Raw genomic sequence first — 222,212 nt, forward strand, 5'->3', positions numbered from 1 at the left:
GTCGCGCCAGAGCCAGAAGCCGTTGAATATGTCCGCGTCTGCGATGCTTACGGCGCTGGCTACTTCTACATCCCGGGCACCGAAACCTGCCTGCGCGTCCACGGCTATGTTCGTTACGACGCCAAGGGTGGTGACCGCGTTTACGCTCGTACCGCCGGTGATCTGGAACGCGATACCTGGGGCAAGAACGCCCGTGCGACGCTTCGCTTCTCGACCGCTTCGGAAACCGAGCTCGGCACTCTGAAGACCTTCACCGAGCTGCGTTACAACTGGAACGGCGGCGGTGACGGCGAAGAAGACGCATACGGTTCGAGCGAAAACAGCTCGCTGCGTTACGCTTACATCCAGCTCGGCGGCCTGCGCGTCGGTCTCGACGAATCGGCCTTCGTGACCTTCCCGGGTTACTTCGGCAACGTCATCAACGATGACGTGATCCTCGCTGGCGGTTACCGCACCAACCTCATCAGCTACACCTTCACCGGCGGCAACGGCTTCTCTGCCATCCTGTCGCTCGAAGAAGGCGGCAACGGTGACTCCGACGTCGACGTTACGCTTAACGACTACACGCCGCACATCGTTGGTGGCCTGAAGTACGCTGGCGGCTGGGGTTCGGTCGTGGCTGTTGCAGCTTATGACGCCCGTAACGAAGAATGGGCCGGTAAGATTCGCGGCGACGTGAACATCACCGACCGTTTCTCGGTCTGGGCGATGGGCGGCTACAAGTCCAACGACGACCATTACGCTTTGAACGACGCTGGCGAATCCTACCGCGTCATCGACTCGTTCTACGGCACCTGGGGCGGCGACTGGGCCATTTGGGGCGGCGCAGCATTCAAGGCAACCGAAAAGGCTACCTTCAACCTGCAGCTCGCTTACGACGACTCGGAAACCTTCGAAGCGACTGCAAACGTTGCTTACCAGCTGGTTCCCGGCTTCACCATCACGCCGGAAGTCACCTACGTTCAGTGGAACGACAAGAACACCAGCCTCGACGGCGAAGACGCCTGGCAGGGCATGGTCCGCTTCCAGCGCTCGTTCTAATCCCTCGCGGATTGATCAGGAAGAACCCGGTAGCATCGCTACCGGGTTTTTTGTTGCGTGATTTTCAGTGCGGCGTCTTCCCTTTCTGGATAAGGTCCTGATCCTGGTTATCTGGCGGGGCGGGGCTATTGTCCGCCACGCTCCGTAATGTTCTGAACCGGAGAAATGCGCATATGTTCAAATGGTTCTGGCCCGGATTGACGTGGACCGCAGCATTGACGGCTCTGGCGCTCTGGTTCGGCGGTGGCCGATTGGAGAGCGATATTGCCGGGCGCGGTGGTGAAGCGCTGGCACCTTATATATGGGCGAGTTTCGATGTGGACGGACGGGACGTTACGCTGAAAGGAGTGGCTCCAGACCCCGGGAGCCAGACCGCAGCCCGCGCGGCGCTGGCCAATGTCTGGGGCATCGGGGCGGTGACGGATCTTACGAGCGTGTTGCCGCTCGTTTCTCCTTATGTTTTTCAAATTCAGAAAACCGGAGACAGCCTGATTCTTTCCGGCACCGTCCCGGACAACGATGCGCGCGACCGGATAATGGCGGCAGCCGAAGGGCTGAATAGTGACGGAACGCTGGATGACGAAATGGCGGTCGGACGCGGCAGTCCGCAGGCGTTTGTCGAATCGGTAATGTTCGCCTTGCAACTCGCGGCAAGCTTGGACACCGGCGAGATAAAAATTTCCGATCTGACGATTTCCGTAAAGGGAACGGCGCTGAGTGAGGCGCGTTACGCTGCATTGCAATCGGTTCTGGGCGGCACGCTGCCATTCGACCTGAAGACTGCAAGCGTCGAACTGACCGGGCCTTGATGGACATGAATCGAACCGCGTTGTAATCGTCCGGTCCAGTTTCTTGTTCGGAACTGACAGTCCGACTGTTCTGACGGGCGCTTTCTCTTTATGAAAGGAGCTGTGGACCATCCGGTTCGCAGCCATGCGTCGTCATTGGAACAGGAAGCGGACTTATCCATGCTTTATCTTGCCGAATCATTTTGGCCCGTTCTGGCGATCGCGGTTTTGATTGGTGCGATTGTGGGCTGGCTGACGAGCGCGAAATGAGCTTCTGTCGTCTGCCTGGGCCGGTGCGGTTCCGTTAAAAGGCGCGTAATTTGGAGTACGAGGAAAGACCAATATGCCGTTGCTGATCGTTCAACTGGCTGTTCTCATCGCCATTGCTTTTGTGGTCGGTTGTCTGCTTGGCCGCTTCGTTCGGCGCAAAAGGCCGGCGACAAGCGATAATGAACGCACGATCATCGCCGCGGCTCTTGCGACGCCTCCAATCGATGAAAAGCCGGAAAAGCTGGAGCCGCCGAAAACTGTCGGCGCGGCGACCGCGGTTGCGAAGCCGGAGACACCTGTCGAGACGGATAAGGCCGAGGCCCCGAAAAAAGTTCCGGACGCCGAGGTTGTCGGCGGTGAATTGCCGTTGCAGAAGGGCGAAGCGAAGCCCGCTGCCGAAACCGGACAGCCACAGTTTCTGGAAGCGCCGCGACAGGGGAAGGCCGACGATCTGACGGTCATCCATGGGATTGGCAGAGCGGTGGAAGCCATCCTTAACGGGCTGGGCGTGTTCCATTACGATCAGATTTCAGGCTGGAGCGACGATGAATCACGCTGGATCGAGCAGGCAATAGGCTTTCCGGGCCGGATCGGGCGCGAGAACTGGCGGGGTCAGGCTGCAAGATTCGTGAGCGCTTCTGCCAAGGGCAGGACCAGAAAGGCCGAAAAGCCCAAAAAAGCTCCCGCCAAAGCAGGAACGAGGCGGACGAGAAAGACGCCAAAGACCCCAAGCTGAATATTTCGGGCAAAGATGTGCTAGTGGTCCGATTCCGACATTTGCATCCCTCTGATACAGGCGCCGAGCAAATATCGGAATTGAAAAGACCACTAGTAACTTTATGTATCTAGTGGATTTTTCGAATTTGACGTTTGAAACAGCATCTCATTCAGTCGGGATTCAAACGTCAAATTCAATCCACTAGGCCCGTCAGCGGCGTCCATGGATCAGGTCGGCCTGAATGTCGGCGCTGCCTGTCAGGCGGGCTTTGTACACTTCGTAGTTTTCCATCACGCGTTGCACGTAATTGCGCGTTTCGGAGTAGGGAATGCGCTCGATCCAGTCGACCACCTCATCGACAGGCTTGCCGCGCGGGTCGCCATATTTCTCGATCCATTCCGAAGCGCGGCGGGGACCGGCGTTATAACCCGCGAATGTAAGCACATAGGAACCGTCGAAGCGGTCGAGCTGTTCTCCGAGGAAATGCGCGCCAAGCGTTGCATTATAGCCTGCATCCGTCGTCAGGCGCGGGGCCGAAAAACTCATTCCGTTCCTTGCCGCCACGCTTCTGGCCGTTGCCGGCATGAGCTGTAGCAGGCCACGCGCGCCGGCCTTCGATACGGCGCCGACGTTGAATTCGCTTTCCTGCCGGGCGATTGCATAGGCCAACGCCTTGCCCGACCCGCTGATATTCGCGCTGGCAGGAATGGCGCCGAGCGGATGTGAAAGCGCGCCTGTGTCGAAACCGCGTAGGGCTGCGGTCTTGCCGACCCGCAAGGCGAGATAATGATTCTCGTTGCGCTCAGCCATGACGGCCAGCAAAGCCAGTTCGCCGACGCTATCCATCTCTTGCGAAAGCTGGCTGTAAAGTGCGGTGGCGCGATTGCCGTATCCAACCTGCTCGAGGCGTTTGATGGCCTGTACCGCAGGGCGTCCGGCAAAACGGACGCGGTCGGCGTCGGTCGGTTTCGGATAGATGAACTCCGGGGCCTTCTCATGCAGTTTGGCGGCGGCTAGCTGTCCGTAGAAAGTGGTCCCGAAATGTGCCGAACGGCGATAATAGCTGCTGGCATCACCGCCGGAACCCGCCTCGGCAGAGCGGCCGAGCCAGTAAAAAGCGCGCGATGCGGAGATCGGGCGCGAGGAAATTTCCGCGATCCTGGCGAAGTGTGAAGCCGCTGTCCCGGGCTGCTTCAAGGCCCGCAGCGCGTACCATCCTGCGTGGAATTCAGCCTCTGCGGCCATGCCGGGCGATTCTGCCGCGTGAGCGGCGACGAGCTTATAGGCAAGCTGCGGCTTTCCGAGGTCGAGAAGCTCACGGGATAGAATACGGCGCTCGATCCACCAGGCATCCGCGTCGATCAGGGCAGGGGCCTGACGCGGGGCCTTCAGCATGAGGTCGGTGGCTTCACTGTAGCGTTCGGCACGGCGAAGATAGCGGATTTTCAGAAACAGATAGGCCAGGTTTCCCTGCCATGTGCTGTCAACGCTTGCAATTGCCTTGGCGGCATTCGGAGATTTTTGCGCGACGGCTGCAAAGGCATTGTAGAGCGACTGGGCCTGGGCCGGTCCAGCCAACAACTTTGCCGATTTCAGACGGTTATTATAAAGCGAGCGCAGAATGCGGCGCTGATGATCCTCGCGTGTCAGAACGCCGGAGAATTCCTTCAATACTTTCTGCTCGTCCTCGGTGGAAAGGCGTTGCGTCGACCACCACGGCGAAAGAAGTCCGCGGGCCTTGTTCGCGTTTCCGGTGTTCACATAGGCACGGGCAAGCAGGATCATGCCTTCTGTCGTCAGGGGACGTGTGTTGCCAAATGCGGCAATCACCGTTCCCGGCGCGGGATTCTCCCTTGCCAGCGCCCGTTCCGAATTGCGGCGCAGGGCAGATAGTCCCGGCCAGCCGCGCAGTTCGGTCGTGGCGGCCGCGATTTCAGCGCTCGGCACGGCATCCAGCCCGGATGTAGCAATAGCCCAGCTCAGTATCTGCCGGTCAAGCGAGCCATTGGGCATTCCATTGCGCAATGCGATGGCGTTTGCGACGTCCCGCGAAGAAAGCGAATCGAGACCGCTCTTCAGCGTTCCGCCGATCACGGCGGGGGTCTCGAGACGGCTTACCGCCGACGTGACGACAGGATCGGATGTGGCGGGCCGGGGCGTCGGCGTAACCAGATTTATCGGCGACTGGCGCGTCGCTGTCGGTGCGAAAGGGCGCGCGAGCGGTGTCGGCACGTCTGTCGACAGGGAAGACTGGGCAAGAGAAACGGAAGGCTGAACGGCAACCGCAACGAGGCAACTCGCGAGAAGCGCTCTTGTCGTCATGGAAATTGCTGCGGCGTATTTAAACATGATCTAACTTAAACAAAGACTTGGCTCTGGGGAAATATGTTGATGAAATCCGGCTTTTCTTGGTCCATCCATTTTGGGGGGAACCATGACGGCAAGGATAGGATCGATGAATGAACCTATCCCTAATAAAGTATTATCGATGCGATCCGCCCGGGTTCGGCCATTCGAGAATTAAGCGCTGTTCGACCACGGGTTCGGGAAATGGCGGTCGAGTAACCATTCGCTGCAATTTTAGTCGCAAAACTGCCGTAATCGAGCTGTTTTGCCGTTGCACCCCGCTTGCTCCGTTCGCGTGGCAAGACTATTGTGCAACGCCTCGACCGTTGGGCTATTCGATGCCCGCGGGTGAGAGGTTCCGTCCATTCATTCAGGAGTTCACTAATGCTGAAGGGCTCAATTACCGCACTCGTCACGCCGTTCGATTCCGAAGGAGCGTTCGACGAGAAAGCCTTTCGAGCGTTGGTGGACTGGCAGATAAAAGAAGGCACGAAGGGGCTGGTCCCGGTCGGCACGACCGGTGAAACGCCAACACTTTCGCATGACGAGCACAAGCGCGTCATCGAAGTGTGCATCGAGGTTGCCGCAGGTCGCGTTCCAGTGATCGCCGGTGCCGGTTCGAACAATACCGTTGAAGCCATCGAACTGGCCCAACATGCCGAAAAGGCCGGCGCCGACGCCGTTCTCGTTGTCACGCCCTACTACAACAAGCCGAACCAGCGCGGCCTCTACGAGCATTTTTCGCGGGTGGCCCGTTCCATCTCGATCCCGCTCGTTATCTACAATATTCCGGGGCGTTCGATCATCGATATGACGCCGGAAACGATGGGCGCTCTCGTTCGCGATCACAAGAACATCGTGGGCGTCAAGGATGCTACCGGCAAGATCGAACGCGTTTCCGAACAGCGCGCGACCTGCGGCAAGGAATTCATCCAGCTTTCGGGCGAGGATGCCACCGCTCTCGGCTTCAACGCCCACGGCGGCGTTGGATGTATTTCGGTGACGTCGAATATTGCGCCGCGTCTTTGCGCCGAATTCCAGGATGCATGTCAGGCAGGCGATTTCGCCAAGGCGCTCGAATTGCAGGATCGCTTGATGCCGCTCCACAAGGCTCTGTTCATCGAACCCAATCCGTCGGGACCGAAATATGCCCTGTCACGCCTCGGTCGTGTGGAAAACATGCTTCGTTCTCCCATGGTAACGGTCGAAACGGCCACTGCCGAAAGGATCGATCAGGCAATGAAACACGCCGGACTTATCAACTGACCTGTCGAATTTGACAGCTTACGCCGATTTTTACGCTCCCGTTGCGCCGGGAGCGTTTTCATTTCAGGCATTGCACATTATATGGTGCCATCATGAACAAGCCGAAGAATTCTCCTGCGCGCAAGATCATCGCGGAAAACCGCAAGGCGCGCTTCAACTATGAGATCATCGACACACTCGAAGCCGGGCTCGTGCTCACCGGCACCGAGGTCAAATCCCTGCGCGCCAATCAGTCGAACATTGCCGAAAGCTATGCGAGCTTTGAGAATGGCGAGTTCTGGCTGATCAATTCCTACATTCCGGAATATACGCAGGGAAATCGCTTCAACCATGAGCCTCGCCGGCTGCGGAAGCTGCTGGTCAGCCGTCGCGAAATGTCTCGCCTGTTCAACTCCATTTCCCGCGAGGGCATGACCGTCGTTCCGTTGAAGCTTTACTTCAACGATCGCGGGCGTGCGAAGCTTGAACTTGCCCTGGCGCGAGGCAAGAAGACACACGACAAGCGTGAAACGGAAAAGAAACGCGACTGGAATCGGGAAAAGGCGCGTCTGTTGCGTGACCGTGGGTGATCGCCTGTCGATGTCTCTGCAAATGGAAAAGGCGCGTCAGGCGCCTTTTTGATTGAGGTAAGCGCGCGCATTTCTGAAAACATTGCGGAACATGGCATCTGTCAGCCTGCCCGTATTCGTATTGTACCGCGAGCAGTGGTAGCTGGAAAAAATGCGCAGGCTGCCGATGTCGCTTTCCCTCTCGTGACCGAAAGGATGTCGCGCGACCGGAGCGCCGAGGGCCCTAACCGTAGATTGATGGGCAATCGTTCCAAGAGTGACGACCGCGCGCAGCCGCGGAAAGCGTGTCAGCATTGGAGCAAGGAACTGGCGGCAATTATTGATTTCGGAGCCGACGGGTTTGTTTTCCGGGGGCACGCAGCGGACGGCGTTTACGATGCTGGCGTCGAGCAGTTTCAGGCTGTCGTCCGGGCGCGCCTCGAACTTGCCCGTGGCGAAACCGAACTCGCAAAGCGTGCTGTAGAGAAGTTCTCCGGCATAATCCCCGGTAAAAGGGCGGCCCGTACGGTTCGCGCCCCGAAGCCCGGGCGCAAGCCCGACAATGAGCAATTGCACATCCGTGTCATGAGCCGGGACGAACGGCGGCACGGGCGCATTATGCCATTCAGGCTCCTTGTGCCGCCATTCCTGCAGGAATGCTTGCAGTCGTGGGCAGATAGAGCAATTCGCGGACGGTTCGAAAATCATGCTTCTGCATGAACCGGCTCGACGACGGCGTCAATAGCTGTCGTCGAAATCGTCGTCCTGACGACGCGGTGCTCTTTCCGATGGATCGCGGCCGATTTCAGCTTTCAGCGAGACCAGATCGATGAAATGGTCAGCCTGACGGCGCAATTCATCCGAAATCATGGCAGGCTGTGTCGTCAGCGTGGAAACGACGGAAACCTTGCGGCCCTTGCGCTGAAGCGCTTCCACCAGCGAACGGAAGTCGCCGTCGCCCGAGAAGATCACGAAATGATCGACTGTGTCGGTAAGCTGCATGGCATCGACCGTCAGTTCGATATCCATATTGCCCTTGACCTTGCGGCGGCCGGTGGAGTCCGTGAATTCCTTGGCCGCTTTGGTGACGACCTTGTAGCCGTTGTAATCGAGCCAGTCGATCAGCGGGCGGATCGACGAATACTCCTGATCTTCCACCAGGGCCGTATAATAATAAGCGCGAAGCAGATAGCCGCGCTTCTGGAACGCTTTTAAAAGCTTCCGGTAATCAATATCGAACCCCAAAGTTTTGGAGGCTGCGTATAAATTGGCACCGTCAATAAAAAGCGCAATCTTTTCACGAGAATCGAACATCGTGCAATATATCCACCCTACGGCCGACCGGGAGTGGACCGGGAACCGCTTATTCAGTTTTGTTTTGCAAACGCGTATGGCAGCTAATTTACCAGGACCGTTTATTGCGTTCTAAGGCCATATTACAGAAAGACAAGCAACCAATGGTTGTTATTTGATAGTTCTAAATTACCTTGTGGCGAGTTTTCATTATATGATCGCAAGTAGGTTTGTAAATCACTGGTCGCGATTGAAATTTTTATGCGGTTTGTGGCGTGTTCAGGCTAATTTAAGGGCAATTATCAGTTTCAAAGGCTCCGAATACGGAAAATTCCGCTTTTGCTTGTAATTTGGCTCCGCAAGCGCTATGTGGAGAAAAATCCGTTAAAACTTGAGAAATGAAAGGGACCGCGCATGGCCCGCGTCACTGTTGAGGACTGCGTAGATAAGGTCGAGAACCGTTTTGAACTGGTTCTGCTGGCTGGTCACCGTGCTCGTCAGATTTCCCAGGGGGCGCAGATCACTATAGATCGCGACAATGACAAGAACCCCGTCGTTGCATTGCGTGAGATCGCGGATGAAACCCTCTCTCCCGATGACCTGAAGGAAGATCTGATCCACTCGCTTCAGAAGCATGTGGAAGTCGACGAGCCGGAAGCCGCCGCACCTGCTCAGATCGCTTCCGCTTCGGACGAGCTTGCCGAAGGTATCGTCGAGGCCGCCGAGGAAGATGTCGTTACTTTCGACCGCATGTCGGAAGAAGAACTGCTTGCCGGTATCGAAGGTCTCGTCGCTCCCGAGAAGAGCGACGATTTCTAGTCGTCGCTGCGTTTTTGCCTTTTGACGTGCGCTGCGACCCCTGGTCGTGGCGCATGTTTTTATGCGCGTATCAGACGGCCCGGTTCGTCATGACGACGCGCAATTTCTGCCAGAGATTGATGAAATTAATATTGTCGGCAGAAAATTAAGCCTAAATGTCGAGAACTGTTCGATTATCGACGATTTTGGGTCACAATGGCCGATACGGTTTCGGACCGAGGCTTTTAGGCTTTTGAAGGGAGTTCCTGTAGATGATGCGCCAGTATGAGCTTGTTGAGCGTGTGCAGCGATACAAGCCTGACGTGAATGAGGCGCTTCTCAACAAGGCATATGTCTATGCCATGCAGAAACATGGCAGTCAGAAACGCGCGTCCGGCGACCCCTATTTTTCCCATCCGCTCGAAGTCGCCGCCATTCTCACAGACATGCATCTGGACGAAGCGACGATAGCCATCGCGCTTCTGCACGACACGATCGAGGATACCACCGCCACCCGCCAGGAGATCGATCAGCTTTTCGGGCCGGAGATCGGCAAGCTGGTCGAAGGCCTGACCAAGCTCAAGAAGCTGGATCTCGTTTCCAAGAAGGCCGTGCAGGCCGAAAACCTGCGCAAGCTTCTCCTGGCCATTTCCGAAGATGTCCGCGTGCTTCTGGTCAAGCTCGCCGACCGTCTGCACAATATGCGCACGCTCGGCGTCATGCGCGAAGACAAGCGTCTGCGGATCGCCGAGGAAACGATGGATATCTATGCGCCGCTGGCTGGCCGCATGGGTATGCAGGACATGCGCGAGGAACTGGAGGAACTGGCTTTTCGCTATATCAATCCGGATGCCTGGCGTGCGGTAACGGATCGCCTCGCAGAGCTTCTGGAGAAGAATCGCGGGCTTTTGCAGAAGATCGAAAAGGATCTGTCCGACATTTTCGAAAAGCACGGCATCAGGGCGAGCGTCAAAAGCCGCCAGAAAAAGCCGTGGTCCGTTTTCCGCAAGATGGAAACCAAGGGCCTGTCTTTCGAGCAATTGTCCGACATTTTCGGTTTCAGGGTCATGGTCGATACGGTGCAGGATTGCTATCGTGCACTTGGCCTTATTCATACGACCTGGTCGATGGTGCCGGGACGGTTCAAGGACTACATCTCGACGCCGAAGCAGAACGATTACCGGTCTATTCACACGACCATCATCGGTCCGTCCCGGCAGCGTATCGAATTGCAGATCCGCACGCGTGAAATGGATGAGATCGCCGAATTCGGCGTGGCGGCCCATTCGATCTATAAGGATCGCGGCAGCGCCAACAATCCGCACAAGATTTCGACCGAAACCAACGCCTATGCGTGGCTGCGCCAGACCATCGAACAGCTTTCCGAGGGTGACAATCCCGAAGAGTTTCTGGAGCACACGAAACTCGAACTGTTTCAGGATCAGGTTTTCTGCTTCACGCCGAAGGGGCGTCTGATCGCCTTGCCGCGCGGCGCGACGCCAATCGATTTCGCTTATGCGGTTCACACCGACATCGGCGACAGTTGCGTCGGCGCCAAGGTCAATGGCCGCATCATGCCGTTGATGACGGAATTGAAGAACGGAGACGAGGTGGAAATCATCCGCTCCAAGGCACAGGTGCCTCCCGCGGCCTGGGAGTCGCTGGTGGCGACCGGCAAGGCGCGTGCCGCCATTCGCCGGGCAACGCGATCCGCCGTTCGCAAACAATATTCCGGCCTCGGTATGCGTATTCTGGAGCGCGCTTTCGAGCGTGCGGGAAAGCCGTTCAGCAAGGATATTCTGAAACCGGGCCTGCCGCGTCTTGCGCGCAAGGATGTCGAGGATGTCCTGGCAGCGGTCGGGCGCGGCGAACTGCCGTCCACGGATGTCGTCAAGGCTGTCTATCCCGACTATCAGGATACCCGCGTCACCTCGCAGAACAATCCTGCCAGGACCGGTGAAAAAGGCTGGTTCAATATCCAGAATGCGGCCGGCATGATTTTCAAGGTGCCCGAAGGCAGCGAGGACGCGACCGCGGTCGGGCCGGATGCCGTGCCGAAACCCGGCAAGAAGGCCTTGCCGATCCGCGGCACGAATTCAGACCTGCCGGTGCGTTTCGCCCCGGAAGGCGCCGTGCCGGGAGATCGTATCGTCGGTATTCTCCAGCCGGGGGCGGGTATCACGATTTACCCCATCCAGTCACCGGCGCTGACCGCTTATGACGACCAGCCGGAACGCTGGATCGATGTCCGCTGGGATATCGATGAGCAGATGAGCGAGCGTTTCCCTGCGCGCATCACTGTCTCGGCGATCAATTCGCCGGGGTCTCTGGCGGAAATAGCGCAGATCGCTGCGGCCAACGACGCCAATATCCATAATCTCTCCATGGTGCGTACGGCCCCCGACTTCACCGAGATGATTATCGATGTGGAAGTCTGGGATCTCAAACACCTCAACCGCATCATCTCCCAATTGAAAGAAAGCGCGAGCGTCAGCGGCGCGAAACGCGTGAACGGATAGGACCAAAATGAACACCGAAGACGTGCTTGCCGTCTTCCGCGAAGCGGGAGCGATCCTTGAAGGCCATTTCATCCTGACTTCCGGCCTGCGCAGCCCTGTTTTCCTTCAGAAGGCGCGTGTCTTCATGCACGCCGACAAGACGGAGAAGCTCTGCAAGGCGCTTGCCGAAAAGATCGAGGCTGCCAATCTGGGCCAGATCGACTACGTCGTCGGGCCGGCCATCGGGGGATTGATCCCTTCCTATGAAACGTCCCGTCATCTGCGTGTTCCCTCGATTTGGGTGGAACGTGAAAACGGTGTGTTTCGCCTGCGCCGCTTCGAGGTGCCGAAAGGCGCGCGCGTCGTCATTGTGGAAGACATCGTCACGACGGGGCTTTCCATCCGTGAAACGATCGACTGCATGAAGGATATTGGCGTCGAAGTGGTGGCCGCTGCCTGTATCGTGGATCGCTCCGCCGGTAAGGCCGATGTCGGCACGAAGCTGATTTCGCTCGCCGAATATGAAGTTCCAGCCTATCCGGCCGACAATCTGCCGCCGGAGCTCGCAGCCATCCCGGCGATAAAGCCCGGAAGCCGGAACATTTAACGACCCTGAAGCATGTCTCCCAAAAGTGGGAACCGGTTTTGGGATAAAGACATGCGTAAAAACAAAAGTTTAAAGCGTGTTGCCTGAATACGATTGAACGCAACACGCTTTAAACCATGTCTCCCAAAAGTGGGAACCGGATTGCCGCCGCAGGCCCCCTGCGGCGAAATTCCGCTTTGCAGGGTGCGCCATAGTTACCTATTAAAGAGCTGGCGAGTGGACCTCCCTCCCGTCCGGCTGTCGCAATAGGAATTCGTCGTGAGTGTAACACCTGCCATTTTCGGTCAGAAATTGCCTTATCGGGCTCCATGCGGGGTGTGCGCCGATTGTGATGTGCGCCGCATGGCGGTCTGCGCCGTGCTGGACGATGGCGATCTCGGCGCGCTCGAAGCGATCATGATATCCAGGCGTCTGGATGCGAATGAAATGCTGGTGGAAGAGGGCGAGCCGAAGCGGCGCGTCTTCAGCCTGACTTCGGGTCTTCTGCGTATCTATACGTCGCTCCCGGACGGCCGCCGCCAGATCGCCGGTTTTCTTTTTCCGGGCGATTATCTCGGCCTCGCCGACGATGAAACCTATTCCCAATCGGCAGAGGCCGTTGTTCCCTCCGTTCTGTGCGCCTTTTCCGCGAAGGAAATGGACGAGCTGATGGAGCGTTTTCCGAAGCTGAAGGAACGTCTGCATCAGATGACGCGTGCGGCGCTTCGCACCGCGCGTGACAATCAGCTCGTTCTCGGCCGTCTGGCGCCGGTTGAAAAACTTGCAAGCTTCCTGCTGGTTCTTTCTTCCCGGGCGGAAAAACGCGGCGAGAAGCCCAATCCCGTCCATCTCTTGATGAACCGGACCGATATAGCCGATTATCTCGGCCTGACGATCGAAACGGTCAGCCGCAGCTTTACCAAGCTGAAAACCCAGGGGCTTATTCAGTTGCTGGATGCCAATACGGTCGAAATTCTTTCACGGCGTTCGCTTGCCGCGGTTGCCGGAATGAACCTGGATAGCCTTTAGGCCGGAAAAAAACGCTTCAAGTCCTGTTTCGCTGCCTTTGATTCAAATCAATGCCGCAGATCGCCCATCGCCATATCTTCAAATCGTAAAACCGACGCAGTCCGGCTCATCGGCTGCTCGCGGTCAAAGCGCGTCCCGAAAAATGTGAAACGGTTTTCGGACAGGATGCGCGACGAAACGAATGGTTAGAGCGCCGATCTGGTTCAAGTCCGATCGAGGCGCGCTCTGGAAATGGGGAGAACAGGTGCTGTTGTGGCTGGCAATTGCAATATCGGCTGTCATGCGTGCGGACTTCCCTGCCGCCTTATACCGTCTTGCCCCGCCGAATGTCGCTCCGGTTCCGGCATTCGCATTCCCGGCAGGGCATCGCCGGAACACCCGGCACCCAGGGTGGAAACGCTATGCATGAGGAAGCGATAAGGCGTTACGCGGCGCTTGCCGTGCCGCGATATACGTCGTTCCCGACAGCTGCGGATTTCCTGCCCGTGAGCGGCGAAACCACGCATCGCTGGTTGCGGCAGATCGGCCCGGAAGAAGGCGTTTCGCTCTATATCCATGTGCCTTACTGCCGACAGCTCTGCCATTATTGCGGATGCCATGCAAAAATGGCCATTCGGGACGACGTCATCGAAAATTTCCATACGGCATTGCTCAGCGAAATCGAGACCGTCGGCAAAAGCCTGACCGCCCGACCGAGTGTGGTGCGTATTCATTGGGGCGGCGGGACGCCCTCGATTTTGAACACGCGCCAGTTCACGGCCATTCTGGCAGCCCTGCGCTGCGCTTTCGATTTCGCGCCGGAGATGGAACACGCCATCGAGCTTGATCCGCGAAGCGTCACTTCCGAGCTTGCGCGCGCGCTGGCGCTCATGGGCGTCAACCGGGCAAGCCTTGGCGTGCAGGATGTGGATACTCAGGTGCAAAAGGCCATCGGTCGCATCCAGCCCATCGAAAAGGTGGCGGAGGCTGCGGGTCTTTTGCGGGAATTCGGCATAGAGCGCCTCAATTTCGATCTCATCTATGGTCTTCCCCTGCAAACCGTCGAAACATTGCGTGAGACATGCACGAAGGTCGCATCGCTCAAACCCAGCCGCGTTGCCTGTTACGGCTATGCGCATTTGCCGCAGCGTCGCGCCAACCAGCGTCTGATCGACACGAGCCTGTTGCCCGATGCCGACGCGCGCTTCGCGCAGGCGCAGGTGGTTGCCGAGAGCTTTGTCGGTTTCGGCTATGAACCCGTGGGGATCGACCATTACGCATTGCCGGACGACAGCCTCGCCGTGGCTTCGCGTAACGGAACCCTGCATCGCAATTTCCAGGGCTATACGGATGATCGCTGCCGGACGCTGATCGGGCTGGGTCCTTCATCCATATCGCAGTTTCCCGGCGGATACGCCCAGAATATCTCCGACGTGAAGCAATATGCAAAACGCGTCGAGGCGGGGGAACTTGCCACCGTTCGCGGTTATGAAATGCGGGAAGGCGACCGTATCCGCTCCGCAATCATCACGGCATTGATGTGCAACTTCCGGGTTGACCTGAACGTGATGGCGCCGGGGATCGAATTTTCGGACGAACTGGCCTTGTTGCGCCCGTTTGTGGTCGACGGTCTGGTAGAAGTGAGCAATGGCGTCATCAACGCCACGGATGACGGCAAGCCGCTGATCCGTCTGGTGGCCGCCGCTTTCGATGAATTTCGCAGGGAGACGATGCACGGCTTCAGTTTTGCCGTCTGAATTTGCGACAACACAAAGAGATAGGGTTGAAAGCGCCCTATCAAGAGAATGCTGCTGCACCGGGCCGTCAAAAGGTCAGTAGCATGGGAGCACCGCCGTTGGGGGACGTGCGGTGCTCCACCTTTTTTCAGAGCTTCCGGCTCTTTTCCAGCTTGGGCAGGAATATCGTCAGCAGGCCGAGCAGGGGCAGGTACGAACAGATCGTATAGACATATTCGATGCCCTTATGGTCGGCGACAATGCCGAGAACGGCGGCCGCTATACCGGCCATGCCGAAGGCAAAGCCGAAGAACAGCCCTGACACCATGCCGACACGCCCCGGCAGCAATTCCTGCGCGAAAACCACGATTGCCGGGAAGGCGGAGGCGAGGATCAGCCCGATGATCACCGTCAGGACGGCGGTCATTTCAAGATTTGCATAGGGCAGGGCAAGCGTGAAAGGCAGAACGCCGAGGATCGATGCCCAGATCACCTTGCGCGCTCCGATCCTGTCTCCAATCGGGCCGCCGATGATCGTGCCCGCTGCGACGGCGCCGAGGAACAGGAACAGAAGCAGTTGCGATGTCTGCACCGTCACGCCGAAATGGTTGATGGTGTAGAACGTGTAATAGCTCGTCAGGCTGGCCATGTAGATATATTTGGTAAAGACCAGCAAGGCCAGAACCACGACGGAAGCCAGAACCTTGCTGCGCGGCAGCGGCAGGGTCTTGTCCGGTTTCGCCTTGTTCGCATTTGCGATCCGGTAGCGGTTGTACCAGTTGCCGACATACCAGAGCAGCATCATGCCGATCAGGGCTGCAACGGAGAACCACGACACGCTGATCTGCCCGAAGGGAAGCACGATGAAGGCTGCCAGCAGAGGGCCGATCGACGAGCCGAAATTGCCGCCCACCTGAAACAGCGACTGCGCGAAGCCGTGGCGTCCGCCGGAAGCGAGCCGGGCGACGCGGGCCGCTTCCGGGTGGAAGACGGACGAGCCGAAGCCGACAAAAGCCGCTCCCAGAAGCAGGATCGAATAGTGATGCGCGGTTGCCAGAAAGACGAGGCCGACGAGCGTGCAGCCCATGCCGAAGGGCAGGGAATAGGGCATCGGCCTGCGGTCGGTGTAGATTCCCACGAGGGGCTGGAGGATCGACGCCGTCATCTGGAATGTGAAGGTGAGAAGACCGATCTGCCAGAAAGACAGGCTGTAATTGTCCTTCAGCATCGGGTAGATGGCCGGAAGGAGCGACTGCAGCATGTCGTTCAGGAAATGGCCCATGCTTGTGGCCAGAATAATGGCAAGGACGGTACTTTCCGCGCCGCTGTTTGATGGCTGCTGTGCAGCACTCATGCTCATACTGGTGCTCCGAAGATGAAAAGCCGGTCTTCAGTCATGTTTTCCGCAGTGTTACCGGGCCGCTGGAAACGAGACATTCATGGCAGTTACGGTTGCTGATGTGAAACCATTGGAACTTAAAAACTTAACGCCCGAACATCCGGGCCGTCCCCGAGAAGGTTCAAGCGTCAAATCCATTCCGCCAGCGAATGTCGCGATCATTCCCAGCTCGCTATTAATAGGACTATTGCCTGTCGCCCGCTTTCGTGATTTGGTCCACTACTTTCGAGAGTGGGCCAAACAATGCGTGAGACAGCGATGAAACCCAGGTCGCCGCGAGGGCTTTTACTGCCCGGAAGCGAGGAATTGCAGCAGTTCCATGAGCAGCGTATCGCCATGCTCGAGCAGATGAGCGGCCCCGTGATCGCCTTGCCGACGCGCTATCCGGACGGGTATTTCGTGCCGCGCCATCGTCATAGCAGGGCGCAGCTTCTCTGCGCCTCGCGAGGGGTGGTTCTGGTAACCACCGACGCCGGTCGCTGGATGATTCCCAGCGACCACGCCATGTGGATACCTGCCGGTGTCGAACATTCGGTGGAGATAGTCGGCGAGGTCTTCATGCGCTCGATCTATATCTGCGTCGGTGCGATATCGGGTGTGCCGGACTATCTCCACGTCGTCGGGCTTACCGACCTCATGCGATGCCTCATCACCGACGCGACCGCGCATGACAGCACACCTGAGCCGGATAGCCGTGATGCGCTGGTGATCGAGCTTATATTGCGCGACCTTCACACATTGCCGCAACGTCCTCTCGGACTGCCTTTCCCGTCTGATCCGCGCTTGCAGAAACTATGCCGTGAATTCGTGAAAAAGCCTTCTTCGCGCGTCACCATAGATGAGTGGGCGGACAAGATGGCCATGAGCCGCCGTTCGTTTACCCGGCATTTTCAGCGGGAGACCGGCGTGAGCCTCTCGGTCTGGCGTCAGCAGGCCTGTCTGTTCGCTGCCGTTCCGCGCCTTGCCGAAGGCGAGGCGGTGACGAGTGTGGCGCTGGATTTGGGATATGACAGCGTTTCGGCCTTCACGACGATGTTCCGGCGGATGCTCGGGGTTTCGCCGCGGTTTTATCTGCCGAGACTGGACATTGTTCCGTTCGAACGCAGCGACAGCCTCGCTGTATAATAACAATTGTTTCTGCGATGAGAGCGCATTATTAGGGCCACATGCTGTTTCAACGCCGCACCCCTCCGACCAGAAAAGAGCGTCTAAGGCTTCTGGTCTGGCCGCGTCGCTCCTTTTCCCGTTCCCTGCGTTACGGGGGAAAGCGGATTCTGCGCATCACGGCGTCGCCACATGCGGTCGCTGCGGGGCTGGCGGTTGGCGTTTTTTCTGCGTTCACCCCGTTTTTCGGTTTCCATCTCATCATTGCAATCGTGCTGGCCTATTTCCTCGCTGGAAATCTGGCCGCGGCAGCACTCGGCACGACATTTGCCAATCCGCTGACGCTGCCCTTCATATGGGGCAGTACCTTCGAGCTAGGCCGTTTCATCATGAACGGCAGCTTCGACCAGGCGCCGCCGGTTCATCTGGGGCGCGCGCTTGAAACCCTGCATTTTGACGAGATATGGACGCCATTATTGAAGCCGATGTTATTCGGTTCCACTGTTCTGGGCGCCGTTTCCGCCGTGGTGGTCTATTTTATCACCCGTTTCGCCGTTTCGGCTTTTCGCCGACGGCGTATAGAGCGTCTTGCCGAGAAATACCGCCAGCAATGCGAACAGGAGTCCCGGTGAGCATGATCGTGGGAATCGGAAGCGATCTTATCGATATTCGTCGTGTCGAAAGTACCCTGGAACGGCATGGCGACCGTTTCCGCAACCGGGTCTTCACCGAGATCGAACAGAAGAAGTCGGAAGGGCGCAAACAACGCGCCGCATCCTATGCAAAGCGCTTTGCGGCCAAGGAAGCTTGTGCGAAGGCGCTTGGAACAGGCATAGCCCAGGGCGTCTTCTGGCGCGATATGGGTGTGGTCAATGCCCCTTCGGGAAAGCCTACCATGCAGCTCACGGGCGGAGCCGCCAGACATCTCCGCAAGTTGCTGCCCGCCGGTATGCGCGCTGCCATACATCTGACAATTACAGATGATTTTCCTCTTGCGCAGGCGTTCGTCATCATCGAGGCCCTGCCTGAGACGGAGTAATTGTGATTATGACAGGCAACTCCTGCTCATAATCGTGCGATAACCCGGCGTTCTGCCGGCGGCCTGATTGCTTCATGCATTCATAGTCGTTATTAGATCGCGTATTGGAAGCGGAGATACAATGAGCGTGTCCAGCAAGAGTGAAACAAAAAAATCCGGTGGCCTTGGCGAAACCATCAGCGTTATCATACAGGCGCTACTGCTGGCACTGGTCATTCGCACCCTTCTTTTTCAGCCTTTCAGCATACCGTCGGGGTCCATGCGCCCCACGCTTCTGGAAGGCGATTACCTTTTCGTTTCGAAATATGCCTATGGCTATTCGCGCTATTCGCTGCCTTTCGGTCCAAATCTGTTTTCGGGCCGTATCTGGAGCGCCGAACCCAAGCGCGGCGATGTCGTGGTGTTCAAACTGCCGAGCGATCCCTCCGTCGATTATATCAAGCGCGTGATCGGGCTTCCCGGCGACCGGATCCAGATGCGCGGCGGCGTACTTTATATCAACGAGCAGCCGGTCAAGCGCGAACGGGTCGGCACGATCGACAACCCCGATGTCACCGAAGTGAACCGCCCTGTCGAAGTCTATCGCGAAACGCTGCCTGACGGCGTGACCTATGACACGCTGGACCTCTCTCCGAATTCCATCGGCGACGACACCCGCGTTTTCGAAGTCCCCGCCGGTCATTATTTCATGATGGGCGACAATCGCGATAACTCGCTCGATAGCCGTTTCGGCGTCGGATATGTGCCGTTCGAGAACCTCGTGGGCCGTGCGAACATCATCTTCTTCTCGATTGCCGACAAGGCGAGCCCGCTGGAAATCTGGAAATGGCCGACCGACGTTCGCTTCGGCCGCTTGTTCAGCTCCGTCGGCGGTGCCCCGCACACGGCCGTAACCGGGAATTGAAATGACTTCCGCAGTTCAGGCCGCAGCAATTCTTGAGGAGCGCACAGGACACCGTTTTCTTGATCTGAAGCGGCTGGATCGTGCGCTCACCCATTCAAGCGTACAGGCGCCATCGCGCGCGAATTATGAACGACTGGAATTCCTTGGAGATCGCGTTCTCGGGCTGACCGTCGCGGAAATGCTGTTCGATGCCTTTCCCGAGGCATCCGAGGGCGAATTGTCGGTCCGGCTCAACGCGCTGGTGAATGCGGAGACCTGCGCGGCCATAGCCGATGAAATGGGGCTCGCCGAGCTCATCCATACCGGTTCCGATATCAAGTCCCTCAATGACAAGCGTCTGTTGAATGTGCGCGCCGACGTGGTAGAGGCACTGATCGCCACGATCTATCTCGATGGCGGGCTGGAAGCCGTGCGCCCCTTCGTGAAACGCTATTGGAAGAAGCGCTCCCAGCAGACCGGAGCGGGGCGGCGCGACGCCAAGACAGAATTGCAGGAATGGGCACACCAGCAGGGCAATGTCCATCCGTCCTATGCCATCGTCAGTCGCTCCGGCCCGGACCATGATCCGCTGTTTACCGTGGAAGTGACGGTCAAGGGGTTCGCGCCCGAGACGGGGCAGGGGCGCTCCAAGCGGATAGCTGAACAAAGCGCCGCTGAAGCGATGCTGTATCGCGAGGGCATCTGGAAGCGTGACAATTCCGCTTGACGCAAGAATTGGCGTTATTTGAAACGGGATCGGATATAATCAGTCGATACGATTGTCGCTTTAATAAGCGGTTTCGTCGTATCTGAAATGTCGTGCGCGGGGGACGGCGGCATTCTGCAAGCACATATCGTCTGGAAGGATAAAGAATGAATAATCGGACGACGCCGGCGGACGGCGAAAATGAGACAGGGCAGACCCGGTCAGGATTTGTGGCGCTGATTGGAGCGCCCAATGCAGGAAAGTCGACGCTGGTCAACCAGTTGGTGGGGACAAAGGTTTCCATCGTCACGCACAAGGTGCAGACGACGCGCGCCCTCGTGCGCGGTATCTTCATTGAAGGGCCGGCGCAGATCGTTCTGGTCGATACGCCCGGTATTTTCCGGCCCAAGCGCAGGCTCGACCGCGCCATGGTCACGACCGCCTGGGGCGGCGCCAAGGACGCGGATATCATCCTCGTGCTGCTGGATTCCCAGGGCGGCCTGAACGAGAACGCCGAAGCGCTTCTTGCAAGCATGAAGGACGTGCGGCAGAAGAAGGTTCTGGTGCTGAACAAGGTTGACCGGGTGGACCCGCCGGTCCTGCTCGACCTTGCCCGGAAGGCCAATGAGCTTGTTGCCTTCGACCAGACTTTCATGGTTTCGGCATTGAACGGGTCGGGCTGCAAGGATCTGGCGAAATATCTTGCCGAAAACGTTCCGAACGGCCCGTGGTACTACCCGGAAGACCAGATTTCCGACATGCCGATGCGGCAGCTTGCTGCCGAGATTACCCGCGAGAAGCTTTATCTGCGCCTGCACGAGGAGCTTCCTTACGCTTCGACTGTGGAAACGGAACGCTGGGAAGAGCGCAAGGATGGATCGGTTCGCATCGAACAGGTGATCTACGTCGAGCGCGAAAGCCAGAAGAAGATCGTTCTGGGCCACAAGGGCGAGACCGTGAAAGCTATCGGGCAATCGGCGCGCAAGGAAATTTCCGAGATACTCGAACAGACGGTCCATCTCTTCCTTTTCGTGAAGGTGCGCGAAAACTGGGGCAACGACCCGGAACGCTATCGCGAGATGGGGCTTGATTTTCCAACCTGATCGATAAGACTGGCGATCATGGAATGGCGCGATGAAGGTATAATTCTCGGGACACGACGCCATGGCGAAACGAGCGCCATCGTGGAAGTGATGACCCGTGAGCATGGCCGCCACATGGGCATGGTTCGCGGCGGGCGTTCCCGCCGTATGCAGCCTCTGTTGCAGCCGGGCAATCATGTGGACCTCACATGGTGGGCGCGGCTGGACGAACATATGGGCAGCTTCACCATGGAGCCGCTTGGCTTCGCCGCGGCCCGTCTCATCGAAACGCCGGTGGCGCTTTACGGCATTCAACTGGCTGCGTCCCATCTGCGCCTTTTGCCCGAACGCGACCCGCACCGAGGACTCTACGAGACCTTGCGCCTGATCATCGAACATTTCGACGATCCGCTGGCTTCAGGCGAATTGTTGTTGCGTTTTGAAGTCATGATGCTGGAAGAACTGGGGTTCGGACTGGACCTCAAGGAATGCGCGGCAACCGGTTCGCACGAAGACCTGATCTATGTGTCGCCCAAATCGGGCCGCGCCGTCTGCCGCGATGCGGGCGCACCCTGGGCCGACAGGCTTCTGGCCCTGCCGGGCTTCGTCAACAATACGGCTATCCGCGCGGCTTCCTACGACGATATCGATCAGGCTTTCACGATGACCGGCTATTTCCTGATGCGGCATGTGTGGGAGCCGCGCGCCGTGACGCCGCCCGACGCACGGGGCGGCTTTTTGAACGCGCTTGGACGGGCGATCAGTCTTCAAGAGGCAGGCTGAAGACCTCTCCTTCGAAGGCGTCCGCTCCGCGTCCTATTGCACGTATCGCCGCGATCATCCGCCCATTTCGTCCGAGCATTTCATCTGCAACCGATATCAGGCGAATATTGGGAGTAGCGGCAGACGATAATCGTCGCAGGCGTGCGGCAAGCTCGACTTCGTCGAGTGATGGATCGAGCGCCAGCGCCATGACATAGGCGGCGGCGGTGGAGCGCGATATTCCAGCATAGCAGTGAATGAGCAATGGTGCCTTCATCGGCCAGATTTTCGCGAAATCCAGAAGTTCCCGCACATGACTTTCGTCCGGCGCGACCAGTCCTTCTCGCGGTTCGGCAATATCGTTGAACGTCAATGAAAGGCGAATGGCGCTGTAGCCATCGGGCAGGGCTTCGGGAACCCCGCTTCCAAGCGTGACGACATGGCTTGGCCGGTGCCGGGCAAGTTGCACGGCCAGTTGCGACAAGGGCGAAACGACGATTCGGCTCATCGGCCCGATCGCGCCTTGTCCAATGCCGCGAAACGCCGGAGGAAATCCGTCTGCACCTCCTGCGTCGGACGCGGCGTGATATCCAGTCCGGCTGGGTCGAAGCCACGCGGCCGTCCGAAATATTTCACGGCTTCGGTTTCGGTAAAACCGGCAAGCCGCGTCGCTTCAAAAAAGGCGGCGACCTGATCGGCCCGTTTGATCAGCGTCTTGAGCTGGACCGGTACGGAGGCCGGCAGGGCGAAACGAAGGTGAATGGCATGTTCCAGCCGTGTCTCTATCGTTTTGTAATTGCCGCCCATCACCGCCTTGAAAGGCGAGATCATGTCTCCGATCACATATTCCGGCGCATCGTGCAGAAGGGCAAGCAACTGCCACTCGACACTGGCATCGGGCACCAGCCGATTGAATATCTGATCGACGAGCAGCGAATGCTGGGCGACCGAAAAAGCGTGCTGGCCGATTGTTTGTCCGTTCCATCGGGCAACGCGTGCAAGACCATGGGCAATATCTTCGATTTCGATATCGAGAGGCGAGGGGTCCAGCAGGTCCAGGCGACGTCCCGACAGCATACGCTGCCAGGCGCGCATTTTTCCGGAAGAGTGGTCGGCGCTTGCCATCAGGCGTTTCCTGTTTCTGCTTCGGGAAAGCCGAAGCCTACATGCGGCGGCAGGGAGAGTGTGACCGGCGCTTCGCCCGCGAGGATGACACTGCCGGAATCCATAGCCTCCTTGACGCGATCAATGCGCATCAGGGCAATCCCGACCGTGTTGGCGGAACTGCCCATTGCGCCGATCTCGCGCCCATTCACGGTAATCGGCGTCCCCATCGGAGGAAGAAGGGTCTCGGAACGTGCCACGAGCACGCGTCGCCGCGCCGTGCCGCGATGCTGCATCCGGGACACGACTTCCTGCCCGATGAAGCACCCCTTGGGAAATGAAACGCCGCCGGTCTGGTCGAAGTTGACGTCATGAGGGAAGACGTCGTTATAGGCGAAATCCGCTTCGCCTTCCGCTATTCCGTACTCTGCGCGAAGTCTCGTCCAGGCTGAAATATCGGCGCTGCCGGCGGTCTGGCCATAGATTCTCAGAACATTCAGTTCCGTGGGAAAGCGGCGGTCATGCCTGATTGAATCGGTTTGTGAGGAAGGTGAATCGGTTTGCCAGCAAACGCCGACAAGTGATTCCGGCAATTGCACAATTTCCGCTTTCGCCCTCAGCCTGTAGAGCGTGATACGCTTGACGAAATCGGCGGCAATGCTCGCGGGCAGATCGAAGCGCAGCCCGCCCTCAATGCGGGAGACAAGAAAATCGAACAGGATTTTGCCTTGCGGTGCAAGGAGCGCGCCCGGCTTGAGATCGTCCGGCCCAAGCTTGTCCAGATCGGTGGTGATCACGGCCTGAAGGAATTTTTCAGCCTCTTCACCCGTGATGTGAACCAATGTCCTGTTGGAAAGATTTATCGTTTGAGCTGCCGTCGTCATCGCTTCGTCCTTGCCTTTCGCGCCCTCGTTACGTAAGCCCCATTGGAAAGGCTCGCAAGTCCCATCAAGATGGCAGGAGACAACCATGGCCGAGACATTCGATACGATCTTGAAAGGCGCAACCATCGTCAATCATGACGGCATCGGGCAGCGCGACGTCGGTATTCGCAATGGACGCATCGCCGCCATAGGGTCTCTCTCCGCAAGTTCTGCCGATGAGATCGTCGACTGTACGGGCCTGCACATTCTTCCCGGCGTGGTGGATAGTCAGGTCCATTTTCGCGAACCGGGACTGGAGCACAAGGAAGATCTCGAAACCGGATCTCTGGCCGCCGTTCTGGGCGGGGTGACGTCCGTTTTCGAAATGCCGAACACCAAGCCGCTGACTACCTCGGCGGAAGCGCTGGAAGACAAGGTGCGCCGTGGCCGTCACCGTATGCATTGCGATTTTGCATTCTGGGTGGGTGGCACGCGCGACAATGCCGGGGATGTTGCCGAACTGGAACGCCTGCCGGGCGCTGCCGGTATCAAGGTGTTCATGGGATCGTCTACCGGCGATCTTTTGGTCGAGGATGATGAAGGCGTGCGGTCGATCCTGAAGAACACGCGTCGCCGCGCCGCCTTCCACTCGGAAGACGAATTCCGCCTCGAAAAGCGCAAGAACCTGCGTGTCGAAGGCGACCCGTCGAGTCATCCGGTGTGGCGCGACGAGATTGCCGCCCTTCAATGCACGGAACGGCTGGTGGGCATCGCGCGCGATACCGGTGCGCGCATTCATGTGCTGCATATCTCGACTGCGGAAGAGATCGACTTTCTGAAGAACCACAAGGATGTCGCGACCTGCGAGGCAACGCCGCATCATCTCACCCTGTCGGCGGACGACTACAAGACCCTCGGCAATCTCATCCAGATGAACCCGCCCGTGCGCGACAAGCGCCACCGCGATGGCGTGTGGAAGGGGATCGACCAGGGCATCGTCGACGTTCTGGGCTCGGACCATGCGCCGCATACGCTGGAAGAAAAACAGAAGTCTTATCCGGCTTCCCCGTCCGGCATGACCGGCGTGCAGACGCTGGTGCCGATCATGCTGGATCACGTCAACGCCGGCAAGCTTTCGCTGGAGCGCTTCGTTGATCTTTCGAGCCACGGTCCGAACCGGATTTTCGGCATGGCCCGCAAGGGACGTATCGCTGTCGGTTACGATGCCGACCTGACGATTGTGGACATGAAACATCGCGAGACCATCACGCACGAGCAGGCCGGTTCGAAAGCCGGATGGACGCCTTATCACGGCAAGACCGTCACGGGCTGGCCGGTCGGAACCTTTGTGCGGGGCATCAAGGTGATGTGGGAAGCCGAGATCGTGAACCCGAACAAGGGCGAGCCTGTGGAATTTCTGGAAGCGCTGCCGCGCCAGTGACCGGAGGCTTACCGATGTTTATTGTTAATCTGACCTATATCAAACCTCTTGAAGAGATTGAGGTGCATCTTGAAGCGCATCGGGAGTTTCTCGATCGGCAATATGCTGCAGGCATTTTTCTCGCGTCTGGACCGAAAAACCCTCGCGACGGTGGCATCATTCTTGTGAGCGGTGAGGTGAGTAGAAGCGAACTCGACAAGATGTTGAGTCGCGATCCTTTCTGGCAGCATCAACTGGCAAGGTATGAGGTTACTGAGTTCATGCCGGTGAAGTATGCGTCTGGCTTGGGTGAATTCCTTTAAGTTCGTTTCTGGATTACAGTTGGCGTGATTTGTCCGCTCTTTGTCCGTAAGTTGCCTTTCGGTCAGTGTTGCAAGGGTTATTCTCTCCCTATAGTCTTTTTAAAGGGAGAACAAAAATGTCCGCTCACGATACGGCTTTGCTGGTCATCGATGCTCAGGAATCCTTTCGTCACCGTCCTTATTATCGGGACGAAGAGGTCACGGCCTATATCGAGCGCCAGCAGGCTTTGATCGACGGTGCGAAGCGCGCCGGCATTCCGGTAGTGCAGATTTTTCATGTCGAGAATGAAGGTCCGTTCTCTGAAGCCTCAGGTCTGGTGAAGCCGCTTGCGCCGCTGTCGATCGAACCCGACGCGGTTTTCCGCAAGCGCCGCCACAGTGCGCTGGTCGGAAGCGGGCTGGATGTCTGGCTGGTTTCAAATGGCATCCGCCGCGTGATCGTTTCGGGGATTCGCACGGAGCAGTGCTGCGAAACCACCACGCGGCAGGCATCGGATTTCGGATATGCAGTCGATTTTGTTGGCGAAGCGACGCTGACATTTCCGATGACCGACGCCACGGGACGCGAATGGAGCGCTGCGGAAATTCGGGCGCGGACGGAACTGGTTCTGGCTAATCGCTTTGCCCGTATCGTAACCGTCGAGCAGGCCCTGGCGGCATCGGGAGAACGGAAGGCTGCATGAACCGCCCAATCGACAGCATCCGGTCAATTCCGGTCTTTGTCGTCATCCCGCCGCGCCTGCTTCTGCTCGACGTGGCCGGGCCGCTTGAGGTTTTGCGCAAGGCTGATCTTGAGCAGCAAAAGGTGCGGTTCGACGTTCATTATGTCGGACCGGACCAAACCGTGCTCAGCTCCATAGGTCTGCCCGTTACCGGTGTCGAGCCGCTGCCTCGATCATTGCCGGACCGCGCTCTCGTCATCGTTTCCGGCACTGCGGATGTCCCGCTGGGCCATGCGGAAACGGACCGCGCGGGTGATGCCGTTGCGGAAAAAGAGATTGTGGCGTGGCTTCGCAGCGCTGTTCGTCCAGGTGTCCGGCTGGTAACGATCTGCTCCGGTGCATTGCTGGCGGCGCGCGCAGGCTTGCTCGACGGCTATTCCTGCACCACGCACCACCTGACAATCGGCGAACTGGAGCGATTGGCTCCCGCCGCCCGCGTGCATGAGAACAGGCTTTTCGTGGAAGATGGCGAGCGATTGACCAGTGCTGGCATCACCGCCGGGATCGATCTGATGCTCCACATCGTTGCGGGTTTGACCGACCACGCCACCGCGCTGGCCGTTGCGCGCTATCTGGTTGTCTATCTCAGGCGCAGCGGCAACGACCCGCAACTATCGCCATGGCTCGAAGGGCGAAATCATGTGAACCCTGTCGTGCATCGCGCACAGGATGCCATCGCGCACGATCCGGCGGCGGATTGGTCGGTGGAACGGCTGGCGGGCATTAGCGGGGCCAGCCCGCGCAATCTTTCCCGCCTTTTCAACGAATATGCCGGAATGAGCGTGACGGATTACGTCAACCGCCTCAAAATCAGTCTTGCCCGCGAAATGCTTCTGAATTCGGATATGGATATCGAAAATGTTGCGGCACGGGCTGGATTTGCATCGGCACGGCAGTTTCGGCGTGTCTGGCATCGGCTCTACGATGAACCGCCGAGCCGCTTGCGTGCCCTTGTCTGACTATTCGCCGCCAGACAGGAACCGCTCTATTGCAGGATGCGCTGGGGCAGGAAGGTTCCCGCCACGATCTGCTCGCGCATTTTCTCGATGAGTTCCAGCGCGCAGTCGTCGCCAGCCTCGCGGATAAGCTCGGTGAGCGCCGTCGTGAAAGCGGCCTCTGCAAGAATTTCCGGCTCGATACCCTCGGAAATACCGTCTGCCCAGGCCTCGTTATGATATTCGATTGCGACGAGCTTTTTCTCGCGGGCAATCATTTCGTCCAGATCGGCCGGTGCGTGTTCCATAGGTTTCATCCTGGCTTTCGCCTTTCTGCCGCATGACTGTGTCTCACCGTTATCCGGGAGCGCAACCGCCTTGCGACGTGACTGCTTTTTAAGACAGTGTTAACAGATTATCACGGATTTGAACGACACTATTCCTCGCAATCCGCACAAGAGTGAATGATTGGTTAATTTCCATAGCGCGAGATGATCTCGTTCGACAAGTCCCCGCCTTCCTTCATGTAGCGATCGATCGCCGCAAGCGCCGAGGGCGTGCAGCGCGTATAGTTGTCGCCAAACACCCGATACCCATGGTTGAAGCTTGATACGAGCCTCACCCGTTCGGCTTCGGAAGGCTTTTCAGCCGTTATGATGGCATCCATCCGGTCCCGCCATTCGCTGCCAGCTTCGCCGCACAGATTGCGCAGATAGTGAAGCGAGCCGAGAATTTCGGCGAGCCGCAACATCTTCCCTTCATAGGGGGCGTCCTGAGCGGAAGCCGGAAACGCCACCCCGACCCATAAAGCGATCGAGGCGCGGACAGCCAGCCGAACAAACGGCCGAACAAACGGCCGAACAAGCGGAATGCCTTTCAATCGAAAACCCTCTCACCTGACAATAAGCTATTCTCCGAATAGGGGCGGCTTCAAGGCAGATCGCTAAACAAGATTAATCTCGGAATGCCCGTCTTCGCTTTCGGCCACCGCGCGGGCGACATCAAGGGTACTGTCCGTCACTTTTGCCGAAATCATCTCCTCCACCGTCAGCCAATGGATGGAGGCGGCGTCATCTCCCGCCGCTTCCTGACCGGAAATCCTCATCGCACGAAAGACAGAGAGATAGTAGCTCCTGTCATATGCCTTGCCTTCAAGGGCGAGATCAACGGTGATGACATGAGACAACTGCCGGGCCTCGAGCGCCGTTTCTTCCCGGAGTTCGCGGATGGCGGCTTCTTCGGGCGTTTCGCCGGCTTCGATGCCGCCGCCCGGAAAAGCGAGCCAGCCTTTCCACGGTTCCTTTCCGCGCTCGACCAGAAGGAAACGTCCTTCGCGCCGGCAGATCAGCGAGACGCCGTGAACCTTCGCAGGGATCGGAAATACGGGAACTGTTTTCATCATGCTCCGACTGTTTCACACTTTTCGGGATGTGTTCATAGCTATAACATGCCCACCATGTGTGGACGTTTTTCATTGACCGCAAGCCGGGACGAACTGGAAGCCTTCGCGGCGGCACTGATCGCCGAGGATTTTCCTCCGCGCTACAATATTGCTCCAACCCAGCCGATCCTGTCGATCCTGGGCGGTGAAACGCCTCCGCCGGGGAGCAACCGGCCCGACCGGATGGGTGTGCTCGTGCGCTGGGGCTTCGTTCCTTCATGGGTCAAGGACCCGAACCAATGGCCGCTGATGTTCAACATCCGGTCTGAAACGGCAGCCGAGAAAAATTCATTTCGCGCAGCCCTCAATCACCGTCGCGCCCTGATACCTGCGTCGGGCTTTTACGAGTGGCGTCGTGAAGGGAAGAACAAGTCGCAAGCTTACTGGGTGCGCCCGCGCAGGGGCGGCATCGTGGCTTTTGGCGGCCTGATCGAGACATGGAGCAGCGCCGACGGCTCCCAGATCGATACTGGAGGCATATTGACGACGAGCGCGAACGGCTTGCTCAGGTCGATCCATGAACGGATGCCGGTGGTCGTACAGCCGGAGGATTTTGCGCGCTGGCTCGATTGCAAGCGCCATCTGCCGCGTGAAGTCGCGGACATCATGCGCCCGGTTCAGGATGATTTTTTTGAAGCAGTTCCCGTGTCGGACAAGGTCAACAAGGTGGCCAATACCACGCCCGATCTACAAGAGCGCGTAGAGGAACAGGTTCCTTCGCAGAACGCAGCACCGAAGCGAAAGTCGAAGCCCGAGTCCGATGACGGGAACGATGGGCAGCTTTCGATGTTCTGACAGTGACCGCCAGTCTTGCTGGACTGGCGCTATTTTTTACGCATCCACCCACTCAGAGCGCCAGACCTGCGCGGCGCTCTCGGTGCTGAACGATATCAGCTTCTTCAGCCGGTCTTCTTGATGGCGAGAATGGAGCGGCGGCGATTGTCGTTACGACCGTCGGTCGTGCGCCGCGTTGCGTTCAGCAATGCTGCAACAAGCACGGCAGGCCCGATCTCGCGGTATTTATCAACCAGTCGGTCTTGGCGGGGTTGCAGTTCATTCTTAGACATCGGTCTTTCCTTTCGATAATGCCTGATCACCATTCTGTGATTGATTGAGACCGAATGAAGGCTGATTGGAGCCGGTTTTGCGGTTTTCCGGTTAACGGTGCGGTGTGGATAAGTTGGTTGCAAAAATACAACAGGCGCTGGGGTCTAAACCCAATTAGGATTTTGCCCCTGAATGCGTCGAAAAGTCCTCGTGGTGGGACACACCACGAGGACTTTTCTCCTGTTCAGGAACAAAATCCGGCTCACGCCACGCCCGAAACCTGATTGAGTTTAGACCCTAAACCATCAGCCTGTCGGCGAAAGTTCTTGACGGAAGTGCTTTCGCTGAGGATAAGTGCTGGCATGAAAACGCCGACCACGAACATTTGTATTTGTGCGATTATTATTGGCTAGCAGCTTGCTGGCCCGGCCGTTTTCGTCTCCCTTTCCTGAAAATTGGATGATAACGCCCCGGTCAGTCGGCTGCGGTTAGTCGCGCATCGATTTTGCAGGTCTTTTGGGGAATATTTACAATGGCTTATGCGCCGCAACTGCGTTTGTACAACACGCTGACCCGCACGAAAGAGGAGTTTTCTCCCATCGATCCGAACAATGTGCGCATGTATGTCTGCGGGCCGACCGTTTACGATTTCGCGCATATCGGCAATGCCCGTCCGGTGATCGTGTTCGACGTGCTGTTTCGCCTGTTGCGCCATGTCTACGGCGCGGAGCATGTCACCTATGCGCGCAACATCACGGATGTCGATGACAAGATCAACGCTCGCGCCGCGCGCGATTACCCCGATTTACCGTTTAATGAAGCCATTCGCCGGGTGACCGAAAGCACCAATGCGCAGTTTCAGGCCGATGTGACGGCACTCGGTAATCTCCAGCCGAGCGTTCAGCCGCGCGCGACCGAGCATATGGACGAGATGCGCGCCATGATCGACCGTCTCGTCAGGCTGGGCGTCGCCTATGTGGCCGAGAACCATGTCCTCTTCTCGCCTTCCGCCATGAACGAACGCAAGGGGCCGCGCTATGGCGCTCTCGCTCGCCGCTCGCTTGACGAGATGCTGGCCGGCGCGCGCGTCGACGTGGCTTCCTACAAACGGGACGAAATGGATTTCGTTTTGTGGAAACCGTCGAAAGAGGGTGAGCCGGGCTGGCCTTCTCCGGCAGGGATCGAGGTGCTCGGTCGTCCGGGCTGGCATATCGAGTGCTCCGCCATGTCGATGGCAAAGCTGCTTGAGCCTTTTGGCGGCGGCCTGAAATGCGACGACCCGCTCAGGAACCAGTTCGATATTCACGGCGGCGGCATCGATCTGGTCTTTCCGCATCACGAGAACGAGATCGCACAGTCATGCTGCGCGCTGGGCACCGAGCTGATGGCCAGCATCTGGATGCATAACGGCTTCTTGCAGGTCGAAGGGCAGAAAATGTCGAAATCGCTCGGCAATTTCATCACCATTCGCGACGTGCTGAACGATGGCCTGCCGCAATTGGGCGAGTGGGAAGACCGCGACGCACACGACCGCTGGGTCGGCCTTGCCGCACGGCTGTCGATGCTACAGACGCATTATCGCGAGCCTATCAACTGGACGGCGCAGCGCCTGATGGAATCCGCCGACGAATTGCACCGCTGGTACGGCCTGTTGCGTGACAGGAATTTCGTCGCGCCGCAGGTGCTCACCGCTGCTGGAGAAGTCGTTGAAGCACTTTCCGACGATCTGAATAGCTGGACGGCGATCACGGCATTGCGCAAGGCGTTCAAGGCGAAAGACGTTGCCAGTCTGGGCGAGGGCATGGCGCTTCTGGGCCTGTTCGATCCCTATTTCGTTGAGACGGCGGACGTGCCGGTCTTTGCCAGGGCAGAGGTGGACAGTGAAGCGATCGAAAAGCGCGTCGCGGAGCGCCTTCGTTTCATTCACGAGAAGAACTGGGCCGAGGCCGACCGCATTCGCGACGAGTTGCTCAAGGAGGGCATCCAGCTCAAGGATGGCAAGGACCCCGAGACGGGCGAGCGTATAACAAGTTGGGATGTGGTAGGTTAGTGGATTGAATTTGACGTTTGAATGCCGACTGAATGAGATGCTGTTTCAAACGTCAAATTCGAAAAATCCACTAGCTGAAGTCCGGATCAAGGGAGGGGATGACATGACGCTCGATAACAGACCGATCTATACGGGCGGTTGCCAGTGCGGTGCGGTCCGCTTTCGTGTCGAAGGCGCGTTGGGGTCGGCATCGATCTGCCATTGCCGCATGTGCCAGAAGGCTTTCGGCAATTTCTACGCACCGCTGGTGTCCTTGAGGGAAGCCAAACTCGAATGGACGCGAAACGAGCCGAAGCGTTTCCAGTCGTCCAATCATGTGAAGCGCGGCTTCTGTCCCGAATGCGGCACGCCGCTCACCTATGAAGCGCCCGACGGGATCGCGCTTGCCATCGGGGCTTTCGATGCGCCCGAGGAAATTGAACCGACCATTCAGTGGGGGGTCGAAAAACGGCTGCCCTATCTGGATGAACTTGCAAATCTTCCCGGCTACAATACGGAGCGCGACCCGGAGAGTATCGAGTTCGTAAGGACGATGATTTCCTACCAGCATCCCGATTACGATACTGAAAGCTGGCCGCAACAGCAAGGTTGACCGGACCGCACACCCACCGACAGGCAGGCAAATGACACGCGAGCGCATCTATATCTACGACACGACCCTCAGGGATGGACAACAGACGCTCACCGTCCGCCCGCAGCCGCGAAGCGTGCGAGGACGGACAGAACTGAAATCAGCCACCCGCCCGCAGCCGCGAAGCGTGCGAGGACGGACAGATGTTGGAACGGGCGGTTGTTGTCCAGCCAGAATGCGGGGAGCAAGATAATGACACGCGAGCGCATCTATATCTACGACACGACCCTCAGGGATGGACAACAGACGCCCGGCGTTGACTTTTCTGTAGAAGACAAGAAAGCGATCGTCGTGCTGCTCGAAGAGCTTGGTGTTGATTATGTCGAGGGCGGCTATCCGGGCGCCAATCCGACCGATACGGCCTTCTTCAAGCGCCGCCAGACTGCGCGGGCCAAATTTGCCGCTTTCGGCATGACAAAGCGCTCGGGCGTTTCGGCTTCGAACGATCCCGGCCTGTCCAGCCTGTTGCAGGCCTCCGCCGATGCCGTGTGTTTTGTGGCGAAGAGCTGGGATTACCATGTCCGCCTCGCACTCGGCTGCACCAACGAGGAAAATCTGGAATCGATCACGGCCTCCGTCACCGCCGCGCGCATGGCGGGGCGGGAAGCACTGGTCGATTGCGAACATTTTTTCGACGGTTACAAGGCCAACCCGGAATATGCGCTCGCCTGCGCCAAGGCCGCTTATTCGGCCGGAGCGCGCTGGGTCGTGCTCTGCGATACGAATGGCGGCACGCAGCCTTCGGAGATCGCAGAAATCGTCGGCGTGGTCAAAGCGGTCGTTCCGGGAGAAAGCCTGGGTATTCATGCCCATAACGACACCGAACAGGCGGTAGCCGTTTCGCTGGCGGCAATCGACGCCGGCGTTCGTCAGGTACAGGGAACGCTCAACGGTATTGGCGAACGCTGCGGCAATGCCAATCTCGTTTCGCTGATCCCGACGCTGGCGCTGAAGCCTTACTGGGCCGAGCGTTTCAAACTGGGGATCAAGCCCGGTGCCTTGAAGAGCATCACGCGCATTTCGCGCGCGTTCGACGATGTTCTGAACCGTCTCCCGACGGAGCAGGCGCCTTACACCGGTAGCTCCGCTTTTGCGACGAAGGCCGGAATTCATGCCTCGGCGCTGCTCAAGGAACCGCAGACCTACGAGCATGTGCCGCCGGAATCGGTCGGCAACAACCGGCGCGTCATGGTGTCGGATCAGGGCGGAAAGTCCAATTTCATCGCGGAACTGGAGCGTCGGGGCATTCGTGTCGCCAAGGACGATGTGCGCCTCGATACGCTGATCGCTCTGGTCAAGGAGCGCGAGGCCGAAGGCTATGCTTACGAGGGGGCGGATGCGAGTTTCGAGCTTCTTGCCCGCAATATGCTGAATCCGCAGCCCGAATTCTTCAAGGTCGACTCTTTCCGCTGCCTCGTCGAGCGCCGTTTCGATGCCAACGGCATGTTGAAGACCGTGTCCGAAGCCGTCGTCAAGGTCGAGGTCGATGGCGAAGTGCGCATGTCGGTGGCAGAAGGGCATGGCCCGGTCAATGCGCTCGATATTGCGCTGCGCAAGGATCTCGGGCGCTATCAGGCGGAAATCGAGGATCTCGAACTCGTCGACTTCAAGGTGCGTATCCTCAATGGCGGCACGGCTGCCATCACGCGCGTCCTGATCGAATCCGGCGACGTGACCGGCGCTCGCTGGCGGACGGTCGGTGTGTCCGACAATATCATCGATGCGTCTTTCCAGGCATTGATGGATTCCGTCAATTACAAACTGATGAAGAACCGCGCCATGGCCGGACTGGCCGCCGCCGAATAAAATTGTCTGTTCACTGCAATTGATGCTTCGATCAGTTTAATTGAATGGATTTTATGAGTCGTTGAGCGCATAGCGGAGAAAGTGTTGTGGTCCGTGTGCCAGCCGTGGCAGGCGGACGCTTTCAGTTTTGCCGAGGAGAGAGGCATGTCCGATCAGACCATCACCGATATGCGCCTTTCCGATGGCGTACGCGGATTTCTGATGGCTCTTGGAGCATATGGGCTCTGGGGCGCGCTGCCTTTTTATCTCAAGACCCTCAGTCATGTACCGGCGATGGAGGTGGTGTCCCACCGCGTGATCTGGTCGGTGCCGGTTGCGCTTCTCCTGCTGGTTGCCCTTGGGCAGTTCCGGGACATTCTCAATGCGGTGCGCCAGCCGCGTATGCTGGCCATGGCTGCTTTGACAGCCGGTCTCATCACCGCCAACTGGTCGGTTTATGTCTGGGCGGTTGCGCATGATCAGGTGATGGGGGCGGCGCTCGGCTACTATATCAATCCCCTGTTCAACGTCATTCTTGGTGGCCTGTTTCTCGGTGAAAGACTGACCAGGGTCCAGTATGTGGCCGTCGGTTTCGCTTTTGCCGCCGTTCTTTTGCTCACCGCCGACGCAGGCGGACTGCCCTGGGTTTCCTTGGCTTTGCCGCTGACATTCGGTCTCTATGGCTTCTTCCGCAAATCGCTGCCGATGCCGCCGCTCCAGGGTTTCACGCTCGAAGTGCTGATCCTGTGCATTCCGGCGCTTGGCTATGTGTTCTGGCTGGCGGCGACGGGACAGGACCATTTTTCCACCGGACCGGCCTTCAACGTGACGATGCTGCTTCTCGCCGGTCCGTTCACGGCCATTCCGCTGATCCTCTACGCTGGCGGCGCCAAGCTGCTGCGTTACACCACGCTCGGTCTCATGCAGTATATGACGCCGACGATGCTGTTCGTCTTCGCGATCTTCATTTTCCATGAGCCGTTTTCCGCCGCCCAGCTCGGCGCCTTTGCCCTGATATGGGCGGGTCTGGCGCTCTATACCTGGTCGATGCTCGCGGAGCATCGGCGTAGCCGAGCCAAGGACTGAACATCACGATCTGTGAACGGGGCGCTCTTCCGGTGGATAGTCTGCCGGAAGACATATTTTGGCCGCTGTTTTTATCAATCTCCCGCCAGTAATCCCACAAGCAATCCTGCGGCGGAGAATTGTTCGGCATGGTCTTCTGGTCAACGCAGGCAAGCGAGCCGCTTTCACCCGGAAGCCTGAATCCCTTTCGGCGGGTCCGTTTTTCCCTGCGAACCCATTTGCGATTTTGTCTCGCACTCGCCACCGCGACGGTTTTGGCCGGGAGCGGGCTTTTATTTACCACCGGGCGGCTCGTCCCGCATGGCCACGCGGCGCAGCCGGTGACGGTCGATCCGGCCCTATTGATCCGGCATCATGCCGCTGCGAGAGAAGCCCGATTGATACCCGAAGCAAGGGGTGGGGCGGGCGGCGGCGTATCGAGACGCATCGACATTGCGGAAGGCGTCGATGACGGCGATGCTCGTCTTTATACCTATCAGCATGTTGTTCTCGACCTGAAAGGGTCGAAGCCGGTTGCGGCCAATGATGGTTTCCTCGACGCAAACCCCGCGCCTGAATCTCCTTTCGGGCGACCAGAAAAGAAGTTGGAACGAGGCGTTCCCATCAATGTGAGCCTCGCCAGACCCGTCGGGGGCAAGGGGGCCAAAGTCCACGAGATCGTCGTCGCTCCGCAATCGCGCGAGCGGCTCGGAGCCTTGTTGCAGGCGGCCGGCATTGCCGAAGAAGACAGCAGGCGTCTTGAAGAAGCGCTGGCAAGGACCGAACTCGTGCCGGGCGACAATCTGGAATTGCTCGTGGACAGGTCTCACAGGGGCGCCGACGATAACGGAGATCGGCATATCGCGCTTGCCCGCTTCGAACATGGCGATTTTGACAAGGCCGTCTACGGACGCGCCGACGACGGCGTATTCCGCGCGACCGGCAATGAGCGCCTGTTTGCGCGGCTTTCACGCGATGCGATGCTGACGGCTCATCGGTCGCAAGGGAACACCGACGGCGATGGCTCCATCCCGTCCCGGCTCAGGCAGGCCGGTGCTCCTCGTGAAATCGTCGGGGAGGTCGAAAAACTGGCTTCCCGGAACGGAATTTCGCTTGCCGGTGGGCAAAACGCGCCGGATCTGATCGATCTTCTTTTCCGCAGAAGTGCCGGGTCCGAGCCGGAACTGGTTTTTGTCGCGTTTACCGCGAACGGGAAAAGCCGCCGGCTATACCGTCACGAGAGGAGCGGCAGAGCTGAATACTTCAACGAAGACGGCTCCTCCATGACCAAATATCTGATGCGGAAGCCCCTGCCGAATGGCCGTCTCAACGATGGTTTCGGCTGGCGCATCCATCCTGTCCTGCACGTCCGCAAGCATCATAACGGTGTCGATTACGATGCGCCCATAGGATCACCGATCGTTGCGGCGGGCGACGGTACGGTTGAGCTGATTTCCTACCAGAAGGGATATGGAAAATATGTCCGCATTCGCCATCAGGGCGGTTACAGCACGACCTATGCGCACCTGTCTGCGGCGAGAAAAGACCTGAAAGTCGGCGATCATGTCAAGCAGGGCGAGGTGATCGCTTATGTCGGATCGACCGGCTATTCGACCGGGCCGCATCTCTATTATGAGCTTAAGGTCGGCGATCGATATGTCGATCCGCTGACGGCCCATCTCAATGCCGGTGAAAAACTGACGGGATCGTCATTGAGCAGTTTCCGCGAGGAAATCGACCACGTGGGATATATCGTCAACGAAATGAAGCTGCCGCCCGTCGCCAGCCATTCCGAGACGGCGAAACCGGGATCGGGGAAAAGCGCCCGTCGCACCGGTCATTTTGCCGGGCGATAGGCCTTTGCCAGCGCAACGAACTCCTCGACGCTCAGGGTTTCCGCCCGCCGGGTTCCGTCGATGCCGGTCTTCTCAAGCAATTCGGCTCCGCCCACCGGTTTCAGGCTTTGCCGCAGCATCTTCCTTCGCTGGCCGAAGGCGGCCTGCGTGATCTGTCCCAGTGCCGTCGCATCGCAGGGCAGGGGATTTTCACGCGGGACGATGTGAACGACCGACGACATGATTTTGGGAGGCGGCGTAAAGGCCTGCGGCGGCACATCGAAACTGATCTTCGACACGGTTCTCCAGCCCGCGAGAACACCCAGCCGGCCGTAATGATTGCTGCCGGGCGCGGCCACGACGCGTTCGGCGACCTCACGCTGAAACATCAGGGTCATGGACGAATAGAAAGGTGGCCATGGCTCCGTGAGCAGCCAGTTGACCAGTAATTGTGTGCCGACATTATAGGGCAGGTTCGCCACGATGCGCGGCTTTGGCCCATCGGGAAACAAGGCCTGGAAATCCTGTTCCAGCGCATCGCCGGAAATAATGCGCAGGCGGCCCGGATAATATGCTTCGATTTCCGCCAGGGCGTCGAGGCAGCGTTCATCGCGTTCGATGGCGGTGACAAGCGCGCCCTGGGCAAGAAGCGCCCGTGTCAGACCGCCCGGACCGGGACCGACTTCGATCACGGGCTGATCGGCAAGATTGCCCGCCTGACGAGCGATCTTCGAGGTCAGATTGAGATCGAAAAGAAAATTCTGGCCGAGCGATTTCTTCGGCATCAGATCGTGCCGCTCGATCACTTCGCGTAGCGGAGGAAGATTATCTATGCTCATGCGTGTCCGTTCGCTGCGTTTTCCGCCAATTGCCGCGCAAGACGGATAGCCGCCACGAGGCTGTCGGGGCGGGCAATGCCTTTCCCCGCAATATCGAAAGCCGTGCCGTGATCGGGCGATGTTCGGATAAAGGGAAGCCCCAGCGTCACATTGACCGTTTCATCGAAAGCCAGCGCTTTGGCGGGGATGAGAGCCTGATCGTGATACATGCAGATCGCCGCGTCATAGCTTGCGCGGGCCGATGGATGAAACATCGTATCGGCGGGCAGGGGGCCGCGTGCATCCACCCCTCTGCGACGCAATTCTTCGATTGCCGGCAGAATGATTTCGTCGTCTTCCTTGCCCATGGCGCCGCCCTCACCGGCGTGCGGGTTGAGGCCGGAAATCGCCAGACGCGGCGACGGGATTGCGAAACGCTCGCGCAGTTCGTCAGCCGTTATCCGCGAAACATCGACTATGTCTTTCGTGTTCAGGCGAACTGGCACTTCGGAAAGCGGAATATGTATCGTGACCGGTACCGCGCGAAGCTCAGGCCCCGCCAGCATCATGACGGGCGTTACCGGCCTGCCGAGATGGCTGCTCGCAAGTTCGGCAAGATATTCGGTATGGCCCGGATGGGGAAAACCGGCTTCATAGAGCGGCTTTTTGGCAATCGGGCAGGTGACGACCGCGGAAGCTTCACCCTCAAGGGTGAGGGCAACCGCGCGCGAGATTGCCTCGATCGTGCCGTCCGCATTTTCGGGCATTGGCTTGCCCGGAGCTTCCACATGGCTGTTTTGCAGCGGGAGGACAGGCAGCGTCGTGCGAAACGCATCGGAGGCTTCGGAAATGGCCGAAATCGTCTTGATCGGAACCGCAAGCCCCAGATGACGCGCGCGCTTTTCAAGCTGGGATGGATCGGCAATCAGCACGAAGGGCGGCAGGGAAAGTTCGTCACGCCGCAGCCAGGCAGCAAGGGCGACATCCGGTCCTATGCCGGATGGGTCGCCGATACTCATGGCCAAGGGAGGGGCCAAGGGAGGGATACGCTTTGCGCACATATTCGATGGTCCCATAAAAATGGGGAGCAGGAGGAGGCGAATGCCGGATCGGCTTAGCGATTGACGATCTTCGCCTTTTCGCGCAGCTCCTGCAGATATTTGTTATTCAGTTCGTCGGCCTTCTTTTCCTGCCCCTCGGCGGAGTCGGCCCCTTCCATGGAGAACACGAGCTGGGCCACACGGTCATCCGAAACCTGACGGGTCGAGCAGACGGCGAGGAATTCCACGCCTTTTTCCGTGTCCTGCGGTGGCGTCGTCCTGCCCACGGGCGTCGATTTGACGGCCTTGGACCATTCGTTCGGCAATTGCTGCTCAAGGATGCGCCCCAGATCGCGAACGGTCACATCGATGATGCCTCTGGCCTGCTGGCGGGTGGCGTCACAGTTTTGAAAACGTGAGCGCAGCGCATTGGCTTCCTGCTTGCGCTTGGCGAGCAGGGCAGACGAGCGCTTCGCGGCGGGCACGACGAAAATGACCTGCTGAAGGCGATATTCGGTCGCGACGGGCTTCTTTCCGCCGTCCTTGAGCATACGCTGAACGGCTTCCTGCTCGCTGATCATGCCTGTGGCCCGGAAACGGGCGCTTACAAGACGGCCCCAGCCCATCTGGACCATGATATATTTCTTGAAATGATCGGGCGTAACGCCGGACTGGTTCATCACCTTATTGAGCTGAGCGAGGCTCATCTTGTTACGCGATGCAAAACCGGCATAGGCCTCATCGACCTGCCGGTCGGAAATGTTGATGCCGCGAGACTTCATCTCGATGCGTTTCAGCATTTCGTCGGTCAGTTCTTCACGGGCCGTCGTGGTGAGGTTCCCGCCCTTGCGCTGAAGTTTCAGGAACGCGACGCGATGCTGGATGTCGCTGTTGGTAATGGCATTGCCGGAGACGATGATTTTGACTTCCGACCCCGCACCTGCGGCAAAAGCCGGGTTCGCAACCGTTCCGAGCGTGGCCGCAAAGACAGCGGCGCTCAGCATGGAGGCGAAAAGAGGTCTTGCAAACATCATCTTTCTTTCCCATTCCTACCGGCCGACACAAGGCCCCCGCCGGATGTAAACCACTCTGGCCAAAGCTGTCTCTGCGCCAATCAGGCAGTCATATCAGCAGCCAATCGCAAGTTGCCTGTATAGATGAGCCAGTGCGGCGAAACAATGACCCCAGAGCTTTGCAATGAAAAATCGTTTAAATTGAGGTCCGCGAGGCGGATTTCCTTGTTTGTGGAACAGCAAGACGCCGAAAGCGGTCTTAATGCTTTCGGCGGCAGAATTTTAGAAGGATTGTGAGCCACTGCCAATATCACCCAGCGTACGCAGCGATATGTTGAAGCTGATGCTATGCGATGGGTCGTTGTCTCTGCCATCGCGCCTCGGATTACGTGTCTGTACGTAAGCCATCGAATAGGTGAAGCACTCGTCGTCATAGGCCAATCCGGCCGATCCCCGGACCAGCGTGTCGGAAACCAGGTCGTAGGTGCTCGAACCGAATACGCGCCAGTTTGTGTTGATCTTGGCGGTGGCTTGACCGGTCACTTCCTGACGAAGGTCGTTGTACCCATAGGCCGGTTGAGGCGCGATATAGGCGTACCGAGCCGAGACAGTCAGCTTTTTCCAGCTTTGCTGCGCTTCCAGCTCGCCGCGCTCGATATCGAAGCTGTCCTTGTCGAAGCGACCGCGAGCGGCAAGCGCAAGGCCAGTCGAATTGGACGTTCCGATCATTGCAACATAATCGGAACGGGCATCTTCAAGACCGGAATCCGCGCCGATGTTCAGGAAGTCGCTGGTGCCAAAGGAATTGACGCCGCCGAGCTGGAACGATTGGCCGCCGAGCGCATAGAGCGCCCAGTCGCTATTGTCGAAATTGCCTGAATAGCGCAGGCCGAGATTGGCGCGCGTTCCGCCTTCGACGCGGTCATAACCGGAAAACTTGTCACGCGAGAACAGATTGGTCGCATCGAAGACGAAGCTCTGGGCGTCTTCATTCGGCAGTTCGCCCGCATAACGTTCGTTGTTTCGAATATAGAGCTGGGCAATCGGTTCGATGATATGCGTCGAACTGGTGCTCGAAAACAGGATCGGCCAACGCAGTTCAAGCCCTGCCGTCGCCATGGCGCGGAGCGCTTCGGAGCGGACCAGCGCATCCGTATAACCCGCATCGATCAGGTTGAAGTTCGAATTGGCGCTAATCGCATCACCGCGCAAGGCCAGCAACGGCGTGATGACCAGACCCGCAGGCGTAATGAACGTGCGCTTCCATTCGACTTCGCTGGTGAGCCGGACATTGGTTCCATCGAAACCGGGGACGCGAGGATAGGCCGGACCGATGAGATTGTTGTTTTTATCTCGGACCGCCGGCGTATAATTGGCATTCCGGCGATACAGAACCTGGAGGTTGCTGGTGAAATTCAACTCGCCGCCATAGACCGGATCGGGCAGCGTGTAGGAATAATCCAGGCTGGGGAATACCCAGGGCTGCTTCGAGTGCATCTCGCGGAGATTGTCCGACAGCAGGGATTCCTGCACGTTGAAGCGGTAGAAGTTCAGGTCGAAATAGTTTCGATTATTGATGCCGCGCAGATAAATCTTCGAGACCTGGGTCCCGCTGTTATAGCCTTCGATATTGTAGGTCCGGCTGAAATTGCGATCCGTCTGGGCCATGATGTCCCAGCCAAAACGCCAGCGCGAATTGATCTCGAAGTCGCCCTTGGAAGCGACCATGCCGCGATTGTCTTCTTCGCGATCGACCGTATTGACGTCGAATTCTTCCGGCTTGTTCTGATGAATGCCGGCAATGCGGAAATCATAGGTCCCGTTCTCGAGACGATGACGCCATTCGGCTTCGGTCAGGAAGCCCTGCTTCATGTAGGCGGTTGTGGACAGCGTCACATCGTAATTCGGGGCCAGTGCCCAGAAATAGGAATTCTTGATGCCGAAGCCCAGATCGTCCTTGTAGGAAAAACCCGGGAACAGGAAGCCGCTCTTGCGCTTCACCGTCGGGTCAGCCATTTCGAAGGCCGGGAAATAGGCGAGCGGCATACCGAACAGCTCGAAACGTCCGCGTTCGAAGCGAACCGTCTTGGTCGCGCTGTTCCAGATGATCTTGCGCGCCTTGATCTGCCAGAGAACAGGCTTGTCCGGGTTCTTGGCGCAGGGTTCGCATGCCGTATAGACGCCGTTGTTGAACGTGGTGATTTCGCCGTTGCTGCGCTCGGCGCTTTCCGCCGCGAAGCGTGTATTGTCCGTTGTCTCGACGCGAAGGCCATTGACGAAGCCATCGCGGAAACTGTCGGTCACATCGATGTGATCCGAGTAGATCCTGTTGCCGTCACGCTCGACAATCTCGACATTGCCGGTCGCGGTCATGCGGCGGGTCTGCTGGTTATAGGTTACCTGATCCGCCACGAGACGATTGCCGTCATATTCGATGCGTACCTGGCCTTTCGCGGTGACGACATTGACATCGCGGTCATAGACAAGCTCGTCCGCCTGCAAAAGCATCCGGGCATTGGGATCGCTCTTGTAGTTTGCGGCGAGGGCATCCTGAGCCAGTGCAGGCGAGGGCAAAGCTGCGACAGAAACGAAAGGTAAAGCAAGGACACACGCCAAAGCCGTCCCGCGCGCAAGTCGCGAGAACGAATGGGGCAATACCATGCGGGCGTTACTCAAACCCACTAACCATCCTCCTTATGCAACAAAAAGGAGACACCGAAAAACGTCGCGATGACAACCGGAACCCAGGCAGCCACGAACGGCGGGACGAATCCCGCATTCCCGAATGCCTTTACCAGCACCGAAACGACATAAAGCATGAAGCCTGCAATAACGCCACCCAGAATCATTGCGCCGGACTGACCAAATCGCACAAATTTCAGGGACACTGTTGCAGCAATGAGAGTCATCGCCATCAGAAGCGCGGGCAACGCCAGAAGCGACTGGTATTGCATGTCGAATGCGTTTGCCGAATAACCGAATGACCGCGCCACTTCGATCTTGTGGCGCAACTGCGTGAAGGGAATCGTGTCGGGCGTGGCGAGCTTTTCCTCAACATATTCGGGGCGAAGCTGCGTCGCGATCTGGACCGAGTCCAGTTTCTGCGGCTCCTCGCCGCGTGCGAATCGCGTCACGTCGGTCAGTTCCCAGTGACCGTCCTCCAGACGCGCGGTGCGGGCGTCGTAACGGTCCTTGATATTCTTCTTTTCATCGAACTGGATGAAGGTCGCGTCGGCCAGCCTCGCGCCCTGATCCAGTATGCTCTTTGCGCCGATGATGGTCTCGCCTTCATCGGTTTTCTGGCGGAGCCATGGATCGCGCAGGGCCGAAACGTTCGTAACCTTGCCGTTCTTCCACGTCGCCGCGATCTCGTCTGCCTTGGAAAAGCCGTAAGCTGCAAACGGGTTGAGAATGAAAATCGTTGCAAGCCCGAACAGACACGCACCGAAACACGCGGGCAGAAGGAACTGCCACGCCGAAACGCCGACGGAGCGCGCAACAACAAGCTCATATTTGCGATTGAGCGAAATCAGGGTCGCCATGGCCGAGAACAGGGCGACGAATGGAATCATCTGCTGCATGATGAACGGGACGCGCATGGCCGAGAGGCCCAGCGCCGCCCACACGGTATAATCCGGCAGATTGGAGAGCTTGCTCGCATTTTCGGTGAAGTCGAGCAGCAGGGCGAGCGCGAAGATACCCAGCAGAAAATAGAGGGTGATCTGCACATAGCGGATGAAGAAATAGCGCCCCAGCGTCCAGCCGATCATGCCTTGCCTCCCGCATTGCGTGAGCGATTGGCGATACGGGCGTAGACTTCGGAAAAGCGTCTCTTCAGCCGGTCGAAATTATCGAGAAGGAAATCGTTCCACCGGTCGGGCAGGCCGACGCGCCGCCCGGTCATCAGCGCAAAACCGGTAACGAGAATCACCGCCAGCGGCACCAGGTACATGATAATCATATAGGTCTGGTCCTTATCGGCGCGATCGGACGAGAAATAGCCCGCCCAATAGACGAGAAGGGCGGTGCTGATCGCGGAGAAAGACGCGGAAACGCGCGCTTCGCGGTGCGAGCGGGAATCGCCCGCAAATGCAAGCGCGATCATGGCAAAGACGACCGGATAGAGCCATTGCGTCAGGCGCCGGTGCAATTCGGCCCTGTATCGCAACGGTCGGGTTTGCAGGATCGGATCGTTGGGATCCGGGTTCAGCAGATAGGAAAGCGGACGGTCCTTGGCATAGATGACGAAGTCGTCGCCGGCCGAAGCGAATTGGCTGAGATCGAACGCATAGGAGTTGAATTTGATGATCGAGACGGTCCCGTCCGATACGTCGCGGCGTTGAACTTCACCGTTGCGCATCAGCAGCATGTCGCCGTTAGGCGTCGAAGCGATTGCACCGTCGGCGGCATAATAGATGAGATCGAGCGACGGGTCGCGGGAATCGGCGATGAAAAGACCGCCGATGCTTCCGTCGGCGCGTCGTTCCGCCACCTGAATATAGAGATTGTCCGCCAGTTTCCGGAAATTGCCTTCCTGAATGATGACGTTCATGAGATCGGCGCTGGCATCGGCAATCATGGCGCGCATGTTCATGCGCGCATAGGGATCGACATAATTGGCCACCAGGAACGACACCACGGAGATGACGGCCGCCAGAATCAGAATTGGCCGCATGACGGCGCTTCGCGGCGCACCGGATGCGTTGATCACCACGAGTTCGGAGTCCTGATTCATCGTCGAAAGCGTCTGCGTGATCGCGATGATCAGGGCGAATGGCATGACAAGCGGAATTGCGGAGGGAATCAACAGGGAGCTGAACTGGACGATCGTCTGGAAAGTCTGGCCGCTGGTTGTCAGGAAGTCGATGCGCTGAAGCACCTGCACCGTCCATGTAATGCCCACCGCTGCGCCAAGCACCGCAAGAAACATGACCGCCACTCGGCGCAGGATGTACAGCTCTATCAATCGCATAGGTGGAGTCTACATCCCGGTTCCGTTGAGGGGGGCACGCGCCAGCAATTGGAACGATGCACCCGATAATGACTGAATTTAATAACGTCTGGCTAACATTGACCCAATAAACCTAGTTAACAGATTACTAACCGGGCCATCAAGGCGCTAGGGTCAGGACCTGTCAATTTGGTGGAAATGGTGTGAGGCCATCCGTCTGGATACGAGGAGAAAAGGCGAAGGAAATGTGGTTCATTTTCGAGACTTTACGACAAAGTAGCCGGGCGGATGGACCACATCCTTCGGACACCGAAAGGCCAAGGCCGGAAATTGGCGATCTGCGGCGTCAAGCCGCTCGACCGGGGGAGCCACCCCGTTTTCCGCGTCTTTCCTTGCAGCTCTTGTCATTTCAGGTGCCATTTCCATCACATTAACAGGTCCTGACCCTATCCCCATTGTTCCAGTAATGCGATTGTGATGTGTGAGGCAACTTTTTTGCGCTCGGGACGTGTGTCAAAAAAATAAAGCATGTTGCTTGAGTATGATTGAACTTAAAACTGAACAATCTGGCATCAAACCCTTGCTGTTTCGCCATATTCGTCTCACATGAGTGAGGAAAAATCGCGACGCAACTGTGTCATTCCTTAACCGGCCTCAACCAGCCTCAACCGGCTTCAATCGGTCACCAAGTCTGGAGTTATCATGTCTAAACGTCCTTCGATTTCTTTTGGCGAGTTCACAACGCCGGAAAAAGGCATCTCGATCGTTCTGGTCGCCAAGGGCGGCGATTTCGCGGACGAGGCGGCGAAGGCAGCCGGCGGCGCCGACAAGATCAGGCGTATCGCCGAAGTTTCGGGTTTCACCGGTGCGCTGGGGAAAACCGCCGAAGCGATTGAAACCGCTGCCGGCGGCGTGGACAAGATCGTTCTGGTTGGCGTCGGCGAGCCGGGCAAGCTTGGCAATGACGACTGGCTGAAGATCGGCGGCGCGGCGTTCTCGCGCATCGGCAAGGCGGAGCGCGCGACGGTAACGCTGGCCCTGCCGGAAACGACGATTGCAGGCGACGAAGCCGCCGACATGGCGCTGGGCATGATTCTGCGTTCCTACAAGTTCGACCGCTACAAGACACGCAAGAATGAGGAAAATGACGATCCGAAGCGCGCCGCCAAGATCAATATCTGTGTGGCGGACACGCATACCGCGAAGCGCGCCTTCGAGGTCGCCGAGGCCGTGGCAGACGGCGTTGTTCAGGCCCGTAACCTTGTAAACGAGCCATCTAATGTTCTCGGACCGGTCGAATTCGCCGAAGAAGCCGAAAAACTCGCAAAGCTCGGTGTGAAGGTCGAGGTTCTTGGCGAAAAGGAACTGAAGAAGCTTGGCATGGGCGCGCTTCTGGGCGTCGCGCAAGGGTCCGTTCGCCCGCCGCGCCTGGTGGTGATGGAGTGGCAAGGCGCGAAAGCCAAGGAAAAGCCGGTCGCTTTCGTCGGCAAGGGTGTGGTGTTCGACACTGGCGGCATTTCGATCAAGTCCGCCGCGGGCATGGAAGACATGAAGGGCGACATGGGCGGAGCCGCTGCCGTTACGGGTCTGATGCGCGCTTTGGCGGGCCGCAAGGCCAAGGTCAATGCCATCGGCGTGATCGGCCTTGTGGAAAACATGCCTGACGGCAATGCGCAACGTCCCGGCGACATCGTGACCACCATGTCGGGCCAGACGATTGAAGTCATCAACACCGATGCGGAAGGCCGCCTCGTTCTGGCCGATGCGCTGCATTATACGAATGATCGCTTCAAGCCGCGCTTCATCGTCAATCTCGCGACGCTCACGGGGGCTGTCATGGTGGCGCTGGGCCAGTACCATGCGGGCCTGTTCTCCAACGATGACGAACTGGCCGACCAGCTTTACGATGCGGGTCAGTCGAGCGGTGAAAAGCTGTGGCGTCTGCCGCTCGGTGCCGAATACGACAAGATGATCGATTCGAAATTCGCCGACATGAAAAACAGTGCCGGTCGACATGCCGGCTCCATCACGGCGGCGCAGTTCCTGAAGCGCTTCGTGGGCGAAACGCCATGGGCGCATCTGGATGTCGCGGGCACGGCAATGGGTTCGCCCGCAAACGAATATAGCCAGTCGTGGGCGTCGGGATATGGCGTACGCCTGCTCGACCGTCTTGTCCGCGATCATTTCGAGAGCTAAATTTTTAGCAAACAATAGGATGGATGGAGAAGCTGAATCGGTTTCTCCATCCTGTCAGAACGGGCAGGGCATGGCGGAAATACTCTTCTACCATCTGACGGAATCGACGCTGGACGAAGCATTGCCCGGCCTTGTGGAGCGTTCCCTGGGGCGTGGCTGGCGCGTCACGGTCCAGACTGTCAGTGAAGAAAGGCGGGATGCCCTGGACAACCTGCTATGGACCTTTTCGGATACGTCCTTCGTGGCGCATGGCACCGACAGGGAGTCCAACCCGGAACATCAGCCGGTCCTCCTGACCACCACGGAAGCCAATCTCAATGGCGCGACCGTCCGCTTTCTCGTCGAAGGTGCAACGCTGGAGCGGGCCGGAGACTATGAGCGGCTCGTGGTGATGTTCGACGGACATGATCAGGACCAGCTCGATATTGCCCGCACCCAGTGGAAGAGGTTCAAGGCGGAGGACCACGATTTGACCTATTGGCAGCAGACGCCCGACCGGCGCTGGGAGCGCAAGGCGTGATACGGGCGGTTCTGTTCTTGATGATTGCCGCCGGCATCGCGCTCGGCCTCGGCTATCCCTGGTACATGCGCCATTTCACCGGCAGCGAGATCGGTCGCTGGACCGTGCTCGAAAACCGCCAGAGCGGCTTCAGGGTTCAGGAAGTGCGGCTTGCCGCAAGCGATGCGCCGGTTCGCGTTTTCATCGACGCGACGCCTTTGCCGGGCTATATGCCCGCCGAACGCCGTTCCGCCGTCACGCTCGCTGTCAGCCGCGACGGGATGCCGGTTCTCTCGCAGGGGCTCGATTTCGTTTCGACAAGCGGTTCGATCAACACGGATCGTCCGCAGGATGGCGGCGTGTTGCGCCAGAGCGCGGGCGATATCGATCCCGTCATTCCGGGATCATACGCTTTCCGGCTGGTGCAGGGAAACACGGACGGGCTTCAGCTTTCCAGGGCCGAACTCGTTCTCAGGCGCGGCGCGGAAACCCCGAACGAAACCTATACGACCATCGGACTCGTCCTTGGTGTGCTCGGCCTCTATGGCCTGATGCGCACACGGCTGCGGCGCCATCAAGGGTGAACCATGACAACCGTTCGCGCCTTTCTGGATCGCCTGCTATTATTGCTGCTTTCTGCGCTTGCGGCGTTCTTCGCACTGTTCCCGTTGGAAAGGCTGGGTGTCTTCGGCTCGTCCTTCGAAGGGCAGAGCGGTTACGCGGCTGTCTTTTTCGGCTTTCCGATCCTGACCGTCATTTTCGCCGTTATGGCGGTCCGTTTCACGCCGCGCCCGCTACCCATGGCGGTAAGAATTCCGGGATGGGCGATTCTGGCCATCGCGGCGCTACTGATTCTTGGGGGATGAAGCGTGGCGGCTCAGTCCGCCATCGCTTCCTCATATTCGGTTGAAAGCTCCAGCCATTTGTCTTCGGCCTGCGCCAGCGCGGACCTGGCGTCGCTCATGTCCTTATTGATACGAACCGCCTTTTGCGGCTCCTTTTCATAAAGGGCCGGGTCTTCCAGTTGTGTGCTGAAGGCTTGAATCTGTTTCTGCAGTTTTTGCATCAAGGTCTCGGTTTCCTTGATCTTTTTCTGCAAGGGAGCGAGGGCTTCGCGCCTTTGTGCCGCGAGCTTGCGCTGTTCGGCCTTGTTGACCTTCGGTCCTTCGTCGCGATCGGCGGCGGGTTCGCCCCTGGCATCCGCCAGAACGATCTGGCGATATTCGTCTAGATCGCCCTCGAACGGTTTCACGCCGCCCTCGCGCACCAGCCAAAGGCGTTCCATCGTTGCTTCGATCAGGTGGCGGTCGTGCGCAATCAGGATGACCGCACCGTTGAAGTCATTGAGCGCGTGCACCAGCTCCTCGCGGCTGTCGATATCCAGATGGTTGGTCGGCTCGTCGAGGATAAGCAGGTTCGGGCCATGGAACGTCGCAAGGCCCATGAGAAGGCGAGCCTTTTCACCACCCGACAGATCGCGGGCAGGTGTCAGCATCTTTTCGGTCGAAAGGCCCATCTGCGCCACGCGGGCACGAACCTTGGCTTCCGGTTCCGTCGGCATCAGCTGGCGCACATGCTCGATGGCATTGTCGTCGGGCACCAGATCGTCGAGCTGGTGCTGCGCGAAAAAGGCAACCTTCAGATTGGGTGAAACGGTAAGCCTGCCGTTTTCCGACGCCAGCCGCCCGGCAATCAGCTTGGCAAGCGTCGATTTGCCGTTACCGTTCGAGCCGAGCAGCGCAATGCGGTCGTCATTGTCGATGCGCAGCGTCACATTGCGCAAAACGGGCTTGCCCGGCACATAGCCGACATCGGCATTGTCGAGCGCGATAATCGGCGAGGCGGCCTTCTTCTCCGCGTCGGGAAAACGGAATGGCTGCACATGGCTCTCGACATAGAGTTCGATGGGCTTCAGCTTTTGCAGCGCCTTGAGGCGTGATTGCGCCTGCCGGGCCTTGGTCGCCTTGGCGCGGAACCGCTCTACGAAGCTTTCCATATGCTTGCGGTGGGCTTCCTGCCTGGCATGGGCCTTCTGCTGCAATTCCAGCATCTCGTGGCGCTGTCGTTCGAACTGATCGTAATTGCCGCGCCAGAAGCTGATTTTCTTCTGGTCGAGATGCATGATCGAGCTTGTTGCCGAGTTCAGGAGATCGCGGTCGTGGCTGATGATGATGACCGTGTGCGGATAACGCTTCACATAATCCACCAGCCACAACACGCCTTCGAGATCGAGATAGTTGGTCGGCTCGTCGAGAAGAAGCAGGTCGGGTTCGGCGAAGAGAACGGCGGCGAGCGCCACGCGCATACGCCAGCCGCCGGAAAAATCGGAAGCGGGGCGGCGCTGCGCTTCCGCATCGAATCCGAGGCCGGACAGGATGGCGCCTGCGCGCGCTTCCGCCGAATGGGCGTCGATATCGGCCAGGCGGGTGTGGATTTCCGCGATCCGGTGCGGATCTGTCGCGGTTTCGGCTTCTTCGAGAAGCGCCGCGCGCTCCTTGTCCGCCTTCATGACGATTTCGATGAGCGCTTCCCCGGTGCCGGGCGCTTCCTGCGCCACCTGACCGATGCGCGTGTTCTTCGGCAGCGAGATGCTGCCGGTCTCCGGCGCAAGATCGCCCGTGATTACCCGGAACAGCGTGGATTTGCCGGTGCCGTTGCGGCCGACAAAGCCCGTCTTCGAACCCGCGGGCAGCGTCACGCTGGCGTGGTCGATCAGAAGGCGTCCGGCAATTCGTACGGAAATATCGTCAAGAATAAGCATGGTGAAAGCGCTTTTGCACGGCTTGAAGCGTTTCCGCAAGTATCATGCGAAACGGCGGCCGTCTTCGGTACGCTGAAATCGTGAGAGGTCGAGCGACGGAGCGTCGGCGCCGAGCCGCGTCAATGCTGTGTGGACCTGCCCACGATGGTGGGTTTGATGATTGAACAGATGCGCCAGGGATGGCGCCAGCCGCTGACTGATCGTGCGCATGGAACTCAGCGGGGTGTAAGTGTAGCGCCCCGACAGCTTCTGCGCGTCCAGCTCGTCCGTAAAGCGGCAGATGCGATCGTCTTCTGCCTGACGCTTCTCGCGCAACGCAATGAAATTGTCGGAGATGATGGCATCCAGCGCCTTCGGATGGTCGCCTTCACCGGTGAAGCGCTTCATCCAGATGCGGTCCGCGACCAGTATGTGATTGAGCGTGCGATGGATGGACCCGAAGAACAGGCCGAGATCGAGACGATATTCTTCATCGCTCAACTGGGCGGCGGCCTGGTAGAGCAACGCGTTGGCCCATTTGTTGTAATAGGCGAACATCTGAAAATGCTGTTCCATCGTGGCCCCGCTATCCGATAGATTGAATCAGAGTGGCATCATCTATGCCTTCAATTTTCTGCCGTCTCAAGCGGCTAAACAGGCCGTGACGTTCGCTGCCCCTTGGCAATTTGGCCTATCGACGGTATAGAGCCTCACCTTCCTGAATTTCCCATCAAACAAGGTGTCATAATGGCAATCGAACGTACCTTCTCCATGATCAAGCCCGACGCAACCCGTCGCAATCTCACCGGCGCCATCACTGCCAAGCTTGAAGCAGCCGGCCTGCGCGTTGTCGCGTCGAAGCGCGTCTGGATGAGCCTGCGTGAAGCTGAAGGCTTCTATGCTGTTCACAAGGATCGCCCCTTCTTCGGCGAACTGACCGAATTCATGTCTTCCGGCCCGACGATCGTTCAGGTTCTCGAAGGCGAGAACGCAATTGCCAAGAACCGTGAAGTCATGGGCGCGACCAACCCTGCCAATGCCGATGAAGGCACCATCCGCAAGGAATTCGCCCTGTCGATCGGTGAAAACTCCGTGCACGGTTCGGACGCCCCGGAAACCGCTGCCGAGGAAATCGCCTACTGGTTCTCGGGCACCGAAATCGTCGGCTGATCCCTTCTGCCGATAAAAGAAAAAGCCCGGTTTGCGCCGGGCTTTTTTGTTTCAAAGGCTCTGTGCAAGCCTTGCGATTTCTTTCCCCTCCTGATCGAACAGGACCAGTTTGCCCATATCGATCTTGTAAGACCGCGTCTGGCCCAGAACATCGAGGAATTTGCGCTCCTGGTTCATGAGCGCCGGCGGGCATTGCATGTAGGTCGAGCCGATATCGGCGAACGAGATTTCATCGCCCGCAACGGTTGCCTTGCTGAAATAGCGATTGCAGCCGCCCGATCCGTTCACCGCGCCGTCAGTCGCGACCGTCAGCGTGGTCTGCGCATTGTCGATCACGCCACCGCCCTGAATATCTTCCGCAAGCCAGTCCTTGCCTTCGATGCCGATGGCCGCGCCGTCGTCGGCGCTCTTGCGCACCATGACGACGCGAATTTCCGCCGGGGCGCCGGGATTCTGCGGATCGATCGTCAGGCGTTCGTCATTCACGAACCAGAGCGTATCGCCCGCCGAAATACGCGCCTGTAACGCGTAGGTGTGGTCCGGCTCGATCTGGCCCGTGTCGAAATTGATGGCAAAGGGGATTGGCGAGCCTTGAACGGATTCGATTCGTGTTTCGCCGACGACCCTCGACGGTGCGTCCGCAAGGGAAACATCGGAAAGCTGGACGGTGAGGCTGGCTTCCGGCGGAAGCGCGATCCGCTCACGATACATGACCATGCCGCTAATTGTCTTTTCGGCAGCCATGCTGGTTGTCGGCATGGACGTGGTCAGGAACAGGGCCGCGCCGCCGAGCGCGCCAATGCCGACCGCAAGCGCAGCCGCAATTGAAAGGGTTTTCGCAAGTCCTTTTCGCATCGTAAGCCTGAAACTTCCGTTCCCGCACGCACTGTTTTGGTCGAGACAGACGACGCTGATGCGGTTTCCTGCCTGTCTCTCATCGCCGCCAGTCGAGCGCTTGATTCATATCACCGACATTAGCGGGATTTTCATGTGAAAATTGTGGCGATGCAAGAAAGCACCAGCCAAATTAGCCAATATTTTAGGGGGTTAAATAGTTAATTCACGATTAAAATAAAAAAGGCGCCTCGTTCGGTAAAGGGAAAACAAGAAAAAGCGCAAGTTACCAGCGGTTGCGGCGCTCTTCATCTTCGGTTTTGGACGACACCCAGCCGCCGACCGATCCATCCGCCAAATGCTCCCGCTTCCAGAACGGCGCATCGGTTTTCATATAGTCCATCAGGTAGGATGCGGCTTCGAAAGCCGCCTGCCGGTGGGAGGATGCCGCCGCGACCAGCACGATATTATCCCCCGGCTTTATCAGCCCGTAACGGTGAATGACCGTAACACCCGTCAGCGGCCAGCGTTCCGCAGCCTGCCGTGCGATACGGGTGATTTCCGCTTCGGCCATGCCCGGATAATGTTCCAGTTCGAGAGCGGACAGCCTGCCGCTTTCATCGCGGCACAGGCCCGTGAAAGTGACGATGGCGCCAATATCCGTGCGGCCTTCGCCCAGTTTGCGCAATTCCGTTGCGATGTCGAAATCTTCGCTTCTGATGCCGACAAAAAGGGGGCACATGCCTTGCCCGCCCATTTCAGCCTCCCGTCATGGGCGGGAAGAGGGCAACCTCGTCGCCGTTGCGCACGAACTCGCCATGTTCGGCGTGTTCCTGATTGATCGCGGCGCGAATGACATGCTCGTGTTCGAAAGCGGCCTCATATTCGTCGCCGCGCGACTTCAGGTGGCCGATCAGATCGCCCACGGTTGTCTTGGGCGAGGGAAGCTCGATAATCTCTTCACCCTTGCCGATTTTCTCGCGAACCCACGCGAAATAGACGAGTTTTACAGTCACCGTATCAATCCATAACGTGTTTCAGGCCCGCCTTGAAATAGTCCCAGCCCGTATAAAGGGTCAGGAGAGCGGATACCCACAGCAGGGCAATGCCCATTTCCGTAACATAGGGCACGATCTTGTCACCGGCAGGGCCTGCGAGCAGAAAAGCGAGCGCGATCATTTGCGCGGTCGTCTTCCATTTGGCAAGGCGCGAAACGGGAACGCTGACCTTCAGTTCGGCGAGATATTCGCGCAGCCCCGAGACGAGGATTTCGCGGCACAGGATGATGATTGCCGCCCATAGCGTCCAGCCGGCGATTGTTCCGTCGGCGGCGAGAAGCAGCAGAATGGCGGATACGAGAAGCTTGTCGGCAATCGGGTCGAGCATACGGCCGATAGTGGAAGTCTGCTTCCATATGCGGGCGAGATAGCCATCGAAAAAGTCGGTGATGCTGGCAATGACGAACAATCCCAGAGCTGTCCAGCGGGCGAAATCGCTCGATTCCAGCCGCCCCTCGACAAAGAAGCACAACACCACAAGCGGAACGGCGATGATCCGGCCATATGTGAGGATATTGGGCAAGGAGAGAGTGTGTTTTTTCTGCATGGTTCCGCCGCGTCATTCGTTTGCGCACATCATCAGGGATGACACATAAAATCAACACCTGCGAATATGTTCTGCCGGGACCTAATGACGCTTGCACGTAAATCCCGGACAAAATTACGTCATCGATCCCGGAAATGGTCGTGAATCGTCCGGGCCATCGCTTCGGAAATGCCGTCAATCTGCATGAGATCCTCCATCGCCGCGCGCGAAACGGCCTTTGCGGTCCCGAAATGGTGCAGCAGGGCGCGTTTGCGCGACGGGCCGATTCCCGCAATTTCATCGAGCGGGTTCTTGACCATTTCCTTCTTGCGCCGCGCTCTATGCGTGCCGATGGCGAAACGGTGCGCTTCGTCGCGCAGGCGCTGGATGAAATAGAGCACGGGATCGCGCGGCGGCAGCGTGAAGGGCAGCTTGCCTTCGACGAAGAAGCGTTCGCGTCCCGCCTCGCGGTCGACGCCTTTCGCAATGCCGATGGCATTGACGAGATGCGCAATGCCCATTTCTGCCAGCATCTGGCGCACGACGCCGACCTGGCCCTGACCGCCATCGATCAGAATCACATCGGGCCATGCCGGAAACGTATCGTTCGCTTCCGCGTCGGTCGGTTCTTCCGGCGTGCCGTGTTCCTTCACCAGTCGCGAAAACCGCCGCTCGATCACCTCGCGCATCATGCCGAAGTCGTCGCCCGGCGTAATGTCGGTTGAGCGGATGTTGAACTTGCGATACTGGTTTTTGACGAAGCCTTCCGGCCCGGCGACGATCATGCCGCCGACAGCGTTCGTGCCCATGATGTGCGAATTGTCGTAGACTTCGATCCGGCGCGGGGGGCGGGCAAGGCCGAATGTCTCGGCCATGCCTTGCAGAAGACGGGCCTGCGAGGATGTTTCGGCGAGACGCCGCCCGAGCGCTTCGCGCGCATTGGTCAGCGCATGATCAACGAGGTCTTTCTTTTCGCCGCGCTGGGGCACGCTGACCTGAACCTTATGGCCGGTGCGCGTCGAAAGCGCTTCGGCGATCAGCGACTGTTCTTCCACCGTTTCCGATAATAGGACGAGGCGCGGGCATGGTTTGTCGTCGTAGAACTGGGACAGGAACGCGCCCAGGACTTCCGCGGGCCCGAGCGAACTGTCGGCTTTCGGAAAATAGGCGCGGTTGCCCCAGTTCTGGCCGGTGCGGAAGAAGAAAACCTGAATACAGGTCATGCCGCCTTCCTGATGGATGGCGAATACGTCGGCTTCTTCGACCGTTTGCGGATTGATGCCCTGATGCGACTGGACATGCGAAAGCGCTGCCAGGCGGTCCCGGTAGACCGCCGCATGTTCGAAGTCGAGATCGGCGGATGCCGCCTGCATGGCGCTTGCCAGATGATCCTTCACCGACTGGCTCTTGCCCGAAAGAAACGCCTTGGCCTCGCGCACGAGCTCCGCATAGTCCGCGTCGCTGATTTCATGCGTGCAAGGACCGGAACAACGTTTGATCTGATAGAGGAGGCAGGGGCGTGTCCGCGTTTCGAACACCGAATCCGTGCAGGTTCGCAGCAGGAATGCGCGTTGCAGGGCATTGATGGTGCGGCCGACCGCGCCCGCCGAAGCGAACGGGCCGAAATAGTCTCCCTTGCGCGAGCGCGCGCCCCTGTGCTTGAAAATGCCGGGCGCACGATGGTCGCCGGTCAGGAGAATATAGGGGAACGACTTGTCGTCCCGCATGAGCACGTTGAAGCGCGGACGCAACCTCTTGATGAGATTGGCTTCCAGCAACAGGGCTTCGGTTTCCGTCCGGGTGACAACAAACTCCATCGTCACCGTTTCACGGATCATCCGCGTGATGCGATTCGAATGGCCGATCCCGCGCGCGTAGTTCGAGACGCGCTTCTTGAGGTTGCGGGCCTTGCCGACATAAAGCACGTCGCCGTCGCCGTTGAACATGCGATAAACGCCCGGATTGTTAGGCAGGCGCTTCACGAAGGCATTGATGATGTCCTGGCCGCTCAGGCCCGCAATATCCGGCAGGCCGTCCGACGAATCCCACTGAATGGAATCGGCAGGCGAAGGCGAGGCGGGTGCGGCGGCAATATCGTCGCTGTCGTCATCGTCTTCGGTTTCCGCTTCACCGATGATAATACCGGCCACCTCCTGCTCGTCGTCGGACGGCAGGCTGGCTGCGATATCTTCATGGTTCTTGCGGTTTCCGGTCATTCGGTGATTCCTGCAATATCCGGGGTTTCCCATGCCAGGTGCTGCCCGCCGTCAAGCGCGATCATCTGGCCCGTGACGGAGCGGCTTTCCCAGAGATAGCGAACAGTACGCCCAAATTCAGACAATTCCGGTGCACGCCGCAAAAGCAGCTTCCCGACCTGCCGCTCGAAATCGCCCGGCCTTTGCCGCTCGCTCGGCAATGTCGGGCCGGGCGCGATCGCATTGACCCTGATATGCGGGGCAAGCGCCTGCGCCATCGTCTGGGTGGCGTTCCACAGCGCCGTCTTCGAAAGCGTGTAGGAAAAGAAGTTCGGATTGGGCTTCCACACGCGCTGGTCGATCACATTGATCACGAGCGCATCTTCTCCCTTGGGCAAGGTTCCGGCCATCCCTTCCGCCAGCAGGACGGGCGCCTTGAGGTGGATGGCAAAGTGCTTGTCCCACAGCCCCATGTCCAGATTGCCCATGCGGTCGTCCTGGAACAGCGAGGCATTGTTGACCAGAAGCCGGATCGGGCCGATCTGGCGCGACGCATCTTGCACGAGATTGCGGACGTCGGCCTCGGATGAAAGGTCCGCGCGCACGACGCAGGCCGTGCCGCCGCTGTCCGTGATGGCGCTCGCAAGGGCCGCCCCTTCGTCTGCCGAGTGATTGCAATGTATGGCGACCGGGAAGCCATGGGCGGCAAGGTCTTCGACGATGGCCTTTCCGATGCGCCGCGCGCCGCCCGTCACCAGAACCGGGCATTTTGCAAGCAGGCGTGGCTCGTGATCGTTCAACACGGTAAACACTTTCTTATCGAGATTCTTCGGTCTTTTCATGCCATTTCGCCCGGAAAATTGCAGCTAAAAACCGAGCAGGGGCCATTCATAACTGACAAATTTGTAGGAAATTCAGCAGCTTCGTCATATCTCGCCGTCTGTCCGGGGCACTATGACGGCGCATCCCCCACCATATAGGAGGTCGAATCCGCCGTTGCGATAATGCAACATCGTATTTTTGCCACCTTCTCGACAGCTTCTCTCCACAGAAGCGGGCATTTCATGCCGCAATTACCGCCGATATGTCGGTCCTGTCAGCGCGGCATGGACGATTTTCTCCCAACGCCGTCCGCCCGATAAGGGACCGCGCTAAAGGTAATTTGTGTAAGGAGAATGCTATGCGCACTCTTAAGTCTCTCGTAATCGCCTCGGCTGCGCTGCTGCCGTTCTCTGCGACCGCTTTCGCTGCCGACGCCATTCAGGAACAGCCTCCTGTGCCTGCTCCGGTCGAAATGGCTCCGCAGTATAGCTGGGCTGGCGGCTACACCGGTCTGTATCTCGGCTACGGCTGGAACAAGGCCAAGACGGATTCCGTCGGCACCATCAAGCCTGATGACATGAAGGCTGGCGCATATGCCGGCTGGAACTTCCAGCAGGACCAGTTCGTATACGGTGTTGAAGGTGACGCAGGTTACTCCTGGGCCAAGAAGTCCAAGAACGACCTGGAAGTCAAGGAAGGCTTCGAAGGCTCGCTGCGTGGCCGTCTCGGCTACGACCTGAACCCGGTCATGCCGTACATCACGGCCGGTGTTGCCGGCAAGCAGGTCAAGCTCGACAACGGCTTTGACGACGAAAGCAAGTTCCGCGTTGGCTGGACTGCCGGTGCCGGTATGGAAGCCAAGCTCACGGACAACATCCTGGGCCGCATTGAATACCGTTACACCCAGTTCGGTAACAAGACCTACGACCTCGGCAACGATTCGGTCCGCAACAAGCTCGACACCCACGACATCCGCGTCGGCGTCGGCTACAAGTTCTGATTATCCGATAATCGAACACGAAAAACCGGGCAGTCACCTGCCCGGTTTTTTGTTGTCTTCATTCGACGCTTAAAGACCTGACGCGGTCAGCCGCGCGGCAGGAGTTCCACCAGTTCGGGATGCAGTTCCTGGAAACGCTTCATCCACCGCTTGAGCTTCGGACGGTTACGCTCCCACTTGCCTTCGAAACGCAGCGCCAGATAGCCGAGCGCGGCTGCGACCGCGACATGGCCGACATGAAGCTTGCCCGCCAGACGCGGCGGCGCTTCGTTCAGGAGGTCGAGCGTACGCTCGGCCTTGCGCCATTGCAGATCCAGCCAGGGCTGGTGAACTTTTTCTTCCGGGCGCATACGCCGTTCGTAGACATGCGCCAGAAGCGCGTCGCAAAGGCCATCGGCCATGGCTTCGTAGCGCTCCGCATCTGTGCGCTTTTCGGCATTGCGCGGGAACAGTTTGTTGCCCGAAACACGATTGAGATACTGCGTGATGGCGCGGCTGTCGAAAACCGGTTTGCCGTCGTCCGTCACCAGCGTCGGAATTTTTCCGAGCGGGTTGACGTGGGTGAGGTTCTCCGGTTCCGCGGCAGTGTTGACGACGACGCTTTCGAAGGGAATTCCTGCATGGTGAGCAGCCATTCGGACCTTCGCGCTATAGGGTGAGGCGGGCGCGTAGAGAATCTGTGTCATCTTCTGTTCCTGATAAAGAGGATCATCGTGTTGCGGGCATCATGACGGAGCGGCTGCGGCAGGCATTGGCATCCACCTCTCCGCAGGCTCGAAACCGGAGGTCTTTCGTCAGGCAGATGCGGATTTCCTGAAGATAGTTCCGCTTGCAACTGACGGAAATACCGTTGGGTTTCATGCCGGGATTGGCCGCGACGAAGGCTTTCTCGACGAGAAGGGGATCGACACGCCGTCCGCTCGCCGGATTACGCAGGCTTGGCGGAATATTGACCTGGTCGAAGGCATTGCGAAGCGTGGAAAAATAGTCGTTCTGCGACAGGCCGGAGCAACTGCCGTGCTTGCGCCATTCATAGGCGGCGAGTCCGGTCGAGGGCATGATACCCTTCAGGCTGGACAGAATCTGGCGGGGGACATAACTGCCGCGGCCGCGGCTGTTGTCGAACCGGCAGTTTGCCGGATAGCCCCTTTCGTTTTGCGGCCACAGGCCATGCACCACGAAGCCGAGCGGGCGATCTGATCCGCATTGCTGCCTGTCGGCGCGGGAACCTTCCATCGCGCAATAGCTGGGCGACCAGGAGAGGGAGAGGACATAGAAGTCGAAATCGCCAGGCGTATCGTCCGCCCTGACCGGCGATACCGTCATCATGCCCGCAGTTGAAATCGCGAGCAGCGCAATTGCCGCCGCTTGAAGCTTACGCAGCATATGTCCTCCACTCAATGGCTGCCGGTTGCGCTCACCCGGCTTCAGGCACTCAGCGAAGAACGCGGCACTTGGCGTCGTAAACATACCAGCGATCGAAACCGTCGACGCAGAATTCGACATTTCGGCCCATGGAGGCAAAACCCTGGCCTTCTTCGATCATGTACCAGACCGAGCGATACTGGCCGTCGCTCAGAACGGCTGTCGCCTTGCAATAGGTACGCTCGATTTCAGCCGGATTGGTCTTCGGTTCATAGCGCGTCAACTGGACATCGCTCATGGCCGAGATGCCGACCTGCGGCAATTCCGGGACATGGCGCACCTGATAGCCGAAATCGGAAACCACGGAGCGCAAAACGCTCTGCTGGCTACATGCGCCCGCATCGGCAACACCCGCGGGAGCCGGAGCAAGATAATCTGCGGCGCCGGCCGGCAGGGACGCGAGCGTCAGGGGAAGGACGGCTGCGGCGAAAGCGGCTGCGCGTGAAAACTGTCCAATGCGATCCAGGGTTCGTTGCATATCTCTATCCTGTCCGAAATTGCGAGCCAGCTCGCTATTTTTTGTGATGGCCGTAGTGACGTTGAGGTGCAGTTTCTGTCACCAGTTCACGCGGGTCAAGTGCGATCCGTCTCGCCGCGCACCCACTTGATACTGAAATTGCTCCCCTTTTCCTCGGCCAGAAGCTTGGTAAGGCAGGGAAGCAGGGTTTGCATCTCACTTTCGAGTGTATAAGGCGGGTTGACTACGATCATTCCCGTGCCATCGAGGCGTGGTTCTGTGGAAGGCGCGCGAATCGCAAGCTCGATCTGCATGATCTTTGGAATGCCGGTTTCGCGCAATTGCCGGGTGAAGCGCTCCGTTTCCCTGCGGTCCTTCACCGGATACCAGAGCGCATAGGTTCCACCGCTGAAACGCTTGTGCGCCTTGACGAGGCCATCGACGAGCCGGTCGAATTCGCCCTCTTTCTCGAATGGCGGGTCCACAAGCACCAGTCCGCGTTTTTCCTTCGGCGGAAGGTGGGCGCCAAGCGCAAGCCAGCCATCCAGTTCGGTCACGCGAACCTGATAGTCGCCCTCGAAGAGTTTCGATAGTTTCACGACATCGCGCGGATGCAGTTCGAGCGCGGAAAGACGGTCCTGCTTGCGCAGAAGATGCCGAACGAGGAGGGGCGAGCCGGGATAATGACGCAGCTTTTCGCCTTCGTTGACGGCGCGAACGGCATCGAGATAGGGCGCCAGCAGCTCCAGCGCAGGCTCTTCGATCTGCCCCTTCCGCACCGCTTCCATGACGCGGTCGATCCCGCCGGTCCATTCCCCCGTCTTGCCCGCCTCAACGCCCTTGAGATCGTAAAGACCGATACCCGCATGGGTATCGATGACGCGGAAGGCCTGATCTTTCCGTTTCAGATATTCGACAAGGCGCGTCAGGATGACGTGCTTGACGACATCCGCGAAATTTCCGGCGTGATAGGCGTGACGATAATTCATGGGCCGCTTGTTTCATGCCGGACAGTTTTCGGCAAGAGGGGCGATGGGGAAAGGCGAAAACGCTTCGGTATCCCTGCCGTCACAAATGTGACATACAACCTTCAACAACCGCTCCTTACCCTTGAGTCGAGTCCCGAATGTCTGGTGGCGTCCTTCTGATCGTCCTCTTTGGCGCGTTTCTCCACGCGAGCTGGAACGCAATCGTCAAGGGGAGCGGAGACAAATTCTTCGGCGCGGCCAGCGTAACCGGCGCCGCCGGGACTATCGCTCTTTTCATCCTGCCTTTTCTGCCGCTGCCAAACCCCGCAAGCTGGATCTACATGCTTTCATCGACGGTCACGCAGACCTTTTATATGTCGCTGGTGGCTGCGGCCTATAAATCGGGCGATATGAGCGAAGCCTATCCCATCATGCGCGGCACACCGCCCCTGCTGGTGGCGCTGGCGAGCGCTCCGCTTGTCGGTGAGATCATGGGCTGGCAAAGCTGGCTTGGCATCATCCTGATCTGCTCTGGCGTCCTGGCCATGGCGCTGGATGCCCGCCGCAGGAATGGCGGCGCTTCGAGCCGCACCGCGCTGCTTGCGCTCGCCAATGCCGGGTTCATCGCCAGCTATACGATCATCGACGGTCTTGGCGTCCGCGTGTCGGGCGAGCCTCTGTCCTATACGCTGTGGCTCTTTTTGATGAACGCCATTCCGCTTGGCGGTTGGGCTTTCTATCGTGAGCCGGACCGCTTCATCCATTATCTGCGCAATCGCTGGCGTCCGGCCCTGATCGGCGGGGCGGGCACGCTCGGCTCTTACGGTCTGGCGCTCTGGGCGATGACAATGGCGCCCATTGCCGTCGTGGCGGCGCTCCGCGAAACGGCGATACTTTTCGGCGTCCTCATCTCTGCGCTGGTGTTGAAGGAAAAAGTCGGATTGCCGCGTTTTATCGCTGCGGGTCTTATTGTTCTCGGTGCGATTTCGCTGCGCTTGTCTTGAAAATTTATTTCGTCACAGTGACAATCTTCCGGCAGAATTTCGTTTCTGCAAAGAACGGCTTGAGCTAATAAACTTCTATGAACCGGCCCGCTCCCATTTCGAATATCAAGATCGGTCATTCGGCCTGTCCGCATGACTGCCCGTCAACCTGCGCGCTCGATGTTGAGATTCTCGACGAGCGCACCATCGGCCGCGTGCGCGGCGCGAAGGACAACAGCTACACGGCTGGCGTCATCTGCGCCAAGGTGGCGCGCTATGCCGAACGCGTCCACCATCCCGACCGGCTGAAACATCCGTTGGTTCGTGCCGGTGCGAAGGGCGCGGGGCAGTGGAAGCAAGCGTCGTGGGATGCGGCGCTTGATTTGATCGCCGAGCGATTCCTGAAAGCCGAGCAGGACTATGGCAGCGAAAGCGTCTGGCCTTATTACTATGCAGGCACGATGGGGCTGGTGCAGCGCGACTCGATCAACCGTCTGCGCTTTGCCAAGCGCTATTCCAACCAGTTCGACAGTTTCTGCACCAATATGGCCTGGACCGGCTATTTTGCCGGAACGGGAAGCCTGACCGGCCCCGATCCGCGCGAAATGGCCAAGGCCGATGTGGTGGTCATATGGGGCACCAATGCCGCCGCCACGCAGGTCAATGTCATGACCCATGCCGTGCGGGCGCGCAAGGAGCGCGGTGCCAAGATCGTCGTCATCGACGTTTACGCCAATGCAACCGTCCGGCAGGCGGATATGGGCATTGTGCTGAAACCGGGAACCGATGGCGCCTTTGCCTGTGCGGTCATGCATGTGCTGTTTCGAGACGGTCTGGCCGACTGGGATTATCTCGAACGCTATACCGACGACCCGAGGGGACTTGAGAAGCATCTTCAGACCCGTACGCCTGAATGGGCTTCCGCCATCACCGGTCTGACGGTGGAAGAGATCGAGGCTTTCGCCCATCTCGTCGGCAAGACCAAACGGACCTATTTCCGCCTCGGCTATGGTTTCACCCGCCAGCGCAACGGCGCGGTCAATATGCACGCCGCCGCTTCGATTGCCTGTGTCACAGGCGCCTTTCTTCATGAAGGCGGCGGAGCGTTCCATTCGAACGCTGGCATCTTCAAGATGGACAAGCGCGAGATCGAAGGGCGCGCCATGCAGGATGTCGGCATCCGTTTTCTCGACCAGTCGAAGATCGGACGCATCCTCACCAATGATGCGCAAGCGCTCTATGGCGGCCCGCCCGTCATGGCGATGTTGATCCAGAACACCAATCCGGCGAATGTTACGCCGGAACAGCGTCTGGTTCGCAAGGGTTTTGCGCGCGAGGACCTTTTCGTCGCCGTGCACGAGCAGTTCATGACCGATACGGCGAAGATGGCCGATGTCGTCCTGCCCGCGACGACATTCCTCGAACACGACGATATTTATCGCGGCGGCGGGCAGCAGCACCTGGTGCTTGGTCCGAAGTTGATCGAACCTCTCGCCGATGCGCGCCCGAACATCTTCGTCATCAACGAACTGGCAAAGCGTCTCGGTGTCGGCCATCTGCCCGGCTTCGATCTCGACGAGCGCACGCTGATCGACAACATGAATGCCAATAGCGATCTGCCGCATTTCGACGAATTGAAGGAAAAGCGGTTTGTCGATTTGCAGCCGCCCTTCGAGGAAGCGCATTACATCGACGGTTTCAAATGGCCGGACGGCAAATTTCGCTTCCGCCCCGACTGGACCGGAAGCCCTTCGCCGAACAAGCCGCCGGAAGTCATGGGACTTCAGGGGCCGTTCGGCTCCATTCCGCAGTTCCCGGACCATTGGGACGTCATCGAAGCTGCGGATATGGAACATCCATTCCGTATGACGACCTCACCGGCGCATAATTTCCTGAATTCGACCTTTGCCGAGACACCGACTTCGCTCGCGAAGGAAATCCGGCCCGAATTGCTCATTCATCCCGACGATGCGGCAGAGCTTGGCATCGAGGACGGCGAGCGGATCGAGATCGGCAACCATCGCGGCGAACTGGTGCTTCATGCCGTTCTGCGCGCCGGGCAAAAGCGAGGCGTGGTCGTGTCGGAAGGCATTTTCCCGAATTCGGCATTCGAGCGCGGCGAGGGGATCAACATATTGATAGGGGCCGAACCCGCCGCCCCCTATGGCGGGCTTGCGGTGCATGACACCAGGATCTGGATTCGCAAAATAGACTTATAAATATTTATCAAACAACGCCGGGACGGATATATTCTATATCCGTCCCGGCGTTGTTTATTCGTGCCGCTCGTTAGCCGGCGTAGCGCAGTTTCAGCTTGGAAACACCCACGGCGGCATTGAGGCCGCGCTGGCCCTGAACCGAAATCGGCTGAAGCGAAATCGTCTTCCAGGAACCACCCGTCAGGATGTTGGTGCCGAATCCGACGCCGATGGCTGCATTGGCGGAAGCGCCGACATAACGGCCCTGGAGCGCGCCTTCCGGACGAACGCTCGGAGCCCACACGGCCCAGGCGACGCGGCTGCCATTGATGAAGCCGACATCGATGCCGAGCTTGGTGATGGTGCCGGTGTAACGCTCAAGCGGGCCGCGACCGCGGGCGGGCCTGAACACGCAATCCACATCCTGCTGGCTGCCGATGATGACGCCGATGGCGGGGGAGATGTCGCAGGACAGCATACCGACTTCCGAACGCGGCTGGGTGCGACCCGAAGCGGGAGGCGCTACGAAGTCGGCGGCGAGGGCCGGAGCCGTAACCGCGATGCCGGAAATCACGGCCATTGCCGAAAGGAAGGAAGTCGAAAAACGGAGAGACATGTCTTTGTCCTCTTCTAAAAACATATTGAAAGAGACGCTTTTCACGACTCTTAACGGAATTTGCCGAAGCAGGTTCCGTTACGACCGGGAATTAGAGCTTTTTGCGGGAAATTAAAGTTTTGTTAACAAAAAACTTCGTGTGTGATTAATTTGCCGCGGTCAGGCGCTGACGACCATGCTGTCCGCGGGTTCCGGCGCTTCCGTCTGTTCACCGGCAAAGTTGCGCAGCGCCAGCGCGTAAAGGCGATGCTCCGCCTTCAGGACACGCGCCGCGAGCGTTTCGGCATCGTCTCCGGCAAGCACCGGCACCGCCGCCTGCGCGAGGATCGGCCCTTCGTCCATGCCTTCGGTCACGAGATGCACCGTGCATCCGGCGAGTTTCATGCCGACATCCAGCGCCCGCTGGTGGGTATGAAGCCCCGGAAAGAGCGGAAGCAGGGACGGATGGATATTGAGAATGCGGCCTTCATAGGGAGCGATGAACCGCCCCGACAGAAGGCGCATATAACCGGCAAGGCAAAGAATATCCGGGTCGAGCGCCGCAAGCGCCGCCAGAATGGCATCCTCATGCTCATCCTTCGACGCATAATCCTTGCGCTTGAAAACCTGCGTGGGAATGCCCGAGCCTTGCGCTTTGGCGAGGCCGCCGGCGTCTTCCTTGTCCGAAAAAACCGCAACCACTTCCGCCGGATAGCCGGGCGTCTGCGCGGCACGGATCAGCGCCTCCATATTGGAGCCGCCGCCGGAGATGAAAATAACGACCCGCTTGCGGCTCATAGCGCAAGCTGGCCCTTGTAGACGACGCCGTCCTTCTCGCGGCCGATCATCCTGCCGAGCGTGACGACCTTTTCGCCTTCGGCGGCGAGGGCGGCGACGACTTCATCGACCTTGTCAGGCGTGACGACCGCGATCATGCCAATGCCGCAGTTGAACGTGCGCAGCATTTCCGCCGATTCGACACCGCCGGTTTTGGCAAGCCAGGAGAAAACGGGTGGCACGGAAATGGACGAAAGATCGATTTCCGCAGCGAGGCCTTCGGGCAGAACGCGCGGAATATTGTCCGGGAAGCCGCCGCCGGTGATGTGGGCGAGCGCCTTGATGCCGTCCGATGCGCGGATCGCGGCGAGCAGGGGCTTCACATAGATGCGGGTCGGCGTGAGCAGGGCTTCACCGAGCGTCGCGCCCGACCGGAAAGGCGCTTCCGACTGCCAGCCGAGGCCGGACAGGTCGACGATGCGGCGCACCAGCGAAAACCCGTTGGAATGAACGCCGGAAGAAGCAAGGCCGAGAATGATGTCGCCTTCGGCGATGTCGCCGCGCGGCAACAGGCGGTCGCGTTCGGCTGCACCAACCGCGAAACCGGCAAGATCGTAATCGCCCTGCGCGTACATGCCGGGCATCTCCGCCGTTTCACCGCCGATGAGCGCGCATCCGGCCTGACGGCACCCCTCCGCAATACCGGCAACGATATCGACGCCCTGATCGGGCGACAATTTGCCGGTGGCGAAATAATCGAGGAAGAAGAGGGGTTCCGCGCCCTGAACGACCAGATCGTTGACGCACATGGCGACAAGATCGACGCCCACCGTGTCGTGCTTGTCGGCATCGATGGCGATCTTCAGCTTCGTTCCCACGCCGTCATTGGCCGCAACGAGTACCGGGTCCGTGAAACCTGCGGCCTTGAGATCGAACAGGCCACCGAAGCCTCCGATTTCTCCGTCCGCGCCGGGGCGGCGCGTGGACCGCACGAGCGGCTTGATCTTCTCGACCATCAGGTTCCCGGCATCGATATCGACGCCAGCCTGCGCATAGGTCAGGCCATTCTGGGCAACGGGCTTGTTGGCGGGCTTGTTTTCCATGGTCATGGCCTGCTCCTGAAACTGGGTGCTTATCCACGCATTGTTTAATGCATTTTCGGCAAAAGCGTGTAACGGTTTTGCTTGGAAAAATGCGATGGGCAGTGAATGTGCGGGCAATGGCACGAGACGGCGCTGCCTGCAAGGCCACAAAGCCGGAAAAGCGAAAAACTGTGCAGATTCTCCGCAAATTCGTGACATATCGAGACGTCCCGATGGGAGCGCGCATTCCGGCCTGTCTTCGCACGGGCATTGCAATCCTGACTGACCGGTCTAACTTGCCTTCAGTTCGATGATACCAGGGCGGCTCCGATGCTGACGCTATCCAAGCCTTGGAAATGCTCAATCGCCGCACGGGCTTAATCAAAGCCTATGAGTTCCACTCATCAAGCTTTGCTATAAGAGTCTGAATCAAAAAGCGACATGTGCGTGCGAAAATGGTGATTTTCGAGTACCGGAGCGGAGTGTACTTGGACGTACATGAGCACCGGAACGCAGGAAATTATCATTTGCAGCCGCTCATGACGACTTTTGGAACAGTCTCTAAGACATCCGTAACGCCGCCTTGCTATTACGATTGGCTCACGCAGCCGTTTTTCAGAAATTGGACGCTCATGGCCAGGAAATTGACATCCACGCGCACCACCGCCAGCCGCCGGATTTCGCAGTCGGAAGCAACGGTACGCGATGGCAATATTCATGTGAATGTGGAAGTGGGTGCGCTGACGGGGTCATCCGTCCGCCGTCAGGCCATGTTCTGGGGCGCGGCCATCGCGATCTTCATCCTGTTTCTGGTCGTATTCAGCTCGGTGCTCCTGCCGTTCGTCGCGGGCATGGCGCTCGCCTATTTTCTCGACCCCGTCGCCGACCGGCTGGAACGCTTCGGCCTGTCTCGGCTTGCCTCCACCGTCGTCATCCTGTTCGTCTTCCTGATGGCGCTGGTCGTCAGCCTGATGATCGTCGTGCCGATCCTTGCGACACAGCTCGCCGACTTCATTTCAAAAATTCCCGAATATATTACGCAGTTGCAGTCGCTGCTGGCGAATGAGGATTCGCAATGGCTGAAGAAATATATCGGCATCGACAGCTCGGTCATTCAACAAAATCTCAGTTCCCTGCTCCAGCAGGGGGCCAGTTTTCTCACCGCGCTGCTTCAGTCCCTGTGGAATTCGGGGAAATCCCTGATCGATATTGCCGGGCTTTTCGTGGTCACGCCGGTGGTCGCTTTCTACATGCTTCTCGACTGGGACCGCATGGTGAACAGTATCGATTCCTGGGTGCCCCGCGCCCAGCTTCACACCGTGCGCCGCATCGCGCGCGAAATGAATGCCGCGGTCGCCGGGTTCATTCGCGGGCAGGGCACGCTGTGCCTCATCCTCGGCACCTATTACGCCATCGGCCTGACCCTTGCCGGCCTGAATTTCGGGCTGCTGATCGGCTTTTTTGCCGGGCTTATCAGCTTCATTCCCTATATCGGTTCGTTTGTCGGCCTGGCGCTGGCCATCGGTGTCGCGCTTGTCCAGTTCTGGCCGGACTGGATCATGATCGGTGTTGTCGCGGCAGTGTTTTTCCTCGGCCAGTTTCTGGAAGGCAATATCCTCCAGCCGAAGCTCGTCGGCTCTTCGGTCGGGCTTCATCCTGTCTGGCTCATGTTCGCCCTTTTTGCCTTCGGCTCGCTGTTCGGTTTCACCGGAATGCTGGTTGCGGTGCCCGCCGCCGCCGCTGTGGGGGTGCTTGTGCGGTTCGCATTGAATAGCTATCTCCACTCACCGATGTATGATCCTGCATATCATCAGCCGAACCCCGACGCCGGGCCGCTGATCGAGGCAGGCGAAAGCGCAGGCAAAGAGAAATGAGTTTTGGTCTTGACCGGGCAGGTTTCAAAGGAGGCCGCGATGCGTGACGCACCGCGCCAGATTCCGTTGAATCTTGAACATCAGCCCGGTTATCATCGGGAGGATCTGATCGTCACGGGTTCGAACCGTGCCGCCGTCGATCTTGTCGATCGCTGGCCGAACTGGCTGTCGCCCGTCACCATCCTTGCCGGGCCGACCGGCTCCGGCAAGACCCATCTCGCCGAGATATGGCGCGCGGGGACGGGTGCGCGGCTCGTCGATCCGTCGAACATTACCGAAGAGGCGGTCAACGGCGCCGCCGAATATCCCGTCCTGATTGATGATATCGGCGCGGAGCCGTTCGACGAAACGGGTCTCTTTCATCTCATCAACAGCGTGAGGCAGAACGCGGCGCAGGGGCCTGGCCCGTCATTGCTCATGACATCACGCCTTTGGCCTGCCAACTGGAATGTCAGGCTGCCGGATCTCGCCTCCCGCCTCAAGGCGGCAACCGTGGTGGAGATAGCGGAGCCGGACGATCTCCTGCTTTCGGGCGTCATCCACAAGCTGTTCGCCGATCGTCAGGTGAGCGTTGAGCCGCATGTCGTCGCCTATCTGGTGAGCCGCATCGAGCGCTCGCTTCTGTCCGCCATCCGCGTCGTGGACAAGCTCGACCGCGCGGCGCTCGAACAGAAAACCCGCATCACGCGCGCGCTTGCCGGTCAGGTTCTCGCGGACGGCGATCGACTGGAACGCTGAGGATGAAGATCGCAGTCACCGGGGCGGGTGGTTTTATCGGAAGCGCTCTCACCCAAATGCTGGCCGGAGAGGGCCACGAAGTCCTGCCGCTCTCCCGCAACGATCTCTCCGATCCCGACCTGTCGGGCGTGGAGACGGTCGTGCATTGCGCAGCACTTGCCCATCGCACAGGCAGCGAACGGCCGGACGCCGCTACCTTCGATGCCGTCAACCATCGGCTTGCGGTCGAGCTTGCGACCAAGGCGAAGGCGGCCCGTGTAAAGCGGTTCGTTTTTGTTTCCACCATCTACACGATTGCCGGAAACGCCTCGCCGCTGACACCTGATATGCCGCTTGCCCCGCGTGACGATTACGGGCGCGCCAAGGCAAAGGCCGAGGCCGATCTGCGGGAAATCGGCGGGATAGAGATCGTCATAGCGCGCCCGGTTCTGGTCTATGGTCCCGGAGCGCGGGCAAATCTCAAGGCGCTGATGAAGCTCTGCGACAGCGGGTTGCCGCTGCCCTTCGGTCTGGCGAATAACAGGCGCAGTTTTGTGTCGCTTGAGAATGTCGCGCGTGCGCTGGTTTTCTTGAGCACGGCTTCTGCGGAACGGGTTGCGGGACAGGTCTTTCACCTTGCCGAACCCCGATCGCGCTCCACACGTGAACTCGTGACAAAGCTGCGCGCATCCCTGGGGAAGCCGCCACGCCTGGTCCCGGTTCCGCCGGTTCTGATGAAGGCGCTGCTGGCCGCACTTGGGAAAAGAGGGCTTTACGATCAGCTTTTCGGCGATCTGGTTGCCGACGGCTCGTCGCTCATTGCCGCCGGTTTCGATTACCTGCCCGGCGATCCGCAACTGGAAGCCATGGCTCGTGACTCTAAAGCGTGTCGCGTTCAATCATAATCAGGCGACATGCTTTAGTTCTTCTGGCCGACCGCTTTCGGCGGCTCGATGCGCCGATGGGTCGGGCTTCTCATAGGGTTTGGCGTTGTCGCCGTTGCGGTTTGCCGTTTGCGGGCAATCGATCCGGTGATCATCGTCGCGCTGTCGGGCTTATTGCGTCCGCCGATGAGTTGGTTTTCGTGCACCCAGCCGATCATGTTGGTCTTGGGTACGATCACACGATGCCAGCGCCCGGTCTTGCCATAGGATCGCATTTCACGGCCTTTTTCGACCACGCCGATGGACGGCGACTTGTCCCAGGCGTTTTTATGGATCGTCAGCTTCGTCTTCGCATAAATGACCGAGGGGGAGCTTGCGGGCGCGTTGACGCCGCGCGGCGGCATTGCGCGGGGGGCGGCCGCCGGTGCCGAAGCGACGACGCGGCTGCCCGGACGCGGCGGCTTCGGGCTTTCCAGTGCCGCTTGTTGAACCGGCTTTCTTTGCGGCGCCGGCGCGGCGACAGGCGCCGAAGGGCGAGGGACCGGCCCGACGGCGGCGCCATAATCCCTCGAAGGCGTCTTGTTCTCTGGTGCTTTACTCACCGTCGGCGTTCTGGGCTCGGCTTTCGGAGGCGCCGATGCGCGGGGTGCCGATATGGGGCGCTGGAACAGGGCTGTAATGGCGGCTTGCGGGCTTTTGTGCTGGGATGTCGCCCACAGGCTGAATGCGCCAAGGGCGAGGATCGCGCCAAGAGCGAGGATCGGGGTGGATGAACCGGAGGAGCGGCCTGAGCGCTTGGGGGAGCGCTTTGAGGAGCGCTTTGGCGAGCGGGAGGTGCGTTTTCGTGCAGCCATCGTCTGTCTCCTGTTCGAATCGCGACAGGGAAACACTACCGATTGTTCCTTCGTATTTGGTTACCGCAGCGGTTTTGGCGCTTGCCGCCAGTTGCGAGGCAGAAACAAAAAACGCCGCTGAAGCGGCGTTTTTTCGGATATGCCCATGCGGCGATTGGGCATTTCAAGGCTTGGATAGCTTTGGCGCCGAAGCCGCCTTGCTATTACGGACGTCCAGACGCCTTGTCATCGCAGGAGGTCTGGCCTGAAGCCTTCTCTTGCTGTCTTTGACTGGCTTCGTTGGCCTCGACCGCGTTGCGCAGTTCTGCCCATTCGCGTTCATGACGACGATAAAGTTCATCGGAAACAGTCTGGATACCCATTTCGGTCCTCCGTTGATTTGGTGACCGGATTAACACGATATGCTTTGAAACGTTGCATCACAAAGCGTAAGCGTATGAAATCTTAATCGGTTTATATGTTTATAACTTCTTGGGATGCTCAAAACCTGTTCCAGAATCCGCCATGTGCGGTCGCAGCACTTCAGACAACTACTGCGTTGATGTTATTTCTCGATTGTTGCTCTGGAAGATTATGCCGTCGAAATCGGTTGAGCTGACGGCTTCCCGCCCCAGCATCCATGAACCCGTCATACTTATATGCCCGCTATCATAATAGATGGCCGGCCGTTGCGATAGGGCGAGCAAACTCCCCCCGGACAAATCAGGGAATTGAAATCGACATATGTTGCGTTGGGAATCTCCGAAACCAGATTCTTGAGTTGTTTATTGATCGAGAATACGGGGCCTGTATTGGCTATAAACAATTCTTCACAATTTATACCGGTCTTAAGCGATTTTTGCCCGCAATATTGATCATATCTGGAAAAATTTACGGCCTGCCCAATAACCGTAACGCGCTTTCCCTGCGAGACAAGGGATTCTATTGTCTTTCTTAGGGATGGTAGAAAATCTTGCGACTTTGCGTAAGACGTATAGAGAGACGATATTATGATGTGATCATAGTTTTTCAGAATTGGAATGACAACCTCGAGAGATTTCTTGCATCTGCTTTGTTCTTGAGGTGTGGTAAACTTATATCCATCTTCGAGAATCGGTGGGCATGAGCTATGTTCAACATTCCTGAAAGATGCATTTTCTCGTTTGGCCAATTCGCCAAGTAAGCCGATGTAGTGTGCTGCATTGCTGTCGCCCCACAATAAAACTTTAGGCTCTTCACTGCCGTTTATGATGCACGATGGTTTTTTCGTGTCGTCGCTGCGTACTGTGCTTCTTTGACATACGTAAGGGTATTTGTAGGCGGCCTGCGTACCATCTCTCATGCGTGCGAGGTTCTCGGCATAATCGGGTGCGGAAACGACCGGCAGGTAGCCACCAAGATGAATGGCGAAATAACTGACCGCACATAATGCCGCCGTCGGCCAGGCAAACATTCGTGCGAACACACGCCCCATGGATGCGGTTGAGTGCCGGAATGGCTCTTCGACAAGCCTGGTAGAGAGAGTTGAAAGAATGACGATTGCAATGAAAACAGCCGTTCCGACGGTGGCATCGATGTCAACGTACAAATATCTGAGATATGCCAGAATGGGCCAATGCCACAGGTACATTGAATAGGAGATGCCGCCTATAAAGCGTGCCGGTCGGATCGATAAAGCGCGAGAAAGAGCGGTCTGTTTGGTTCCAGCCAGCAGGAGAAGGCATCCGCCAAGCGTGACGGGGACAGCATTCAAGCCGGGGAAAGTGTCCTGACCTGTCAGAATGTACGCGCTCCCGGCGACCAGAATGGCGCCAACGGCTCCAAGCGCCAGCAAGGCGCCCGCCGGTATTCGCCTTGCTGTCGGGGTTTGCGCGAGGAACAGACAAAAGCCCCCTGCGCAAAGCTGGAAAGCCCGCGATGGAAGCATGTAATAAGCGGCGGAGTAGTTGCCCGTCCGAAGCCAGTATTCACCCCACGCCACGCTTCCCGCCATAATGGCAATCAACGTTGGCAATATGGCCCTGGGGAACTTCAGGAGGACAAAGAGCAGTAGCGGCCAAACCAGATAGAACTGTTCTTCGACGCCAAGCGACCAGAGGTGCAGCAATGGAATATAGTGGCTGTCCTTGGCGAAATAGCTCGTATCCAGAAAAAATGTGAAATAAATATTGGCGGCTGAAAATGACGCGAAAATTGCAGACCACGACAGATCGACGAGGTCCTCCGGCAGCAGTACGAACACGCCAATTGCAAGTGTAATCGCCGTTACAAACAGCATGACCGGGGCGATGCGGCGTATACGTCGACGATAGAACTCGGTGAAATCTGCAAAGGTGCTCAGGCCATCCTTGTATATGCGCTGAGTAATGACGTAGCCGGAAATAACGAAAAATAAATCGACGCCGATGAAGCCGCCGGGGATCAATGTTTCATTGATGTGAAAAATAACGACCAGAAGAACCGCAACAGCGCGCAGCCCCTCAATATCGTAACGGTACGACATAGATGCCCCCCAGAAAAGATCAATGGGGGTTACAACCACAGTTCTCTGGAAAAGTCTATATGACCGCCCCGGCACAGCCGAGGTCGTTACTCTTTGCTACGCAGAATGGAACCCAGCAGGGCCAGGCCGCCCAGGATTACGATGCCGAGCCCCATAGCGAATAGAAAAACGTTGAACCATACCATAGGGCGCCCCTGCCTTTTATATTCGTATTAGCTAATACAAATAAGACGGAACTGGCAAGTGGCGGTTATCGAGGTGGTTCTCGTTGCCGGACGGATGGCCGTTCGCATGAGATTGTTCGTGCCATCATGCATCGCCATGCCTGCTTTGCTCCATTTTTTTTTGGCGCGCCCCAAAATACCGCTTGCTTTGTAAAAATGAATTCTCTAGGGAAATCAGCGTCCGAACGGGCCACGGAGCGTAGCGCAGCCTGGTAGCGCACCTGATTTGGGATCAGGGGGTCGGAGGTTCGAATCCTCTCGCTCCGACCATTTCCACAGAAATCCGGTTTTGATAGCGATGATCATGCAGTCATGTTGGTGCCTGCATCTTTTATCGCGTTGACATGGATTGGCGCGTAAACTATTGCCTTGTTGGATTTTCAGCTCCTGACTGGGAGCGCGAGAGTAGTTCAAGGTTCTTCAAATGGTTGCACGTATTTACCGTCCAGCTAAGACTGCAATGCAGTCTGGTCAGGCCAAGACAGACCAGTGGCTTCTGGAATATGAGCCGGAAAGCCCGCGCATGGTCGAACCCCTGATGGGCTACACTTCTTCCGGCGATATGAAGAGCCAGATTCGTCTGTTCTTCGATAGTCAGGAAGATGCCGTCGAATATGCCAGGCGCAATGGCATTGCCTACCGTCTCATCGAACCGCATGAGCCGAAGCGCCGGAAAGTATCGTATTCCGATAATTTCCGTTTCGACCGGACGATGCCCTGGACGCATTAAATCGCGTCCCGGAAAGTGTGAAACGTTCCGCGCACTGAAATAGCTTCGACTTTTACAAAGGCGAGGTCCCGTAGCTCAGCTGGATAGAGCACCGGCCTTCTAAGCCGATGGTCGCAGGTTCAAGTCCTGCCGGGATCGCCACTTTTCAAAGACTTGCAGAGATTTGCAACTGTTGGCGGCCGCTACATGCAACATGGACTGCCGCTAAATGACCACTGAACAGTTTGGCGTCTTGCAACTTATAGCATTTGCGCTATATAGCGGATATGCAATGGTCGGTCGAAACCCTGGACGAGAATGTTGACGCCGAAATAGAGGCGCTTCCGGTTGGTTTACAGGCCCGGCTCATCCGTTTGATGGAAATGGTTGAGGCTGTCGGCTTGGAACAATTGCATGAGCCGCATGTGAAGCATCTGGACGGGAAACTGTGGGAGCTTCGCGCCAAGGCATCGGAGGGTATAGCTCGCGGATTATATGTCACGGTTGCCGGTCGCCGCGTTGTCATCCTTCATGTATTCGTCAAGAAATCGCAAAAAACGCCGAAAAGCGCCTTGGATATAGCGAAACAGCGTATGAAGCAGGTGAAGCCATGACCAAGATTGCAGAACTCAAAAAGCGCTTGATGCAGAACCCGGAGTTTCAGGCTGAATATGAAAAGGCCGATGCCGAGTTTGCCCTTATCGAGGCACTGGTGAAAGCCAGAACAGAAGCGAAAATGTCTCAGGCCGATGTGGCGAAGAGCATAGGCACCACCCAGTCGGCCATTGCACGTCTTGAAGGTGGCAGAGTTTCCCCTTCTATCTCGACATTGCGCCGATATGCAGAAGCGACCGGATCAAAGCTGGAAATAAGCCTTGTGCATTACTAATCCGGGCGCCATCGCACGTCCCGAAAAGTGTGAAATGGTTTTCGGATAGTATACGGCGATTGAGCATTTTTTCTTTTAACTTTCCGGTGTTCGCCCGCTGGCTATCGGCCAACCGCGCGTGCGGCATGATGGCGGGCGAGGTGGCTCCTGTCGTCAAGCGTCGAGCACAGGACAGCCAGGACGATGCCAATGCCAGCGCCCAGCAGCGTATCGAAGACCCGTTCCGGCGCCATGGCGGCGCCCGCGACACCCGGGGCGGCGAGATAGCTCATCAGCAGTGCCATCGGCGTGACCAGTATCTGACCGAGAGCATAGTTCGTCCCGATGATCATCTCGGTCGTGAACTGGAGAACGACGATCAGGGCAATCACGGTCCAAACCGAGGGCGCCTGAGCAAGAACCAGCCAGACCAGCCCGGCGCCGACGACCGTGCCTGCCATGCGTTGCAGCGCCCGGTTCATGCTGATGTGCAGATGCGCGCCCTGCATCACGGCCATTGCGCCCATGGCCGCCCATGCCGGGTGTGGCGCACCGGCGGCATCGGCGATGAAGGCCGCGATCGCCGACCCAAGGATCATGCGACCGGCGGCGACCAGACGGTGGCCGAGCGGGCGCACCGGCTCGCTCGGGAAGGGCGCATCCGGCTTCGCCTGATGGCGAAAGGTTTCCGTCAAGGCACAGATTCCCATAGCCAGCGCCGCGACGACAGCGGTGGCGGCGGTGCGCTCGATCACATCCTGCCAGCCGCCGATCTGCCCCATGGAGGCACCGGCGGCAAACACGAAGATCAGTGCGCCCGGAGGGCCGAATTGCCCGGCTGTGGCAGCAAAAAAGAACAGGCCGGAGCCGAGCGCCAGCAGCATCAGCTGGACAGCGAAGGGCGCGCCGAGCCAGGCCGCCATGGACATGGCCAGCACCGCAAAGCTTTGGCACAGGGCGCATAGAAGCAGGATGCGGCCGCGAGCGGCAGGCGCGGCAAACCGGCCGAACAGGGCCACCAGCGCGCCAAGCGAAGCAAACCCGATCAGATGCGGCCAGGGCGAAAGATAGACGGCAGGCAGGGCAATCGCCGCTGTCAGCGCGGATTGCAGGCCCGCGACGGTCGAGTTTCGGAGAGAGGGCTGCGCGGCGAGGGTCAGGCTTTCGCGAATTTGGTGCGGCTTTAGCAGATGGCGCGCGGCATCGATGCGGCGCGTATGCAGGGCCGACTGGGCGGCGGGATCGTTTCCAGTGGGGTCGAACGCGCTCATGAAACCTCCTGCTGGCGCCGGATCTGCAAATCCTGCAATCGCTGGTCGAGGCGCTCGAATTGCTCAAGCATCACGGCAATCTCCGTGTCCGGGAAATCGACCAGCATTTCCGCTTCGCCCTGGGCCAATTCCCGGCGAATTTCGGCGACCCGTTGCTCCCCGGCGGCAGTGAGATGGACCAACCGCGCCCTGCCGTCCGCCGCATCGACCCGCCGTTCCACCAGACCCTGCCTCGACAGAATGTCGAGCAGGCGCACCAGGCTCGAACTGTCGATGCCGACCAGTGCGGCCAGTTCTTTCTGGATAATGCCGCCCCCGCTGGCCTGAAGGTGGACCAACGGCACCCATGTGGCGTCGGTCAGCCCGACGGCGGCAAGATGGGCATCCAGAACCTGCCGCCAGCGACGGGCCAGCAGAGAGAAGCGGATGCCGAATTGAAGGCGGGGAGAGGATGGATCGGTCAACATGCGCCGAAGAAAGCAGAAAATAATTTGATTTGCAATACAAATTATTTTCTGTCGGGAGCAACGGTGCCCTTTTGTCGAAACCAAACCGGGACGGGGCCTTGGCAAAGCGCGGTGAGGGGGAACTCGTCGCGCTTTGGTCTTGAAAGCCTGAATAATACCAAAGCTCAATGAGCGAAACTCATCGAGCTTTGGTTAAGCCCGTGCGGCAATTGAGCATTTTCAAGGCGTGATGCGTTAGCATCTTGGCGCCTTGGTATAAGAGCGGCAGACCGTGGCGAAAGCGATGATTTTCGAGTATCGGAGCGGAGCGTACTTGAAGGTAAGTGAGCGCCGGAACTTGGAACAGGCTTTACGATGATGACGATACTCCCTCCGCTGTTGAAACCGGATCGTGAACCCGCTTCCGGTCGGCATGTCTTCAGCCGGGTTTTGTGCGGATTGGCGGGGTGCGCGGCGATCGTCTCGTCTGCGCAGGCGCAAGAGGCCGGATTCGATCCGGCGAATCTCGACCTTGCGAAATTGATCGAATGCCGCGCACAGGTCCCCGACTACAATGAGCTGGCCTCATGGCTGAAAACGGAGCCGCGGGCGCTTGAACGGCTCGGCTGGCGGCAGGTCGAAAGCGCCAATCCGTTTCTGGAGCAATATCTGCTGGACAGGCCTGTCGGCGTGTTCGGGACGCAGACGACCGACATCGCATTTGCGGGCAGCGCGATACTTGCTGTCCTCGACGGCGATACCGCATCCGGGCTGGCCGGAAAACTTGATGTTTCGCCGGTTCTGGATAATTCCGACAAATTCATGGGCGAGCGGGTGATTGCGGAGGAAACCGACGATTCCAACGAGATGATCACCATAAAGACGCGTGTGAGCCTCAATGTTTCGACTGTCGAAAGCCATCCGGGCAAGGTGTTTGCCGGTTGTTCCTACAGTTTCAGTCTCGACGTGAAGGAATGATGGCGCGTGGATTGGTCGTTCGGTGCGTCGTCTCGAAAAGGCCCGGAGCCGAAGGGAAGACAGGGTTGCCCCTGCCTTGAGGCCGCACATAGGGGCTTCTGGAGCCATCGCTGGTCACGGGCGGAATATTTCGAGCAGGGACGGCCTGTTTTTCGCCGTCTCCCGATCATGATCGACGACGATACCGTTATTGCGAAGCAATTCCCGAATAGCGAATTCCGGCGTGTGACCGAGGCCGATTTTGGTGTTCGCGGCTACCCTGCCATTCGGTTGAATGATGCCCGCGACATACAGGGTCCTGCCGTTGGCTTCCTGTATGGGATCGAGTTTATACCCGGCCCATCGGCCAAGTTTCTCCGCAGCGAACAGCGAAAAGGTCCAGTTGCTGCGATTTTTGCCGAATTTCATGGCCCGCCCCCCAACGGAATACCAATTGCCCTTTTCCCCGGCGCAAAGAGTTAGCACAAGTTTTTGTGCTGACAACGCTTATTTGTATTGGAGGCGGTGTTTTCTACCGTTTAGTGTGGGTCGGTTGCTGCCGGTCTGCGCGTGGACACGCCTATCCTTCTCGCGAGCCGCCCTCGAAGCGGCTGGCCGGATCGCGGTCGCGCTCATAAGTTTTCACGACAGGGAAGGGCGGTAGCCACGATTCCCTGCGGATGGTCCACAGTTCGTAAGTCGGCTGAAACCGGTCGATGGCATCGAGCGCCCCGAGATTGATCTCGACCTCGTCCGCGCTGCGGGAAAATACCGGCGAGCCGCAGCGGGGGCAAAAGAAACGCCCGGCATATTCGCGCGTTTCGCCTTCGACGATCACCGCGTCTTCGGGAAAGATGGCGGACGCATGAAAAAGCGCGCCGTGATGCTTGCGGCAGTCGAGGCAATGGCAGATTCCCACGCGATAAGGTTGTCCCGACGCCGCGAATCTCACATCGCCGCAAAGACAGCCGCCGGTAATTTTCTCCATGCCGGTTCTCCTCGGTGCGGGCTTTTGGAACCATTTCTGACGCAATTATCCCGGCTGCGCAGCAAAAAAGCGCCGCCTCGCAGGTGGCGCCTTGCTATTATTGGCCGTGCGGGCCGTCTCCTCCGCGACGCCTCAGATAAACCCTTGGGCCGTGGCCGCCATGGCGTCCATGCCAGCCCGGACGATCCCGCCAGCCATGGCGGTGCCAGTGCCTGTTGCGATGACGCCAATTATCGCGATACCAATAATCGTCGCGGTCGCGCAGCGCGGAACCGATAGCCAGGCCGGTAATGAGCGGAATGCCGATAAGCGCGGCTGTCCGGCCGAAATCACCGGAATATCGTCTGGAGGAACCTTCGCGAATTGCGAGGTAGCGGGATGACGACCAACCGAAAGTGCGGCCATAGCGGACTTGACACCAGCCATAACCGGACGTGCATCCCCGTACGGTGACCGGTGCGCCGCTCGGTATGGAGCCGAGCGTGGCATAGCGCGTGCCGGGGCCGGTACGGATGTTGAGGTTGGCGGTGGAAATGGCGTTCGCCGCCTGCGCTGCGCCCGCCGCAAACACGCCCACGGCAAGCAGGGCGGCTTTGAAAGCAAGCTTCATCGGAGTTCTCCCTGAACTGTCTCCATCAGGTTTAAACGACCTCGGGGAATGAAGGTTCCGTCAGGGCAGGGAGCCGGTCTATCTCCTGCAACGCGCCACATATATGCGGCCGCGGCGGTCGCGATATTCGCAATTGCCGTTGCGCAGTTCGCGGACCAGCAATCCGCCCAGCGCGCCCGCGCCCGCGCCGATAAGCGCGCCGCGTCCACCCCCGGCAATGCCGCCGATGATCGCGCCGGCTCCGGTGCCGATCGAAACGTCTTTTTCGGTTGTCGTACAGCCCGTGATTGCGAGCAGAGCGACCAGTCCGAGCGCCACTTTTCGCATCCTTCCATCCTCCTGCGAAGTTGTTGCCGAATAAAGCCGAAACGATTGTTTCCGCATCTGGTTCCCCGGAGGGATCAGCGGCGGCGCTGCCGCAGGATCACGGCAATGGCCAGAACAGCCAGCCCGATGGCGATCACGCCCTGCAAAACGAAAACCCAGTTCATCATGATATATCCTTTTGCGCCACGCGGCATTTCCAGCAGATTTTTCTACCGTATTCTGGCCGGGTGGGAAACGGGCGAAAGGTGCTTTGGAATAGGTATTTGAAATCATTAAATTTATTTAATGCGACTATTCATGTGGCATTCATGGTCGCCCCCGCATTCTGGGCGCATCCAATATGAAAAAGGAAGTCGTCATGAAGTCGATCGTTCTTGCTCTCACCGCTGTTTCCCTTCTTGCCGCGCCTGCGGCAATGGCACAGCCTTATTCATCCCAGCACGGCAAGCCCTCATACAGCAAGATGCATAAAAGCGGCCCGAAGCACGATATGGGCCGTCATAACGGGTGGAAGAAGGGCAATCGCCTGCCTCCGAACTATCGCGGCCATGTGGTGAAAAACTACTCCCACTACCGGCTGCGGAAGCCCCCGCGCGGCTATCACTGGGTAAAGGTCAACAACGATTATATGCTGATCGGCATCGCCTCCGGCATCATTTCGTCGATCATCGCCGGTCGGTAAAGAAGCCTTCTCAGCTGAAAAAAAAGCGGCCCTGGGCCGCTTTTTTTATTCGGATACCTAACAGTTGGTCATCAGTCTTCAGGCCCAAAATATTTTAATTTCAGATCGGCGATATCGCCGCTCTCCTGTGCGCTGATGATGGCGACGCTTGCAGGCTTGACCAGATCGCTGTGGCGAGGAAACGCAAAGCCGTATTTGTCGGGGCTGAACGTGTTTCCAACGACATCGACCGGTTCGCTTTTGTGCGTATGGGCAAAATATTCCAGAACCGGCCCGTCACCCACGATTGCTCCGATCTCGTCGTTCTTGAGCGCTGCCACCGCATCGGGCATGTGGTCGAAGGGAACGGTTGCAATCGAACGTGCCTGCATGAACTGTTCGGCCACGCTGCCGTTACGCACGCCAACGGATTTCTCCTGCAAATCGGCCAGGCTCGAAATGCTGTTATCGATATGCGCGACCGTCATGACGCTCGTTATGGAAGACGTCGCATAGGCGATGATGGCGATGCCGAAGACCATCCAGAAGGTCTGCCAGACGCGTCCCATCCATCCGAACAGGTTCTTGCGCGATGTCTTGCCGGAAATAGCGACGGAAACGACCTGATAAAAGTCTTCGGCGAGCCCCTCTCGCCACCGTTTCGGAAAGCCCTCGTCGAAGCGGCGGTCGAAAACCGTGAGCACGATGGTCGCGCCGACCAGAATGGCGAGTATCCATGCATAGGTCGCCAGATGGCCCGCATCGTCGAGGCGCTGTATCAGATCGCCCCAACTCTTGATCGCCTCCGTATGCACCGTGATGCGCAGGCCGGCATCGAACCAGGGATGCGTGAAATCCACAATCTTGGCCCGGTTTTCGGTAATCGTGAGATTGGTGACGGCAGCCTCGACTTTCCCCTCGGAGACGGCCTTCACCAATTCCAGATAGTTCGGATATTCAACATATTGCGGAGCAAGATTCAGGCGCGTGGCAACATTTTGCCAGATGTCTATCGCCATCCCGGAGTAAACGCCGCCCTTCTTGGTGACGAAAGGATCGCTGACATAAACGCCAACTTGTACTGGCCTGAGCTTCTGTGAAGAAGCGTCTTGCGCTTGCAGCGATACCGGAATTACCATCAAAAGTAGAGTAATGAGAAATTTACATATACTCTTACGCGCGAAATTTTTCCTTGAGACTGACGAGAACACGATCCCCTACCATTCCTGTATTCATCGAGAATCTTTGGTAGCAATAAAATAGTTGCAAAAATATATAAATTCTTCGAGGGGATTTTATTTTTTTAATTTATATTATTAGAATATTCTAATTTATTTCTCGACATGGACAGTAAATCTGATCGGAAACCTGGCGGGCGGTCGCGCGACGGCGACCGCCGGAGAAGCATCAAACTGCGGCAAATCCTTTTTCGAGGTCGGCGATGAGGTCTGGAACGTCTTCCAGCCCGATCTGCAAGCGAATGACTGGACCCGGATAGTTCCCCTTTGCCAGGAGACGGTCACTCAGTTTCACCTCGACCGCGAGACTTTCATAACCGCCCCAGGAATAGCCGAGACCGAAGATTTCCAGCGCATCGAGGAAGGCGTGGGCTTCCTTCTGTCCGCCTTCGGCAAGTACAAAAGAGAAAACACCGGACGAGCCGGAAAAGTCGCGTTTCCAGATCGCATGGCCCGGATGGCTCTCCAGCGCCGGATGCAGGACGCGGTCGACGGCTGGGTGGTTTTCCAGCCAGCGGGCGATCTCAAGTGCGCTTTTGCGGTGATGCTCCAGCCGCACGCCCATGGTGCGCATGCCGCGCAGAATCTGGTAGGCATCGTCCGGCGCGGCGCAAAGGCCGAGCGCGCCGTGCGTTTCCAGCAGTTGCGGCCAGCATTTTTCGTTGGCTGAAATCGTGCCGAACAGAATATCCGAATGGCCGGCGGGATATTTGGTCGAAGCGTGGATCGTGATGTCCACGCCGAAATCGAGCGCCCTGAAATAGAGCGGCGTCGCCCATGTATTGTCCATCATGACGATGGCGCCGCCCTTGTGGGCTTCCGCGACGATTGCCGGAATGTCCTGCATCTCGAACGTGTTGGAACCAGGCGATTCCGTGAACACGACCTTGGTGTTCGGGCGCATGAGGCTGGCGATTCCCGCCCCGATTTCAGGATCGTAATATTCGAGCTCCACACCCATGCGCTTCAGGACCGTATCGGCAAAGTGGCGGGTCGGGTTATAGATCGAATCGACGAGGAGCGCGTGATCGCCCGGCGACAGAAACGCCAGAAGCGGCACTGTGACCGCCGCCAGCCCGGATGGAACGCAGACCGTGCCGGCAGAACCTTCCAGCGCGTCGATGGCCTTGCAAAGCGCGTCGCTGGTCGGTGTGCCGCGTGTGCCATAGGTATATTGCTGGCCGCCTGTCGCCATCGTCTCGGCATCGGGAAAAAGAACGGTCGATGCGCGCACGACCGGCGGGTTGACGAAACCATGATAGTCGCGCGGCCGGTAGCCGTCATGGGCAAGCCTGGTGTTCACGCCCAGTTTCCCTGTCTTAACCTGATGCTTAGTCACGAAAATGCCTCCAGACGGTGTTGTATGCTGTCCAGCCGATTTGCGGCGGAAACCCGAAATACTTGGATAGGATGGGCGCGGCCCCGATGCAACCTTGTACCCTGCCTGTTCCAAAGGTCGCCATGAGCCGCGATCGAATATCTTGGCGCCTTGGTGATGGGCCTGAATCTAAAGATAATGACAAAGGAATATTTTCATCATGACGACGCAAAAAGCGGGAAACATTTTTCTTTATCCGTTTCGCGCGGCAGTTGAACTACTTCAGGCTCTCCTGCGGTCGCCCTATAAAGGTGCTCCATCATCATGGACACTTGAAATGACTGCAATTGCGGTGCTTTTGCCTTTCGTCATTCTGGTTTTGCATCTGTGGGATGCCGATATCGTTCGGGTGACGGCGCAAAGCGCCAATCCGATTATGGAAATTCTGCGAACGGCTACGGATGCCGCCCGCACCGCGCTCTGGCTGAAGATAGCCATCGTCGTCTGGATCGTCACCGCAATCTTGCTGTCGCCCCGGCTGCGCAACCGTGCGGGTATCGGGCTGGAGCGGCTTCATGCCTGGTCCACGCTCGTATTGAGCGCCATTGTCGTCGCCAGTATTCCGGTCGAAATCGGCAAGCTGGCGGTCGGTCGCGCGCGCCCGTTTCTTCTCGATGAAGTCGGCGCGGCCTATTTTTCTCCCTTCAAGGGGGGGGGGCTCTATGAAAGCTTTCCGTCGGGGCATTCCATGATGGCTGGCATCATGATGGTTTCGCTGTGGATTTTCCTGCCGCGCTGGCGTCTTGTCACCGTGCCCCTGTGTCTGGCTTTCGGTGTCAGCAGGCTTGCCGCCGGCGCTCATTATCCCACCGACGTCGTGGCCGGGCTGACCATCGGTTTCCTCGCCGCATGGTGGGCGGCGCGCTATATGGCAACGCGAAATATTATTTTTTCCCTGGATGACGAAAGCGTCATGCCGCGGATCTGATTTCGGGTGCATGAGGCTCCCGAACAGGCGCCCAGCTTGTGGATAAATCCTGTAACCTGTTGATTTTCATCGTCCGGTGGTTGCCTGCTTTCCTTCCTGTCGAGAAACGGCGTTTCTGTATTGATGCTACCCAGAAATCGGGAAATCGTGTAAAATACCGTAGGGTCAGGTTTCTGTTTTCGGTTGAGCCGGCACGTTTGGTTGCGTTAATGCCTTGACCGGAGACGAAATTTCGCCTTCGATAAGGTTGTGAAGGCGGCAGGTTTGTCACTGCGCTCAAAAACAAGAATCGAAGACCGAAAGCGGTCTCGGCGAGGGGCAGCCTGCTGTAAGGCACGGTTCGGGAGGGTCACATGGCTTTTCCGGCCGTTTATGCAAAAATAAAGCAACAAGAGACGCTTGGGGCATAAAGCTCCGCGTTCTCCAGGGAACAAAAGGTTGCAGGCCAGATGAAAAAAGCTCTTATGACGGGTGTAGTGGGTGCGGCGGCGTTGTTTGGCGCGGCTTCGGGAGCATCCGCCGATACGCTTTCCGATGTGAAGGCAAAAGGTTTTCTGCAGTGCGGCGTTAATACGGGCCTGCTTGGCTTCGCCTCACCCAACGACAAGGGGGAATGGTCGGGTTTCGACGTGGATTATTGCCGGGCCGTGGCCGCTGCGATTTTCGGCGATACGACCAAGGTAAAATTCACGCCGCTCAACGCGAAGGAGCGTTTCACGGCATTGCAGTCGGGCGAAGTGGATGTTCTCATCCGCAACACGACCTGGACCATCAGCCGCGATACGTCGCTGGGCCTGGATTTCCCCGGCGTCAATTATTATGACGGCCAGGGCTTCATGATCAATTCCAAGAAGCTGTCGGGCATCAATTCCGCGCTCCAGCTTTCGGGCGCTTCCATCTGCGTTCAGGCAGGCACGACGACCGAGCTGAACATGGCCGACTACTTCCGCGCCAACAAGATGGAATACAATCCGGTCGTCTTCGAAAAGCTCGAAGAAGCGAATGCCGCTTACGATTCCGGTCGTTGCGACGCCTATACGACCGACCAGTCGGGCCTTTATTCGACGCGCCTGACGCTCGCCAACCCGGACGACCATGTCGTTTTGCCGGAAATCATCTCCAAGGAGCCACTCGGACCGGCCGTCCGCCAGGGTGATTCCAAGTGGGGCGACGTCATTCGCTGGACCCATTATGCCTTGCTGAACGCTGAGGAATTCGGGATCACGCAGGCCAATGTCGAAGACATGAAGAACTCCGACAATCCCGAGATCAAGCGCCTTCTGGGTTCTGAAGCGGACACCAAGATCGGAACCGATCTCGGCCTCAGCAACGACTGGGTGGTCAATATCGTGAAGGGCGTCGGCAATTACGGCGAACTTTTCGAGCGCAATCTCGGCGCGAGCAGCCCGCTCAAGATCGCGCGCGGCCTCAATGCCCAGTGGAACAAGGGCGGACTTCAGTACGGTATGCCGATCCGCTGAGGCGGTCATTCCGCAAAGCGGACGAAGGGCGGGTGCGTTCGCACCCGCCGGATTTGTCGCCGCAGTAGCTTGCCGGTTGCAAGCTCCGCGTGAGCTTCAAACGGGCCGCACGACTGAACGGTTCGGCATTTGACGCATCGGTTTGACAGCCGTCCCGCGCTCTATGGGGCGGGCTGTCCCGGCGTCGATGCAGATAGCCGAGAGGATACAGGAACATATGGCTTCCTATTCTGCAACTGAACGCCGCCGGGATAGCGGCGGAACCTCGCTCCTGTACGATCCGCGCATTCGCGGCATCTTTTATCAGGTCATTGTCTTTGGCGCGGTTGTTGGCCTGATCTATTGGATCGTCGGCAATACGGTCACCAATCTCCAGCGTGCAAACATCGCGTCGGGCTTCGGCTTCCTCAACGGGCGCGCCGGTTTCGACGTCAGCCAGACCCTCATTTCCTATACCAACGATTCGACCTATGGCCGCGCCATTCTGGTGGGTCTTCTGAACACGCTCTATGTCGCCGTGCTCGGCGTTGTCACCGCGTCGATCGTTGGCTTTCTGGTCGGTATAGGCCGTCTTTCGCATAATTGGCTGATCCGCAAGATTTGCACGGTCTATGTGGAGATTTTCCGCAATATTCCGCCGCTGCTGGTCATCTTCTTCTGGTATTTCGGCGTGCTTTCGGTTCTGCCGCAGGCGCGCAACAGTCTTGCCCTTCCATTTGGCAGCTATCTCAACAATCGCGGTTTCTTCACGCCCGCGCCTGTCTGGGGCGAGGGGGCGTGGCTGCTGCCGGTGGCGCTGCTTCTCGGCATAGCGGCTTCGTTCTTCGTCGCCCGCTGGGCAAGACGCCGCCAGATGGCAACCGGCCAGCCTTTCCATACCGTGCGCGCATCGGCGGCGCTCGTTATCGGCCTGCCGATCCTGGCGCTGGTCGCGACCGGCTTTCCGGTTACCTTCGAATTTCCGAAGCTGGGCACCTTCAACCTGACCGGCGGCGCGCAGGTCAAGCCGGAGTTTCTGGCGCTGTTTCTGGCGTTGTCCTTCTATACGGCATCCTTCATCGCGGAAACGGTGCGGGCCGGGGTCCTGGGGGTCAGCAAGGGCCAGACCGAAGCGGCTTATGCCGTTGGTCTTCGTCCGGGGCAGACGATGCGTCTGATCATCGTGCCGCAGGCGCTGCGCATCATCATCCCGCCGCTTTCGAGCCAGTATCTCAACCTTATCAAGAACTCTTCGCTCGCAATCGCCATCGGTTATCCCGATCTCGTCGCCATCGGCGGCACGATCCTCAACCAGACCGGTCAGTCGGTCGAAGTCGTGGCGATCTGGATGGTGATCTATCTCGGCATCAGCCTGATCACATCCGCCCTGATGAACTGGTTTAACGCCAAGATGGCGCTGGTGGAGAGATGACCATGGAAAAAGCAGATCTCCAATATGTCCGCACGCAGATGGTGGATGGCGAGGCGCCGCCGCGCTCGGTGCAGGGCCTGTCGCACTGGCTGCGCGTCAATCTGTTCGCCACGCCCGTCGATTCGGCCCTGACGATTTTCGGCCTGCTTCTGGTGGTGTGGTTCCTTCCGCCGATCATCGAATGGGTGTTCGTCAATGCGGCCTGGACCGGCACCGACCGGACTGCCTGCCTGACGGTCGCGCAAGGCGGCGCCCAGCCGGAAGGCTGGTCGGGAGCCTGCTGGGCGTTCGTGAACGCGAAATACCAGCAATTCATCTATGGCCGCTATCCCCTGTCCGAACGCTGGCGCGTGGACCTCACGGCGCTGATCTTCGTTGTCCTGCTCGCGCCGCTTCTGATCCCGCGGGTTCCGAAAAAGGGGCTCAACGCCATCCTTTTCTTCCTGGTGTTTCCGGTGGTTGCGTTCTTCCTGCTGGTCGGAGGCTGGTTCGGACTGCCTTATGTGGAAACCCCGCTCTGGGGCGGTCTTCTGGTCACGCTGGTCCTGTCGTTCGTCGGCATCGCGGTCTCGCTGCCGCTCGGCATCGTGCTTGCGCTCGGCCGCCGGTCGAAACTGCCGGTCATCAAGACGATCTCCATCGTTTTCATCGAAATGGTGCGCGGCGTTCCGCTGGTGACGGTGCTGTTCATGGCAAGCGTCATGCTGCCGCTGTTCCTGCCGCCGGGCGTCACCTTCGACAAATTGCTCCGCGCCCTGATCGGTGTCGCGCTTTTCGCCTCGGCCTATATGGCGGAAGTGGTGCGCGGCGGTCTTCAGGCCATTCCGCGCGGGCAATATGAGGGCGCGGATGCACTGGGCCTGAGCTACTGGCAGAAAACGGGGCTGATCGTCCTGCCGCAGGCCCTGAAGCTTGTCATTCCGGGCATCGTCAACACCTTTATCGGCCTCTTCAAGGATACGAGCCTGGTCTACATCATCGGGATGTTCGATCTTCTGGGCATCGTGCGTCAGAACTTTTCCGATGCGAACTGGGCTTCTCCACAGACGCCTGCCACTGGCTTGCTCTTTGCGGGCTTCGTTTTCTGGATTTTCTGTTTCGCCATGTCGCGATACTCTATATTCATGGAACGGCGGCTCGACACGGGTCATAAACGATAAAAATAAAGGGAATAATGGAAATGAGTGCACAAAACGCCCTGTCGCAGTCGGAGATCGGTGCGGAAGTCGATCGGTCGAAAATGCAAGTTTCGGAAACCGAAGTCGCCATCGAAATCACCAATATGCATAAGTGGTACGGCGAATTTCACGTTTTGCGCGACATCAACCTCAAGGTCATGCGTGGGGAGCGCATCGTCGTGGCCGGGCCGTCCGGTTCGGGCAAATCGACCATGATTCGCTGCATCAACCGTCTGGAGGAACATCAGAAGGGCAAGATCGTCGTGGACGGTATCGAGCTGACCAACGATCTGAAGAAGATCGATGAGGTTCGGCGCGAAGTCGGCATGGTGTTCCAGCACTTCAACCTGTTTCCGCATCTCACCATTCTGGAAAACTGCACGCTGGCCCCCATCTGGGTCCGCAAGATGCCGAAGAAGCAGGCGGAAGAAATCGCCATGCATTATCTGGATCGTGTGAAAATCCCGGAACAGGCCAACAAGTATCCGGGCCAGCTTTCCGGCGGGCAGCAGCAGCGCGTGGCGATCGCCCGTGCGCTATGCATGAACCCGAAGGTCATGCTGTTCGACGAACCGACCTCGGCGCTCGATCCTGAAATGGTCAAGGAAGTGCTGGACACGATGGTGAGTCTTGCCGCGGAAGGCATGACCATGATCTGCGTGACGCACGAAATGGGCTTTGCCCGCCAGGTGGCAAACCGCGTGATCTTCATGGATCAGGGCCAGATCGTCGAACAGAATTCGCCGGACGAATTCTTCGACAATCCGCAGCATGAGCGCACCAAGCTGTTCCTGAGCCAGATCCTGCACTGATCGGCTTTTTCAGGAGCGAATTGAAAACACCCGTCAGAAGAACTGGCGGGTGTTTTTGCGAGCACGGAGGGGATCGTGAAGAATTTTCAGTGGCTGGAAGAACTTCCAGCCGGGCGACACCGCGAGTTCCATGCCTTTTATTGCCGGGAATGGTGGACCGGGGAGCGGAGCTTCGAGGACGTCACCCATATGCTTGCCCATTGCGACCTGCTTCTGTTCTGCCTCGATGTCGATGGACGGATTGCGGGCTTTGCGCGGGTGCTGAGCGATTTCACGTTCAAGGCAATGATCTTCGATGTCATCGTGGCGGCAGAGCATCGCGGGCAGGGGCTTGGACAGGCTCTCGTACAGCGCGTGTTGAGCCATGAAAAGCTCAGGCGCGTGAAGAGCTTCGAGCTATATTGCCCGGATCGGCTCGTGCCGTTTTACGAGAAACTGGGCTTCGTCAAAGGCACATCTTCGCTGCTTTTCAACCAGCCCTGAACCGTCCGGCATCGGATATAATCCGATCAATCCTCCACGAAGCGGCGCAGGCGTTGCAGCGCGTCTTCCCACTGGCCCGAAACACTGGCGAGATAGGCGCGGGCGTCGACAAGCGGCGCGGGATGCAGCCGAAACCGGCTCTCCCGCCCCACTTTCTCCCGTTCGACCAGTCTCGCCTGTTCCAGAACGGCAAGATGCTTGGTCACGGCCTGCCGCGTTATGGTGCCATTTTGCGAGAGCAAGACGATGGAGCGGCTTTCCCCATCGCTCAGGGTCTCGATGAGCGCCAGCCGGGTCGGATCGGCCAGCGCTGCAAAGACGGCGGATATTTCCGTAGCGTGCATTTCCGTCCTATCGTTTCTCGGCATGGGCCTTGATATTGCCAACCTGCTCCTCCCAGCCCCCGTCGTTCATCCGAAGGGCAATCGGCTGGCGTTCGGCGGGCAGGGCGTCGAAACCGCTTTCGATGACGGTCAGGCGTGTGCCGCTATCGATCGGCTGTAACCTGAATTCAACAAGCGTCGGCGGTTCGCTGGAATAATCCGTATCCCGGTCCACGGCATAGGGGTGCCAGGTGAAAGCGAAATAATCGGGCGAACGCATGTCCTTTATGAAAGCCTCCCAACGCACGTGCTCAAAGCCCGGATAGGTCACGTGGCCGAACGAGCGCGTGCCGACGATGAACGGGCCTTCGATCTTTACCTGGAACCAGGTTCCGAACTCATCATGATCGGTCAGCGCGCGCCAGACCCGGTCGATCCCGGCATGAATGTCTACCGTCTTCTCAATGCGGTCGGTACTGCTTGTCATGGCATATATCCTCCGTAATAGGCAACTTGATGGTTGCCAATTTACAGATACTTGAAAAATACGCAACCAAAAAGTTGCATAATTTATTCCGGCATGGAAGCCTTGTCGGGAAGCGGAAACAGCGTCACGAATTTTTCCGCGAGCGTTCTGTCTCCCTTGATGACAAGAAGATCGGCGTTTTCCAGCGCCGAGAGCGGCTGTCCTCCGTAAATTGCGGCGGCGAGCATTCGGGGAGACGCTTCGAAAAACAGGTCGTACTTCTCGTCGGCCCCCCGCTGTATTTCCAGTCCGCCGCCGTCCATTCGAGCGATGAAATCCTCGCCATCCAGACGGAATCCGATGGTGAAATGCAGGTCCAGCGCCTTTTTGCCGTCCAGCATGGTCCGCAGGGAAAGCAGGAACGAGTTGGTCGAAATAGGCAGGTTGGGATCGTGGCCAGGCGAGCGCGCCGCCCAGCGGCCAAGCGCCTGAAGGATCGGCTCGCTTTCATAGCCCCATTCGGTCAGTTCATAGACCTGCACGGACGCAGGAGGCGCAAGTCTGGTCTTGTGCAGAATGCCTGCGGCTTCCAGACCTTCCAGTCTCTGCGTCAGCACATTGGCGCTCACGCCCGGCAGGCCGGAGCGCAGATCGCCGAAGCGTTTCGGCCCGAACATCAGTTCGCGCATAATGAGAAGGGACCAGCGTTCCCCAATCAGATCAAGGGCATGGGCCGCAGCGCAGGCATCGTTATAGCTACGCTTGGAGGCTGGGTTGTCAGCTTTAGTTACTTTTTCTAACTTCATGGTTGCTAATTATAACTTATCTGTCATTATGTGCAAGCAAGGATAGCGCGGGTACCGCGCAATCACGGAGGAAATTCGGTCTGCGTCCTATGGGACGGCCCCTTTGGGACGCACGATGAAACCGGGAAGGAGCGGGGCACGGCCCCGCCGATGGAGGAAATACCATGCCGAAAATGATTTTTGTGAACCTGCCGGTGAAGGATGTTGCGCGCTCAACAAGCTTCTATGAAGCCATTGGCGCAACGAAGAACCCCATGTTCTCGGACGAAACCGCGTCCTGCATGGTCTTCTCCGACACCATCCACGCCATGATCCTCGATCATGACAAGTTCAGCCAGTTCACGCCCCGGAAGATTGCCGATGCGAGCGCTGTCAGCGAAGTGCTCGTCTGCCTGTCGGCGGAGAGCAGGGCCGAGGTCGATGAAACGCTGGAAAAGGCCGTGAAAGCGGGCGGTCGCGCCGATCCGGCGCCGAAGCAGGATTATGGTTTCATGTATGGCCGCAGCTTCGAAGACCTGGACGGGCATATCTGGGAGCTGATGTGGATGGATATGGAAGAAGCCGCCAAGGTGATGGGATGAGGAGGAGAAAATGTCCGGTCTGACAATTTGTCTCTGGTTCGACACGCAGGCTGAAGAAGCCGCGAACCACTATGTTTCGATCTTCCGCGCCTGCGGAAGGCAGGCCTCCGTCGATGGCCTCGTTCGCTTCGAACATGGGCACCAGCCCGCCGGCACCGATGTGGTGGTGGCCAATTTCACGCTCGACGGGCAGGTCATGGCGGGCCTGAACGGCGGGCCGCAGTTCAAGTTTTCCCCGGCGGTTTCGCTCTTTGTCCAATGCAGGGACCAGACGGAACTGGATATGTTCTGGGAAAGGCTGATGGAAGGTGGCGGCGCGCCGATGGAATGCGGCTGGCTGACCGATAAATACGGGTTTTCATGGCAGGTCGTGCCGCAGATGCTGCTCGATATCCTGAAAACCGGCGAGCCTGAAGTGCGCCAGCGCGTCGTCAACGCCATGATGAAGATGATCAAGCTCGATATCGCTGCACTGGAAGCGGCGCGCGACGCGACTAATCTCTGACAGCCGCGACGGCGTCGTAACCGTAAAGCCAGTCGAGGTTCTTCAGGAACGTGTCGGGGCGGCGCATGGCAAAAAGCATGTTGCGGCCAAGCGCAAGAACGCCCGTCGCGTGATAGGCGAACCGGTTCAGTTGCCCGCGCCGGGCGACCGCTGAAATTCGCTGCTTGCGGACGGCATCGAACCTTCGTAACCCGGCCTCCCGGTCGGCGCTGTCCAAAGCTTCGGCAAGCGCCGCGGCATCTTCGATCGCCATGGCCGCACCCTGCGCGGCGAAAGGCGTGACGGCGTGGGAGGCATCGCCGAGGAAGATCGTTCTGCCCGGTCCGGCGAAATGCGCTTCAGCCATCTGGAACAGAGGCCAATAGGTCCACTCGCCGGCCATCGCCAGCACGTCGCGAACCGGCGCGCTCCAGCTTGCATAGAGGGAGCGCAGCAGATTCAGGTCGCCGGTCCGGGACCAGACTTCACCGGGGTTTTCCCCGGCCGTAATCGCGACGAAATTGAAGAAGCTGCCGCCCTTGACGGGATAGGCGATGAAATGCGCCTTGTCGCCGAGCCATGCCGAGACGGCCATGCGCTCCGCTACCGCTTCGCGGAAGGATGCGGGCAGGGCTTGCGCTGCAAGCGTCGTGCGCCATGCGATATGGCCGCTGAACTGCGCCTTGGGGTAGCCGGCCTTCGAACGCTCAGCCGACCAGACGCCATCGCAGGCGATCAGATAGGCGGCGTCGAGCACTTCTTGGGCGTTGCCGTTGCGGATGGTGGCTGAAACGCCGCCATTTTCGGCCTTGTGAGTGACGATTTCGGCATCGAGGCTGATTTCGATGCCGGGTGTTTCGCGACAGGCATCGAGCAGCGCGGATTGCAGGTCGGCCCGGTGGCAGACGACATAGGGATGATGCCAGCGTCTGAAAGTCCTGTCGCCGAGCTTCATTTCAAGAAGTGGACGCGCCTTGCGTCCGTCCATGAGATAGAGCGCTTCGGGCGTTACGGCCTGTGCGCCAAGACGATCGGCAATGCCGAGCCTTTCCAGATGGCGCATCGCATTGGGGGCAAGTTGCAGGCCCGCGCCGACTTCCGACAGGCTCCGCGCTTTTTCGAGCAGGCGAATATTCCAGCCGCGCGCTGCCAGTTCCAGCGCCGCGCTAAGACCGGCGACACCGGCCCCGACAATCAATATGCGCCCTTTGCTCATGTTGCCGCGCTCATCCGGCATTCAGCCCGATGAGACCAGTCCGATCAGGCCGCTTTCCCCGCTGGCGCTTCGTAAACGCAGCCAGCCGGGACGGTTTCATCGGCGTGAAGCTTTGCATTGTAGCGATAAAGCGTCGAGCAGTATGGGCACACGACTTCGCTTTCATCGCCCATATCGAGAAAAACATGCGGATGATCGAAGGGCGGGTTCGCGCCAACGCACATGAATTCCTTCACGCCGATTTCGATGGCAGCATGGCCGGCGTCGTTCTGGAAGTGAGGAATGATGTGATCGGACATGATATGCTCCGGTTCTGATCGATGGTCGGTACATGGCGCGATGTGGAACTGCTTTTCGGACAGGATCGCGCCTGGACATTGCCATGCGTGTACCGCGAATGTCTTGTTTTCGGAAGCGTTTTCATCAATTCTGAGGACATTTCAAGCGATTTGCTATCAAACTGTCATATGACAGCCATAGGCTTGGGGCAAAGCCGGAACATTTCGGTGATAGCCGGGACAGGAAAGATGAACAAAAACAGCATTATGGCCAGCGAAACCTCCAACGCGAGCAAGCGCGGAACTTCCGATATGCCAGCAGAGCCGATCACCGTTTCCAGCGCGGTCCCTTCCGGTGAAGCCGGCGCCGACGCTCACGAAGCTTTGAACGGCGAATTGATGCAAAGCGCCGACCGCTTCGTCAATCGCGAGTTTTCGTGGCTGCAATTCAATCGCCGCGTTCTGGAGGAAGCCGCGAATATGCGCCAGCCCCTGCTTGAGCGCCTGCGCTTCCTGTCCATTTCCGCCGCCAATCTCGATGAGTTCTTCATGGTTCGCATCGCCGGTCTCGCGGCGCAGGTGCGCGCTGGCGTGGCCATGCGCAGCGCCGACGGGCGCACGCCGCAGGAGCAGCTCGATTTCGTGCTGGAGGAAGTCGGGCGCTTGCAGGTCAAGCAGCAGAACCGCCTGCGCTTTTTGCGTGGCGAACTCGAAAAGGAAAATATCGAGATCGTTCGCCCGACCGCTTTGTCAAAGCCGGAGAAGGAATGGCTCGAAAACCATTTTCTGGAAACGATCTTCCCGGTCCTGACGCCGCTGTCCATCGACCCGGCGCATCCGTTCCCCTTCATTCCCAATCTTGGTTTTTCGATTGCGCTGCAATTGGCACGCCGCGCCGACAATCATCCGATGACGGCGCTGCTGCGCATTCCCGTCGCGCTCAAACGCTTCATCCAGCTCCCGACCGATCAGCCGAATGTCTATCGTTTCATCACCATTGAGGATGCGGTGAGCCTGTTCATCGAGCGCCTGTTCCCCGGTTATGAAGTGCGCGGCGCGGGCACGTTCCGCATCATTCGCGACAGCGATATCGAGGTGGAGGAAGAGGCGGAAGATCTGGTGCGCCTGTTCGAGACGGCGCTGAAGCGCCGCCGCCGCGGACAGGTGATTCGTATCGAATTCGACGGCGAAATGCCCGAAGCGCTGCGGATTTTCGTGGCGACGGAACTGGGCGTCTCGGAAAACCGTATCAGCGTGCATGAGGGGCTTCTGGCGCTCAACATGATCTCGGAGATCGTTTCGATCCCGCGCGAAGACCTGAAATTCGTATCCTACAATCCGCGCTTCCCCGAGCGTATCCGCGAACATGGCGGTGATTGCTTCGCGGCCATCCGCGAAAAGGACATCGTGGTCCATCACCCCTATGAGTCCTTCGATGTCGTGGTGCAGTTCCTGCGTCAGGCGGCAGCCGACCCGGATGTGCTGGCCATCAAGCAGACGCTTTATCGAACCTCCAATGACAGCCCGATCGTACGCGCGCTGGTCGATGCGGCGGAAGCGGGCAAGTCGGTGACGGCGCTGGTCGAACTGAAGGCGCGTTTCGACGAAGAAGCGAATATCCGCTGGGCGCGCGATCTGGAACGCGCCGGCGTTCAGGTGGTGTTCGGCTTCATCGAACTGAAGACCCACGCGAAAATGTCGCTCGTGGTGCGCCGCGAAGACCAGAAGCTGCGATCCTATGTGCATCTGGGAACCGGCAATTATCATCCGATCACGGCGCGCATCTATACCGACCTGTCATTCTTCACGTCGGATGCCGATATCGCCCGCGACGTGTCGCATATCTTCAATTTCATCACCGGCTATGCGCAGCCTGCCGAGGAAATGAAGATTGCGATTTCGCCTTTCACCCTGCGCGCGCGAATCCTCAAGCATATCGAGGACGAGATCGCCCATGCGAAGGCGGGACGTCCGGCCGCGATCTGGATGAAGATGAACTCGCTCGTTGATCCACAGATAATTGATGCGCTCTATATTGCGAGCCAGTCGGGCGTGCAGATCGACCTTGTCGTGCGCGGAATTTGCTGTCTGCGTCCGGGTGTGCCGGGCCTTTCCGACAATATTCGCGCCAAGTCGATTGTCGGGCGTTTTCTGGAACATAGCCGCATATTCTGCTTTGGAAACGGTCAGGACCTGCCTTCCGACAAGGCCATCGTCTATATCGGCTCAGCCGACATGATGCCGCGCAATCTCGACCGCCGCGTGGAGACGCTGGTGCCTGTCACCAACGCCACCGTACACCAGCAAATCCTGTCGCAAATCATGTTTGCCAACATAATTGATAACCAGCAGAGCTATCAGCTACTTGCGGACGGCACCGCTCGCCGGATAGAAAAAGAAACAGGAGAGGAAGCTTTCAACGCTCAGGAATATTTCATGACCAATCCCAGCCTGTCGGGTCGCGGAAAGTCGCTGAAGTCTTCGGCCCCCCGCCTTATCGCGCACCGCAAGCGCGTGCAGGCGGAAAGAAACACGACTGCATGAGCCCATCCATAGCACAAGGCCGTCTGAAGGGACTGAAACCCATCGCGGTTATCGACATTGGCTCGAACTCGATCCGTGTCGTCATCTATGAAGGCATCGTCCGTTCGCCGACGGTGCTTTTTAACGAGAAAATCCTCTGCGGCCTCGGCAAGGGCCTCGCGAAGACCGGCAAGCTCAACGAGAAGTCGGTCGAGGCGGCTCTGCGCGCGCTGAAACGTTTCCGCGCATTGGCCGAGCAGGCAGGCGCCGTGACCATACATGCGCTGGCGACTGCGGCGGCGCGCGAGGCGAAGAACGGCCCCGATTTTATCACACAGGCGGAAGCCATTCTGGGCCGGCACATCGAGGTCCTGTCGGGCAAGGAGGAAGCCTACTACTCCGCACTCGGCATCATTTCCGGCTTTTACGGGCCGAAAGGTGTGACAGGGGACCTCGGCGGCGGCAGTCTGGAACTGGTCGCCGTCAACGATTACGACGTCGGCGAGGGGATCACGCTCCCGCTCGGCGGCCTGCGCCTGCAGGATATGTCGAACGAGAAACTGACCGAGGCGACGAAGATTTCGCATCAGGAACTCGCCAAGGCCACGCTTCTCGAAGCGCATCAGGGCGAGGTTTTCTATGCGGTCGGCGGCACATGGCGTAACCTTGCCAAGCTGCACATGACGGCCAGGAACTACCCCCTGCATGTCATGCACGGCTACGAGATGGACCCGGTGGAGGCGCAAAACTTCCTCAAGCGCGTCGCCAAGGGCAATATAGACACGATGCGGGGCATCGAGGCGGTTTCCAAGAACCGCCGTCAGCTCCTGTCCTATGGCGCGACGGTGCTGCTCGAAACCATTCGCCGCATGAAGCCGTCGAAGATCGTCTTTTCGGCGCTCGGCGTCCGTGAAGGCTATCTCTACTCGCTCCTGCCGAAGAACGAACAGCGGCTCGACCCGTTGCTGGCGTCGGCGGACGAATTGTCCATCCTGCGTTCACGCTCCCCACGCCATGCCCGGGAACTGGCAGCCTGGACGACCCTGTCGCTGCCCGTCCTCGGCTTCGACGAAACCGGGGACGAAGCCCGTTACCGGCAGGCGGCCTGCCTGGTGGCGGATATAAGCTGGCGGGCGCATCCCGATTATCGCGGCTCGCAGGCGCTGAACATCATCGCCCATGGCTCGTTCGGAGGGATCGACCACCCCGGACGCTCCTTCATGGCGCTCGCCAACTATTATCGTCATGAAGGGCTGATCCAGGACGAAATCGCACCGGAAATCGTCCAGCTTGCCACGCCGCGCCTGCGCGAGCGGGCCAAGCTTCTCGGTGCGTTGCTGCGGGTCGTCTATCTTCTGTCGGCATCCATGCCGGGGGTGATCCCGCGCCTTGTCTGGCGTGAGGAAGAAAACGGCATCGCGCTGGTGGTGCCGGGCGATCTCGCCGATCTCATTTCGGACCGCCCGGAAGGCCGCCTCCAACAACTCTCGAAGCTCACCGGAAAGAACATCTATTTCGCGGTGGGCGATGGTGCTGTGGAGGGGACGCGGGAATAGGGGAATAGGGGAATAGGGGAATAGGGGAATAGGGGAATAGGGGAATAGGGGAATAGGGTGCGGGCAAGTGGTGGACAAGGCAAGTAAAATATTTGCCTTGATCAAGAATAAGTAATTCTACTCCCTTACTCCCTTACTCCCTTACTCCCTTACTCCCTTACTCCCTTACTCCCCTAACTCCAACGCCGTGATCCGCCGGTTCTCGAACTTGATTCCGATCTTGCCGTCGATGAGATCGAGCGCCTTCTGGCCGAAGACTTCGCGGCGCCAGCCTTGCAGAGCGGGCACATTGGCATTGTCGCCTTCCGCAGCGATCTTGTCGATATCGTCCGAGTTGGCGACGACCTTTGCCGCGACGCCATGTTCTTCGGTCACAAGCTTGAGCAGTACCTTGAGAAGATCGGCCGCAGCGGCGCTGCCTTCGGGCGAATGCGACGGTTTCGGTAGTTTCGGCAGGTCATCCTTGGGGATTTCAAGCGCCGACTGGATGGCGGCGACAAGTCCTGCCGCCTGTGCCGAACGCTCCCAGCCTTTCGGAATGGAGCGCAAACGGCCCAGCGCCTCCGCGTCGCGCGGCTGCTGCTGCGCGATTTCGGCAATCGTGTCGTCCTTGATGACGCGGCCGCGCGGGACGTTGCGCTCACGCGCCTCGCGCTCGCGCCAGGCGGCAACGGCCTGCACGATGGCAAGCTCGATGGGTTTGCGCACCCGCGCCTTGACCCGGCGCCACGCATCGTCGGGATGCAAATCATAGGTCTCGCGGGAAGTCAGCACCGCCATTTCCTCGTTCACCCACTCGCTGCGGCCTTCCTTGTGAAGTTCTTCCTTCAGATGGAGATAGATGTCGCGCAGATAGGTGACGTCGGCCAGCGCATAGTCGAGCTGCTTGTCGGAAAGCGGGCGCCTGCGCCAGTCGGTGAAGCGCGACGACTTGTCGATATGCTTGCCGGTGATTTTCTGCACGAGCTGGTCGTAGGAAATGGCGTCGCCAAAGCCGCATACCATGGCCGCGACCTGACTGTCGAAGACGGGCGAGGGGATCAGGTCGCCGAGGTGGAAGACGATTTCGATGTCCTGACGGGCCGCGTGGAAAACCTTGACCACGCCCTGGTCGCCCATGAGACGGAAGAACGGCGCGAGGTCGAGGCCGGGCGCGAGCGCATCCACCAGCGCCGTATGGTCCGGCGAAGCCATCTGGATCAGGCACAATTCCGGCCAGAATGTCGTCTCACGGATGAACTCCGTGTCGACCGTGACAAAATCGGATTTGGCGAGGGCGGATACGGCCTCTTCAAGGGCCTGGGTCGTCGTGATGAGCTGCATGTTTTTCTTTTAGACAAGGCGATGCTTCTTGTCGCGGAAAAATGCGTAAAACCAGTCCGGGGACCGGCGCAAATCGTGTTTTTTGCACACACATCGCATCAAGCAGGGCGAACGGCAGGCACTGTCGGCAATGCAGACTTGACAAAACCCGGTCAAAATGCGCTTTTCCGCCAGAATTTGCAGCGCTTTGCCTGCTCTAATTATTTCACTTCCAGAAGGCAGAAATCATGCATCGTTACCGCAGCCATACCTGTGCAGCCCTTCGCAAGACAGATGTTGGCTCGAACGTTCGTCTTTCCGGCTGGGTTCACCGCGTTCGTGACCATGGCGGCATTCTCTTCATCGATCTTCGCGACCATTACGGCCTGACCCAGATCGTCGCCGATCCCGATTCTCCGGCCTTCAAGGTTGCCGAAACGGTGCGCGGCGAATGGGTTATCCGTGTGGATGGCGAAGTGAAGGCCCGTGCAGCCGATGCGGTCAACGGCAATCTGCCGACCGGCGAAGTGGAAATCTTCGCGACCGAGATCGAGGTTCTGGCGGCTGCCAAGGAATTGCCGCTGCCGGTCTTCGGCGAGCCGGATTACCCGGAAGACATTCGCCTGAAATACCGCTTCCTCGACCTGCGCCGCGAAACGCTGCACAAGAACATCATGAGCCGCACCAGGATCATTGCCGCGATGCGTCGCCGCATGACCGAGATCGGCTTCAACGAATTCACCACGCCGATCCTGACGGCTTCCTCGCCGGAAGGCGCGCGCGACTTCCTCGTGCCGAGCCGTATTCACGAAGGCAAGTTCTATGCGCTGCCGCAGGCGCCGCAGCAGTATAAGCAGCTTCTGATGGTGGCCGGTTTCGACCGCTACTTCCAGATCGCGCCGTGCTTCCGTGACGAAGATCCGCGCGCCGACCGTCTGCCGGGCGAATTCTACCAGCTCGACCTTGAAATGAGCTTCGTCACCCAGGAAGAAGTCTGGGAGACGATGGAACCCGTCATGCGCGGCATTTTCGAGGAGTTTGCCGAGGGCAAGCCGGTCACGCAGACCTTCCGCCGCATCGCCTATGACGATGCGATCCGCACCTATGGTTCGGACAAGCCGGATCTGCGCAACCCGATTGAAATGCAGGCCGTGACTGACCATTTCGCCGGTTCCGGCTTCAAGGTCTTCGCGAACATGATCGCCAACGACCCGAAGGTCGAAGTCTGGGCCATTCCGGCCAAGACCGGCGGCAGCCGCGCCTTCTGTGATCGCATGAATTCCTGGGCGCAGAGCGAAGGCCAGCCGGGCCTTGGCTATATCTTCTGGCGCAAGGAAGGCGACAAGCTCGAAGGCGCTGGCCCGATTGCCAAGAATATCGGCGAAGAGCGCACCGCTGCGATTGCCGCGCAGCTTGGCCTTGGCGATGGCGATGCCTGCTTCTTCGTGGCCGGTCAGCCGTCGAAGTTCTACAAGTTCGCAGGCGATGCGCGCACCCGCGCAGGCGAGGAATTGAACCTCGTTGATCGCGCCCGTTTCGAACTGGCCTGGATCATCGACTTCCCGTTCTACGAATGGGACGAGGACAACAAGAAGCTCGACTTCGCGCACAACCCGTTCTCCATGCCGCAGGGCGGTATGGACGCGCTGGAAAATCAGGATCCGCTCGCCATCAAAGCCTATCAGTACGATCTGGTCTGTAACGGCTTTGAAATCGCTTCCGGTTCGATCCGTAACCAGTTGCCCGACCTCATGGTCAAGGCTTTCGAAAAGGTGGGGCTGAGCCAGCAGGATGTGGAAGAACGCTTCGGCGGCCTTTACCGCGCATTCCAGTATGGCGCGCCACCGCATGGCGGCATGGCTGCCGGTATCGACCGCGTGATCATGCTGCTCGTCGGTGCGAAGAACCTGCGCGAAATCTCGCTCTTCCCGATGAACCAGCAGGCGCTCGATCTTCTGATGAACGCGCCTTCGGATGTGTCGCCCGCCCAGTTGCGTGACCTGCATATCCGTCTGGCGCCGATACAGAAGAGCTGATTTCCCCGCTTGTCGAACGCAAAAAACCCGGCTGCGAGGCCGGGTTTTTTATTGGCTTTGTATCAGTTATTGGCGTCGACGCCGACTTTCAGAAGCTGGATGATCTTGGTCGGGTCCAGCGATGCGGTGGCCACGATCGAGGCGAAGGTGACGGGCTGGTCGGGCGATGCGCTGATGGTCAGCGACTTCGGATCGCTGAAATATTTGTCGCTTGCGGTTTTCAACTGTGCGGCGAACTCGGGATTGTTGAGCTGGGTTGCCATGAGGGGAACCATGAGCTTCATCTGCGAGCCGAGCGCCTTGGCGTCCGATCCCTGCTTCTTTGCATAATAGGTGAGCAGCTTGTTGGTCAGCGAAGCATCATCGAAACGGATCGCCAGATTCTTGACATTCAGCTGTTCGGCAAGGCCGAGTATTGCAAGACCGGCCGCGTCCTTGTCGGTGTCGGTCCTGGCCATGGTTTCCTGCGTCTTCTGCACCGCTTCGACGAATGCAAGATCGTAGCCGCCAAGGCTCGCCGTGATGTTGAGCTTGCCGAGATCGACAGCATCGATTTCCATCTGGTCGAGCGACATATCGCCGGATTGCGGCGACCATTGCCCCTTCATGTTGACCGCGGCCTGAAAGTTTTTCATGCCAAGCGGCGCAAGCGGGTTCTTGCCGTCGCTGCCGAAGGTCGCGTCGATGCTTGCAACGGTCGTGGTGAAGCCGATCTTTTCCGCCTTGTTCGACGTGTCGAGCGAGACGTCGATGTCCTTGACGGTCGCGCCATCCTTTCCGGGCTGCCCGAGCGCAATCTCGTCGATCTTCAGATTGTCGTAGAGGGCCATGCTGTCGAGCGGTCCCGTGGCCGATGCCGATGGAACAAAAAGGTTGTGCATCGACATGCCCTTGATCGTGGCGGCATCTTTTTTGTCTTCGGTATCCGTGACGGTGATGTCCGGGACGACAACCTGTCCGATTGTAAAGCCGCCATCCGGCGCATCCTGAACGTCATTCAGCGCCACGTCACCGATTGGGACGGTCTTGTCCGATTCGGCGGTCAGCTTGAGCGTGGTGCCTTCAAGGACGATGCGGGAGCCATCCGCCTTCACATTGGCGAAATTCAGTTCGCCGCCCTGTTTCGCATAGATCGCCTTGAGGCGCTCTGCGACGGCATTGGCGTCCGCGGCCATGGCGGCGCTGCCGAAGATCAGCGCAAGCGCCGTGCTTGCGGCAAAGACGCGCGCGACCGGTTTGATGTTGGAGAAAACCTGCATTCGAAGCTCCTGCCTGATCCTTTATTCGATGCCGCATTCATAAGCGCAAATCGTTCGATTTAATACCATGATTTGCTGCCTGTAATTGCGTGAGGGACGCGATCCCTGTCGTTCTATAGGGTAACAATGGCGGCGGATTTACGACGAATGTACTGGATTGGTTCTCCAGAACGCTTGCTGACGAATCGCGCAATTGGTACTGAGAGATATGGGAAAAAGTCTGATTCCGCCCGGCGATGGCGAAGAACATATCGAGCGGGTCGATCTCAAATCGGCTCTTGAAGAGCGCTACCTCGCTTACGCGCTGTCCACGATCATGCATCGTGCGCTGCCGGATGTGCGCGACGGCCTCAAGCCCGTGCATCGCCGCATCATGCATGCGATGCGTCTTCTGCGGCTCAATCCCGATCAGGCCTATGCGAAATGTGCGCGTATCGTCGGCGACGTGATGGGTAAATTCCATCCGCATGGCGATGCGTCGATCTACGATGCGCTGGTGCGTCTGGCGCAGGATTTCGCGGTGCGTTATCCGCTGGTGGACGGGCAGGGCAATTTCGGCAATATCGACGGCGATAATGCCGCCGCCATGCGCTACACCGAAGCGCGCATGACCGAAGTGGCGACGCTGCTGCTGGAAGGCATCAACGAAAACGCCATCGATTTTCGCCCGACCTATAATGAGGAGGACGAGGAACCCATCGTCCTGCCGGGCGCTTTCCCGAACCTTCTGGCCAACGGGTCGGCAGGTATCGCGGTCGGCATGGCCACCAATATTCCGCCGCATAATGTGGCCGAGCTTTGTTCTGCCGCGCTTTATCTGATCAGCCACCCCGATGCGGGCGTGGAGGAACTGATTACCTCGCCGGAACAATATGCGGAAATCGAGCAGGAAGCGAAAGCCGATCCCACGGCACTGTTGAAATGCAAGGTGCGCGGCCCGGATTTCCCGACCGGCGGCGTTCTGGTCGAGGAACATGGCAATATTGTCGAGGCTTATCGCACCGGTCGCGGTGCTTTCCGCGTTCGCGCGCGCTGGGAGAAGGAAGAGGGCAATCGCGGCACCTGGGTGATCGTCGTCACCGAAATTCCCTATCAGGTGCAGAAGTCGCGCCTTATCGAAAAGATCGCCGAACTGCTTCTGGCGAAGAAGCTGCCGCTTCTTGACGACATTCGGGATGAATCGGCGGAAGATATCCGCATCGTTCTGGAGCCGAAGAACCGTTCGGTCGATCCCGAACTTCTGATGGAATCGCTCTTCAAGCTGACCGAGCTTGAAAGCCGCGTTTCGCTCAATATGAATGTGCTGTCGCACGGCAAGGTGCCGAACGTGCTGTCGCTGGGCAGCGTGCTGCGCGAATGGCTGGACCACCGCAAGGAAGTACTCGTCCGCCGCTCGCAGTTCCGTCTGGCCGAAATCGAAAGACGTCTGGAAATCCTCGGCGGCTTCCTGATCGCCTATCTCAATCTGGATGAGGTCATCCGCATCATCCGCGAGGAAGACGAGCCGAAGCAGGAACTGATGCGGACGTTCGAACTAACGGATGTTCAGGCCGAGTCGATCCTCAATATGCGCCTGCGTTCGTTGCGCAAGCTGGAAGAATTCGAGATTCGCAAGGAATTCGACGCTCTGACCGCCGAGAAGGCCGATCTGGAAGGCCTGCTTGCTTCCGGCACCCGCCAGTGGAAGAAGATCAGCGCCGAGATCAAGGCGGTACGCGAGAAATTCGGGCCAAAGACGAAGCTCGGGCAACGCCGCACGACCTTTGCGCAAGCGCCGACTCACGATCTGGAAGACATTCATCACGCGATGATCGAGCGCGAGCCGGTCACCATCGTTGTGTCGGAAAAGGGCTGGCTGCGCGCCATGAAGGGGCATCTTGCCGATTTCTCGACGCTTACCTTCAAGGAAGGCGACAAGCTCAAGCTCGCTTTCCATGCGGAAACGACCGACAAGCTTCTGTTCTTCACCACCGGCGGCAAGTTCTTCACCATTGGCGCAAACACGTTGCCGGGCGGTCGCGGCCATGGCGAACCGATCCGCATTCTGGTCGATATGGAGAACGATCAGGATATTTTGACAGCTTTCGTGCACGATCCGGCGGCGAAACTGTTACTCGTCAGCCACGAAGGTAATGGCTTCATCGTCGCCGAAAACGAAGCAGTCGCCAATACCCGCAAGGGCAAGCAGGTGATGAACGTCAAGGCGCCGGACGAGGCCAAGCTCTGCCAGCGCGTTTCCGGCGATCATATCGCGGTCGTCGGCGAAAACCGCAAAATGGTCGTCTTCCCGCTATCCGAGATACCGGAGATGACACGCGGCAAGGGCGTGCGCCTGCAAAAATACAAGGATGGCGGCATATCCGACATTCGCACCTTTGCGATGGCCGATGGCCTGTCATGGCAGGATTCGGCGGAGCGAACCTTTACCCGCAGCAAGGACGAACTGGCCGAATGGATCGGCGCGCGCGCTTCTGCGGGACGTCTGGTGCCGAAAGGCTTCCCCCGTTCGGGCAAGTTTTGAACGTTAGCTTCCACAAAATACGGCAACGGAAAAATGCTCAGACTTGTAAATTATACGGAAATCCCGTAGGATCGTAAACGTGACGGGAGACAGATTTGACCCCTTCAAGGATACGATCAACCGTGAGAAGCACAAATTGCCTCTATCGTTTGGCGATCGGCTCTTTGAGGATGACAATCATCTGATTGTTCCATCGATACGTGCGGTCGATGGAGAGGAGCGCTTCAAGGTGATCGGGCTCGTCGAGGAAAAGCTGTTCACCGGCGTTTTTGTCTGGCGACGCGATCTGGCCCGCTTCATTTCGGTGAGAAGGAGCAACAAGGGTGAAGAAAGAGCATATCACGCTACCTGCTGATTCGAATGATGCCGAAGACTTTGATGTGACGGTCGAAGCGCTGGATCGTGGCCAGCGTGCCCGTTTGATCCGCAAGACAAGGACAGGTCTGGGCCTGTCACAGTCCGAATTTGCCAATCGCTTCCGGGTGCCGGTCGGGACGTTGCGCGATTGGGAACAGGCGCGAGTGACTGCGCCTGATTTTGCCATCGCCTATGTTCGTGTCATCGGGCAACATCCCGATATAGTGGCAAAAGCCGTTGCTTGAAAGCGCGGTTTAGACCCTACCCCTCGAACTTGTCCCAGCCTTTCGGTCCGAGATGTTCCTGCGGGGTGAAGCGGATCTTGTACTGCATCTTGCGCGATCCCTCGACCCAATAGCCGAGATAGACATGCGGCAGGCCCGCCGCGCGCGCGCGTTCGATGTGATCAAGGATCATATAGGTGCCGAGCGAGCGCTCGTGCATATGCGGCGAGAAGAAAGAATAGACCATCGACAGGCCATCGGCCATGACGTCGGTCAGAGCCACGGCAACCAGTTCGCCATCGCCCTTGGGGTCGATGAAACTGTCCGGTCCGCGCCGGCGATATTCGATAACTTGCGTGTTGACATGCGTGTCCTCGACCATCATCGCATAATCGAGCACCGTCATGTCCGACATGCCGCCCGAGCGATGCCGGGCATCGAGATAGTCGCGGAAAAGCGCATATTGCTCGGTGCTGGGCTGCGCCTTGTGCACGCGCCCGACGAGGTCGCGATTTTGGCTCCAGATGCGGCGCATATTGCGCGTCATCTCGAACTGATCCGCCAGAATGCGCACCGAGACGCAGGCGCGGCAAAGCTCGCAGGCCGGACGATAGGCTATGTTCTGTGAACGGCGAAACCCGCCCTGGGTCAGGAGATCGTTGATCTCGTTCGCCTTGTCCCCCACCAGATGCGTAAAGACTTTTCGCTCCATCTGGCCTTCGAGATACGGGCACGGCGATGGAGCTGTCAGAAAGAATTGCGGAGACTGTTGCGGTTGATGGGTCATTCAATATCCACGAAATGGCTCACTTTATCTGCTTTGACGCATTATCCCACGCAAAACCGCTTCGCACTTTTGGCTCGAAAATGCTCTGGCAAAACCATCACGATACTGACTCTAAGGATTGAGCCGACCGCACAAAACGTCAATAGGCATTTTGCGCAGCCGGCTCTGAATTTTTTTGATCTGAAGCATCGGCCCGAAATTCGGAATCGATTTTCGGAAAGCACGATGCGTCGATTCAACTCTATGCGTTTACCGATCCGAACGAATGACGGCGGTGCCCAGCAGGAGATCGTGCACGGTGCGCTTGCGGTCGAGGACCAGCGTGGCGAGCAGGATCAACGGCGTCAGCACGACATTGAGACCCCAGAACAGCACCGTGTGAACGATGGCGAGCATGGAATCGACAGTGCCGCCTTCCAGCCGGACGAGCTTGATGTTCATCATCTGCATGCCCTTCGTGGCCTGCTGCGGCCCGCCGAGCGTGCGCGCGACGTAGAACAGCGCCACCATGGGGAACATGATGCCGTAAAGCATCCAGCCCAGGCTGAGCGTGATGATGCCGAGGATCGCAATTACGATTGCGGCGGGGATGCAAAGCAGAAAGACAATCAGATAATCGATGAGAAAAGCCATGATGCGGCGGGTGCGCACGCCTTCAAAGAATGCGCGGCTTTCATAACGCGGCCCCATGACTTCGCCGTGCAGAATATGGTCGGACATCGTTCCTTCCAGTCGTTTCCAAGGAAGCGTCCGGGGGATGAACAGACCGGCGCTGTCCCGCCACCTCGGCGGAACAGTCATCAACATGGGAACCAAACCCGGCGGTTTCAAGGAAATTCGATGATTTCCCGCCCGCCGGAACCAGGCTTGTAGGGCTTTAGGGTCAGGACCTATCCCTTGAGCTTTTCAGCCACTTCCATGGCGAAATAGGTCAGGATGCCGTTGCAGCCCGCGCGCTTGAAGGAGAGAAGGCTTTCCATCACCACCTTTTCCTCGTCGATCCAGCCATTCATGCCGGCGGCCCTGATCATCGCATATTCGCCCGACACCTGATAGGCATAGGTCGGCAGGCGGAGTTCGCTCTTCAGGCGGTGGATGATGTCGAGATAGGGCAGGCCGGGTTTCACCATCAGCATGTCTGCGCCTTCGGCAACGTCCTGCTCGGCTTCGCGCACCGCTTCTTCCGGATTGGCCGGATCGAGATAATAGGTCTTCTTGTCACCCTTCAGGAGTCCCTGCGTGCCGATGGCGCCGCGATAGGGACCGTAGAAGGCCGAGGCGAACTTGGTGGCATAGGCCATGATCGGAACATGGTTGAAGCCGTGTTCGTCCAGCGCCTGGCGAACGGCGCCGACGCGCCCGTCCATCATGTCGGACGGCGCGATGATGTCCGCACCGGCTTCGGCCTGCGAAAGCGCGCCGCGAACCACCATGGCGACCGATTCGTCGTTCAGGATTTCGCCGTCGCGCAGAATGCCGTCATGCCCGTGCGTCGTGAACGGGTCGAGCGCCGCATCGGTGATGATGCCGATTTCCGGCACTTCCTTCTTGATTGCGCGCACGGCGCGATTGATGAGATTGTCGGGGCTGGCGACGAATGCGCCGTCTTCTGTCTTCACTTCCGGCTTTTCACGCGGGAAGGGCGCTATGGCCGGGATGCCGAGCCTGGCGGCCTTTTCGGCCATCCGTACGGCCATGTCCACCGAATAGCGCTCCACGCCCGGCATTGCCTCCACCGGTTCGCTCACGCCCGTGCCGTATGTCAGGAAGAAAGGCAGGATGAGATCGTCAACCGACAGGCGCGTTTCCTGTACCAGCCTGCGGGACCAGTCGGCCTTTCGCATCCGGCGCAGACGTCTGCCGCCTGTCACGTCGTCGACGTGCTGGCTGATATTGGTTGGCAAATATTTGGACTGACGGTCGCTCATTGGAATATTCCCTATTCCCGAGAATAGAAAGCCGCGAACCGGCGCGTTCGAAAGGCTGATGACGGTGCCGACGGTTTATCACGGGAAAAGTGGTGAAACCAAGAACAATGACCTGCGCAGGATTGACGCGGGGCGTCTCACTTTCTACCCATTGACGGGAATGGGAGAAACGACATGCAAATCGACTTCGGTGGCGGCAGCGAAATCAGCTTCGAGCGCAAGGGAAAAGCCGGGCTTGTGAAGCTTACAAGGACCGCTGCCCTCAACGCGCTCACCCACGATATGATTCTCGCGCTCGACCGTGCATTGCAGGCATGGGAAGACGATCCGGAAGTGGCCTGCGTGATTCTGGAAGGCGAGGGGCGCGCCTTCTGCGCCGGGGGCGACGTGGTCGCGGCCTACAAGGCCGGTCAGGCGGGAACGCCCGCCTATGAATTCTTCCGCGACGAATATCGGCTCAATGCGCGCATAGGCCGGTTTCCGAAGCCTTATGTATCGCTCATCAACGGTATCGTCATGGGCGGCGGCGCGGGCATTTCCGTGCACGGTTCGCATCGCGTCGTGACCGAGAACACGATGTTCGCCATGCCGGAAACCGGCATCGGTTTCTTCCCGGATGTGGGCGGCAGCGCGTTCCTGCCGCATCTGCACGACAATTTCGGCTATTATCTGGCGCTGACCGGCAATCGCATCCGCTGGGGCGACTGCCTCCAGAGCGGTATCGCCACCCATGCCGTGGCTGCGAGCGATTTGGAGGACGTGCGCGACGACATCGTCGCAACCGGCGATATCGAGGCCGCTCTGACCCGCAGCCAGTATCCCGATTTCGAGACTTCCGTCGAAACCCGCCAGATCGTCAACGAATGCTTTTCCCATGCAACCCTTGCCGATTGCATCGCGGCCATCGAGAAGGCCGCCGAGGGCGGCAGCAAACCCGCGCGGGACATACTGACGGTCATCGCCACACGGTCGCCGACCAGCGTCGCGGTCACTTTCCGCCAGATTGCCGATGGGCGGGCGCTCGATCTGGATGGCTGTATGCGCATGGAATACCGCATTGCCAGCCGGATGCTGGAAGCGCACGATTTCTATGAAGGCGTTCGCGCGCTTCTCATCGACAAGGACGGCGCGCCATCCTGGAAGCCTGCAACGCTCGATGAGGTCAGGCCCGAACAGGTCAACGCCTATTTCGCCAATCTGGGTGAAAGGGAACTGACCTTCTGATGAGGATCGGCTGATGCATATGAACGAGCTGCGCCAGCACACCCAGCCGAGCGGTACCGAATGGGCTTTTACATGGTTCATCCGGTTGCTCGCGCTCGTGGCGCTGGCGAGCGGCGTTTTCTACTGGATCAGGCTTATCGGCGTGCATCCGGGCCTTCTGTGGCGCTTCGACCTGATGCCCTGGCTCTGGCAGACCGCCGTCGTCGCCCTGGCGGTCCTGATGCCGGTTGCCGCCACGGGCCTATGGATGCGCGCGCCCTGGGGGCCGGTGCTGTGGTTCGTGGCCGCGATTGGCGAGATCGCCATCTATTCGGTTTTCTCGCGCCATTTCGAATACAGGCCGCTGACCGTCGGGTTCAACGCGGCCTGTATCGTCATTTATGTGGTCTTCCGCATCCTGCTGTTTCTTGAAAAGAGGCGGCAGGCGCGCGCGAACCTGCCGGCTTAGGGTCTAAAGTTTTTCAGTGCCGCGATAGCGGGCATAGGGCTTCGCCGTCTTTTCGTTGAAAAGCAGAACATCGTAAGTGTCGGGCGCGCTGCCCGGCATTTCCATGCCCGGCGATCCCATCGGCATACCCGGCGCCGTCAGCCCCGTTGCCTGCGGACGCTCGACCAGCAGCCGCTTGACCGCACCGGCCGGGACATGGCCCTCGATGACATAGCCATCGACAACCGCCGTATGGCATGAGGCAAGATCGGGATTCACACCGTGCTCTTCCTTGATCCTGTCCATCGCATCTTCGTTTCTGACCGTTACGTTGAAGCCCGCCGCCTTCATGTGGTCGGCCCATCCTTCGCAACAGCCGCAGGTGGGGTCTTTATATATCGTCATTTGCGGAGCGGCTGTAACAGGTTCGGCATGGGCGAAACCCGTAAACCCGGTAAAGCTCAACAATCCACCGATAACGACGTAACGGGCAAGATGAGGCGTCATGGTCTCTCCGATCAGTTTTGATATGAAGCGAAGCTATCGCGGATCGAGCCGGTTCTCAAATGACGAAAGTTTAATCCGGCATTCCGCCGCAGGCCCGGAAAACCGGGATTTTTCTGCTCCAGCGAGGTTCCGCCGAAAGGGGCCGCGAAAGATACGGAGTAAGTAAACATTAAGCCTGAATGGCCAATTTCGCCGGTAAGTTACTGTTAAGGCTGACTTTTAAGTCGAATTTTATGCATCTCCCCTAAATTCCGGTCAGAACGGTGAGAAACAATACACCGCATAAAACAGGAAGAGAGCTGCATCATGGTTTCATGGAATGCGGCTCCGGCAGAGAGGCAAAAGAAATGATCAACGCACAGCGCAAGACGGATGTATCCGCTCCGCTCACGACACCGGAAACCGCACTTCGCTCGCTCTATCTGGAAGCGCTCCAGCTTGTCGAGCGTCTGCATCGCCGCCTGCTCGACGTCGTCAAGGACGAGTTCGACCGCAACGGCCGCAGCGACATCAACGCCACGCAGGCGCTGCTTCTTTTCAATATCGGCAATTCGGAACTGACCGCAGGCGAATTGCGCTCGCGCGGTTACTATCTCGGCTCCAACGTGTCGTATAACCTCAAGAAGCTTGTCGAAATGGGCTTCATCCACCACCAGCGTTCCCGCGTGGACCGCCGTTCGGTGCGCGTCAGCCTGACCGACAAGGGCAACGAGATCGCCGCACAGGTGGCCGCGCTCTATGAACGCCACATCTCTTCCATCGAACAGGTCGGCGGCATTCAGGTCGATGAGTTTACGGCGATGAACAAGTCGCTTCAGCGTCTCGACCGCTTCTGGAACGACAGCATCGCCTATCGGCTGTAACCGGGCTTTGGCAAGCTGTCCGCTTGTTGCAGAACTGTCACAGCCTGCTTCCATTGAAGGGAATAAGATGCGGTCAGGCTCTCAATCCGGGGTCGCATGGCTTGAAATACCGGCCATGCGACATGATTAAGCCATAAAAAATGACTTAAGCCTTTCATAAAGGCACGGCCAATATTGTGCCGCCTTCGGGAATAGGCCCTGATACCGGAATATGGTAGAAGCGGTGGATATGCGATTTTGAAGACCGAAAGCCGCGTGCTGGCCTGTTGCTGATATTCTCTGGAAAGAACCCGCGTGAGCGGTCAGCCTTTTGGAACCAAGCAAAATGACGAAAACCGACAAACCAGCCGATGCTCTCAGAATGGATCGCCGCCGTTTCCTCCGCGGCGCGGCGACAGCCGGCCTTTCCGTAGCCGCTTCCGCCACGGTTTCCTCGGCTTACGCGCAACAGGCGCTGACCGACATTCTCGCTTCTCCGCGCCGCGGCAACTGGGATGACCAGTTCGATGCCCGCGCGACGGGTGGCCAGCGCGTGGCGACCAATCAGCCGGTCCTGAGCCAGCAGACTGTGGCCAGTCTCCAGAACGCGATAGCGCAATATACCGATATTGCCGGTCGCGGCGGCTGGCCGAACGTTCCGGGCAATACGAAGCTCAAGATCGGCGTGACCGATCCGGCGGTGCAATATTTGCGCAAGCGTCTGATAATTTCAGGCGACCTGCCGCAAGGCGCCGGCCTTTCCAGCTCGTTCGATACCTATGTCGATGCCGCCGTGAAGCGTTTCCAGTCGCGCCATGGCCTGCCTGCCGATGGCGTGATGGGCCAGTTCACCTATGCCGCCATGAATGTGGACGCCAATACGCGTCTCGGCCAGCTTCAGACCAATTTGCAGCGCCTCTCGCCTCTCGCCAATGAAGGTATGCAGGAACAGCGTTTCGTGATGGTCAACATTCCGGCCGCGCGCATCGAGGCCGTCGAGGGCGGCAGCGTCGTGCAGCGCCATACGGCGGTCGTCGGCAAGATCGACCGCCAGACGCCGCTCCTCAACTCGAAGATTCACGAGGTCATCCTCAATCCTTACTGGACCGCGCCGAAGTCGATCATCCAGAAGGACATCATTCCGCTGATGCGGAAGGACCCGCAATATCTGACCAAGAACAAGATCCGCCTTTACGACCAGTCGGGCCAGGAAGTCGCGCCTGAAACCGTGGACTGGAACACGGACGATGCGGTGAAGCTTATGTTCCGTCAGGACCCCGGCAAGATCAACGCCATGTCCTCGACCAAGATCAACTTCCACAATCCTTACGCGGTCTACATGCACGACACGCCGCAGAAGAGCTATTTCAACAAGCTCATGCGTTTCGACTCGTCAGGCTGCGTCCGTGTGCAGAATGTGCGCGACCTCGATGTGTGGCTCTTGAAGAATACGGCGGGCTGGGATCGCCAGACTATCGAAAGCACCATCAAAACCGGCACGAACACGCCGGTCCAGATTGCCGATCCGGTTCCTCTGCACTTTGTCTATATTACCGCCTGGTCCACGGGCGACGGCGTGGTTCAGTTCCGCGACGATATCTACAAGATGGACGGTGCAACGGCGCTGGCGCTCGGCACGGACACCTGATTCCATCAGAAACCGCCTTGTCAGAGCCGTCCGAACCTGTTTCGGGCGGCTTTTTCGTTCCGCCGCATTTATCAAATCGGTTTGCCGCATTTTGGAATATGCTTTTCGCTTTGCGGCCATTGGCCTTGTGCACTCAAGTGTGATAATGCGCCTCATCCAATAGCTTTACAGGCCGACCGGAGAGTGTGAACCATGTCGCAAGCCAACGCCGCCAAGAATGCGTTCTTTAATGCAAGCCTCGAAGATATCGATTCCGAGATTTTCGGTGCAATCCGCAACGAACTCGGTCGCCAGCGCCACGAAATCGAGTTGATCGCCTCGGAAAACATCGTCTCGCGCGCTGTTCTTGAAGCACAGGGTTCCATCCTCACCAACAAATATGCCGAGGGCTATCCGGGCAAGCGCTATTACGGCGGCTGCCAGTATGTGGACGTGGTCGAGGAACTGGCCATCGAACGTGCGAAGAAGCTCTTCGGCGCCGAATTTGCCAATGTGCAGCCGAATTCCGGCAGCCAGATGAACCAGGCCGTGTTCCTCGCGCTGCTTCAGCCGGGTGACACTTTCATGGGCCTCGACCTGAATTCCGGCGGTCACCTGACGCACGGTTCGCCGGTCAATATGTCCGGCAAGTGGTTCAATGTCGTCTCCTATGGCGTTCGCAAGGACGATCATCTGCTCGACATGGACGAAGTCGCCCGCCTCGCACGCGAAAACAAGCCGAAGCTGATCCTCGCGGGCGGCACCGCTTATTCGCGTATCTGGGACTGGAAGCGCTTCCGTGAGATTGCCGATGAAGTCGGCGCCTATCTGATGGTCGATATGGCGCACATCGCCGGTCTCGTGGCTGGCGGCCAGCATCCGTCGCCCGTTCCGCACGCCCATGTCTGCACCACGACGACGCACAAGTCGCTGCGCGGTCCGCGCGGCGGCATGATCCTCACCAACGACGCCGATATCGCCAAGAAGATCAATTCGGCAGTCTTCCCCGGCCTTCAGGGCGGTCCGCTGATGCATGTCATCGCTGGCAAGGCCGTAGCGTTCGGCGAAGCGCTGAAGCCGGAATTCAAGCTCTATGCGAAGAACGTCGTGGACAATGCGCGCGCACTGGCCGAAGAGCTGAAGTCGCACGGCCTCGACATCGTTTCGGGCGGCACCGACAATCACCTGATGCTGGTTGACCTGCGTCCGAAGAATGCGACCGGCAAGCGTGCCGAAGCAGCGCTTGGCCGCGCCAACATCACCTGCAACAAGAACGGCATTCCGTTCGACCCCGAAAAGCCATTCGTGACCTCCGGCGTCCGCCTCGGTACGCCCGCGGGCACCACGCGCGGTTTCGGCATAACGGAATTCAAGGAAATCGGCTCGCTGATCGCCGAAGTGCTTGATGGCCTCAAGGTCGCCAATTCCGACGAGGGCAATGCCGCCGTCGAACAGGCTGTGAAGGAAAAGGTCGTCGCCCTGACCGACCGCTTCCCGATGTACGGCTATCAGGGCTAAGCTCTGTTGCGATGTTCCGAAAAACCCCGTTCAGCCTTGTTGAGCGGGGTTTTTTCATTGTCGCTCTCGGTAGGTTGATCGGCGTTAATAAGCTATGATCGGCAGGAATCGGTTAAGCGTTACCTGCATCAAAGTCGAAAGTGTTCCATGCGTTGTCCCTATTGCCAGTCCGAAGATACGCAAGTGAAGGATTCCCGCCCGGCGGAAGACGGCGCGGTCATTCGCAGACGCCGCGTCTGCTCGGTTTGCGGTGGGCGTTTCACCACATTCGAGCGCGTCCAGTTGCGCGATCTCATGGTGGTGAAGAAAAGCGGGCGCCGCGTTCCCTTCGACCGCGACAAGCTCACGCGGTCCATCGAGGTGGCGCTGCGCAAGCGCGACGTTGACGGCGAAAGGGTGGAGCGCGCCATTTCCGGCATCGTGCGCCAGCTTGAAAGCTCGGGCGAGGCGGAAGTGACCTCCGATGAGATCGGTCGTCTGGCGATGGATGCGCTGAAAGGCATCGACGATATCGCTTATATCCGCTTCGCTTCGGTCTACCGGAATTTCAGCAAGGCCGTCGATTTCCACAACGTCATCGACGAATTGACGGTATCCGAAACCGGGGACGATCTGGAAGCATAGAATGGCTGAGAGGGAATTTCCGCATTCGAAAGCGACATCGGACGATGTCCGCTTCATGGAAGCGACGATCCGCCTTGCGCGCCGTCACAAGGGCCTGACAGGCACCAACCCTTCGGTGGGGACCATTATCGTCAGGGATGGCGTCATCGTCGGACGCGGCGTGACCGCGCTTGGCGGGCGACCCCATGCCGAACCGCAGGCGTTGGCCGATGCGGGCGAGGCGGCACGCGGCGCGACGGCTTATGTGACGCTTGAACCCTGTGCCCATCACGGACGCACGCCGCCATGTGCGGAAGCGCTGGTGCGGGCAGGCGTGGCGCGTGTCGTGGTCGCCGCGACCGACCCGGATGAGCGCGTCAGCGGAAAAGGCTTTGCCATCCTGCGTGAAGCGGGCATCGAGGTCGTGCCCGGCATTCTGTCCTCACAGGCTGCCGACGATCTCGCGGGCTATCTGAATCGATCCGCGAAGAAACGCCCGGAAGTGATTCTGAAACTTGCACTTTCCGCCGACGGCTATATCGGGCGCAAAGGCGAGGGGCAGGTGGCGATTACCGGGCCGGTATCGCGCGCGCAGTCGCATATCCTGCGGGCGCAGACGGATATCATCCTGATCGGCATCGACACGGCGATAGCCGACGATCCGGTGTTGAACTGCCGCCTGCCGGGGCTGGAACAGCGTTCGCCCGTTCGTGTGGTGCTCGACGGCGGATTGCGCCTGCCTTTGTCGTCGAAGCTTGTGCGGTCGGCAGCCGCGCAGCCTTTGTGGATTGCCTGTAGCGAAGAGGCGCCCGACGAACGCCGCGCCGCGCTGAGCGCGGCTGGATGCCGTATCCTTGCAACCGAAACACATGATTGCCGCGTGGCTTTGCCGGAATTGCTGGACGACCTTGCCGCGCAGGGCATTTCCTCGCTTCTGGTCGAGGGCGGCGCGGGCGTTGCGAAGAGCTTTCTGGATGAAAAGCTCGTGGATCGGCTGGCCGTCTTCCGTTCCCCGGTCGAGATCGGCGCGGCGGGTGGGCTTGCCGTGGACGGTCTTGAAACCCATATCGCTGACGAGTTCGAAATTCTGCGGCAGGCGCGCTACGGCGACGATGCCTATACGGAATATGTAAGGAAGACTTACTGATGTTTACAGGCATTATCACCGATATCGGCAAGGTTGACCGGGTCAAGCCGCTCAATGAAGGCGTGCTTTTGCGGATCGAGACCGCCTATGATCCCGAAACGATCGAGCTTGGTGCATCGATCGCCTGCTCGGGCGTCTGTCTGACTGTGGTCGCGCTGCCGGAAAAGGGCACCAATGCGCGCTGGTTCGAGGTCGAAGCCTGGGAAGAAGCGCTGCGCCTGACCACGATCTCCAATTGGCAGAGCGGGCGGAACATCAATCTGGAACGCTCGCTGAAACTTGGCGACGAAATGGGCGGACACCTCGTTTCGGGCCATGTCGACGGGCAGGCCGAAATCGTCGGGCGCAAGGACGAGGGCGATGCGGTGCGCTTTACCCTGCGCGCGCCGGAAGAACTGGCTCCGTTCATCGCCCAGAAGGGATCGGTCGCGCTCGACGGCACGTCGCTGACGGTCAACGGCGTCAACGGCAACGAATTCGACGTGCTTTTGATCCGCCATTCGCTGGAAGTCACCACCTGGGGCGAGCGCAAGGCGGGCGATAAGGTCAATATCGAGATCGACCAGCTCGCACGTTACGCAGCAAGGCTTGCGCAATATCGGAAATAGGCTTACAGCCTAAATTCCCAGGCTGTAAAAGCATATCCCGATTTTAAGCGTTGACCGCATCGTTGCGGTCCGCAGAATTTTGTCATGGAGTCTCTCATGTCCAAGCACGAGGCGCATGCGCCGCATTTGCTTATTGTCGAAGCGCGTTTCTACGATGGTTTCGCCGACGCGCTTCTTGATGGCGCAAAGGCGGCTCTGGATGAGGCCGGGGCGACTTATGACGTCGTGACGGTTCCCGGCGCGCTGGAAATTCCTGCCGTGATTTCGTTTGCTCTCGATGGCGCAGACAATGGCGGCACCGAATATGACGGCTTCGTCGCGCTCGGCACGGTTATCCGTGGCGAAACCTATCACTTCGATATCGTATCCAATGAATCCTGCCGTGCGCTCACCAATCTCTCGGTCGAGGAAAGCATTGCCATCGGCAACGGCATCCTGACGGTCGAGAACGAAGAGCAGGCCTGGGTTCGCGCTCGTCGCGAAGACAAGGACAAGGGCGGTTTTGCTGCCCGCGCCGCACTGACCATGATCGACCTGCGCAAGAAGTTCGGAGCCTGAATATTATGAATTCTTCTACCTCAGGCCGCCCGACCCCCAACGCTCCGCGCACGGCAAACAAGCGCGGCGTCGCCCGTCTTGCCGCCGTGCAGGCGCTCTATCAGATGGATGTCGCGGGTACGGGCGTACTGGAAGTGGTGGCCGAGTACGAATCTTTCCGGCTTGGCAAGGAAGTGGACGGCACGCAATATCTCGACGCCGATCCGCAATGGTTCCGCGCAATCGTCGCAGGCGTGGTCGATGACCAGTTGAAACTCGACCCGATGATTCATCAGGCTTTGACGGAAGACTGGCCGCTGTCGCGTCTCGATTCCACCCTGCGCGCCATTCTGCGCGCCGGCACATGGGAACTGAAGTCGCGCAATGATGTGCCGACCGCCGTGATCGTGTCGGAATATGTCGATATCGCCAAGGCGTTCTATACCGAGGATGAGCCGAAACTGGTCAATGCCGTGCTCGACCGGCTGGCATTCGTCGTTCGCGGCGAAAGCCGGGGCGTGAAGCCGCGCTGATCCGGCTTCCCCGACAATAATGACGAAAGAAGGGCTGTGAGAAATCGCAGCCCTTCTTTCGTTGTACGCTGGCAAAGAACGACTTGACGTTTGTTAAACCGTTTCGCATGTTGGTTGCGCGGCATTGAGAATGCTGAAATGCAAGGAATCGCGCCAATATCTTGATTTCAAGGCGTAAGTTCCAGACGTGAATATACCGATGAAGCCCGGTATCCTTTATTGGCTTCAGGCACTTCCATGCCGCTCAGTCGGGTCCGGGGAGGGGTTTTCCGGCCTATCCTGCGCATGTGCCTGCCGACAATCGCGGCTCGCGGTCTGACGGTAGCCAGCGCAAACTATGGAGCGTGTTTCGATCTGTTTGCAACAGACCGGCGCTCCAGTTGTCTGATTGGCCGCGCATTTTTTCCGAAAACCGTTCCACATTTTTCGGGATGCGCTCAATGGGAGTTGGCCTTTATGCAAATGGGAGTGGCAGTCTTACTTCTCGTTATTGCCTGCGGTGTGCTTTCCGTCCTTTTCGCCATATGGGCGATCCGCTCGGTCCTCTCGGCCGATCAGGGAACACAGCGTATGCAGGAAATCGCTGGCGCCATCCGTGAAGGCGCGTCAGCCTATCTCACAAGACAATATTCCACGATTGCCATCGTCGGCGTCGTTGTTTTCATCGCCGCCTGGTATCTGCTGTCGCTCAGCGCGGCCATCGGCTTCCTGATCGGCGCGGTCCTGTCGGGCGTTACCGGCTTCATCGGGATGCATGTTTCGGTCCGCGCCAATGTACGCACCGCGCAGGCCGCTTCGCTCAGCCTCGCGGGCGGACTGGAGCTTGCCTTCAAGTCCGGCGCGATCACCGGCCTTCTGGTGGCCGGGCTAGCGCTTCTCGGCGTGTCCGTCTATTACTTCATTCTCACCGCATGGCTCGGTTACTCGCCTGCGGACCGCATGGTTATCGATGCGCTCGTGTCGCTTGGCTTCGGCGCTTCGCTGATTTCGATCTTCGCGCGTCTCGGCGGTGGCATCTTCACCAAGGGGGCGGATGTCGGTGGCGATCTCGTCGGCAAGGTGGAAGCGGGAATCCCGGAAGACGATCCGCGCAATCCGGCAACCATCGCGGATAATGTGGGCGACAATGTCGGCGATTGCGCGGGCATGGCCGCCGACCTGTTCGAAACCTATGCCGTGACGGTCGTGGCGACCATGGTTCTGGGCGCGATCTTCTTCAACGGTTCCAACATACTGCCCGCCGTGATGCTCTATCCGCTGATGATCTGCGGTGCCTGCGTCATCACCTCGATTGTCGGCACTTTCTTCGTCAAGCTCAGCGTGGACGGCTCCATCATGGGCGCGCTTTACAAGGGCCTGATTGCCACGGGCCTGCTTTCCATCGCGGGGCTTGGCATCGCCAATACGCTCACCGTCGGCTGGGGCGAGATTGGAACGGTTGCCGGGAAAAGCATCACTGGCACCAACCTGTTCTTCTGCGGTCTGATCGGCCTCGTCGTGACCGGCCTGATCGTGGTGATCACCGAATATTATACCGGCACCAACAAGCGCCCGGTCAATTCCATCGCGCAGGCCTCCGTCACCGGCCATGGCACCAATGTCATTCAGGGATTGGCCGTCTCGCTGGAATCGACCGCGCTGCCTGCCATCGTCATCGTCGGCGGCATCATTTCCACCTATCAGCTTGCCGGTCTGTTCGGAACCGCGATTGCAGTTACGGCCATGCTCGGCATTGCGGGCATGATCGTCGCGCTCGATGCTTTCGGTCCCGTTACGGACAATGCCGGCGGCATTGCCGAAATGGCCGGTCTCGACCCGGAAGTGCGCAAGGCCACCGATGCGCTCGATGCGGTCGGCAACACGACCAAGGCCGTGACCAAGGGCTATGCCATCGGTTCGGCGGGGCTGGGCGCGCTGGTGCTGTTCGCGGCCTATTCCAACGACCTGGCCTATTTCGCCGCCAATGGCCAGACCTATCCATATTTCGCCGATATGGGGCCTGTCTCCTTCGATCTCTCCAACCCTTATGTGGTTGCGGGGCTGATCTTCGGCGGGCTGATCCCCTATCTCTTCGGCGGCATGGCCATGACGGCAGTGGGCCGGGCCGGAGGCGCGGTGGTGCAGGAAGTGCGCCGCCAATTCCGCGAAAAGCCCGGCATCATGACCGGCAAGGAACGCCCGGACTATGCGCGCGCGGTCGATCTCCTGACCAGGGCGGCAATCCGCGAGATGATCATCCCGTCGCTTTTGCCGGTCCTGGCGCCGCTTGTCGTCTATTTCGGCGTGCTGCTTATCTCCGGCTCGAAGGCCGCGGCTTTTGCCGCACTTGGCGCTTCGCTTCTCGGCGTCATCATCAATGGCCTGTTCGTGGCGATCTCCATGACGTCCGGCGGCGGCGCATGGGATAATGCCAAGAAGAGCTTCGAGGACGGGTTCACCGATGCCGATGGCGTGAAGCACCTGAAAGGCTCGGAAGCGCACAAGGCTTCCGTGACCGGCGATACGGTCGGCGATCCCTACAAGGATACGGCAGGCCCTGCCGTCAATCCGGCCATCAAGATCACCAATATCGTGGCGCTGCTGCTGCTGGCGGTGCTGGCGCACATGGCCTGATCGGTTTCCGACCCGAAAAAAGAAAACCCGCCGTAAAGGCGGGTTTTTCATTGCAGCCTGTTGCCACCGATCAGTTGCCGGGGCTGCCGGACATGCCCGGCAGCGAGGTCGGGGCCTTGGAAACGCCCTGGATGATCTGGCCGAGGAAGGTCTGGTCCTTGCCGCCAGTTGGCGTCGTGCGCGACACGAAGTCGAACAGCTTGCCGTCCTTCAGGCCGTAATTTGCGATATGCTCGACCTTGCCGTCCTTGTCGAAATAGATCGCGAGAATCTGGCGTTCGATGATCTTCGGCTTCATGAACTGCACGGCGCGATAGCGCTTCTGCGAAATATAGTAGAACACTTCATTGTCGAAGGTCGCGGTGGTGGACGGCGTGCCAAGCGCCAGAAGCGCCTGTTCGCGGCTGGAGCCGACGGGAACCGAACTCAGTGCGTCCTGATCGAGCACGTACCCTTCGGTCAGTGTTTCGGACGGGTTGAGCGTGGATGCGGTGTTGCATCCGGCAAGAGCCACTGAGAAGAGAATTGCCGTGCCCGCGAGAAGGGCACGCTGCCCGCGTACGCCAGAGGATGCACTTGGGAAAATTCGCTGCAACAAAGACCTCTCCATACATTCTAATTCAGCGCGGCACTTTCGCCGTCGGGAGAACTTCGGTAAACCACCTTGCTTATTTATGCAACTGGAACGGTCGTACGGATATGATTCTCCAACTATTCCGCCGCAAATCGAAAGCAAATCAGGCGATTGTGCTTCGCGTTTACGAGACGATCGTGGCAGCGGCGCGGCAAAAACGGTTTTATGCACAATTTGATGTGCCCGATACGCCCCTTGGCCGCTATGAGATGCTCTCGCTGCATATTTTCCTCGCGCTGCACCGCATGAGAGGGGAAAATGCAGCGCTTGCCGATCTTGCGCAGGAAATTGCCGACGAGTTCTTCAAGGATGTGGATCACTCGCTACGCGAACTTGGCATCGGCGATCAGGGCGTGCCGAAGCGCATGAAGAAGCTTGCGCGCATGTTCTATGGCCGCGTTGCGGCCTATGGCGAGGCTCTGGATGCAGACGATCCGGCAGCGCTTGCCGCCGCGCTGACACGAAATATCCGCCCGGACCTCGAATTCTGGCCACATGCTCGCTATTTAAGTGAATATGTTCTGGCCTGCCGCGACTGTCTGCAAAAAATCGCCGACGATGCTTTGGCGGCGGGCGACATTTCCTATATGGATGCCGGGCAGGTTGGTTTTGCGCCAACGAACAATGCTGAAGAGGCCAATGAGAATGACTGACAGACCGGCGCTCACCTATCCCGTTCCGGTTCTTCACCTGCCGCAAAAGGGTGTCACGGTGAAAATCGGGACCGACGAGAAGGAACGCGCAGCGCTCGCCAGGGATCACGCGCTTGAGGCGGTAAACACGTTCTCGGCTGAATTTCTGCTGACGCCGTGGAAAAAGGACGGCATCCGGGTGCGCGGCCGCATCGACGCGGAAATCGTGCAGTCTTGCGTGGTGACGCTGGAGCCGTTGACCAACACGATTGCCGAGGAGATCGACACGGTCTTCGTGCCGGAAAATTCGCGGCTCGCCCGGATAGAGCTTGATGACAGCGGCGAAATGCTGCTCGATGCGGAAGGCGCGGACATTCCCGAAACCTTTGTCGGAGACAGAATCGATGTCGGTGCGATTGCAGAGGAATTCTTCGATCTCGCCATCGATCCCTATCCCCGCAAGCCGAGATTGCCGGACGAAAGCGAGCCGAAGATTTTCGGCGATGACGGTGCGGAAGAAAAGCCCGTTTCGCCATTCGCCAAGCTTTCTGAATGGCAGAAGAAGTCGTAATTCACAGCGGGTTTATCAGAATTTGGTTGTGCGACGACGCAAAAACACTATTTTCGCCGAAAACCTGTCTGTTGCAAAAGCAGCGCAGGGACAGGGATCGCACAGGAATAATCAAGAGTGATCAAAATTTCGATTGACGCCATGGGCGGTGATTTCGGCCCGGAAGTGGTCATCCCCGGCGCGGCGAAGGCGCTTGAGCGTCATCCTGACATCCGCTTCATCTTCTTCGGTCTCCCCGCTCAGGTGGAGCCGGTGCTGGCACGCTATCCGAAACTGAAGGCTGCATCGGAGTTCCGCGCCAGCCAGGTGGCCATCAGCATGGACGACAAGCCGAGCCAGGCCCTGCGCGCCGGACGCGGCAAATCTTCCATGTGGCAGGCCATCGAGGCGGTGAAGACCGGCGATGCCGATGTCTGCGTTTCGGCGGGCAATACCGGCGCGCTGATGGCCATGTCCAAATTCTGCCTGCGCATGATGTCGGATGTCGAGCGTCCGGCAATCGCCGGTATATGGCCGACACTGCGCGGCGAGAGCATCGTGCTCGACATTGGCGCCACCATCGGCGCGGATGCCCGCCAGCTTGTCGATTACGCCGTCATGGGCGCGGGCATGGCGCGGGCATTGTTCGAAGTGCGCAAGCCGACGGTCGGCCTGCTGAATGTCGGTACGGAAGAAGTGAAGGGCCTCGACGAGATCAAGGAAGCGGGCCAGATTCTGCGCGACACACCGCTGGCAGGACTGGAATATGCCGGTTTCGTGGAAGGCAACGATATCGGCAAGGGCACCGTGGATGTTGTCGTGACCGAGGGTTTCACCGGCAATATCGCGCTCAAGACCGCCGAAGGCACTGCCCGCCAGATGGCAACGATGCTGCGTCAGGCCATGAGCCGCACGCTGCTTGCCAAGATCGGCTACGTTTTCGCCAAAGGCGCTTTCGACCGCCTGCGCGAGAAAATGGACCCGAACAAGGTCAATGGCGGCGTCTTTCTGGGTTTGAGCGGCGTGGTCATCAAAAGCCATGGCGGCGCGAACGCCGAGGGCTTCTGTTCGGCAGTGGAAGTTGGCTATGACATGGTGAGAAATCGCCTTCTGGAAAAGATCGAGGCCGATCTGGCTCATTTCCACCACAGTCATCCGCATGTTTCGTCCAATGAGGGCGGGGCAGCGGCGAAGTAACTTTTTGCCAGCGGAGCATTTCCAGCAAAAGTGTGAAGCGGTTTTGCGTCGGATAATGCGACAAACAAATAAATAGAGCGGTTCCGACGATTCCGTTTGACCGGAACCGCTCCGGGTTGAGCCAGAATTCGCGACCGTGCGGGGAAGTCTCCGTCGCAGTGATCGCATAAGAGGACAGGAAATAAGAGATGATAAGATCTGTCGTGCGGGGTATCGGTTCGGCATTGCCGAAGCGGGTCATGAAGAATACCGACTTCGAAGGTATCGTTGAAACCTCGGACGAGTGGATCGTGCAGCGCACGGGCATCCGCGAACGCCACATCGCCAGTGACGGCGAAACCACGGTTTCGCTCGGCGCGGCGGCAGCGCGCGCGGCAATCGAAAACGCCGGTTTGCAGCCGGAAGATATTGATCTCGTTCTTCTGGCGACCTCCACGCCGAACAATACGTTTCCGGCAAGTTCTGTGGAAATCCAGCGCGAGCTTGGCATCACCAGAGGCTTTGCCTTCGACATGCAGGCCGTCTGTAGCGGCTTCATCTACGCGCTCACGACCGCGGACCTCTATATCCGCGGTGGCATGGCCAGACGCGTTCTGGTCATCGGTGCCGAAACCTTCTCACGCATCCTCGACTGGACCGACCGCACCACCTGCGTCCTGTTCGGCGACGGTGCGGGCGCGCTGGTTCTCGAAGCGGCGGAAGGCAACGGCCTGACCTCGGATCGCGGCGTTCTGGCCGCCAATCTGCGTTCGGACGGCAATCACAAGGAAAAGCTCTATGTCGACGGCGGTCCGTCGACCACGCAGACTGTCGGACATCTGCGCATGGAAGGCCGGGAAGTCTTCAAACATGCCGTCGGCATGATTACCGACGTGATCGAGGCTTCCTTCGCGGAAACCGGCCTGACCGCCGAGGATATCGACTGGTTCGTCCCGCATCAGGCCAATAAACGCATCATCGACGCGTCTGCCAGAAAGCTGAACATTGCCGAAGACAAGGTTGTCATCACCGTTGACCGCCACGGCAATACGTCCGCCGCATCGGTTCCGCTGGCGCTTGCGACCGCCGTCGCCGATGGCCGCATCAAGAAGGGCGACCTCGTTCTGCTCGAAGCGATGGGCGGCGGATTTACCTGGGGCGCGGTCCTGCTGCGCTGGTAGGGTCCATCCGCCCCGGCTACATGCACGAAAAGGCGAAGGAAATGGACACATTTCCTTCGCCTTTTCTCCTTGCATCCAAACGGATGGCCTCAAACCAATTTCACCAAATTGACAGGTACTGACCTTAAGCAACAAATTTGATCCGCCGCGATGGAACTCGCGGCTTGACCGTTACGCTTTTATTTGTGTAACGTCCTGTCACGTAAGGATATTATCTGTTCAAACGCTAACCAGGCAGGTTCGGTCATGGGAGGTAAGACGGTCACGCGAGCTGATCTGGCAGAGGCTGTCTACCGTAAGGTAGGCCTTTCCAGAACGGAGTCGGCGGCTTTGGTCGAGATGATCCTCGATGAAGTCTGTGACGCAATCGTCAACGGTGAAACGGTGAAATTGTCGTCTTTCGCGACATTTCAGGTTCGCGACAAGAACGAGCGCATTGGCCGCAACCCGAAAACGGGCGAGGAGGTTCCGATTCTTCCTCGCCGTGTGATGACGTTCAAGGCTTCGAACGTCCTCAAACAGCGCATTCTGCAAGAGCACCAGAAGCGCGAAGCCGGCAAGCAGAAATAATCGCAAATGCTGTCCTTTCGGGCGGCATTTTCTTTTTGACCGCGTTCGACATTTTCGATTCGCGCCTTTTCGGTCGGGTTACCCAATGCTGGCGGTAATTCGGTTACGTCCTTTCATGGCAGTGTGAACTGAGCCGGTGCTGTTTCGCCAGACCGGTTTGCTCGATTGGCGGCGCAACTCCGTGCGGCATCCGCCGTCTTGTGTGAAGGGATGCTTATAAAGCTCTGATATTATATAATAGGTGTGGTGAGGCGAATCGCTTCGCCGGTATTGTTTTCCGGACAGCCAGGGGCTTTCTGGAGAGAGTTTTTGTGTTAAACGCCGTCCGGTTTTGAATGACGTTTAAGCCGTGCCTCGCACGCCGGAGATTTTTAACTCCCGTCTTTTAAAATCCGTTGGTGACAAATGCCTTTCGTGTTGCGGATGCGTTCGCGTGGGCAGTGAGTTTGAACTATCTGGACAGGCGAGGCTGCGCCGCGCTGGCGAAGCCCGAACCACTGGAAAGGGCAAGTGGATGGACAAGAGCCCTGATGCATTCAGGACGATCAGTGAAGTGGCGGAGGCCCTCGATCTTCCGCAGCACGTGCTGCGTTTCTGGGAAACGCGCTTCACCCAGATCAAGCCCATGAAACGCGGCGGCGGCCGCCGCTATTATCGCCCGCTCGATGTGGAGCTGCTCAAGGGCATCCGCCATCTGCTCTACGATCAGGGCTACACGATCAAGGGTGTGCAGCGCCTGCTGCGCGAGAACAATGCGCAGTTCATCATCGCGCTTGGGAATGGCGATGTTCAGGCCATGGAGGCGATAACCCGTCAGAGACAGGCCGCAGCGGAAAAGCGCACGGCGGAAGAGGCGGCGGACAGCGAAATGGCGCTGCCGAGCGGCATCAAGGCTCCGCAGCCTGCGCGCAAGCTCTTCGGTCTTCTGAAGGGCGAGGAAGATGGCCCGATCGGTGCGGATGGCAAACGTCCGTCGAAGGACAATCGCTCGCTGTTGCAGGAAGCGCTGTTCGATCTTCTGGAATGCAAGCGCCTGCTGGATCAGGTGCGCTGACCGGGCTGCAACGAACGTAAAAAAGGGAGGCTTCGGCCTCCCTTTTCATTGTCGCCCAACTCAGTTGGACGAGAGCTTCAAGCCGACAAGACCGGCAAGGATCAGCGTCACGCTGGCGATGCGGAAGAGGGTCGCCGCTTCGCCAAGGATGAACACGCCCACCAGAAATGCGCCGACCGCCCCTATACCGGTCCAGACTGCATAGGCGGTGCCGAGCGGCAGGCTGCGCATGGCGATGGACAGAAGAAGGAAACTGCCGATCATCGTTACAATGGTGATCGCGCTCGGAGTAAAAAGCGAAAAGCCTTCGGACTTTTTCATGAAATAGGCCCAGACGACTTCGAGAAGCCCGGCCAGCGCAAGATAAAACCACGCCATTTCAGTGCGGTCCGAAGATGGAGTTCATTGGAGATTGTTCGATCGGCTTTGTCATGGGACACCCTTCCTATGGGGCCGTCCCCGATGCGAACACAGGCGCGGGTCGTCCCGCGCAGCTTTCAAATAATGCTTCCCGGCTCTTGAGGCAAGGGCAGGCGAGAACTCGCCGCCACAGCCTGGGGCGCTTCTCGGATGCGCTCCAGATTATCGTCCGCCCGCGACGTCGATGAACGTACCGGTAACATAAGCGGGAGCGTCGTTCAGGAGCCAGAATATAGCTTCGGCGACTTCCTCCGCCTTTCCGGCGCGTCCAATCGGTGTTGCAGCGCCCAGCCGCGCCGCGCGGTCGGGATTGCCGCCGCTGGCATGAATTTCCGTATCGATCAGGCCGGGCCGAACGGCATTCACGCGGATGGCTTTGGGCGCCAGCTCTTTCGAGAGGCCGACGGTCAGCGTATCCAGCGCGCCCTTGGCCCCGGCGTAATCCACATATTCGAAGGGCGATCCGAGACGCGACGCCATGGACGAGACGATGACGATCGTGCTGTCGGGCGGCAGGCGCCGCGCAGCTTCTCTCGCGCAAAGATAGGTGCCGTAGACATTGACGTCGAACATGGTGCGCAGGCGTTCGGCGCTCATTTCGGCAAGCGGCATGGTCTGGGCGACGATGCCGGCATTGAGAACGACGCCCCTGAGCGGGCCTAGCTCGGCCTCGGCGCGGTCGAACATGGAGATGACATCGTCTTCCCTGGAAATGTCGCCCTGGATCGCCAGAGCGCCTGGAGCCGATGTGGCCAGCGCTTCAAGTGTCCGATCGGCGGCCTGCCTGTTTCCGGCGTAATTGAGCGCTATCGACCAGCCATCGGCTGCGCAGCGCAACGCCGTTGCCCGACCGATGCCGCGACTGCCACCTGTGATCAGAACGTTCTTCATGCCTCTTCTCCATGCGATTTCATGGGGTGCTAACCCATTTATTGGCGGCAATGTTTTCCGTGTTGGTAACAAAGTTCGGCTGACCGGACAGCCGGTAATCTGATCTATGCGTCGCCCGCTCACCAGCTTTTTCTTTGTGGAAAGGAAATGCCAATGACATGACGTACGGTTTTTGTGTGGGCATCAGAAATTTAATCGGGTTTTCGATCCATTAGATCAATCTCCCAACCGATGGTCCGATTGCGTCCCGGACATACGGCACGAACCACTGTTGTCGGTTCCATTTTGAGATAGGATGTCGTGGTCCAACCGAGAGGAGTAGGATCGGTTCTCCCGCGTACAACCTCCAAAGCGCAATCGGCTTCGGAAAGTGATGCAGAGATAATAGTATTGTTAAAGCGTACCTCAAAACCGTTGTCTGTCAGAATTGGCTCTAAGTCGGGTGCAAGATAGAGGCTGCTGACGTAATCGTAAGTGGAGCGCGCGGAAAGGCGATCTTTAATTATTAACTTTTCGCCAGGGCGATAATGGATTTGACGCTCCTGCGTGAAGAGATTGGGATGTTTGGCCTTTCCCTCAAGGACAAACTGTCCGCCCTCGACCCTCGTGCTGCTTAACAAGGAACTTCCTGATAGGGTATCGTCAGGCCCAATACTTTGGCCCGCAATAGAAATTGTATTATGGGCTTCCTTACTAAGCGCATATTTGCGCATGGCGTCATCTTGATAGCTGTATTTTCCGGCTTCGGTGAATATCAGCCTCCCACGTTCATAGAGGACAAAGCTCAAATCATCGGCATGGTCGTGTGGCTGAGCTTGCTCCATCCCCGTGACAAATAGCATGGATGGTCCTTGGGGATTATCTGATCGCACAATTGCGTAGCCAGACTGTTCGATATTTGCGAGCGCGAAACACCGGTTGTCCGGTAGGCATTCATGCCGTCCGCCCGCGAGGGCTTGCGGTGCTCCAGCCTTCCCTTCGCTATCTCCTATAGGGGGCCAGTTCCCGTCTGGGAGAACCAGCCACGGTTCGACTTGCTTGGCCTTTTTCAGTAGCTCATTGACAGCTGGATCATTGAAGCGCTCGCCGCCGCCTAGTCTTTCGATGACCCGGATAGCAAAACGGTGGTAAGTTGGAGAATTCTCCATATGAACGCCCTGCGGGGTAAACTGATGGGACAGTATCCATTTAAATTTTTCGGCTGCAAAGCGACGCCCATCGGCGCATTCCATTATATTCACGACAGAGCAAAGCAAATTCAGACCGAAAACTTGAAATAGTCCATGGTTCCCGGAGTTGATAAACTTATCGACTTGCAAACGAGTGGCGTGCTCTCGGGCCAGGTCGAGCATTTCGTCTCGATAGTCAGATGACAGCTTTCCGTTATCGATCATGCTGATGAGGAATGCGATCTTGAGAGCACGTATTCCGGTCCCCATGTCATCCCAAGAGAATCTTGCTTCCTGTGATTTATGCCAATGGAGCCAGTCAACCGCAATCTTGGCCGCGTAATCCAGGGAAGCGAGGTTTCCGTCCTTGAAATATCTGGTCAGTAGCGGATCCATAATCCGCCACATATGCAGTTGTGATTGCCAGTTTAGATCATTGTACGGGTTGGCGGACCAATCCAAAGGCAATGTATAATGCCAGGCTGGGGTGTCTCTACGTGGATGAAATGTTCTTTCGTCGCCAGGCAAACCGCGGACAAGAGATATGTCATCCGGTCCAATCTGGATGGCATGTGCCATCGAAGACGGCCAGATCAGGCAGAATAGTGCTGCGAGTGCGCGGAAACTGTCAAAAAATCCTGTCGGCTGAACAGACGTAATCCCACCATTGCGCCCTGCAAGGCGCGCGACCATTCTCTTCAATATCATCTAGTAACGTCCCCATAGCCCAAGTAATGCACCCATTCGTTGCGCTAGCATGGTGAATTACACCTCTGCAACCCAAATTTCGGCACCTGTAGAGGTGGCATTCCATTACCGAAAAGGAAAAGGCCTGGCGTCCCGGGAGGTTCAGGAAAGCGTTCGAGACTGCCTACCGAAGATATTAGCGAGGGGTGGCACGCAATAATTGAGCGATATATCGGGCAGGAGTGAACATTCGACTGGATGCGTCATTATTTGGTGGCGATAAGTGACTATTTTGTCGTCCACGGTAAATCAAAGACGGTAGCTAAATCTTTGATTTCAAATGGTCGGAGCGGCGGGATTCGAACCCACGACCCCTTGATCCCCAGTCTTGTAATGACCGTTATCTGGCTATTTATGGTGTTGGATTGATAAGTGCAAGCTATTGAAAATCCAACATCATCCAACCGACGCACCATTGACCGAATGATGATTGTTACGTAAAGTCTGGCTACATAGTGGCTATACGGAAGGTCGACATGGCGAGGTTAAAGATATCGGCTGGTGCGGTTGCGGAGCTCATGGACACTGCGATACCAAACAAAACGACGTTTTATTTCGATACAGAATTGTCCGGTTTTGGGCTGTATCGGACCCCTTCAAACGTCGGGACGTACTTCGCCGAATATCGTCCAGTAGCAGGTGGCAATAAGAAGCGCGTCAAACTCGGACGTGTTGGGATATTGAAGGCCAACGACGCTCGAGAAGCTGCGCGCAAAGCTATCGCGAATGCGGCACTGGGCAAGGATTTAGCTAAAGATCGGGCAATGGAGCGAGCTAGCTTAACGGTCCATGAGCTGGTCGAAAAATACATTGATGAGTTTGTCTCACAGAAGAAAAAGGCGTCCTCTGCGGAATTCTATCGGACCATGCTGCGCAAGCATATTGCTCCGAAACTCGGTTCTATCAAGGCGGTGACATTGACGCGGGTCGATATCCAGCGCGCGCACACCGCAATGTCAAAAACAGCCAAGATTTCCGCAAACCGATCGATGAAATTGCTTTCCGCGGCTTTTAACTGGGGTGGCAAAAATGGTCATGTGCCGGAAGGCTTTAATCCAGCAAGTGGCATCGAGTTAAATGAAGAGAACGAGCGCGAACGGTTTTTGAGTGAAGCTGAAATGGTTCGCCTTGGCGACGCGATGCATGAAGCCGAGACGATAGGATTGGAAGTAAATGCAGGCGATGCGAAGCACGCTCCTAAAGGGCAGCGCGTGAAGATGAGCGTTGCAGTTACAGGAGCCTTCCGCCTTTATATGCTGACGGGCTGCCGTTTGAGGGAAATCCTGCATCTGCGCTGGTCGGATTTGGATCTGGATCGTGGAATCGCATTTCTTCCAGATTCAAAGGTTGGAAAGCGCACAATCTTGCTGTCAACAGCAGCCGTTTCGGTGCTAGAGAACATCCCTCGGATCGGAATATACGTGATCGCCAGTGATACCGCTGGAACGCAGAATGAAAAGCCAAGGGCCGATTTGAAACGTCCGTGGGCGTCGATAACGAAACGCGCTGGCCTTGAGGGGCTTCGGATTCATGATCTTCGTCACAGCTTTGCAAGCGTTGGAGCTTGGTCTGGTCTTGGGCTGCCGGTCATTGGAAAACTGCTCGGGCATGCGGATGTAAAAACAACGGCTAGATACGCCCATATAGCGGACGATGCCGCACGGCGCGGGGCTGATGTGATTGCGGAGCAGATCGCCGCAAAGATAGGGGGCAAGTGATGGCTAAACTTCCGTTTGTAGTCAGCATCCAGGCAATTCCCATCGAAGCCGCTCTATCAGAAGGCAGGACGGAAGATGCGAAAACAATGGTTGTCGAACGATTGCTATCCGGTGATGCCGACCCGGCAGTCCAGAAAATTGCCGCTGAACTAATCAAGCCTAAAAAGAGCGGGCGCGGACGAAGGAAGGCGCACACCCGATACTGGTTAGACATTGGAGAAATGTATAACGATCTTCGAGATCAGCAGATGAAAAGGGAAGAAGCGCTCGCACAAGTCGCAGATCATTTCGGAGTCAGTGAGACGCACGTCCGAACAGCGGTAAAAGAATATGACGCCGCGAAGGAAGCGCACGACGAAGCGTCTCGAAACAGTGACAAGGCAAATTAATCCCATTTTTTTGCCTAAAAACACAACTGCAACAGTGTCATATTGCATCCACCACCACACCACCGACCAACAACACGAGGAGAAAAAATATGGGAAAGAACGTTCGCGTTCTGGAAGCTGCAGAATATCTGTGCCTATCGAAAAGCAGCTTAGATAAGATGCGCTGTTATGGCGGAGGACCAAAATATTATGAACTCGGTCGCGCCATCATTTATAATACCGACGATTTAGATGCATGGCGCAATGAGCGTGCCGTTTTTGGCATGAAGGCTGACAATCAGAACTCTGTAGCGAAGCAGGTGGCGTAACCATGCCGAGCATCACCGAGACTGAAGGATGGCGCGCCGCGCGCTCCATCATCATGGATATTGCGCTGACCGAGCGAACGGAATTTCGCGAAGACATCCGCCTTGTCACAAAACTGGTTGATGGGCCGAGGATGCTTGCGGTCTACGTCGATGATGCGTTTGAGAAAACGAATATCCTGATATCGCTATCCAGTTTACTTGAAGAGTTTGCAGGACGCGACTATGCGCTGGATTACGGGGCGGCTTTGCGGGACATTAATGATGACCGTTTCCGGCGGGGCAAGACAGTTTTCCCGATTTCGTTTGCTGATGAAAAAGGCAATCCAGACAATGTAATTTACATTTCGGATTGGCTCGCAAGGCGTGCTGCGATGGCAGACGAAGCCGCCGCCTAACACCAACCACCAAACCACCACCGCATGCGCAGTTGCCCGCGCCACGGGCTTTTGCGCGCTTAAACACGAAGGAGCACTTGAATGAATATCGCAGCAGAACACCACAACTCAGTAGGCGCCATCCGTAAGCAAGCGGACAGTCTTGCAGAATTTATCGACCATCACGAAGATCCAATTGAACTGGCGGACATCGTGAAGAATTTTCCAGATTTCCGCACTGCTACCGTCATGCTGGCAATCGGTAAAACCCGAAAGCTTGACCTCTATCTCGCGGATAATTCGGCAGAGCTTCTGTGCCGAGGCCACCACCTTCTCACCGAGCGCGCAGTGCTCTCCGATGAAGATTTCGCCAGCCGACTACACGGGATTATTACTCTGGCGAAGTGCTCGGCGGCTGCAGCATGACCGACCAAGCTGCCGATTTCGCGAAGTTTCTGATTGAAGAATATCGCGGGATGCCGCCAGCAAGTGCGGTCATCCAGATCAAACACCGATTTCCCAATATCACCTATGGGGAATTCATGCGTGGCTTTGCGATTGCCGAAGAACTGGCAGTCGCCGATGCTTCAACCACCACTACTGAACACGAGGAAACACCATGGCTGATGAACCTTATTATCACGAGGGCATGCAGTGCTACGTGAACTCTATCCATTACGATTTTCACACGAAGACCGGCACCGTCTTTATGGAAGAGGATGCCTGCACTGATATGTCGGGATGCATTGCATTCTTTGAACGCATAGACCCGCAGGCGCTGCTTATCAGGACGGTCGCAGGAGAAGAAGACGACACGGTTTATCGGCGCGGTCCACGCCGTTGGTCCGCATTTGCACCGGGCGTTCTGTAACCATGGCCGCACGAATTTTCAACATCACCCCCTCGCGTCGCGGCGAGGGGAACACGCTCGCTTGGTTTGATGCGGAGTTCCCGAATGGCGTCAAGATTTACCGGCTAAAACTGGTCGAAACGCGCAACGGGCATCGGGTTTATGGGCCGCGTGATCATATCGGCCAAACCATCTCTTTGCCGATCGATCTTGCCGATCAACTCGCCATCCTTGCAGTCTCACAGCGGAAAGCAGTTGCCACCAATGACAATCATCGACGTTAAATCTGCTGCCGCAATTCTAGGCGGTGATACCTTTCGCGGAAATCGCGTTCTATGCCCGGGACCTGGGCACAGTAAGAGCGACCGCAGTCTGCAGGTCGTGTTCAAGGCAGACGGCAGTTTTACCGTCACATCCTATGCGGGCGACGATTTTCGAGACTGCCGTGATTACGTCAAAGCGCGGCTCGGATTGAGCGATGAACAGCCCGTATCATTTGCAACGCCATTGCCGGTGATTGACGTCGACAAGCTGCGCAAGCAGCAGACCGCGGCGGATATCTGGTCGAGGTCCATACCTATCGCGGGCACATTGGCTGAAGCATATCTCCGGTCGCGCCGTCTATCATATGCAGGTGACGCTCTGCGCTTTTGGCCAGGTGGTCGCGCCATGGTCGGATTAATCACCGATACTATAACGGGCGTCCCCATCGGTATTCATCGCACTTTTCTCGATCGCGATGGCAAGCGTACAGCCAAGAAGATGCTTGGAGCCGCCGCTGGTGGCGTTGTTCGCCTGTCAGGCGACGATGAGGTGAGTACCGGATTGTCAATCTGTGAAGGAATCGAGACGGGCCTGGGCGCACTGCGTTTCGGTTATGGGCCGGTATGGGCCTGCTTGTCGGAAGGCACGATGCGCCGATTTCCAGTGATTGACGGTGTCGAGGCGCTGACAATCTTTGCAGACAATGACCGGAACCGCGTTGGCCTGCGCGCCGCAGATGAATGTGCGCGCCGTTGGCATGAGGCAGGCCGTGAGGTGACGATTATCGCCTCTGAAACGGTGGGCGAAGATATTGCAGATATAGCAGAGAGGACAGCGGCATGAAATCTAACTGCGCAGTGACCAATATCAGGTCAGCCATTGCCGCGTACCTGCGGCACCGTTCCGGCATATCGCTAATTGAGATGTGTCGCGACATAGTCGGGTTTGCCGGGGACAAAACCTGGATCATTGCCGACGCTAATCTTGTTGTATGGCCGGGCATGTCGGATGAAGCCGTCGAGGCGATGATGGCCATGATAGTTGCAGAAGAAATTACGCCGACAGTCACCACACCCTTTGTCTACCTCTATGATGGCGGCATGCTGGATATGCCGGTAGCTAAGAGCCTCAAGCATTACAAAACAAAGCGCTGGATACCGCTGGTCTTTGCAGGAGGTGCTGCATAATGGTGGCCATACCCGGAACGAAAAGCGTCGTCTACGATCCCGATAAGCCTGCGCCGGAATTACAGGCGTCTAACGACAATGACCCAGCCAAGGGTAAGCAAGTCCTCAATCTGCGAGACTGGACATCGTCCATTTACGCCAGTGAACCGCCTCCGGTGGAATACCTAGTCGATGGCGTGATCGAAAAGGGAATTCCTGGCCTGATCGCCGCTATGGGTGAAGTTGGTAAATCCTACCTCATGCTGGAGCTTGCGCGACGAGTGGCGTTCGGTTCATCTCGTTTTGCCTCTCCAATTTTCGGGGGGCAAGTTGTTCAGGAGGGTACGGCGGTCTTTCTCACGGGCGAGGATGACCGCAACGCACTTCATAGGCGTATGCATGCAATCGACCCGGAACAGGCCCGCTTGACCGCGCGCAATGAACGGTTAATTGCAGTTCCCCTTCCATCGGCGGCGCCATCGATCCAGCCCTATTGGGTCGAGAAGAAGGGAGAGCTTATCGAAACCGAAGCCTGGTCTCGTCTGAAAGACCAACTGCTGTCGTTTTCCGATCTCCGTCTGGTTGTTCTGGATCCGTTGCAGTTGCTGGCACTTCTGCCATTGAATGAAGACCCAGCGGCGGGGCAGTTCGTTTGTGCGTCGATTGCGTCATTGGCGGCAGAGAGTGGCGCTAATGTTTTTTTCACGCATCACATGAACAAGGGCGCAAAATCGATCGCAAATCTGGCGGATGCCCGCGAAGCGGTGCGCGGCACAACCGCCATCGTTGACGGTGTGCGCGTTGCATATGGCCTGTGGTATGGCGACGAACAAAAAAGCAAGGCGATATGCAAACAGATCGGCATCCCGTTCACGTTCAACCGTATAGCGTACGGCGGCGTTCTGAAGGCAAACGGTGCGGCCAAGCGCATTCTGACCACGTATTCGCGAAATCCTTCGGGGCTTCTGGTCGATGCTAACGCACGACTTGGTGGAGATTTCATCGACCAAGACGATCTTCGTACAGCATTGGTTATAGCCATTGAAGCCGCCGCAGCTGATGGACAGCCCTTTGCAAAAACAGGACAAGCCGGATTGTTTGAAAACAAGGAGCGCTTGCCGGAAGATTTGCGTGGACTGTCCAAGCATAAAATGGGCGAACTCGCCGACAGCGCGCTAGACCGTGGCGAGATTGTCAGGGCTACAGCCAAGGGTGAAAAAACACCCAAGTGGCTTGATGTTCCGGGCGGACAATTCGCAATTGGCATCGGCGAATTCGGGGTCGGGGCGATACGAAAACCCGTTCCCGGATGACGCCGGGAACGCATCGTTCCCACGGGAATGGGAATGTCTTTTTTAATGATTTCAATCACTTAGCGTTCCCATTCCCGGCGTTCCCGGAACCCGGCGGGAACGGATAAGCTATTGATTTTAAAGGCGTTCCCGCGTTCCCGGAATTTACCCCTACTACGTAGGGGAAGGCGTCTGGGAACGCCATCCCCCAGTTATGCGAATAACAGCCTTGCCGTCTGTGGCTCATTAACACCGCATTTATTAAACCACCACACCATCATTCTTGGCCTCACCAGCCGACACCACAACACGAGGAGCAAACATGTCTCATTTGCAAAAGAATATTCACGCTGCCCTTTTTGGCGTTCCAGAGTTAGAGCGCCTGGAACTGCATACGATCGCCGAAAAATGGGCAGCAGACAAAAACCGCCCGACCATCCCGTTTCAGCGATTGGCCGAACTTGCCTTTGTAGAAGGATGGTCGCTATCAGAGCTTCCAGCTAATCCCGTCTACACTCAAGTCTGGCAATCGAAAGCCTGGGTATCTGCGGCGTTGCTTGGCGCGATCTATCAAATTTCTGCGGCTTACCGCCGTCAGTCCAACGACACGCACCAGCGGTCTGTTTTGGAGGAACTACAGGCCAAGGTCGCACGGCTTACTGCATCATGTCGGGCAGCTTGGCGAGCGTCAGATTTAAAGGTGCCATTTCGCGAACCTCGCCGTGTAGGCACCAGCGCCTATTCACCCGAGCCGATGGATGCAACTGAGCAGCATAATGACGGTGCCTTGCGCGGAAAGCGCATCACCCGTGCGGAATTGCACAAGCAGCGCCCCGATCTTCGCGACGGAGAAGCTGCATGAGCGCGGTTCTACGGCAGCCGACAAGCGACATGATGATCGAAGTAGATCCTCACCAGTACGTCAATTGGCTGAGCGCGATGCAGAACGGCCTTATCGTGAAGAATGCTCTATCCTCTAAGCGACAATACCTGCGCCGCGAAATGGGAATTGAGAACGCTGCTACGGATGCGCACGACACTCATCTCGCTCTAAAGGAAAGCCGAGAGGGCGCAATCTTTGGGCGCCCCACGGCACCGGTCAATATTTTTGCGGCTCCAGCCGGACCGGTTCAGAATCCTTACCGGACACGCACCCGCTGGCTGCGAGACCAGTCCGGCGCACTGGTCCGTGACGAACACGGCCTTCCAATGCCTGAGCCGCGCAAGGTGACGCGCCGGTCGTCAGTAACTGACCCGCGTACTGCGGCTTGGCGGAGTATTTCAGGCCAGAAAGTGCGCATCGCCAAAACTTGGACGGAGGGGAAAATGAAGGAAGAACATTCACCGCAAGAACGTGAACTCGGCCGGGCGATTGCTTGGTATCGGCGTGTTGTAGCCGAAGAAGACCTGACCGCGGCACTGGAAAAAGCAAACAGTCGGCGCGCCGAACTTGCAGAATCTGCGGCCAATGACAATGAGCCTCAACAGGGTTGGGAACTGTTGCGGCAACTCCGCCGTGATCATCGCCATGACGATATCGAGGTTGTCGAACTGTATCGCGGATTGTGCGGCCTGATTGCCAGCAATCCGCTGCAGGGCGCCGACTATGGATATGATGCATCTGCGGAGAAGGAATATCGAACCTTAAAGCTAAACGGTGTGGAGGAAGTAGACGAAGCTGCTTCCAAAGGATGGCAAGATAACGCGGTGCCTGGCGGTGAGATTGAATACAAGGAAGTCCGGAAGCGCGGCTCCGATGACCCAAACTGGACTATTCCAGCAAAGCAAAAGGTAGTCGGGAAAGACCCTACAAATATCAAGGCACGCCCATTCGCCGTGAAATTCAATGAGAATGTCATGATCGCGAAAATCGATATGCGACCCGTTCTGGAGGAATTGCGTGCGTCTCTAGGCATTGGCCTGGACGCGTTCGAGGACGCGGTACTTGCGGGCAAGACATTGACAGAGATCGGCGAGGCCCGAGGCTATAAGCATCGTCAAGCATCATCGGTCGGCAAGGAACTTGTTTATGCGTCCATCGGTGCTCTCCGTGTGGCGTGGCAAAAGATCAAAACGCGCCAGCGGAAAGAGGCGAAGCAGGCCATGCGGAATGTGCAGCGTGCCCGCGAGCGTTTGGAAGCGCAGCAATACAAGCGCGCCGCATAGTGAGGTGTACGTCAAACCCGCTCCCAAGGGTATAAGAGAGAGAGAAGAAAACAATTCAAAAGCCCGGTCGCAAGCCGGGCTTTTTCTATTTCAGATCAGCGTGGGTTTGCTCCTTTCCCCACGCTGTAGCTGTGAAGACGGTTTCTCCTCCCGTTGTAGCAGCCCTCACCGGGTTGAGCGCTGTCCCCGGCGCTCCCCGGTGTTTTGGTTTCTTCTTACGTGGTCGCGCCACGGACCGCACGCCAGTTGGATAGCGTGGCAAAACAAGCCCACACAGTTTCAGCACCCTTGAGATCGTCGGTGCAAGTCCGACCCCTGCAACCAATCTTCAAGGGCATGGGCCCGTATACAGCCGAACGGATTGATGAACCGCGTCGGCTGCCCAATTCATGAGGTGATACATGACTGACCCACGTTTGGATGATCTGCAGCGCAGGCTCGAGTCCGCGTTCAAGCGAAACAAACTGACGATGCCGCGGATAGCCACGGCGGATGAGCAGGAAGCTGACAGGCAATTCAGGCTTAAGGGCTTGTGTCGACTTCAGCGCGAGATTTCCTTCGCACGTCTCGGCCCGCGCAAAGGTGGTATCAATGACCTTTCGCAATGGGCAGAGTTCGGTGGCCATCTTCCCCGGCCAGCGCCGCCCACGTTTGGCTCGGCACAATGACCGACCCACGCAGCGCTGAGGCGAAGAAATACCGCGCGCTTTATAAGTCAGCCAAGTGGAGACGCATCCGCGAAGCCCAGCTTCGAATGCAGCCTCTCTGCGAATACTGCCTGCAATCGGAGATCGTAGAACCCGCCACGGTCGTGCATCACGGCGACGGTGGTCACAAGGGAGATATGAACCGTTTCTGGACCGGGCCGTTCGTATCACTTTGCAAGCCCTGCCATGACCGTGATGGTCAGCGTGAAGACCTCGGCCAGACCGTCATCAGGTTCGACGCGCAGGGCTGGCCCATCGGCTGATGTGACCGAAAAACACACCCCCGGGGGCTATCTCGGTCTCTCCGGCCATCGGCCATCGGGAACCGGCGATGGGCGAACGCGCACGCGAAACCAATTCAGATGTTGAGATGAGGATTTCATGGCTAGACCCAGAAATCCCCTCGCCAAGGCGGAGGCGGAGGGGAGAAACGTTACGCACCCGACCCGCTTCAAGGGACGGAAAGAACCGAAAGCGGCGACCGATATCGGTAGGGCGCCGAAATGGATGAATGCCGAGCAGGCCAAAGTCTGGAACTTGTTTGCGAAGGAACTGCCTTGGTTGAATGGCTCGCATAGATCGCTCTTGGAAATCGCCACTACGATCCGAACGCGCGTCATAGCGGGCGAGGAAGTCGGCGTACAGGCGTTGAACCTCCTGCGACAGTGTCTCGGTCAAATGGGCGCTACGCCATCCGATGCAACAAAGGTCTCAATGCCGGATAGCGGCGAGGAAAAGGACGATTTGGTAGATGACTAAGACGCCGGCGCTTGACCGCGTGAATACTTACGCGCGCGCCGTGCTCGATGGTGTTGAAGTTGCGGGACCGCATGTCCGGAACGCCTGCCAACGCCATTTCGACGATCTGGCGCAAGCGCATGAACGCGGTTATTTTTGGGATGACGCTAAAGCCAATCGTGCGATGCGGTTCTTCGAAGAGCGACTGAAGCTGAACGACGGTCAGTTCGACGGTAAGCCGTTCAAGCTGCATGCCTCACAGGCTTTCAAGCTGGGCTCGATCTTCGGCTGGGTGGATTCAGACGGCAATCGTCGTTTTCGCCGTGTCTATATCGAGGAAGGCAAAGGTAACGGCAAGTCACCCTTTGCAGGTGGCCTCGGCCTCTATGGGCTGATGTCAGACGGCGAGGCGGGCGCGCAAATTTATGCAGCCGGCGCGAAAAAGGAGCAGGCCCAGATCCTTTTTCAGGATGCCGTTAAAATGGCAAGGGCAGCTCCAAAACTGTCAAAACGCATAACCTTCAGCGGCGGCATTGGACGCGAGTTCAACATCGCCTTTCTTGAGAAAAAGGCATTCTTTCGTCCGATTTCCAAGGATGCAGGTAAAACCGGCAGTGGCCCCCGACCGCACTACGCTTTGTGCGATGAGGTGCACGAACATCCTGACCGCTCAGTCATGGAAATGCTGGAGCGCGGGTTCAAATTTCGACAGCAGCCGCTGCTTTTCATGATCACGAATTCGGGCAGTGACCGAAACAGCGTTTGCTGGGAGGAACATGAGCACGCGGTTCGGGTAGCGGCTGGCACGAAAACGCCTGATGACGACTTCAGTTATGTCGGTGAGGTGATCGACGACACGACATTCGCCTATGTCTGCGCTCTGGACAAGGGTGACGACCCGCTCGAAGATCAGTCTTGCTGGAAGAAGGCTAATCCGCTTCTTGGTGTGATTTTGACCGAGAAGTATCTGGCCGGTGTAGTTGATCAGGCCAAACAGATACCGGGCAAACTGAACGGCATTCTTCGGCTGCATTTTTGCGTCTGGACCTCTGCCGACAAGGCTTGGATGCCACGCGAGACTGTCGAAGCCGTTATGGATGACTTCGACCCGATTGAAGAGCATCGCGGTAAGCAGTTGTTCCTTTCCGTCGACTTGTCCGCCGCGCGCGATATGACGGCCCTTGCCTGCGCTGTGAAAACTGGCACTAAGACCATGGAGCGTGAAGACGGATCGACGATCGAGCTGCCGACGTTCGACGCATGGATTGAAGCATGGACACCAGCGGAAACGCTGAAGGCCCGCGCTCTGGCTGATAAAGCACCATACGATGTGTGGGTAGAGCAGGGATTTCTGAATGCCTCGCCGGGTAAGCGAATTCGGTTCGACTTCGTCGCGCAGCGAGTCGCTCAGTTATCGCAAGAGTTCGACGTCGAAGGCATCGCCTATGACCGCTACGCCTACGACAAGTTCCGCGAGGAACTGGACGCAATCGGCGTTGAAGTCGAGCACATCCCGCATCCACAGGGCGGCAAAGTTCGTGCGAAAGCCAGCGAAAAGAAGATCGAAGCGGCGAAAGCAGCCGGTTTACCCGAGCCTAGAGGCATGTGGATGCCAGGATCTGTCACGGAGCTTGAGAACGCCATTATCGATGGTCGCGTCAGGCTTCGGCGTAATCCAGTGCTCATGACTGCCCTGATGGGCGCCACCTTCGATCGCGATCCGCTCGACAATCGATGGTTCGTGAAAACCAAAGCATCGGTGCGCATCGATGCTGCCGTGGCTCTGGCCATGGTTACGGGTTTTGCAGCCGATACACCTGTCGAGGTCAAGTCCTCGCTATCACCATGGGACGACCCAGAATTTACTCTAACGAAAGCAGCCTCATGAGGATATTCCCGCGGTTCTCGCGTTCGCGACGAGAAGCCGATATTGAACAACGCGCCAGCCCTGAAAACGCTGGTGTACCGGTGAGTGCTGAAAATTTCCTAGCTTACTTTGGCGTTCAACCGGTCAACCTTCCATCTGTCACGATCGAAAGCGCCTTGACCGTGCCCGCGGTTCTTGCTGCGGTTTCATTTCTTTCCCGCACAATGGCCGCGTTGCCTCGTCACGCATATCGTGATGGCAAAGGCGGTTCCAAGCGTCTGGGCGGTAAGCTTGAGACCATTGTGAACACAGCCCCCAACTCGGATATGGGTGCTTTCAAGTTCTGGCAGTACTTTTGGCAGCAGGTTTTTACTGGCGGTCGTGGTCTGGCTTGGATCGAGCGATCGGGAGAAGAAGTTTTGGCTTTGTGGCCTATGGACCCGACCAAAACCACCGTGAAGCGCAAAGGTCTGGCTGTTGTCTACCGATTTGACAACAAGGAATATCCAGCCGCCGACGTCATAGACGTGCCGTTCATGTTGCGGGCCGATGGAATTCGACATTTCGGCCCTATCGCTCAGGCAGCCAAGGCGATTCAGCTTGCCATCGCCATGAATGACTACGGGTCGAACTTCTTCGCCGGCGGCGGCGTTCCTCCTCTAGCTCTAGAAGGCCCTCTGCCGCAAGGCGGGGCGGCCATGCAACGGGCGATGGGCGATATTCATCGCGCAATTGACGAAGCCCGAAAGAGCGAAAAGCCGATCTTTCCAATGCCGCCTGGCCACAAGTTGACCCAGGTTGGCTATGACCCCGCCAAGGGCCAGATGATCGACGCGCGCCGCTTTCAGGTCGAAGAAATCGCCCGCACTTGGCAACTTCCACCTGTATTCTTGCAGGATCTTACGCATGCTAGTTTTTCGAATGCAGAACAGCAGGATCTGCATCTCGTCAAGCACCTGATCATGCAATGGGCCAAGGCTCTCGAAGACGAGATGAACCTGAAGATATTCGAGGTCGCGGGTGGTACGCGTTACATCCGTCACAATCTGGACGGGCTTCTCCGTGGTGACTTCAAGAGCCGCATGGACGGTTATGGGGTGGCAATCCAAAACGGTATCCGGACACCAGATGAAGTGCGTTCTCTGGAAAACTTGCCAGCCAAGGGCGGGGCGGCGGATCAGCTTCATATTCAGGGTGCCACCGTTCCGTTGGGGACGCAACCGGCGATCGCTCAACCCCCTGCCAACGACAATTCTGTTGAGGAAAATGCTGCAGCATGACCGAAATTGAAAAACGTAGTGGGTCTCTCGGCGTAGAGACCCGCGCAGACGACAAAAAGCGTGTGTTGACCGGGTACGCGGTTATCTGGAACAGCAACACGACCATCGGCGACTATTTTGTCGAGCGGATTGCACCCGGCGCATTTTCCGGGTCGATGGGCGGCGACATCCTGGCCCTTCTGCATCACGATTCTGGTCGTGTGCTGGGTCGTACCAAGAGCAACACGCTGAGGCTGAAGGAAGATGCCCGCGGGCTTCACGTCGAAATCGATGTGCCCAACACCACCGACGGTAACGATCTATGGGAACTGGTCGAGCGAGGTGACATCACGGGCATGTCCTTCGGAATGCGGGTAACTAAGCAGGAATGGGATGATACAGGCGCGATACCTCATCGCACCATTCTTGAGGCGGAGCTTTTCGAAGTCACTGCCACTCCCACCCCCGCTTACGAAGACACTCATCTGGCGAAACGCTCATTAGATGCGTGGCGAGCCGAGGCGGATGCGACTATAGCGCGGCGCCGAGATGAAAATCGAACGGCAGCTGCCCGCCGTATCGCTGAGAAACGCGCCTCTTTTGAACAGAGAATTCGCGGCATCGCCTGATGTCGTGACCATTACCCGGCATGCCGGAGGGTCTGCATGGCAGGCCAGAGCAAAACCGTTATCTTCAAGGAAAATCTAATGTCTCTTACCGAACTGCACGAGCAGCGCGGCCGTCTGGTCACGCAGGCTCGCGAAGCCCTCGACGAAATCAAGTCGAATACCGACGAAGCGCGATCCAGTGAGCTGAACGAGCGCCATGACCGCATCATGACGGAATTTGATAGGATCGAAAATCTTATCAAGCGCGAGAAGACTCTCGCTGAAATTGAAGCGCGCGCAGCAGATGAGCGAGCACGACAGCGCCCGATTTCCGATTCCGAAGGTCGCGGTAGCGATGTCGGCGACGAAATCGAATATCGTTCCGTGTTCTATAAATTTCTCGCCAACAATGCCGATATCGGCGAATTGTCGGCAGAAGAGCGTACCGTTCTAAAGCGCGGCGTTCAGCCCGCCGCCGAGACCCGTACCCAGGTAACGGCGACCAACGCCGCTGGCGGTTACACCGTACCGGTCGAGCTCGCCAACGAGATCGTCAAGTCTATGAAGGCTTGGGGCCCGATGTACGATGAGGACATCGCGACCGAGATCGTTACTTCCGCTGGTAATCGTATCAACATTCCGACCGTTGATGATACCGGAGTTGAAGCCGAAAAGCATACCGAAGGAACGCCATTGACCGACGATGGCGGCAAGGACGTGACGTTCGGTCAGAAGAATCTTGACGCGTTCGTTTACGACACTGAGTTCGTCAAGTTCTCCATGGAACTTGCACAGGATTCAATTTTCAGCGTTGAAGCCCTGCTTGGCCAGCTTCTGGGCGAGCGCCTTGGTCGTATTGCAAACAAGCAGCTGACCATCGGCACCGGCACTGACAGCCCGAACGGTCTCGTCACCGCCTCTTCGCTTGGCAAGGAAACGGCTGCCTCGGCGGCGATCACTTCTGACGAACTGATCGACCTGCTGCATTCGGTCGACCCAGCTTATCGCCAGAGCCCGAAAACGCGTTGGATGTTCAACGACCTTACCCTTGGTTCGGTCCGTAAGATCAAGGATAACGAAGGTCGTTACATCTGGTCGATGGGTGATATCACGAAGGGCGAGCCCGGCACCCTTCTTGGTTATCGATACAGCATCAACCAGGCAATGGCTGGCATCGGCGCGGGCAACAAGCCAATCGTGTTCGGTGACTTCGGCAAGTACTTTGTCCGAAAGGTCGGTTCTCCGGTGATTGGCGTTCTTCGCGAGCGCTTTTGGCCGGATCTCGGCATTGCCGGCATCATCCGCTTTGACGGTGAGCTCGGCGATACCGCTGCGGTCAAGCATCTCGTAAACGCTGCATCTGGCGGCTAATCAATCTTCGGGGCGGTTTATCCGCCCCGTTCCTTTTTGGGGACGCTCATGAAAATTACTATTACGACCAGTCTGTCAGGGCCGACCTACACGCTCGAACCTGGCGCCGTCGCCGACTTTGCCGAGGCCGAAGCGATCCGCCTCATCAACGCTGGTTTTGCTATTCCCGCTACAGATGATGGCGAAGTCGAACGTGCTGTGAAATCCGTTCCCAATGGGGAGAGGCGCGAGAAGCGAGGCCGATCGAATGTGGCATCCGTATAAGGTCGCGCAAGGTCCGACGGGCGATGTCATCGCGCTTGAGGATGTAAAGCGCCATTTGAATGTGATGCACGACGATGATGACGTTTACATCCGATCGCTCATTACGGCCGCATCTGACTTTGTTGAGAAGTATTGCGGGATCGTCGTCGCGGGGCAAAAGATCGAAGCGTCATGCGATGCTTTTTCCGACATGTCTCGTCTCTCGGTTGGTCCGGTATCAGAAGTCGATAAGATCGAATATATCGCTCCCGACGGATCGAAGAACTCGGTAAACGCTGATGCATATGTTTTGAACAGCGATGGTGTCGAGCCGTCGATTGCCTCGGCATATGGAAGCCGTTGGCCGATTGTTCGGCCCGGGGCTCGTATAGCGGTCACCATGAATGCAGGTTTCAATCCACTTCCAGCATCTATTCGTCACGCCATGCTGTTGTGGATTGCCGATGCCTACCTCGTTCGGGCTAACAGTGCGACGGTCGAATGGTCGGCTTTTGACAGCCTGCTTTGCAATTACCGAAGAGGTCGATGATGGCCGACACGAAGTATCGAGCTGATGCAATCGGCCAGTTGAACGCCCGCATTACCTTTGCCAAACGGGTCGAGATTGATGATGGTTTCGGCGGCACCCGCGGAGAATGGGTTGACCAGTTTACCGTACCGGCACGCTTGAAACCGAAGTTTGGCGGCAATGCTGAAAGCCTCGTTGCATCAAGGCTGGTTTCAAAACAGCCCTATAACTTGACGATCTACAGCAGCACAGCAGCGAGACAGGTCACAGCCTCCTGGCGCGCCTATGATGCTCGGGCAGGCAAGACCGGCGAAAACCCAAATCGCGTTTTTGGCATTAAAACCATCGTCAACCCCGACGAAACAAACCGCTTTCTCGAAATGCTGGTTATTGAAAACGAGGTCGCCTGATGGTGGTTCGTGCGAAGCTTAAGCGCACCGATCTGATGAAGAAGATTCAGCAGATCGCGCCGAAGGCGATCGAAAAGATGGCCGAAGCCCAGTTGCAGGTTGCTGAAGAAGTTGCCGAAGCAATCAAGGCGCGCGCTCCAGTTCGCGCCAATGGCGGTGGCGAATACAGAGATAGCATCCACGCCGCCAAGCAAAGCGATAATCCAGGCAAAGAGGTCTTCGGCGCCCGCAAATCGACGGACCCGAATGCTGTCGGCGTCTACGGAAGCTGGATCTGGCGCTTTCTGGAATTCGGCACGAAGGCAAGCGCTGGCACCGCTGCTCGCGTCGATCGTCGGTACAAGTCTGGCACAGTCATGACCAAGGCCAAAGGGCCGCACGCCGCTACACCCGCTATGCCGCACGTTTTCCCAGTCTGGCGCGGCATGCGGAAGAAAGCCGTCAGACGCATTCGTGCGGCTATGAATAAGGCGATCAGAGAGGCCATGCAAAAATGATCGATAGCGAAAGCTTGGAATTACAGGGCGCTGTTGTTTCTCGTTTGAAAGCATGGCCAGACCTGCAAGCTCTCGTCGGTACCAAGATTTACGACATCGTGCCGTCAGACACTACTGCGCCTTACGTCGAGATCGGTGACTTTGATGATCATCGAGACGACAAAACCTGCGTTTCCGGTCGGCTTATTTACGTGACCATTCACGTCTGGACAAAAGCACCGGCTGGTAGCAGCCGTGTGGAGGCCAGCCGGATCGCAAGGGCCGTAGAAGGTGCGCTCACTGAAGCCAGCCTGACGATGCCGTCATATCGGCTCGTTTCTTTGGACCACACCCGAACGCAAGTCTTCAAAGACCTGGATGACGCCCACCTCCATGGTGTCGTCGAGTTTACCGCCAGGACAGAACGTCTGGCCTAGCCCACCTCCCCAAACAATCAGTTCAACCGCAGCCCGCCATTTCGGCGGGCTTTTTTATTGAAAGGCCATAAAATGGCTGATGGACAGCAAATCGGTCGCCTTCTCCTCATTCAGATCGGCGATGGTGAAACTCCCGAAGTTTTCACGAACCTCTGCGGCTTGCAGACCCGTTCGTTCAATATGTCGGCTAACTCCGTCGATACCACTATCCCAGATTGTCAGAATCCCGGTGCAACGCCGCAGAAGACTGGCGTGCCTGGTATCAAGCAGCGCACATTTACCGGCTCCGGTAAGTTCGTGGCGGGTGCGAATTCCGCCTACTTCATCGGCAAGGTGAACGACGCTGCGATTTTCAACGCGATCGTAATTGTTCCTGGCCTTGGCTCATATGAAGGCCCGTGGTTCGTGACGGACTTTGAATTCTCCGGCGAGCAGGAAGGCAATATGGACTTCAGCGCTACCTTCGAAGCAGCAGGTCCGCTGACTTTCGAAGCTGAGGTATAACATGGAGCTTCCGGTTAACGGAGCTCGCGGCGAAGTCGGCGTCACTATCGGTGGCGTCGAAATCGTCCTCGCGGCGACCATGGGCGGACTGGCGGCTGTTTCTGAAGAGCTCGGCTGCAAGTCAATGAACGAGCTGTTCGCACGACTGTCGGACGCCGAGATCAACGCTGCAATTGTCGGCCTTCGACACTTAACGGTGCAGGGCGACGCAGCTGCGGCTATCGAGCGATTGAATTTAAGCCATTTCGCTTCGCTCTCCACTGCATTTCAGGCTGCGCTAGCGCACCATTTTCAGGGCGACTCGGGAAACGGAAAGGCCAAGGGAAAAGCGTAGCTGCCGATTTCCCTTGGCTGGCGTGGCAGCAGGCAGCTTTCGGAATCCTTAGATGGACGCCGAAAACATTCTGGAACTCGTCTCTGACGGAGTTCCTTGCCGCTCTTGATGGCTTCACGGAAGCCCGAGGCGGGAAGAAAAACGCAGAGCCACCGACCGACGCGCAGATGGATGATCTGCTCAAGAAATACGGAAAACCCAAGAAGCCCGCCTAGTGCGGGCTTTTTCTTTTTATGGAGAGCCGCGTGGCCGAAGAAAACACCGATATTATTCTATCCATTTCCTCAGATGTCGCATCGATGCGACGTGCGCAGAAGCGAATGGAAGAAATGCTGAACTCTATGGGCAGGAGTTCCGACAGCGCCTTCAATAAAATAGCAGACCGGGCCAATGCCGATATGCGCCGCATTGAGGAGGGCGCAATCAAGCTGCGCCGGCAGCTCGACGCGACATTTCAGCAGTCATTCGGGAGCAGCTTAAACAAAGGACTGGCTGCGGTTGGTTCCGTTCTCGGAACGAACGAAGTCCGCAAGTACGCAGACCAATGGACGACTGCCGAAAACATGTTGAAGGCAGCGACCGCTGCCACCGGTATGCAGACACGCTCGTTAAAGGAGTTGCGTTTTGGAGCGGACGACGCTCGCGTGTCCGTCGAGGATTACGTCGATCTTTACGCGCGCATGGTGCGCTCGGCATCTGGTGTAGCCAAGTCCGAGAACGAAATTGCGTTGGCGACCAATCTCGTTTCTAAAGCGTTCAAGGCCGGCGGCGCGTCTGCGCAGGAACAGGCGGCTGGTATTCTCCAGCTTGGTCAGGCGCTCGGCAGTGGCGTTTTGCAGGGTGATGAACTGCGATCGCTGCGCGAAAACGCGCCTATCGTCGCCAAGGCTATCGCGGATGAATTCGGCGTGACGGTTGCGAAACTTAAAGATCTCGGCGCCGAAGGCAAGCTCACGTCTGATCGCGTGTTTAGAGCGATCATAAACGCGCAAAAGACGATTGAAGCACAGTTTGCCGCCACGAACGCGACCATTGGCGACGGCATGACCGCCATTAATAATGCCATGCTCCAGTATATTGGCACGGCCGGTGATATGACCGGCATTTCGGCCACCGTATCGCGCGCCTTGATTCTGATTTCGCAGAATTTCGACCAGGTAGCGGATGCAGGCATGCAGCTGGCCGCGGTTCTGGCCGGTGTGCTCGTCGGTCGGTCTTTGGGCGGCATGATCCGGACGCTTGGAACCACGACAGCGGCTCTCGTTAAGTTCCATCAAGCGGCGAAGGCCGCGCAGGGCGCTATGGGCCTTGTGCAGGCTATGGGCGGTCTCGGAGCGGCAGCTGGCCCGCTTGGCGCTATTATCGGTGGTGCGCTTGTGCTGGCCGTTGGTAACTATACCGTCAGCGCCATGGCCGCGCAGAAAAACTCAGACTCTCTTCGCGCTGAGATGGAAAAGCTCGGGCTGGTTGCGCCCAAGGCCGCGGATGGGATCGATAAGGCGGCTGAGTCGCTGGATAATCTGGCCGATCCGGAGAAGGCGAGGAAGCTTAAGAATATCGCCAGTGAGCTTGAGCGGTTGCGGAATGGTGGCGGACGTTGGGGTAGCCTTCTTGGGCAGGGCGACGAACTGGATGTTTTGTCTGCGAATGCTACGGCTCCGCTCAAGAATGTCATGCAGAATCTTGGCATGTCAGATGCAGACAAATCTGCGCGACGTGAAATTGCAAACCTCATCAGCGATTTCCAAAACTTCGCAATTACCGCAGATAAGGCGAAGGAGCGACTTCATGCGATCAATAACACTTACGTCAGTAAGGGGGTCGTTGAACTTACTGAACGGGTTCAGGAATCCATTGACCGCATGTCTGGCCTTCAGGCCATGTCAACGCGCGTCGGCGAAATGCCCGGCATTCAGGAAGCCGAGCAGCGGGTTCTGGAGTTTCGCGATCAACTGGAAAACTTGCGCCAGCAGGAATTCATTGACGATCAGCAGAAGGCGCAACTTCAAGGAATAATCGATAAACTCCTTGAAACCAAAACTGGTGCCGGTGAAGCGGTTACCGCCATCAACAGCCTGTCTAACGCCAACCCCAGCATTGCCGGTTTTCTCTCTACAATGGAGCAGGCCATTGTCACCTTGGGCGGAGTGTATGACGCTGCCGTGAAAGCCCGCAAGGCTATGGCCGCTGCCTACCCGGTAGGCGTCCCTGACGAAGCAAAAGCCACAAGCTCCGCCAACGATCCCTTCATCATTCAGCGGAAAAAAGAAAATGCAGCCGCTGCCGATTTCGAGAAAAACGCCACCCGCCGCGCTGGCTTGACCAAGTCCCAGCTTGAGCTCGAAACTAAGCTGGCTGATGTCCGCAAGCGTCTTCAATCCGAAGGTGTGACGAAGCCAGACGAGGATATGGTGAAGCGCATCGCTGACGCCGAACTGGCTGGCGAAAAAGCTCGATCCAAGGAAGGCAAAAAGCCGAAGGACGTTAAGAAGTCCACCGACCAGAAGATCGACTCCGACATCCAAGCTGTAAAGGACCGCACCGAAGCGTTGCGCCTCGAGGCCGAGATGGTCGGCAAGTCCACGGCCGAGCAGGAAAAGCGCCGCATAGCGATGGATCTCGAGCAGGCCGCGCTGGCGAAGCTCAAGGACGAGGCGATCAAAAAAGGCCAGAAAGATTTGTCGAACATAAAAATTTCGGCGGATCAGCGGGCCCAGATCGACCAAGTTGCTGAGGCCTATGGACGGGAAGCGGCTGCCTTGCAGTTGGTTGAAGACCGGCAGCGACGTTCTGAGCAAGCCGCGAACGACTTTTACGAGTCATTCAAAAGCAGCACGATCGGTGCAATTACTGGCGCAAACAGTCTGGCGGACGCGTTGAAGAACATCGGCAACAGGTTGGCCGAACTGTTCCTGAACGCCGGTTTTGATGCTCTGTTTAAGCCGTCGTCCAACGGCATGAGTGGTGGAGCATTCGGCGGCTTCTTTAACAGCATCGGCAGTTTGATCGGGCTGAAAGACGGCGGCCAGATACCGGGCTATGATAGCGGCGGCCGTATTCGTGGTCCTGGCGGACCACGTGACGATAAGGTGCTTTTGTGGGGTAGCAACGGCGAGTTTATGATGAACGCGGCAGCAACGCAGAAGTGGCTGCCAGTACTTGAAGCCATGAACGCCGGTCGGTTGCCAGAACTGCGCGATGGTGGCGGAGTTGGCTTTTCGGCGCCGCGTATTTCGTCGGCGTCGATTCCTGTTCCTAGCATCCCCAGTGTCGCCCAGCTGTCGGGCAATTCCAGCGTCGATAACTCGCGCACCGATAATTCGGTGAGCGGACCGACCATTAACGTGACGGTCAATGGTGCCACCGGCAATGCCGAAGTATCATCGATGGTGCAGGAAGGGATCGCAAAGAGCATGATGGCCTGGCAGCGATCGCCTCATTTTGCGAATGCAGTTTCGCAGGGTGTCAAACAAGCCAATAGCCGCGGAATGTTGCGGCGCTGAATTAAACATGGACGGCCCAAAGGCCGTCCATTTTCTTTTTGGAGATAAAGATGAACATTTATTTCGTGACGCCAGCACCTGCACAAGGTGGCGACATTCGCGTACTGCAGGACGATGAAAAGACGCCGATCGTCGGGTTCTTGTCACATGAGGAAGCGGAGGACTTCGCACAGCGCATGGCCCGTCGCTATCCCGGTAATCAGTTTTGGGTCATGGAAGGCACGGCCACGAAGGCGTTTATTACCGATCCCTTGCCGGTGCGGGAATGCACTCCGGCCGTCGGGGAGTTCTGAAATGGCCGAAACGCTTCCCGAAGGCCTAAATTATCAGGCGAGCCCGCTCAAGCTCAATCGGTCAGTTTCAACGTCCCGATACGGCGATCGGGCAGTCGCGTTCATCGAGAATGGCGATCCATATTGGTCGTGGACCGCCAGTATAATCTCGCTTAGCCCTGCCGACCGAAAGCGGCTTGAGGCGTTTTCAGATCGCTGCCGCGGCGGTCAGGTGACGGTCCACTTCACGCCGAAAGACGCTTGTATTCCGCAAGCCTATTGGGGCGACGCCGATAATCCGGCAATCACAGGCACCGCGACGCTGGCTGCGATCAACGGCAACTCGCTGACTTTCAACGGCGTGGTGTCTGGACTGATTTTGACGGAAGGCGACCTGCTAGGCTTTACGATCGGCGACTACAACTTCATCGCGCGCGTTGTAGCCGACGCCACTGCGGTCAGTACGAGTTTGCAGGTGAAGATCGAGCCGTTTCTGCCTTCATATATCGGCGTCGGCTCTACGGTGCGTTTCAAGAATCCCGTCATGAATATGCGGATGATGCCGAACAGCTTGGAAATCGGCGATGGCTTTTTCCCCGATGCATCATTTCAGCTTGTTGAAGTGCCGAGGTAGTAGCCTATGTTCGTTTACTTGTGGTCTTAAAGGTCGATAACAGTTTTTCAGGAACGAAAAAAAGATCCCGCCTAGCCCTGGAGCACGCGACATATAGTTTGTTGCGTGTTTCGGGATTGATGTTAAGAAAACTGCCGCTTTCCCATGCTTTAACATTGCTCGGATTGAGTACCACGCATACGTCTTGGTAACTGTCGATCCCTTTTGATCCACCCCAGTTATTTGAAAAGCAACCAAACTTGTAGTGTTCTTTCAAGAACAGTTTTACTATGTTTGGATCTCGGTAAATCTCATGCGCTGCTTTTTGGTCGTCCAAATATTTAACTGTTGTTTCTTTTGGGCCTGACGATTGGATCGAAATTCCTATTCGATCGGTAATAAAATCACAGACGGTCTTACTGCACCTTCTGCTAAACTTCAGGCTGAAATTGTCTAAGTTAAAATTAGCTTTTCTAAATCGTTGTTGATAGGCTTCAAAGTCTAGGTGAAGATTAGAGTTCACGTTGCCGTCGCGGCTGGTGTCAAAAGTATGTTGATAAAAATCACCAACAAAAACACTAGTCAATTCTGATTCACTAATAGCCAAGAGAAAATTGAAGTCATGACCTGAAAAGTCTTGAACTTCATCAACAAGCAAAACGTCGAAATATCGTTCCAGTCGATGGTTTATTGCTTTGTACAGATTTTCTTTCTCAAGCAATTTTGCAACGCGATTTGAATAAAGATACCGATTTTTAGTGATATATCTTCTATCATCGATAGAGCTGTATCTAGGAAATATAGGAGGGAGATCAAAAATTATTCCTCGCGTATTCTTTCTTTGTCTTAAAAACGGTTTATAGCAGAATCCGTGCAAAAAGCTGAAGTACGTAAAAATTATTATGTTCGCAGGTAAGTACCCAAATCTATTTATTATTTTGGTGCGAATGTTGTTATAGTTCGCCTGAGTGTAAGTTATAATTAAGAAGCGACGCTCCTCATCCAAGCTTGAAACGAGGTGTGTAGTCTTTCCGGCGCCGGCAACCGCAAAAATTACGCTCTTATCCATGTTATTGCTTTTTGGATGTAATCTGGAACGGCTAGAGATGCACCATGGGCGCAAAGCAATTGGAACGCTGCGTCTGTTTTGTTTTTCAGCATGAAATCCTGAACTGTTAGCTTCTTTCTGCCCTCGGAGAATAGTGTTTCGCACTTCTCTCTATTGTCTTGATACATACAGACTTCGAATGTCGAGCGATTGTTATCAGTGTCTGCAAAAATATTTATGCTTTCCGTTGTGTAATTTTCGTAGTTGGCTACACAGTTTGTTTGGAAGTCGCTATCATTGTCGCGAATAGCGGCAACTTTTATTCCCAGTATCTTGGCAAGCTCAAGGTATCTCTTAAAGCTAGTCCCATCGATTGAAATGATATGGACGCCATCTTCATCAGGACTGATCCCATCAGTGCAATTCTTATAAAGAGCATCCATGAGAATGAACTCGGCGTCACCCTCGAGGAGGATCGCTTTTTTACACAATGCTAGTTCCAAGACATTGTTATCGGGCGCTTTCATAAAAAATTTTGCGGTTTCATTGCTCAAGTGCTTGAGCGTTGCCGGTCGGGAAGGGTATTCCTCACTGAGGATTATGACGTTTTGCAAATCCAATCGGGTCGCAATGAAGCTGCTGTGAGTGGCAATGATTAACTGCTTCTTTGTTGAAGACCGTATGCGATCAATCAATTGGCGCATGTGAACATTGCTTAGATGGTTTTCTGGCTCTTCCAGTAGGAGTAAATCGAGACCTTGCCCTTCATTCCGTAATGCAAATTCTGTTTTTATGAAGCATTGACGGCCCTTTCCCTTGCTATCAACAGGAATATCAGCTTCGGTAAGGATGATATCAGTTTCTACATTCGATTTTTGGCTTGTGCGCAGATCAAATTGATATTTTGGTAATGTGTCATTCAGTGACTTGAGTACGCTTTCTGTGAATCTCGATTTGGATTTGCGATACTCGAAGCTGTGATGATTTCGCTCAGATGCCGATGCATGTGCGGCATACATCGCACGGGTGTATTCGCGGGTGGCATATTCGTTATTGATTTGAGAGCTATCAATCAGGAGGTGTCGAACAGGCTTCCTATAATGGAAAATTGCCTCGTCGGTAAAAGTCTGAAAATGAATTGAATAATATTCAAATGGGAAACTGTCGTGCGCATCAGACAGTATTGTCGAGATATCTTTCGAATATTCGTCCATTGGCTTGCATGTTAATTTAATGCCAATATGATCTCTACCGTAGGTGTTATTTCGACCGTCTAGATCGAAGCGTCCTTGAATATCGTCTAGATAAATCTCAACCAACATTTCCGGTAAATCTTCGATGCGCCTAGCGCTGCGCATAAATGCGGCGATCGTCTCCGCATTTAACAGGTTTTCCAAACCTGCTGACTCGATCTTGCTACGACTAGCGCTGAGGACAAGATCTATTGCTTGCAGTACTGAACTCTTCCCCGCCTCGTTACCGCCAATAAGGACATTGATGTCGTTGGAGAAATCCAATTCCAGAGATTTGAAACGCTTGAAGTTTCTCAGAATAAGCTTTTTTATTGTGGCCATGCTGCGATAACCTGTAGAGCTGCACCGATAATGACAGCGCAAAAGCCTAACCTAAAAATCCACATTCGCCGGTTGAGCCGATGAACACTGTCAAGAATCAATATCGAATCCAGTTGTTCGGCGGTGACGGTGTCGGGATCAACGTTCTCGAGCAGCTTTTTGGCCTTTGGAGAAATATCGGTGTAGCCATTGAATTTCGGCGAGCCACCGGACTTCGCAATCAAGTCAGATTGTTCAATTTCCAGTCTATTTAAACTGTCATACATCGAAGTGCGCCATTCGAACGCAAGCATGCAGACTCCCAAGGTATTGATGAGAATCCCTATAGGGGAGAGCCAAGGAAGCGCTAAAAGATTCTCGATCACTCTGCTTTACCTATCCGCAAAGATCTGCGCAGGCCTAGCCGTGCGGGCTGTCGAGACCGGAGCAGGGGCACTTCCAGCCACTGGCTGTTTCCCGCTGAGCGAAGCAGCGATCTGCTTTTGTGACTCGCTAATGCTTGCAGCGTATTCGACCAATTGTCCGATGCAATAGAGAAACACGCCAGAGACTACGGCGCTGCACCCTGCGGTAAGCGCAAATGAACCGCCGCGGTTCATCTCGATAAAGCCCATAAGCGCCAACAGCGCACCGCCGACCAAGCTTAATAGCCCAAGAATTTTTGCCGCTGTTGCCATGATTGCCCCTCCAACACGATAATCTGGAAGGTGCCTCATTTAGCCGGCGATATCAACTATCGAAGCGTCTTGTGGGACGCCGTACTGGGCTGAACGGTCTATACCTGGCGTGGAAACAATTCCGCTCGAACGCTGAGGATGCCGACGGGCGAAGCGCCAGATCCTCACGCCAATATCAAGCTGGAATTGTGTGGTAGCAGGCTTGCTATCGGTTCGGGGAGCAAGACGCGGCCAGTCGCGTGTATGATCTGAACAAGATCAATTTCTTCCCGGAGAGTCTTTTAAATGGGTACTGCTAACAAGCCCAGCCCCCGCTGGGCGGGTCATGAAGCCTTATTCCATGTCAGGTATATCTCCCCACTGAAACAGAACAGCAGGCGGTCCATATTCTCCAACGTGGGGATCTGCTTCGCGGCTCCACGCGACTACACCGACATGTTTGCCCTCCAGCGATTGCGCTGCACGTAACGCACGGCTCTCTGTTTCAAATGCCATGGGTTCGAACGCCGGAACCAACTCGCCGTCTGCATTACGGTCGAATGCTGCAACCACGATAAGCCGCGCATTGGTCATTTAATTTTACTTTCCGTCGGTGTTAAGGTCCAACTCCGGATTATTGTCCGCCTTGGTTTGGCTCTTCTTTTTTGAGAGACTGCCAGTTTTAGGTTCTGCAGGGCGGTCAGGAGTGCTCGTAAACTTAATGGCCATAATCGTTTCAAATCTCCATGAGAAATGTTGCTATTTTGTTCTCGTGACGCGTGTATGTCAGATATTTTTGCACATGTCCAACGATTGCTAGAAGCACGGCATTGGTCAACACCAAAAGAGCTCGCGGTGATGTATATGCGCATGAACCTAATCATCCCGGAAATCCGTCAAATATTGCAAATCGGGTCATAACGAAGTTGTGTAAGCTCAACGCTACCGGCTATTGCGCAAGCCCTTTTTTGAGGGTGGCGGCATAATGCTCTCCATCTCTTGGCGTTGTTTTCGCAAGCGCAGCGTCTTGGCAACCCGCTCGTCTACTTCCGCGTCGAGAATAGTACGCACGGCTTTATTGGTGCGTGAAGCGACCGACTCCCGAGAGGAAGGGACGGGCTTGAAAAGAGTATGTTTCGTAAAGGAGCCGCGTGGATCTTGGGGCAATTGTTGTAATCCTTTTTAAAGGTAAATAAAAAAGGTCGGGCAATGGCCCGACCCTAAGTCAACTTCTTTCGACAGTGCCAGTACATCCGTGGTCAAAGGAAAGAAAATCAGCGATTTAAGCGGCTTGCAGGTTGCAGGCCGACATTTTGCCGGACTTGCGATCCTGCTCCAGATCATAAGTAAGCTTCTGGCCTTCGGTCAGCGAGTACATACCTGCGCGTTCAACCGCAGAGATATGAACAAACGCATCGCCACCGCCATTCTCAGGCTGAATAAACCCAAAGCCCTTTGCTGTATTAAACCATTTAACTGTGCCGGTGTTCATTGGAACCCCTTTCATAGAAATATTGATAGCCGCATTTGAAGCAAACGCAGAGATGAAACGATTTTTTAAAGGGAGTTTTCGTCAACGCACGGCGCTAATCGTGCAGAAAGTTAAGCTCAACAAGAAAATCTCGATGCCATCTTTTAGCAATTTTAATAATGTTTGTCAAATTTTTAATATGGTTCAGCTAATTTAAATTATAAAAATACTTAAATATCTTAACATTCCCGTTGTTTTTACGGGGGGTATAACGATTTCAATTTATTATTTGAGAGGCCCTATTTGGGCCCCACCAAACAATAATGGTTAAGCCGTGCCATAAGCGGAAGACGCTTCCGTCCGCGGACCTGGGATCGTTTGAATGTCGCCCATTACTCCAGCCATAAAACTCTTCAGAATTAACGCTGACTCATTATAATGGGGTCCTGGTAGGGGCTTCATCCTGGACGTGAGATAGCCGGCCTTAATAATCATCTGCTTTAGAATGCGATGGTTTGAGTGAAGATCGCCATTATAGATAATGGAAGACATAGCGTCCTCCTTTCAAATTGCGGGCAAGGGCAATTCAACCCGTGTCAGCGAAGCCCGTAATCAATTAAATCGCTGACAACCCATGGTGGACGGATAGTGCTTGGATAGCAAGCGAACAATTAAGGTGACTTAGGGGCAGTGTATCCAATGTACTGACGCAAACGGAAGGATTTCGTCCGCGCTAGGCTGACCTCTACCTAAAAAGAACCCCGCGGCATCGAGGTGCGGGGTTGGAAGTCATATGTCATCGGCAAGCAAATTCTATTCCTCGAAAGGAGAAAATCAAGCCGCGATTCACTCGCGATGTTTTCTCTCCGCAGCCTCCAAGCGCGCCAAAAGCTCCGAAATCGTGTTTTCATTATTGTTGGAGCATGTCACCGCAAAACCGTCTTTCAACGCCTCTGCTATAGCTTGCGATGGAAGATCACGACGTCTCACGCCAGCGGCAAATTGTCTCACCGAATGGTATAGTTCTGTTTGGTTTGTCATGCACCCAACGCCGCAATCATTTTCAGCATAACGAGCTGGCGGTGGCTATGTTCCAATAACGAGCACACCGAAATATATATTCTGCAAAGCCCGTAAATCTCCCAACCAGTAAGGCCACGCCTGGAAAAGGTGGGTACTAGCAGTGGACGCCTGCTCGGCTCGGAAAATTATGTAGGCATAAAAATTCACTTCGGCGCCGCAAGACAACTCAGAATTAAAATGAATAAAGAATTCGCGCGAAAGTTGATTGCGTTGGTGCTATAATCAAAATCCAACGCATAATTATGTGCGTTCGATCATTGAAGATCGGATACCATCATGAACAAGTTTGAATGGTTAAAGCCCGCACTCGGCGGCGCATCGGTTGGTGCCATTGCAGCAATTGCTATCGGGTTTTCCGTAGGTGGATGGGTCACACAAGGCACTTCTGAGCGCCGGATTGCATCCAACATATCCGACGGGGTGGCGCTTGCCTTGACACCTTACTGTCTTGAAAAATCAAGAAACGATCCGGCTGTTGTGAACATCCTGGCTGAGTTTAAGGCTGCCCCAGCTTACTCTCGCCGTACTCTTATTGAGAAGTCAGGTTGGGCCACACCGTTGGGAACAGAGCAACCCAACACCGCGCTGGCAACTGCGTGCGGCAACGAACTCGCCAAGGCGCTTTAGTATGGCGGGGAAGCCTAATGAGGAGGCTATCATGAAAAAACAACGTAATCGTAACATTGGATTGGAAACTGCTTCTGTACGTCCACGGCACGATGAGGACACGACAGCCAGCAGAAGTGATCTCAGAAATGCTCATGAACAGATGACCTCTCCATCAAAGGATTGGACGCAGCTTGCGAACATTCTTCGGCGTTCTTGCGGTGGATTCTCACGTTCCCGGTCGCCGCGCCATTCTTTACCGAGGAGCAAACGCAATGGATAATGACACCACAGCTCTAGAACGAAAGGTTCTTGCACATGAGCAGATACTTCAGGTTCTCATCGGGCATCTAGCCGAGACCGAACCCAAATTTCTGGATCGACTTAAAGCAGTATTCACGCATCATCATATTCTTGGCCCCAATGAACAGAACTACGTTAATACAGCGCAGTATGCCGAACAATTCATTCACGAAATCGAGAAGATGCAAGGGTATAAGGCAACGCGTTGATTTTCTTCGGATCATGATTATCTGATAGGAGTTTTGAGCCGATTATTTCTAAATAAATATCACGTGTTTGCTTGCACTTTAATTCGAAAAGGCGCACTGTTCATTATGCACAGCTTTTGAAACGGGCGCTGTCGTTGGGAGAGAACGATCTCCCGCCCCAAAAATGAAGGGGACACGCGATGTCTTCCGCTTCATATCTATCCTACTTTGGCCCTGAAGATTTCCCGTCGCTTCGTGCTTTCCTGCAACGTTCCGGATATTCGCTGGAGGGTTGCGAAAAGCCAGAGACTCGCCTGGAAGCCGCCAAACACCTTTGTGAAATTTTCAGCGACGGAAGCCATGATCCTGTGCAGATGCTGGACATACTTTTGGCAATCCGCGCCCAACGGCTATCACAATCCAATCAAAGAGAACTGGAAGCCTGGGAGAATGAGGGCGGCTATACGATCCCGCAAGTCACTGCAAAATCCTTGGTCTTGCGATGGCCTCCTCGAAAGCGGCTCCGATTGAGGTTGGCCCATGGCTGATATTTTGCGTTCCCCAATATCAGGCATTGAGGTGAGAGAGCGAAGGATTGGGTCTCGCCGTAACCAGCTCTATCCCGCAATCCGGAATATTGTGCGGATAGAAAACAGGGTCCGCGAACCGTTCAGCGCGAGATGTTTAGCCAAACACATGCCCTCGACGCATATACCTTGGTTGAAAAGCTATTTGAGCTCTCATGCGGCAACGTCGCTTCGGGACCGAGAGGCATATTTCGTGAGGGTATGTCGGGGCTGGTATCGTCTCAATGACACGTGATCAATCTGGCGAGGAGAAACTGTCAGTCCCAAAATCGTTGGATCGTAAAGTGAGCGTGTATCTGATCGCGTTCCTCATAATATGCATCGATATCGGATTGGTCGTCTGGGTGCTCGGCTCCTACGTCTATTAATTACCAAGCAGTCATGCGTGGCGCTAAAACGTATGCTTTCCCACAAGAATGAAGTCTGCACTTCCGTGAATGCCGACGTTTTGTACGTCCACCCTCAGCAAACCATCGCCTTTTTCCGACGATAACTGAACGAGCTCGCTTGAATAAGCCTGCCGGAGCATGTCCATGCTTGCCCACATGACGCCTTTTGTAAACGTCCTCTCGCCTTCCGTGAGTACGGAAATACTGTAGCCAACAGAACCGATACTTTTACCTTCGCAATACAAATTACCTATTGAACTAAATGTAGACGTTGGCATGATTGTACCCCGATACGGCTGTGTCTCCTCACCAAGAAAAGTGGAAGACACAGCTATAACTAATGCCGTTTGGTTTTGATCATGTCATTGGCAGGAGTAGGAAAGAGACCTGCAACAACGTCTGTCGACGCAGTTTTCTCCTTGGCCTTATCTTTTTTTGGCTTTCTTATTTCTCGGTTACTTCTTTTTTGACCACGGGGCATTTTGAAAACTTCCTGTTTTTGAGGAATTAACTAATTCTTGCATACCCGACCAAGCCAGGGATGGTTCAAATTACCGCTGGAGATACTTCCACATTCTCACGGGGATGTTGCCGAGAAAGCTGCGACATCGCTCGCGATGGTGAGCGTACAGATTGAAATTCCTGAATGAATAGCCTTGCTGCGGATATGTGAGCGGCACGGTTTTCTGCGGTGTCGTAAAGCCGATAGCCGGCGCGTCGCAGTATTTCACGCATCATTCGAAAGTCGGTAGGTCCAAAGTAGGGTTTGATAATTTTGGAAGACATTTCGTCCTCCTTGTATTGGGGCTGGAGTATGCACTCCCAACGACAGCGCCCGTTTCAAAAGCTGTCGAGACATGCACCATGCGCTTTAAATTTGAGCAAAGCAACTGAGGCTGAATTGCGACGGCAGATCGGCTCAATCATTGCATAAAAAGCTACTTCATGTCCTCCATGGTGATGCGATAGGAAGTTTGCCGAGCCTGTGAATAGACCTCGCGAGCAGCATCGTAGATCAGTTTCCGTGAGGCGTCGAAGGCGGCAAGAAGCGATGATTCCGTCGCTGCAATGACGCCATTCTTCTCCAGGGCGGGCTTATCGATTAGAAATGGGACGGAGGTCATTCCATCGTAGCCGACAAATCGCACGCCCACCTCAAGATCATCGAAACTTCTGCTGGGGTTTGGAAATGAAAGGGCCATTACTTTTCGCTTTTTACTGCGTCGCCTTCGTCATCGCAACGATCGACGGCATTTGCCATTCTTCGATGTTTTTTGATAAATTGTGTCAGGGCGATCTGTAGCCGGCCTTCGTCACGTGTTCCCTCCTGAAATCGACGCGCCAGATAACGTGCAGCATCAGTGCGCAAATCTTGTGTGTCGCCGGGTTTGCGAGCCTCCCTTAGAAGTCGCGAAATCATAGTGATGTTTCTGGAATTCAACGCGATGGAAGACATTTCGTCCTCCTTTGTTGCGGGTCAGGCATTTGAAACCTGAACGACAGCGCCCGTTTCAATTACTGTCATGATAATTATGATGCGCCTTCTATGAGACGAAAGCAAATAAGGCTGCAATGGAGCTGCTGTTAACTCGGTCCGGGCTGCGTTGCAGAGGACGGCTCTGCAGTCATATTAACTGCAGCTTTCAACTGCGGTTCGTTATCGTCAATGCTAGGAAAACCATCGATACGTTGATAACGCTGCACCAACTTTCAATTCGTGTTCCCCAGCTTCTCAGCAATGCGCTCCTGGGCGGCTCGGATCGCGCCCAGATGCTCGATCACCCGTCCCATGCACATCATGAAAATCCCGAACGCGATCGCGGAGAATCCGTAGGATAAAAACGTTATCGTGAATAACCCGCTGCGATCCGCCAGCCCATTAATGATAACGATCACGCCTGCCACGATAGAAATAAGACCAAATATAAGTGCAGCAACTGACATTATGCCCCTCCGTTCGATGGCCGACGCTAGAACGGTTGCAATTGTCGCGCAATAGTCATTCTTTCCGATCTCGAAGTCTCACACCGGGCCCATTTCCATTCTGCTCAATGAAGATCACACCTGCATCTTCAAGCGCCGCACGGATATCACGTAAAGTTCGTTCGTAGGGGGTCGATTTTTCGGCTTCGAAGTTCGCCAGGGTCGCTCTTCCGACTTTTGCAGCATCACAAAGATCCGACTGGGACCAAGCGATGAGGGCGCGTGCGGCGCGACATTGGGATGGCGTTAACATCATTTTTGCATAACTCGATATTTTTTGTATTGACTTTGTTAACTACGATCATTTATGCATATGGTTATAGGAAATGCATTGAGTTGTACAGCAATTCAATCAAGCATCCCTAACAGATTACTAATTCCTGATCGGTCGCGGCCAGAGATCCTTTGTTACCCACTAAGCTGACGCCCGACCGATCAGGAACACCACAAGAGGAGACACCAATGCCAACAGCAACCCAGACAGCATCAAAGCCGATCACGCTTTCGGCGATTGCCCGCGACATGCTTATGCAGGCAGACGGTGACATGAACCGTGCCGCAACTGCTTTCGCCAGCTTTGGCGAAGCTGACGCCAGCGCTCGCGGAGAGATGCTGTTCTATGCCGCCCGCAAGCTTCTGGCGGAGGTTCCGCAAGTCCAGCGTGCAGCCATCCTGAGTGAGCGCGCCGCAACCATTTCAGAGCCATTCTTGAAAGCTCCGGAGCGCATGCAGAATGCTGCGAAGGCGGCTCGCGAAAGGCTTGTGTTGGCGAAAGGCGCTTTGCAGTCATCGCTATATGAGCTTCTGTATTCGATCGGAGGCACCACTAAGCCGCTGCGCGAATGGACTGGCACTGAAATCATAGGCCACGCCGAGATTGAGCTTGCCAAGGGCGCGACGGCTGTTCGCAACGCCCGGTTCTTGCGGTCGGTTGGCTATGCCGCTGGTGCGGCAAAAGTCGGCGAGGCGGTTTCGCCGGACGATCTCGAGCGGATGAAAGCCGACGCTGACGCCAGTGAGGTTTGAACAGTTTTGGGGACGGCCACAATCTGCTTGTAACCCACGATGGACACGCCTCCCCAATCACCCGTTGCAGTCAGATGCAGCCAATGCAGACGCGCAAACCTTGGCGCCGTCGCCCATCTGTCTGCACCCCATCCGAGGAGAATGTAATGAACATTGCAGTTCACCCATCCGAATTATGTGCTGCGATTCACCTGGAGCCGTACAGCCCTGCGCCCGATATTACCGCGACGATTGCCGAGATCGTAACGCTGCATCGCTTGCGGCAGAATGCGATCAAGGCGCAGACGAAGCTTTCTTTGCAGGGGCAGGCTGTTATCCGCTTGCTCGTGCCGGCTGACGATATGCCGAAAGAAAAGGCCAAGGCGCGCTATGCCGCCATCTACAAGGCCGCAGCAGCCGATCCCTTGCATGATCTGCACGACTATGTTGCGCCGTATCCGCATGCTGGGAGACCACTCGACGAACAGCGTGCAATTTATGAAAGACAGCTTGTGAAGGCCGCGAAGCGCCTGCCGGTCTATCCATGGGTAAAATCGGTGCGAGGCTTCGGTGACATTTCCTTCGCCACTATTGTCGGCGAATGCGGCGACATCGGCGCTTATAAATCGGTGTCAGCTGTGTGGAAGCGCCTTGGTCTCGCCGTGATCGACGGCAACCGTCAGGGCAATCCCGGTAAAAGCGCGTCCGCTGACGACTGGATCGCACACGGTTACAACCGCCAGCGTCGTTCGGTTAGCTGGAACATGCGAGCGAACATCATTGGCGCACAAGGCATGTGGCGACCGATCTTCGGTGAGAACGTCCGCGCCAATCATGATCTGACGCTTTATCAGCAGGTCTTTGCGGAGCGTGCGCGGATGTATGCCGGTCGGCTCGACGTGCCAGTCGCGGAAAGCGCCAAGGGCAAAGAGTCCTACAGTGAGCACGTAGTCAGGCGAGCAGCCCGGTACGCCGAAAAGCTTCTAATCAAGCACCTTTATCTCGAATGGCGTCGCACCGCTAACCGGTAACCGCCATCCAGCAATACTGAAAAACGAGGAGAATGCCATGACGTGCGAGAGCGCGAACGGGAAACCTTTGTCCAGCCGTGAGAGAATCCTGAACAGCGAAGAGAATGTCTGTGATTTGCACCGGTTGGCGATAGCGACGGATGAGGTTTGGGAATCTTTCTCACGCGACTTTGGTGCCGCCAAGAAACACGGAATTGAGATCTGCGCCGAACAGCTGAGCGAATTGATGGACGTTCTCGGCGCCAACATTGCCAGCCTTCGCATTATGTCGCGCGACGTCCGGTCGGCTCTTTTTAGTTAAGGTGCAGCATGAGCAAAATTCACGCCCTTTACGCCTTGGCATGTGCATGCAGCGGCGAGACGAAAGATCAGCCTGATAAGGTGAATGACGAAATATGGATGGCCGTTTGGCATCTGAAGCAGGCCGTTCTCAAACTCCGCGCTCAGTCCCGGGCCGACCTCGAAATCAAAATCGCGCTTTGGACTGACCTCATCGGAGATCCGGCCTGCATTCTCGATGTTCATCAAGAGCATTGGCGCACGATGATGGCTGATTTTTCGCTGTTCATGCACGCCGCTGAACATCCCGAACGATACCCTGAACTGAAGGAAGCATCATGACCCCACAAGAACGCCTTGTACAAGCAATCAACGACGCCACGGCTCTTTCGCTGATTATCGGCGATCTTTTCGACAAGGACGACGTGAGGCAGGACTTTCTTGCCCGCCAGCTAGTTTCGGCCACCGAACGGATGAACCGTGCCCTTGCGGCTTGGCAGAAGGAACTCTCCGAGGACGGCGAGCCGGAACAGGTGGCGGCATGAGTATGGCGGAGAAACGAACACTGAAGGAAAACGTGAAGCCTCCGAAAAAGGAGCCCGCGTACCTGAAAGCGCTGGCAAGCCGCGTGAAGGGGAAGGGGAGGAAGCGATGATTGATCTGCCGTCCTACTTCCTTGGCGTGGCCGTCGGCAGTGCAGGCTGGACGATTGTCCGCGAATTATGGCGCCACCGTCGACGCTAACAAGTTTGCCCGCGTATCGGTCGCGTCTTCTAAACGCGGAACCGTAGAGGATCACGCCAGTTCGAATCTGGCCGCGGGCTCCAATCCTAGGAAGGCCGGAACACGTTCATCCCCAGCGCGCTCCGGCCAGTAGTTCATACCGCCGCCCTTTTGCCCGGCGATATGTCCACGAGTGGTCCTCACTAAACTAATGGTCCCACGGCGGATGAACACATTAACACGATATACGAGCAATGTATCGCTAATAAACGATCATGTCTTGTGGAGGTTGATGGTCCCGACCGCATCGCGCGCCGGGGGTACGCGTTGCCTGAGAACGCGATGCGGCGGTACCTGCCGTTTGCGGCAGGCCCGCTATACATGTGGGGATGCGGCAACCAATCGGCAATCAGATTTGTGGTTGCACATTACGATTAATGGTTCGCAATCGTGCGAACCTCCTAACACATCCTCTGGCGGCTCGTCGCAAGCTTCCAGAGGGTACCGGCGAAGCCCGGCACAGTTTGGACGTCGCGGCGATTGGGCGCGAACTGTGGTGCATTGCTTGCCGTCCCGAGCGGCAAGACGGGAAGCGCGTAAGCGCCCCCATTCCCGGCGGCCTTACCATCCGTTCGGCGGACCAAAACACGAGGAGTCGAAAAAGCCCCTTGGCCTTCGGGCCGAGGGGCAACAAGAAAAAGGACGGCGTTATGCCCGGCACCACCCGTAAGCCGCCGTCCTCCGTACTAGCCAAGGACACGAGGAGACTAAAAGCCACCAACCTTGGCGTTTCTTCCGGGTACCACCCCGGCAACCGGCATATGGCCTTCACCACGCCATGTGTCAATCGCCACCAAAACGAGGAATGACTATGAAGAACGAACAAAAAAAGCAGACCATCCAAGACCTGATTGCCAAGATCATCGCGCTTGACCCAGTTGATGGATATCGAACGTATAAGGAATGGATGGGTGGAAAGTTGACGTTTACGGCTGAGCCCGAGGCCGACGATGGGGCCGACGCCAATCTAAAGCCCTTCGAGACGGATGAATTCGGCGGTGTCCATATGAGGAATGCTGAGGTGAATTATGAGGCCATCAACAAGGGGGTTGGCGAACTCATGCAGTTCCTGGATCCGAGAATCGGCACGCTCCGGAATGAAATCTTGCGCATGTCAGCTAAGACCAACGGCGAGCATGCGACTCACGTATCGATGAATTTCTATGTTGGCGAACCGCGATTGATGGTCGAGCCAACCGAAGTGCCACTGTTTGACCCGCGCAAGCACATTGGTGAAACGTTCTCCAAAGCCTGCGAAAGTTGGACTGAAAGCATCGCCGAGGCGACAGGTCCGCGATCGGATTTGGCAAAAACTATCGAGCATCTAACGGTTTGTCTCGATTCAGAAGAGCTTTACGACGATCTGGTGAAAAGCCCGGAATTCAAGTCAGTAATTCTAGACGCGCTCTATCACAGTCCGCGTACCGTGCATATCAAGCTGTAAAGAAATGCCCCGCCTGCCAAGCCGGTGGGGCGGGATGAAGCCAAGGTCAATCTCTGGCTATAGTGTGGCTATTTCTAAAATAGCCAGTAATCAAAGATGGTAGCTAAGTCTTTGATTTTAAATGGTCGGAGCGGCGGGATTCGAACCCACGACCCCTTGACCCCCAGTCAAGTGCGCTACCGGGCTGCGCTACGCTCCGAGCCGGAGACAGCCCTAGATTATAACGACTTGGCACGCAAGGGATAATTTCTCGAAACTGGAAAATTACACATGCATTCTTTCATTGACGCGGCATCAGCCGCGAGGCGCGAACAGGATGATGCATGTGCCCGCCAGAGCCGTGCACGCGCCCACAATGTCCCAGCGATCCGGGCGCGCGCCTTCGGCAAACCAGATCCAAAAAATGGAGGCGATGATATAGATGCCGCCATAGGCTGCATAGGCGCGGCCCGCGACGTTGCTTTCAATCAGCGTCAGAAGATAGGCAAACAGCGCGAGGCTGACCGTGCCGGGCACAAGCCACAACGGCGATTTGTCGAGTTTGAGCCATGCCCAGAAAGTGAAGCATCCGGCGATTTCAAAGAGGGCGGCAGCGCCGTAGATCGCGAACTGCAAGAAGATTGCTCCCTTGAGCGGTTTCTGTGTCCGTCCCAAGCCGGAACGAACGCGAAAGCTGGTATCTGTATTCCAGCCCCGCGCAACCCCAGATGATACCGAAAAGCAGATAAAAATGTCGCCAGTGATCGGTGTCGATCACATTGCCGATCAGGACATGGCCGAGATAGGTCGCATAGGCGACAAGCAGGAATGGCTGCCACGGGCGGTTGCGAAAGATCAGTTTGATGCCGATGCCAAGTGTGAGAAAGGTCAGCGCTACAAAGGCGATGAAACCGATCCAGCCATAATCGAGCGCGGCCTTGAGCCAGATATTATGCGTGTCTTCGCCGAACATCGGACCGAATTCCAGCGGCCCGATCCCCAGCGGATGTTGGGCGGCAAGGATCATCCCCAGCCAGTGGCGTGCGAAGCGCCCGAGTCTCGCGCTGTCGTAGCTTTGTTCCAGACGCGCGCGCTCCACAAAGAAATCTCCCACGCCGGGAATTTGCAGCAGGATCGCGATCGCAAGGACGACGGTCACGACGGCAAGAAGCCCGATGCCGATAAGCCGGAGCCGGAAGCGGTTGCTGTCGCTTTGCAGGAAGAGAACGCCGGACAGGACCGCGAAAGAGAGTGGAACCATGGCCCATGCTGCGCGTGAAAAGGATACGAGAACGCCGATGGCAAGCAGGCAGCAGAGCGGCAGGTAGACAACGAGATCGCGCAGGCCACCGCGCAGGACGCGGTAGAGCGTCCATGTAAGCGGCAATATCAGGAAAGGGCCGTAGACGTTCGGGTCCTGGAACGCGCCTTGCGCGCGCCCGTAGCGTGTGAAGATCTCCGCGCCTGGAACAAGGCCGAGATAGCCGGCAATGCCCAGGAGAGCCGAAAGCAATCCCACCAGAAGATAGGCGTTGAAGATCGTTCCGAGGCGTCGGTAGTCGCCCTCGATGGCTGCTGCGTAGAATACCGAGGTGAAAGCCAGAAACAGCGACACAGCGATATAAAGCGGCGCCTTTTTCATGTCCGCCATCTGCATGATGGAGATGAGACCGCCGAAATTGAACACGGTCAGCAGGGCCAGAAGCACGAGGCTGGTGCGGGTCAGCCGCAGCCCGAACAGCAATGCCAGCGCGATCAGGCCAACCATGTAGATTTCATAGGGCGCCGGTTCGCTCATCACGAAGCCGAGCAGGAAGACGCCGAAACCGATTGCGGCATTGGCTATCAGGCGGTTGAGCGCACGTCTGCGCGCCGCCTCCGCTGGCAGTCTTGCGGCCACGGATGGATTACCGTCAAGCCTTTGCGCCACGGTGGTCAATAGGCGTTTTCCGTATCGAGAAGCCGTATCGGCGTCAGGAACAGGATCTTGAGATCGAACCAGAGCGACCAGTTTTCGATGTAATAGAGATCGAATTCCGTACGCATACGAATCTTGTTCTCATTGTCGATCTCGCCGCGCCAGCCATTGATTTGCGCCCAGCCCGTCACGCCTGGCTTGACGCGGTGGCGCGCGAAATAGCCGTCCACCACCTCATTATAGAGGACATTGTGCGAATGCGCCGCGACCGCATGGGGGCGGGGTCCGACGAGCGACAGCGACCCGGCCAGAACGTTGAAGAACTGCGGCAGCTCGTCGATGGAGGCCTTGCGAATGAAACGGCCGACGCGCGTGACGCGCGGATCGTTCTTGGTCACGGCCTGTCTGGCGGTCGGGTCGCACATCTCGGTATACATCGAGCGGAACTTCCAGACATTGATGATCTCGTTGTTGAAGCCGTGCCGCTTCTGCCTGAAGATCACCGGCCCTTTGCTGTCGAGCTTGATGGCGATGGCCGTCGCCAGCATCACCGGCGAGAGCAGAATGATCGCCAGAATGCTGAAGGCAACGTCGAAAATGCGCTTGGCGACGGAATCCCAGTCATTGAGCGGCTTGTCGAAAATATCCAGCATCGGCACCGAGCCGACATAGGAATAGGCGCGCGGACGGAACCGAAGGTGGTTGTTGAGCGCCGACAGGCGGATATCCACCGGCAACACCCACAGTTTCTTCAATAGCGCTAGCACGCGGGCCTCGGCGCTGATCGGCAGGGAGACGATCAGCATGTCGATGCGGGCGATACGGGCAAATTCGATCAGTTCGTTGATATTGCCGAGCTTGGGGTAGCCCGCGACGATAGGGGGCGATCGCTTGTCGTCACGATCGTCGAAAATACCGCAGATGCGGATGTCGTTGTCGGCCTGCTGCTCCAGCGAGCGGATGAGCGTCTCGGCATTGGGACCGCCGCCGACGATCACGGCGCGGCGCTCCATCGTGCCGTTGCGCGCCCAGCGCCTGATCTTCCACGACATGAAAAGGCGCGAAATCAAAAGCAGCGCAAAGGCGCTCACCGCCCAGAACAGGAACCAGCCGCGCGAGAAATCGGCCGAGGTTTTCAGAAGAAAACCGGCAATCGCAAGGATGCCCAACACCGCGCCCCAGCTCACGATGAGACGCCGCAAATGCCGGGTCGGGCTGCGCAGCACGTTGATCTGGTATCCGTCATTGACTTCCATCAGCAGCACGAACAGCGCGCCACCGGCAACAATGATGAGCGGATAATAGAAAACGAGATGGGTGCGGATGCCGATGTAAAACAGGAAACTGACAATGCCGGTGAGGAACACAAGCCCGAATTCCACCATGCGCATGACGCCGCTCAACATCAACGGCGAGAACGTGTCGTGCCGGAATTGTTCGGCCATGCGCCGCGCCAGCGGGCCAAGCTCTACCGGACCCTGCGGCCTGACATTTTGCCCTGAATCGGGCCCCGAAGCCGAATTGTTATCGGCTTCCATGGCTTTTCGCCCAAAAGGAGAAAGCGCACCGTTATCTCTCACGATATTGCCCCTGACCGTAGAATGACCGCGCTGTTACTAAACCGGGAGTTCTAAGCAGAATATAAACGCCGCATGACTAGCTTCGGACTTAGGTAAACGCTCGATTAAATGCCCGGATGGAGATTTGTATAATTAGAGACTTCTAAAATAAAAGCCGTCGTTGTTATTATTATAACATTGACCGCAGGAATCGAGGCCAATTTGTTGGTCCGGCCATGCGTCCGCCGTTGCGTCAGCTGCCTTTGGGGGCGCCAACCAAGCCTTAAATGCAAGGCCGCAGTTGTTTCTCAACGATTTGAGGCTCATGCGCCAAGGTTTTCGGGCGCAAAACCGTTTCACACTTTTGCTGGAAATGCTCTATGGTCCGCGAAACGAGATGTCCAGAACGATGAAACTCGCTCATATTAATCTTGTAGCGCGTGATGCGGAAGCACTTGCAGCGTTCTACATGAATGTCATGAAATGCGAATTGCTTCGCGCACCCAGGGTGCTGTCCGGGGAAAAAGTCTCGCGAGGCAACGGTCTTCCGAACTCGCAGATATATTCCATCTGGCTCAGGTTTCCTGCACTTGAACATCCATTTCTTGAAATACATGAACATACGACCACCCATCATCGCGATCAACCGCAGGTCAATGAGCCGGGCTTCGGGCATCTTTCCTTCCAGATGAACGACATCGAAGACACGCTTTCGAAAATCATCGAGGCCGGTGGAGCGCAGATCGGCCAGACTACGAATTTCGGGACGTCGGATAAGCCATACCTGATCGCATATGCAAGAGACCCCGAGGGAAACGTCCTTGAGCTAGAACAGACAAGCGAATGACCGCTTGCGCCCCGCAAGTTGCAAACTTCGGGCTTCGCTCCTCGATGGGGTATACGCAATCTTCATGCGGCGTCTGCAACCGCAGGTCAGTCGTCGGGAACGATCCGGTCGGGATGGGCTTCGTAATAGATGGTCTCGACCGAATGCGCCATGGAATGCAGGCTGAAGCGCTCGCGCATCCGTGCGGCATCGGGCATCATGGATCGGAATTTCGCCTCGTCCGCCGCCACCTGCATCATCTTGTCCGCAAGCGCCTGTTCATCCGGTGCCACCAGGGCCGGGGAATTCGGGCCGAACACTTCGGGAATGCCGCCGACATTGCTCGCGATGACCGGCTTTCCGGCGGCGAGCGCCTCAAGAACGATATAGGGAAAGGCTTCCGCGCGCGACGGGATCACCATGGTGCGCCCGAGCGTGAAAGCTTCCCGCGCTGCCATTCCGGGCAGAAAGCGGATTTGACCGGTCAGGCCAAGCTCGTCTGCAAGGGCGACGAAGCCCGGCTTATCCGTTCCGTCTCCCGCCAGCGTTGCGGTGAAAATACGCCGGTCGCGGTCGCGCAGGCGCGCAAGGGCGCGGATCAGAAGGTCGGGGCCTTTCAGTTCGCGCATCGTGCCGACAAAGAGAAAATCGCTGGCGTCCGGCGCGGTCGCGACCGGCAGAAACTCGTCTTCGGCAAGCCCGTTATAGACGACGGCATAAAGCCCGTAGGGCCTGCCCACTTTTTCTTCGTAGAGTCGCTTCTCGAAATTGGAAACGAACATTACGGCATCCGCCATGGGCGCCAGCATCCTTTCGACCAGAAAGACCGCGCTTCCGCGCCGCGTCTTCCGGTCGAAATGCAGGCTGCCGCCATGCGGCGAATAGATACGGGCTACGCGAGACCTGAAAACCCGTAAGAGTGAACCGAACAGCCGCGCATGGACGCCGCCCTTGGCGCCATGTCCGTGCAATATGTCCGGTCGCAATTTCCTGATGATGCGGTATGCCTTGAGCGCCGCCGCCGCGTCGCCGAGGCCGACACGGCGCTGCATGGCAATGCGGTGGAGGCCGAGCGCAAGGCTTGGCCGCAATTCTTCCAGAAGCGCATCTTCGCGCGCGCCGCCGGTCGTCGCGTCGCAGACGATGCCGACGGCATGTCCGCTTTCCGCCTGCAACCGCGCGAGGTCGCGAACATGGCGGAACAGCCCGCCGGTCGGCTCGCGGAAGCAGTGGATGATGCGTAATGGGGAGATTTCGGTGTCATCAGCCATCAATCGCCATCAGAACAGACGTTCGCGCACATAGATCGTGTCGCCCGGCAGGATGGGGCCGGAGATCAGCACGCGTCCGGTCAGAACCTTGCCGTTGAACTGGCGGGTGATGTCCACATTCTCCTGGCTGGCGCGTGGAGAGAAACCGCCCGCAGCGGCGATGGCCTTTTGTGCAGTCATGCCCGGAACGTAGGAATACTGGCCCGCGGCGCCCACTTCGCCCATCACGAAGATCGGGCGGTAGCGGTCGATCTCGACGCTTACATCGGGATCGCGCAGATAACCGCCGCGCAGTTTCGACGCGATCAGGCCTTCAAGCTGCTTGGAGGTCTTGCCGCGTGCCGGAATGCTGCCCACGAGCGGAAAGGCAATATAGCCCGCCTGATCGACATTATAGGTGTTGGTAAGGCTCGACTGTTCGAAAACCGTGATGCGCACGCGGTCGCCTGCATCCAGCATATAGGGCTGGTTCAGCGCCTCGTGGAATGCGGGCGGAGCAGGGCGATAGCTGGAGCAGGCCGAAAGCGTCATCGCGGCAAGGCCGAGCGCCACGAGCAATGCGTGGCCTTTGCGCCTGGTCTGAATTGTCTTTGCCGTCATCTTCCGCCCCGGTTTTTCCGAAAAGCATTTGCCCCACGACCGCAATCAGCGCCGGTATCGGCGCATCGATTACGAGTATCGATTGCAAGCGTTATCGATTGATTAGGGTTAATGGCTGGTAAAGAAGACAGGGTCAGGCGGAAAAACTTTACAGCTTATCCGCCAAATGCGGGCTTAACCCTCTGGTTACCTTGTTCCTTTACGGTTCGGACAGGAATCGGGGGTGTCTACCCCACGCGGGCGGGAGCGAGCGATCACGCGCCAGGCGCACTCGCGAAGTCCATGGAGCACGGGGAATGGCAGAAGACGGTCCGTTATCAAGGGATGCAGATATCGATATCGGCGCGCTGTTTTCGAGCTTGCGCCGTCACTGGCTGTTAATTGTCGTCGGCGCGCTTGTCATGGCGGCGCTGGCATGGGCCATCTGCCTGCTGGTGACGCCGGATTATCGTGCCGAAAGCCGCATCCTGATCGAAGCCCGCGAATCCGTCTATACCCGTCCCAATGGCGAAACGGCGTCGGAGCGTCCCGTTTTCGACCCGGAAGCCATCAAGAGCCAGGTGGAGGTGTTCACCTCCGGCGATCTGCTGAAGAAGGTTTCCGACGAACTCGGCCTGACGAGCGACGAGGCGTTCACGACAACGGACGTGAAGCCCTGGACCCGCGTTCTCATCCTGTTGGGAATGCGGACCGATCCGGCGCAACTGACGCCCGAAGAGCGCGTTCTGCAAAAGCTGCGCAAGAACCTTCAGGTTTTCGCCGTTACCGGCTCCCGCGTCATTTCCGTCCAGTACAGGTCGGCCAATCCCAAAACGGCTGCGCGTGTCGCCGATGCGGTCGCCAACCAGTATATTGCCTTCCAGCGCGCCGCCAAGCTGGAGTCGAACGACGACGCCACCGGCTGGCTTGCGCCGGAGATTGACGATCTGCGCAATCGCGTCCGCGACGCGGAAAAGAAGGTTGCGGATTATCGCGCCGCGCGCGGGCTCCTGACCGGGCAGAGCAACAGCACGATTGCAACCCAGCAGCTTTCGGAAGTCTCGACCGAGCTTACCCGCGTTCGCACAGGCCGCGCTTCGGCGGAAGCGAAGGCGGAGAGCATTCGCAAGGCGTTCGCCTCCGGCGCGTCCATCGACACGCTGCCGGACGTTATCGCTTCCGGCATGATGCAACGTCTTGCCGAACGCCGCATCCAGCTCAACGCGCAGATTGCCGATCTTTCGACGACGTTGCTCGAAGGTCATCCGCGCATCAAGGCGCTGCGTTCACAGCTTGCCGACCTCGACCGGCAGATCGGGATCGAGGGCCGCAAGCTTGTGGCGAGCCTCGACAACGAAGTCTCCGCGGCAAGGCTGCGCGAAGAGGAACTCAACCGCGAACTCAACCGCGTCAAGGCGCAGGCCGCGCAGGCGGGCGATCAGGAAGTTGAATTGCGGGCGCTGGAGCGCGAGGCGGCGGCACAGCGCCAGCTTCTGGAAACCTATCTCACGCGCTATCGCGAGGCGGCATCGCGCGTGGACCGCAATTATGTGCCGGTCGATGCGCGCATCTTCGCTTCCGCCGAAGTGCCCGCCGTGCCTTATTATCCGCTGGTCCTGCCTGTGGTCAGCGCGACCTTCGCCGCCGGTCTGCTGCTCCTGTCGATTTTCGTGCTGCTGCGCGAACTGTTCAGCGGGCGCGCTTTCGTGACTGCGGACGGGCACAGGGCTGAAGCGGTCGAGGAGATCGAAATGCCTGTCATCGTCGCCGCCACCGAAGCTGCCGCCGAACCGCCATCCGGGGAAACGGTCGCGCCGCCGCGCCGTTCATGGACCATGCCCTTCGTCACCAGACCGTCGGTTTCCGGCGAGAGAAAACCCGCCGGGGAATCTCCCATGGCCAAACAACGCAATCCCAACGGCGTCGAAGCCGTGGCGGATCAGCTTGCCGGTGGCACGCTGAAGCGTGTCGTGGTCGTGTCCCCGGAGGGCGACGCAGCGTCGGCGGGAACCGTGCGCCTGCTGCGCGAACTGGCCGACCGGGGCAAGCGGGTCATTCTGGTGGACATGACTGCCCACGGCACGGTCGGGCTTGCCATGCTGGACGGCGCGGAACTGCCGGGCATCACCGAACTTCTGGCTGGCGCGCGCCGCTTCAACGAGGTCATCCACAGCGACCGCTTCTCGCAAGCCCATATCGTTCCGCTCGGCAAGGCCGACCCGGAAATCGCCATGCGTTCCGCCGACCGCCTGCCGCTCATTCTCGATGCGCTGGAAACCGTCTATGATTTCGTCGTGGTGGAATGCGGCCCATCCTCTTCGGAACAGATCAGGCGCATCGCCGATGGACCTGCTTCGGTTGTGATGAGCGTTATCGATCCCGACGAGAGGGGCGTGGCGCTTGCCGCCCTCGATCTCGATCAGGGCGGCTATGAGGACGTTATCATCCTGATGGACGAAACGGCCTGACCGTCCGAAACCGATTCAGGAACAGTGTTTTAGGCGATATTCCTGAATCGGATTGCTAACTTCTTGCGAGCTTGCTGCGCAGGCTCCTGGCAAGGCTCCACAGGCGCGGATTGCGCTTGACCGCGCCTGCAAGCGCATTGCGCGCCATCTGCGCCGCCGTGAAAACCCTGCCTTTGGCGGTCAGCGGCAGCAACGTGTCGTAGATTGCCAGTTCTATATCGCACCATTCGCGCTTATAGGGTTCGTCGCCGATGCCGAAACCATAGATCGAACGGCCTTCCTCGCAACTGCGCCTGATATCCTCGAAGAACAGGAATTCGCCGGGACTTGCCGTTATCAGTTCGTCATCCGCAATCGCGCTGAACTCGACCGTCGGTCCTGTGTCGCTGTAAAGCTTGCCGACGATGGAGCGTATGGTCCCGCCAACATCGAGAAAGCGAAGCTCGCTCAGTTCCTGCCCTTTTGCCAGCCCTTCGCCGAAAAGGGTTTTGAAGAAGCGGCGCACGTTTTCGTCGGCGAATGGGTCTCTGATTCCCATCTGCCGGAAGCGGTGAGCCTTCATCGTAAAATAGAGATCGAGGATTGCATCCGATGCCGCACGGTCCTGTGGTCCGGCAATTCTCCAGCCGCCGCTTTCCTCGTAACGGCGACCGTGCTGGCGGTGTTTTTTCAGTTTTCGCCTGCGATTGCTGCGTTCGAGAACGGAATCGAACCCGCCGCCGAGCGATGCCGCCAGAACGGGGTTTGGATTACGCTTCGCACCGAGCGCCAGCAGCGGATTTTTCACGCCTTGCAGGTCGGCAAACTGCCTTGTCAGCGAAAGCGCATCGATATCCGGTCGCGCCTGTCTGATTGCACCGACCATCCGTTGCAGCGCATCGCGGTCGGGAGTACCGGCATTTCCGGCCAAAACCCACGGAAAATTGCAATTGGCGTGGCTTCCGCCGGGATAGCGCGCGATCTTCGCGCCGTTCCGGCTGACCACTTCCAGCGGAACCAGCAGGACGGGGCAGTCATCGGTGAAAATCCCGGCGACGAAACTGTCGGCATTGACCGCCCTGTGCCAACCGCCGATCCATTCGAGCGATTGCGGTGCGCCATGAACCGCCGGAGCATCACTCCACAGTCGCTCGATCTCGCCGAAATCCGTGAGGAGGCGCGCTACTAACCGCTCCGTCATTGTCTGTCGCCCCCCGAACCGGCGTCAGTGCTGATTTTTGCGTGGAGGCTGGGCCATCCACCAGATGATGCCCATGGCGGGGAGAACCCAGAGAATGCCGGTCACGAAGAAATAGAGAAGATGCACCCAGGCGCTCGACTGGGCCAGATGCGCGACGGCGATGATGGTCGCGAACACCGCATAGATGATGACCAGTGCAACCAGCAAAAAAGTGCCTATCAGTTTTTTCAGCCTTACGGGCATGGGGTGTCTCCTTCTCGCAAGTCTTCACTAGCGCGTGAGATCGCATAACGGAAGAGAAAACGCGGCGGCATGTCGCGTGACACCAGCTTGTAACCGCTTCACCTATGCGGCATGTATCCTTCGGCTCATTATTGAAGGGTGAATGGCATGACGGCAGCAACGGCACACTATGTAGGGCAAGGCCCCGGATCATCGAGGGATGACCGGGACCGCCGCCTTGTGCGCTACTGGCTCTATGCAGTCTTCGTGGTTCTGATCGCCATCGTCATGGTCGGCGGCGCGACCCGCATGACCGGCTCCGGCCTGTCGATCACCGAGTGGAAGCCCATCCACGGCGTCATTCCGCCGCTCAACCATGGCGAATGGGTGGAGGAATTCGAGAAATACCAGCAGATCCCGCAATATCAGCAAATCAACAAGGGCATGTCGCTCGAGGAATTCCAGTCCATCTTCTGGTGGGAATGGGCGCATCGCCTGCTGGCGCGTTTCGTCGGTTTTCTGGTCGCCATTCCGCTGGCCTTTTTCTGGCTGACCGGACGCCTCAAAGGCAGACTGAAATATCGTATGCTGGGCCTCATTGTGCTGGGTGGGTTGCAGGGCGCTATCGGCTGGTGGATGGTCGCTTCCGGCCTGAGCGAACTGACCAGTGTCAGCCAGTACCGGCTTGCAATCCATCTGACGATGGCCTGCATCATCATCACGGCTGTTTTCTACATCGCACGCGGTCTTGCCGCCTATACCGAGCGCCCGGCTGAACGGTCGATCCAGCGTTTTGCGGGCTGGATGGTCTTTGCGGTTCTGGTGCAAATCTATCTGGGTGGCCTCGTCGCAGGGCTTCATGCCGGGCTGACCTACAATAGCTGGCCGCTGATGGACGGTGCGGTCATTCCGTCCGATCTGTTCATTCAGCAGCCCTGGTGGCGTAATCTGTTCGAGAATCCGAAGACGGTGCAGTTCGTGCACCGCATGTTCGCCTATGCGGTCCTGGTTCTGGTCGTCCTGCACGCCGTGCAGGTCTGGAAAAATGCAGCTGGAACCACCCATGCGCGCCGCACGATCGTTTTTGTGGGCCTCGTGCTGGTGCAGGCGGTGCTTGGAATCGGAACGCTTTTGATGAGCGTGCCGTTGCATATGGGCCTGACGCATCAGTTTGTGGCTTTGGTGGTGCTCGCTTTCGCGGTGGCGCACTGGCGCGCAACCAAGGGCGCTTATGGCGCATAAAACAAAACCCGGCTGCGTTTGAGCGCAGCCGGGTTTTAAAATTCTGGCGTCTTCCGGCTTATTTGCCGAGCATGAGATTCATGTTCTGGACGGCTGCGCCCGACGCACCCTTGCCGAGATTGTCGAGAAGCGCCACCAGATTGACCTGTCCGTCACCTTCGGTGCCGAAGACAAAAAGCTTCATGCCGTCCTTGCCTGCAAGCTCTTCCGCATCGACGCGCGGAAGCTTCGCGCTTTCCTCAAGCGAGACCACTTCGACAATGTCCTGCCCGGCATAATGTTCAGCCAGCACGGCATGAACCTTTTCGAGCGATGGCGACCCTTCGAGTTCGTTCAGGAACAGCGGAACCTGCACGATCATGCCCTGCGGAAAACGTCCGACGCTTGGGGAAAAGATCGGACGGCGGTCCAGACGGCCGTGCAGTTGCAGTTCCGGCACATGCTTGTGGTGGAGCGGCAGGCCGTAAAGGAAATTATTGGCGGCGAGATGCTCCGGATGGTTTTTGTCTTCCATCTGGGCGATCATCTGCTTGCCGCCGCCCGTATAGCCGGACACCGCATTGACGCTGACCGGATAATCAGCGGGCAGGAGGCCCGCATCGCGCAGCGGGCGCACAAGCCCGATAGCGCCGGTCGGATAGCAACCCGGATTGGCCACGAGGCGTGCTTCGGCAATGCGCTCGCGCTGCCCTTTGGCGAGTTCCGCGAAGCCGTAAGCCCAGTCGGGGTGCACGCGATGGGCGGTCGACGTGTCGATGATACGGGTCGAGTTGTGGCCTTCGAGCAGCGAAACGGCTTCCTTCGAGGCGTCGTCGGGCAGGCACAGGATCGCAATGTCGGCGGAGCGCAGATAGTCGGCGCGCAAATCCTTGTTGCGCCGCTCGGCTTCCGGGATCGAGATCACATCCAGATCGTCGCGTTCGGCCAGACGGGTGCGAATTTGCAGGCCGGTGGTGCCATGTTCGCCATCGATGAAGATTTTCGGTTTCATGCGTTTTGCCTTTGAATTCAGAAAGTTATGACAATGACCGGAATCGGTTTTTCAGCTGCTTGATTCAGTTTCTCAACCGCGCCGTCATCGTCGTTCTTTCCGCTCGGCCAGAAGGCCCAGATAATACATTGCAATCGTCGCTCCCGCGATGGCCGTTATATCGGCATGGTCGTAAGCTGGTGCAACCTCGACCACATCTGCGCCCACCACGTCAAGAGCGCTGAGCTTGCGCAGCACCGAGAGCATCTTTGCCGAAGAAGGACCGCCTGCGACCGGCGTGCCCGTTCCGGGCGCGAAGGCTGGGTCGAGGCAGTCGATATCGAAGGTCAGATAGGTCTTGCGGCCTGCGGTGCGCTTCAGGATTTCTTCGGCAATCGCCGCAGCCGACATATCCTCGACCTCATGGCCATAGACGATCCTGATACCGCAATCTTCCGGGGCATGGGTGCGGATGCCGATCTGGATGGAGTGTTCGGGATCAATGATACCATCGCGCACGGCACGACCCACGAAAGAGCCATGGTCGATCCGCTTGCCGTCATCGTACCATGTGTCCTGATGCGCGTCGAACTGCACCAGCGCCAGCGGGCCGTATTTGGCGGCATGAGCCTTCAAAAGCGGCCATGTCACGAAATGATCGCCGCCGAGCGTCAGCAGGAACGCATCGGATTTCAGGATTTTTGCCGCTTCGCGCTCGATGGTTGCGGGCGTCTTGGTGTGATTGCCGTAATCGAGCAGGCAATCGCCATAGTCGATGACGGCCAGATTCTCGAACAGGTCACGCTCGAACGGATATTGCGGGTCGTTGTCGAAAATGGCCGACGCCCGCCGGATGGCCTGCGGGCCGAAGCGCGCACCGGGCCGATTGGAGACCGCGGCGTCGAAGGGAATGCCCCAGACGACGGCTTCAGCACCTTTCAGCGACTTGGTGTAGACGCGCCGCATGAAGGACAGCACGCCCGCATGGGTCGGGTCGGTAGCGGCGCCGGTCAGGCTGCGGGCTGTGATGGCATGATCGATGGTCTTTGAGGGCATGGCCGCTCCCTGCAAGCTGATTCCTGCTCCTGTCATCCATAACAAAAAAGCGGACCCGAAGGCCCGCTTTTCTGTAAGCTCTGAAGCGATAAATATTAACGCTTGGAGAACTGGAAGCTGCGGCGGGCCTTGGCCTTACCGTACTTCTTACGTTCGACGACGCGGCTATCGCGGGTCAGGAAGCCACCCTTCTTGAGAACCGTGCGCAGGCCCGGTTCGTAGTAGGTGAGGGCCTTGGAAATGCCGTGACGAACGGCACCGGCCTGACCGGAGAGACCGCCACCGGCGACGGTAGCGACGATGTCGAACTGGCCGGCGCGGTTGGAAGCGACGAGCGGCTGCTGCAGGATCATCTGCAGGACCGGACGTGCGAAATACTTCTCGAATTCCTTGTCGTTGACGACGATCTTGCCGGAGCCCGGCTTGACCCATACGCGTGCAACGGCGTCCTTGCGCTTGCCGGTGGCATAGGCGCGGCCCTGTGCGTCCAGCTTCTGGACGTGAACCGGAGCGGCGGCTTCGGTCTGGGCGACGGTGCCGAGTTCTTCGAGCGAGTTGATGCTCTCAGCCATGATTATGCATTCCCTTTGTTCTTGCGGTTCAGCGCTGCGACGTCGAGGACTTCCGGCTGCTGAGCTTCCTGCTGATGGTTCGGGCCTGCATAAACGCGCAGGTTCTTCATCTGGCGACGGCCGAGCGGGCCACGCGGGATCATGCGCTCGATTGCCTTCTCGATAACGCGTTCCGGGAAACGGCCTTCGAGGATCTGGCGAGCAGTGCGCTCCTTGATGCCGCCCGGATGGCCGGTGTGCCAGTAATAGACCTTGTCGGTGTACTTCTTGCCGGTCAGGACAACCTTGTCGGCATTGATGATGATGACATTGTCGCCATCGTCAACATGCGGGGTGAAGGTTGCCTTGTGCTTGCCGCGCAGGCGATTGGCGACGAGCGATGCGAGACGACCGAGGACGAGACCTTCTGCGTCGATCAGCACCCACTTCTTCACCACTTCGGCCGGCTTCTGGGAGAAAGTTGCCATTGAAGTCTTCCTTGACTTGATCCCCGTCCTTGCGAACCGGGCTTTTTTTGTTGCTTGTGTTGGCTTGAACCAACCCGAACGAGCGGGCAAAAGATCACTTCTGCTCACTTTGGCGGGTCGATACACAATGTCCGCGTCCTCGTCAAGCCCTATTTCCATGGCATCGTTTTAAAAATCAAGCAAAATCAATGTGTTAAATATTTGGTATTATAATACCGTATCTTTTTGAGGGCTTTTATCGCGGTGGAATCGAATAGGTGGCGGTTGCGTGGGCGACCAGTTCGCCATTGGCGCCGTCGGTAAGGCTGATGTCGAGCACCGCCAGCCGCTTGCCGAGCTTGAGGAGCCGCGCCACGGCTTCCACCGCGCCGGGCGAGGGCTTGCGCAGGAAATTGATGTTGAGATTGGTGGTTACCGCCAGCGCGACCGGGCCGATATGCGCCAGAATGGCCGCATAGGCCGCGACATCCGCGAGCGCGAAAAGCGCGGGGCCGGAGACCGTGCCGCCGGGGCGCAGATGCTGCTCGTCGGCATGAAGCCGCATCGTGGCGGAGCCTTCATCCACGCTGACGACCTCGAAAGCATCGCCCAGTTGCGGAAATTCCCGTTTCATGAAGGCCCGAAGGTCCTGGATTGTCATCACGGGGCCGACACTTGTGCGATGCGCGGTATTGATATTCATGCAATCCTCCCAAATCTAATAATCAATAGAGGCAGTAGTCGCTTTCACGCAAGCGCCGGTTCAAGCGATTGAAGAGGAAGAAATGCAAAATCCGTCCGCCGACCAGATTCGCGAAATTCTCCTTTCCGTTAAAACTATCGCGCTTCTGGGCGCTTCACCGAAGCCGGAGCGACCGAGCAACGGGGTGATGGAATTCCTGCTTTCGAAGGGCTATCGCGTGGTCCCGGTCAATCCGGGGCAGGCGGGCAAGGATATTCACGGCCAGCGCGTGATGGCGCGGCTGGCGGATATCGAAGAGCCGGTGGACATGGTGGATGTCTTTCGCGAACCCTATTCCCTGCCCGGAATCGTGGACGAGGTTCTGGCCATGAAACACAGGCCGAAAGTCCTGTGGACGCAGCTTGGCGTCGTGCACGAAGAGGCCGGGAAAAGGGCTTCAGAAGCGGGGCTGACGGTGGTCATGGATCGCTGCCCGGCAATCGAATATCCGCGCCTGATCGGCCGGTAACTGCTTCGCAACGAATTTCCCCGATTTCGCCTGTCGTGAAAAAATCCTCCTTTGCTTTCCTGACGGTAACGCCTAGGGTCCTGTCACCATTGGGGCTTAGGATGCTGGAGGAAATCATGTCAAAACGCTCGCCCGGAATTGAAACGCTCGCCGTTCACGCAGGCGCGAAGCCCGATCCGACGACGGGCGCCCGCGCAACGCCGATCTACCAGACCACGTCTTTCGTGTTCGAGGATGCCGACCATGCGGCGTCCCTGTTCGGTCTTCAGGCTTTCGGCAATATCTATACGCGTATCACCAATCCGACGACGGCGGTTCTGGAAGAGCGCGTGGCGGCGCTCGAAGGCGGCACGGCGGCGGTTGCGACGGCTTCGGGCCATGCGGCCCAGTTGCTGGTGTTTCATACGCTTCTGCGGCCGGGCGACAACTTCATCGCCGCGCGCCAGCTTTACGGCGGCTCGATCAACCAGTTCGGCCAGTCCTTCAAGTCTTTCGACTGGCATGTGCGCTGGGCCGATGCCACCAACCCGACCGATTTCGCCAAGCAGATCGACGATCGGACCCGTGCCATCTTCATCGAAAGTTTTGCCAATCCGGGCGGTATCGTGGTCGATATCGAGGCGATTGCCGAAATCGCCCACAAGCACGGCCTGCCGCTGATCGTCGATAATACGCTGGCCTCGCCCTATCTGGTGCGCCCGATCGAGCACGGCGCGGATATCGTCGTCCATTCGCTGACGAAATTCATCGGCGGTCACGGCAATTCCATGGGCGGCATTCTGGTCGATGGCGGCACATTCGACTGGGCGGAATCCGGCAATTACCCGATGCTGACCGAACCGCGCCCGGATTATGCGGGCCTGGAACTGCACAAGACCTTCGGCAATATCTCTTTTGCCATTGCTGCCCGTGTGCTGGGCCTGCGCGATTTCGGCCCGGCCATCTCGCCCTTCAATGCCTTTCAGATCCTGACAGGCGTGGAAACGCTGCCGCTGCGCATTCAGCGCCACAGCGACAATGCGCTGAAGGTCGCCTCCTGGCTGCACGGCCACGACAAGGTGTCCTGGGTCAATTATGCCGGCCTGCCGCACGACAAGTTTCATGCGTTGCAGCAGAAATATGCGCCGAAGGGCGCTGGCTCGGTTTTCACCTTCGGCCTCAAGGGCGGTTACGATGCGGGCGTGAAATTCGTCGACAGCCTCGAACTCTTCTCGCTTCTGGCCAATATCGGCGATACGCGCTCGCTGGTCATTCACCCGGCATCCACCACGCACCGTCAGTTGAACGACGAACAGCAGGTGGCGGCGGGCGCGGGGCCGGATGTCGTGCGCCTGTCCATAGGCATCGAGGATGCCGACGATATCATCGCCGATCTGGAACAGGCGCTGGCAAAGGTCTGATTTCTGTTCAACATATAAAAACACCCGCCGAACCGATCGGCGGGTGTTTTGTTTGAAGCGTAAATTTTAGTTATGCGGCTCGCGCTTGATAGGCTCGATGATCGGCAGGTCGCCGCGACCCGGACGGTTGCCTGAAGGCGGACGTTCCGGCCTCTGCGGGCGAGGGCGATCCGGCTTGTTATAGCTCGGGCGATCCCTGTCCCTGTCCCGGTTTCTATCCCTGACCCTGCTTCTTTCACGGTCGCGATAGCGATAGCGTGAGTCCCGATAATAGCGCGAAGAGCGGCGATGATCGCGATAATAGCCGCCGCTGTCATAGATGACGCCGGTGCCGATATAGCTGCCGCGCGAATAATAGGGATCGTAACCATCGCCATAATAGCCTTCGGATACGCAGCCGCCGAGCGTCAGGCTGGCCGCGCCAATGCCGAGTGCCAGAAGGATCGATTTCAATGACATGCTCGCTACTCCCGTAAGGCCGGGGCCAGTGCGACTGTGCACAACCACGCGGCGAACCAAAACTTATGAAGATTATGCGCGTTCCCGCGCACCGTCCATAATCAAGAATGGTTGCAGAGCGTTAGCTTGATTAGCTCTGCTGGAAAACAGCAATTAGTTGTTCGCTCATGCCGGCTGGACCAGATTGGCCATCAGGCGAAAGGCGCCGGGCACGAGCCTGTCGAGCTGATGATGCAGGACGAGGCTTGTATGCGTATGGCGTCCTTTGCCGATTTCGGCCGAAACGAGCGCGCCGAAAAGCGGCTGTTCGCCCTCGTCGTGCATGGATAAGAGCGGCAGATAAGCCTCGTTCCAGCCGGAGGCGAAATAGAGCCCGCGTTCCTTGTGCCAGCCGTTCCAGTCACTTTCGTCGATGGTGTTGGGGCCGACAAGAAGGGAATGTTCAGGCTCAAGAACCGTAACCGCCGCATCCGGGTTCGTAACGCGCCAGCGCAGCGAAGGCGAGCCGATCGTGAGATTGCGCGGCGGGGTTCGGCCCGGATGCCAGCCATCGGTCGGGCGGTGATAAAGCGTCACCAGATGCCCGCCATCTTCCACGAAACGATGCAGCCTGTCCGTCGCGGCGGCGAGGTCGCCGCGCAGGCCGAAGGCGAATATGCCGACCACGATGGTCGTGAACTGCGAAAGATCGCCTGCCAGATGATGCGGCTCAACTTCGCTCACGTCGAGCCCCATGCGCTTCAGCCACAGGCCGACATTGTCCGCGCCGCCACCGATATAGCCGATGCGCGTATCGGGCAATGTGACGTCAAGCTTGAGTACCGAAAGCGCGGCAGGTTCGCGCCACACGGCCCTGCCGATATGCGGATAGTCCGTCGCGGCGGTCTGCCATGCGGGCTTTCCATTCGCCAGGGCCTGCAAGCGGGTCAGGCCGGGTTTCGCCTCGACAGGCCCGCGCAGGCTGGCCTTCTCCCCCTCGACGTGGAGTTCCCAGCCGTTTTCAGAGGTAAAGCCGACCGTCTGCACCGGCCCATCGGCTTGAAGCCGGATTGGCGGGATTGCCTGCCTGTCCGTCATGATGATGGCAGGCGGGTCGATCTTCAACGAGACAGGCGGCGCAATGGCAAGCGGCTCTTCCAGGTCGAATCTGGTTTCTGCCAGATACCCCTCGAACTGGGCTTTCAGCCGGATATAGGCTTGTCCATTCCCGCCGGTTGACCGCCATGCAGGCTCGAAAAGCGGGGAATGTGCTGCGTCTTTTGCCAACGCAACAGTCAGAACTTCCCGCTCCGCTGTCCGGTGCCCGGAGCGGATCGAGCAGGCTTCCGGCAACACCGGTTGCACCGTTATCGCGATTTCCGCCGCTCCGGGGCCGTATTCGACAACAAGGCGCGTCTCGCCGCCTGTCGGCAATATCGGTTCATCCAGATAAGCGCGCTCGAATAGCGAAGCCGCTTCGATCAGGGCGGCGTCGATTTCCCGCTGCTTGCGCTCCAGCCTGTGTCCGTGTCGCACAAGGAAATCATCCGGCGCGCCGGTCAGAACAGCCTTCAGCTTTTGCGCGGCTTCGACCAGATTTTTGACAATGGCTTCACGCTTGGGAAAAGCTGCGATGGCCCGCTCAATGGAAGATTGAGCATCAAGAAGCCGCTGCCGACGTTCAAAGGCCAGTCCATCGGTTTCTGCAAGTGCGGCGAGGGTTTCTGGAAGCCCGTCAAGAATTGTCGATTCCGAGCGGCTTTCGGGCAGTTTCAGATGCAGCGGCCATTCGATCTTCGGCGTTTCCGGCCAATAACCCATGCCCTGCGTGGCATGGCAGGCGCGGGACCATTCGCCGATACGGTCGAAATCCGCGCCCGTTGCCTCGTCGCGCCCGGTCGCCCTGATCGTCAGCGTCGCGTCGGGTGGCGGCAGTTCGTCGTCATAGGTATCGCCGCCGCCCGGCCATGCTGGAAGATAGAATTTACCCACCTGCCACGGCGTCAGTCCTTCGGCGAAATGCTCGGGAAAGGCGGTTGCGTCTGCGGCGAGCCGGATGGCCGTTTCCGCCGCTCTTGTCATGGCGCGGTGGTGACCGTGCTGGCCCGGCACGTCGAGAAAGGTCGGCAGCACGATATCCGGGCGCTCCGCACGATAGGCGCGCACCAGCCGCTCGACGGTTTTCTCCTCGCCCCAATGGGCAAATGTGCCGTCTCCGTCCTTGGAGAAGCCGAAATCGTGAACGGGATCGTCGGGACCATGGCCGAGCCAGTGCAGGTCGCAATCGAGAATGCGCGCCGCTTCTTCCATCTCGCGGCTGCGGATGACGCCGAGCGCGCCGCCGCGTTCCGGCCCAAGCGCGTTCTGCCCGCCTTCGCCGCGTGTCGAACAGGCGATCACCACCCGAATGCCAAGGCCGAAGCGCAGCCAGGCCATCAGGCCGCTTTGCTCGTCGTCGGGATGCGCGCCGGTGTGCATCAGCGTCACCGTGGAACGCAGCCTTCCAAGCGCGCGATGCAGGCGGACAAGGGCGGGGGACGACTTCTGGCGCTCGATGCGCTGGCGGGCGGTCAGCATGGCCGGATTTCGGAATTGGTGTCGAGTTTTGGCGTCATGGCCTCGAACATGGGCAGCGCGGCGGCGCCGAGCGCGGCGGTAAACTGCCCGGTCTGGCCCCGGATGACGCGCGGCAATGCGCGGGCGCGGCGGCTTGCGACCGAAATCGGCAATCCCCCCATATGCCAGATCAGATCGTCGATGATGGCATCCGGCAACATGCCGCCCAGAATGATCGTCTCCGGGTCGAGGATGTTTTCGATCATCGCGATCATCGGCGCCAGATGGTCGGCGGCTTCCTGTAGCCAGCCCATCAGGACAGGGTTGCGCGCCAGGTGCAGTTTTTCCAGCGCGTCGAAATCGGTGTTCTTGATCCCCGCTGCATGAAGCTTCTCGCGCAGCGTGTGCAGCGAGGCATAGGTTTCGAGACAGCCCTTCTGGCCGCAGGCACAGGCGCGCCCGCCGGGTGTGATGACGATGTGGCCAATCTCGCCCGCATTGCCGAAAGCGCCGCGAAACGGTGCGCCGTCCCGGATCATGCCAAGCCCGATGCCCGCGCCGAAATAGATCATGGCGAAATTGGAAATCGCATGGCCCGCGCCGAACAGGCGTTCTCCGACAGCCGCCGCATTGGCGTCGTTCTCGACCAGAACCGGCTCGCCGCAGGCCTTGCTCAAGACGGCCGCCGCGTCAATGCCGGACCAGCCGGGCAGCGTGGTCGGGCCGACCGAACTCATGCCCTCGATGTCGAACGGTCCCGGCATCACAACGCCGATACCGAGCAGGCGCGCGGGAAACGAGGCCTTCACCGCATCGACTTCCGTGCGCAACTGCGCCGAGAGCTTTTGCGGGCTGACATCGTGGATCGGGCGCACATGCTGCGTGCGCGGTTTGCCGGAAAGGTCCAGCACCGTCGTCACCATATGCGTCGATCCCATTTCGACGCCAATGGTCATCGCGCCTTCGGGATTGACGGCGAACTGGATCGGCGGCTGGCCGCGCCCGGTCTTGAGCCGGCCGAGCTGCATCAGGAGATTTTCCGCCACCAGTTCGTCCACGATATTGGCGATTGCCTGCGCGGTCAGATGCGTCAGGCGGGCGATATGCATTCGTCCGAGCGGGCCGTGACGACGCACGACATCGAGCACGACGCGGCGGTTATGGTCGCGGATTCGTTCGGGATTCTTGCCGAGCGTAACCGCCTGCGCGGTTGCCCGCGCGGTCGCGGATTCACCTTCCGGTCTCGATGTCATGGTCCCTCCTGTCTCCCGTCAAAAGAGATAGCCTGAGGAGCTTTTAACAGCAATATATTAATTCAACTAAATTATCTTATTGACAAAAGCCTCGCAAAATTGAACCGTAAGGAGAGGGTGGTGCAGACCGCCCTGCTCATGCAGGGGGAGAGGGTTCCCGCATGGCGGAGAATGGGCGCTGCGCAAGGAATTGCGCGGCATGTGGTGGAATATGCGGGCCGGTCAATCCTGTCCGCAGCCGTGCCTGGCACCGCATCAGCAAAGCCGGTGGGGCAAAAGGGAGGTTTTATGCGCAAGCTTTTATTGGCAGGTCTGGTTGCAGGTCTCAGCACCTTTGCGATCAACGCCGCACAGGCTGTCGAAATCGAATATTGGCAATATGTCTTCGAGACACGCGTCAAGGCGATGGACAAGCTGATCGAGAATTTCGAGAAGGCCAACCCGGACATCAAGGTCAAGCAGGTTACGTTCCCTTACGACGACTATCAGACGCGCGTGATCGCAGCGAAGATGGCGGGCAAGAGCCCGGACGTGATGCAGCTTTTCTATGGCTGGCTCGACAAGTTCGTGGCTGGCGGCATTCTCCAGCCGCTGCCGCAGGATGCGTTTCCGCATGACAAGATCGAGGGTGAATTCTTCCCCATCGTTTCCGCGATGAAGCGCGGCGACGAATATTACGGCCTGCCGACTGCCGTGCGTTCGCTGGCTCTGTTCTACAACAAGAAGCTGTTCACGGAAGCGGGTCTGGACCCGAACAATCCGCCGAAGACGCTGGATGAAATGGTCGAAGCCGCGAAGAAGACGACCAAGCGCGACGCTTCCGGCAATCTTCTGGCCGAAGGTATTACGCTCGACATGCCGGGTCAGGACCAGCATTGGTGGCGCGAGGTTCTGGTGCGCCAGTTCGGCGGCCAGCCCTATACCGACAATGACCGCAAGGTCGCCTATAACGCCGCCGCCGGTGAAAAGGCGCTTGCTTTCTATACGGGCCTCCAGACCGAGCAGAAGGTCGGCGAAGTCAAGTTCATGGACGAAGGGCAGGCGGCTTTCCGTGCGGGCATGGCGGCCATGACCATCGACGGCACTTTCCGCCTCGGTTCGTTCCGCACCATCAAGGACTTCGAATGGGGCGTGACCGAACTTCCGGCCAATGCCGAAGGCGTGCGCTCCAACTATGCGAGCTATTTCGCCAACGGCATCAGCGCCAAATCGAGCGGCGAAAAGCTGGAAGCTGCCAAGAAGTTCCTGAACTACATTTCCTCGCCGGAAGCTATGGAAATCTGGCTGAAGGAGGTGGGCGAACTGCCTGCGCGCCGCTCTGCGGCCTTGACTGAAGCGAACCTTGCCGATCCGGTCTATGGCCCGTTCCTGAAAGGTCTGGAATATGCGCACACGACCATGTTCGTGGATGAACTGAAGCAGCGCCAGATCGCCGTCGATATGGTCAACCGCGTCATTCTCGAAAAGCAGCCGATCAAGGAATCTCTCGACCAGGCGGCCAAGGCCGAGCAGGATGTGCTGGACGCGGCCAAGTAACAGGGCAGCGAAGTAACAGGCTTGAAATGCGGCGGGGGCGGGGCCTCGCCGCTCTTCTCGCGGCGCGGCTCATCCGTGGCCGAAGGATTCTGAAACATGACAATGACTGTAGAAGCCGGGACTGTAGAAGCCGGGACGGCTGAAACAGGCGGCACGGGGAAGGGGCCTTCGGGCAACCGCCTGACGGATCGCCTTTCCATGCGCACAAGACGGCTGATCTGGGTGTGGAGCTTTCTGGCTCTCCCGATCCTGTTCTATTCGGTCATCCGTTTTTATCCGACGATAGAGGCTTTCTGGCTGTCTCTCACCGACTGGGACCTGATGAACCCGCCGAAATTCATCGGCCTCGCCAATTACCAGAAGCTGTTCGCCGATCCCGAATTCTGGAAAGTTTTCAAGAACACCTTTACCTATCTGCTGGTCGGTACGCCGATCAGCCTTGTGGTCGCCTTTACGATTGCCTGGTTTCTGGATCGCGTGCGCATCATGCACGGTTTCATCCGCGCGCTTTATTTCCTGCCCTATCTCACCACGGCAGCCGCCATGGCTTGGGTCTGGCGCTGGTTCTACCAGCCCGCGCCCATCGGCTTCATCAATAATATATTGAGCGCGCTGGGGCTTCCGCAGCAGGGTTTTCTGCGCTCGGTCGATCAGGGTCTTTATGCGATCATGGCGACATCGATCTGGGCCGGTCTCGGTTTCCAGATCATCATCTTCATGGCGGGCCTGCGCGCTGTTCCCAATACTTTCTATGAAGCCGCGCGCATCGACGGCCTCGGCGAATGGGCCATCCTGCGCAAGATCACGATCCCGCTTCTGAAGCCTACCACGGTCTTCCTTGTCGTCTTTTCCTCCATCGGCTTTCTGCGCATCTTCGATCAGGTCTACAACATGACCACGAACGATCCCGGCGGACCGCTCGGCTCCACCAAGCCGCTGGTGCTGATGATCTATCAGACGGCCTTCTCCTCCTATGCGATGGGCTATGCGGCTGCGCAAACCGTCGTCCTCTTCACCATCCTGCTTTGCGTGTCGCTGTTGCAGCTCTGGATCCTGAGGGAAAAGAAATGACAGCGTCCGCTCAAACGAAATCGCTTCCCTTCCAGAACCTGCGGCCCGGCCGCATTATGATATGGACGCTGCTTTTCATCGGCGGCCTCATCATGGTCACGCCGTTGGCCTTCATGTTCTCCACCTCGCTCAAGACGGCGGGGCAGGTCTACGACCTGCGCCTGATCCCGGCGGAGCCGACATTGCAGAACTATGTCACCATCCTTGCCGATGGCCGCTTTATCCGCTGGTTCCTGAATTCCATGATCGTCGCGGTCGTGGTCACGCTGTCGAATGTCTTCTTCGACAGCCTCGTCGGCTATACGTTGGCGAAATTCCGGTTTCGTGGGCGCTATTTCATCTTCCTCGCCATTTTGTCCACGCTGATGATCCCCACCGAAATGCTGGTGATCCCGTGGTATCTGATGTCGAGCAAGCTCGGCTGGCTGGACAGCTATTGGGGCATCATGTTCCCCGGCATGATGACGGCCTTCGGCACCTTTCTCATGAAGCAGTTCTTCGAAGGCGTTCCCAACGACTTTCTGGAAGCGGCCCGCGTGGATGGCCTCAACGAATTCCAGATATGGTGGAAGGTGGCCATGCCGCTGGTGACGCCCGCTCTCTCGGCGCTTGCGATCTTCACTTTCCTCGGCAACTGGACCGCCTTCTTCTGGCCGCTGATCGTCGCCACCAGCCCGGAGCTTTACACGCTGCCGGTCGGGCTTTCGAGCTTTGCCGTAGAACAGTCCATCCAGTGGGAAATGATCATGACCGGCGCGGCAATCGCCACGCTTCCCACGCTCGTCGTCTTTCTTCTTCTCCAGCGTTACATCGTGCGCGGTGTCATGCTTGCTGGCCTCAAGGGTTGAACCATGTCCGATCTCGATCCACGGCTGTCCGATAAAAGCGTCTTTCCCGATCCGGTTTACAAGGAAACCGTGCTTCGCCCGCTTTTCGACGGCGCCAGAACCCACCATGTCGACGGCTTTCGCCGCATCGACCGCGCGCATCTCGTCATGCTGACCGAAACCGGCATTCTGGACCGCGAGCAGGCATCGGCCATCGCCGGTGCGCTGGAAGCCATCGACAAGGAAATCGACCCGTCGCAGCTCACCTATACCGGCGAGGTGGAGGACTTCTTCTTCCTCATCGAAAAGGAGCTGAAAGCACGTATTGGTGCCGACACCGCCGGTCGGCTTCACACGGCGCGTTCGCGTAACGACATCGACCACACGCTGTTCAAGCTTGGCCTGAAAGCCCGCATCGACGCGCTGATGGCGCAGGCGCGCAATCTGCTGGATAGCGTGATCGCCGCTGCGACACGTGAAAAGGAGACGCTCATCGTCGCCTATACGCACGGCCAGCCGGCGCAGCCTTCGACCTTCGGCCATTATCTTTCGGCGGCAATTGAGGTTCTCATCCGCGACATGGAGCGGATGGAAGCCGCGCGCGCCATCGTCAACCTGTCACCCATGGGGGCGGCGGCCATCACCACCTCAGGCTTTCCGATCGATCGCGCACGGGTCGCCAGCCTGCTGGGCTTTGCCGCCCCCTTGTCCAATTCCTATAGCTGCATCGCGGCGGTTGATTACGTCACCTCCACCTATTCGGCGCTGGAACTGATGTTCGTGCATCTGGGACGTCTCATTCAGGATTTCCAGTTCTGGACCAGTTTCGAGGTCGGCCAGATCTATGTGCCGAACGCCTTCGTGCAGATTTCCTCGATCATGCCGCAGAAGCGCAATCCGGTCCCTGTCGAGCATATGCGCCATCTGGCGAGCCAGACCATGGGGCGCGCCCGCACGGTACTGGATGTGATGCACAATACGCCCTTTACCGACATGAATGACAGCGAGGGCGAAACCCAACAGATGGGCTATGAGGCATTTGCCTCCGCTGGTCGCGTACTCGATCTTCTGGCCGCTTTCATCGGCGCGATCCGCATCGATCCGGCGCGTGTGGCAGAAAACATCCGACGATCCTGCATCACGATCACCGAACTGGCGGATTCGCTGGTGCTGATCGAAAATCTCTCCTTCCGGCAGGCGCACGAAATCGCGGCCAGGGTTGCGCGTGCTGTCGTCGCCATGGGCGGCGGGCTTTCGAGCGACGGTTTCGAGCCTTTCCTCGAAGCTTTCCGCGAATCTGCCGGGCGCGAGCCGTCCTTCGGGCGCGAGCAATTCGAGGAACTGGTATCGCCGCAACATTTCGTGACCGTGCGCGACCGTCTCGGCGGTCCGGCACCTGCCGCAATGGATGCGGCCCTTGCACGGCATGAGGCGGAAGCCGACCGCTTCAACGCCCTTGCGCGCCAACATGCCTCCGACGAGGCACAGGCCACCCGCGAGCTCAACGAAAAATTCAGTGCACTTGTGGAGGCACGCTGATGGCAACCATCGAACTTGAAAAGCTGGTCAAGCGCTATGGCAAGGTCGAGGCGGTCCGGGCAATCGATCTCCAGATCGAGGACGGTGAATTCGTCGTCTTCGTTGGACCTTCCGGCTGCGGCAAGTCAACCACCTTGCGCATGATCGCCGGTCTTGAGGATATTTCCGGCGGCAATCTCAGGATCGGCGGCGAAATCGTCAATGAGCGCGATCCGAAGCAGCGCAACATCGCCATGGTGTTCCAGAATTATGCGATCTATCCGCATATGACAGTGCGCCAGAATATCGGTTTCGGACTTTACACGTCGAAACTGTCGAAAGCCGAGAAGGACAGGCGGATCGAGGAAACCGGCAAGGCGCTCGGCCTCGAACCCTATCTCGACCGTCGCCCGGCGGCGTTGTCCGGTGGCCAGCGCCAGCGCGTCGCCATTGGCCGCGCCATGGTGCGCAATCCGTCCGCCTTCCTGTTCGATGAGCCTTTGTCCAATCTGGATGCGCAGTTGCGTGCGCAAATGCGCATTGAAATTAAGCGCTTGCATCAACGTCTCAAGACGACGACCGTGTATGTGACCCACGATCAGGTCGAAGCCATGACCATGGCCGACCGCATCGTCGTCATGCGCGATGGCCGCATTCTCCAGACAGGCACGCCGACCGAACTTTACGAGCACCCGACGGATGTGTTTACGGCACGTTTCATCGGCAGTCCGTCGATGAACCTCATTGCGGGCCGTCGCAGCGGCGCGGGCGTGGAGCTTGTGCCGGAGGGCGATATTCTCGTCGGCGTTCGTCCGCACGACCTCAAGGTCGGGGAAGGCACGCCCGCCTGCCTGTCGCTTACCGGCACGGTGACGGCGGTGGAGCCGCTCGGCGCGGAAACGCTGGTCCATCTGGACGTCAACGGCGTATCGGTGATTGCAACGGCGCCCGGCAAGGTCATTCCGGCAGCGGGCGGCACGCTTGCCGTCTCCGCGCCTGCCGGAAGCCTCTATCTCTTCGATGCCAAGACCGAGAAGAGCCTGGGCCGCCTATGATGCCGCAACAATTCAAGCGCCCTGCTGTCCTCAGCATCGGGCGGGTTTACTGCGACCTCATCTTCACCGGCCTGCAATCGCTGCCTCAGCCGGGGCGTGAGGTTTTTGCCGAAAGCATGACGATGGCGGCGGGCGGCGGTGCTTTCATTTCCGCCGCGCATCTTGCCCATGCGGGCAGGGCGGTGGCGCTAGTCGCGCGGCTCGGTTTCGACGGCCTGTCGCGCGGGATCGAGCCTGATCTCAGGATCGATGGCGTCGATCTGCGCTTTCTGGAGCGCACCGACGATGCCGGACCGCAGGTGACGGTGGCAAGCGTGATCGGCAACGACCGCGCATTTCTGTCGCGCCGTGCAGGTTCAGCGCTACCCGCCACTCTTTCCGCCGCTCTTCAATGGAAGGATGCAAGGCATCTGCACATTGCTGAATTCGCCACGCTGCACGAAATCCCTGATCTCGTGCGGCAGGCGAAGGCGGCTGGCCTGTCCGTCTCGCTCGATCCGAGCTGGGACGAGACGCTGATCTACGATTCCGGTCTTCTCTCCGCCTGCGAGGGTGTCGATATATTCCTTCCCAACCGTGAGGAAGCGCAAGCCATCACCGGCCATGGCGATCCGGCCAAGGCGCTCGATGCGCTCGCAGGCCATTTCCCTGTCGTCGCGCTGAAGGGGGGCGGCGAGGGCGCGTGGCTGCGCACCGCCGATGCCGATATCCATATGGCGGCAAAGGACGTGCCGGTCATCGATACGACGGGAGCGGGCGACGCCTTCAATGCCGGCTTCATCGATTCCTGGCTCGAAGGTCACGACGCTCATCGGGCGCTTGCAGCCGGTATCGAATATGGCAGCCTCGCCGTGCAGGCGGTGGGCGGCGCTTCCATCCTGCGTTCGCCGGAGCGTCTCGCGGGGTGACGCGTTTGGACAAGCTTGGACAGGGCACTTCCATGTCGGATGCTTTCTGACCGCCTGTAAAAAAGCGCAAGAAAGCTGGAAAATCGAAACTTTTCCACTTGCGCTCCCCGTCCGAATTGCCTAAACGGCTCTCACGACTTGGCCAAGCAGCCGGCCTACAGTCGGGCGATTAGCTCAGTTGGTAGAGCGCTTCGTTTACACCGAAGATGTCGGGAGTTCGAGTCTCTCATCGCCCACCATTCCCTGTTAAAGATATTGAATATCAATTACTTTTTGGGTTTTCCATGCACCATATTTGCAGGTGCGGGATATTTCATTCCCAATCTGATCTGCCTCCCGGAATGGACAACGAGAGTATGAGCTTTCGTCTCATGGCGCGATCGGGTTTCGACTACGCACTCAATGAACCAGGCAGCGTAAAGGTTAGCCAGTGCGAGCAGCCTGACCTACAAACATTTCCGGTTGAACTGCCAGTATTTGAGCGGTTGAATTAATTGACAGAAAACACGCCCCGGTTTACCACGTGTAAATATTGGGGGCATGTTTATGAGTAATTTTCTGACAGTTATAGCCAAACCATCCCTGTGGAATAGTTTGGATGAATTTTTCCCTGACGACCCGTCATTTAAGCGTGGCGACGTCAGGGTATATGGGGGTTATGATATCTTTCGCGGTTGTGCATTGGATATCGAAAACCGCAGGGTCATATATGAAACAGCGGAATCTATACATTGGCCAAAATACAATAGTAATTTAGAAGGTAGTTATATACGTGTCTCGATTGACGGCGATAATCTATGCATAGGCACTGACGTATTCCGCCAGATACCTATTCTTTTTTTCGAAGAAGAAGGGATATGCGCGTTTTCAGATTCATTGTTCATGCTGTCTCAACTTCGGCGCCATCTGAAAATTCCATGTAAATTAAATGATGATGTCGCAATATCGAGGTCTTTACTCGGATCGATTAACTCTCAGCAGTTGGGACCAAGGACTCTTATAGAGGGGGTGAATTATCTCGCTCTGGGAACTTCGGTTCGTGTCAATCTGAGCGAGAAAAGACTCTCAGTAGGGATGGAGAAGATTGACGTTCGATCATTGTTTTCTTTTGATAACTGTGATTATCGGTCTGCCATCAGGGGGGGCGCTCAGGCGATAGCTGACCTTCTCGCAACGGTAACGTCTCTGAAAGACGCCGAGGTTTCGATTGGCTTATCCGGCGGGCATGATTCCAGGGTAGCATGGGCTGGCATTGTAAAAAACGGCAGCGAGAAATCCGTTTCAGTTCGTACGAATAGGCGTTGGGCCAAGGACTTGTCAGCCGTTGAACGCCTGTGCGCGGAAGCGAATGTTTCTATCGATAACGCCCGCATCAACAATGCTTTGGCCTCTGATCAGATGGCGACCTGGTTCATATTCAATGCCGGAATTTATGACCCTTTACATACGCCAAATATCAGCAAGCCTGATGTATCTCGGTTTTCTATAGGGGGGCGTGGAGCAGATCTCCTCAAAGGCAATTACGGGTGGATGTCGCTAGATGATCTTCTGTTGAGAAGACATAAGAGGATTGGAGAAGTTTCAGTCAATGAGGCTGTATTTCGTGAAGCATCGTTGGGGCTGGAAGAGATTGGGATAAGCCCGAAAGATAAATGGGCGTCAGAGTGGCATTATCTGGCATATCGTAATGCAATCCACGCCGGAAGGGCGACGATGGATAGTCTTGTTGCACTGCGCCCCCTCATGCAGAAAAAACTGGTTGGGGTTGGATATTCGGATACAAATGAATTTCCATCGCCAGAGAAATATAGACCGTCGATGGTGACTGACCTTATCATTGCGCTTTCGCCTGCGGTGGCCGTCTTGCCTTTTGACGAGGATGAAAAGAATCTTGATGACGGGTTCGTGGCCAGTCGCTCAGAATATCTGGGAACGGTGCAGGCTGGCTCCCCATATACAGTGTTCGGCCATCCGTCAGGATGCAGGGCGGGCGCATCCGAAACCTCTATCAAGATGGCGCGGGAAAGAGGTTTTACCGGCAAAAAGGCGGACGATATTATCAAGCGATTGGCTGAAAAGGGCTACTACAACATACCGAAGCGCCTCCGGCCATTTTATGATGACCATCTGAATATCGTCAAATCCGAGCTTCAGCCACCCTTTGGGGCAAGCGCCAAAGCCAGCATTGCCGCGGGAAAACTTATGGCATTCCTGCTGGTGGATCGTCCATCAAGGACGAGGGCGTTCTTTCGTAGGCTGAGCCGGACAGTTCAATCCGTACGAAGTGCCTACAAATTGATTTATCGACGGACTTTCTCACCCGGTATCTCGCCATGCGCAGCGGATTGAAGCAGGGCGATTCCACGCTTTTGCCGGTCGGCGCTGATTCCGCTCGTCCGCCGGGTCTTGTGGATAAGTTTGATGTCATTGAAAATGCCCGGAAAACGGGCGTTCCGTGACAAAAGAGAAAATTCTTGTCCTTTCTTCGTGACCCTTGCTTGACACTGGTCCGAGAACCTCTTAAACGACCGCTCACACCGGACGGAAACGCCGGTGCGGCGCAGCCCAAAAGGTTGCCGAGAAATGCGCGGGTGTAGCTCAGTTGGTTAGAGTGCCGGCCTGTCACGCCGGAGGTCGCGGGTTCGAGCCCCGTCACTCGCGCCACTTTCCTCTCAACATATCGATAGATGAACGTTGACACGAAAGTGGCGCTGGCCGCGTTTGCCTTTTTCCTGACCTGATCCATGTCTCCGAAACCCGCACAGGCTCAGCCTGTGCATGAATTTCCCAATATCGCAATTCTTCTCGAAACACCTGCTTGACACTGGTCAGAGAACACCTTAAACGACCGCTCACACCGGACGGAAACGCCGGTGCGACGCAGCCCAAAAGGTTGCCGAGAAATGCGCGGGTGTAGCTCAGTTGGTTAGAGTGCCGGCCTGTCACGCCGGAGGTCGCGGGTTCGAGCCCCGTCACTCGCGCCACTTTCCGCTCAACAAATCGATAGATGCATGTTGACACGAAAGTGGCGCCGAAGGTTTTCATCAATCCAGTGTCGAGCGCTCAAATGCGGGCAGCAGGCTGCCGATCCGCATCGGTCCGGCTATTTGGAAAACTGCTTCCACGACAGATAAGCCACGGAAAGAATGATTGCCGCGATGACAAGAAGGTCGCCGCTGGCGAGCAGGTAATGGCTCATCTGTGACCTCCTTCATGTCTGGGCCGGTTGCGGCCTCAATGATAAGGAGTGCGGCCTGGATCTGAAGGCATGGCTTCGCGCCACCTTGCATATTCGAGGCGTTTCCATTCCAACTTTGCACGAAGCGGCGAACGGATTTTTCACGGAAGTCGAATCGCGGGCAGGGGGCGGGCGCGGTGCTTCTGTTCGGGCTTGCGGCGCCGCCGGAGCGGAAAATTTCTCTTTGCAGTCCTACATCACGAAGAATGCAACTGCCGTGCTAGTGTGTGGTTTACGGATTTGAAGTTCCTGAACGCAGATGCCAGGCAAATGATGGGAACTTCAAATCCACCACACCAGGTTCTTGATTCATTCAGCGATTGCCGGGCAGGAAATTGCATGTGACTTTTCCTCACGAAATTATGATCCTTTCATGTTATACGGGGTTTAGGTGGGATAAGCGGGCTCGATGCCATGTCTTGTTAAGCATCTCGGTTCGTCTTTGCCCAATAGATAATGCCGGAGGGGTTGCGCTTGCGCGCGTGCTGCGATAACCGTCCCGGCGAAAAGCGCTTAGTTCGCACGGTACGCCTTTTGAAGCTGCTTGGGCGACGGGGTTGCAATAGATGCAATGTGTCGCATGGTCGTCAGCTTCAAAAAGCTTATGACAGGCGGCGCAGCCTCGTATTCAAGCCGGATAAAGGACCATGAACGAGCTTTTAAGTTCCTACCTGCCGATCGTCATCTTTCTCGGCATTGCGATGGTAATTGGTGTAGCCCTTCTGGTTGCGCCGTTCCTTGTCGCTTACAGACAGCCCGACCCGGAAAAGCTTTCCGCTTACGAGTGCGGCTTCAATGCCTTCGATGACGCCCGTATGAAGTTCGACATTCGCTTCTATCTTGTGTCGATTCTCTTCATCATCTTCGACCTCGAGGTCGCCTTCCTCTTCCCGTGGGCCGTGTCCTTCGGTGAAATCGGATGGTTCGGTTTCCTGTCGATGATGGTGTTCCTTGGCGTTCTGACCATCGGCTTCATCTATGAATGGAAGAAGGGAGCGCTGGAATGGGATTGACCGGCAGCAGCACCACACTCGTGGCTCCTCAGCCGAAGGGCATTCTCGACCCGCGTACGGGCAAGCCCGTCGGTTCGGACGATGCATTTTTCAACGATCTGAACGGCGAGCTTTCCGACAAGGGGTTCATCGTCACCTCCGCCGACGCCCTGATCACCTGGGCGCGCACCGGTTCGCTGATGTGGATGACTTTCGGCCTCGCCTGCTGCGCCGTGGAAATGATGCACATTTCCATGCCGCGCTACGACGCCGAACGTTTCGGCATCGCGCCGCGCGCCTCTCCACGCCAGTCCGACGTCATGATCGTCGCAGGCACGCTGACCAACAAGATGGCGCCGGCGCTTCGCAAGGTCTACGACCAGATGCCGGAGCCGCGTTATGTGATCTCGATGGGTTCCTGCGCCAACGGCGGCGGCTACTACCACTATTCCTATTCGGTGGTGCGTGGCTGTGACCGCGTGGTGCCTGTGGACATCTATGTTCCGGGTTGCCCACCGACCGCCGAAGCGCTGCTTTACGGTATTCTTCTGTTGCAGAAGAAAATCCGCCGTACCGGTACTATTGAACGCTAAGGCCAGAGAGGCATTTGATCATGAGCGAAGAAGCTCTCGGTGAACTTTCCGGCTATATCGGGGAACGTCTCGGTAACGCGATCGATGAGGCGAGGCTGGCCTATGGCGAGCTGACGCTTTCCGTCCCCGTGATGAACCTCATCGGCGTTCTGACTTTCCTGCGTGACGATGTGCAGTGCCAGTTCGTCAATCTGACGGATATTTCCGGCGTCGACTATCCGCAGCGCGCCAAGCGTTTCGATGTCGTCTACCAGCTTATGTCTCCGCGCCAGAACCTGCGCATTCGCGTCAAGGTCCAGGCGGATGAGGACACGCTGGTGCCTTCCGCCGTTCCCGTCTATGTCGGTGCGGAATGGTACGAGCGCGAAGCCTACGATATGTACGGTATTCTGTTCTCCGGCCACCCGGATCTGCGCCGTATCCTGACCGATTACGGTTTCGAAGGCCATCCGCTGCGCAAGGATTTCCCGACGACGGGTTATGTGGAAGTACGTTACAGCGACGAGCTGAAGCGCGTTGTCTACCAGCCGGTCGAACTGCGTCAGGAATTCCGCAATTTCGATTTTCTCTCGCCATGGGAAGGGACGGATTACGTCCTGCCGGGCGATGAAAAAGCCAAGACGAACTGAGCGACGGGAAGCTGAACATGGCTGAGACTCAGGTCCGCAATTTCAATATCAACTTCGGTCCGCAGCACCCTGCCGCGCATGGTGTGCTGCGTCTGGTGCTTGAACTCGACGGCGAAGTCGTCGAGCGTGTCGATCCGCATATCGGTCTGCTGCATCGCGGCACCGAAAAGCTGATGGAAGCCAAGACCTATCTTCAGGCCGTACCTTATCTCGACCGCCTCGATTACGTTGCGCCGATGAATCAGGAACATGCCTATGCGCTGGCCGTCGAGCGCCTGCTGGGCATCGACGTGCCGAAGCGCGGCCAGCTCATCCGCGTTCTCTATTCGGAAATCGGCCGTATCCTGAACCATCTCCTCAATGTCACCACGCAGGCCATGGACGTCGGTGCGCTGACGCCGCCGCTCTGGGGCTTCGAGGAACGCGAAAAGCTGATGGTGTTTTACGAACGCGCCTGCGGCGCGCGTATGCACGCCGCCTATTTCCGTCCGGGCGGCGTCCATCAGGATATCCCCGACCAGCTTGTCGAAGATATAGGCAAGTGGATCGACCCGTTCATGGTCACGCTGAAGAATCTCGACGATCTCATCACGCCGAACCGTATTTTCAAGCAGCGCAATGTCGATATTGGCGTCGTGAAGCTGGAAGACGCATGGGCGTGGGGCTTCTCCGGCGTCATGGTGCGCGGTTCGGGTGCTGCATGGGACCTGCGCAAGTCGCAGCCCTATGAATGCTATAACGAGATGGAATTCGACATTCCGATCGGCAAGAACGGCGACTGCTACGACCGTTACCTGATCCGCATGGAAGAAATGCGCCAGTCGGCGCGCATCATGCGTCAATGCGTCGATCTCCTGCTCGGCAAGGAGCGTGTCGGTCCGGTTTCCAATACCGACAACAAGATCGTGCCGCCGAAGCGCGGCGAGATGAAGCGCTCGATGGAAGCGCTCATCCATCACTTCAAGCTTTACACGGAAGGCTACCATGTGCCCGCCGGTGAAGTTTACGCGGCAGTCGAAGCCCCGAAGGGCGAGTTTGGCGTCTTCCTCGTTTCGGATGGCTCCAACAAGCCTTATCGCTGCAAGCTGCGCGCTCCGGGCTTTGCCCATCTTCAGGCCATGGATTTCCTGTGCCGCGGCCATATGCTGGCCGACGTGTCGGCAATTCTTGGCTCGCTCGATATCGTGTTTGGTGAGGTTGACCGCTGATGTCCGTTCGCCGTCTCGCAGATGATGCCGTCCAGCCGGCTGCTTTCGCATTCAACGCGGAAAATCAGGCCTGGGCGCTCAAGACGATTGCAAAATACCCGGAAGGCCGCCAGCAGTCGGCCGTCATTCCGCTGCTCATGCGCGCGCAGGAGCAGGATGGATGGGTCACGAAAGCCGCCATCGAGCACGTTGCCGGTATGCTCGACATGCCGCTGATCCGCGTTCTGGAAGTCGCGACCTTCTATACGCAGTTCCAGTTGAAGCCGGTCGGCACCCGTGCCCACATTCAGGTTTGCGGCACCACGCCCTGCATGTTGCGCGGTTCGGAAGCGCTGATGGATGTCTGCCGTCACAAAATCCACCACGATCCGTTCGAGCTGAACGCCGACGGCACGCTGTCGTGGGAAGAGGTGGAATGCCAGGGCGCTTGCGCCAATGCGCCGATGGTCATGATTTTCAAGGACGCCTATGAAGATCTGACGCCGGAACGCCTCGCCGAAATCATCGACGCTTTCGAAGCAGGCAAGGGCGATACGATCGAGCCGGGTCCGCAGAGCGGTCGCGTAACGTCTAATCCGGCCAATGGCCTGACCTCGCTGACCGAAGATCTGGACTATCGCAAGATCGGTCTGGAGACCCGCAAGGCATCGGACGCCGCCGCTGCCAAGGCGAAGGCCGAAGCGGAAGCCAAGGCCAAGGCGGAAGCCGCCGCGGCTGCTCCTGCCGCCGCGCCTGCGCCCAAAGCGGAGACACCCGCTCCGGCAGCAGCGAAGCAGACAGTCTCGCTCGACGACAAGAACCGTCCGGTTGCAATTGCGCGCCCGGAAGCGGTTGACGATCTGCAACTTATTTCGGGTGTCGGACCGAAAATCGAAAAGACGCTGCACGATCTTGGCATCTTCACCTACAAGCAGATTGCTGTGTGGAAGAAGGCCGAACGCGAATGGGTCGACCATTACCTGAGCTTCCACGGCCGCATCGACCGTGAAGACTGGGTGAAGCAGGCCAAGGCATTGGCCAAGGGCGGTGTCGAGGAATACATCAAGGTATTCGGAAAGAAGCCGGTATGATGACTTCGATATTGGCAAACACGAACGGAAACAGGTGAGACATGCTGGCTGATAAAGATCGCATCTTCACCAATATCTATGGCTTCAAGGATTGCTCGCTGAAGGGCGCGATGTCGCGCGGCCATTGGGACAATACCAAGGGCTTTATCGACAAGGGCCGTGACTGGATCATCGACGAGATGAAGGCGTCGGGTCTGCGTGGCCGTGGTGGCGCGGGCTTCCCGACCGGCCTGAAATGGTCGTTCATGCCCAAGCAGAGCGATGGTCGTCCGCATTATCTCGTCGTCAATGCCGACGAATCCGAGCCGGGCACCTGCAAGGACCGCGAAATCCTGCGCCACGATCCGCATACGCTGATCGAAGGCTGCGTGATTGCCGGTTGTGCAATGGGCGCGCATACGGCCTATATCTATCTGCGTGGCGAATTCATGCGCGAGCGTGAAGCGCTGCAAGCGGCCATCGATGAATGCTACGACGCCAGGCTGCTCGGCAAGGGCAACAAGTGCGGCTGGGATATGGACATAATCCTGCATCACGGTGCGGGCGCCTATATCTGCGGCGAGGAAACGGCTCTGCTCGAAAGCCTCGAAGGCAAGAAGGGCCAGCCGCGCCTCAAGCCGCCATTCCCGGCCAATATGGGCCTCTATGGCTGCCCCACGACCGTCAACAATGTGGAATCGATTGCGGTCGCGCCGACGATCCTGCGTCGCGGCGGCGCATGGTTCTCGTCCATCGGACGCCCGAACAATGTCGGCACCAAGCTGTTCCAGATTTCCGGTCATGTGAACACGCCATGCGTGGTGGAAGAGGGGCTGGGCATCACCTTCCGCGACCTGATCGAAAAGCACGCTGGCGGCATTCGGGGCGGTTTCGACAATCTTCTGGCGGTCATTCCCGGCGGCGCGTCCTGCCCGGTCATCAAGGCTGAGGACATGATGGATGCCATCATGGACTTTGACGGTATGCGCGACAAGAAATCGTCGTTCGGCACCGGCGGCCTGATCGTCATGGACAAGTCCACCGACATCATCAAGGCGATTGCGCGCCTGTCGGCCTTCTTCAAGCACGAAAGCTGCGGCCAGTGCACGCCATGCCGCGAAGGCACGGGCTGGATGTGGCGCGTGATGGAACGCATGGTCAAGGGCAATGCGCAGAAGCGTGAAATCGACATGCTGTTCGACGTCACCAAGCAGATCGAGGGTCATACGATCTGCGCTCTGGGCGACGCGGCTGCATGGCCGGTTCAGGGCCTGATCCGCAATTTCCGCCCGGAAATTGAAAAGCGTATCGATGAATATACGCGCAACGCCGTTCAAAGCCGCAATATCCGTCTGGAAGCGGCTGAATAAGTTGTGCGATGCCTGCCCGACGGGGCAGGCGACAAAGTTTTACGATCTGGAAGATGCGGCTTAAGCCGCAGGTTTGGACAAGCGATGGCAAAGATCAAGGTTGACGGCACGGAGATCGAAGTTCCCGATCACTATACGCTCCTTCAGGCTGCCGAAGCCGCGGGCGCGGAAGTGCCGCGTTTTTGTTTCCACGAACGGCTTTCCATCGCCGGAAACTGCCGTATGTGCCTGGTTGAAGTGAAGGGCGGACCGCCGAAGCCGGCGGCATCCTGCGCCATGGGCGTGCGCGATCTGCGTCCCGGCCCGAATGGCGAAGCGCCGGAAATCTTCACCAACACGCCGATGGTCAAGAAGGCCCGCGAAGGCGTGATGGAATTCCTGCTGATCAATCATCCGCTCGATTGTCCGATCTGCGATCAGGGTGGCGAATGCGATCTTCAGGATCAGGCCATGGCGTTCGGCACCGACGGTTCGCGCTATAGCGAGAACAAGCGCGCCGTCGAAAACAAATATATCGGCCCGCTCGTCAAGACGGTGATGACGCGCTGCATTCACTGCACGCGCTGCGTCCGCTTCACGACGGAAGTGGCAGGTATTTCGGAGCTGGGCCTGATCGGTCGCGGCGAAGATGCCGAGATCACCACCTATCTCGAACGCGCCATGACGTCTGAATTGCAGGGCAATGTCATCGACCTTTGCCCGGTTGGCGCTCTGACCTCGCGTCCTTATGCGTTTCAGGCGCGTCCGTGGGAGTTGAACAAGACCGAAACCATCGATGTGATGGATGCGGTCGGCTCCAATATCCGCGTCGATACGCGTGGCCGTGAAGTGATGCGCGTCATGCCGCGTGTCAACGAAGCGGTGAACGAGGAATGGATTTCCGACAAGACCCGCTTCATCTGGGACGGCCTGCGCACGCAGCGCCTCGACCGGCCTTATATTCGCAAGAACGGTCGTCTTGTCGCGGCCAACTGGCCGGAAGCCTTCTCCGCGATTGCGGCAGCCGTTTCGGCAGCGTCCGCCGACAAGATCGGCGCTGTTGCAGGCGATCTGGCTTCGGTCGAGGAAATCTACGCGCTGAAGGGTCTCATGGACTCGCTCGGCTCCGCCAATATCGACGGTCGTCAGGATGGCGCTGCACTCAACCCCGCACTGGGCCGCGCAAGCTATCTCTTTAACGCGACGATCGAAGGCATTGAAAACGCTGATGCCCTGCTCATCATCGGCTCCAATCCGCGCGTCGAAGCAGCCGTCCTGAACGCGCGCATTCGCAAGCGTCAGCGCATGGGTAATTTCCCGGTCGCGCTGATCGGCGAACAGGCCGAACTGCGTTATAACTATGAATATCTCGGCGCTGGCGCAGACACGCTCGCCGCCGTTGCCGCTGGCAAGAACGCATTCCGCGACGTGCTGGCCAAGGCTGAACGTCCGCTGATCATCATCGGTCAGGGCGCGCTTGTCGGTGAGAATGGCAGTGCCGTGCTTTCGACCGCCGCGAAGCTCGCGCAGGATGTCGGGGCGATCAAGGACGGCTGGAACGGCTTCTCGGTCCTGCATACTGCCGCTTCGCGCGTCGGCGCTCTGGATCTCGGCTTCGTGCCGGGTGAGGGCGGCAAGGCGGCTCGCGACATGCTGGGCAATCTCGACGTCGTGTTCCTGCTCGGCGCCGATGAACTCGACATGGGCACGAAGGGTTCGAGCTTCGTCGTTTATATCGGCACGCATGGCGATGCCGGTGCACATGCCGCCGACGTTATCCTGCCGGGCGCAACCTATACCGAAAAGTCGGGCACCTGGCTCAACACCGAAGGCCGTGTGCAACTTGGCAATCGTGCCGGTTTCGCGCCGGGCGAGGCGAAGGAGGACTGGGCGATCCTGCGCGCTCTTTCCGACAGTCTCGGCAAGCGCCTGCCATTCGATAGCCTGCAACAGCTTCGCGCCAGGCTCTATGCGGACTATCCGCATATGCTGGCCATCGACGCAATCACGCCTGCTTCCGCCGACGATCTCGTCGCGCTGGCGGGCAAGGCATCCAATCCGGGCAAGGACGCTTTCGTCTCGCCCGTGAAGGACTTCTACCTGACGAACCCAATCGCGCGCGCTTCCGCCGTCATGGCCGAATGTTCGGCGCTTGCGGCCGGCGGCTTCCAACAGGCGGCTGAGTAAGCGAGAGAGAGACGGAACAATGGAAGGAATTTTTGCAGCTTACGTCTTGCCAGCGCTGATCATGGCGCTGAAGTCGGTCGTTCTGCTCGTCGTATTGCTGATCGTGGTTGCATACCTGCTTTATGCGGATCGCAAGATCTGGGCGGCTGTGCAGCTTCGCCGCGGCCCGAACGTGGTCGGCCCGTGGGGTCTGTTCCAGGCCTTCGCCGACCTGTTCAAGTTCGTATTCAAGGAACCGATCATCCCGTCGGGTGCCAACAAGGGCGTGTTTCTTCTGGCGCCGTTCGTTTCCGCCGTGCTGGCGCTGGCGACCTGGGCGGTCATTCCGGTCAATGAAGGCTGGGCGATTGCCAACATCAATGTCGGCATTCTCTATATATTCGCCATTTCGTCGCTCGAAGTTTACGGCGTGATCATGGGCGGCTGGGCGTCGAACTCGAAGTATCCGTTCCTCGGCGCGCTTCGCTCGGCAGCGCAGATGGTGTCTTACGAAGTCTCCATCGGCTTCGTGATCGTCACGGTGCTTCTGACCGCCGGTTCGCTGAACCTGACCGATATCGTCCTGTCGCAGAATACCGGCCTCGGCACCAAGCTTGGCCTGCCCGGTTCGTTCCTTGACTGGAACTGGCTCTGCCTGCTGCCGATGTTCGTGATCTTCTTCATTTCGGCGCTCGCCGAAACCAACCGCCCGCCTTTCGATCTTGTCGAAGCGGAATCCGAACTCGTGGCCGGTCACATGATCGAATATTCGTCCACGCCGTTCCTTCTGTTCTTCCTTGGCGAATATGTGGCGATCACGCTGATGTGCGCCCTGATGACGATCCTGTTCCTTGGCGGCTGGCTGCCTCCGGTGGATATCGCGATCCTCAACTGGGTTCCGGGCATCATCTGGTTCATGCTGAAGCTTTGCTTCTGCTTCTTCCTCTTCGCAATGGTGAAGGCTTTCGTTCCGCGTTACCGCTACGACCAGCTTATGCGCCTTGGCTGGAAGGTTTTCCTGCCGATCTCGCTCTTCATGGTTGTCGCAACCGCGACCTTCCTCAAAGTCTTCGGTCTGGCGTAAGGAGTAATCATCATGGCTTCACTTGCTCAAGCAGCCAAATCGCTCCTGCTGAAGGAATTCGTCGGCGCGTTCTTTCTCTCCATGCGCCAGTTCTTCGCGCCCAAGGCGACGCTGAACTACCCGCATGAAAAGGGTCCTGTCTCCCCGCGCTTTCGTGGTGAACACGCGCTGCGCCGTTATCCCAACGGTGAAGAACGCTGCATCGCCTGCAAGCTTTGCGAGGCGATCTGCCCGGCGCAGGCCATCACCATCGAGGCCGGTCCGCGCCGCAATGACGGCACGCGCCGCACGGTGCGTTACGACATCGACATGGTGAAGTGCATCTATTGCGGCTTCTGTCAGGAAGCCTGTCCGGTGGATGCGATCGTCGAAGGTCCGAATTTCGAATTCTCGACCGAGACGCGTGAGGAGCTTTACTACGACAAGGAAAAGCTCCTCGCCAATGGCGACCGCTGGGAACGCGAAATCGCGCGCAACATCGCGATGGATGCGCCGTATCGCTGATAAGTTAAAGAGTATTGGATTGGAAAAGTCTTTTTGATCCAATGCCTGAACATAAGTTTGAATAAAGCGGGCGAAGCAATAGGGCTTTGCTCACGGAAAGGTGTTGGGGGATCCCCATGCTGACAGGTATTGCGGCAGCGTTCTTCTATCTGTTCGCTTTCATCATGATCGCATCGGCGTTCATGGTGATCGCGGCGCGCAACCCCGTGCATTCGGTGCTGTTTCTGATCCTCACATTCTTCAATGCGGCTGCATTGTTCCTGCTGACCGGGGCCGAGTTCCTCGCCATGATCCTGCTCGTCGTTTACGTCGGCGCGGTGGCGGTTCTCTTCCTCTTCGTGGTCATGATGCTGGATGTGGATTTTGCGGAATTGAAGCGCGGCGCGTTGCAATACGCGCCGGTCGGCGCTCTGGTCGGGCTGATCCTGCTTGGCGAACTGGTCTTCGTCTTCGCAAGCCGCATGTTCACGCCGAAGCTGGGGCAGGGCGCGGTGCCGATCCCCGATATTGCCGAGCGGACCAATACCGCCGCTCTCGGTGACATCCTTTACACCGACTATGTCTTCTACTTCCAGGTTGCCGGTCTCGTCCTTCTGGTCGCGATGATCGGCGCCATCGTTCTGACGCTGCGGCACAAGCCGAATGTCAAGCGCCAGTCCATTCCGGCCCAGGTTGCTCGTACGCCCGAAACGGCGGTCGAGATCAGAAAAGTCGAAACGGGCAAAGGCATCTGAGGATAAGCATATGGAAATCGGTATCGCCCACTATCTGACCGTTTCGGCCATCCTGTTCACGCTTGGCGTCTTCGGCATCTTTCTCAACCGCAAGAACGTCATCGTCATCCTGATGTCGATCGAATTGATCCTGCTTTCGGTCAATCTCAACTTCGTGGCGTTTTCCAGCCAGCTCGGCGACATGGTCGGGCAGGTCTTCGCCCTTTTCGTTCTCACCGTCGCGGCAGCGGAAGCTGCCATCGGTCTGGCAATCCTCGTTGTTTTCTTCCGTAATCGCGGCTCCATCGCGGTGGAAGACGTCAATGTTATGAAAGGTTGACGGGCAAATGCTCTACTACGCGATCGTCTTCCTTCCGCTTCTCGGCTTCCTGATCGCCGGTCTTTTCGGCAATCAGATCGGAGCCAAGGCGAGCGAATACATCACTTCCGGCTTCATGGTCGTCGTCGCGATCTTCTCCTGGATCGTCTTCTTCCAGATACCGCTTGGCCACGAAGCCGAAACCGTCCGCATCCCGGTGCTGCACTGGGTGACGTCCGGTACGCTTTCCTTCGACTGGGCGCTGCGCATCGACACGCTTACCGGCGTCATGCTGGTGGTGGTCAATACGGTTTCGGCTCTCGTGCATATCTATTCGATCGGATATATGCACCACGATCCGCATCGTCCGCGCTTTTTCGCCTATCTGTCGCTCTTCACCTTCGCGATGCTCATGCTGGTGACGTCGGACAATCTGGTCCAGATGTTCTTCGGCTGGGAGGGCGTGGGTCTGGCTTCCTATCTCCTGATCGGTTTCTGGTTCAAGAAGCCATCGGCCAACGCCGCCGCCATGAAGGCGTTCGTCGTCAACCGTGTCGGCGACTTCGGCTTCCTGCTCGGTATCTTCGGCCTGTTCGCGCTGTTCCAGTCGGTCGACTACAACACGATCTTTGCCGCCGCGGCCAATTATCTTCCCGCTGAAGGCGCGGCCGATGCCAATCAGGTCGTGCTGAACTTCCTCGGCTACCAGCTCGACAAGCAGGGCGCGATCACGATCACCTGCCTGCTGCTCTTCATGGGCGCGATGGGCAAGTCGGCGCAGTTTCTGCTGCACACCTGGCTGCCGGACGCCATGGAAGGCCCGACGCCGGTTTCGGCTCTCATTCACGCCGCCACCATGGTGACGGCTGGCGTGTTCATGGTCGCACGCATGTCGCCGATCTTCGAACTCTCGCACACGGCTCTTCTGATCGTCACGATCATCGGCGCCACCACCGCTTTCTTCGCGGCGACGGTCGCCCTTGTGCAAAACGACATCAAGCGCGTGATCGCATATTCGACCTGTTCGCAGCTCGGCTATATGTTCGCCGCCCTCGGTGTCGGCGCATACGGCGCCGCCGTGTTCCACCTGTTCACGCACGCTTTCTTCAAGGCGCTTCTGTTCCTCTGCGCCGGTTCGGTCATCCACTCCGTTTCGGAAGAACAGGACATGCGCCGCATGGGCGGCCTGCGCAAGCTGATCCCCATCACCTACTGGATGATGGTCATCGGTACCGTCGCCATCACGGGTCTGGGCATTCCGGGCACCGTCATCGGTACGGCCGGTTTCTTCTCCAAGGATGCGATCATCGAATCCGTCTTCGCCTCGCACAGCGCGGCAAGCGGCTATGCCTCGACGCTCCTCATCGTTGCCGCGCTCTTCACGAGCTTCTATTCCTGGCGCCTGATTTTCATGACCTTCCACGGCAAGCCGCGCGCTTCGGCGGAAGTCATGCATCACGTCCATGAATCGCCCCCCGTCATGTTCGTTCCGCTGATGATCCTCGGCGTTGGCGCGATCCTCGCCGGTGTGCTGTTCAAGGAACTCTTCTTCGGCCATGAATATGCCGAATTCTGGAAGGGCGCGCTGTTCACCTCGGCTGCGAACGAAATCCTTGAGGAATACCACCACGTTCCTCTGTGGATTAAGCTGTCGCCGTTCATTGCGATGGTTCTCGGCTTCATCGTCGCCTGGATCTTCTACATCCGCTCGCCGGAAACGCCGAAGGCGCTGGCCGCACGTCACCGTGGCCTGTACCAGTTCCTTCTCAACAAGTGGTATTTCGACGAGCTGTACGATTTCATCTTCGTACGTCCGGCTCGCTGGATCGGCCGCCTGTTCTGGAAGGGGGGCGATGGATGGCTCATTGACGGCTTCGGCCCGGATGGCGTCTCGGCCCGCGTGCTTGACGTTACCAACCGCGTCGTCAAGATGCAGTCCGGTTACCTTTATCATTACGCATTCGCGATGCTGATCGGCGTCGCCGCGCTCGTCACCTGGATGATGCTCGGGAGCTCTTTCTGATGACCGACTGGCCAATTCTCTCAACGGTCACGTTTCTGCCGCTCGTCGGCGCGTTACTGATCCTTCTGATCAAGGACGACAGCGAGGCTTCGCGTCGCAACATCCGCAACGTCGCGCTTCTGACGACGGTGTTCGTCTTTATCCTGTCGCTCGTCATATGGGCCGGGTTCGATAATTCGAACCCCGGTTTCCAGATGGTCGAGCAGGCCGGATGGATGGGCGGCGGTATCAGCTACCATATGGGCGTGGATGGTATCTCCGTCCTGTTCGTGGTGCTGTCCGCTTTCCTGATGCCTTTCTGCATTCTCGCAAGCTGGGTATCGGTGGAAAAGCGCGTCAAGGAATACATGATCGCGTTCCTTATCCTGGAAACGCTGATGATCGGCGTGTTCTGCGCGCTCGACCTGTTCCTGTTCTACGTATTCTTCGAAGCAAGCCTTATCCCGATGTTCATCATCATCGGCGTGTGGGGCGGCAAGCGCCGCGTCTATGCGAGCCTGAAGTTCTTCCTCTATACGCTTCTGGGTTCGGTGCTGATGCTCATCGCCATCATGGCCATGTACTGGCAGGCCGGAACGATGGACGTCGTCGAGCTTTTGAAGCACGACTTCCCGGCTTCGATGCAGACATGGCTATGGCTGGCCTTCTTCGCGTCCTTCGCGGTCAAGATGCCGATGTGGCCCGTCCACACCTGGCTCCCCGACGCGCACGTCGAAGCGCCGACGGCAGGCTCGGTCATTCTGGCCGGTATTCTCCTGAAGCTCGGCGGCTACGGCTTCCTGCGCTTCTCGCTGCCGATGTTCCCGCTGGCTTCCGCCGATTTCGCTCCTTTCATCTTCACGCTCTCGGTGGTTGCGATCATCTACACGTCGCTCGTCGCCATGGTGCAGGAGGACATGAAGAAGCTGATCGCCTATTCGTCCGTCGCGCACATGGCCTATGTGACCATGGGTATTTTCGCGGCCAACGAGCAGGGCGTGCAGGGCGCGATCTACCAGATGCTGTCGCACGGTATCGTGTCGGCGGCGCTGTTCCTCTGCGTCGGCGTGATCTATGACCGCATGCATACCCGCGAAATTGCGGCTTTCGGCGGTCTGGTCAACAATATGCCGAAATATGCGGTTGCGTTCATGATCTTCACGATGGCGAATGTCGGCCTGCCGGGCACTTCCGGCTTCATCGGCGAGTTCCTGACGCTGTTTGGCGTGTTCCGGGCCAATACCTGGGTTGCGCTGTTCGCGACCACGGGCGTCATTCTTTCGGCGGCCTATGCGCTGTGGCTCTACCGCAAGGTGATCTTCGGCGCGCTGGACAAGGAAAGCCTCAAGGCTCTCCTCGACCTCAGCCCGCGTGAAAAGCTGATCCTTTATCCGCTTGCCGCGCTCACCATCTTCTTCGGCGTCTACCCGGCCCCGGTCTTCAATGCGACCGCCGGTGCCGTAAGCGCCCTGATCCAACATTACGACGCAGCTCTCGCGGGTACCGCGAGCGCCTTGCTGGCCCAATAAGAGAATAGAGGCGTAAGGTCATGCAGACTGATCTGATAGCTCATCTGACCCTGGCGGCACCGGAGGTTCTCCTTGCCGCCGGCGCCTTGGCACTGCTCATGATCGGCGTGTTTTCCGGCGAGCGGGCGACGACGTTCGTCAACGGACTGTCCGTCGCGGTGCTTATTGCGGCGCTGGCTCTGATCGTGCTGTTCCCGGCGAACGGCTCCGCATTCGGCGGCGCCATCGTCAATGACGGCTTCAGCCGTTTCATGAAAGTCCTGACGCTGATCGGCTCCATCGTGACGCTGATCATGTCGGTCGGCTTTGCCAAGGCCGAGAAATTCGACAAGTTCGAATTTCCGGTCCTGATCGTGATTTCCACGCTCGGCATGTTGCTGATGGTTTCGGCCTCCAACATGCTGTCGCTTTATCTCGGTCTGGAACTGCAATCGCTGGCGCTCTACGTTCTGGCGGCATTCAACCGCGACAGCATCCGTTCGACGGAAGCCGGCCTGAAATATTTCGTGCTGGGTTCGCTCTCCTCGGGTATGCTGCTCTACGGCATTTCGCTCGTCTACGGTTACACCGGCCATATCGGTTTCGCGGAAATCGCGCAGGCCGTTTCCGGCGGACAGCGTGAACTGGGTCTGGTCTTCGGTCTGGTCTTCATCCTCGCGGGTCTCATGTTCAAGATTTCCGCCGTTCCGTTCCATATGTGGACGCCGGACGTTTATGAAGGCGCGCCGACCCCGGTGACGGCATTCTTCGCCGCCGCGCCGAAGATGGCCGCCATGGCGCTCATCATCCGCGTCGTCTCGGAAGCCTTTGCCCCGATCACCCATGACTGGCAGCAGGTCGTGATTTTCGTCGCGCTCGCTTCCATGATCCTCGGCGCCTTTGCCGCGATCGGCCAGCGCAACATCAAGCGCCTGATGGCTTATTCCTCCATCAGCCATATGGGCTATGCGCTCGTCGGCCTGGCTGCCGGAACGGTTATCGGCGTGAAGGGCGTGATGATCTATATGGCGATCTATCTTGCCATGACGCTCGGCTCCTTCGCCTTCATCCTCGCGATGCGGACGAAGGACGGCAATGTGGAAAGCATCGAAGACCTGGCAGGTCTGTCCCGCACCAATCCGGTTCTGGCGACCATCATGACCATCTTCCTGTTCTCGCTTGCCGGTATTCCGCCGCTCGCAGGCTTCTTCGGCAAGTGGTACACCTTCCTCGCCGCCGTGCAGGCCGGTCTTCTGCCGCTGGCAATCATCGGTATCGTGGCTTCGGTCGTGGGCGCGTTCTACTATCTGCGCATGATCAAGATCATGTGGTTCGATGAGCCGACGACGGGCTTTCTTCCGGTCGCGGGCGAACTGCGTCTCGTTCTGGGCGTAACCGGTGCCTTCGTGCTGTTCTACGTCTTCCTTGCCGGTCCGATCGGCGGTTTTGCCGAAGCCGCAGCCAAGACGTTTTTCTGATCGAAGCCAGGGGCGGAAGCATAGATGAGTTTTGCGCTTTCGCCCGTCGCTGGAAATGAAGGCTACCGTGTCGAGAGTTTCGAGACGGTAGGCTCGACCAATGCGGTGGCCCTCGAAAGGGCCGCTGCGGGCGATCCGGGCAGGCTCTGGCTCGTTTCCAAGAGACAGGAAAGCGGTCGTGGACGGCGGGGCCGTGCCTGGTCCACGCCGGAAGGCAATCTGGCCTCCACGCTTCTTCTCGTTGAATCCTACGAAATGAAAGCGGCTGCGACGCTTGGTTTCGTTGCCGGACTGTCGATGGCCGATGCGCTCGATGCGGTATTTGCCGCCGCCGGTCCCGCCGTGCCGCCGCAAATCGGTCTCAAATGGCCGAACGACGTGCTGCTCGATGGCGCGAAACTTTCCGGTATCCTGCTGGAATCCTCCATTCTGGGAAAAGACCTGTTCGCCATTGCCATCGGGATCGGCACGAATGTGGTCGCGTTCCCCGACGATCTGCCTTATCCCGCGACCTCGCTTCGCGCGACCGGCTGCAAATGCGACGCCGAAATGCTGTTTGCGGCCCTGTCCGACGCCTGGTCGGTCAATTACCGTATCTGGAATGGCGGACGCGGTCTGGACGATATCCGCAAGCGCTGGCTGAAGCGGGCGCACGGTCTCGGCCAGGATGTCACCATGCAGGTGGAAGGCCGCGTGATCGAAGGTCGTTTCGAGACGATTGACGAAGCCTGCCGCTTCGTCATTCGCGACGACGAGGGCGCGCGGGTTACGGTAACGGCCGGCGATGTTTATTTCGGAACGGCTACGACATTGCGTAAGTAGTCGATTCTTTTGCCTGCCGGGGTTGCAACGGGACAAGATTAGGTCCAGTTGATGCAGCAAGACAGCAGGAATAACCACAGAGGAAATTTCATGGCCCGATCCAATAGTACTGAACTCGTCTTTCTGCCGCTTGGCGGCGTGGGCGAAATCGGGATGAATCTGGCCATGTACGGCTTCGGCCCTGCGGATAACAGGGAATGGCTGGTCGTGGATATGGGCGTAAGCTTTGCCGGACCGGAACAGCCCGGCGCCGATCTGATCCTTCCCGATATCCGTTATCTTGAAGCCGAAAAGCACAATCTGCGCGGCATCGTCATCACCCATGCGCATGAGGACCATTTCGGCGCGCTGCTCGACCTGTGGCCGCGCCTGAAGGTTCCCGTCTATGCGACGCCGTTCACCGCTGGCCTACTGGAAGCCAAGCGCCAGTCGGAAGTCGGTGCGCCGGATATCCCGGTCACGACCTACAAGGCTGGTGAAACGTTTGAGATCGGCCCGTTCAAGATCGAGGCCGTCGCGGTGACCCACTCCATTCCAGAGCCGGTTTCGCTGGCGATCACGACGCCGCTCGGCACGGTCGTTCATACCGGCGACTGGAAGATGGACCCGGAACCGTCGCTCGGTCCGGTCATCGATGAAGCGCGTTTTCGCGCCATCGGCGATGCGGGTGTGCTGGCGCTGATCTGCGATTCCACCAATGCGCTGCGCGAAGGGGAATCGCCGTCGGAACGGCAGGTCGGCGAAAGCCTGCGCGAACTGATCGAAGGGGCGCGCGGTCGCGTTGCCATTACGACCTTCTCGTCGAATGTCGGCCGTATCCGTTCGATCACCGAGGCGGCGCGCGATGCGGGACGCCAGGTTCTGGTGGTCGGCCGTTCGATGAAGCGCGCCATTTCGGTCGCGACCGAGCTTGGCTATATGGAAGGCCTGCCGGAATATCTGAGCGAAGAGGATTACGGCTATATTCCGCGTGAAAACGTGGTGATGATCCTGACCGGCAGTCAGGGCGAGCCGCGCGCCGCACTTGCCAAGCTTGCGCGCGATGAGATGCGCAGCCTTGCCCTGACCGCGGGCGACACGGTCATCTATTCGTCGCGCGCCATTCCCGGCAACGAAAAAGCCATTCTCGACATCAAGAACCGCCTGATCGACCGGGGCATCAAGATTATCGGCGACGGCGATGCGCTTGTGCATGTGTCGGGCCATCCGCGCCGCAGCGAATTGCGCCGCATGTATTCCTGGGTTCGCCCGAAAATTCTCGTGCCGGTGCATGGCGAGGCCGCGCATCTGGTCGCGCAAGGCTCGCTCGGCGCGGTGGAGGGCATCAAGGAAGTCGCGCAGATACGCAATGGCGATGTGCTGCGTCTTGCCCCCGGCAAGGCCGAGATCATCGACGAGGCCCCGATTGGCCGTATCTACAAGGACGGCAAACTGATCGGCGACGAGGAAGAGATCGGCATGGTCGAGCGCCGCAAGCTCGCTTATGTCGGTCACGTGGCCGTTTCGGTGCTGCTGGATCGCGAGCACAAGATCATGGATGAGCCGGATCTGGTGACGTTCGGTCTGCCGGAAGAGGACGGGCAGGGCGATCTGATGGAAGATATTCTTCTGGACGCCGCGGTCGAGGCGATCGACAGCATTCCGCGCGTTCGCCGCAAGGATGTCGAGCTTGTGCGCGAATCCGTTCGCCGCGCCGTGCGCGCTGCGGCAAATGCGGCATGGGGCAAAAAGCCCGTAGTGACCGTATTCGTGAACAGGATACGGTAACCGGACCAAAATGAATGACCGGCATGGGAGGTGCTGATGCTCGAACGTCTGAACCATGTGGCGATTGCCGTTCCCGATATTAAGGCGGCGGTCGCTCTTTATCGCGGCAAGCTGGGCGCCGAAGTGACCGAGCCGCAGGCTCTGCCGGAACATGGTGTGACGGTCGTGTTCATCGATGTCGGAAATACCAAGATCGAATTGCTGGAACCATTGGGCGAGGGGTCGCCTATCGCGGCCTTTCTGGAAAAGAACCCCTCCGGCGGTATGCATCATCTGTGCTACGAGGTTGCGGACATCATCGCGGCGCGGGATCGCCTCAAGGCGGAGGGCGCGCGCATCCTTGGCGATGGCGAGCCGAAGACCGGCGCGCACGGCAAGCCGGTTTTGTTCCTGCATCCCAAGGATTTCAATGGTACACTGATCGAGCTTGAAGAGGTGTAATCATGTCCCTGATCTCTGGCATCGCAATCTATTTCATCATCTGGTGGACGACGCTGTTCGCACTCCTGCCGGTAGGACTGCGCACGCAGGCCGAGGAGAACGACGTCACATTGGGCACCGTGGCCAGTGCTCCGGCAAAGCCGCGTGTCGGCCGCGCATTCCTGCGGACGACCGCCGTCGCCACGGTCATCTTTCTGGTCTATTATTACGTGACCCAGATCAGCGGATTTCGCCTCGACGACATCCCGCATTTCTTCCCCGATCTGACCTGATCCCACGGACATCGTCTGGCTTGCATATGTGGGGCTGCCTAAAATTTAGGCGGCCTTCTTTTTGTCCAAAGAAAAATGGATGCGTCTATCGCAGGTTGCAAGACGTGCAGAGCGCGAGGCCTAACACATTGAAAATATGGGCCTGCCCAGCCGCCATGCGCGGTGGGTGCATAAGGGGGAATTAAAGAAGAGATACTTAATAAATCGATTTATACTTAAGCGAAATTTAATACTTATGGGCCGGAGAGGCACTTTGATAAATCATACAAAATCAATAGGTTATTGACGGGAAAAAATCGGTGGGCTTCGAGGGTGGCGGCGTTCTGCAAGTGCAAAAAAAAAGCAAGGCTTTCGCCTTGCTAATCAAATACGCGCTCGATCCGTTTCCATTTGACTGGCGGCTGCGAAAATCGCGCCTGGATCCATCCTCCCAAGACTTTGACCGCGTGAAACCAACGGTTTTATTCCGTTGCTGCTCTTATGCTGAAAAAAATAGCGAACTGCACAGCTTTTGTCACGAAAATTCTTCTACCGCGTCATATTTCTTTCGCATTTTTTTCGAAGGCTCACTGATATATCTGTAATATATTGAATTTGAATGTGAATCTGGCAACGCCATGTAAACGCCCCGGTTCTTCCGTCGCGTCCCGATGGTTGTGGATGGCCAAAATCATCCCTGCGAAAGCTTCTCCAGCCGGGTTTTCAACCGCTACATAACCCGGTAAGAAACCGATAAATATGCTTAATTTTTGCCTGATTCTTGAAGCATTCAGGCTGTCCCTCTTGATTGGTGGTTACGATGCGTCTGTCGCGGTATTTTTTGCCTATTCTGAAGGAAAATCCCAAGGAGGCCGAAATCGTCTCGCACAGGCTGATGCTGCGTGCGGGCATGATCCGGCAGCAATCCGCCGGCATTTATGCCTGGCTGCCGCTCGGATTGAAGGTGCTCAACAAGGTCTGCGCCATCATTCGTGAGGAACAGAACCGCGCGGGCGCCAATGAAATCCTGATGCCGACCATCCAGTCGGCCGATCTTTGGCGCGAAAGCGGTCGTTATGACGCTTACGGCAAGGAAATGCTGCGCATTCGGGACCGTCAGGAGCGCGAAATGCTCTTCGGCCCGACCAATGAGGAAATGGTCACGGATATTTTCCGTTCCTATGTGCGTTCCTACAAGGATCTGCCGCTCAATCTCTACCACATTCAGTGGAAATTCCGCGACGAAGTGCGCCCACGTTTCGGCGTGATGCGTTCGCGCGAATTCCTGATGAAAGACGCCTATTCCTTCGACCTCGATTATGAGGGCGCGAAGATGGCTTACTACCGCATGTTCGTGTCTTATCTGCGCACCTTCGCCCGCGTCGGCCTGCAGGCGATCCCGATGCGCGCCGATACCGGCCCCATCGGCGGCGATCTTTCCCACGAATTCATCATTCTGGCCGAAACCGGCGAAAGCCAGGTCTTTTGCGACCGCGCCTATCTCGATCTCGCCGTGCCGGGCGCGGATACCGATTTCCGCAACGATGCCCAGCTCACCGACATCGTCAATCGCTGGACCACGCCTTATGCCGCGACCGACGAAATGCACGACGAAGCCGAATGGGCCAGAGTCGATGCGGACGACCAGCTTTCCGCGCGCGGCATCGAAGTCGGCCATATCTTCCATTTCGGTACCAAATATTCCGAACCGATGGGCGCGAAAGTGCAGGGCCCGGACGGCAAGGAACACCCCGTTTCCATGGGATCTTACGGCATCGGCCCGTCGCGCCTCGTGGCCGCGGCCATCGAAGCTTTCCACGACGATGCAGGCATCATCTGGCCGAAGGCCATCGCGCCGTTCGGTGCGGGCATTGTCAATATGAAGCCGGGCGACGAAGCCTGCGACGCGGTGAGCGAAAAGCTTTATGAAGCGCTGGCCAATGCCGGCATCGATCCGTTGCTCGACGACACGGATGACCGTCCGGGTGCGAAATTTGCCACCATGGACCTGATCGGCCTGCCGACGCAGGTGATCGTCGGTCCGCGTGGCGTGGCCGCAGGCGAAGTCGAGATCAAGGATCGCAAGACCGGAGAACGCCAGAACCTGACCGTTGAAGCCGCCATCAACATGCTGACGGCACAGGCATGAGCAGCGCGGCGGCAGCAAAATCCGGGAACACGGCGAAGGTAGCCCAAACGGCGCCCAAGTCCGGTCCGTTTTCGGCATTTGAACGGATGATCGCATGGCGATATCTGCGTGCGCGCCGCCGCGAGACGTTCATTTCGGTCATCGCCGGTTTCTCGTTTACCGGCATCATGCTGGGCGTCGCGACGCTCATCATCGTCATGGCGGTGATGAACGGTTTCCGCGCCGAGCTTCTGACCCGCATCCTTGGCATCAATGGCCACCTGATCATGCAGCCGATGGATCGCCCTCTGGACGATTACGCCGACCTCATCAAGCGCATCGACGGCATTTCCGGCATCAAGTTCGCCATTCCCGTCGTGGAAGGGCAGGCGCTCGTTCAAGGCAATATCGGTGCCGGGTCGGGTGCGTTGGTGAGGGGACTCCGCGAGGAAGACCTCGACAAGCTCAAGCTCGTTTCCGGCAATATCCGCCAGGGCACGCTGAAAGGCTTCGACCAGAGCGGCGGCGTTGCCATCGGCACGCGCATGGCGGAAAATCTTGGCCTTTCCATCGGCGATACGCTGCGCGTGATCTCGCCCGATGGCGATGTGACGCCCTTCGGCGTCAATCCGCGTGTGAAAGCCTATCCGGTCACCGCGATCTTCGAAATCGGCATGTCGGAATATGACGCGTCTATCGTCATGATGCCGCTTTCCGAGGCGCAGCTTTTCTTCAATCAGGAAGGCAAGGTGCAATCGCTGGAAATCTTTGTCGATAATCCCGACAAGGTGGATGCGATGCGCGCGCCGGTGGAGGAGGTGGCGGCGCGCCAGCTTTCGCTTACCGACTGGCGCCAGCGTAACCAGACTTTCTTTTCCGCGCTCGAGGTCGAACGCAATGTCATGTTCATGATCCTCACGCTGATAGTGCTCGTGGCCGCGCTCAACATCATTTCCGGCCTCATCATGCTGGTGAAGGACAAGGGGCACGACATCGCCATCCTGCGCACAATGGGCGCGACGCGCGGCGCGGTGATGCGCATATTCCTGATGACTGGTGCTGCCATCGGCGTCACCGGCACGGTAGCAGGCGTCGTCCTCGGCGTTCTGGTCTGCCTCAATGTCGAGCGGCTGCGGGAGTTTTTCTCGTGGCTCTCCGGCACGACGCTGTTCAACCCGGAGCTTTACTTCCTGAGCCAGTTGCCCGCGAAAATGGACCCCGGCGAGACGATTTCCGTCATCGTCATGGCTCTGGTTCTGTCTTTCATCGCCACCATTTTCCCGGCCTGGCGCGCCGCCAAACTCGATCCGGTCGAAGCATTGAGGTATGAATAATGGCGGCTGAAGTGATCCTGCGGCTGGAGAAGGTCAGCCGCGCCTATAAGGAAGCCGACCGCGAACTGGTGATCCTCAAGGATGCCGATTTCACGCTTCGTCGCGGCGAGATGGTCGCCCTCGTGGCTCCATCCGGTGCGGGCAAGTCCACGCTTCTGCACACTGCCGGACTGCTGGAGCGTCCCGATGGGGGCGATGTGATGCTGGACGGTCGCTCGTGCAGCGCGTTGCCGGACGACGCGCGCACGGCCGTTCGCCGCAACGATATCGGCTTTGTCTATCAGTTCCATCATCTCCTGCCGGAATTTTCCGCGCTGGAGAATATAATGCTGCCGCAGATGATCCGGGGCCTGTCGAAGAAGCAGGCGGCAGCGCGCGCGCAGCAGCTTCTCGAATACATGAAAATCGGCCAGCGTGCCTCGCATCGTCCCGCCGAGCTTTCCGGTGGCGAGCAGCAGCGCGTCGCAATCGCCCGCGCGGTGGCCAATGCGCCGCTTGTCCTTCTGGCCGACGAACCGACCGGCAATCTCGATCCGACCACCTCGTCCTATGTTTTCGGCGCGCTGGAAGCCCTCGTGCGCCAGTCGGGGCTGGCTGCGCTGATCGCGACCCATAATCACGAACTTGCCCGCCGCATGGATCGCCGTGTGACGCTGAAGGACGGCAAGGTCGTCGATCTGTAACCCCTTCGCAATGCAGTAGCACCTCATCATGAGATGCCGCCGTGGTCGGTGTCTCCCGCACCTCATCCTGAGGAGCTGCCGAAGGCGACGTCTCCTGCACCTCATCCTGAGGCGCGCGCTGCTGGCGGCGTTTCCCGCACCGCATCCTGAGGATGCTGCCGAAGGCGGCGTCGCCTGCACCTCATCCTGAGGAGCCGCCGAAGGCGGCGTCTCGAAGGGCGGGGTGTCGGCTGATCCCGCTGCATTTTTGGCGCAGCGGATAGCCCCCGCCTGCGGTTGTATATTCACCATTCATAAACCTTAAAATAATCGCCGGTGCAGAACGGGTGTTGACTTTGGAACAAAAATAGAACAAAAAATAAACATACGTGAACAAAGAGGAGTTTCCCGCATGACCGATCTCGTCTACGACGTTTTGTCCTTCATCTCGGTAAGCCTGTTCATTGCAACTTTCGCCATCTGGGTGAGCGCGATCTGAAGGAAATAGCGGGTTCCTGTGAACCCTTTTCAAGGTGGCGGTGGTCCTGCTGGACATTGCCATCCCATTCCCCGAAAATGATGTCCGAGGGCGACAGAGTCGCCAGCCGCCAGCCGTGATGGACGACGAAAGAAATCCGTCATCGACGTAATTGCCATAGGCGGTTATCCGCGCCGGGTGTATGTCCATCCGGGCGGTTCAGCAGATGATCGGGGTAGATTGAATGAGTGATGCAGCAGGCAATGCAGCAAATGACGGTGTTTCGGCGCCACGTTTCGTGCACCTGCGGGTACACTCGGCCTATTCCTTGCTCGAAGGCGCTCTGCCGCTCGGCAAGATCATCAAGCAGGCGATTGCCGACGAGGCGCCGGCTATCGCCGTCACAGACACCAACAACCTGTTCGGTGCGCTGGAATTCGCGCAAAAGGCATCGAAAGACGGTCTGCAGCCGGTCATCGGCTGTCAGCTCGATATAGCTTTCGGCGATCACAACGATAACGGACGCAGCGCCAATCGCAGGCTTGCCCTCGATCTTGCTCCCATCGTGCTGCTTGCGGCGACGGAGGAGGGCTACGCCAATATCGTGCGGCTCGTCAGCCGGGCGTTTCTGGATACGTCCGCGGGCGATCCGGTTCATATAGAGCCGGACTGGCTTCCCGCCCTGGCAAAAGATGTGATCGTTCTGACGGGCGGGCCGCTTGGTCCCATTGGCCGGTCTTTCTCCGCCGACAGGCCGGACAGGGCGCAATCGCGGCTCGCCTTCCTGAAGGAGACTTTCAGCAACCGGCTCTACGTCGAATTGCAGCGTTTTGCGGGGTATGACCGGGCATTGGAGGCAAAGACCGTCTCACTCGCCTATGAGATGAAATTGCCCCTTGTCGCGACCAATGAAGCATTCTTTCTCAAGGCGGAGGATTTCGAGGCGCATGATGCGCTTCTGGCCATCGCGGAAGGACAGATTCTTTCCAATGATGACCGCCGCCGCCTGACGCCGGATCATTATCTGAAAAGCCGCGCCGAAATGGCGGAGCTTTTCGCGGACTTGCCGGAAGCGCTCGACAATACGATCGAAATTGCCAGGCGTTGCAGTTGGTATACCCAGACCCGCAAGCCGATCCTGCCGCGCTTTACGGGCGAATCCGACGACCCGGAAGCAGCCGTTGCCGCAGAAGCCGATGAGTTGGCGCGGCAGGCCCGCGAGGGCCTGAAGATGCGTCTCGAGACGGCGGGCATCTCGGAAGGCTATACGGCGGAGCAATATGCCGAACGTCTCGAATATGAGATCGGCATCATCACGCGTATGAAGTTTCCGGGTTACTTTCTCATCGTTGCGGACTTCATCAAATGGGCCAAGGCTCAAGGGATTCCGGTCGGGCCGGGACGCGGTTCCGGTGCGGGTTCGCTCGTCGCCTATGCGTTGACCATTACCGATGTTGATCCGCTGCGCTTTTCGCTTCTGTTCGAACGCTTCCTCAATCCGGATCGCGTTTCGATGCCCGACTTCGATATC

234 protein-coding genes, 7 tRNA genes and 1 pseudogene (1 of these 242 running past the window's edge) are annotated in these 222,212 nt (G+C 57.8%); 155 read left to right on the forward strand and 87 right to left on the reverse strand.

The window, feature by feature from the left end; all coding sequences use genetic code 11:
* The 4 genes from FHS76_RS05660 to FHS76_RS05675 form a co-directional block, all read left to right on the forward strand.
* Positions 1 to 1,041: porin (locus tag FHS76_RS05660; protein ID WP_183649356.1), on the forward strand; the 1,041-nt coding region annotated here is incomplete at its 5' end.
* Between the two features lie 173 nt (positions 1,042 to 1,214).
* Positions 1,215 to 1,850 (forward strand): BON domain-containing protein, encoded by a 636-nt coding sequence (locus FHS76_RS05665; protein WP_183649360.1) that lies wholly within the window; start codon positions 1,215 to 1,217, stop codon positions 1,848 to 1,850.
* Positions 1,851 to 1,952: 102 nt separating this feature from the next.
* Positions 1,953 to 2,099 carry a hypothetical protein gene (locus tag FHS76_RS05670; protein WP_183649362.1) on the forward strand — a complete coding sequence of 49 codons (147 nt, stop codon included), beginning with the start codon at positions 1,953 to 1,955 and terminating at the stop codon, positions 2,097 to 2,099.
* A gap of 73 nt (positions 2,100 to 2,172) precedes the next feature.
* Positions 2,173 to 2,835: a 50S ribosomal protein L21 gene (locus FHS76_RS05675; protein ID WP_183649365.1), complete on the forward strand. Its 663-nt coding sequence runs from the start codon at positions 2,173 to 2,175 to the stop codon at positions 2,833 to 2,835.
* Positions 2,836 to 3,027: 192 nt separating this feature from the next.
* Here the strand turns inward: FHS76_RS05675 and FHS76_RS05680 are convergent, their stop codons facing one another.
* A complete protein-coding gene (locus FHS76_RS05680; RefSeq protein ID WP_235992591.1) occupies positions 3,028 to 5,139 on the reverse strand; it encodes a lytic transglycosylase domain-containing protein in 2,112 nt (703 codons plus the stop codon).
* Between the two features lie 408 nt (positions 5,140 to 5,547).
* Between FHS76_RS05680 and dapA the strand changes: the two genes are divergently transcribed.
* Both dapA and smpB read left to right on the forward strand, forming a co-directional pair.
* The gene (dapA, locus tag FHS76_RS05685; protein ID WP_183649370.1) at positions 5,548 to 6,429 is read left to right on the forward strand and encodes a 4-hydroxy-tetrahydrodipicolinate synthase; all 882 of its coding nucleotides are present in this window, start codon (positions 5,548 to 5,550) and stop codon (positions 6,427 to 6,429) included.
* Positions 6,430 to 6,521: 92 nt separating this feature from the next.
* Positions 6,522 to 6,998, forward strand: coding sequence for an SsrA-binding protein SmpB (smpB, locus tag FHS76_RS05690; protein ID WP_183649373.1), 477 nt, complete (start codon positions 6,522 to 6,524; stop codon positions 6,996 to 6,998).
* 36 nt (positions 6,999 to 7,034) lie between these two features.
* Here the strand turns inward: smpB and FHS76_RS05695 are convergent, their stop codons facing one another.
* A complete protein-coding gene (locus tag FHS76_RS05695) occupies positions 7,035 to 7,685 on the reverse strand; it encodes a uracil-DNA glycosylase (RefSeq protein WP_183649376.1) in 651 nt (216 codons plus the stop codon).
* A 30-nt stretch (positions 7,686 to 7,715) separates the two neighbouring features.
* On the reverse strand, positions 7,716 to 8,291 hold the full coding sequence (locus FHS76_RS05700) for a LabA-like NYN domain-containing protein (protein ID WP_183649381.1): 576 nt from the start codon (positions 8,289 to 8,291) through the stop codon (positions 7,716 to 7,718).
* A gap of 393 nt (positions 8,292 to 8,684) precedes the next feature.
* Here FHS76_RS05700 and rpoZ point away from each other — a divergent pair, with 393 nt between their 5' ends.
* The 5 genes from rpoZ to hemN all read left to right on the forward strand — a co-directional run bounded on the left by rpoZ (position 8,685) and on the right by hemN (position 14,917).
* Positions 8,685 to 9,089: a DNA-directed RNA polymerase subunit omega gene (rpoZ, locus tag FHS76_RS05705; protein WP_183649383.1), complete on the forward strand. Its 405-nt coding sequence runs from the start codon at positions 8,685 to 8,687 to the stop codon at positions 9,087 to 9,089.
* Positions 9,090 to 9,340: 251 nt separating this feature from the next.
* The gene (locus FHS76_RS05710) at positions 9,341 to 11,587 is read left to right on the forward strand and encodes a RelA/SpoT family protein (protein WP_183649386.1); all 2,247 of its coding nucleotides are present in this window, start codon (positions 9,341 to 9,343) and stop codon (positions 11,585 to 11,587) included.
* A 7-nt stretch (positions 11,588 to 11,594) separates the two neighbouring features.
* Positions 11,595 to 12,173, forward strand: coding sequence for an orotate phosphoribosyltransferase (pyrE, locus tag FHS76_RS05715; RefSeq protein WP_183649389.1), 579 nt, complete (start codon positions 11,595 to 11,597; stop codon positions 12,171 to 12,173).
* A 342-nt stretch (positions 12,174 to 12,515) separates the two neighbouring features.
* Positions 12,516 to 13,181 (forward strand): cyclic nucleotide-binding domain-containing protein, encoded by a 666-nt coding sequence (locus FHS76_RS05720; protein ID WP_235992602.1) that lies wholly within the window; start codon positions 12,516 to 12,518, stop codon positions 13,179 to 13,181.
* 401 nt (positions 13,182 to 13,582) lie between these two features.
* Entirely contained in the window at positions 13,583 to 14,917 is a 1,335-nt protein-coding gene (hemN, locus tag FHS76_RS05725) for an oxygen-independent coproporphyrinogen III oxidase (RefSeq protein ID WP_183649395.1), read from the forward strand.
* Between the two features lie 127 nt (positions 14,918 to 15,044).
* Here hemN and FHS76_RS05730 read toward each other — a convergent pair whose 3' ends face one another.
* Positions 15,045 to 16,256, reverse strand: coding sequence for an MFS transporter (locus FHS76_RS05730; protein WP_183649398.1), 1,212 nt, complete (start codon positions 16,254 to 16,256; stop codon positions 15,045 to 15,047).
* Positions 16,257 to 16,583: 327 nt separating this feature from the next.
* Here FHS76_RS05730 and FHS76_RS05735 point away from each other — a divergent pair, with 327 nt between their 5' ends.
* The 7 genes from FHS76_RS05735 to recO all read left to right on the forward strand — a co-directional run bounded on the left by FHS76_RS05735 (position 16,584) and on the right by recO (position 21,892).
* On the forward strand, positions 16,584 to 17,420 hold the full coding sequence (locus FHS76_RS05735; RefSeq protein WP_183650135.1) for an AraC family transcriptional regulator: 837 nt from the start codon (positions 16,584 to 16,586) through the stop codon (positions 17,418 to 17,420).
* A 41-nt stretch (positions 17,421 to 17,461) separates the two neighbouring features.
* Positions 17,462 to 18,031 (forward strand): type IV secretion system effector BspA, encoded by a 570-nt coding sequence (gene bspA, locus FHS76_RS05740; protein WP_183649401.1) that lies wholly within the window; start codon positions 17,462 to 17,464, stop codon positions 18,029 to 18,031.
* Between the two features lie 2 nt (positions 18,032 to 18,033).
* A complete protein-coding gene (acpS, locus tag FHS76_RS05745) occupies positions 18,034 to 18,438 on the forward strand; it encodes a holo-ACP synthase (RefSeq protein ID WP_183649404.1) in 405 nt (134 codons plus the stop codon).
* A gap of 121 nt (positions 18,439 to 18,559) precedes the next feature.
* Positions 18,560 to 19,342: a signal peptidase I gene (gene lepB / locus FHS76_RS05750; protein WP_183649407.1), complete on the forward strand. Its 783-nt coding sequence runs from the start codon at positions 18,560 to 18,562 to the stop codon at positions 19,340 to 19,342.
* A gap of 1 nt (position 19,343) precedes the next feature.
* Positions 19,344 to 20,048 carry a ribonuclease III gene (gene rnc / locus FHS76_RS05755; protein ID WP_183649411.1) on the forward strand — a complete coding sequence of 235 codons (705 nt, stop codon included), beginning with the start codon at positions 19,344 to 19,346 and terminating at the stop codon, positions 20,046 to 20,048.
* A gap of 146 nt (positions 20,049 to 20,194) precedes the next feature.
* A complete protein-coding gene (gene era, locus FHS76_RS05760) occupies positions 20,195 to 21,130 on the forward strand; it encodes a GTPase Era (RefSeq protein ID WP_183649413.1) in 936 nt (311 codons plus the stop codon).
* Positions 21,131 to 21,148: 18 nt separating this feature from the next.
* The gene (gene recO, locus FHS76_RS05765) at positions 21,149 to 21,892 is read left to right on the forward strand and encodes a DNA repair protein RecO (protein ID WP_183649416.1); all 744 of its coding nucleotides are present in this window, start codon (positions 21,149 to 21,151) and stop codon (positions 21,890 to 21,892) included.
* Here the strand turns inward: recO and FHS76_RS05770 are convergent.
* From FHS76_RS05770 to ygfZ, 3 genes are read right to left on the reverse strand one after another with little or no spacing between them, the layout of a single operon-like run.
* Entirely contained in the window at positions 21,870 to 22,379 is a 510-nt protein-coding gene (locus FHS76_RS05770) for a tyrosine phosphatase family protein (protein ID WP_183649419.1), read from the reverse strand. The two genes, recO and FHS76_RS05770, sit on opposite strands and share 23 nt — an antisense overlap.
* Complete coding sequence (locus FHS76_RS05775) at positions 22,376 to 22,996, reverse strand: YfbR-like 5'-deoxynucleotidase (protein WP_183649422.1); 621 nt, start codon at positions 22,994 to 22,996, stop codon at positions 22,376 to 22,378. The genes FHS76_RS05770 and FHS76_RS05775 overlap by 4 nt, the downstream gene beginning before the upstream one ends.
* Entirely contained in the window at positions 22,996 to 23,859 is an 864-nt protein-coding gene (gene ygfZ, locus FHS76_RS05780; protein WP_235992592.1) for a CAF17-like 4Fe-4S cluster assembly/insertion protein YgfZ, read from the reverse strand. The genes FHS76_RS05775 and ygfZ overlap by 1 nt, the downstream gene beginning before the upstream one ends.
* A gap of 85 nt (positions 23,860 to 23,944) precedes the next feature.
* On the opposite strand from ygfZ, the gene FHS76_RS05785 reads away from it, so the two are divergent.
* The 4 genes from FHS76_RS05785 (at position 23,945) to FHS76_RS05800 (ending at position 27,262) form a co-directional block, all read left to right on the forward strand.
* Complete coding sequence (locus tag FHS76_RS05785) at positions 23,945 to 25,279, forward strand: dihydroorotase (protein WP_183649425.1); 1,335 nt, start codon at positions 23,945 to 23,947, stop codon at positions 25,277 to 25,279.
* 14 nt (positions 25,280 to 25,293) lie between these two features.
* Positions 25,294 to 25,581 (forward strand): YciI family protein, encoded by a 288-nt coding sequence (locus FHS76_RS05790; protein ID WP_183649428.1) that lies wholly within the window; start codon positions 25,294 to 25,296, stop codon positions 25,579 to 25,581.
* Positions 25,582 to 25,697: 116 nt separating this feature from the next.
* Entirely contained in the window at positions 25,698 to 26,264 is a 567-nt protein-coding gene (locus tag FHS76_RS05795; RefSeq protein ID WP_183649431.1) for an isochorismatase family protein, read from the forward strand.
* The gene (locus FHS76_RS05800; RefSeq protein ID WP_183649434.1) at positions 26,261 to 27,262 is read left to right on the forward strand and encodes a GlxA family transcriptional regulator; all 1,002 of its coding nucleotides are present in this window, start codon (positions 26,261 to 26,263) and stop codon (positions 27,260 to 27,262) included. Before FHS76_RS05795 ends, FHS76_RS05800 begins: the two co-directional genes overlap by 4 nt.
* Before the next feature lie 26 nt (positions 27,263 to 27,288).
* Here the strand turns inward: FHS76_RS05800 and FHS76_RS05805 are convergent, their stop codons facing one another.
* The 3 genes from FHS76_RS05805 to FHS76_RS05815 form a co-directional block, all read right to left on the reverse strand.
* Positions 27,289 to 27,546, reverse strand: coding sequence for a hypothetical protein (locus FHS76_RS05805; RefSeq protein ID WP_012092403.1), 258 nt, complete (start codon positions 27,544 to 27,546; stop codon positions 27,289 to 27,291).
* Between the two features lie 164 nt (positions 27,547 to 27,710).
* A complete protein-coding gene (locus tag FHS76_RS05810; RefSeq protein ID WP_183650141.1) occupies positions 27,711 to 28,070 on the reverse strand; it encodes a TIGR02301 family protein in 360 nt (119 codons plus the stop codon).
* A gap of 111 nt (positions 28,071 to 28,181) precedes the next feature.
* Positions 28,182 to 28,637, reverse strand: a complete 456-nt coding sequence (locus FHS76_RS05815; RefSeq protein WP_183650144.1) for an NUDIX hydrolase — start codon at positions 28,635 to 28,637, stop codon at positions 28,182 to 28,184.
* A gap of 57 nt (positions 28,638 to 28,694) precedes the next feature.
* On the opposite strand from FHS76_RS05815, the gene FHS76_RS05820 reads away from it, so the two are divergent.
* A complete protein-coding gene (locus tag FHS76_RS05820) occupies positions 28,695 to 29,474 on the forward strand; it encodes an SOS response-associated peptidase (RefSeq protein ID WP_183649437.1) in 780 nt (259 codons plus the stop codon).
* Positions 29,475 to 29,578: 104 nt separating this feature from the next.
* Here the strand turns inward: FHS76_RS05820 and FHS76_RS05825 are convergent, their stop codons facing one another.
* On the reverse strand, positions 29,579 to 29,746 hold the full coding sequence (locus FHS76_RS05825; RefSeq protein WP_183649440.1) for a hydrolase: 168 nt from the start codon (positions 29,744 to 29,746) through the stop codon (positions 29,579 to 29,581).
* Between the two features lie 512 nt (positions 29,747 to 30,258).
* On the opposite strand from FHS76_RS05825, the gene cysS reads away from it, so the two are divergent.
* The 5 genes from cysS (at position 30,259) to FHS76_RS05850 (ending at position 37,113) form a co-directional block, all read left to right on the forward strand.
* Positions 30,259 to 31,776: a cysteine--tRNA ligase gene (cysS, locus tag FHS76_RS05830; RefSeq protein WP_183649444.1), complete on the forward strand. Its 1,518-nt coding sequence runs from the start codon at positions 30,259 to 30,261 to the stop codon at positions 31,774 to 31,776.
* 103 nt (positions 31,777 to 31,879) lie between these two features.
* The gene (locus tag FHS76_RS05835) at positions 31,880 to 32,368 is read left to right on the forward strand and encodes a GFA family protein (protein WP_183649447.1); all 489 of its coding nucleotides are present in this window, start codon (positions 31,880 to 31,882) and stop codon (positions 32,366 to 32,368) included.
* Between the two features lie 231 nt (positions 32,369 to 32,599).
* Positions 32,600 to 34,213 carry a citramalate synthase gene (cimA, locus tag FHS76_RS05840; protein ID WP_183649450.1) on the forward strand — a complete coding sequence of 538 codons (1,614 nt, stop codon included), beginning with the start codon at positions 32,600 to 32,602 and terminating at the stop codon, positions 34,211 to 34,213.
* A 144-nt stretch (positions 34,214 to 34,357) separates the two neighbouring features.
* A complete protein-coding gene (rarD, locus tag FHS76_RS05845; RefSeq protein ID WP_183649453.1) occupies positions 34,358 to 35,278 on the forward strand; it encodes an EamA family transporter RarD in 921 nt (306 codons plus the stop codon).
* 128 nt (positions 35,279 to 35,406) lie between these two features.
* Positions 35,407 to 37,113 (forward strand): M23 family metallopeptidase, encoded by a 1,707-nt coding sequence (locus FHS76_RS05850; protein WP_183649456.1) that lies wholly within the window; start codon positions 35,407 to 35,409, stop codon positions 37,111 to 37,113.
* On the opposite strand, the gene rsmA is transcribed toward FHS76_RS05850, so the two are convergent.
* The 6 genes from rsmA to lptF form a co-directional block, all read right to left on the reverse strand.
* Positions 37,095 to 37,931 carry a 16S rRNA (adenine(1518)-N(6)/adenine(1519)-N(6))-dimethyltransferase RsmA gene (gene rsmA / locus FHS76_RS05855; RefSeq protein WP_183649457.1) on the reverse strand — a complete coding sequence of 279 codons (837 nt, stop codon included), beginning with the start codon at positions 37,929 to 37,931 and terminating at the stop codon, positions 37,095 to 37,097. The genes FHS76_RS05850 and rsmA overlap by 19 nt on opposite strands.
* A complete protein-coding gene (gene pdxA / locus FHS76_RS05860) occupies positions 37,928 to 38,971 on the reverse strand; it encodes a 4-hydroxythreonine-4-phosphate dehydrogenase PdxA (protein ID WP_183649460.1) in 1,044 nt (347 codons plus the stop codon). The genes rsmA and pdxA overlap by 4 nt, the downstream gene beginning before the upstream one ends.
* A gap of 53 nt (positions 38,972 to 39,024) precedes the next feature.
* Positions 39,025 to 39,984: a peptidylprolyl isomerase gene (locus FHS76_RS05865; RefSeq protein ID WP_183649463.1), complete on the reverse strand. Its 960-nt coding sequence runs from the start codon at positions 39,982 to 39,984 to the stop codon at positions 39,025 to 39,027.
* A 261-nt stretch (positions 39,985 to 40,245) separates the two neighbouring features.
* The gene (locus FHS76_RS05870) at positions 40,246 to 42,624 is read right to left on the reverse strand and encodes an LPS-assembly protein LptD (RefSeq protein WP_183650149.1); all 2,379 of its coding nucleotides are present in this window, start codon (positions 42,622 to 42,624) and stop codon (positions 40,246 to 40,248) included.
* A gap of 20 nt (positions 42,625 to 42,644) precedes the next feature.
* Positions 42,645 to 43,733: an LPS export ABC transporter permease LptG gene (lptG, locus tag FHS76_RS05875; protein WP_183649466.1), complete on the reverse strand. Its 1,089-nt coding sequence runs from the start codon at positions 43,731 to 43,733 to the stop codon at positions 42,645 to 42,647.
* Complete coding sequence (gene lptF / locus FHS76_RS05880) at positions 43,730 to 44,935, reverse strand: LPS export ABC transporter permease LptF (RefSeq protein WP_183649469.1); 1,206 nt, start codon at positions 44,933 to 44,935, stop codon at positions 43,730 to 43,732. The genes lptG and lptF overlap by 4 nt, the downstream gene beginning before the upstream one ends.
* A gap of 681 nt (positions 44,936 to 45,616) precedes the next feature.
* On the opposite strand from lptF, the gene FHS76_RS05885 reads away from it, so the two are divergent.
* The 4 genes from FHS76_RS05885 (at position 45,617) to FHS76_RS05900 (ending at position 48,475) form a co-directional block, all read left to right on the forward strand.
* Complete coding sequence (locus FHS76_RS05885; RefSeq protein WP_183649472.1) at positions 45,617 to 47,110, forward strand: leucyl aminopeptidase; 1,494 nt, start codon at positions 45,617 to 45,619, stop codon at positions 47,108 to 47,110.
* A gap of 70 nt (positions 47,111 to 47,180) precedes the next feature.
* A complete protein-coding gene (locus FHS76_RS05890) occupies positions 47,181 to 47,630 on the forward strand; it encodes a DNA polymerase III subunit chi (RefSeq protein ID WP_183650152.1) in 450 nt (149 codons plus the stop codon).
* Positions 47,630 to 48,193 (forward strand): type IV secretion system effector BspB, encoded by a 564-nt coding sequence (bspB, locus tag FHS76_RS05895; RefSeq protein WP_183650155.1) that lies wholly within the window; start codon positions 47,630 to 47,632, stop codon positions 48,191 to 48,193. Before FHS76_RS05890 ends, bspB begins: the two co-directional genes overlap by 1 nt.
* Positions 48,194 to 48,196: 3 nt before the next feature.
* Entirely contained in the window at positions 48,197 to 48,475 is a 279-nt protein-coding gene (locus FHS76_RS05900) for a hypothetical protein (protein WP_183649475.1), read from the forward strand.
* An 11-nt stretch (positions 48,476 to 48,486) separates the two neighbouring features.
* Here the strand turns inward: FHS76_RS05900 and FHS76_RS05905 are convergent, their stop codons facing one another.
* Together FHS76_RS05905 and FHS76_RS05910 are read right to left on the reverse strand one after the other, a co-directional pair.
* Positions 48,487 to 50,370 (reverse strand): ABC-F family ATP-binding cassette domain-containing protein, encoded by a 1,884-nt coding sequence (locus tag FHS76_RS05905; RefSeq protein WP_183649477.1) that lies wholly within the window; start codon positions 50,368 to 50,370, stop codon positions 48,487 to 48,489.
* 42 nt (positions 50,371 to 50,412) lie between these two features.
* Positions 50,413 to 50,925, reverse strand: coding sequence for a DinB family protein (locus tag FHS76_RS05910; protein WP_183649479.1), 513 nt, complete (start codon positions 50,923 to 50,925; stop codon positions 50,413 to 50,415).
* 171 nt (positions 50,926 to 51,096) lie between these two features.
* Here FHS76_RS05910 and ndk point away from each other — a divergent pair, with 171 nt between their 5' ends.
* Positions 51,097 to 51,519: a nucleoside-diphosphate kinase gene (gene ndk / locus FHS76_RS05915; RefSeq protein ID WP_010661674.1), complete on the forward strand. Its 423-nt coding sequence runs from the start codon at positions 51,097 to 51,099 to the stop codon at positions 51,517 to 51,519.
* Positions 51,520 to 51,570: 51 nt separating this feature from the next.
* On the opposite strand, the gene FHS76_RS05920 is transcribed toward ndk, so the two are convergent.
* The 6 genes from FHS76_RS05920 to FHS76_RS05945 form a co-directional block, all read right to left on the reverse strand.
* The gene (locus FHS76_RS05920) at positions 51,571 to 52,374 is read right to left on the reverse strand and encodes an META domain-containing protein (RefSeq protein ID WP_183649481.1); all 804 of its coding nucleotides are present in this window, start codon (positions 52,372 to 52,374) and stop codon (positions 51,571 to 51,573) included.
* Between the two features lie 265 nt (positions 52,375 to 52,639).
* Positions 52,640 to 53,110, reverse strand: coding sequence for a molybdenum cofactor biosynthesis protein MoaE (locus FHS76_RS05925; RefSeq protein WP_183649483.1), 471 nt, complete (start codon positions 53,108 to 53,110; stop codon positions 52,640 to 52,642).
* 1 nt (position 53,111) lies between these two features.
* Entirely contained in the window at positions 53,112 to 53,369 is a 258-nt protein-coding gene (gene moaD, locus FHS76_RS05930) for a molybdopterin converting factor subunit 1 (RefSeq protein WP_183649485.1), read from the reverse strand.
* Positions 53,370 to 53,373: 4 nt separating this feature from the next.
* Positions 53,374 to 53,958, reverse strand: a complete 585-nt coding sequence (gene pgsA / locus FHS76_RS05935) for a CDP-diacylglycerol--glycerol-3-phosphate 3-phosphatidyltransferase (RefSeq protein WP_183649487.1) — start codon at positions 53,956 to 53,958, stop codon at positions 53,374 to 53,376.
* A 119-nt stretch (positions 53,959 to 54,077) separates the two neighbouring features.
* Complete coding sequence (uvrC, locus tag FHS76_RS05940; RefSeq protein WP_183649489.1) at positions 54,078 to 56,153, reverse strand: excinuclease ABC subunit UvrC; 2,076 nt, start codon at positions 56,151 to 56,153, stop codon at positions 54,078 to 54,080.
* Complete coding sequence (locus FHS76_RS05945; RefSeq protein ID WP_183649491.1) at positions 56,150 to 56,974, reverse strand: SDR family oxidoreductase; 825 nt, start codon at positions 56,972 to 56,974, stop codon at positions 56,150 to 56,152. The genes uvrC and FHS76_RS05945 overlap by 4 nt, the downstream gene beginning before the upstream one ends.
* A gap of 338 nt (positions 56,975 to 57,312) precedes the next feature.
* Between FHS76_RS05945 and omp25 the strand changes: the two genes are divergently transcribed.
* Positions 57,313 to 57,954, forward strand: coding sequence for an outer membrane protein Omp25 (gene omp25, locus FHS76_RS05950; RefSeq protein WP_183649494.1), 642 nt, complete (start codon positions 57,313 to 57,315; stop codon positions 57,952 to 57,954).
* 86 nt (positions 57,955 to 58,040) lie between these two features.
* On the opposite strand, the gene FHS76_RS05955 is transcribed toward omp25, so the two are convergent.
* From FHS76_RS05955 to FHS76_RS05970, 4 genes are all read right to left on the reverse strand, one after another.
* The gene (locus FHS76_RS05955; protein WP_183649504.1) at positions 58,041 to 58,640 is read right to left on the reverse strand and encodes a glutathione S-transferase; all 600 of its coding nucleotides are present in this window, start codon (positions 58,638 to 58,640) and stop codon (positions 58,041 to 58,043) included.
* Positions 58,641 to 58,662: 22 nt separating this feature from the next.
* A complete protein-coding gene (locus FHS76_RS05960; protein WP_183649506.1) occupies positions 58,663 to 59,340 on the reverse strand; it encodes a ribonuclease T2 family protein in 678 nt (225 codons plus the stop codon).
* Between the two features lie 49 nt (positions 59,341 to 59,389).
* Positions 59,390 to 59,857: a phage portal protein gene (locus FHS76_RS05965; protein ID WP_183649508.1), complete on the reverse strand. Its 468-nt coding sequence runs from the start codon at positions 59,855 to 59,857 to the stop codon at positions 59,390 to 59,392.
* Between the two features lie 95 nt (positions 59,858 to 59,952).
* Entirely contained in the window at positions 59,953 to 60,825 is an 873-nt protein-coding gene (locus FHS76_RS05970; RefSeq protein ID WP_183649510.1) for a 23S rRNA (adenine(2030)-N(6))-methyltransferase RlmJ, read from the reverse strand.
* A gap of 137 nt (positions 60,826 to 60,962) precedes the next feature.
* On the opposite strand from FHS76_RS05970, the gene FHS76_RS05975 reads away from it, so the two are divergent.
* Together FHS76_RS05975 and FHS76_RS05980 are read left to right on the forward strand one after the other, a co-directional pair.
* Positions 60,963 to 61,808 (forward strand): DMT family transporter, encoded by an 846-nt coding sequence (locus FHS76_RS05975; RefSeq protein WP_183649512.1) that lies wholly within the window; start codon positions 60,963 to 60,965, stop codon positions 61,806 to 61,808.
* A gap of 77 nt (positions 61,809 to 61,885) precedes the next feature.
* Positions 61,886 to 64,006: a molybdopterin oxidoreductase family protein gene (locus tag FHS76_RS05980; protein ID WP_183649514.1), complete on the forward strand. Its 2,121-nt coding sequence runs from the start codon at positions 61,886 to 61,888 to the stop codon at positions 64,004 to 64,006.
* 70 nt (positions 64,007 to 64,076) lie between these two features.
* Here the strand turns inward: FHS76_RS05980 and FHS76_RS05985 are convergent, their stop codons facing one another.
* From FHS76_RS05985 to purM, 3 genes are all read right to left on the reverse strand, one after another.
* Positions 64,077 to 64,601, reverse strand: coding sequence for a DUF992 domain-containing protein (locus FHS76_RS05985; RefSeq protein ID WP_183649516.1), 525 nt, complete (start codon positions 64,599 to 64,601; stop codon positions 64,077 to 64,079).
* A gap of 159 nt (positions 64,602 to 64,760) precedes the next feature.
* A complete protein-coding gene (gene purN, locus FHS76_RS05990; RefSeq protein ID WP_183649518.1) occupies positions 64,761 to 65,378 on the reverse strand; it encodes a phosphoribosylglycinamide formyltransferase in 618 nt (205 codons plus the stop codon).
* Entirely contained in the window at positions 65,375 to 66,466 is a 1,092-nt protein-coding gene (purM, locus tag FHS76_RS05995; protein ID WP_183649520.1) for a phosphoribosylformylglycinamidine cyclo-ligase, read from the reverse strand. Before purM ends, purN begins: the two co-directional genes overlap by 4 nt.
* 605 nt (positions 66,467 to 67,071) lie before the next feature.
* On the opposite strand from purM, the gene FHS76_RS06000 reads away from it, so the two are divergent.
* Genes FHS76_RS06000 through FHS76_RS06010 form a run of 3 tightly spaced genes read left to right on the forward strand, consistent with a single transcriptional unit; the run spans position 67,072 to position 69,935 of the window.
* On the forward strand, positions 67,072 to 68,313 hold the full coding sequence (locus tag FHS76_RS06000) for an AI-2E family transporter (protein WP_183649523.1): 1,242 nt from the start codon (positions 67,072 to 67,074) through the stop codon (positions 68,311 to 68,313).
* A gap of 39 nt (positions 68,314 to 68,352) precedes the next feature.
* Entirely contained in the window at positions 68,353 to 69,051 is a 699-nt protein-coding gene (hdaA, locus tag FHS76_RS06005; protein ID WP_183649526.1) for a DnaA regulatory inactivator HdaA, read from the forward strand.
* Positions 69,052 to 69,053: 2 nt separating this feature from the next.
* Positions 69,054 to 69,935, forward strand: coding sequence for an NAD-dependent epimerase/dehydratase family protein (locus tag FHS76_RS06010; RefSeq protein WP_183649529.1), 882 nt, complete (start codon positions 69,054 to 69,056; stop codon positions 69,933 to 69,935).
* 14 nt (positions 69,936 to 69,949) lie between these two features.
* Here the strand turns inward: FHS76_RS06010 and FHS76_RS06015 are convergent, their stop codons facing one another.
* From FHS76_RS06015 to FHS76_RS06025, 3 genes are all read right to left on the reverse strand, one after another.
* Positions 69,950 to 70,768, reverse strand: coding sequence for a hypothetical protein (locus tag FHS76_RS06015; RefSeq protein WP_183649532.1), 819 nt, complete (start codon positions 70,766 to 70,768; stop codon positions 69,950 to 69,952).
* A gap of 203 nt (positions 70,769 to 70,971) precedes the next feature.
* The gene (locus FHS76_RS06020) at positions 70,972 to 71,130 is read right to left on the reverse strand and encodes a hypothetical protein (protein ID WP_183649536.1); all 159 of its coding nucleotides are present in this window, start codon (positions 71,128 to 71,130) and stop codon (positions 70,972 to 70,974) included.
* A gap of 272 nt (positions 71,131 to 71,402) precedes the next feature.
* A complete protein-coding gene (locus tag FHS76_RS06025; protein ID WP_183649540.1) occupies positions 71,403 to 73,250 on the reverse strand; it encodes an acyltransferase family protein in 1,848 nt (615 codons plus the stop codon).
* 417 nt (positions 73,251 to 73,667) lie between these two features.
* On the opposite strand from FHS76_RS06025, the gene FHS76_RS06030 reads away from it, so the two are divergent.
* From FHS76_RS06030 to FHS76_RS06050, 5 genes are all read left to right on the forward strand, one after another.
* Positions 73,668 to 73,744, forward strand: a tRNA-Pro gene (locus tag FHS76_RS06030).
* 154 nt (positions 73,745 to 73,898) lie between these two features.
* A complete protein-coding gene (locus FHS76_RS06035; protein WP_183649543.1) occupies positions 73,899 to 74,204 on the forward strand; it encodes an ETC complex I subunit in 306 nt (101 codons plus the stop codon).
* Positions 74,205 to 74,268: 64 nt separating this feature from the next.
* Positions 74,269 to 74,345 (forward strand) — tRNA-Arg (locus FHS76_RS06040).
* A gap of 125 nt (positions 74,346 to 74,470) precedes the next feature.
* Complete coding sequence (locus FHS76_RS06045) at positions 74,471 to 74,797, forward strand: type II toxin-antitoxin system RelE/ParE family toxin (protein ID WP_183649547.1); 327 nt, start codon at positions 74,471 to 74,473, stop codon at positions 74,795 to 74,797.
* Complete coding sequence (locus FHS76_RS06050) at positions 74,794 to 75,072, forward strand: helix-turn-helix domain-containing protein (protein WP_183649550.1); 279 nt, start codon at positions 74,794 to 74,796, stop codon at positions 75,070 to 75,072. The genes FHS76_RS06045 and FHS76_RS06050 overlap by 4 nt, the downstream gene beginning before the upstream one ends.
* Before the next feature lie 101 nt (positions 75,073 to 75,173).
* Here FHS76_RS06050 and FHS76_RS06055 read toward each other — a convergent pair whose 3' ends face one another.
* Both FHS76_RS06055 and FHS76_RS06060 read right to left on the reverse strand, forming a co-directional pair.
* The gene (locus FHS76_RS06055) at positions 75,174 to 76,322 is read right to left on the reverse strand and encodes an FUSC family protein (RefSeq protein WP_183649552.1); all 1,149 of its coding nucleotides are present in this window, start codon (positions 76,320 to 76,322) and stop codon (positions 75,174 to 75,176) included.
* Complete coding sequence (locus FHS76_RS06060; RefSeq protein ID WP_183649555.1) at positions 76,319 to 76,789, reverse strand: MarR family winged helix-turn-helix transcriptional regulator; 471 nt, start codon at positions 76,787 to 76,789, stop codon at positions 76,319 to 76,321. The genes FHS76_RS06055 and FHS76_RS06060 overlap by 4 nt, the downstream gene beginning before the upstream one ends.
* Positions 76,790 to 77,143: 354 nt before the next feature.
* On the opposite strand from FHS76_RS06060, the gene FHS76_RS06065 reads away from it, so the two are divergent.
* On the forward strand, positions 77,144 to 77,746 hold the full coding sequence (locus FHS76_RS06065) for a hypothetical protein (RefSeq protein ID WP_210306018.1): 603 nt from the start codon (positions 77,144 to 77,146) through the stop codon (positions 77,744 to 77,746).
* Positions 77,747 to 77,860: 114 nt separating this feature from the next.
* Here FHS76_RS06065 and FHS76_RS06070 read toward each other — a convergent pair whose 3' ends face one another.
* From FHS76_RS06070 to FHS76_RS06085, 4 genes are all read right to left on the reverse strand, one after another.
* Entirely contained in the window at positions 77,861 to 78,154 is a 294-nt protein-coding gene (locus FHS76_RS06070; RefSeq protein ID WP_183649558.1) for a hypothetical protein, read from the reverse strand.
* A 151-nt stretch (positions 78,155 to 78,305) separates the two neighbouring features.
* On the reverse strand, positions 78,306 to 78,713 hold the full coding sequence (locus tag FHS76_RS06075) for a GFA family protein (protein ID WP_183649561.1): 408 nt from the start codon (positions 78,711 to 78,713) through the stop codon (positions 78,306 to 78,308).
* A gap of 97 nt (positions 78,714 to 78,810) precedes the next feature.
* Positions 78,811 to 79,323, reverse strand: coding sequence for an SH3 domain-containing protein (locus FHS76_RS06080; protein ID WP_183649564.1), 513 nt, complete (start codon positions 79,321 to 79,323; stop codon positions 78,811 to 78,813).
* Positions 79,324 to 79,401: 78 nt separating this feature from the next.
* Positions 79,402 to 79,650, reverse strand: a complete 249-nt coding sequence (locus tag FHS76_RS06085; RefSeq protein WP_183649567.1) for a YMGG-like glycine zipper-containing protein — start codon at positions 79,648 to 79,650, stop codon at positions 79,402 to 79,404.
* A 358-nt stretch (positions 79,651 to 80,008) separates the two neighbouring features.
* Between FHS76_RS06085 and FHS76_RS06090 the strand changes: the two genes are divergently transcribed.
* Positions 80,009 to 80,332 (forward strand): RcnB family protein, encoded by a 324-nt coding sequence (locus FHS76_RS06090; protein WP_183649570.1) that lies wholly within the window; start codon positions 80,009 to 80,011, stop codon positions 80,330 to 80,332.
* Between the two features lie 71 nt (positions 80,333 to 80,403).
* Here the strand turns inward: FHS76_RS06090 and FHS76_RS06095 are convergent, their stop codons facing one another.
* Together FHS76_RS06095 and FHS76_RS06100 are read right to left on the reverse strand one after the other, a co-directional pair.
* Positions 80,404 to 81,450, reverse strand: coding sequence for a transporter substrate-binding domain-containing protein (locus tag FHS76_RS06095; RefSeq protein WP_183649574.1), 1,047 nt, complete (start codon positions 81,448 to 81,450; stop codon positions 80,404 to 80,406).
* A gap of 268 nt (positions 81,451 to 81,718) precedes the next feature.
* Positions 81,719 to 82,888, reverse strand: a complete 1,170-nt coding sequence (locus FHS76_RS06100) for a cystathionine beta-lyase (RefSeq protein WP_183649576.1) — start codon at positions 82,886 to 82,888, stop codon at positions 81,719 to 81,721.
* Between the two features lie 199 nt (positions 82,889 to 83,087).
* On the opposite strand from FHS76_RS06100, the gene lpxE reads away from it, so the two are divergent.
* The 6 genes from lpxE (at position 83,088) to FHS76_RS06130 (ending at position 89,220) form a co-directional block, all read left to right on the forward strand.
* On the forward strand, positions 83,088 to 83,855 hold the full coding sequence (gene lpxE, locus FHS76_RS06105; protein WP_183649579.1) for a lipid A 1-phosphatase LpxE: 768 nt from the start codon (positions 83,088 to 83,090) through the stop codon (positions 83,853 to 83,855).
* A 449-nt stretch (positions 83,856 to 84,304) separates the two neighbouring features.
* Complete coding sequence (locus FHS76_RS06110; protein ID WP_183649583.1) at positions 84,305 to 85,336, forward strand: amino acid ABC transporter substrate-binding protein; 1,032 nt, start codon at positions 84,305 to 84,307, stop codon at positions 85,334 to 85,336.
* A 217-nt stretch (positions 85,337 to 85,553) separates the two neighbouring features.
* Complete coding sequence (locus FHS76_RS06115) at positions 85,554 to 86,747, forward strand: amino acid ABC transporter permease (RefSeq protein ID WP_183649586.1); 1,194 nt, start codon at positions 85,554 to 85,556, stop codon at positions 86,745 to 86,747.
* 2 nt (positions 86,748 to 86,749) lie between these two features.
* A complete protein-coding gene (locus tag FHS76_RS06120; RefSeq protein ID WP_183649590.1) occupies positions 86,750 to 87,907 on the forward strand; it encodes an amino acid ABC transporter permease in 1,158 nt (385 codons plus the stop codon).
* Positions 87,908 to 87,927: 20 nt separating this feature from the next.
* Positions 87,928 to 88,737: an amino acid ABC transporter ATP-binding protein gene (locus FHS76_RS06125; protein WP_183649594.1), complete on the forward strand. Its 810-nt coding sequence runs from the start codon at positions 87,928 to 87,930 to the stop codon at positions 88,735 to 88,737.
* Between the two features lie 75 nt (positions 88,738 to 88,812).
* Complete coding sequence (locus FHS76_RS06130; protein WP_183649597.1) at positions 88,813 to 89,220, forward strand: GNAT family N-acetyltransferase; 408 nt, start codon at positions 88,813 to 88,815, stop codon at positions 89,218 to 89,220.
* A gap of 26 nt (positions 89,221 to 89,246) precedes the next feature.
* On the opposite strand, the gene FHS76_RS06135 is transcribed toward FHS76_RS06130, so the two are convergent.
* The 3 genes from FHS76_RS06135 to FHS76_RS06145 all read right to left on the reverse strand — a co-directional run bounded on the left by FHS76_RS06135 (position 89,247) and on the right by FHS76_RS06145 (position 90,815).
* Entirely contained in the window at positions 89,247 to 89,564 is a 318-nt protein-coding gene (locus tag FHS76_RS06135) for an ArsR/SmtB family transcription factor (protein WP_183649600.1), read from the reverse strand.
* Between the two features lie 7 nt (positions 89,565 to 89,571).
* Positions 89,572 to 90,030 carry an SRPBCC family protein gene (locus FHS76_RS06140; protein ID WP_183649603.1) on the reverse strand — a complete coding sequence of 153 codons (459 nt, stop codon included), beginning with the start codon at positions 90,028 to 90,030 and terminating at the stop codon, positions 89,572 to 89,574.
* 83 nt (positions 90,031 to 90,113) lie between these two features.
* Positions 90,114 to 90,815 carry a winged helix-turn-helix transcriptional regulator gene (locus FHS76_RS06145; RefSeq protein WP_183649606.1) on the reverse strand — a complete coding sequence of 234 codons (702 nt, stop codon included), beginning with the start codon at positions 90,813 to 90,815 and terminating at the stop codon, positions 90,114 to 90,116.
* 164 nt (positions 90,816 to 90,979) lie between these two features.
* Between FHS76_RS06145 and FHS76_RS06150 the strand changes: the two genes are divergently transcribed.
* Both FHS76_RS06150 and FHS76_RS06155 read left to right on the forward strand, forming a co-directional pair.
* Positions 90,980 to 91,396, forward strand: coding sequence for a VOC family protein (locus FHS76_RS06150; protein ID WP_183649608.1), 417 nt, complete (start codon positions 90,980 to 90,982; stop codon positions 91,394 to 91,396).
* A 10-nt stretch (positions 91,397 to 91,406) separates the two neighbouring features.
* Positions 91,407 to 91,901 carry a VOC family protein gene (locus tag FHS76_RS06155; RefSeq protein ID WP_183649610.1) on the forward strand — a complete coding sequence of 165 codons (495 nt, stop codon included), beginning with the start codon at positions 91,407 to 91,409 and terminating at the stop codon, positions 91,899 to 91,901.
* On the opposite strand, the gene FHS76_RS06160 is transcribed toward FHS76_RS06155, so the two are convergent.
* The gene (locus FHS76_RS06160) at positions 91,891 to 93,096 is read right to left on the reverse strand and encodes an FAD-binding protein (protein WP_183649612.1); all 1,206 of its coding nucleotides are present in this window, start codon (positions 93,094 to 93,096) and stop codon (positions 91,891 to 91,893) included. The two genes, FHS76_RS06155 and FHS76_RS06160, sit on opposite strands and share 11 nt — an antisense overlap.
* A gap of 44 nt (positions 93,097 to 93,140) precedes the next feature.
* The gene (locus FHS76_RS06165; protein WP_183649614.1) at positions 93,141 to 93,395 is read right to left on the reverse strand and encodes a zinc-finger domain-containing protein; all 255 of its coding nucleotides are present in this window, start codon (positions 93,393 to 93,395) and stop codon (positions 93,141 to 93,143) included.
* Between the two features lie 291 nt (positions 93,396 to 93,686).
* Between FHS76_RS06165 and FHS76_RS06170 the strand changes: the two genes are divergently transcribed.
* Positions 93,687 to 95,918 (forward strand): RNA degradosome polyphosphate kinase, encoded by a 2,232-nt coding sequence (locus FHS76_RS06170; RefSeq protein WP_374828640.1) that lies wholly within the window; start codon positions 93,687 to 93,689, stop codon positions 95,916 to 95,918.
* On the forward strand, positions 95,915 to 97,453 hold the full coding sequence (gene ppx, locus FHS76_RS06175) for an exopolyphosphatase (RefSeq protein WP_183649620.1): 1,539 nt from the start codon (positions 95,915 to 95,917) through the stop codon (positions 97,451 to 97,453). The genes FHS76_RS06170 and ppx overlap by 4 nt, the downstream gene beginning before the upstream one ends.
* A 165-nt stretch (positions 97,454 to 97,618) precedes the next feature.
* Here the strand turns inward: ppx and rnd are convergent, their stop codons facing one another.
* Positions 97,619 to 98,776, reverse strand: coding sequence for a ribonuclease D (gene rnd, locus FHS76_RS06180; protein ID WP_183649623.1), 1,158 nt, complete (start codon positions 98,774 to 98,776; stop codon positions 97,619 to 97,621).
* A gap of 227 nt (positions 98,777 to 99,003) precedes the next feature.
* Here rnd and aspS point away from each other — a divergent pair, with 227 nt between their 5' ends.
* The gene (gene aspS / locus FHS76_RS06185; RefSeq protein WP_183649625.1) at positions 99,004 to 100,791 is read left to right on the forward strand and encodes an aspartate--tRNA ligase; all 1,788 of its coding nucleotides are present in this window, start codon (positions 99,004 to 99,006) and stop codon (positions 100,789 to 100,791) included.
* A 62-nt stretch (positions 100,792 to 100,853) separates the two neighbouring features.
* On the opposite strand, the gene FHS76_RS06190 is transcribed toward aspS, so the two are convergent.
* The gene (locus FHS76_RS06190; RefSeq protein ID WP_183649628.1) at positions 100,854 to 102,050 is read right to left on the reverse strand and encodes a YdgA family protein; all 1,197 of its coding nucleotides are present in this window, start codon (positions 102,048 to 102,050) and stop codon (positions 100,854 to 100,856) included.
* 208 nt (positions 102,051 to 102,258) lie between these two features.
* On the opposite strand from FHS76_RS06190, the gene parC reads away from it, so the two are divergent.
* The 3 genes from parC (at position 102,259) to FHS76_RS06205 (ending at position 105,173) form a co-directional block, all read left to right on the forward strand.
* A complete protein-coding gene (gene parC, locus FHS76_RS06195) occupies positions 102,259 to 104,571 on the forward strand; it encodes a DNA topoisomerase IV subunit A (protein WP_183649631.1) in 2,313 nt (770 codons plus the stop codon).
* 79 nt (positions 104,572 to 104,650) lie between these two features.
* A complete protein-coding gene (locus FHS76_RS06200) occupies positions 104,651 to 104,926 on the forward strand; it encodes a BrnT family toxin (RefSeq protein ID WP_183649633.1) in 276 nt (91 codons plus the stop codon).
* Positions 104,895 to 105,173 (forward strand): helix-turn-helix domain-containing protein, encoded by a 279-nt coding sequence (locus FHS76_RS06205; protein ID WP_183649636.1) that lies wholly within the window; start codon positions 104,895 to 104,897, stop codon positions 105,171 to 105,173. Before FHS76_RS06200 ends, FHS76_RS06205 begins: the two co-directional genes overlap by 32 nt.
* Before the next feature lie 16 nt (positions 105,174 to 105,189).
* Here the strand turns inward: FHS76_RS06205 and FHS76_RS06210 are convergent, their stop codons facing one another.
* The 3 genes from FHS76_RS06210 to hemB form a co-directional block, all read right to left on the reverse strand.
* Positions 105,190 to 105,939, reverse strand: a complete 750-nt coding sequence (locus tag FHS76_RS06210; protein ID WP_183649639.1) for an arginyltransferase — start codon at positions 105,937 to 105,939, stop codon at positions 105,190 to 105,192.
* Positions 105,940 to 106,188: 249 nt separating this feature from the next.
* Positions 106,189 to 106,659, reverse strand: coding sequence for an RDD family protein (locus FHS76_RS06215; protein WP_183649641.1), 471 nt, complete (start codon positions 106,657 to 106,659; stop codon positions 106,189 to 106,191).
* A 170-nt stretch (positions 106,660 to 106,829) separates the two neighbouring features.
* Positions 106,830 to 107,867, reverse strand: a complete 1,038-nt coding sequence (gene hemB, locus FHS76_RS06220) for a porphobilinogen synthase (protein WP_183649643.1) — start codon at positions 107,865 to 107,867, stop codon at positions 106,830 to 106,832.
* Between the two features lie 174 nt (positions 107,868 to 108,041).
* Here hemB and FHS76_RS06225 point away from each other — a divergent pair, with 174 nt between their 5' ends.
* Both FHS76_RS06225 and FHS76_RS06230 read left to right on the forward strand, forming a co-directional pair.
* Positions 108,042 to 109,091 (forward strand): enoyl-CoA hydratase/isomerase family protein, encoded by a 1,050-nt coding sequence (locus FHS76_RS06225; protein ID WP_183649645.1) that lies wholly within the window; start codon positions 108,042 to 108,044, stop codon positions 109,089 to 109,091.
* A gap of 13 nt (positions 109,092 to 109,104) precedes the next feature.
* Positions 109,105 to 109,539: a DUF6163 family protein gene (locus FHS76_RS06230; RefSeq protein WP_183649647.1), complete on the forward strand. Its 435-nt coding sequence runs from the start codon at positions 109,105 to 109,107 to the stop codon at positions 109,537 to 109,539.
* Positions 109,540 to 109,542: 3 nt separating this feature from the next.
* Here FHS76_RS06230 and FHS76_RS06235 read toward each other — a convergent pair whose 3' ends face one another.
* Positions 109,543 to 110,025 carry a DUF411 domain-containing protein gene (locus tag FHS76_RS06235; RefSeq protein WP_183649649.1) on the reverse strand — a complete coding sequence of 161 codons (483 nt, stop codon included), beginning with the start codon at positions 110,023 to 110,025 and terminating at the stop codon, positions 109,543 to 109,545.
* A 347-nt stretch (positions 110,026 to 110,372) separates the two neighbouring features.
* Here FHS76_RS06235 and ldtR point away from each other — a divergent pair, with 347 nt between their 5' ends.
* From ldtR to FHS76_RS06280, 9 genes are all read left to right on the forward strand, one after another.
* Positions 110,373 to 110,888 (forward strand): transcriptional regulator LdtR, encoded by a 516-nt coding sequence (gene ldtR, locus FHS76_RS06240; RefSeq protein ID WP_183649651.1) that lies wholly within the window; start codon positions 110,373 to 110,375, stop codon positions 110,886 to 110,888.
* Between the two features lie 325 nt (positions 110,889 to 111,213).
* The gene (locus tag FHS76_RS06245) at positions 111,214 to 112,515 is read left to right on the forward strand and encodes a L,D-transpeptidase family protein (RefSeq protein ID WP_183649654.1); all 1,302 of its coding nucleotides are present in this window, start codon (positions 111,214 to 111,216) and stop codon (positions 112,513 to 112,515) included.
* 192 nt (positions 112,516 to 112,707) lie between these two features.
* Entirely contained in the window at positions 112,708 to 114,012 is a 1,305-nt protein-coding gene (gene glyA, locus FHS76_RS06250) for a serine hydroxymethyltransferase (RefSeq protein WP_183649656.1), read from the forward strand.
* A 147-nt stretch (positions 114,013 to 114,159) separates the two neighbouring features.
* On the forward strand, positions 114,160 to 114,636 hold the full coding sequence (nrdR, locus tag FHS76_RS06255; RefSeq protein ID WP_183649659.1) for a transcriptional regulator NrdR: 477 nt from the start codon (positions 114,160 to 114,162) through the stop codon (positions 114,634 to 114,636).
* A gap of 1 nt (position 114,637) precedes the next feature.
* On the forward strand, positions 114,638 to 115,762 hold the full coding sequence (ribD, locus tag FHS76_RS06260; protein WP_183649661.1) for a bifunctional diaminohydroxyphosphoribosylaminopyrimidine deaminase/5-amino-6-(5-phosphoribosylamino)uracil reductase RibD: 1,125 nt from the start codon (positions 114,638 to 114,640) through the stop codon (positions 115,760 to 115,762).
* On the forward strand, positions 115,762 to 116,370 hold the full coding sequence (locus tag FHS76_RS06265) for a riboflavin synthase (RefSeq protein ID WP_183649663.1): 609 nt from the start codon (positions 115,762 to 115,764) through the stop codon (positions 116,368 to 116,370). The genes ribD and FHS76_RS06265 overlap by 1 nt, the downstream gene beginning before the upstream one ends.
* A gap of 96 nt (positions 116,371 to 116,466) precedes the next feature.
* The gene (locus FHS76_RS06270) at positions 116,467 to 116,928 is read left to right on the forward strand and encodes a 6,7-dimethyl-8-ribityllumazine synthase (RefSeq protein ID WP_183649665.1); all 462 of its coding nucleotides are present in this window, start codon (positions 116,467 to 116,469) and stop codon (positions 116,926 to 116,928) included.
* 5 nt (positions 116,929 to 116,933) lie between these two features.
* The gene (gene nusB, locus FHS76_RS06275) at positions 116,934 to 117,440 is read left to right on the forward strand and encodes a transcription antitermination factor NusB (RefSeq protein WP_183649669.1); all 507 of its coding nucleotides are present in this window, start codon (positions 116,934 to 116,936) and stop codon (positions 117,438 to 117,440) included.
* Between the two features lie 456 nt (positions 117,441 to 117,896).
* Positions 117,897 to 120,053, forward strand: coding sequence for a sodium-translocating pyrophosphatase (locus FHS76_RS06280; protein WP_183649671.1), 2,157 nt, complete (start codon positions 117,897 to 117,899; stop codon positions 120,051 to 120,053).
* 70 nt (positions 120,054 to 120,123) lie between these two features.
* Here the strand turns inward: FHS76_RS06280 and FHS76_RS06285 are convergent, their stop codons facing one another.
* Positions 120,124 to 120,651, reverse strand: a complete 528-nt coding sequence (locus tag FHS76_RS06285) for an outer membrane protein assembly factor BamE (RefSeq protein ID WP_183649673.1) — start codon at positions 120,649 to 120,651, stop codon at positions 120,124 to 120,126.
* 101 nt (positions 120,652 to 120,752) lie between these two features.
* Between FHS76_RS06285 and FHS76_RS06290 the strand changes: the two genes are divergently transcribed.
* From FHS76_RS06290 to FHS76_RS06320, 6 genes are all read left to right on the forward strand, one after another.
* Positions 120,753 to 121,340 (forward strand): ubiquinol-cytochrome C chaperone family protein, encoded by a 588-nt coding sequence (locus FHS76_RS06290; protein ID WP_183649675.1) that lies wholly within the window; start codon positions 120,753 to 120,755, stop codon positions 121,338 to 121,340.
* Complete coding sequence (locus FHS76_RS06295) at positions 121,333 to 121,890, forward strand: YceD family protein (protein WP_183649677.1); 558 nt, start codon at positions 121,333 to 121,335, stop codon at positions 121,888 to 121,890. Before FHS76_RS06290 ends, FHS76_RS06295 begins: the two co-directional genes overlap by 8 nt.
* Before the next feature lie 117 nt (positions 121,891 to 122,007).
* The gene (plsX, locus tag FHS76_RS06300; protein ID WP_183649679.1) at positions 122,008 to 123,066 is read left to right on the forward strand and encodes a phosphate acyltransferase PlsX; all 1,059 of its coding nucleotides are present in this window, start codon (positions 122,008 to 122,010) and stop codon (positions 123,064 to 123,066) included.
* A gap of 188 nt (positions 123,067 to 123,254) precedes the next feature.
* Positions 123,255 to 124,226, forward strand: coding sequence for a beta-ketoacyl-ACP synthase III (locus tag FHS76_RS06310; protein ID WP_183649681.1), 972 nt, complete (start codon positions 123,255 to 123,257; stop codon positions 124,224 to 124,226).
* Positions 124,227 to 124,472: 246 nt separating this feature from the next.
* Positions 124,473 to 124,796, forward strand: coding sequence for an integration host factor subunit alpha (locus FHS76_RS06315; RefSeq protein ID WP_183649682.1), 324 nt, complete (start codon positions 124,473 to 124,475; stop codon positions 124,794 to 124,796).
* Between the two features lie 514 nt (positions 124,797 to 125,310).
* The gene (locus FHS76_RS06320; RefSeq protein ID WP_183649684.1) at positions 125,311 to 125,850 is read left to right on the forward strand and encodes a MerR family transcriptional regulator; all 540 of its coding nucleotides are present in this window, start codon (positions 125,311 to 125,313) and stop codon (positions 125,848 to 125,850) included.
* Between the two features lie 60 nt (positions 125,851 to 125,910).
* Here the strand turns inward: FHS76_RS06320 and sugE are convergent, their stop codons facing one another.
* The 3 genes from sugE to FHS76_RS06335 form a co-directional block, all read right to left on the reverse strand.
* A complete protein-coding gene (sugE, locus tag FHS76_RS06325) occupies positions 125,911 to 126,228 on the reverse strand; it encodes a quaternary ammonium compound efflux SMR transporter SugE (RefSeq protein WP_183649687.1) in 318 nt (105 codons plus the stop codon).
* 204 nt (positions 126,229 to 126,432) lie between these two features.
* Positions 126,433 to 127,161: an SDR family oxidoreductase gene (locus tag FHS76_RS06330; protein ID WP_183649690.1), complete on the reverse strand. Its 729-nt coding sequence runs from the start codon at positions 127,159 to 127,161 to the stop codon at positions 126,433 to 126,435.
* Between the two features lie 191 nt (positions 127,162 to 127,352).
* Positions 127,353 to 129,038: a heparinase II/III domain-containing protein gene (locus FHS76_RS06335; protein ID WP_183649693.1), complete on the reverse strand. Its 1,686-nt coding sequence runs from the start codon at positions 129,036 to 129,038 to the stop codon at positions 127,353 to 127,355.
* 515 nt (positions 129,039 to 129,553) lie between these two features.
* On the opposite strand from FHS76_RS06335, the gene FHS76_RS06340 reads away from it, so the two are divergent.
* The 13 genes from FHS76_RS06340 (at position 129,554) to FHS76_RS06400 (ending at position 137,604) form a co-directional block, all read left to right on the forward strand.
* A complete protein-coding gene (locus FHS76_RS06340) occupies positions 129,554 to 130,795 on the forward strand; it encodes a tyrosine-type recombinase/integrase (RefSeq protein WP_183649696.1) in 1,242 nt (413 codons plus the stop codon).
* On the forward strand, positions 130,795 to 131,184 hold the full coding sequence (locus tag FHS76_RS06345; RefSeq protein ID WP_183649699.1) for a hypothetical protein: 390 nt from the start codon (positions 130,795 to 130,797) through the stop codon (positions 131,182 to 131,184). Before FHS76_RS06340 ends, FHS76_RS06345 begins: the two co-directional genes overlap by 1 nt.
* A gap of 89 nt (positions 131,185 to 131,273) precedes the next feature.
* Positions 131,274 to 131,492, forward strand: a complete 219-nt coding sequence (locus tag FHS76_RS06350; RefSeq protein ID WP_183649702.1) for a helix-turn-helix transcriptional regulator — start codon at positions 131,274 to 131,276, stop codon at positions 131,490 to 131,492.
* A 2-nt stretch (positions 131,493 to 131,494) separates the two neighbouring features.
* Entirely contained in the window at positions 131,495 to 131,887 is a 393-nt protein-coding gene (locus tag FHS76_RS06355) for a hypothetical protein (protein WP_183649706.1), read from the forward strand.
* A gap of 81 nt (positions 131,888 to 131,968) precedes the next feature.
* On the forward strand, positions 131,969 to 132,292 hold the full coding sequence (locus tag FHS76_RS06360; protein ID WP_183649709.1) for a hypothetical protein: 324 nt from the start codon (positions 131,969 to 131,971) through the stop codon (positions 132,290 to 132,292).
* Positions 132,289 to 132,531: a hypothetical protein gene (locus FHS76_RS06365; protein ID WP_183649712.1), complete on the forward strand. Its 243-nt coding sequence runs from the start codon at positions 132,289 to 132,291 to the stop codon at positions 132,529 to 132,531. The genes FHS76_RS06360 and FHS76_RS06365 overlap by 4 nt, the downstream gene beginning before the upstream one ends.
* On the forward strand, positions 132,486 to 132,737 hold the full coding sequence (locus tag FHS76_RS06370; RefSeq protein ID WP_183649715.1) for a hypothetical protein: 252 nt from the start codon (positions 132,486 to 132,488) through the stop codon (positions 132,735 to 132,737). The genes FHS76_RS06365 and FHS76_RS06370 overlap by 46 nt, the downstream gene beginning before the upstream one ends.
* Positions 132,738 to 132,739: 2 nt before the next feature.
* Positions 132,740 to 133,000, forward strand: a complete 261-nt coding sequence (locus FHS76_RS06375) for a hypothetical protein (protein ID WP_138725399.1) — start codon at positions 132,740 to 132,742, stop codon at positions 132,998 to 133,000.
* Positions 132,981 to 133,823 carry a DUF7146 domain-containing protein gene (locus FHS76_RS06380; protein WP_183649718.1) on the forward strand — a complete coding sequence of 281 codons (843 nt, stop codon included), beginning with the start codon at positions 132,981 to 132,983 and terminating at the stop codon, positions 133,821 to 133,823. The genes FHS76_RS06375 and FHS76_RS06380 overlap by 20 nt, the downstream gene beginning before the upstream one ends.
* The gene (locus FHS76_RS06385; protein WP_183649721.1) at positions 133,820 to 134,167 is read left to right on the forward strand and encodes a hypothetical protein; all 348 of its coding nucleotides are present in this window, start codon (positions 133,820 to 133,822) and stop codon (positions 134,165 to 134,167) included. Before FHS76_RS06380 ends, FHS76_RS06385 begins: the two co-directional genes overlap by 4 nt.
* Positions 134,167 to 135,459, forward strand: a complete 1,293-nt coding sequence (locus FHS76_RS06390) for an AAA family ATPase (RefSeq protein ID WP_183649724.1) — start codon at positions 134,167 to 134,169, stop codon at positions 135,457 to 135,459. Before FHS76_RS06385 ends, FHS76_RS06390 begins: the two co-directional genes overlap by 1 nt.
* 301 nt (positions 135,460 to 135,760) lie before the next feature.
* Positions 135,761 to 136,300 carry a hypothetical protein gene (locus FHS76_RS06395; protein WP_183649727.1) on the forward strand — a complete coding sequence of 180 codons (540 nt, stop codon included), beginning with the start codon at positions 135,761 to 135,763 and terminating at the stop codon, positions 136,298 to 136,300.
* On the forward strand, positions 136,297 to 137,604 hold the full coding sequence (locus tag FHS76_RS06400; RefSeq protein WP_183649730.1) for a hypothetical protein: 1,308 nt from the start codon (positions 136,297 to 136,299) through the stop codon (positions 137,602 to 137,604). Before FHS76_RS06395 ends, FHS76_RS06400 begins: the two co-directional genes overlap by 4 nt.
* 215 nt (positions 137,605 to 137,819) lie before the next feature.
* Here the strand turns inward: FHS76_RS06400 and FHS76_RS06405 are convergent, their stop codons facing one another.
* On the reverse strand, positions 137,820 to 138,230 hold the full coding sequence (locus FHS76_RS06405) for a hypothetical protein (RefSeq protein WP_183649734.1): 411 nt from the start codon (positions 138,228 to 138,230) through the stop codon (positions 137,820 to 137,822).
* Between the two features lie 38 nt (positions 138,231 to 138,268).
* On the opposite strand from FHS76_RS06405, the gene FHS76_RS06410 reads away from it, so the two are divergent.
* From FHS76_RS06410 to FHS76_RS06490, 17 genes are all read left to right on the forward strand, one after another.
* A complete protein-coding gene (locus FHS76_RS06410) occupies positions 138,269 to 138,574 on the forward strand; it encodes an HNH endonuclease (protein WP_183649736.1) in 306 nt (101 codons plus the stop codon).
* Between the two features lie 118 nt (positions 138,575 to 138,692).
* Positions 138,693 to 139,070 carry a hypothetical protein gene (locus tag FHS76_RS06415; RefSeq protein WP_183649739.1) on the forward strand — a complete coding sequence of 126 codons (378 nt, stop codon included), beginning with the start codon at positions 138,693 to 138,695 and terminating at the stop codon, positions 139,068 to 139,070.
* Positions 139,063 to 140,937, forward strand: coding sequence for a terminase large subunit (locus FHS76_RS06420; RefSeq protein WP_183649742.1), 1,875 nt, complete (start codon positions 139,063 to 139,065; stop codon positions 140,935 to 140,937). Before FHS76_RS06415 ends, FHS76_RS06420 begins: the two co-directional genes overlap by 8 nt.
* Positions 140,934 to 142,196, forward strand: coding sequence for a phage portal protein (locus FHS76_RS06425; protein WP_183649745.1), 1,263 nt, complete (start codon positions 140,934 to 140,936; stop codon positions 142,194 to 142,196). Before FHS76_RS06420 ends, FHS76_RS06425 begins: the two co-directional genes overlap by 4 nt.
* Positions 142,193 to 142,804, forward strand: coding sequence for an HK97 family phage prohead protease (locus tag FHS76_RS06430; protein WP_183649747.1), 612 nt, complete (start codon positions 142,193 to 142,195; stop codon positions 142,802 to 142,804). The genes FHS76_RS06425 and FHS76_RS06430 overlap by 4 nt, the downstream gene beginning before the upstream one ends.
* A 78-nt stretch (positions 142,805 to 142,882) precedes the next feature.
* Entirely contained in the window at positions 142,883 to 144,154 is a 1,272-nt protein-coding gene (locus tag FHS76_RS06435) for a phage major capsid protein (RefSeq protein WP_183649750.1), read from the forward strand.
* Positions 144,155 to 144,202: 48 nt separating this feature from the next.
* On the forward strand, positions 144,203 to 144,418 hold the full coding sequence (locus FHS76_RS06440) for a hypothetical protein (protein WP_109367601.1): 216 nt from the start codon (positions 144,203 to 144,205) through the stop codon (positions 144,416 to 144,418).
* Entirely contained in the window at positions 144,402 to 144,947 is a 546-nt protein-coding gene (locus tag FHS76_RS06445) for a head-tail connector protein (protein WP_151682074.1), read from the forward strand. Before FHS76_RS06440 ends, FHS76_RS06445 begins: the two co-directional genes overlap by 17 nt.
* Positions 144,947 to 145,336, forward strand: a complete 390-nt coding sequence (locus FHS76_RS06450) for a head-tail adaptor protein (RefSeq protein WP_167518106.1) — start codon at positions 144,947 to 144,949, stop codon at positions 145,334 to 145,336. The genes FHS76_RS06445 and FHS76_RS06450 overlap by 1 nt, the downstream gene beginning before the upstream one ends.
* Complete coding sequence (locus FHS76_RS06455) at positions 145,336 to 145,833, forward strand: HK97-gp10 family putative phage morphogenesis protein (RefSeq protein ID WP_151682072.1); 498 nt, start codon at positions 145,336 to 145,338, stop codon at positions 145,831 to 145,833. The genes FHS76_RS06450 and FHS76_RS06455 overlap by 1 nt, the downstream gene beginning before the upstream one ends.
* Entirely contained in the window at positions 145,830 to 146,249 is a 420-nt protein-coding gene (locus FHS76_RS06460) for a DUF3168 domain-containing protein (protein ID WP_151682071.1), read from the forward strand. The genes FHS76_RS06455 and FHS76_RS06460 overlap by 4 nt, the downstream gene beginning before the upstream one ends.
* Before the next feature lie 72 nt (positions 146,250 to 146,321).
* Positions 146,322 to 146,753 carry a phage major tail protein, TP901-1 family gene (locus tag FHS76_RS06465; protein WP_151682070.1) on the forward strand — a complete coding sequence of 144 codons (432 nt, stop codon included), beginning with the start codon at positions 146,322 to 146,324 and terminating at the stop codon, positions 146,751 to 146,753.
* A gap of 1 nt (position 146,754) precedes the next feature.
* On the forward strand, positions 146,755 to 147,087 hold the full coding sequence (locus tag FHS76_RS06470) for a hypothetical protein (protein WP_151682069.1): 333 nt from the start codon (positions 146,755 to 146,757) through the stop codon (positions 147,085 to 147,087).
* 17 nt (positions 147,088 to 147,104) lie between these two features.
* On the forward strand, positions 147,105 to 147,302 hold the full coding sequence (locus tag FHS76_RS22880; protein ID WP_210273650.1) for a phage tail assembly chaperone: 198 nt from the start codon (positions 147,105 to 147,107) through the stop codon (positions 147,300 to 147,302).
* 30 nt (positions 147,303 to 147,332) lie between these two features.
* Complete coding sequence (locus FHS76_RS06480) at positions 147,333 to 150,590, forward strand: tape measure protein (RefSeq protein WP_183649754.1); 3,258 nt, start codon at positions 147,333 to 147,335, stop codon at positions 150,588 to 150,590.
* A 50-nt stretch (positions 150,591 to 150,640) separates the two neighbouring features.
* The gene (locus FHS76_RS06485) at positions 150,641 to 150,883 is read left to right on the forward strand and encodes a hypothetical protein (protein WP_151682067.1); all 243 of its coding nucleotides are present in this window, start codon (positions 150,641 to 150,643) and stop codon (positions 150,881 to 150,883) included.
* A 1-nt stretch (position 150,884) separates the two neighbouring features.
* Positions 150,885 to 151,496, forward strand: a complete 612-nt coding sequence (locus tag FHS76_RS06490) for a hypothetical protein (RefSeq protein WP_151682066.1) — start codon at positions 150,885 to 150,887, stop codon at positions 151,494 to 151,496.
* 4 nt (positions 151,497 to 151,500) lie between these two features.
* Here FHS76_RS06490 and FHS76_RS06495 read toward each other — a convergent pair whose 3' ends face one another.
* From FHS76_RS06495 to FHS76_RS06520, 6 genes are all read right to left on the reverse strand, one after another.
* Complete coding sequence (locus tag FHS76_RS06495; RefSeq protein WP_151682065.1) at positions 151,501 to 152,544, reverse strand: AAA family ATPase; 1,044 nt, start codon at positions 152,542 to 152,544, stop codon at positions 151,501 to 151,503.
* Positions 152,529 to 154,097 carry an ATP-dependent nuclease gene (locus FHS76_RS06500; protein WP_183649757.1) on the reverse strand — a complete coding sequence of 523 codons (1,569 nt, stop codon included), beginning with the start codon at positions 154,095 to 154,097 and terminating at the stop codon, positions 152,529 to 152,531. The genes FHS76_RS06495 and FHS76_RS06500 overlap by 16 nt, the downstream gene beginning before the upstream one ends.
* Positions 154,085 to 154,462 carry a hypothetical protein gene (locus tag FHS76_RS06505; protein WP_151682063.1) on the reverse strand — a complete coding sequence of 126 codons (378 nt, stop codon included), beginning with the start codon at positions 154,460 to 154,462 and terminating at the stop codon, positions 154,085 to 154,087. Before FHS76_RS06505 ends, FHS76_RS06500 begins: the two co-directional genes overlap by 13 nt.
* Positions 154,463 to 154,468: 6 nt before the next feature.
* The gene (locus tag FHS76_RS06510) at positions 154,469 to 154,774 is read right to left on the reverse strand and encodes a hypothetical protein (protein ID WP_151682062.1); all 306 of its coding nucleotides are present in this window, start codon (positions 154,772 to 154,774) and stop codon (positions 154,469 to 154,471) included.
* 333 nt (positions 154,775 to 155,107) lie between these two features.
* Positions 155,108 to 155,347: a hypothetical protein gene (locus FHS76_RS06515; protein WP_124915945.1), complete on the reverse strand. Its 240-nt coding sequence runs from the start codon at positions 155,345 to 155,347 to the stop codon at positions 155,108 to 155,110.
* Positions 155,348 to 156,035: 688 nt separating this feature from the next.
* Positions 156,036 to 156,245 carry a cold-shock protein gene (locus FHS76_RS06520; protein WP_010661715.1) on the reverse strand — a complete coding sequence of 70 codons (210 nt, stop codon included), beginning with the start codon at positions 156,243 to 156,245 and terminating at the stop codon, positions 156,036 to 156,038.
* Positions 156,246 to 157,583: 1,338 nt separating this feature from the next.
* Here FHS76_RS06520 and FHS76_RS06525 point away from each other — a divergent pair.
* The 3 genes from FHS76_RS06525 (at position 157,584) to FHS76_RS06535 (ending at position 158,952) form a co-directional block, all read left to right on the forward strand.
* A complete protein-coding gene (locus tag FHS76_RS06525) occupies positions 157,584 to 157,934 on the forward strand; it encodes a hypothetical protein (RefSeq protein ID WP_151682060.1) in 351 nt (116 codons plus the stop codon).
* A gap of 254 nt (positions 157,935 to 158,188) precedes the next feature.
* A complete protein-coding gene (locus FHS76_RS06530; RefSeq protein ID WP_122066536.1) occupies positions 158,189 to 158,425 on the forward strand; it encodes a hypothetical protein in 237 nt (78 codons plus the stop codon).
* A 179-nt stretch (positions 158,426 to 158,604) separates the two neighbouring features.
* A complete protein-coding gene (locus tag FHS76_RS06535) occupies positions 158,605 to 158,952 on the forward strand; it encodes a hypothetical protein (protein ID WP_151682058.1) in 348 nt (115 codons plus the stop codon).
* Positions 158,953 to 159,926: 974 nt separating this feature from the next.
* Here FHS76_RS06535 and FHS76_RS06540 read toward each other — a convergent pair.
* The 5 genes and pseudogenes from FHS76_RS06540 to FHS76_RS22775 form a co-directional block, all read right to left on the reverse strand.
* Positions 159,927 to 160,166, reverse strand: a complete 240-nt coding sequence (locus FHS76_RS06540) for a hypothetical protein (RefSeq protein ID WP_151682057.1) — start codon at positions 160,164 to 160,166, stop codon at positions 159,927 to 159,929.
* A 152-nt stretch (positions 160,167 to 160,318) separates the two neighbouring features.
* Positions 160,319 to 160,582: a DUF1488 family protein gene (locus tag FHS76_RS06545; RefSeq protein ID WP_151682056.1), complete on the reverse strand. Its 264-nt coding sequence runs from the start codon at positions 160,580 to 160,582 to the stop codon at positions 160,319 to 160,321.
* A complete protein-coding gene (locus FHS76_RS06550) occupies positions 160,582 to 160,836 on the reverse strand; it encodes a hypothetical protein (RefSeq protein WP_122066533.1) in 255 nt (84 codons plus the stop codon). Before FHS76_RS06550 ends, FHS76_RS06545 begins: the two co-directional genes overlap by 1 nt.
* A gap of 254 nt (positions 160,837 to 161,090) precedes the next feature.
* Complete coding sequence (locus FHS76_RS06555) at positions 161,091 to 161,324, reverse strand: hypothetical protein (RefSeq protein ID WP_151682055.1); 234 nt, start codon at positions 161,322 to 161,324, stop codon at positions 161,091 to 161,093.
* Between the two features lie 58 nt (positions 161,325 to 161,382).
* Positions 161,383 to 161,619, reverse strand: a pseudogene (locus tag FHS76_RS22775) (helix-turn-helix domain-containing protein); the annotation flags it as partial.
* A 206-nt stretch (positions 161,620 to 161,825) separates the two neighbouring features.
* On the opposite strand from FHS76_RS22775, the gene FHS76_RS06560 reads away from it, so the two are divergent.
* The 7 genes from FHS76_RS06560 to FHS76_RS06590 all read left to right on the forward strand — a co-directional run bounded on the left by FHS76_RS06560 (position 161,826) and on the right by FHS76_RS06590 (position 165,905).
* Entirely contained in the window at positions 161,826 to 162,389 is a 564-nt protein-coding gene (locus tag FHS76_RS06560) for a hypothetical protein (protein WP_182511759.1), read from the forward strand.
* Positions 162,390 to 162,535: 146 nt separating this feature from the next.
* Positions 162,536 to 163,399 (forward strand): hypothetical protein, encoded by an 864-nt coding sequence (locus FHS76_RS06565; protein WP_182511757.1) that lies wholly within the window; start codon positions 162,536 to 162,538, stop codon positions 163,397 to 163,399.
* Positions 163,400 to 163,436: 37 nt separating this feature from the next.
* Entirely contained in the window at positions 163,437 to 163,700 is a 264-nt protein-coding gene (locus FHS76_RS06570) for a hypothetical protein (RefSeq protein ID WP_151682052.1), read from the forward strand.
* An 8-nt stretch (positions 163,701 to 163,708) separates the two neighbouring features.
* On the forward strand, positions 163,709 to 164,020 hold the full coding sequence (locus FHS76_RS06575) for a hypothetical protein (protein ID WP_182511755.1): 312 nt from the start codon (positions 163,709 to 163,711) through the stop codon (positions 164,018 to 164,020).
* Positions 164,017 to 164,223, forward strand: coding sequence for a hypothetical protein (locus FHS76_RS06580; protein WP_121985259.1), 207 nt, complete (start codon positions 164,017 to 164,019; stop codon positions 164,221 to 164,223). Before FHS76_RS06575 ends, FHS76_RS06580 begins: the two co-directional genes overlap by 4 nt.
* A gap of 206 nt (positions 164,224 to 164,429) precedes the next feature.
* Positions 164,430 to 164,505 (forward strand) — tRNA-OTHER (locus FHS76_RS06585).
* 767 nt (positions 164,506 to 165,272) lie between these two features.
* Complete coding sequence (locus FHS76_RS06590) at positions 165,273 to 165,905, forward strand: hypothetical protein (RefSeq protein WP_183649760.1); 633 nt, start codon at positions 165,273 to 165,275, stop codon at positions 165,903 to 165,905.
* A 122-nt stretch (positions 165,906 to 166,027) separates the two neighbouring features.
* On the opposite strand, the gene FHS76_RS06595 is transcribed toward FHS76_RS06590, so the two are convergent.
* From FHS76_RS06595 to FHS76_RS06610, 4 genes are all read right to left on the reverse strand, one after another.
* Positions 166,028 to 166,104: transfer RNA gene (locus FHS76_RS06595), tRNA-Pro, on the reverse strand.
* A 95-nt stretch (positions 166,105 to 166,199) separates the two neighbouring features.
* A complete protein-coding gene (locus tag FHS76_RS06600) occupies positions 166,200 to 166,520 on the reverse strand; it encodes a YnfA family protein (RefSeq protein ID WP_183649763.1) in 321 nt (106 codons plus the stop codon).
* Positions 166,483 to 167,823, reverse strand: coding sequence for an O-antigen ligase family protein (locus FHS76_RS06605; protein WP_183649766.1), 1,341 nt, complete (start codon positions 167,821 to 167,823; stop codon positions 166,483 to 166,485). The genes FHS76_RS06600 and FHS76_RS06605 overlap by 38 nt, the downstream gene beginning before the upstream one ends.
* Entirely contained in the window at positions 167,820 to 169,340 is a 1,521-nt protein-coding gene (locus tag FHS76_RS06610) for an undecaprenyl-phosphate glucose phosphotransferase (protein WP_210306019.1), read from the reverse strand. The genes FHS76_RS06605 and FHS76_RS06610 overlap by 4 nt, the downstream gene beginning before the upstream one ends.
* A gap of 418 nt (positions 169,341 to 169,758) precedes the next feature.
* Between FHS76_RS06610 and FHS76_RS06615 the strand changes: the two genes are divergently transcribed.
* Entirely contained in the window at positions 169,759 to 170,208 is a 450-nt protein-coding gene (locus FHS76_RS06615; protein ID WP_235992594.1) for a VOC family protein, read from the forward strand.
* 86 nt (positions 170,209 to 170,294) lie between these two features.
* On the opposite strand, the gene FHS76_RS06620 is transcribed toward FHS76_RS06615, so the two are convergent.
* Both FHS76_RS06620 and FHS76_RS06625 read right to left on the reverse strand, forming a co-directional pair.
* On the reverse strand, positions 170,295 to 171,458 hold the full coding sequence (locus tag FHS76_RS06620) for a glycosyltransferase (protein ID WP_183649772.1): 1,164 nt from the start codon (positions 171,456 to 171,458) through the stop codon (positions 170,295 to 170,297).
* 9 nt (positions 171,459 to 171,467) lie between these two features.
* Positions 171,468 to 172,058, reverse strand: a complete 591-nt coding sequence (locus FHS76_RS06625; RefSeq protein ID WP_183649775.1) for a polysaccharide biosynthesis/export family protein — start codon at positions 172,056 to 172,058, stop codon at positions 171,468 to 171,470.
* A gap of 296 nt (positions 172,059 to 172,354) precedes the next feature.
* Between FHS76_RS06625 and FHS76_RS06630 the strand changes: the two genes are divergently transcribed.
* Positions 172,355 to 174,505, forward strand: a complete 2,151-nt coding sequence (locus FHS76_RS06630) for a GumC family protein (RefSeq protein WP_183649778.1) — start codon at positions 172,355 to 172,357, stop codon at positions 174,503 to 174,505.
* Positions 174,506 to 174,560: 55 nt separating this feature from the next.
* On the opposite strand, the gene FHS76_RS06635 is transcribed toward FHS76_RS06630, so the two are convergent.
* Entirely contained in the window at positions 174,561 to 175,685 is a 1,125-nt protein-coding gene (locus tag FHS76_RS06635; protein ID WP_183649782.1) for a GNAT family N-acetyltransferase, read from the reverse strand.
* Positions 175,686 to 175,709: 24 nt separating this feature from the next.
* Complete coding sequence (locus tag FHS76_RS06640; RefSeq protein WP_183649785.1) at positions 175,710 to 175,928, reverse strand: DUF2842 domain-containing protein; 219 nt, start codon at positions 175,926 to 175,928, stop codon at positions 175,710 to 175,712.
* A gap of 147 nt (positions 175,929 to 176,075) precedes the next feature.
* Between FHS76_RS06640 and FHS76_RS06645 the strand changes: the two genes are divergently transcribed.
* Positions 176,076 to 177,149, forward strand: a complete 1,074-nt coding sequence (locus tag FHS76_RS06645) for a COX15/CtaA family protein (protein WP_183649788.1) — start codon at positions 176,076 to 176,078, stop codon at positions 177,147 to 177,149.
* Between the two features lie 58 nt (positions 177,150 to 177,207).
* Here FHS76_RS06645 and argC read toward each other — a convergent pair whose 3' ends face one another.
* The 5 genes from argC to FHS76_RS06670 all read right to left on the reverse strand — a co-directional run bounded on the left by argC (position 177,208) and on the right by FHS76_RS06670 (position 180,896).
* A complete protein-coding gene (gene argC / locus FHS76_RS06650) occupies positions 177,208 to 178,140 on the reverse strand; it encodes an N-acetyl-gamma-glutamyl-phosphate reductase (protein ID WP_183649791.1) in 933 nt (310 codons plus the stop codon).
* 84 nt (positions 178,141 to 178,224) lie between these two features.
* Positions 178,225 to 179,175, reverse strand: a complete 951-nt coding sequence (speB, locus tag FHS76_RS06655) for an agmatinase (protein ID WP_183649794.1) — start codon at positions 179,173 to 179,175, stop codon at positions 178,225 to 178,227.
* Between the two features lie 95 nt (positions 179,176 to 179,270).
* Positions 179,271 to 179,747 (reverse strand): 30S ribosomal protein S9, encoded by a 477-nt coding sequence (gene rpsI, locus FHS76_RS06660; protein WP_183649797.1) that lies wholly within the window; start codon positions 179,745 to 179,747, stop codon positions 179,271 to 179,273.
* Positions 179,748 to 179,749: 2 nt separating this feature from the next.
* Positions 179,750 to 180,214 (reverse strand): 50S ribosomal protein L13, encoded by a 465-nt coding sequence (rplM, locus tag FHS76_RS06665; RefSeq protein WP_183649800.1) that lies wholly within the window; start codon positions 180,212 to 180,214, stop codon positions 179,750 to 179,752.
* Positions 180,215 to 180,449: 235 nt separating this feature from the next.
* Positions 180,450 to 180,896, reverse strand: coding sequence for a PaaI family thioesterase (locus FHS76_RS06670; RefSeq protein WP_183649802.1), 447 nt, complete (start codon positions 180,894 to 180,896; stop codon positions 180,450 to 180,452).
* 82 nt (positions 180,897 to 180,978) lie between these two features.
* On the opposite strand from FHS76_RS06670, the gene FHS76_RS06675 reads away from it, so the two are divergent.
* Positions 180,979 to 181,404: a CoA-binding protein gene (locus FHS76_RS06675; protein WP_183649804.1), complete on the forward strand. Its 426-nt coding sequence runs from the start codon at positions 180,979 to 180,981 to the stop codon at positions 181,402 to 181,404.
* Positions 181,405 to 181,520: 116 nt separating this feature from the next.
* Positions 181,521 to 182,804: an O-acetylhomoserine aminocarboxypropyltransferase gene (locus FHS76_RS06680; RefSeq protein WP_183649806.1), complete on the forward strand. Its 1,284-nt coding sequence runs from the start codon at positions 181,521 to 181,523 to the stop codon at positions 182,802 to 182,804.
* Between the two features lie 66 nt (positions 182,805 to 182,870).
* Here the strand turns inward: FHS76_RS06680 and FHS76_RS06685 are convergent, their stop codons facing one another.
* The 3 genes from FHS76_RS06685 to FHS76_RS06695 form a co-directional block, all read right to left on the reverse strand.
* Positions 182,871 to 183,263 carry a hypothetical protein gene (locus FHS76_RS06685; RefSeq protein ID WP_183649808.1) on the reverse strand — a complete coding sequence of 131 codons (393 nt, stop codon included), beginning with the start codon at positions 183,261 to 183,263 and terminating at the stop codon, positions 182,871 to 182,873.
* Between the two features lie 165 nt (positions 183,264 to 183,428).
* Complete coding sequence (locus FHS76_RS06690; RefSeq protein ID WP_183649810.1) at positions 183,429 to 185,819, reverse strand: PIG-L family deacetylase; 2,391 nt, start codon at positions 185,817 to 185,819, stop codon at positions 183,429 to 183,431.
* A complete protein-coding gene (locus FHS76_RS06695) occupies positions 185,813 to 187,051 on the reverse strand; it encodes an ROK family protein (protein WP_183649812.1) in 1,239 nt (412 codons plus the stop codon). The genes FHS76_RS06690 and FHS76_RS06695 overlap by 7 nt, the downstream gene beginning before the upstream one ends.
* Before the next feature lie 288 nt (positions 187,052 to 187,339).
* On the opposite strand from FHS76_RS06695, the gene FHS76_RS06700 reads away from it, so the two are divergent.
* The 32 genes from FHS76_RS06700 (at position 187,340) to FHS76_RS06855 (ending at position 220,224) form a co-directional block, all read left to right on the forward strand.
* Positions 187,340 to 188,587 carry an extracellular solute-binding protein gene (locus FHS76_RS06700; protein ID WP_183650162.1) on the forward strand — a complete coding sequence of 416 codons (1,248 nt, stop codon included), beginning with the start codon at positions 187,340 to 187,342 and terminating at the stop codon, positions 188,585 to 188,587.
* 198 nt (positions 188,588 to 188,785) lie between these two features.
* The gene (locus tag FHS76_RS06705; RefSeq protein WP_328700456.1) at positions 188,786 to 189,658 is read left to right on the forward strand and encodes a carbohydrate ABC transporter permease; all 873 of its coding nucleotides are present in this window, start codon (positions 188,786 to 188,788) and stop codon (positions 189,656 to 189,658) included.
* Positions 189,655 to 190,506, forward strand: a complete 852-nt coding sequence (locus FHS76_RS06710; protein WP_183649816.1) for a carbohydrate ABC transporter permease — start codon at positions 189,655 to 189,657, stop codon at positions 190,504 to 190,506. Before FHS76_RS06705 ends, FHS76_RS06710 begins: the two co-directional genes overlap by 4 nt.
* 3 nt (positions 190,507 to 190,509) lie before the next feature.
* A complete protein-coding gene (gene argH, locus FHS76_RS06715; protein WP_183649818.1) occupies positions 190,510 to 192,024 on the forward strand; it encodes an argininosuccinate lyase in 1,515 nt (504 codons plus the stop codon).
* Complete coding sequence (locus FHS76_RS06720) at positions 192,024 to 193,058, forward strand: ABC transporter ATP-binding protein (protein ID WP_183649819.1); 1,035 nt, start codon at positions 192,024 to 192,026, stop codon at positions 193,056 to 193,058. Before argH ends, FHS76_RS06720 begins: the two co-directional genes overlap by 1 nt.
* Complete coding sequence (locus FHS76_RS06725) at positions 193,055 to 193,966, forward strand: carbohydrate kinase family protein (RefSeq protein ID WP_183649821.1); 912 nt, start codon at positions 193,055 to 193,057, stop codon at positions 193,964 to 193,966. The genes FHS76_RS06720 and FHS76_RS06725 overlap by 4 nt, the downstream gene beginning before the upstream one ends.
* Positions 193,967 to 194,129: 163 nt before the next feature.
* Positions 194,130 to 194,205 (forward strand) — tRNA-Val (locus tag FHS76_RS06730).
* Between the two features lie 307 nt (positions 194,206 to 194,512).
* Positions 194,513 to 196,315, forward strand: coding sequence for a hypothetical protein (locus FHS76_RS06735; RefSeq protein WP_183649823.1), 1,803 nt, complete (start codon positions 194,513 to 194,515; stop codon positions 196,313 to 196,315).
* A gap of 238 nt (positions 196,316 to 196,553) precedes the next feature.
* Positions 196,554 to 196,630, forward strand: a tRNA-Asp gene (locus FHS76_RS06740).
* A 243-nt stretch (positions 196,631 to 196,873) separates the two neighbouring features.
* Positions 196,874 to 196,950: transfer RNA gene (locus FHS76_RS06745), tRNA-Asp, on the forward strand.
* 901 nt (positions 196,951 to 197,851) lie between these two features.
* On the forward strand, positions 197,852 to 198,217 hold the full coding sequence (locus tag FHS76_RS06750) for an NADH-quinone oxidoreductase subunit A (RefSeq protein WP_183649825.1): 366 nt from the start codon (positions 197,852 to 197,854) through the stop codon (positions 198,215 to 198,217).
* Positions 198,208 to 198,789, forward strand: a complete 582-nt coding sequence (locus FHS76_RS06755) for a NuoB/complex I 20 kDa subunit family protein (RefSeq protein ID WP_183649827.1) — start codon at positions 198,208 to 198,210, stop codon at positions 198,787 to 198,789. Before FHS76_RS06750 ends, FHS76_RS06755 begins: the two co-directional genes overlap by 10 nt.
* Positions 198,790 to 198,809: 20 nt before the next feature.
* Positions 198,810 to 199,418, forward strand: a complete 609-nt coding sequence (locus FHS76_RS06760; protein WP_183649829.1) for an NADH-quinone oxidoreductase subunit C — start codon at positions 198,810 to 198,812, stop codon at positions 199,416 to 199,418.
* 17 nt (positions 199,419 to 199,435) lie between these two features.
* Positions 199,436 to 200,626, forward strand: a complete 1,191-nt coding sequence (locus FHS76_RS06765) for an NADH-quinone oxidoreductase subunit D (RefSeq protein ID WP_183649832.1) — start codon at positions 199,436 to 199,438, stop codon at positions 200,624 to 200,626.
* On the forward strand, positions 200,626 to 201,696 hold the full coding sequence (gene nuoE, locus FHS76_RS06770; RefSeq protein ID WP_183649835.1) for an NADH-quinone oxidoreductase subunit NuoE: 1,071 nt from the start codon (positions 200,626 to 200,628) through the stop codon (positions 201,694 to 201,696). Before FHS76_RS06765 ends, nuoE begins: the two co-directional genes overlap by 1 nt.
* A gap of 41 nt (positions 201,697 to 201,737) precedes the next feature.
* Positions 201,738 to 203,045: an NADH-quinone oxidoreductase subunit NuoF gene (nuoF, locus tag FHS76_RS06775; protein ID WP_183649840.1), complete on the forward strand. Its 1,308-nt coding sequence runs from the start codon at positions 201,738 to 201,740 to the stop codon at positions 203,043 to 203,045.
* An 84-nt stretch (positions 203,046 to 203,129) separates the two neighbouring features.
* On the forward strand, positions 203,130 to 205,211 hold the full coding sequence (gene nuoG / locus FHS76_RS06780) for an NADH-quinone oxidoreductase subunit NuoG (protein WP_183649843.1): 2,082 nt from the start codon (positions 203,130 to 203,132) through the stop codon (positions 205,209 to 205,211).
* A 19-nt stretch (positions 205,212 to 205,230) separates the two neighbouring features.
* Positions 205,231 to 206,274, forward strand: coding sequence for an NADH-quinone oxidoreductase subunit NuoH (gene nuoH, locus FHS76_RS06785; protein ID WP_183649846.1), 1,044 nt, complete (start codon positions 205,231 to 205,233; stop codon positions 206,272 to 206,274).
* Between the two features lie 12 nt (positions 206,275 to 206,286).
* On the forward strand, positions 206,287 to 206,778 hold the full coding sequence (gene nuoI, locus FHS76_RS06790) for an NADH-quinone oxidoreductase subunit NuoI (protein WP_183649849.1): 492 nt from the start codon (positions 206,287 to 206,289) through the stop codon (positions 206,776 to 206,778).
* 116 nt (positions 206,779 to 206,894) lie between these two features.
* Positions 206,895 to 207,512 carry an NADH-quinone oxidoreductase subunit J gene (locus FHS76_RS06795; protein WP_183649852.1) on the forward strand — a complete coding sequence of 206 codons (618 nt, stop codon included), beginning with the start codon at positions 206,895 to 206,897 and terminating at the stop codon, positions 207,510 to 207,512.
* Positions 207,513 to 207,522: 10 nt separating this feature from the next.
* Complete coding sequence (gene nuoK / locus FHS76_RS06800) at positions 207,523 to 207,831, forward strand: NADH-quinone oxidoreductase subunit NuoK (protein ID WP_006466598.1); 309 nt, start codon at positions 207,523 to 207,525, stop codon at positions 207,829 to 207,831.
* Between the two features lie 7 nt (positions 207,832 to 207,838).
* Positions 207,839 to 209,833: an NADH-quinone oxidoreductase subunit L gene (nuoL, locus tag FHS76_RS06805; RefSeq protein WP_183649854.1), complete on the forward strand. Its 1,995-nt coding sequence runs from the start codon at positions 207,839 to 207,841 to the stop codon at positions 209,831 to 209,833.
* Positions 209,833 to 211,341: an NADH-quinone oxidoreductase subunit M gene (locus FHS76_RS06810; protein ID WP_183649857.1), complete on the forward strand. Its 1,509-nt coding sequence runs from the start codon at positions 209,833 to 209,835 to the stop codon at positions 211,339 to 211,341. Before nuoL ends, FHS76_RS06810 begins: the two co-directional genes overlap by 1 nt.
* A 20-nt stretch (positions 211,342 to 211,361) precedes the next feature.
* Positions 211,362 to 212,798 (forward strand): NADH-quinone oxidoreductase subunit NuoN, encoded by a 1,437-nt coding sequence (gene nuoN, locus FHS76_RS06815; RefSeq protein WP_183649860.1) that lies wholly within the window; start codon positions 211,362 to 211,364, stop codon positions 212,796 to 212,798.
* A 24-nt stretch (positions 212,799 to 212,822) separates the two neighbouring features.
* Positions 212,823 to 213,620 carry a biotin--[acetyl-CoA-carboxylase] ligase gene (locus tag FHS76_RS06820; protein WP_183649863.1) on the forward strand — a complete coding sequence of 266 codons (798 nt, stop codon included), beginning with the start codon at positions 212,823 to 212,825 and terminating at the stop codon, positions 213,618 to 213,620.
* A gap of 90 nt (positions 213,621 to 213,710) precedes the next feature.
* On the forward strand, positions 213,711 to 215,387 hold the full coding sequence (locus tag FHS76_RS06825) for a ribonuclease J (RefSeq protein ID WP_183649866.1): 1,677 nt from the start codon (positions 213,711 to 213,713) through the stop codon (positions 215,385 to 215,387).
* A gap of 36 nt (positions 215,388 to 215,423) precedes the next feature.
* Positions 215,424 to 215,828, forward strand: coding sequence for a methylmalonyl-CoA epimerase (mce, locus tag FHS76_RS06830; RefSeq protein WP_183649869.1), 405 nt, complete (start codon positions 215,424 to 215,426; stop codon positions 215,826 to 215,828).
* A 2-nt stretch (positions 215,829 to 215,830) separates the two neighbouring features.
* Entirely contained in the window at positions 215,831 to 216,100 is a 270-nt protein-coding gene (locus FHS76_RS06835; RefSeq protein ID WP_183649871.1) for a DUF1467 family protein, read from the forward strand.
* Between the two features lie 299 nt (positions 216,101 to 216,399).
* On the forward strand, positions 216,400 to 216,684 hold the full coding sequence (locus FHS76_RS06840) for a hypothetical protein (RefSeq protein WP_183650183.1): 285 nt from the start codon (positions 216,400 to 216,402) through the stop codon (positions 216,682 to 216,684).
* A gap of 215 nt (positions 216,685 to 216,899) precedes the next feature.
* Complete coding sequence (gene proS / locus FHS76_RS06845; protein ID WP_183649874.1) at positions 216,900 to 218,228, forward strand: proline--tRNA ligase; 1,329 nt, start codon at positions 216,900 to 216,902, stop codon at positions 218,226 to 218,228.
* Entirely contained in the window at positions 218,225 to 219,541 is a 1,317-nt protein-coding gene (locus FHS76_RS06850) for a lipoprotein-releasing ABC transporter permease subunit (protein ID WP_183649877.1), read from the forward strand. Before proS ends, FHS76_RS06850 begins: the two co-directional genes overlap by 4 nt.
* Positions 219,541 to 220,224 (forward strand): ABC transporter ATP-binding protein, encoded by a 684-nt coding sequence (locus tag FHS76_RS06855; RefSeq protein WP_183649880.1) that lies wholly within the window; start codon positions 219,541 to 219,543, stop codon positions 220,222 to 220,224. The genes FHS76_RS06850 and FHS76_RS06855 overlap by 1 nt, the downstream gene beginning before the upstream one ends.
* Before the next feature lie 181 nt (positions 220,225 to 220,405).
* Here FHS76_RS06855 and FHS76_RS06860 read toward each other — a convergent pair whose 3' ends face one another.
* Positions 220,406 to 220,765: a hypothetical protein gene (locus tag FHS76_RS06860; protein WP_183649883.1), complete on the reverse strand. Its 360-nt coding sequence runs from the start codon at positions 220,763 to 220,765 to the stop codon at positions 220,406 to 220,408.
* A 160-nt stretch (positions 220,766 to 220,925) separates the two neighbouring features.
* Between FHS76_RS06860 and dnaE the strand changes: the two genes are divergently transcribed.
* Positions 220,926 to 222,212: the 5' end (the start) of a DNA polymerase III subunit alpha gene (gene dnaE, locus FHS76_RS06865; protein ID WP_183649886.1), read on the forward strand. It continues 2,202 nt past the right edge of the window; the window shows 1,287 of its 3,489 coding nt (coding positions 1-1,287); it begins with the start codon at positions 220,926 to 220,928; the stop codon falls past the right edge of the window.

It is taken from the genome of Brucella daejeonensis (genome assembly GCF_014199265.1).
Classification (GTDB): Bacteria; Pseudomonadota; Alphaproteobacteria; order Rhizobiales; family Rhizobiaceae; genus Brucella; species Brucella daejeonensis.

Excerpts from the sequence above, each read along its gene's own strand:
- FHS76_RS05665 (WP_183649360.1), top strand. The coding sequence starts at position 1,215 with ATGTTCAAATGGTTCTGGCCCGGATTGACGTGGACCGCAGCATTGACG.
- FHS76_RS05675 (WP_183649365.1), top strand. The coding sequence starts at position 2,173 with ATGCCGTTGCTGATCGTTCAACTGGCTGTTCTCATCGCCATTGCTTTT.
- FHS76_RS05680 (WP_235992591.1), bottom strand. The coding sequence starts at position 5,139 with ATGACGACAAGAGCGCTTCTCGCGAGTTGCCTCGTTGCGGTTGCCGTT.
- dapA (WP_183649370.1), top strand. The coding sequence starts at position 5,548 with ATGCTGAAGGGCTCAATTACCGCACTCGTCACGCCGTTCGATTCCGAA.
- smpB (WP_183649373.1), top strand. The coding sequence starts at position 6,522 with ATGAACAAGCCGAAGAATTCTCCTGCGCGCAAGATCATCGCGGAAAAC.
- FHS76_RS05695 (WP_183649376.1), bottom strand. The coding sequence starts at position 7,685 with ATGATTTTCGAACCGTCCGCGAATTGCTCTATCTGCCCACGACTGCAA.
- FHS76_RS05700 (WP_183649381.1), bottom strand. The coding sequence starts at position 8,291 with ATGTTCGATTCTCGTGAAAAGATTGCGCTTTTTATTGACGGTGCCAAT.
- rpoZ (WP_183649383.1), top strand. The coding sequence starts at position 8,685 with ATGGCCCGCGTCACTGTTGAGGACTGCGTAGATAAGGTCGAGAACCGT.
- FHS76_RS05710 (WP_183649386.1), top strand. The coding sequence starts at position 9,341 with ATGATGCGCCAGTATGAGCTTGTTGAGCGTGTGCAGCGATACAAGCCT.
- pyrE (WP_183649389.1), top strand. The coding sequence starts at position 11,595 with ATGAACACCGAAGACGTGCTTGCCGTCTTCCGCGAAGCGGGAGCGATC.
- FHS76_RS05720 (WP_235992602.1), top strand. The coding sequence starts at position 12,516 with ATGGCGGTCTGCGCCGTGCTGGACGATGGCGATCTCGGCGCGCTCGAA.
- hemN (WP_183649395.1), top strand. The coding sequence starts at position 13,583 with ATGCATGAGGAAGCGATAAGGCGTTACGCGGCGCTTGCCGTGCCGCGA.
- FHS76_RS05730 (WP_183649398.1), bottom strand. The coding sequence starts at position 16,256 with ATGAGCATGAGTGCTGCACAGCAGCCATCAAACAGCGGCGCGGAAAGT.
- bspA (WP_183649401.1), top strand. The coding sequence starts at position 17,462 with ATGCTGTTTCAACGCCGCACCCCTCCGACCAGAAAAGAGCGTCTAAGG.
- acpS (WP_183649404.1), top strand. The coding sequence starts at position 18,034 with ATGATCGTGGGAATCGGAAGCGATCTTATCGATATTCGTCGTGTCGAA.
- lepB (WP_183649407.1), top strand. The coding sequence starts at position 18,560 with ATGAGCGTGTCCAGCAAGAGTGAAACAAAAAAATCCGGTGGCCTTGGC.
- rnc (WP_183649411.1), top strand. The coding sequence starts at position 19,344 with ATGACTTCCGCAGTTCAGGCCGCAGCAATTCTTGAGGAGCGCACAGGA.
- era (WP_183649413.1), top strand. The coding sequence starts at position 20,195 with ATGAATAATCGGACGACGCCGGCGGACGGCGAAAATGAGACAGGGCAG.
- recO (WP_183649416.1), top strand. The coding sequence starts at position 21,149 with ATGGAATGGCGCGATGAAGGTATAATTCTCGGGACACGACGCCATGGC.
- FHS76_RS05770 (WP_183649419.1), bottom strand. The coding sequence starts at position 22,379 with ATGAGCCGAATCGTCGTTTCGCCCTTGTCGCAACTGGCCGTGCAACTT.
- FHS76_RS05775 (WP_183649422.1), bottom strand. The coding sequence starts at position 22,996 with ATGGCAAGCGCCGACCACTCTTCCGGAAAAATGCGCGCCTGGCAGCGT.
- ygfZ (WP_235992592.1), bottom strand. The coding sequence starts at position 23,859 with ATGACGACGGCAGCTCAAACGATAAATCTTTCCAACAGGACATTGGTT.
- FHS76_RS05785 (WP_183649425.1), top strand. The coding sequence starts at position 23,945 with ATGGCCGAGACATTCGATACGATCTTGAAAGGCGCAACCATCGTCAAT.
- FHS76_RS05790 (WP_183649428.1), top strand. The coding sequence starts at position 25,294 with ATGTTTATTGTTAATCTGACCTATATCAAACCTCTTGAAGAGATTGAG.
- FHS76_RS05795 (WP_183649431.1), top strand. The coding sequence starts at position 25,698 with ATGTCCGCTCACGATACGGCTTTGCTGGTCATCGATGCTCAGGAATCC.
- FHS76_RS05800 (WP_183649434.1), top strand. The coding sequence starts at position 26,261 with ATGAACCGCCCAATCGACAGCATCCGGTCAATTCCGGTCTTTGTCGTC.
- FHS76_RS05805 (WP_012092403.1), bottom strand. The coding sequence starts at position 27,546 with ATGGAACACGCACCGGCCGATCTGGACGAAATGATTGCCCGCGAGAAA.
- FHS76_RS05815 (WP_183650144.1), bottom strand. The coding sequence starts at position 28,637 with ATGAAAACAGTTCCCGTATTTCCGATCCCTGCGAAGGTTCACGGCGTC.
- FHS76_RS05820 (WP_183649437.1), top strand. The coding sequence starts at position 28,695 with ATGTGTGGACGTTTTTCATTGACCGCAAGCCGGGACGAACTGGAAGCC.
- FHS76_RS05825 (WP_183649440.1), bottom strand. The coding sequence starts at position 29,746 with ATGTCTAAGAATGAACTGCAACCCCGCCAAGACCGACTGGTTGATAAA.
- cysS (WP_183649444.1), top strand. The coding sequence starts at position 30,259 with ATGGCTTATGCGCCGCAACTGCGTTTGTACAACACGCTGACCCGCACG.
- FHS76_RS05835 (WP_183649447.1), top strand. The coding sequence starts at position 31,880 with ATGACGCTCGATAACAGACCGATCTATACGGGCGGTTGCCAGTGCGGT.
- cimA (WP_183649450.1), top strand. The coding sequence starts at position 32,600 with ATGACACGCGAGCGCATCTATATCTACGACACGACCCTCAGGGATGGA.
- rarD (WP_183649453.1), top strand. The coding sequence starts at position 34,358 with ATGTCCGATCAGACCATCACCGATATGCGCCTTTCCGATGGCGTACGC.
- FHS76_RS05850 (WP_183649456.1), top strand. The coding sequence starts at position 35,407 with ATGGTCTTCTGGTCAACGCAGGCAAGCGAGCCGCTTTCACCCGGAAGC.
- rsmA (WP_183649457.1), bottom strand. The coding sequence starts at position 37,931 with ATGAGCATAGATAATCTTCCTCCGCTACGCGAAGTGATCGAGCGGCAC.
- pdxA (WP_183649460.1), bottom strand. The coding sequence starts at position 38,971 with ATGTGCGCAAAGCGTATCCCTCCCTTGGCCCCTCCCTTGGCCATGAGT.
- FHS76_RS05865 (WP_183649463.1), bottom strand. The coding sequence starts at position 39,984 with ATGATGTTTGCAAGACCTCTTTTCGCCTCCATGCTGAGCGCCGCTGTC.
- FHS76_RS05870 (WP_183650149.1), bottom strand. The coding sequence starts at position 42,624 with ATGGTATTGCCCCATTCGTTCTCGCGACTTGCGCGCGGGACGGCTTTG.
- lptG (WP_183649466.1), bottom strand. The coding sequence starts at position 43,733 with ATGATCGGCTGGACGCTGGGGCGCTATTTCTTCATCCGCTATGTGCAG.
- lptF (WP_183649469.1), bottom strand. The coding sequence starts at position 44,935 with ATGCGATTGATAGAGCTGTACATCCTGCGCCGAGTGGCGGTCATGTTT.
- FHS76_RS05885 (WP_183649472.1), top strand. The coding sequence starts at position 45,617 with ATGTCTAAACGTCCTTCGATTTCTTTTGGCGAGTTCACAACGCCGGAA.
- FHS76_RS05890 (WP_183650152.1), top strand. The coding sequence starts at position 47,181 with ATGGCGGAAATACTCTTCTACCATCTGACGGAATCGACGCTGGACGAA.
- FHS76_RS05900 (WP_183649475.1), top strand. The coding sequence starts at position 48,197 with ATGACAACCGTTCGCGCCTTTCTGGATCGCCTGCTATTATTGCTGCTT.
- FHS76_RS05905 (WP_183649477.1), bottom strand. The coding sequence starts at position 50,370 with ATGCTTATTCTTGACGATATTTCCGTACGAATTGCCGGACGCCTTCTG.
- FHS76_RS05910 (WP_183649479.1), bottom strand. The coding sequence starts at position 50,925 with ATGGAACAGCATTTTCAGATGTTCGCCTATTACAACAAATGGGCCAAC.
- ndk (WP_010661674.1), top strand. The coding sequence starts at position 51,097 with ATGGCAATCGAACGTACCTTCTCCATGATCAAGCCCGACGCAACCCGT.
- FHS76_RS05920 (WP_183649481.1), bottom strand. The coding sequence starts at position 52,374 with ATGCGAAAAGGACTTGCGAAAACCCTTTCAATTGCGGCTGCGCTTGCG.
- FHS76_RS05925 (WP_183649483.1), bottom strand. The coding sequence starts at position 53,110 with ATGGGCGGGCAAGGCATGTGCCCCCTTTTTGTCGGCATCAGAAGCGAA.
- pgsA (WP_183649487.1), bottom strand. The coding sequence starts at position 53,958 with ATGCAGAAAAAACACACTCTCTCCTTGCCCAATATCCTCACATATGGC.
- uvrC (WP_183649489.1), bottom strand. The coding sequence starts at position 56,153 with ATGACCGGAAACCGCAAGAACCATGAAGATATCGCAGCCAGCCTGCCG.
- FHS76_RS05945 (WP_183649491.1), bottom strand. The coding sequence starts at position 56,974 with ATGAAAAGACCGAAGAATCTCGATAAGAAAGTGTTTACCGTGTTGAAC.
- omp25 (WP_183649494.1), top strand. The coding sequence starts at position 57,313 with ATGCGCACTCTTAAGTCTCTCGTAATCGCCTCGGCTGCGCTGCTGCCG.
- FHS76_RS05955 (WP_183649504.1), bottom strand. The coding sequence starts at position 58,640 with ATGACACAGATTCTCTACGCGCCCGCCTCACCCTATAGCGCGAAGGTC.
- FHS76_RS05960 (WP_183649506.1), bottom strand. The coding sequence starts at position 59,340 with ATGCTGCGTAAGCTTCAAGCGGCGGCAATTGCGCTGCTCGCGATTTCA.
- FHS76_RS05965 (WP_183649508.1), bottom strand. The coding sequence starts at position 59,857 with ATGCAACGAACCCTGGATCGCATTGGACAGTTTTCACGCGCAGCCGCT.
- FHS76_RS05970 (WP_183649510.1), bottom strand. The coding sequence starts at position 60,825 with ATGAATTATCGTCACGCCTATCACGCCGGAAATTTCGCGGATGTCGTC.
- FHS76_RS05975 (WP_183649512.1), top strand. The coding sequence starts at position 60,963 with ATGTCTGGTGGCGTCCTTCTGATCGTCCTCTTTGGCGCGTTTCTCCAC.
- FHS76_RS05980 (WP_183649514.1), top strand. The coding sequence starts at position 61,886 with ATGAACCGGCCCGCTCCCATTTCGAATATCAAGATCGGTCATTCGGCC.
- FHS76_RS05985 (WP_183649516.1), bottom strand. The coding sequence starts at position 64,601 with ATGTCTCTCCGTTTTTCGACTTCCTTCCTTTCGGCAATGGCCGTGATT.
- purN (WP_183649518.1), bottom strand. The coding sequence starts at position 65,378 with ATGAGCCGCAAGCGGGTCGTTATTTTCATCTCCGGCGGCGGCTCCAAT.
- purM (WP_183649520.1), bottom strand. The coding sequence starts at position 66,466 with ATGACCATGGAAAACAAGCCCGCCAACAAGCCCGTTGCCCAGAATGGC.
- FHS76_RS06000 (WP_183649523.1), top strand. The coding sequence starts at position 67,072 with ATGGCCAGGAAATTGACATCCACGCGCACCACCGCCAGCCGCCGGATT.
- hdaA (WP_183649526.1), top strand. The coding sequence starts at position 68,353 with ATGCGTGACGCACCGCGCCAGATTCCGTTGAATCTTGAACATCAGCCC.
- FHS76_RS06010 (WP_183649529.1), top strand. The coding sequence starts at position 69,054 with ATGAAGATCGCAGTCACCGGGGCGGGTGGTTTTATCGGAAGCGCTCTC.
- FHS76_RS06015 (WP_183649532.1), bottom strand. The coding sequence starts at position 70,768 with ATGGCTGCACGAAAACGCACCTCCCGCTCGCCAAAGCGCTCCTCAAAG.
- FHS76_RS06020 (WP_183649536.1), bottom strand. The coding sequence starts at position 71,130 with ATGGGTATCCAGACTGTTTCCGATGAACTTTATCGTCGTCATGAACGC.
- FHS76_RS06025 (WP_183649540.1), bottom strand. The coding sequence starts at position 73,250 with ATGTCGTACCGTTACGATATTGAGGGGCTGCGCGCTGTTGCGGTTCTT.
- FHS76_RS06035 (WP_183649543.1), top strand. The coding sequence starts at position 73,899 with ATGGTTGCACGTATTTACCGTCCAGCTAAGACTGCAATGCAGTCTGGT.
- FHS76_RS06045 (WP_183649547.1), top strand. The coding sequence starts at position 74,471 with ATGCAATGGTCGGTCGAAACCCTGGACGAGAATGTTGACGCCGAAATA.
- FHS76_RS06050 (WP_183649550.1), top strand. The coding sequence starts at position 74,794 with ATGACCAAGATTGCAGAACTCAAAAAGCGCTTGATGCAGAACCCGGAG.
- FHS76_RS06055 (WP_183649552.1), bottom strand. The coding sequence starts at position 76,322 with ATGAGCGCGTTCGACCCCACTGGAAACGATCCCGCCGCCCAGTCGGCC.
- FHS76_RS06060 (WP_183649555.1), bottom strand. The coding sequence starts at position 76,789 with ATGTTGACCGATCCATCCTCTCCCCGCCTTCAATTCGGCATCCGCTTC.
- FHS76_RS06065 (WP_210306018.1), top strand. The coding sequence starts at position 77,144 with ATGATGACGATACTCCCTCCGCTGTTGAAACCGGATCGTGAACCCGCT.
- FHS76_RS06070 (WP_183649558.1), bottom strand. The coding sequence starts at position 78,154 with ATGAAATTCGGCAAAAATCGCAGCAACTGGACCTTTTCGCTGTTCGCT.
- FHS76_RS06075 (WP_183649561.1), bottom strand. The coding sequence starts at position 78,713 with ATGGAGAAAATTACCGGCGGCTGTCTTTGCGGCGATGTGAGATTCGCG.
- FHS76_RS06080 (WP_183649564.1), bottom strand. The coding sequence starts at position 79,323 with ATGAAGCTTGCTTTCAAAGCCGCCCTGCTTGCCGTGGGCGTGTTTGCG.
- FHS76_RS06085 (WP_183649567.1), bottom strand. The coding sequence starts at position 79,650 with ATGCGAAAAGTGGCGCTCGGACTGGTCGCTCTGCTCGCAATCACGGGC.
- FHS76_RS06090 (WP_183649570.1), top strand. The coding sequence starts at position 80,009 with ATGAAGTCGATCGTTCTTGCTCTCACCGCTGTTTCCCTTCTTGCCGCG.
- FHS76_RS06095 (WP_183649574.1), bottom strand. The coding sequence starts at position 81,450 with ATGGTAATTCCGGTATCGCTGCAAGCGCAAGACGCTTCTTCACAGAAG.
- lpxE (WP_183649579.1), top strand. The coding sequence starts at position 83,088 with ATGACGACGCAAAAAGCGGGAAACATTTTTCTTTATCCGTTTCGCGCG.
- FHS76_RS06110 (WP_183649583.1), top strand. The coding sequence starts at position 84,305 with ATGAAAAAAGCTCTTATGACGGGTGTAGTGGGTGCGGCGGCGTTGTTT.
- FHS76_RS06115 (WP_183649586.1), top strand. The coding sequence starts at position 85,554 with ATGGCTTCCTATTCTGCAACTGAACGCCGCCGGGATAGCGGCGGAACC.
- FHS76_RS06120 (WP_183649590.1), top strand. The coding sequence starts at position 86,750 with ATGGAAAAAGCAGATCTCCAATATGTCCGCACGCAGATGGTGGATGGC.
- FHS76_RS06125 (WP_183649594.1), top strand. The coding sequence starts at position 87,928 with ATGAGTGCACAAAACGCCCTGTCGCAGTCGGAGATCGGTGCGGAAGTC.
- FHS76_RS06135 (WP_183649600.1), bottom strand. The coding sequence starts at position 89,564 with ATGCACGCTACGGAAATATCCGCCGTCTTTGCAGCGCTGGCCGATCCG.
- FHS76_RS06140 (WP_183649603.1), bottom strand. The coding sequence starts at position 90,030 with ATGACAAGCAGTACCGACCGCATTGAGAAGACGGTAGACATTCATGCC.
- FHS76_RS06145 (WP_183649606.1), bottom strand. The coding sequence starts at position 90,815 with ATGAAGTTAGAAAAAGTAACTAAAGCTGACAACCCAGCCTCCAAGCGT.
- FHS76_RS06150 (WP_183649608.1), top strand. The coding sequence starts at position 90,980 with ATGCCGAAAATGATTTTTGTGAACCTGCCGGTGAAGGATGTTGCGCGC.
- FHS76_RS06155 (WP_183649610.1), top strand. The coding sequence starts at position 91,407 with ATGTCCGGTCTGACAATTTGTCTCTGGTTCGACACGCAGGCTGAAGAA.
- FHS76_RS06160 (WP_183649612.1), bottom strand. The coding sequence starts at position 93,096 with ATGAGCAAAGGGCGCATATTGATTGTCGGGGCCGGTGTCGCCGGTCTT.
- FHS76_RS06165 (WP_183649614.1), bottom strand. The coding sequence starts at position 93,395 with ATGTCCGATCACATCATTCCTCACTTCCAGAACGACGCCGGCCATGCT.
- FHS76_RS06170 (WP_374828640.1), top strand. The coding sequence starts at position 93,687 with ATGCCAGCAGAGCCGATCACCGTTTCCAGCGCGGTCCCTTCCGGTGAA.
- ppx (WP_183649620.1), top strand. The coding sequence starts at position 95,915 with ATGAGCCCATCCATAGCACAAGGCCGTCTGAAGGGACTGAAACCCATC.
- rnd (WP_183649623.1), bottom strand. The coding sequence starts at position 98,776 with ATGCAGCTCATCACGACGACCCAGGCCCTTGAAGAGGCCGTATCCGCC.
- aspS (WP_183649625.1), top strand. The coding sequence starts at position 99,004 with ATGCATCGTTACCGCAGCCATACCTGTGCAGCCCTTCGCAAGACAGAT.
- FHS76_RS06190 (WP_183649628.1), bottom strand. The coding sequence starts at position 102,050 with ATGCAGGTTTTCTCCAACATCAAACCGGTCGCGCGCGTCTTTGCCGCA.
- parC (WP_183649631.1), top strand. The coding sequence starts at position 102,259 with ATGGGAAAAAGTCTGATTCCGCCCGGCGATGGCGAAGAACATATCGAG.
- FHS76_RS06210 (WP_183649639.1), bottom strand. The coding sequence starts at position 105,939 with ATGACCCATCAACCGCAACAGTCTCCGCAATTCTTTCTGACAGCTCCA.
- FHS76_RS06215 (WP_183649641.1), bottom strand. The coding sequence starts at position 106,659 with ATGTCCGACCATATTCTGCACGGCGAAGTCATGGGGCCGCGTTATGAA.
- hemB (WP_183649643.1), bottom strand. The coding sequence starts at position 107,867 with ATGAGCGACCGTCAGTCCAAATATTTGCCAACCAATATCAGCCAGCAC.
- FHS76_RS06225 (WP_183649645.1), top strand. The coding sequence starts at position 108,042 with ATGCAAATCGACTTCGGTGGCGGCAGCGAAATCAGCTTCGAGCGCAAG.
- FHS76_RS06230 (WP_183649647.1), top strand. The coding sequence starts at position 109,105 with ATGCATATGAACGAGCTGCGCCAGCACACCCAGCCGAGCGGTACCGAA.
- FHS76_RS06235 (WP_183649649.1), bottom strand. The coding sequence starts at position 110,025 with ATGACGCCTCATCTTGCCCGTTACGTCGTTATCGGTGGATTGTTGAGC.
- ldtR (WP_183649651.1), top strand. The coding sequence starts at position 110,373 with ATGATCAACGCACAGCGCAAGACGGATGTATCCGCTCCGCTCACGACA.
- FHS76_RS06245 (WP_183649654.1), top strand. The coding sequence starts at position 111,214 with ATGACGAAAACCGACAAACCAGCCGATGCTCTCAGAATGGATCGCCGC.
- glyA (WP_183649656.1), top strand. The coding sequence starts at position 112,708 with ATGTCGCAAGCCAACGCCGCCAAGAATGCGTTCTTTAATGCAAGCCTC.
- nrdR (WP_183649659.1), top strand. The coding sequence starts at position 114,160 with ATGCGTTGTCCCTATTGCCAGTCCGAAGATACGCAAGTGAAGGATTCC.
- ribD (WP_183649661.1), top strand. The coding sequence starts at position 114,638 with ATGGCTGAGAGGGAATTTCCGCATTCGAAAGCGACATCGGACGATGTC.
- FHS76_RS06265 (WP_183649663.1), top strand. The coding sequence starts at position 115,762 with ATGTTTACAGGCATTATCACCGATATCGGCAAGGTTGACCGGGTCAAG.
- FHS76_RS06270 (WP_183649665.1), top strand. The coding sequence starts at position 116,467 with ATGTCCAAGCACGAGGCGCATGCGCCGCATTTGCTTATTGTCGAAGCG.
- nusB (WP_183649669.1), top strand. The coding sequence starts at position 116,934 with ATGAATTCTTCTACCTCAGGCCGCCCGACCCCCAACGCTCCGCGCACG.
- FHS76_RS06280 (WP_183649671.1), top strand. The coding sequence starts at position 117,897 with ATGCAAATGGGAGTGGCAGTCTTACTTCTCGTTATTGCCTGCGGTGTG.
- FHS76_RS06290 (WP_183649675.1), top strand. The coding sequence starts at position 120,753 with ATGATTCTCCAACTATTCCGCCGCAAATCGAAAGCAAATCAGGCGATT.
- FHS76_RS06295 (WP_183649677.1), top strand. The coding sequence starts at position 121,333 with ATGACTGACAGACCGGCGCTCACCTATCCCGTTCCGGTTCTTCACCTG.
- FHS76_RS06310 (WP_183649681.1), top strand. The coding sequence starts at position 123,255 with ATGATAAGATCTGTCGTGCGGGGTATCGGTTCGGCATTGCCGAAGCGG.
- FHS76_RS06315 (WP_183649682.1), top strand. The coding sequence starts at position 124,473 with ATGGGAGGTAAGACGGTCACGCGAGCTGATCTGGCAGAGGCTGTCTAC.
- FHS76_RS06320 (WP_183649684.1), top strand. The coding sequence starts at position 125,311 with ATGGACAAGAGCCCTGATGCATTCAGGACGATCAGTGAAGTGGCGGAG.
- sugE (WP_183649687.1), bottom strand. The coding sequence starts at position 126,228 with ATGGCGTGGTTTTATCTTGCGCTGGCCGGGCTTCTCGAAGTCGTCTGG.
- FHS76_RS06330 (WP_183649690.1), bottom strand. The coding sequence starts at position 127,161 with ATGAAGAACGTTCTGATCACAGGTGGCAGTCGCGGCATCGGTCGGGCA.
- FHS76_RS06335 (WP_183649693.1), bottom strand. The coding sequence starts at position 129,038 with ATGATATTGAAGAGAATGGTCGCGCGCCTTGCAGGGCGCAATGGTGGG.
- FHS76_RS06340 (WP_183649696.1), top strand. The coding sequence starts at position 129,554 with ATGGCGAGGTTAAAGATATCGGCTGGTGCGGTTGCGGAGCTCATGGAC.
- FHS76_RS06345 (WP_183649699.1), top strand. The coding sequence starts at position 130,795 with ATGGCTAAACTTCCGTTTGTAGTCAGCATCCAGGCAATTCCCATCGAA.
- FHS76_RS06350 (WP_183649702.1), top strand. The coding sequence starts at position 131,274 with ATGGGAAAGAACGTTCGCGTTCTGGAAGCTGCAGAATATCTGTGCCTA.
- FHS76_RS06355 (WP_183649706.1), top strand. The coding sequence starts at position 131,495 with ATGCCGAGCATCACCGAGACTGAAGGATGGCGCGCCGCGCGCTCCATC.
- FHS76_RS06360 (WP_183649709.1), top strand. The coding sequence starts at position 131,969 with ATGAATATCGCAGCAGAACACCACAACTCAGTAGGCGCCATCCGTAAG.
- FHS76_RS06365 (WP_183649712.1), top strand. The coding sequence starts at position 132,289 with ATGACCGACCAAGCTGCCGATTTCGCGAAGTTTCTGATTGAAGAATAT.
- FHS76_RS06370 (WP_183649715.1), top strand. The coding sequence starts at position 132,486 with ATGGCTGATGAACCTTATTATCACGAGGGCATGCAGTGCTACGTGAAC.
- FHS76_RS06375 (WP_138725399.1), top strand. The coding sequence starts at position 132,740 with ATGGCCGCACGAATTTTCAACATCACCCCCTCGCGTCGCGGCGAGGGG.
- FHS76_RS06380 (WP_183649718.1), top strand. The coding sequence starts at position 132,981 with ATGACAATCATCGACGTTAAATCTGCTGCCGCAATTCTAGGCGGTGAT.
- FHS76_RS06385 (WP_183649721.1), top strand. The coding sequence starts at position 133,820 with ATGAAATCTAACTGCGCAGTGACCAATATCAGGTCAGCCATTGCCGCG.
- FHS76_RS06390 (WP_183649724.1), top strand. The coding sequence starts at position 134,167 with ATGGTGGCCATACCCGGAACGAAAAGCGTCGTCTACGATCCCGATAAG.
- FHS76_RS06395 (WP_183649727.1), top strand. The coding sequence starts at position 135,761 with ATGTCTCATTTGCAAAAGAATATTCACGCTGCCCTTTTTGGCGTTCCA.
- FHS76_RS06400 (WP_183649730.1), top strand. The coding sequence starts at position 136,297 with ATGAGCGCGGTTCTACGGCAGCCGACAAGCGACATGATGATCGAAGTA.
- FHS76_RS06405 (WP_183649734.1), bottom strand. The coding sequence starts at position 138,230 with ATGGCCACCGAACTCTGCCCATTGCGAAAGGTCATTGATACCACCTTT.
- FHS76_RS06410 (WP_183649736.1), top strand. The coding sequence starts at position 138,269 with ATGACCGACCCACGCAGCGCTGAGGCGAAGAAATACCGCGCGCTTTAT.
- FHS76_RS06415 (WP_183649739.1), top strand. The coding sequence starts at position 138,693 with ATGGCTAGACCCAGAAATCCCCTCGCCAAGGCGGAGGCGGAGGGGAGA.
- FHS76_RS06420 (WP_183649742.1), top strand. The coding sequence starts at position 139,063 with ATGACTAAGACGCCGGCGCTTGACCGCGTGAATACTTACGCGCGCGCC.
- FHS76_RS06425 (WP_183649745.1), top strand. The coding sequence starts at position 140,934 with ATGAGGATATTCCCGCGGTTCTCGCGTTCGCGACGAGAAGCCGATATT.
- FHS76_RS06430 (WP_183649747.1), top strand. The coding sequence starts at position 142,193 with ATGACCGAAATTGAAAAACGTAGTGGGTCTCTCGGCGTAGAGACCCGC.
- FHS76_RS06435 (WP_183649750.1), top strand. The coding sequence starts at position 142,883 with ATGTCTCTTACCGAACTGCACGAGCAGCGCGGCCGTCTGGTCACGCAG.
- FHS76_RS06440 (WP_109367601.1), top strand. The coding sequence starts at position 144,203 with ATGAAAATTACTATTACGACCAGTCTGTCAGGGCCGACCTACACGCTC.
- FHS76_RS06445 (WP_151682074.1), top strand. The coding sequence starts at position 144,402 with ATGTGGCATCCGTATAAGGTCGCGCAAGGTCCGACGGGCGATGTCATC.
- FHS76_RS06450 (WP_167518106.1), top strand. The coding sequence starts at position 144,947 with ATGGCCGACACGAAGTATCGAGCTGATGCAATCGGCCAGTTGAACGCC.
- FHS76_RS06455 (WP_151682072.1), top strand. The coding sequence starts at position 145,336 with ATGGTGGTTCGTGCGAAGCTTAAGCGCACCGATCTGATGAAGAAGATT.
- FHS76_RS06460 (WP_151682071.1), top strand. The coding sequence starts at position 145,830 with ATGATCGATAGCGAAAGCTTGGAATTACAGGGCGCTGTTGTTTCTCGT.
- FHS76_RS06465 (WP_151682070.1), top strand. The coding sequence starts at position 146,322 with ATGGCTGATGGACAGCAAATCGGTCGCCTTCTCCTCATTCAGATCGGC.
- FHS76_RS06470 (WP_151682069.1), top strand. The coding sequence starts at position 146,755 with ATGGAGCTTCCGGTTAACGGAGCTCGCGGCGAAGTCGGCGTCACTATC.
- FHS76_RS06485 (WP_151682067.1), top strand. The coding sequence starts at position 150,641 with ATGAACATTTATTTCGTGACGCCAGCACCTGCACAAGGTGGCGACATT.
- FHS76_RS06490 (WP_151682066.1), top strand. The coding sequence starts at position 150,885 with ATGGCCGAAACGCTTCCCGAAGGCCTAAATTATCAGGCGAGCCCGCTC.
- FHS76_RS06495 (WP_151682065.1), bottom strand. The coding sequence starts at position 152,544 with ATGGATAAGAGCGTAATTTTTGCGGTTGCCGGCGCCGGAAAGACTACA.
- FHS76_RS06500 (WP_183649757.1), bottom strand. The coding sequence starts at position 154,097 with ATGGCCACAATAAAAAAGCTTATTCTGAGAAACTTCAAGCGTTTCAAA.
- FHS76_RS06510 (WP_151682062.1), bottom strand. The coding sequence starts at position 154,774 with ATGGCAACAGCGGCAAAAATTCTTGGGCTATTAAGCTTGGTCGGCGGT.
- FHS76_RS06515 (WP_124915945.1), bottom strand. The coding sequence starts at position 155,347 with ATGACCAATGCGCGGCTTATCGTGGTTGCAGCATTCGACCGTAATGCA.
- FHS76_RS06520 (WP_010661715.1), bottom strand. The coding sequence starts at position 156,245 with ATGAACACCGGCACAGTTAAATGGTTTAATACAGCAAAGGGCTTTGGG.
- FHS76_RS06525 (WP_151682060.1), top strand. The coding sequence starts at position 157,584 with ATGAACAAGTTTGAATGGTTAAAGCCCGCACTCGGCGGCGCATCGGTT.
- FHS76_RS06530 (WP_122066536.1), top strand. The coding sequence starts at position 158,189 with ATGGATAATGACACCACAGCTCTAGAACGAAAGGTTCTTGCACATGAG.
- FHS76_RS06535 (WP_151682058.1), top strand. The coding sequence starts at position 158,605 with ATGTCTTCCGCTTCATATCTATCCTACTTTGGCCCTGAAGATTTCCCG.
- FHS76_RS06540 (WP_151682057.1), bottom strand. The coding sequence starts at position 160,166 with ATGTCTTCCAAAATTATCAAACCCTACTTTGGACCTACCGACTTTCGA.
- FHS76_RS06545 (WP_151682056.1), bottom strand. The coding sequence starts at position 160,582 with ATGGCCCTTTCATTTCCAAACCCCAGCAGAAGTTTCGATGATCTTGAG.
- FHS76_RS06550 (WP_122066533.1), bottom strand. The coding sequence starts at position 160,836 with ATGTCTTCCATCGCGTTGAATTCCAGAAACATCACTATGATTTCGCGA.
- FHS76_RS06555 (WP_151682055.1), bottom strand. The coding sequence starts at position 161,324 with ATGTCAGTTGCTGCACTTATATTTGGTCTTATTTCTATCGTGGCAGGC.
- FHS76_RS06560 (WP_182511759.1), top strand. The coding sequence starts at position 161,826 with ATGCCAACAGCAACCCAGACAGCATCAAAGCCGATCACGCTTTCGGCG.
- FHS76_RS06565 (WP_182511757.1), top strand. The coding sequence starts at position 162,536 with ATGAACATTGCAGTTCACCCATCCGAATTATGTGCTGCGATTCACCTG.
- FHS76_RS06570 (WP_151682052.1), top strand. The coding sequence starts at position 163,437 with ATGACGTGCGAGAGCGCGAACGGGAAACCTTTGTCCAGCCGTGAGAGA.
- FHS76_RS06575 (WP_182511755.1), top strand. The coding sequence starts at position 163,709 with ATGAGCAAAATTCACGCCCTTTACGCCTTGGCATGTGCATGCAGCGGC.
- FHS76_RS06580 (WP_121985259.1), top strand. The coding sequence starts at position 164,017 with ATGACCCCACAAGAACGCCTTGTACAAGCAATCAACGACGCCACGGCT.
- FHS76_RS06590 (WP_183649760.1), top strand. The coding sequence starts at position 165,273 with ATGAAGAACGAACAAAAAAAGCAGACCATCCAAGACCTGATTGCCAAG.
- FHS76_RS06610 (WP_210306019.1), bottom strand. The coding sequence starts at position 169,340 with ATGGAAGCCGATAACAATTCGGCTTCGGGGCCCGATTCAGGGCAAAAT.
- FHS76_RS06615 (WP_235992594.1), top strand. The coding sequence starts at position 169,759 with ATGTCCAGAACGATGAAACTCGCTCATATTAATCTTGTAGCGCGTGAT.
- FHS76_RS06620 (WP_183649772.1), bottom strand. The coding sequence starts at position 171,458 with ATGGCTGATGACACCGAAATCTCCCCATTACGCATCATCCACTGCTTC.
- FHS76_RS06625 (WP_183649775.1), bottom strand. The coding sequence starts at position 172,058 with ATGACGGCAAAGACAATTCAGACCAGGCGCAAAGGCCACGCATTGCTC.
- FHS76_RS06630 (WP_183649778.1), top strand. The coding sequence starts at position 172,355 with ATGGCAGAAGACGGTCCGTTATCAAGGGATGCAGATATCGATATCGGC.
- FHS76_RS06635 (WP_183649782.1), bottom strand. The coding sequence starts at position 175,685 with ATGACGGAGCGGTTAGTAGCGCGCCTCCTCACGGATTTCGGCGAGATC.
- FHS76_RS06640 (WP_183649785.1), bottom strand. The coding sequence starts at position 175,928 with ATGCCCGTAAGGCTGAAAAAACTGATAGGCACTTTTTTGCTGGTTGCA.
- FHS76_RS06645 (WP_183649788.1), top strand. The coding sequence starts at position 176,076 with ATGACGGCAGCAACGGCACACTATGTAGGGCAAGGCCCCGGATCATCG.
- argC (WP_183649791.1), bottom strand. The coding sequence starts at position 178,140 with ATGAAACCGAAAATCTTCATCGATGGCGAACATGGCACCACCGGCCTG.
- speB (WP_183649794.1), bottom strand. The coding sequence starts at position 179,175 with ATGCCCTCAAAGACCATCGATCATGCCATCACAGCCCGCAGCCTGACC.
- rpsI (WP_183649797.1), bottom strand. The coding sequence starts at position 179,747 with ATGGCTGAGAGCATCAACTCGCTCGAAGAACTCGGCACCGTCGCCCAG.
- rplM (WP_183649800.1), bottom strand. The coding sequence starts at position 180,214 with ATGGCAACTTTCTCCCAGAAGCCGGCCGAAGTGGTGAAGAAGTGGGTG.
- FHS76_RS06670 (WP_183649802.1), bottom strand. The coding sequence starts at position 180,896 with ATGAATATCAATACCGCGCATCGCACAAGTGTCGGCCCCGTGATGACA.
- FHS76_RS06675 (WP_183649804.1), top strand. The coding sequence starts at position 180,979 with ATGCAAAATCCGTCCGCCGACCAGATTCGCGAAATTCTCCTTTCCGTT.
- FHS76_RS06680 (WP_183649806.1), top strand. The coding sequence starts at position 181,521 with ATGTCAAAACGCTCGCCCGGAATTGAAACGCTCGCCGTTCACGCAGGC.
- FHS76_RS06685 (WP_183649808.1), bottom strand. The coding sequence starts at position 183,263 with ATGTCATTGAAATCGATCCTTCTGGCACTCGGCATTGGCGCGGCCAGC.
- FHS76_RS06690 (WP_183649810.1), bottom strand. The coding sequence starts at position 185,819 with ATGCTGACCGCCCGCCAGCGCATCGAGCGCCAGAAGTCGTCCCCCGCC.
- FHS76_RS06695 (WP_183649812.1), bottom strand. The coding sequence starts at position 187,051 with ATGACATCGAGACCGGAAGGTGAATCCGCGACCGCGCGGGCAACCGCG.
- FHS76_RS06700 (WP_183650162.1), top strand. The coding sequence starts at position 187,340 with ATGCGCAAGCTTTTATTGGCAGGTCTGGTTGCAGGTCTCAGCACCTTT.
- FHS76_RS06705 (WP_328700456.1), top strand. The coding sequence starts at position 188,786 with ATGCGCACAAGACGGCTGATCTGGGTGTGGAGCTTTCTGGCTCTCCCG.
- FHS76_RS06710 (WP_183649816.1), top strand. The coding sequence starts at position 189,655 with ATGACAGCGTCCGCTCAAACGAAATCGCTTCCCTTCCAGAACCTGCGG.
- argH (WP_183649818.1), top strand. The coding sequence starts at position 190,510 with ATGTCCGATCTCGATCCACGGCTGTCCGATAAAAGCGTCTTTCCCGAT.
- FHS76_RS06720 (WP_183649819.1), top strand. The coding sequence starts at position 192,024 with ATGGCAACCATCGAACTTGAAAAGCTGGTCAAGCGCTATGGCAAGGTC.
- FHS76_RS06725 (WP_183649821.1), top strand. The coding sequence starts at position 193,055 with ATGATGCCGCAACAATTCAAGCGCCCTGCTGTCCTCAGCATCGGGCGG.
- FHS76_RS06735 (WP_183649823.1), top strand. The coding sequence starts at position 194,513 with ATGAGTAATTTTCTGACAGTTATAGCCAAACCATCCCTGTGGAATAGT.
- FHS76_RS06750 (WP_183649825.1), top strand. The coding sequence starts at position 197,852 with ATGAACGAGCTTTTAAGTTCCTACCTGCCGATCGTCATCTTTCTCGGC.
- FHS76_RS06755 (WP_183649827.1), top strand. The coding sequence starts at position 198,208 with ATGGGATTGACCGGCAGCAGCACCACACTCGTGGCTCCTCAGCCGAAG.
- FHS76_RS06760 (WP_183649829.1), top strand. The coding sequence starts at position 198,810 with ATGAGCGAAGAAGCTCTCGGTGAACTTTCCGGCTATATCGGGGAACGT.
- FHS76_RS06765 (WP_183649832.1), top strand. The coding sequence starts at position 199,436 with ATGGCTGAGACTCAGGTCCGCAATTTCAATATCAACTTCGGTCCGCAG.
- nuoE (WP_183649835.1), top strand. The coding sequence starts at position 200,626 with ATGTCCGTTCGCCGTCTCGCAGATGATGCCGTCCAGCCGGCTGCTTTC.
- nuoF (WP_183649840.1), top strand. The coding sequence starts at position 201,738 with ATGCTGGCTGATAAAGATCGCATCTTCACCAATATCTATGGCTTCAAG.
- nuoG (WP_183649843.1), top strand. The coding sequence starts at position 203,130 with ATGGCAAAGATCAAGGTTGACGGCACGGAGATCGAAGTTCCCGATCAC.
- nuoH (WP_183649846.1), top strand. The coding sequence starts at position 205,231 with ATGGAAGGAATTTTTGCAGCTTACGTCTTGCCAGCGCTGATCATGGCG.
- nuoI (WP_183649849.1), top strand. The coding sequence starts at position 206,287 with ATGGCTTCACTTGCTCAAGCAGCCAAATCGCTCCTGCTGAAGGAATTC.
- FHS76_RS06795 (WP_183649852.1), top strand. The coding sequence starts at position 206,895 with ATGCTGACAGGTATTGCGGCAGCGTTCTTCTATCTGTTCGCTTTCATC.
- nuoK (WP_006466598.1), top strand. The coding sequence starts at position 207,523 with ATGGAAATCGGTATCGCCCACTATCTGACCGTTTCGGCCATCCTGTTC.
- nuoL (WP_183649854.1), top strand. The coding sequence starts at position 207,839 with ATGCTCTACTACGCGATCGTCTTCCTTCCGCTTCTCGGCTTCCTGATC.
- FHS76_RS06810 (WP_183649857.1), top strand. The coding sequence starts at position 209,833 with ATGACCGACTGGCCAATTCTCTCAACGGTCACGTTTCTGCCGCTCGTC.
- nuoN (WP_183649860.1), top strand. The coding sequence starts at position 211,362 with ATGCAGACTGATCTGATAGCTCATCTGACCCTGGCGGCACCGGAGGTT.
- FHS76_RS06820 (WP_183649863.1), top strand. The coding sequence starts at position 212,823 with ATGAGTTTTGCGCTTTCGCCCGTCGCTGGAAATGAAGGCTACCGTGTC.
- FHS76_RS06825 (WP_183649866.1), top strand. The coding sequence starts at position 213,711 with ATGGCCCGATCCAATAGTACTGAACTCGTCTTTCTGCCGCTTGGCGGC.
- mce (WP_183649869.1), top strand. The coding sequence starts at position 215,424 with ATGCTCGAACGTCTGAACCATGTGGCGATTGCCGTTCCCGATATTAAG.
- FHS76_RS06835 (WP_183649871.1), top strand. The coding sequence starts at position 215,831 with ATGTCCCTGATCTCTGGCATCGCAATCTATTTCATCATCTGGTGGACG.
- proS (WP_183649874.1), top strand. The coding sequence starts at position 216,900 with ATGCGTCTGTCGCGGTATTTTTTGCCTATTCTGAAGGAAAATCCCAAG.
- FHS76_RS06850 (WP_183649877.1), top strand. The coding sequence starts at position 218,225 with ATGAGCAGCGCGGCGGCAGCAAAATCCGGGAACACGGCGAAGGTAGCC.
- FHS76_RS06855 (WP_183649880.1), top strand. The coding sequence starts at position 219,541 with ATGGCGGCTGAAGTGATCCTGCGGCTGGAGAAGGTCAGCCGCGCCTAT.
- FHS76_RS06860 (WP_183649883.1), bottom strand. The coding sequence starts at position 220,765 with ATGGCAATGTCCAGCAGGACCACCGCCACCTTGAAAAGGGTTCACAGG.